Genomic DNA, 230,686 nt, shown 5'->3' with positions numbered 1-230,686 from the left:
AGATGGGGACGTTTGACCAGGAGTCGGCTGGGAAATGCTCCGGCTCCAGAATGATCCCTCGTTCCGGGTTCAATGGACCGACAGCACCGATTCCCATGCCCAGAACGCTGCCGGGCGATATCCCGTGCCCCGAGAGAAGTATCCGGGCGCTGTCTGCAACATGATCCGCGAGAAGTGAAGGTGTCATGCTATCGTCCATTTCCCAGCTGGTCATAGAGAGCCTGTTGAAATGCATGTCATACAGGCCAAGCGAAGAATGAATGCGGGAAATCTCCAGCCCGAACAGATACCGGTATGCCGGGTTACACTGGAACAGGATGGGCTTTCTTCCGCCTTTGGAGGTTCCCAGCCCGGAGGCAATAATTAGCCCCTGGGATGACATCTCATCAAGCAGACGTGTCATACTGCTGCTGGTCAGGGCAAACGCATTCAATAAATCCGCTTTGGAGGCAGTTCCTAGATAGGATATCCGGTCATAGACGCGTTTTTTTATAGAAGCATTAGGATGGGGCATCATCAGCTGCTTATCTCCATTTCCAAGTTAATTAGTGGGAATACATAAAGTATAACGAGCTATTGAGATCATTGCCAGTTAAATTCATATCCTGCTATTTTAATAGGAATACCGAAGATAATTCCAAAATGGATTTTTTTATTTTCAGACCAGGCGCATTCATGCTCTGATTATGGGATATTAACGGAGTATTTACAAATAAATAGAGGACTTTAATCCAAAATGAAATTAATTATGTTAAAATACAAAAGACATCTCTCGGGAGAGCAGAAAGAGTATATAAGGGTGAACTGGGATGAAGCAAAGGGTAAGCAGAAAGATGAAGCTACTTTGGAGTATTTTTTTTGTGTTTTTCAAAATTGGACCCTCCACCTTTGGAGGCGGGTATGCAATGATTGCGACCATTGAAGAAGAGATTGTACGAAAAAAGGGTTGGATGAACGAAGAGGAAATGGGTGACATGATATCCGTATCCGGTTCTGCTCCTGGAGGGGTGGCCGTGAATAGCGCAGCGTTTATCGGCTATCGTCTTGGTGGAGTAACGGGAGCTGTGGCCGCTGTCATTGCAATAACACTGCCTACCTTCCTGATCGTTTTTATTCTCAGCGGACTCAGGCTTATATTTAAAGACAATGTCAAGGTAGAAGCCGCATTAAAAGGCATTCATGCCGCAGTCGTTGCCTTGATCATAGTCGCAGCCGGAAAGATGTGGAAGGCTTCTGTTCTCGACGCGGTGACGCTTGTACTTGCGGCTGTCTCACTGGCGTTACTATTGTTCACACAGATACATCCTTTTTATCTGATTCTGGGCGGGCTGACAGCGGGAGTCCTTGTCGTTCTGTATAAGAAGAAACGGGGGATGAGCGTGGTTACGGAAAAGGCGAGAACGGAAGAACGCCGGGACCTGCAGTTTCCGGAATACTATATTTGAAGGGTGATTATCGGATGCTGTGGGAGCTGTTGCTGATTTTTATTAGAGTGGGATTAGTTTCATTTGGCGGCGGTTATGCGGTTATTACACTGATTCAGCGGGAGGTATCCGACAAAGGATGGATGGACAGCGGCGCTTTTCAGGAAATTGTTGCTTTGGCCGGAATGGCTCCGGGGTCCATCGCGACCAATACCGCAACCCTGATCGGATACTCCCAAGCGGGGATGGGGGGAGCGATAGCGGCAACGGCTGGCATTATTCTGCCGTCGCTTATTATCGTCATTTGCATCGCTGTCTTCTTTTTGAAGCTGCAGAGCAATGAATGGGTCAGAGCTTCATTTTACGGACTGCGGCCGATCGTGACCGGCTTAATTCTGTATGCGGCAGTTCATTTCGGATTTAGCGGACAAAGCGGGTCCTGGTTAACCTGGACCATGGCCGGCTCGCTGCTGATTTGTGCCGGATGCCTCATTCTTGTTGCCAAATATAAGGTGCATCCGTTTGCGGTGATCCTCCTGTCGGCGGTAGCTGGAATTGTTATTTTTTAGGTAAATACAGGTTGACGCCAACAAAAAAAAGCGCGTTCACTCGCCAGCGGCAGCCCAAAGCCACCGCCCGCTTCGCAGCCGCTGTGGGGAGCTGGGTGAACATCCGGTGAAGAAATAAGCGGTCTGCATTCTTGCCATCTTCATAGACTGGCAGCATCTGGAGAAGCTAACGGACCGGGTGGCGCTTATATCCCAAAAAAGCAACGTTTCGCCGGGCTAACGGACTCCGTTCACTAAGCTGAATGAGCCAGATTAGAAGGATAAGCGCTGTAGGGTCCGTAGTGGCTGAGAGAATACATATATCAGCAAATAGTACTTATCTTAGCGGCTCACCATAGCAGATATGCCAGTGCAGATGCTTCGAATCCTGGTATTTACCAAGGTTCGTGTTCACCCGGCATGCCCCATATTCTTCGGTTACCTGGGCAGCAACCTGCTTAATCACTCCCATAAGCTCAAGCAGCAGTTCGTTATCTCCCTCGTTAAGGGTTAATAGAGAGGAGATATGCCGCTTAGGGATAGCCACAATGTGGACAGGATAAAAGGGTCTGGTGTGATGGTAGGCTAGAATATTGTCCGTTTCGATTACCTTCCGTACTTCTATTTTGCCGCTCAATAATTCTTCACAGTAGAAATCTTCAGTCATGTACATCCTCCTTAGCAATGGGTATTCTCTTGTATTTTAATGGAAAACTTCTAATATAGTAAGAAAGAGTACTAAGCTGTTGGTGAGAGCCCGGTGGTTAAGGGATATTACATGGAGCCAAAAGGAGAATGTACATGAAGCTGCTGCTGGAGGATTACGAGGTCATCAGGCACTGGATCTCCCGCAATGCCCGTCCGCTGGACCTGGCGAGGTGGAGATTTCACTTTGAAAATGGCGGATTACCGCCCGTGCTGGAAGCTTTGTCGGCGTATCAGAATAAGGATGGCGGCTTCGGCCATGCCCTGGAGGCGGATGCGTGGAATCCGAATTCCACCCCGATCCAAACGGCGACCGCTGTAGAGAGATTGCTGGAACTGGGATTCGAAGATGGCCGACATCCGCTGGTGCAGGGTATTCTGAGGTACCTGGACAGCGGTGCGGACATGGAAGACCGGACCTGGAGGAATGTGGTAGCCTCTAACAATGATTACCCGCATGCTCCTTGGTGGCACACGGATTCGAATAGTACCGCACGCAGTATCTATAATCCGACAGCCATATTGGCCGGATTTATCCTGAAGTATGCTGACAGGGACAGTGCACTGTATGAACGGGGTATGGGCATCGCCCGTGAATTGACTAATCTTTTCCTGCAGAATCCTGCACTTGAGATGCATCCGCTGAGATGTGTTGCCACGCTGCTGGAATGTATCGCCTGGGCGGAGCTGCAGGAGCAGTTCCCCTACGTTTCCTTGACGGAAGCGGTCAAGGTGCAGAGCACTCAGCTCATTAGCCGCGATGAGGGGCAATGGAACGGGTACAGCTGCAGACCGTCCTTTTTCCTGAAGTCGCCGCAAAGTCCGGGTTATGCAGAGCTTGCCGGGCTGATGCACCAGGAGCTGGATCATCTGCTGGAGACCCGGAATTCAGAAGGTGTCTGGAACCTGACCTGGACCTGGGCTGGTTATGAGCGGGTGTTTGCCATCAGCGAGAACTGGTGGAAGGCACATATTGTTATTGAGAATATGCTGCTGCTGCGGGAGTTTGGACGGATAGCAGAGCTTTAGCATAAATTAATATTGCCTGATAAATGCCCGCACAATCAAGCCCAAGCTATCCTATCAGATGCTTGGGCTTTGGTATGTGCAGCATTGCCTATAATCAGGAACCGCTGCCGGCCGTGTGGAACTCCTGCTGATAAATGGTCTGGACGGTTTTCAGAATAGTGCTGCTGTGCTCTGTGAATTTAAGCGGGGTCACCTGATTCTTGATCAGGAACACACCGGGCTTGCGGCTGTGCTCGCCGAGTGCGGCCTGATATAACAAGCCTGCTCCATGAGTGGGTTCCGGGAAGAACATGCGGATAATCGGTCTCAGCCAAAAAGGAATTCCGGATTTCTTGCCCCCGCGGATCGTATTGTTGCCGCCGGGATCGGCACTGCGGATTAGGATGCCTTCCGCCGCAAGCGCCGGGGCGATCTCACTGGTCCACAAGGACAGGGCGAGCTTGGTGTCCGCATAAGGCCCGGTTAGCTTCTGGAACTTGACAGGATGCTCCAGGGCGGCCGGATCGAATTTGCGCTTCATCATAAAAGCGTTGGAAGAGGTATTAATCACTGTGCGCAGTGTGCCGTTCAGGATCAGCGGCTTCAGCTCCATCGTGAGGATATACGGAACAACCGTCTGCAGCTCATAGTGCAGCTCACGTCCCTGCTTGGAGAAGCTTAACTCCGGGAAGCTGCCGCCGGCATTATTGAACAGCAGATCAATCTTCGTTTCATGGCTTGTAATATCCTGCAAGGCACGCTTCAACTGGGCGAAATCAGAGAGGTCCGCCTTGTACGTCCGCAGCTGTCTGCTGCTGAGCGCCTCACGTATAAGGAAATCGTCCTCTGGAAAAGCTGAACGGATGAGTGCGATAATCTCCCAGCCTTCGCCCAGCATTCGGCGGGTCAAGGCGAGTCCGATTCCATTATTCGCGCCGGTGATCAGCGCAGTGCGTTGTGGTTGTTGTATAGTCATAATAAGGGCTCCTTTGGAAATGTAATGGTGAATGGTGCCCATTGTATAACTTGGAGCCGACTCCAAGTCAAGGCCGGAAATTAACGATTGACTTGGAGCTGACTCCAAGTTATACAATAGAATGAACTGAAGACCATACAATTCAAATGAGGTGGGCCTATGAGTCTGACAGATGCTATTATCATTCATGGATATTCGATCAAAGAAACAGCGGAGCGGACCGGGATCCCGGAAGATACCATCCGGTATTACGAGAAGATCGGACTGCTGCCCCGGGCGCAGCGCAAGGGAAACAGCCACCGCATCTACAGTGATCAGGATCTGGAGATGATGAAGCTGATCAGTTGCCTCAAGAAGACGGGAATGTCGCTGGACGACATGCGGCCATATCTCAACCTGTCTCTTGATTCAGACCTGTCCGAATATCCGGAGCTGCATGAGATGATCCTGAATCATAAACAGAAGATCCTGGAGCAGATCGCTTCGCTGCAGCAGATTGTGGATTTTATTGACACTAAGATTGAGCATGGCAATCTTGGACCGCAGAAATGTGAGCTGACCGGCGATACCCGCAAAATGCCTGAACGCCGCAAACGCTGACCCAATTCCCGCACAGCCTCATTCCAAATCACTTTGGAGTGGGGCTTTTTGCTAATATAATAATTGAGCCCGAATGTATCTGTTTCACATGATAACTTATCCCATTTCTCGCTGAAGCACCGGAGGAACAGCATGGGCAAAAGTTTGACTGCATCGGAGGTGGGAAATAGTTATGATGAACGAAAGGCAGCCCCTGTTCGCACACCTTAGGTTAAAATGGGAGTAAGGACAACCATTTCAGAGCTAAATGCGAAAGGAGCTGTTACTATGAAGAATACCATAAAATACGTAGGTTTGGACGTGTCAAAAGAAAAAATTGCAGTGGCGATTGCAGACGAGGGACGGGACCCCGCACGGTATCACGGAGCGATTGCCCATACGCCAGATGCTGTAGGACGACTCATTCGGAAACTGAAAAGCCCGGAGGTTACTCTTGAAGTCTGCTATGAGGCAGGACCCACCGGGTATGATTTGTATCGCTGGCTGACCAAGATGGGAATTTCCTGCACGGTCATCGCCCCCTCACGTATTCCTCAGCGTTCAGGCGATGCCATTAAAACCGACCGACGGGATGCAGAGCGGCTCGCTCAGCTCCACCGTGCGGGAGAATTGACGGGCATTCATGTACCCACTCCGGAACTCGAGGCTCTTCGGGATCTCATCCGAGCCCGGGAGAATGCTCGGGAAGAACTGCACCGGGCCCGGCAGCACCTCGTTCATTTTCTGTTACGGCACCAGATCCACACCCCGGAAGGGATGAAAAAACGCTGGACGAAACGATACCGGCTGTGGCTCTCTACCTTGACGTTTGAGCATACCGCGCAAGAACGGGTATTCACCGAGATGCAACAACAGTTGCGGGAGGTGGAGGAGCGCATTAAACGGCTAGAGGAGGCCATGCGGAAAGAAGCCGAAATCTGCCCGTACGCCTCTGTGATTCAAGCGCTCCAGGGTCTTCGGGGGATTGCCCTGCTCACGGCCATGACGCTCGTCGTTGAAATCGGGAATTTTGAGCGGTTCCGTTCGCCTGCGCAGCTGATGAGTTACCTGGGACTGGTTCCGCGGGAATCTTCTACAGGACCCAAGACAAGACGGGGCCGCCTGACTAAAACAGGAAATGCCTCCGTAAGGCGTGCTTTGGTGGAATCGGCCTGGAGTTACCGTTACCTTCCGGCGGTCAAAGGCGATTTAGAAAAGCGGTTAGAAGGGCAAAGGGCTCATGTCCAGGAAACGTCATGGAAGGCGCAGGAGAGATTGCACAAAAAATATGTGCAGATGGTCAAACGGGGAAAACACCGAAACTTGGTGATCGCAGCGGTGGGACGGGAATTGGTCGGATTCATTTGGTGTGTTGCGGTAAAGGCAGAAGCAGGAATCGCATAATATAGAACAAGAAAAAGCCTGTCCCCAAAGGATGAATCCTTGGGGCATGGAGACAACGAGAAAGGTTCGAGGAGAATCCACGAAATCCAACTGCACAAAACCCGGATGGGTTTGACGTGCGACAATAGTTTAGGGAAGCTCCTTCGACGTAGGCCTAACATGTGGAACCAACCCACGGATAGCAGTGTGCCAGCCGACGACTCGCATGTTGTCTCCATGCCCAAGGGATTGAAAAAACCTTTGTTAAAAAGGGAAGAAACAGGGGGATTGACAAATTCGTTCATAGCAGTTGGATTTTCTACACTTGCTCATGACCGGAAGAGCCCTTCCCAGACAACAGTTGGATAACCGGCACTTAATATGCGGCAAATCGTTCAGCGTAGAGGGGATGCGGCCCCTGTGACCGCATTTTATGTAACTACTATTTATGCTAACTACTATTAACATCAGGATTAGCGAAGTTTGGTCATTGCCGGATCCCAGATTCTTCCTTAGAATGAAAAGAATTAGAACAGGAGGTATTCATCATGTCACAGATCATCTATTCACCGTCAAAATATATTCAGGGCAGCGGGGAGATTACGAGGCTGGGGGTGTATTGCCTGCAGATGGGGGCGAGAGGAGCCTATGCCATTGTAGATCCCTATATTCTCTCCTTGTACGGGCAAGAGATCAGCAAGGGCTTCGCGTCAGAGCAGATTCCGCTGCTGCTGTGTGAATTCAAGGGAGAGTGCAGTCTTACACAGGTGGACGAGATTGTGGCAGAGCTGGGTAGCGGCGGTGCGGATGTCATTGTGGGCATTGGCGGGGGCAAGACACTGGATACGGCAAAAGCCGTCAGTCATTTCGCCGGGCTCCCGGTGATGCTTGTGCCGACCGTAGCGTCAACAGACGCGCCTTGCAGCGCCCTGTCGGTCCTCTACAGCGAATCGGGCGAATTCGACCGGTATCTGCCGCTGCGCCGCAATCCGGATATCGTGGTCGCAGATGTGGCGATTATCGCCAAAGCCCCTGTAAGATTGCTTGCAGCGGGCATGGGGGATGCCTTGTCGACGTATTACGAAGCAAGAGCCTGCAGCAGATCCGGAGCAGTTACCAGCACCGGAGGTACAAGCACTCTGGCGGCCCTGGCTTTGGCCCGTACATGTCTGGATACGCTGCTCGCCGACGGTGCGCAGGCGCTGCAGGATGCCGCTGACGGACGCGTCACTGCCGCAGTTGAACATATTGTCGAAGCCAATATATATCTCAGCGGCATCGGCTTTGAGAGCGGCGGACTGGCAGCGGCCCATGCCATTCATAACGGCCTGACGCTGCTTAAGGAATGCCGGACCGTGCTTCACGGGGAGAAAGTGGCGTTCACCACACTGGTACAGCTGATCCTTGAAGGAGCAGCGGAAGCCGAGATCAGCGGGGCGGTGGATTTCTGCCGGGGGGCAGGTCTGCCTATAACGCTGGCTCAGCTGGGGTTAGCGGATGTTGCACAGGACCGGCTGCTCTATGCCGCCGAGGCCAGCTGCAGTGAGGGCAGTCCAATGGCCAATATGCCTTTTGCGGTGACACCGCAGCAGGTGCTGGCTGCGATTCTTGAAGCCAACCGCCGCGGAGCACAGGTTTCTTAAAGGATGTTTAGTGGGGTTATTTTAGGTCTTGTTAATTATTGCGTAAGTTCAGCGTACATATTTATCCTCCGTGAGCCAAACAATGAGAACAATGGTTGAATCACGAAGGAGGTGTTTCAGTTTGGAGAAAAGCAATCATAGAGTAAAGCACATCATTCTCTATCCTTTGGCCGCCGTAGTTGTTCTGATAACCACGCTGATTTCTTCAGCGCCTCAGCCGGTATCTGCCGCACAGCTGGCTGTTGGGCACTCTGCCCGTAACATTGAAGCTGCAGTTTCCGCGCTCCGTCCGGTAACCGGTGCGAATGCAGGCAGCAGCGGAAACAGCGGTTCAGTTAACCAGCAAGTGGAGAATAAGAAGTTGCCTAACCGTGTGGCCATCATTGTCGATGATTTCGGCAACAACATGCGGGGCACGGAGGAGATGTTCAAGCTGCCGGTCAAGATTACCGTTGCAGTGATGCCATTCCTGCCCTCCAGCGAGCAGGATGCACGCCGTGCGCATGAGCTTGGCTTCGATGTATTGGTTCACCTGCCGATGGAGCCGCGTCAGGGCAAGCCGGAATGGCTTGGACCGGGTGCGGTGCTCACCCGGATGAGTGATGCAGAAGTCCGCCAGCGGGTGGAGGCAGCGCTTGATAATGTTCCTTATGCAATTGGCATTAACAACCATATGGGCTCCAAGGTGACCGGTGACGAGCGGGTGATGGGGATTGTGCTCGCGGTCTGCAAGGAGCGCGGCCTTTTCTTCGTAGATAGCCATACCAATTATCGCTCAGTTGCCGGTAAAATGGCCCGGGAGCTGGGACTCCCGCCAGTGGAGAACCACATTTTCCTGGACGACGTGCATTCTGCCGGCCATGTGGTTAAGCAGATGAAGCTGGTCCAGGAGCGGGCCATGAGCCAGAGATACTGCGTGACTATTGGCCATGTCGGCATTCAAGGCAAAGAAACCGCAGCGGGCATCCGCAGCGGCATTGCCGGAATGAAGGACAGTGTTGAGTTTATAGGAATCTCCGAGCTTGTCCGGGAAGAATGGAAATGGAATTCGCAGGTCACACTTCCATAAGGTACGCCGCAATTCCGTTGGCAACCGCCTCGGCAATCTCTTCCTGCCCTTTCGGGCTGCACAGCTTCTCGCGGTCCGCCGGACTGCTTACAAATCCCGCCTCGACGATAACCGTTGTGGCGGTTATTTTGTTGAGCAGGTAGAAGGGTTTGCCTTGTCTGGGATCATTCTTCATTCCATACAGCCCGTTCAGCTGATCCTGAATCATTCTGGCCAGCAGGAAGCTGCGTCCTTCCTGGCGGCACAACACAAGCGGACCATGCTTGGAGGGTGACTTTGCCCAATTGATATGAATGCTGACCACGACATTCGCAGGCAGCGTTTCGGCCAGTTCCTTGCGCTGGGCCAGATCACGCAGGTGCCGGGATTTGCTGCGCAGCCAGAGATTCTCATCGCTCGGCGCATAATCGCCGGTCCGGTTCAGTATGGCATCGAAGCCGTCACTGCGCAGCAGGAGAAACAGCCGGCGTGAGATCGCCAGGGTAATATCCTTCTCCAGGATGGTGCCGTGTGAGGTTCCGCCGTCAATCCCTCCGTGTCCGGCATCAATCAGAATGATCCGCTGGTCATGACCGAGCATATGCTGGCGGTCTGACGTGTTGTCGGTTAAGTGGTCTACCCCCGGTGTGGCGGCCTGGAGAGTCCCTGCATTTCCCGCTGTAAGCAGAAGCAGCACTCCAACTGATGCCAGTATCCTCCGCAGTCTTGGCCCGGGGCGGAAATGACTCCTTGATTGGCTTGCCTGTCCTGCAGTATGTTCTTGTGAAAGTTCCGAAATTCTCAAGTGAATAACCTCCCTGCCGGAATCATCATTGGTATCTTAGGTGTGGAATCTCTGTTAGATTGTGCCTTAACAGCCAAACCTATACGAAGCTCAGCAGTCCGGTTTAGAGAGCAGGGATTTGGAGCACACTATAGCCATGGAGAAAAGGGCAGGGCAGCAGGCGGCGACCCGCCAGCTGCCTGCATGGGAGGGATAGTAATGGCAACCAGCGGAGATGATCTGGTGAAATACATTACGGAGAAAGTAGTCATATATATGGAGGACCCGCGCGCCGTACATGCAAGGCGGAAGGCAGAGAAGCAGCCCTGGGCCGAGAAATGGTTCGGCACGCTGCCGCTCGCCTGGTCCGTCTGGCGAAGCAAATGGAGCCGCAAGGATCCGGAGTAGCCAGCCAAGCAGCATCGCAGCTCACCCGAATTCCGAAACAGCCTTCCCTTAAAGCCGCTTGACACGGCTGAATGGAAGGCTGTTTGGCATGTACAGCTGTACATAGGATCATCGCTGATTAATGCGGCGCCGCGCCGAGCGTCGTTCCCCCTGACAGCGGCAGCGGAGGCTTGTGGAAGGTTCCGTACTTCTGGAGGGCTGTGAGCGGAAGGTACCGCTTCGCCCCTGGACCGGCAGCGGCGTATATAACTGCCGGTTCAGCACCCGCATTACTTCCCGCAGAGGCCGGAAGCCAGCTCTGGCAGCCTGTAATCATGAACGGAGCACCCAAGGCATCGTTGCGTCCTGTCGACTGGAAGGCAAGGCTGCCGCGGCTTGTCAGCAGAGTCTTTAAGCTGACTTCGCTGATGCTCTTCAGCTCAGGAGCAGTAAGCCACTGTAAGTCTGCATATGGGTCATCCTGCCCGCCGCTGAGCAGAGCGGGCAGAGGAGTGCGGACTTGTTGTCCAGACCCGGTGTAGACCACCAGGGCTTTGGCATCAAGCTGACTGTCCAGAATACGGTTTGCCTGGCTAAGGCTCCAAGGCAGTACCTGCAGTACTGAGGCATTGAGATACAGCGTCTTGTCCGCAAGCGTGAGCTTCCAGACCGGCAGCAGCGGAGCGTACAGCGCCGATAGTTCTATTTTACCGGAATAAGAGGAGGTAATCAGTCCTTCCTGCACCAGATACTGGCGCAGATCACTCATACTATAAGGGAGGCCATAGGTTCCGGCCCCGTATTCACTTAGCAGATATTTGCCCCCATCCGCAGCAGAAATAATGAGGTATCCGATCCGCTGCTCCCCGTTCATCACATTGACCAGCCAGCTGCGTGTCCCCGGGCCCAGAGGGTAAACCTCAGTTCCGGCATTCTTCCATTCCGTAAACGGAGCATCCGCCGACAATTGGCTAATTGTGAGACGGGTGAAATCCTGCAAGGTTTCAGATGCGGGCGATTGTGTCATAACAAGTCCGGGCAGCATCTCCTGAAGGACGGCTTGTGTGACAGTGGCCCGGCTGCCTATTGACGCGAGCGCCGGAGGCGGGGAGGCGCTGGCAGCGAACAGTGTCAGCCCGAGAGTCAGACAGAGGAGCAGGCGGGTACGCCGCCCGAGCGGCCCCTTCTGCTTCGCTTTGATTTTCATGTTATCGTTCACCTTTCCTGTTCCAAAGGTTAATCGCAAGAATTACCGGGTCCGGCAAGCCGGAGCCCGGCAGGTTCTGCTCCATACTTTTAATTGTAGGGGACATGCCCTGAAAAGGCTGTTGCTTACTGTCGCGGCAGCCTGCGGGAATTCCGCTGTTTTTTTGTTTGCTTTTAGCGAGCCGGGTCGCATTCTATGTGCTGCGCAGGTGAAACAGCCCGTACGTTACGGCAGAAACTGCAATCTGCGGCTCATACTGCCAGGTGGTCTCTTTGCGGCGGCGGTTGTATTGCTCCTCTATACCAAGGCGTTTCTCCTCATCCTGCTCCTTCAGCAGCTCCTCGTAATAGATGTCCACGATGCTCAGCTCCAGCCGCAGGCGTTCGCGGGCTTCCTCGGCCCAGGTATAATCAAGCAGAGCCAGCTTCGAGGTCAGATATCCCTCCAGCCTGTCGGCTCCGGCGCTCACGGACAGCTCGGAAGGCTGGATGTGGATATTCTCCGGCAGCCTTGGCGTAAGCTCCCGCGAAGCCAGCCGGGCCTCGAAGTCCGGAACAATCAGCCCGGAGGTCAGTGACACCGCGATGAAATGCATCTCTTCACGCTTAAGATCACAGGTCATCTCCACCTTGTAGCAGACGGCAAGCCAAGGCTCGTAGGCGGCTGAGAACAGCGTGGTCCGCTGCCGGAGTCCCGGATCCTCGAACAGCTGCAGACATTTGCCCTCATCCCGTGCCGCTGACCAGATCTGCCGCAGGCGTTTGCTGCCGTAGGTCACATCCTCGCGGCGGATCATGCCCGGCCCGATGCGCGGCAGCTGCGGGACGATGCCGAAGTACCTGGCTAGGATGCTGTCCTCCGGATCAGCGGAGACCCCGGGCGGCACCACACCTCCGGGTGCAGCAGTCATTGCAGCGCCAGGCTCCGCGCCTGCCTCTGCATCCGCCGCACCGTTGCCGCCCGGCAGAGGTCCTGGCGCCGGGCGGACCGCCCCGCCGCGCAGCCGTGCCGCTGGCGCAGCGGCCTGCGCGGCCAGTTCATCGTACTTCTGCGGATCGAAGACGAAGCTGAAGGACAGGGTCTCGGGATCTACGCCGGTGCGCTCCACGAATCCCCAGTAATAAGGGCGATCCGTCAGCATCCGGTCCGCGCGCGGCGAGAGCTTCACCGTCACATGCAGCGGAGAGGATTCTAGAATCGTGCACTCTGTTGCTTCCAGATAATCCATGACCTGTTTGCGTACTTCCACAGGGGTGAGCATTAAGGAGCCACCTCGCTTTCGTCCAGATTGGCATGGGTCAGCTCGCTGATCGTATCGCCGATCTGATCCAGCTCGCTGCGCAGCTCCTCGTCGCTGCGGGCTTCGAGAACGATTTTATATAAGCTTTTCTCAAGCGATTCCTTCTTCTCGAAACGTTCCAGGATGACATCCAGCCCGCCGATAACCATTTCGAACATATTGATTTTTTCATGCAGCAGGTGAAGAATATGCTCCTCGATCGTACCTTCGGTAGAAAGATTGTAGATGACTACATCGTTCTCCTGGCCAAGCCGGTGTACCCGGCCGATCCGCTGCTCTACCCGCATCGGGTTCCAGGGGAGGTCGAAGTTGATCATATGGTGGCAGAACTGCAGATTGATCCCTTCGCCGCCTGCTTCCGTAGCAATCATTACCTGGGCGCGCCCGCGGAAGAGGTCCATCATCCAGTCCTTTTTGCCACGGTTCATCCCGCCGGAGTAAGTGACACACTGCAGTCCATGCTCACGGAAATATTGCAGCAGATATTCCTGGGTCGCCCGGTATTCGGTGAAGACGATGACCTTCTCGTTCATTTGGCGGATCAGCTCCATCGTCTTCTCCGCTTTGGTATTCGTCTTAACGGTACGGATGGTCTGGAGCAGACTCATCATGCGCTCACGTTTCGGTGAATCCGCCGGAAGCTTCTTGATCAGATTCACAAGCGTGACGAACACGGCATCCCGGCTGCTGCATACCTCGCGCTGGAGCGTAACCAAAGAGAGCATACTGCTGAGATTGCCGCCCGCTTCCTGATATTGGTCTTTGACAAAGGCGGTGACGCCGTCATATAATTCTTTCTCCTCTGAAGAAAGGGTGAGCGGGATGTTGCGCACTTTGCGCTTCGTGAAGTTCACCGGACCTTCGCCGCGGCGGTTGCGGATCATCACCTTGGAGAGCTCGCCCCTCAGCTGGACTTCGTTCTTGGGCTGGCGTTTATCGACTACGAAATTGGTGGCAAAATCCCCCTGGTTCCCGAGCTGTCCCGGCTTCAGTAATGTGATCAGATTGAACAGCTCGCCGAGGTCATTCTGCACGGGAGTGGCGGTGAGCAGCAGGCAGTACTTCTTGCGCAGCTGTTGCACGAACAGATAGTTCGTTGATTTCTTATTCTTCAACTTATGGGCCTCGTCGATAATCAGCATGTCGAATTCCTGGCTCAGCAGCATCTCCTTGTGCGGATCACGCTTGGCCGTATCCATGGAGGCGACAACAATGTCATTGCCCCAGGAGTAGGCTTTCTTCTGTGCCACGGCTGAAATACCGAATTTGCTGTTCAGCTCGCGCACCCACTGCAGGACAAGAGACGCAGGGACAAGGATCAGAACTTTACTTACGAGCCCGCGCACCAGATATTCCTTGAGGATCAGTCCCGCTTCTATCGTCTTGCCTAGCCCCACTTCGTCTGCCAGAATGGCCCGGCCTGACATTTCAAACAGCACCTTATGGGCGGTATCCAGCTGGTGGGGAAGCGGGGACAACCCGGACAGATGCTTCAGACACTGGAGCTCATCGAAGCTCGTGATTAGTCCCGATTGTTCACCTTGTACGGCCAGCCGGGATAATCTCCAGTCTCCCCAAGGTCCGCCTTTGTCGAGCTTAGACTCCAGGTCCTGCAGCCAGTTACGCTCAAAGGACAGAGGAACAGGCAGCAGCGGGGCAGGCGTACTGCCCCCTTGCGGCAAGGAATTGCGGAATAATTGCGTCATGTTGCAGCCTCCTCCGGCGCGGTTTCATATCGAAATGCGTAGCAGTAGTATGCGCGTAAAAGAGAGATTTCATAACCTGCTATCCTCCGGCTGCTGCCGTTAAGTATCCGCTTTGGGCCTTGCGATGGTACTGCTGCTGGTGGTGCGGTCAGCTCTGCGGAGCCTGGATATCCGTGACGGAATCTGTCTTCCGGCCCCGGAAGCTTATCAATTTGGAACCTGTAAAAAAGCGAGAAAGAGGGAGAAAATCCACTATCTTTTACCGTTTTTCCGAAATTCCCGCCATGTGCCGCTTTTTTGGAAAAAGAACTCTGATACAATATGTGGTATAGTTGAAAAGCTGATGTATACAATATATTGTTACAAAAGCTTGAAAATTTGATTAATCGCGGTTTTTTGCGGTTATTTGTTATTGACAAGAGGAACTTCCGCTGTACATGCAGGCTGCGGATACCTGCCGCCGGAAGTTCTTGTTGTGGGTTACAAAAAATCTAAGCCCACACCAAGGAACGGAAGTATTACCTATCAATCATCCGGGAGGTTTTTCTATTGAGTACAGTGGAACGCAAGCAGCGTCTTGAGGGGCTGAGTGAGAAAATATTTTTGGACCGTTATGCCTGGAAGGACGCGGACAGCAACAATGCCAAGGTAGGCGATGTAGTGCTCGTCCTGACGAAGGATGATCCGAAATTTCCAACCAAGGAGGTTGGCGAGATTGTTGAGCGCACAGGCCGGATTGTTACGGTGAAGACCCGCAGCGGTGAGCTCGTGCAATCGGATGTGGAGAAGCTGACACTGAATATTGAGAAGACCCCGGAGGAAATGTGGGACCGTCTTGCGGCAGCGATGGCTTCCGTAGAGCAGACTCCCGAGCTTCAGGAAGAGTGGACAGGCAAGTTCCGTTCTATCCTTGATGACTGGAAGCTGGTACCCGGCGGACGGATTGCTGCTGGTGCAGGGGCAAGCGAGGAGCTTACGCTGTTCAACTGTTATGTCGTTCCTTCGCCCAAAGACAGCCGCGGCGGAATCATGCAGACGCTCTCCGAAATGACCGAGATCATGGCCCGCGGCGGTGGCGTAGGAATTAACCTGTCTTCGTTGCGTCCGCGCCGCGCCATTGTCAGAGGCGTGAACGGATCATCCAGCGGCTCAGTGTCCTGGGGCGGCCTCTTCAGCTATACGACCGGACTGATTGAGCAAGGCGGAAGCCGCCGTGGCGCGTTGATGCTGATGATCAATGACTGGCATCCGGATGTGGTGGACTTTATTACCGTGAAGCAGACGATGGGTCAGGTAACGAATGCCAACCTGTCGGTATGCGTAAGCAATGCCTTCATGAAAGCCGTCAAGGAAGATTTGGACTGGGAGCTGGTCTTCCCGGATACCACCGATCCGGATTACGATACAATCTGGGACGGCGATCTAGATAAATGGAAAGCAGACGGCCGCCGCGTTATTCCTTACCGTACCGTAAGAGCGCGCGATGTGTGGCATACGATTATCGAATCGGCCTGGAAGTCGGCTGAGCCGGGCGTAGTGTTTATGGAATATTACAACCAGATGTCCAACAGCTGGTATTTCAACCCGATCATCTGCACTAATCCATGCGGTGAGCAGGGTCTGCCGGGCTGGGGCGTGTGCAATTTGTCGGCCGTCAACCTCTCCAAGTTCTACGATGCGGAGAATCACGACGTGGACTGGGCAGATCTGGCGACAACGACCCGCTATTCCGTGCGTTTCCTGGATAATGTCATCGATAAGACACCGTATCATTTCCCGGAAAATGAAGCCAACCAGAAGCTCGAACGCCGCGTAGGACTCGGCACAATGGGATTGGCTGAGCTGATGATCAAGCTGAATATCCGTTACGGCAGCCCGGAATCCCTGGAGTTCCTGGACAAGCTCTACGGCTTCATGGCCCGCGAAGCTTATCTGGCCTCTGCTGAGATCGCTGGCGAGAAGGGATCTTTCCAGGCTTTTGACACCGATAAATATCTGCAGAGCGGCTTCATGCGTAATATCACCGAGGTCTATCCGGAAGTCGGCGAATCCATCCGTAAGCACGGCATGCGCAACGTTACAGTGATTACCCAGGCACCTACAGGTAGTACTGGAACCATGGTCGGCACTTCGACAGGTATCGAGCCTTATTTCGCATTCAAATATTACCGCCAGAGCCGTCTGGGCTATGACGAGCAGTTCGTGCCGATTGCTCAGGAATGGCTGGAAGCCCATCCGGGTGAAGAGCTGCCTGAATACTTTGTCACTTCGATGGATCTGTCCGCTAAGGATCATATCCGTGCACAGGCTGCAATTCAGCGCTGGGTGGATAGCTCGATCTCCAAGACGGCGAACTGCCCGTCCGACTTCACCGTGGAAGAAACCGCCGAGCTGTACGAAATGGCCTTCGACCTGGGCTGCAAAGGCGTAACGATCTACCGCGACGGCAGCCGTGACGTACAGGTGCTGGAAACGACGAAGAAGGAAGAAAAGAAAGACGCTCCAGCGGCAGTTGAGACTGCTGAAGCTGAGCCAGCGGCAGCTGAAGCTACTCCGGCTCCAGTCACAGTAGCATCAGCTCCTGCACCGCAGCCTGCCGCTGATGTAGTGGACAAACAATACAAGAAACGTCCGCAGGTTCTGCGCGGCGCTACCTATAAGATCAACACGCCATTCGGTATGGCGTATATCACCATCAATGATCTCGACCGCACGCCGGCCGAAATCTTCCTGAACGTCGGCAAAGCCGGCTCCGACGTGTTCGCCATGGCGGAAGCACTAGGCCGTGTCTGCTCGCTGTTCTTGCGTTACGGTGATCACGGTGAGAAGGTCGAGCTGCTGATCAAGCATCTCAAAGGCATCGGCGGCTCCGGCGCCATCGGCTTCGGTGCGAACCGCGTCGAGTCCATTGCTGACGCCGTAGCCAAGGCATTGGAAACCCATGTGCTGAACAACGCCCATGACGATCATGTGCCCGCTCCAATCGCAGCTACACTGGAGCTTGATTTCAACGAAGCGCTGAACGCCGAGCTGAAATCAAGTGTTCCGGCTACGGCTACTGATGATGGACATGGCGGTCATGGAGCACATAGCCATGCTACGGCTTCGCGGGATCTCTGCCCTTCCTGCGGAAGCGCATCGCTGATTAATATTGAGGGATGTAAGACTTGCGGGAATTGCGGGTATAGCCGGTGCGGTTGAGTAGATTATTGGCATGATGATAAGAAAGACTGTGAAATTCCATAATTAAATGGAATTGTACCATAATTCGTTGGATAAGAATTTCATAATTACTGCATTATCTTGGAAAAGAATAAGAATGCGCAGGGGAGGCATGTCCGCAGGGCGGAGGTGGCCTCCCTTCTCTGTATAAAGCTGCCGCAGAAATCTGCCCTTAATGTGGGCTTACCCGCCTTATCCGGATGTGCCAATCCGTCTATAATCAGGTTGTAAGCGAATACATAAGGGATATAAAGGGGGAACTACCAATGATGAAGCGTATGCAAATAACATCTCTGAGGTTACCGATGATCTGGAACACTTCGAGGTGCTCAGCCTGTCTACACCGGACCTGCGCAATATGGTACTGTTTCCCGAGTTGATCGGCGGCAAGTATGTCCGGCTGGAGCGTCCCTTCACGGTATACAGCCGCGGCGGCCGGGACCGCTTCGATGCCTGGATCTCCGAGTCGCCGGACCTGAAGCATTGGGGCAACTCCAGCCTACTGCTCGCCGTCGAGCAGGTGCCGTTTGCCAATGACAAGATTGGCCCGTCCGCACCTCCGGTCCGGACGGATAAGGGCTGGCTGACCACCTTCCATGCGGTGGATGTGGGGTTGGGAGGACACCTGGAAGAAGCGCTATACCGCCGGAATTATGCTGCTGGATCTGGAGGATCCCCGCAAGGTGATCGGCATGAGCAGGGGAGCCGCTGCTGGCACCGGAGACAGACTATGAGATTGGCGGGGGCTTCCGCAATCATGTGATTTTCCCAGGTGGGATGATTCTGGAGGATGACGGCGAGGTCAAGATCTATTACGGCTCTGCGGATACGGTGGAATGTCTGGCAACGGCCCATGTGGACGATCTGCTCCGGCTCTGTCTGGAGCCGGAGCATAGATAAGATTGGAAGCAGGCTGAGGGCGGAAATGCGGAGTAACAGTGGGGTCATGTGCCATGATTGAGCGGCTTGCGCGGAGATTGATTGTGCATAAAATGCAACAATAAAGCTCAGTAGTAGCGACCAACGCAGAAATCCTGCACAAGGTGCAACAAAACCGGGGCCGTATTTTAAAAAGGAAACTTTGCTGATGCAGAAAAGGTTAGTATTACTCTGCCACTTCCGAAGCTGAACAGGAATATGGTCGATTTTATGAAAAAAGTAATAGAGCATCACTGGTGAAATCATGATTCACTGATGACCTGGTGTTTGCTAAAAAATATGAAAGAGGTGTTTAATGATGTTGAAAAGGTTCAAATTATTAAGTGCATTATTAATTTTTTGTATGGCCAACCTGTTACCAGTCTTTCCTTTGACAGCAAGCGCGGCGGGTACAATTGTAAGCTATCCATTACCGTCGATCTATACCACGACCAGTCAATATACGGTAACAGCAGACTCTACGAATATACCGGTAACCGACACTTCGGAAGTATTTGTAAACTATAATTATTGTAATTTCTCTTTTTCAGGTACGACTACAATCACAATAACAGCAAGCGAGACAATCAATACCTATAATATTTCTCCCAAAGCTTTGGGAATCACAGCAACAAAGAGCGGAAACACACTCACATTTACAATTTCATCACCAACCTATCTTATAGTTAAAATCAATAACCTGAAAGATCTGGTCATTGCGGCAGATGCTCTTGAAACTAATGTTCCGGCTTCATCCGGTACAGGTATATACAATGTTAAAACCGGGTACGGTGCCGACAGTACCGGTGCCACTTTGGCTACAACTGCAATACAGAACGCCATCAATGCGGCTAACGCAGCAGGTGGCGGTATCGTATACGTTCCAGCCGGAGTGTACAAGAGCGGAAACCTTGTTCTAAAAAGCAATGTTTCGGTTTATCTGGAGGGTGGTTCTGTTATAAGGGGTTCAGGAAATCCAAGCGATTACACTACCCATTTCCATAAGAATTCTCTGAATAAGGATGGGACATGGTTTATTTATACCGAAACCAATGCAAACAATATTAAGATATACGGCAGAGGGACTATTGACGGCAATGGCCATTATATGAGAAATACAAACAATTATTTGAACAATATTCTTGTACCCTTGCAGTGCAGCAACTTCACGGTTGACGGCATAACCATAAGAGATAGCGGCGGCTGGGCTACAATCGTTACCAGATCTAATAACGTAACCTTCCAGAATACCAAGCACTTCAACAACAATGAACTTGATTATGAAAATGATGCTATAGATATTCAAGAGAGCCAGAATGTACTCATTAAGCACACTGTAGCAGTATCGGAGGATGACACCTACTCATTTAAGACCTGGGATGTAGCCACTACGGATATCGCTGCTAACTGGCCGGGAACTCCTGAAAACCAGTCTAATGTAGTTGTGGATGATGCTTTGGCTTGGAGCAGATGCGGAGCATTCAAGGTCGGAGATGGAGTAAAACAGCTTCAGGATGGCATCGTTGTTAAGAACTCTTATGTATACCGGTGCTGGCGCGCTTTGGCGGTAGGTCATCTTTATGGGACTCCAGCAGCACAAAACATCATATTTGACAATATAGATGTAGAAGGCTTCTGGCCAAGATCCGGTGTTCACTCCAGATGGTTTGATCTTTCTGCAAAAACCGGTCCGATAAAAAATGTGGTCTATAATAATATCAATTTACGCGCTTTAGGTGAAGTTTCAATCATGAAGGGTTGGAGTGACACATCTACTGTCTCCGGAGTTACATTAAACAATGTTCGCGTTGGTGGAGTTGCGGTAAATAATTTGGCGGATTTGAAAATAACAGATACGAACAGCTATGCTGCAGCTCCAAAATTCAACACATTGAAATTTGAAGCGGAAGGTTATAACCTTAGTTCAGGTGTTATATCCTATGAGGAAAGCACGGATGGCGGGCTGGATGTTGGCGGAGGGAGTAATGGCGACTATATCGCATTTGAAAATGTAGACTTTGGCAGTACAGCTAAAACAAGTATTGATTTGAAGGTTGCATCCGCTAATTCCGGCGGAAGGATAGAATTCCACTTGGACAGCCCTACAGGCACTATGCTGGGTTATTGGACGGCAGAAACCACAGGCGGATGGCAGACATGGTCCCTCAAGAATATCTCGCTTAATGCCGGGACAGCTGTAGGAACTCATTCTGTATATGTTACTTTTGTTAAATCAGATTCCACCACAGTTGCCAATTTAACCTGGTTCCAGTTCAAATAAAAGTTTTTTCTACGAATGACCAAATAATACAAAAAAACAGCAAGTCTCTAAGTGAAGTACAATAGGGACTTGCTGTTTGAGGTTTCAATTCATTCTTAAAGCTATGAATTGGAGCTGGGATTCGTCCGCCACGATTAACGAAGTTCGCGCAGTTGAATCCGGGTACTACTATAACTGGTGCATATCCGAGCAGGCATCGGATTCTGCCAAATGTTTTAAATTGGAGATATATTAAAAATTCCCAATGAGGTAATTCTCTCATCCGGGAAATTAGTGCGTGAAGCAGTACTAATTAATTCTTAAATTATTTCCTGATTTTGCTGATTTTTTTGGCGGTTACATGGGCTGGGTAAGAATCATCGCTTGCGGTATAGGTTATTTCAATCGGTCTTTCTCATAGACAAATACAACCTAAAATATTACAATAAAACTATTCAGTAGTATTATGAAATAGGTTGTGATATCCGTGGAATTAGACACAAATAATCATTCAGTATTCTCTCTTCATTATCATCTTGTGCTAGTCGTGAAGTACCGCAGAAAAGTAATAGACGATGACATTTCGAATCGGTTACAAGAGATATTTGAGTCTATTCAGCCTAATTACAATATCACCCTGCAGGAATGGAAGCATGACAAGGATCATGTTCACATTCTAATGAAAGCTCACCCCAATAGCGATATTTCTAAATTTCTGAACGCTTATAAGAGTGCATCCTCCCGTCTAATTAAGAAAGAATTTCCTGTAATTCGTCAACAGCTGTGGAAGGAATATTTCTGGTCCAGAAGTTATTGTCTACTGACGACTGGCGGTGCGCCGATTGAAGTCATCCGGAAGTACATCGAATCTCAAGGTCAGAAATGAGGTGGGCAGGTGTTAAAGGCTTATAAGTATCGAATCCATCCCACCTCTGAGCAAGAGCAGTACTTCACTAAAGTATTCGGCGCTGTTCGCTTCATCTACAATCGAATGCTTGCAGATAAGATTGAACATTACAAGCAAACGGAAACGATGCTCCAAACGACACCTGCGCCCTACAAAAAGGATTTTGCCTGGCTGAAAGAAGTGGATAGTCTAGCCTTAGCCAATGCCCAGCTTCACTTAGAGAAGGCTTATCAGAATTTCTTCCGTGAACCGAACGCGGGATTTCCAAAATTCAAGAGCAAGAAGAGGAATAGCCATAGCTTCACAACCAATAACCAGAAGGGAACCATTGCCATTACAGAGGGAAGGATCAAAATTCCCAAACTAAAAACGAAAATCAAAATCAAGCTGCACCGTCCATTCGAGGGACGTATTCAATCATGCACCATTTCCAAAACACCCACGGGAAAATATTACGCTTCCGTATTGGTGGAAACGGATATCATCCCATTGCCCCCACTCGAGACGAAGATCGGTGTGGATCTGGGGTTGAAAGACTTTGCGATTCCTTCACATGGCGAAATCATACCGAATCCGAAGTACTTGCGGAAGTCTGAACAACGATTAGCCAAGCTGCAAAAGGACTTGTCACGAAAGAAGAAAGGGAGCCGTAACCGGTATAAAGCAAGGCTGAAGGTCGCCAGACTGCATGAAAAAATAGCGAATCAACGGAAAGACTTTTTGCACAAAACGTCCACCCAAATGATAAACGAAAACCAAGTGATCGTGATGGAGGACTTGCGTGTAAAGAACATGATGCAGAATCATAAGTTAGCCAAAGCCATATCCGAAGTGTCTTGGAGCCTGTTCAGAGACATGCTGACCTACAAAGCGAAATGGTACGGCAGAGAATTAATCATTGCCCCCAAACACTTTGCAAGCAGTCAATTGTGTTCCTGCTGTGGCTACAAAAATGCAGAAGTCAAGAACCTGGCCGTACGGGAGTGGTCCTGTCCTGCCTGTCATACGGAGCATGACAGAGACCGGAATGCGGCACTGAATCTTCTACAACTAGCCATGTAAATGGCCCTTAGCGGGTTAGGAACTAGCCTATAAGCTTGGGTAAACTTGGAGCAGTAGCTCTATTGACCAAGAAGCACCCACCTCTTAGGTGGTGTGTAGTTCACTATAGGAAATTAGTGTAATTTGGGCTGTGCTAGTAAAGCATTCTGTTCTACAGGTGAAGGTATAGAGATCCTATCTTTGATATACTTGGATTATACTGGAGGGAGAAAGTTATGGGAATAGGCTATATCGAAGGGGGAGACGGAGATGACGGAGCTTTTTATTAAGCAGAAGGTATTCAGTCTAAGAGAGAAGTTTACGGTGAAGAATCAGCAGGAGCAGGATGTCTATTATGTAGAGGGCAGTTTTATGCGGATTCCTAAAACATTCTCCATTATGAATACAGCCGATGAGGAAGTCGCACGGATTACCAAGAAGGTATTCAGCTTTTTACCGAAGTTTTTTGTGGAGGTGGACGGCCGGGAGGTGCTCACGATTAAGAAGGAGTTTTCTTTCCTGAAAGCACGCTATACGATAGATTCGGCTGACATTGAGGTGCATGGGAATTGGTGGGACATGGATTTTCAGGTTATCCAACGCGGAGCCGTCATAGGTGAAGTCAACAAGAAGTGGTTCACCTGGGGCGATAGCTACAGTGTTCAAGTATTCAAAGAGGAGATGGAGGCCATCATCATCGCGATTGTGGTTGCCATTGATTGTGTGAAGGCTGACGATGCTGCGGCTTCCCAGCAGTAGGTGTTTTTATAAAAGGTAACCATGTTACAGATACCCAAAAAGCTGCTCTTTCATCACTGAAAGCAGCAGCCTTTTGGATAGGTATTCCTATTAGCGTGCAGTTATCTGAAAGCTTTTCTATACTCTCCTTCAAACAGGACAGCGATAACGGAAGCCTCGTCCTGGCCCTCAACTTCATAAAATGGACTCCCCTTCGGGGCAATGGTTGAATCTCCATCTTTCTCCGGCAAGGATTTGTCCGGGTCGATGTACCTTATTACAGTTCCGATTTCTTTGCCTATCCGCTCTGCTGCGATTGTGTCATCAGTAACTACATAGGCTTTGTTATTCCATACAATAACTGGTGGGTAGGGAAGTACGGGATATTCGGTAGTGTTATCCTTAAGTGAACATCCTTGAAGGACGAGGATGAATACAATCAAGATGAAGGTTTTTTTAAAAATTTTATCCACCCACTTGTCTATTATTGAGAGTAATCACCAAATATTTTTTCATTATTGATGCGAATTTCTTCTTTTGTCATCTCGTGTATTGGATTTGCTTTTAAGTCTTCCAGGGTATTTTCAATTTCTTCTTGTATTGTAGCAGGATTAAATGTTGTTTTTTCAAGTGGTAAATCAATAGTGCTAATATTTTTTAGGATTTCTTCCTGTTTGGTACCATCGGAAACAAATGAGAATTTTCCTTGTAGCATCCCTGTTAACACATAATAGTCTTCGCCTGAATTGGCCAAATCACTATCATCTTCTGATAGAAACAGAACGACCTCCTCACCGGGGATGAAGCTTGGGTAACCCTCAGAAATAACCTTCGTATTCCCTATTTCACCACTGTTTATTCGGACGGTAATTTTTTCTTTATTATAAGGTATATTTTTATAAACATCTTGTATGCTGATTTCTATATCCGTTTGTACAATATTTCTTATTTCTGTTCCCTTTTCTTGGTTTGGATTACTCCACTTACTAGGTAGTATATTTTCGACTTTTCCCTTGACTATTACGGATGAATTGTTAATTAACTCACGTTTATCTAACAGTGGGATATCACCTGCAATGATAACTGTTTTGTGTTCTGGAATAATATTGAATACTACTATGCCTAAAATAAATGAAATAATTGCGACAGTGAAAATTTTCCTCATGATAGGCCTCCTTTATGTGTTTTTAATATAAATCCACAATAGCACTTTTATCATCGTCGGCGAGATCACGTTTATAAATAGTGCCTTTAGAAGAGCCGGATATCATAGTGGCGCCAGCAACGGTTGAATGATCAAGTCCAAGCAAATGACCAAGTTCATGTGTGAAACTATTTCCAACATCATAAAAATCCGGATGACCTGCAGGATTATTAGACCAGGGATGAGATACGTTTACGTCTATATCAGCTTCGTATAAAGCTTTCCTAGGCCAAAGTCCATCGTATACCCATCCACTTGTTGTATAATGTGTCTGTTGCAGGTACTCATTTGTTCCCCGTTCCCCGCGCGTAACTTGATTAAGATCGTTATCATTGGGATATGCAGTATTAGTAGATGTGGCACCAATACTTATTAGAGTTCCTGCACCTGCAGCATTCCACTGCGATGCACCATTTTGCATTGCGGTAATACTATTTGAATCAAACCCATTGAATGGTCTTACGACAATCGCTCCGCCGCTGGAAGGATGCGGCCTGTAGCCTGCGTCATGTACAAAATTATATGCATATGCTGACCCGATCCCAAGAAAAAAACAACATAGAATAATTCCAAGGGATACTATTTTTCTGAAACCGTTCTTTTTCATCATTCATTTACCTCCATACTCATAGGGTTTTATGAAAATTGTTAGTACCTGAATATGAAATAACCTCCTTTCAAAAGCGCTATATAATCTCAATATTATTCATTATATACCATAATAAGGATTTGTTTGGTATATAACCCTTATTAATACCGTTTATTGGTTTTGAATCATTTATCTATTTAGGTCAAGAATATCAGCATGTTCTCCTTTACTACAAAGGTGAAGCCTTGTGGCCGGCATTAGCCACGTTGACTTGACTTGCTGCCTACAAAACGGTTACTTGCTGCTCCTATACCGACTATGAAGAGTAGGACTGAAGCTCCAAGCAGAATGTAGAGCGGCAGGTTCCAGCTATTTGTGGCATCATGCAGATAACCGATAAGGGCAGGACCGATTGCGGCAAGAAGGTATCCGACCGATTGCGCCATGCCTGACAGTTCTGCTGCCTGCTGCGCGTTATGAGTACGTAACCCGAAAAACATCATGGATAAGCTAAAGGCGAAGCCCCCACCAATACCGAGTATTATGATCCACAACAAAATGATATTAGAGCTTCCATAAAGCATTCCGAGCGTTCCTGTCAAAAGTAAAATGGTTGTGATGACCACCAGGGAGCGCTGGTTTGACATGCGCCCGGCAATAACAGGGACAATAAAGGTAAATGGAAGCAGCGCCAATTGCATAATTGAGAGGTACCATCCTGATTGGTTTAAGTCAATGCCTTGCTGTTGTAGAATTTCAGGCAACCAAGCGATCAGTACATAGAAAATCATGGACTGCATACCCATAAACAGGGTCACTTGCCATGCAAGAGGTGAACGCCAAACATTCACATCATTGCCCGCATGCAGTTGACTCGTCGGGGCTGTTTGCTTTGTATGGTTTCTCATTTGAGGTAACCAGCAGAGAATTGATATAAAGCTTAGGATTCCCCATATTCCCAAGGAGCCCTGCCATTTCAAACCAGCATTCGCGGCTAGCGGTACACTGATTCCCGATGCGACGGCTCCGGATAAACTCATTGAAATTGCAAAAATACCAGTCATCGAACCGATTTTGTCAGGAAAATTACGTTTGATTAGACTCGGTAATAATACATTACAAACGGCAATAGCGAATCCGAGAATTGCTGTTCCAATATACAGATTTACAGCGCCAGATAAAGAACGTACTCCAATACCAACAGTCAAAAAGATCAGGGCAATCAAGATTAAAAGTTCCACTCCATACTTCCGTCCCAGTTTTGGCACTAGAGGCGATAATATAGCAAAGGTAATCAGAGGTACCGTTGTTAAGAGGCCCGCTAAAGTATTAGAAATATGAACGTCATCCCTGATAAGACTTACTAAAGGACCGACTGAGGTTAAGGGAGCACGTAAATTAGCTGCAATAATGATAATGCCGAGTATTAGTAGCCCAATAGATGATGGTGAAATTTTTTTATTCGGCATTCTTCATTCTCCTACCAGAAAAATATATTATATTATCCGCGCGGACATTAAAAGTATATTATAATATATTAAAATTAACAATAAGTATTTTATAATTACTGATTTTGAAGAATTTAAATTCCTTGATGTTTAAAATTATTACATTCGATAATAACAAAAATACAACCCTGCGTTCCCATATATAAATGGAATACAGAGTTGCATATTATAGTGGAGATTTATCTTTATTTTTAGAAACCGTATTTCAAGGCTATATGGAGTACTGTTTCGCTATTCGTATTATTGGTATAAGAGTGAGGACTATCTGCACGAAAACTGATTGTATCATATTGATTCAAGGTGTAACGCTCTCCATTGACTTGAATTTCAATAGAACCCGTCATTACTGTTGCAATTTCAGTTGTATTTACATGATGACCTTCAGGATGGTAAGAACTATTAGGATTTAAATAAGCCCGGCACATTTCAATATCATTGCTGGCATTTTTGAAGACGGGCTCTATGCTCCAATTCTTATTGTCATTCGAAAACCGGAGTCCTTCGCCTGCCCGGTACAAGCTAACGGGGTCCTCTGATTTGAACAAGGCCAACAGCGGTAAAGAGATGCCTTTTGAAATTTTCCATATCATCGCCAAAGTCGGATTGGTCTCGCCGCGTTCGATATTCCCCAGAGTAAGTTTGCTTACGCCCGTTGATTCCGCTAAATCCTCCAGACTCATGTTTTTTTCTTTTCTGTACCTTTTCAAGGCACTGCCGATTTGTAACACAAGTTGTTTTGATTCATCGATTTCATCCATTTGATATTCACCTCAACAATTACTGTATAGCTAGTATATTGTTTATTCTGACTCTTTTCCATACGGGTAGTCCGGATTTATTGTAACTCAGCAACTAATCCACAACACTCGCGTCTAAAAGAATAGATTCCAGTATCATCCATTCGGAGCATTTCACAGGGGGATTTATTCTATATACTCACATCGTTCGTTTATTCAGAATCACCGGCTGGCGGCAGTTTTGGCAGCGGGTTTGTTCGCGCTGGCCGCATTCTTCGGGCTTGGCAGCGCATATGCCCATGCGGACCGCTGGGAGGTGTTTGACCAGGGCGAGCATTTATTTTTTCTGGAGGGGCCAATTGAGATTGACGGAGTGGTTATGGTGCCCATGCGCCCGATAGCGGAGCGGTTTGGCTATACCTTTGTGTCCGTAAGCAATAAGGAAATTGTGCTTAAGAATGCGGAAGGGCACAGAGCCGTAATCCGGCTGGGCACCAAAACAGCATTGCTCGATGATGACGGCGGTTCGAAAACGCAGCTGATGGCGCAGATTCCCCGCAACTACAACGGTGCATGGTTTATTGATCTGGCGCTGGCAGGAGCCATGGGCGGTCAAGGACACTCTACAGTTCCCGGGACAAATCTGATTCAGCTTCGTCCCGTGTCAGGCGATGCCCAGGAGCAGCTGGAGCAGCTGGAGCAGCAGTATTGGTTCAACTTCATTGATAAGGGCAAAACGGTATTTGTTAATAATCAGGGGCAGGAGCAACTACGGACTTCCAATACTCCGGTGTATGACTTTGGTTATGAAGAACTGCTTCCGGTGAAGACATCCGCCTATACGGCTGGCTTCATGAACCGGGCAGGAGAACTGGCGTTAGATACGCCGCATTATCAAGTGGGACAGTTCTATGAGGGGTTGGCCTGGTTTAAGGATATGGTCAAGACGGGAAGCGGCGGCTTTTCCGTGAAAATGGGCTTTATGAACCGTGCAGGAAAGATCGTCATTCCGGCCATTTACAGCCGTGTGTATGATTTCTCGGATGGGCTCGCGAAGGTGGCCGGAGGCAAGACCTTTTATATCGACCACAATGGAACAATAGTTATACCAGGCGTATCGGGGTTGCAGAAAAGTGAGTCTTTCTCTAATGGCCTTGCTCTAGTTACGGTACGGACAACAATCGGCGGTAAAAGCGTCATCCGGACGGGCTTTATCGACACCAAGGGGAAATGGGCAATCAAGCCGATATATGAATCCGCCAGCTCCTTTTCTGAAGGCGTGGCTACCGCGGTATTGAACGGCAAAAGCGGTCTCCTCGATACCAAAGGAAAGTTGATTCTGAAGCCTGAGTTCAGTACTGGTAATGGGTTTGTAGGGCAGTTCCATGACGGTTATATTTTGCTGACGCTGAGCGGAGGAGAATACGATTATACACAGCGGCTTGTTGATGCTAATGGGAATATTAATGCCATTCCAGGTGCCGATCAAATTAATGGGTATGGCGATGGCATGATTTCTTATAAGGACGGCGGGTACGGCTTCAAAAATGTGGCGGGCGATGTGATCGTAAAGCCTTCTTTCTCATATGTACGGGATTTCAAAGCCGGAGCAGGCAAAGGGTTCAAAGATATCAACAATGAACAATCCGCATATCTGATCAATAAAGCAGGGGGAATCGTCTGGAGTACAAAATAGCATAAACTCTGATCCACTCGAATGTTAGGATACATCAATTATGATTTGGCTTAGATCATTGTTTTCGATAGGGCGGTAAATTAGAATTTGTAGTATAAGTTAGTTATTGAAAACGCATTCACCTTCACAAAGGAGTCGGGAACATGCTTAGAATAGCAAAAGTTGAAAACGGGACGGTCCAGGGACTGCCGGCAGCCGATCCCCGGATAACAAGCTTCAAGGGGATACCCTTCGCTGCTCCGCCTATAGGCGACAACCGCTGGCGGGCGCCACAGCCGGCTGCAGACTGGGAGGGTGTGCTGCATGCATACCAGTTCGCACCGGTCTCCATGCAGGTAAGGCAAGAGCTGGATGATAATAACATCTATACCCGCGAATGGGCCGTAGAACCGGACATTGCGATGAGCGAGGATTGTCTGTACCTGAATGTGTGGACTCCAGCTAAACATCCGGGCGAGAAGCTTCCCGTATTCGTATGGTATTTTGGCGGAGGTCTGCAGGTAGGCCATCCGGCTGAGATGGAATTTGACGGCGAACGTATCGCACGCAGAGGCATAGTGGTAGTGACAATCAACTACCGTCTGAATGCTTTCGGATTTCTTTGCCATCCCGAAATAACAGCGGAAGCGCCGGAGGCGCCAGCCAATTTTGGCAACCTCGATCAACAGGCAGCGACCCGCTGGGTGAAGCGCAATATTGCGGCATTCGGAGGCGATCCGGACAATATCACCATCGGCGGACAGTCTGCCGGCGGCGGGAGTGTCATGAGCCAGCTGACTTCACCCCAGAACGAAGGTCTTTTTCAGAGGGCGATTGTTGAAAGCGGGATTTTCACGAAGCTGTATCCGGGAACCCTGCTGCCTCCTCACCGCAGTGATCTGCAGGAGGCTGAGCATGACGGTACCCGGTTCTTCAATTACCTGGGCGTATCTTCGCTTGCAGAAGCCCGGCAACTGGATGCGGTCTATCTTCGGGACAAGGCCGTGGAGTACGGGGCATTCTGGGGCACGGTCGCAGACCAGAGATTCCAAACAGGCAACCCGTTCGATTTGTTTCTTCAGAACAAGCGCTTGAAGGTGCCGGTAATGTTGGGCCATACCTCCTCGGAGTTCTTTAGCACCCCTGGCGCCGTAACATTTGACGAGCTCAAGAAGCTGGCCGCAGATATGTTCGGTGAGGATGCCGGTACATTTCTCGAGCTTTGCGGGGATCAGACTGTTCCAATAGAGGAAGCCAGACAGAGAGCTTCGGTTAGCGGAATAGAATATGCGATTCGCATTGCTGCGCGGGCCAATGCCGACACCGGCAGCGAAACTCCGCTTTACTATTATAATTTCGATGCTGAAATACCGGGCTGGGATAATCCCGGCACCTTCCACTCTGTGGATCTCTGGTTCTTCTTCGAGACGCTTGCCAAATGCTGGAGGCCTTTTGTTGGCAAGCATTATGATTTGGCCCGGCAGATGTGCAATTATTGGGCCCATTTCATCCGTTCCGGAGACCCGAACGGCCCAGACTCCACAGGAGCGGAGTTACCCCGGTGGGAACCGTATACCCCGGACGCGCCGTACGGGATGCTGTTTGCAGACAAGGCGGAGTTTTCCAGACAACAACCGGAGGCCATGATGGATTTCCTGGTTCAGCAATATTTCAAGAACTGCGAATAAACCGGTTTGATTGGAGGTCTCCCATGCTAGCGTTTGGCCTGCTTCTGGAAATTTCTCGGCGTAAGCCCGGTCATTTGCTTGAATTGCCGGCAGAAGTGTTCCACATTCTGATATCCGCACCGTGAAGCCACATCGGCAATGCTCTGGGCATTGTAAATGAGGTATTCCTTCGCCATGCGGATCCGGCTGCTGATGACATCATCCATACAGGAGATTCCGAAGCTTTTTTTGTAAATGCTCTGGAGATAGCCTGGGCTAATGCAGAGAAAATCAGCCATTTTTGAAACAGTCCAGTAGTCTCCGGGGTTGCCTTGAATAGCCGTGCGCAGCTTCAGCAATTTGTAGTATTGAGGTGTAATATTATCCTGGAAATAGGATTCCCACAGTTTGTTGAACAAGGTCCGGAGCAGATAATCGATGGAGGATTCTTTGCAATTCCGGTCGAAATTGTGTTCGCTGACCATCAGCTCAAGCAGCTTTTGGCAGTAGTCAGGGTCATTTAACGCAAAGGGCACACCCGAAGGAAGCGGAGACTCCGTAATATAGGGTTCATTGGATTCGAAGCGGATCCAGTCATTGACGAAATGACCGGCGCTGGCCCGGTAATAGACTTTTTGCTGTGGACGATAGAGGATTACATTGTGAGCGGGATAGAGCTTAAGTCCGCCATGTACCCAGAACTCTGCTGGAGTCTTGGTAATAACAAGCAGCCAATGAGAACCTACGGGAACATCAATAACGAAATTACCAGCGTGTGAAGTATTGCACTCAACATAGTGGATAAGAGCCATCACGTTCTCCTCCTGGCAGGGTATCGGATTTAATGAATCTCGCGGAATTCCTCCGGCGTGATTCTCGTTGCTTTGTTAAACAGACTCCAGAAATAATTGGGCGTTAGCCCTGCCTTCCCGGCCCGCAATTCCAGCTCGAATGGAAGGTGGGCTTTTTTGTGCATCTCGGGCAACAGTTCGGTTATTTTGTCCAAATGATTGGTGCTCCGGGAAGGGCGCAAGAAATTATAGTGTTCAATTTCATGAAATAAATCTTCAAAGGCCGACTGCAGCAGAGAATCATACTTCTGGATCCAGATTGACGACCCGGAATACCGGTTCTCCAGAAAGTAAGCCGGGAACGCATGACCGTTAAACTGAATCTGGAATATATTCTACAGGTCCTCTTCGGAGCAGTAATAACGCATACGGTCGTTCGGGAAATGAAGAAAAGCATCACCCCGCTTCCACTGGCGATATAATGCAAACTGAAATCTCTGATTCCATTCGGCCGGTTCACGTTATGGTCGTACGGCCGGATGTAGTTTCCCACGCAATGCGGAAAGCAGAAAAAACGGAATTCCGATAAATTAGGCAAATAATAAGCTCGCATGTTGTTGCCGTTTCACCTTTCCTATAGCTTCCAAAGCTTAATATAGTTTCAGTAATAGTATAATAATATTATTTCGTCAAGGGTTTTGGATAATGCCCCCCATAATGAAGGCATCGAACAGCAGAACCTTCTCGGCTCGTTTGTTAAATCTATCACAGGGATGCGGAGGATTGTGACGAACCGGCGGTCAAAGGGACTTTTGAGCCGGACACCAAACCCAAGCCAATTGCGATGAGGGCAAATTGAGTTTAAAGTACCGCATCAGGTATTGTGTCAATGCCGGATAAGTGAAGTAAAAATGTGAGCGTTGTCAATAAATAGATGCCTCCCCCATAATGAAAGCGTAACCAAATAAAATCTGTACTATTTGAACTGGGGGTTGACTATGAACACAGGTACAAGGAATGGTTCGGTATGGCTGAAAAGCACTTCAATACTGCTCCTGTCTGCACTGCTGTTGTCCGCTTGCTCGGGCAAGTTAGAATCCGGTAACGGCGGCAAGGAAGCGGCAGCCGGCAATGATCCGAAGGCAAGCGCATCCGTCGATGAGAGCCCGCTCGGGAAATATGATCCTCCGATCGAAGTGTCGTTCGTCAGAGACCTCAGCGATGTGGTAGAGAATAACGTGCTTGGTGTGCTGAAGGATGAGACGATTGATAACAACCGCTGGACCAAGTTATACGAGGATCAGCTCGGAATCAAGATCAAGTATAACTGGATTGTGAAGGGCAGCCAGACCTCGGATCAATATTTGCAGAAGATCAATGTCACACTGGCCTCCGGCGACTTGCCGGATGTGACTCCGGTCAACGCCACACAGCTCAAGCAATTGGCCGATTCAGACCAGATTGAGGATATGACGGCGCTATATGAAAAGTACGCCTCCCCGTTCACCAAAAAGGTGCTCGCCGGGGAAGGGACGAGTGTATTCGACGCGGCGACCTTCGACGGGAAGCTGATGGCGATTCCGAGCCTGGAATCCTCCATTGAACGGTCGATGTACATCTGGATTCGTACCGATTGGCTGGAGAAGCTGGGACTGCAGCCGCCGAAGAACATGGCGGATGTGCTTGCCATCTCCGAAGCCTTCGTGGAGAAGGATCCGGACGGGAACGGCAAGAAGGATACCATGGGCCTCGGCATCACCAAGGATCTGTGGGGAGGGGCAATGGGGCTGGAAGGCTTCATGGCCGGGTACAATGCTTACCCGAATATCTGGGTGGATGACGGCAGCGGCAAGCTGGTCTATGGCAGCATTCAGCCTGAAGTGAAGCAAGCGCTCCAGGTGCTCCAGGATATGGCCAAGAAGGGACAGCTCGACCAGGAGTTCGGGGTCAAGGACGGCGGCAAGGTCTCTGAGCTGATCTCCGCAGGCAAGATCGGGATGGAGTACGGGGAGCAATGGAATTCCATCTGGCCGCTGCAGCTTAATCGTGACAATGATCCCAAGGCGCAATGGCAGGCCTTCCCGATTGTCTCGGAATCGGGCGATACGCCGAAGGTGCCGCTTAAATTCAGCACCACCCGCTTCTTCGCGGTCAAGAAGGGAGCTCCGCACCCTGAAGCTGTAATCAAAATGTTCAATCTGCATGTGGAGAAGAACTGGGGCGAGACGGCCGAATTCGACAAGTACTATGCACCGCCGGAAGCGGAGAGTGTCTGGCAGCTGTCTCCAGTTACACCGTATCCGGTAACGAAGAATGTGGACGCCTTCCGTGAAATTGATGCTGCCCGCAAGGCCGGTGATTTCTCCACCCTGAAAGGCGAAGCCAAGACGATCCAGGGGAAGCTGGAGTCCTATGCTTCAGGTTCAACGGAGGGCTTCTCTCTATGGGGCTGGGAGCGGATCTATGGCGAGCAAGGTTCCATGGGAATAGCTGACCAGTACATCAAGAATGACCAGTTCCTGCAGGAGAAGTTCGTCGGCGCTCCGACACCGACCATGGTCGAGCGCAAAACGACGCTTGAAAAGCAGCAGAATGAAATATTCGTCAAAATTATTTTAGGTGATCCTATCGACAAGTTCGACCAGTTTGTGAAGGATTGGCAGAAGCTGGGCGGGGATCAGATTACGCAAGAGGTCAATGAATGGTACGAATCGACTAAGAAATGATGTGCCCCGGAGGATAACGATGAGAGCAAAGCTGCGAAAAGAACTGCCGCTTCATTTGATGCTTGTGCCGGGTCTGGTGATGATTATCCTGTTCTCTTATGTGCCCATGGCCGGTGTCATGATTGCCTTCCAGAAGTTCATTCCGGCCAAGGGGCTGTTCGGAGATCAGAAGTGGATCGGCCTGGATAACTTCGAATATGTGATGAATCTGCCGAGCTTCACGCAGGTCTTGTGGAATACGCTGTTTATTTCGAGTCTCAAGCTGATTCTGGGTCTGATTATTCCGCTTGTATTCGCAATACTGCTGAACGAGCTGACCAGTAATTGGATCAAAAGGTCCGTGCAGACCGCGATCTATCTGCCGTATTTTCTGTCCTGGGTCGTGCTTGGGGGGATATTGATTGATATTCTGTCCCCTTCGGGCGGGATCGTTAATGAATTTCTCGGGTGGTTCGGCGTCTCCAAGATCTTCTTCCTGGGCGACAATGACTGGTTCCCCTTCACGCTGATCACTTCGGATGTCTGGAAGAACTTCGGTTACGGCACCATTGTGTATCTGGCGGCGATTACGGGGATTGATCCCGGATTGTATGAAGCAGCTACCATTGACGGAGCTAACCGCTGGCACAAAACCTGGCATATTACCATTCCGGGTATACGCATGGTTATCGTTCTGCTGTCGGTGCTCAGTCTGGGACAGCTGCTGAATGCGGGATTCGATCAGGTCTTTAATCTGTACAGTCCGCAGGTCTATGAGAGCGGGGATATCCTGGACACCTTTGTCTACCGGATCGGTCTGCTGGATGCACAGTATGGAGTGGCGACCGCTGTCGGCTTCTTTAAATCAATCATCTCGCTCACCTTAATTTCCAGCTCCTATTTCCTGGCTTACCGTTTTGCCAAATACCGGATCTTTTAGAGGAGGGAGTACCCATGGAGCAACGGCTTACGCCTAAGCAGGCGGAATGGACTCCCATTCGCCCCAAGAAACGCCTGGACTGGATTGCGGTGTTGAATGCAGCCGTTCTAATCATGGTTTCACTGCTGTGTATATTGCCTCTGATTCATATTGTAGCGGTATCCTTCAGCTCAAGTGCAGCGGCTTCCGCAGGGTATGTCAGGCTCTGGCCGGTAGACTTCACACTGGCCTCCTATATGTATACGATGAGCCGCACTGAATTCTGGCAGTCGATGCTTGTCTCCCTGACCCGAATCGGCATCGGAACTCCGCTGAATCTGCTTTTGACCATTCTGGTGGCGTATCCATTATCCAAAGAATCACATGCCCTGCGGTTCCGCAGCGTGTATGCCTGGGCTTTTTTCGTTACCATGCTGTTCAACGGGGGACTGATTCCCTGGTATACGACCATTAAAGAGTACGGCTTGCTAGACTCGATCTGGGCGCTTGTGCTGCCCGGTGCGGTTCCGGTGTTCAGTGTGGTGCTGCTGCTGAACTTCTTCCGGGAGATTCCGAAGGAGCTTGAAGAAGCGGCGCTCATTGACGGGGCAGGCCATTTCCGGACCGTGTGGTCCATCTTTGTACCCATTTCCAAGCCTGCGCTCGCTACACTTGCCTTATTCTCGATGGTTGAGCACTGGAATAGCTGGTTTGACGGCTTGCTGCTCATGGGGAATCCGGCCAATTATCCGCTCCAGAGCTATATTCAGACGATTGTCATCCAGCAGAATCTGTCGAACATGTCACGTGACGCGATGCTGGACCTGGCGCTGATCTCGGACCGGACGCTCAAATCCTCCCAGATCTTCCTCGGCTCCCTGCCGATTATCCTGGCGTATCCGTTCCTGCAGAAGTATTTCGTGAAGGGGATTGTACTCGGCAGTGTCAAAGGCTGACCTCAGTGAAGTTATGCAGCAGCCTGCGGATCTCCCGGAATTCAGGCTATAATGGTGGAAAATGATTCTTGGAGGCCTGGGCATTGTTGTTCCAAAAGGATTTCTCACTGCGCAATACGATCTTTCTGCGGATGATTGTGACCTTTCTGCTGATTATGCTGCCTATTCTTATCTTTGCCGTCTATTTGTATCAATGGATTGTGCAAACCGCAAGTGTGGACATTAGAAGCTCAGCCAGTGCCCAGACGGTATTCTATCTGAGTGATATGGAGAATGAGATCGAGCGGATGAAATTGCTGCAATACAGCCTGCTGGAGGATGAGGATCTGAACAAGCTGGCGCTGACCTGGGAGACGCTGCCGACCATTGACCGTACGGAGAACCTGAATTCGCTGATGAAGCGGTTGTTCATCGTGCAGAACAGCAGTACGTATATTAAGGACGTAAGGGTTCATATCATGACTATAGGCAGAACCGTCTCGTCCGTTGGCGGCGTACGTGAGATCGAGCTGAAGCGCTTCCGCGAGATTCGTTCGGTCTTCGGAGACCGCGGGTCCCAGGTGATTGAATGGGAGGGAGGCTTGTATCTTAGTGCGATGAAGCAGCGGGGCATCAAGGGGGCAGAGCCGCTTTTGACAGTTGAGATCGAGCTGGACACCCAGGAGCTGCGGGCGGCGCTGGGCCAATTCAACACCTATCCGGGCAGTGGTACGCTGCTGCTCTCAGACCGTGCAAGCTTTGCACTGTCCAGTGTAACGGGAGATCTGGCCCAGTCGGACCCTTCCCAGTACTCCCCCAAGATCCGCTCAGTTGCCTCCGGGGAGCGACTAAGGATTGCAGGGGCACCTTATTATATTGTCCAGGCGGGATCCCAGGAGCTGGGTTTGTCCATCTACCGGATGATCCCGGAAGGCATCATCAAGACCCCGCTAAGCAAATTCTACACCTGGGCCTGGGTATTTGCCGTAGCTGCGCTTGCCATCATCATTGCCTTTGCGCTGTCCACCTACAAGTTCATTCATAAGCCCATGCTGACGCTGGTGAAGAGCTTCAGGAGAATGGAGCAGGGAGATCTGGATATTCATATTAAGCATGAATCGAGGGATGAATTCCGGTATTTGTACAGCCGCTTCAATCAGATGGTAAGCAATCTGCAGTCCTTGATCGATCAGGTGTATAAGCAGACCATCATGGCGCAGCGGGCAGAGCTGAAGCAGCTGCAGTCACAGATTAATCCGCATTTTCTCTATAACAGCTTCTTCATTCTGAATACCATGGCCAAGACCGGCGACACCGAGCGGATCGAACAGCTTACGACCATGCTCGGCGAATACTTCCAATTTGTGACCCGGAACGCTTCCGATCTGGTCACCATGGAACAGGAGATTCATCATGCGCGGATGTATACAGAAATTCAAGCCATGCGCTTCTCCCGGCGGATCGGGGTCCGCTTCGATCCCCTGTCCGAGGAGCTGAAGCGGGTGTCCGTTCCCCGGTTGATTGTCCAGCCGATTGTGGAGAACGCGTTCAAGCATAGTCTGGAAAAGAAAGCGGCAAAGGGCTTGATCATTGTCCGCTTTGAGCAAGAGGGCTCTGAAATCCGTGTGATCGTGGAGGACAACGGAGACCGGCTCACAGATGAGACGCTGGCACAATTGAATAATTCCCTTAACGTGTGTCAGGAGCAGGCAGAGACGACCGGACTGGTGAACATTCACCGGCGCCTTCGCATTACCTTCGGGGAAGAGAGCGGCTTGCTCGCTGAGCGGAGTGCACTGGGCGGACTCAGGGTGACCATCCTTCTTAGAGCTGGAGGTGAGCATACGGGTGTACAGGCTGATGATCGTTGACGATGAAGAGATTATTACCGATGGCCTGGCGGTTATTTTTGGCAAAATGGACCTGGGTCTGGACATCTACAAGGCTTATTCGGGCCAGGAGGCGCTGGATCTGTTACACCGCACCCGGGTGGATATCGTTCTGTCCGATATATGTATGCCTGAAATGGACGGGCTGGAGCTGATGGAGCATATTCGCAAGAGCTGGCCACAGTGCAAAATCGTGTTCCTGACTGGACACAGCGACTTCAATTACGTCTATCAGGCGATACAGGCTCCGGGCGTTCAATATGTGCTCAAGAATGAAGGTTATCCGAAGCTGATTGAGGCGGTCAAACGTGCGCTTCTGGAGCTGAAGGACACGATGCAGGTCAATGATCTGATCCGTCAGTCCAAAGAGCAGCTTAACACGCTGGAGACCTTGGCTCAGGGAGATTACTTCCGCCATCTGATTCACAGTGTCAAAATGGATCAGGAGGTGGCGGAGGACTTCAGTCGGCTGCAGATTCCGCTGGATGCTTCAAAGCCTATGCTGATCGCACTGGGCAGCATAAGTGATCCTGAGTCCTCCCGGACCTATTCCGACCGCCAGGAGACAGCGCTTGCGGTTAAGTTCCTGTCGGAGAAGCTGCTGAAGGAGCGGACGGTAAGCCTCGGGGTCATCGACCGGTACGGCGACCTGATCTGGCTGATTCAGCCTGAGCAGTCAAGGGATCTGGATAGGGCGGAGACTTTTGAACAACTGGGCAAATTTCTGGAGGGTACCTTCGAGCTTATTCAACAAGCCTGCCGGGAGTCGCTGGAGGTCGGGATTGCCATTACCCTCAGTGCAGAAGAGTCGCATTGGGCCAGGCTTCCCATGCTGTACGACAAGGCAAGACAGGTGCAGCATTACCGCGCGGGTGACGGGGAACGGATGGTGCAGAGGGTGAACCTGAATGAGGCGGCTGTGCCGGACCCCGGCCGTGACCGGTTCCTGCGGGACAAGGTGGATACCTTGGCTGCGCATCTGGAGGCAGGCCGCAAGGAGGAGTTCCTTCAGCTGTTCGGGGAGATGGCCGGACCGGCGGGGCAGGACCGGGGAAGATGCAATCCTTATCTCACCGAGCTGTATTACACGATTGCCCTGATGCTGATGTCGTATATCAACCGCTGGGAAGCCGATGAGGCGATAGGCGTGAGCGGTCTGATGCAGCTGGAGGTCCACCGTACTCTGGGAGAAGCGTTCCGTTATCTGCGGGATACGGCAGAGTTTCTGTTCTCGGTCAGGAAGAGCGGGGAGCAGAAGCGGGCAGCGGGGGTCATTGATACAATCTGCTTATATATCGAAGAGAATCTTACCCAGGATCTGTCGCTGGTCCGGCTCTCGGATGTGATCCATTTCAATCCCTCCTATCTGTCCCGACTGTTCAAGCAGGAACGCGGAATAAATCTGTCCGAGTACATTGAAGACATGCGAATCCGCCAGGCCAAGGACCTGCTGAAGAGAGGGGAGCTGAAGGTCGCGGAGGTCGGTTCGTTAATCGGTTATGTGACCCCGCAATCCTTCACCCGGGTGTTCAAAAAGTGGACCGGAACTACGCCGCAGGAATACCGTACGGATATGATCAGCGGTTGAATGGATAAAAGAATCGCTCCTTCGGGATGTTCCCGGGGAGCGATTTTTGGTGTGCAGCTATTATGGCTTGAGATTTATAACATACCATGAAGGTGAAGTGGCGGAAGAGAAGTTTGAACTGTAGGAGCGATAGCGTTCGCCTTTAGGTTTGTATTTCTAATGCGAACAGCAGTTTAAATCAGGAAATACGAACCTAACAGCGACCGGAAGTCAAACATTCTCTGCAGTCACGGTAAGCCCCATGGATTTTATCCCGGCTCCAGCTATATAGGAATCTACTATAAATAAATCCGGTAGTTTCCGCTCAGCGCCAGCATAGTGAAGAAGTACAGGCAATTGTCATAATACCTGCGCTCCCCGGTGCGCTGCGGAGTATTCCAGAACCGCTTGACGAAAGGTCCGGCATCCGGTCCATCGGCAGCAAGCGAGGCCATAGCCAGGGTTGCCAGCAGGCCGACGGGATGGAGGGAAGGCTCGTCAAACGGCTGTCCGTCAATAGTATAACGCCGGTAATCCGCAGGCTCTATGTCCCGGAAGAACGCCTGAATCCGGTTAGACTGCCCGACCTGCCAAGGGTCACAGCGGAACCATTCATAGTCTAGCCCGATATTGGCGGCGACCCGGTACGCATCGCTGAAGAAATGGCGGAAGTCCCCATGCGGCTGGGGTTCAGCCGGAGTCCCGTCATAATTAGCGTATTCCGGCGACAGACCGGTTTCGGGATGGCAGGCTTTATGCAGATAGGCTCTGCTTTTGGCTGCCGCGTCCTTCCAGAATGCCCGGTCCGCCTCATCCGCCTGGAGAGCGAATAGGTCATAGAAATGCGGCAAATGGTAGGAAGGGTCGCTGAAAGGGGTCTCGGGAATGAACTTAATCAGCCGGGTTGCAGGATCCCACATGGGATCGCCTTCTCCGTCTTCGCCTTTGTGCACACAGGCGCGTAGAATGATTCTGGCCTGCTCAGAATAGTTGAACGGCTCGGCGCCGTCGCCCCAGCGCGCCGACGCAAAGAACAGCGCCATGGCGAAGAACTCTTCACCGTCCGGTGCCGGACCGGGAGACAGCCGCGTGCCGTCCAGCTTGCAGTGCCAGGCGAAATAATCCTTATAGCGGCCTTCCGTATGCTGCATATAGACCTTGGCGAACTTCCAGAGCCGGTCGAATTCCTCCCTTTTATCCATTTGAACTGCCATCATCATCCCATAGGACATGCCTTCGGTACGCACATCGGTATTGCCGGTATCTACGATATATCCCTTATCGTCACCCATAGGATGGTAGATTCGGACCCCGGGAGCGCCATAGAAAAGCTCGTTCCAGGTATCTTCAAGTCTCTGCGCAATGGCCTCGGACGACAGGCCGTTCTCAAGGAACAGGTTTCTGTATTTTTGCGTATAAAAGGAGCCTTCTGTGGTAGTACTCATAATCATCCTCCAGGTAGATCATATTTGCCCAAAGTATAACACAACCGGAGATATAGAGATTAAAGCGTTTTCCTTAAAATTTATAGAGGATTCCGGCGGCCTTCCCATAATCTAAGAATAGATCAATCTTAGGTGTCTATATGTCATGGACTTCGCTTAAGCGGCTTCTCTATACTGATAGGGACATGCTATAAGGTGAACATGAAGGTAAGGGTGATATTCTTATGAATAAGGTGCAGGGTCCTATGAAGCTTACAGTCTATACACGATTGCCGAACCAGGATTACACGGCGTCTCTAAGCAACAGCGTTCATCTTGCCTGTGCAGATGACTCTGGCGAATTTCAGCCCTTGAACCGGAACTATGGCCTATTATTCGCCATGGCTACCGTGGATGAGGACGATGTGATTCATGATAAAGGACTTAAAAATCCCTATGTATTCCCCACATCCGGCGGTACTTTCGGCATTGTAGCGGTAAGAGTAGATGCCTTAGGGGAGGAAGACGACGAGAGCAGAGGGCAGATTCTACTGTGGACTTCGCCGGATCTGATCAGCTTCGAGTATCAGGGCCTTGTGCCCTTGGACAGGGAGAGGTACGTCCAAGAAGCTGTCTGCGGATTCGACAGCACCAGCGGACAATACGAGATTCGCTGGCAGGATAACGATGGCTGCTGGTATGTGAACCGGCTGGCCGACCTGCGGAAGCCCGAGCTTATTTCGCCGCCGGAACCTGCGGAACCCATTGCGGTAGAGCGGTCGGCTCAACCGCTGCCCGGAACCCGTCCGGGGAATGAGATTACGGTGGATTATGCCATCGGCCATAGAGTACAGAGGGCCTGGACCCCGGTGCATAACACCGGTATCCGCGTGGCAGAGCAGGTCAGTGTCCGCTCTGCCGACGAATTGATAACGGTGAGAGCCACCGCAGTGTACTCTGACGGCTCCACGGCAGACAAGCAGGTAGCCTGGGATACCGAAGGTATTGACTTTACGGTGCCCGGAACCTATACCGTGCATGGTAAGGTAGTCACGCACGACCTTCCGTTCCCCTTGGCAAGCGGCTATGCCGACCCGGTAATCCTCCCTTGGAACGGCAGGTATTATTTCCTTGCCACCAATGATAATGTTGGTGATATCGGCATCTATGTCCGCGTGGCAGATACCTTGCTGGGCTTATTCGCCCCTGGCTTCCAAGAAGCCGTTATTCTGGATCTGAATGAGGAGCTGAATTTCATCCAGACCTTCTGGGCACCGGAATTTCATCTCATCGGCGGCGAGTTGTACATTCTGTTCGCCGTAGGCGGCAAAGTATGGGGGCCGCAGTGCCATCTCATGAAGCTGAACCAGGGCGGCGACATTATGAATGCCGCCGATTGGAGCACTCCAGTCCGGGTGAGACGGATGGACGGTACTCCTTTGACGGAAAACGGCATTACGCTGGATATGACTTATTTCAAGGCAGATGAGACTTCCTGTGTCGTCTGGTCATACCGCAAAGGAATCGGAACGCCGCTGGACACCGGCTCCATGCTGTATATCGCAACCGTTAATGAAGCGGACCCGGCGGTATTAACCAGCGAGCCGGTGCTGCTCTCGCGTCCGCTGCTGGGCTGGGAGAATGTTCAGGGCACGATCAATAACGAAGGACCTTATCCGCTGATTACGGATGATACCGTGTACATTGCTTATTCCGGCGGAGCTGCAACGGGGTATACCTATGCGGTGGGATGGTTAAGCATTCCACGAGGCGGCGATTATCTGGATGCCGGGGCATGGAGCAAAGCCGGTACCCCTGCATTGTCTTACTACTCACTGGAAGAGATCTACGGTCCCGGACACAACTCGTTCTTCCAGGATGTTGACGGCACGGTGCTAGTCCTGTATCACGGGGAAGAGCAGCTGGTGAAGCATGGGACGAGATGCTCGGCGATGCACAGAGTCCATTTTAACAGCGAGGGTAGGCCGCTACTCGATGTAGCCAATGAACGAGATGTACACCCGGATTACGCCGATTGCGTTATACAGGTGACGGTGCAATCTATATAAGAGGTACTAAAGAAATAAACAAAAAGCAAAAGAAGCGGAGGAGAATTTTGGAACTGTAAGAGCGGTAGCGTCCGCCTGAAAGCTTTCCGCAGGAAAGCTACCTCGTAAGCATAAGCTGTCACCGGATTTCCACCGCGAACAGCGGTTCAAATCAAGAAATCTGGGGACAACAGCGGCCGGAAGTCCAAAGTTCACCGCAGTGACGACGAAGCTTCAAGTTCACAACTTAAGTGCATCTTATTCTATATAACAACTAGGAGGACAACAGAAATGACGCAACAACAGGGATTCAATCCGTATCTTCCATCCTGGGAATATATCCCAGATGCTGAACCTTATGTATTTGAAGGCAGAGTGTATGTGTATGGCTCACATGACCGGTTCAACGGACACGCCTTCTGTCTGAATGACTATGCCTGCTGGTCTGCGCCGGAGGACAATCTAGCCGATTGGCAGTATGAAGGTGTGATCTACCGGACTACGGATGACCCGCTGAACCCGGAAGGCAGCATGTGCCTCTACGCACCGGATGTGACGAAGGGCCCGGACGGGCGGTATTATCTCTACTATGTACTGGACAAAGTTCCTGTCGTATCGGTGGCTGTCTGCGACAAGCCGGGCGGCAAATATGAATTCTATGGCTATGTAACCTACGGTGACGGCACGCGTCTGGGCGAACGGGAAGGCGATGAGCCGCAGTTTGACCCGGGGGTATTAACCGAAGGAGATACTACCTACCTGTACACCGGCTTCTGCGGATACGGGGACAAGTCCAGACACGGCGCCATGGCTACCGTGCTGGGTCCTGACATGCTTACGATTATTGAGGAGCCTGTGTTCGTGGCACCAAGCCAGCCTTACAGCGAGGGAACCGGATTTGAAGGCTTTGAGTTCTTCGAGGCCCCGTCCATCCGCAAAAGAGGGGATATCTACTACCTGATCTATTCTTCGATCTCGATGCATGAGCTGTGTTATGCGACCAGTAAGCATCCGACCCGGGACTTCGTCTATCAGGGAGTCATTGTAAGCAATTGCGATCTGCATATCGATACGTATAAACCTGCGGACCAGCCAATGTATTATGGCGGCAATAACCATGGCAGTATCGTAGAGGTTAATGGAGAATGGTATATCTTCTACCACCGCCATACCAACGGCACAGCGTTCTCCCGCCAGGGCTGTATCGAGCGCATTGAATTCCGCGCAGACGGCACGATCCCCCAGGTGGAGATTACCTCCTGCGGTCCGAACGGAGGTCCGCTCGAAGGGCGCGGCGAATATCCGGCGTATCTGGCCTGCCATTTGTTCTGCAAGGATCAGGAGATGTACACCGGAGGTTTCGGCCGGATTGGAGCCTGGATGGACAGCCGTTTCCCGAAGATTACCCAGGACGGCAGAGACGGAGATGAAGAGACAGGATATATTGCCAATATGACCGATTCGGCTACCGCGGGATTCAAATATTTCAATTGTGCAGGGGTTACCCGGGTCTCCATCAAGGTGCGCGGCTATTGCCACGGCGAGTTTGAGGTGAAAGCGGCCTGGGACGGACCTGCACTTGGACGTATCCCGGTAGGGTTCACGAATGTCTGGAAAGAATACACTACGGAAGTGGAGATTCCTGACGGCATTCAGGCGCTGTATTTCACGTACACCGGCAACGGCGGCGCCCAGTTTGCTTCATTTACGCTGGAATAACCCGGAGAACCTCCTGAATATGGCCTGATACACAAGCAGCACTTGGAAGTTCCCGGGTGCTGCTTTTTGGTTGCTACAAGCAGGAAGCAGGGAGCAAGCCGCATGAGGTAGCTATGCTAAGCGCACCACCGCTACACCCCGGAAGAATAACGGGCCTTATAGTCCGAAGGCGTCATGTTCATATAATGCCTGAACCACTTCGAGAAGTAGCTGACATGCTGATAGCCCGACTCAAGTGCAGCCTCCAGCACGTTGTATGATCCGCTGCGGAGCAGACTGGCCGCCTGGCTGATGCGGATATAGTTCAGATATTCCATCGGGCGCATACCGGTCTGGGCTTTGAAAAACTTGCAGAAATGCGAGCGGCTAAGTGATACGACAGAGGCAAGCTGATCCAGCTCCAGTCTGTCACGGGAATGCTCCTCCATATAGCTCAGCACTTCCCTGATTTGCCGGTTGTATTCGCGACCTTGACGGGGTTCCGGCTCCGGATTCTGCCCGGTCAGCCCGTATTGATGGCTGTCTGCAATGAGCAGCAGCAGGAGAGCCTTCAAGCTCAGTTCATACCCCACAGACTGATGCTCATAGCGGTTCAGCAGCTCTTTTACCAGATCGAGCAGTGAAATATGGGTATCATCCGCAGCAGATAACAAGGCAGGCAGCCGGGTTGTCCCCTGCATTAGAGGGTCCAGGAACAGCTCCTGCACCCGGTCCGGATACGGTGAAGACAGCCAGGAGCATTTGAACACGATGGAGTAGTAGCAGGTGCCTCCGGAGACAGTATCCATGCCTGAATGAAGTTCTCCCGGGTGAACAATCAGGGCATCGCCTGCCTGAATGGTGAACTCCCGGCTCTCGACATAGAAGGTAGCCCGGCCCTCCGCTAAATAGATGATCTCCATTTCGTTATGCCAATGTACGGGAAGAATCGAATGAACGCGGTCCTGATGCTCCACCCGGTAGATATGAAGCGGGAATTCAGGCTGACCATGCAGCTTGTTCTCGCGGTAACGGTGTTCGTACATGATTACCTCCTGCTAATCGTAATATTGTGTCTATAAAGCGCAAATATATGTTAGATAACGGCTATAAATAATAATATCATTATAATCAAAGGAAGTCTTAATGAAGGGTGGAACCATTGTGAAACTGATTGCTATACACTCCGGTACAGATGGCGTAAGGCTGGAGACTACAGAGGGGATTATGCATATCGCTATGTATACGCCGGGCATCGCCAGAATCCGGTATACTCTCAATGCAGAGCTAAGCGGGAAAGAGAGTCTTATGGTGGTGAGCCGCCCGGAGGCAGATAGTGTAGAGTGGAAGGTCACAGATCTGACCGGCCATCTGGAAATATCAACAGCACTGCTTACGATTCAAGTGGACAAACAGACCTGTGCATTCAGCTATAGGGATTCGAATGGCAGACTGCTGACACGGGAGCCGTCCAGAGGCGGCAAGACCCTGGAGCGGACAGAGGTCTATCATACGGTCTTCGATGCTTCGTCCGAGACGGTTGAGACCGGTCAGGGGGCCGATGGTCTGCGCGCGAGAGCCGAAGGGGTCAACCGCAGGCTGGACAGAGAAGCTTGTCATACGAAGCTGGAATTTGAATGGCAGGAAGGTGAAGCCCTGTATGGACTTGGCTCCCACGAAGAAGGGATGATGAACCTCCGGGGCCGGCAGCAATACTTGTACCAGCAGAATATGAAAGCGGTTGTTCCGGTGCTTGTGTCTACGCGCGGCTACGGGATTCTGGTAGATTCCGGGTCGTACATGACCTTCCATGATGATGCCGTTGGCTCCTACCTCTGGAGTGATGTTGATGAAGAAATGAATTATTATTTCATTTACGGGCCGGAGTTCGATCAGATTACCGGGGGAATCCGTTACCTGACCGGAGAAGCGCCAATGCTTCCCAAGTGGTCCTTCGGTTATGTACAGTCCAAGGAAAGGTACATCTCCCAGGCAGAACTCATTGCCACTGTGCAGGAGTATCGTGAGCGGTCGCTTCCCCTTGATTGTATCGTGCTCGACTGGCAGTCCTGGACGGGGAATCTGTGGGGGCAAAAGACCTTCGATCCCGAACGTTTCCCTGACCCCTCGCAGATGATGAACAGCCTGCACGCCATGAATGCCAAGCTCATGGTATCGATCTGGCCGATTATGGGCGCAGGCGGGGCCAACCATGAGGAGATGAACGAACGCGGCTTCCTTCTCGGCAATCAGGCCACCTATGACGCCTTCCGCGCGGAGGCACGCGAATTGTACTGGAAGCAGGCCAATGACGGGCTGTTCTCCCACGGAGTCGATGCCTGGTGGTGCGATTGCACCGAGCCGTTTGAAGCGGACTGGAAGGGAGCGGTGAAGCCGGAGCCAGAGCAGCGCCTGCTGATCAACACCTCGGAATCCAAACGTTATCTCGATCCGGGGCTGATCAATGCCTATTCCATGCAGCACTCCAAAGGTATCTATGAAGGCCAGCGTGCAGCGACCTCAGAGAAACGGGTGATCAATCTGACTCGCTCCGCCTTTGCGGGGCAGCACCGGTACGGCACGATTACATGGTCAGGCGATATCGCCGCCAATTGGGAGACGCTGAGGAAGCAGATTGCCGACGGCCTTAACTTCTGCCTTACAGGTTCTCCGTATTGGACACTGGATATCGGTGCTTTTTTCGTGAAGAAGCAGAAGGAGCAATGGTTCTGGAACGGGGATTATGACGAAGGCGTCGCCGATCTCGGATACCGTGAGCTGTACGTCCGCTGGTTCCAGCTAGGGGCCTTCCTGCCGATGTTCCGTTCCCATGGGACGGATACGCCAAGAGAGGTGTGGCAGTTCGGAGAAGAGGGAGAGCCGATGTACGATACACTTGTGAAATATCTGAAGCTCCGGTACAGGCTGATGCCTTACATCTACTCACTGGCCGGTGCCGTCGCACACCGCAGCTATACCCTGTTCCGGGCGCTAGCCTTCGACTACCGGGAAGATGTGCAGGTCCATTCGATCGGTGACCAGTTCATGTTCGGTCCGGCCTTCATGGTAGCTCCTGTAACGGAGGCAATGTATTACGGTCCCGGCTCGCGTGAGCTTGAGGGAATCAGTAAGCAGCGCAGTGTCTACCTCCCTGCAGGGGAATGGTACGATTACTGGAGCGATGAACGGATGGAAGGCGGCCTGACGATTGAAGCCAAGGCCGACCTGGAGACAATTCCGCTCTTCGTCCGCGCCGGTTCGATTGTTCCACTTGGCCCGGAAGTTCAATATACGGATGAACAGCCGGATGCTGTGATTGGCCTCAAGGTATACGGCGGTAAGGATACGTCCTTCACCCTGTATGAAGATGAAGGGGATAATTACAATTATGAGCACGGCTCCTATTCCATGATCTTGATGACCTGGAGCGAAGCGGACCGTAGCTTAACCATTGGGAAGCGGTCAGGAGAGTATGCCGGTATGCAGGCGGTAAGACAATTTACTGTCGAGATCGCCGGACATGCCGGAAGCTGTATCGTAACTTATGAGGGAGAAGCTGTAACCATCCGGGAAGCAGACCTGCACCTCTGAATTTGAATCCCTCAATGAGTTCTGCTGTTTCTCCGGTAGGCAGCCGGTGTCACTTTGGTAATCCTCTTGAACGTACGGTAGAAATGGGGCATACTCTCGAAGCCGCAGGCCATGGCAATCTGCTCGATCGTGCCGCTGGATTGCAGCAGGCTGTCCTTGGCGGCAAAAATCCGTTTGGTCGCAATGTAATCCGTCACATTCATCCCCAGACGCTGCTTAAAGACCCGGCTGAAGTGGGCCGGAGAGATCGCCGCCCGCCCTGCCAAAGAGGCCAGCTCCAGCGGCTGATCCAGGTGATCGTTGATATAGCTGAGCGCCTCACGGAACCAGTCCGGCAGCAAGGCGCTTGAGGTTTCCGGCTCGGCGGCCTGCGGCAGGCAGTAGCGGTTCAAGTGAAGCAGTGTGAGATGGAGCAGCAGCGTCAGGGCTTGTCCGCCGTCCGGGTGGCTCTGCTCCCGTTCACTGTGGATTGCATCGATATCGTTCTGTAAAATTCCGGCGTGTTCAGGTGATAGGGTATACTTGTACTGCTTGTTCTTCTTGGCAGCGTCAAACAGCTTCAGATAAGCATAGGACTCGCTGTAGGTGTGGTTAAGAACAAGACCCGGGCTGAAAAATACAGCGGAGGAGGTCACCGGCTCCTCGTTGTCGGGAAATCCCCGGTGCACCGTGTTTCCGGGAACAACGATAACGTCGCCCTGGCGCATTTCATAAAAGGTCTGATCAATGAAAAAGCTTCCTTTGCCGCCGTACACGTATATGATTTCGTACCAGTCATGCTGATGGTCGGGCAGCTCGCGCTGCGGGCTTTTGGTTTCCTTGTAGTCCAGAAGCAGAGTGAACGGCATTTCGTTGCCGAAATGCTTGCGGATCGGTTCCATGACGCGGCCTCCTTAGCCAAATCTATCAATTCTTATTCTAATCATATCAAAATAAGGTATAGATTTGTTTGTTTAAGCTATTTTTATTCCTTTATCGGGTGTTTAAAATAAGGTGGAATGGAGGTGCTGTGATGTATATAGATGCTCATCAGCATTATTGGAAGATAGACAGGGACGATTACGGATGGATTACGCCGGACATTCCGGTGCTGTTCCGCGATTATCTGCCCGCCGATCTTGAACCGCATTTGCACAAGCACGGGATTAGCCACACGATTGTGGTACAGGCCGCGCCTACCGTGGAAGAGACGGAATACATCCTGGGACTGAGTGAACAGTCGGATTCCATAGCGGGTGTGATAGGCTGGCTGGACCTTGCGAGTCCGTCCTTCCGTGAGCAATATCAGCAGCTTCGCGGGCACCGGAAGTTCACCGGTCTTCGCGTGATGATCCAGGAGATGGAGGACCCCGGCCTGCTTTTGACCCGTCCATATATAGAAGCGCTCTCATTTCTTGCGGACGAGGATCTACCCGTTGATCTGCTGGTTCTTGCAGATCAGCTTCCGCAGCTTATAGAGCTGCTGGATCGGGTTCCGGGTCTAAGAGGGGTCATCGACCATTTAGCCAAGCCTAAGGTTGCAGCGGGTCAATTAGAGCCGTGGCGAAGCCGGATGTCGGAGATTGCGAAGCACCCAAATATCTGCTGCAAGCTGTCGGGAATGGTAACGGAAGCCGGTCCGGAGGGCTGGACACAGGAGGATTTCACAGCTTATATCCATGCGGTGCTGGAGCTATTCGGACCGGAGCGCGTGATGTTCGGCAGCGATTGGCCTGTATGCCTGATGGCGGCAACCTATGATGAGGTCCTTCAGATCTTGCGCACGGCACTGCAGGAACGGCTGTCGCCGGAAGAGATGGAGCCGGTCTTTGGAGCGAATGCAGTGAGATTTTACAAGTTGGATTCACTATAGTAAGAAGCACTAAAGTGCTGACTCAGCTTCAAGTTCAAATGTTAAGTGCAATATCAAACTACAGGAGGTAGAACGCTATGAAATACAGAAAGCTGGGGAATACAGGGCTGGATGTCTCCGTATTAAGCTACGGGGCATCATCGCTGGGAAGCGTATTCCGGGATGTTCCCAAGGAAGAAGGAATCCGTACGGTTCACACGGCGCTTGATATGGGGATTAACCTCATCGACGTCTCTCCTTACTACGGCCTGACGAAAGCGGAGACCGTTCTGGGAGAAGCGCTGCAGACTGTTCCGCGGGACCGCTACATCCTGAGTACGAAGGCCGGACGTTATGGCTCGGATGAGTTTGATTTCTCCAGAGAGCGGATTATCCGCAGCGCCGAAGAGAGTATGGGCCGTCTGGGAACGGACTATATAGATATTTTGCTGCTGCATGATATTGAATTCGGCTCTCTGGAACAGGTGATGGAAGAGGGGATTCCAGCGCTTGAGGAGTTGAAGCAATCCGGGAAAATCCGTTATTTCGGCGTGACCGGCCTGCCTCTTCCTATCTTCGAGACCGTGTTGTCGCGGACCGCCCTGGATGTCATCCTGTCCTACTGTCACTATTCGCTGAATGACACCACGCTGCTTCAGCTCCTTCCGCTGCTGGAGAGCTGCGGCACAGGACTAATCAATGCCTCGCCTATCTCCATGGGTCTGCTCAGCAACCGTAAAGTGCCTGACTGGCATCCGGCGAGTGCGGAGATCCAGGCCGCGTGTCAGCGTGCCGCCGAATATTGCCGGGACAAGGGAGAGGACATCGCCAAGCTGGCGGTCCAGTTCTCTACTGCGAATGAACAGATTCCGACAACACTTGTAAGCACTGCGACACCGGAGAATATCCGCAACAATATTAAATGGACGGATGAGCCGATGGATGAACAATTACTGGCGGAAGTACGGGACATTCTGAAGCCTGTCGACGGTGCAACCTGGCCGAGCGGCCAGCCGGAGTGGAACGTAGCTCAAGGCCGGAACGGGGAGCGAATATAATGAAGGGAATTATTTGTGAGGAGATCGGGAAGTTCGTATACCGGGAAGATCTGCCGGAGCCGGAGCTTCAGGTCGGAGAAGCCATTGTAAGTATCCGGCGGATCGGAATCTGCGGCACAGACCTGCATGCCTACCGGGGTAATCAGCCATATTTCACTTATCCGCGTGTGCTTGGACATGAGCTGTCCGGGACGATTGAGCGCATTGGCGACAACCCGCAAGGGCTGCGGGCCGGTGATCAGGTAAGTGTGATTCCTTATCTGCATTGCGGGCAATGCCGGGCCTGTCTGAGCGGGAAAACGAACTGCTGTCAGAAAATGAGAGTGTTCGGTGTCCATTTGGACGGCGGAATGCGGGAGCGGGTGAGCTTACCTGTAGGTAATCTATTGAAGACAGACGGACTGACGCTGGATCAGGCGGCCATGCTGGAGCCCCTGGCTATCGGCGCACATGCCGTCCGGCGCTCTGGTCTGGGATCAGGCGATCAGGTGCTGGTTATCGGAGCCGGTCCTATCGGACTGGGCGTGATGGCGATGGCCAGATATGCCGGTGCGAAGGTGATCGCGATGGATGTCAACGATGAACGCCTGGAATTCTGCAAGGGCTGGGCGCAGGCGGAGCATACCGTGAGTGCCTTGCGCGAACCGAAGGAGAAGCTATCCGGGTTGACAGAAGGCAACTTCCTGCCTTATGTCATTGATTCCACCGGCAACATCTCCTCGATGGAGGGGGCCTTTGGCCTGGTTGGCCATGGAGGAACATTGACTTATGTTGGCTTGGTCAAAGGGAATATAACCTTTAATGATCCGGATTTCCATGCGCGGGAAATGACCGTGCAGGGCAGCAGAAATGCGACCCGGGAGGATTTTGAACAGGTGATTCGGGCCATTACTGACGGTTATATTGATGTAGACAGCTATATTTCCCACCGCTGCTCATTCGAAGATATGACCGGCCAGTTCGAGAGCTGGCTGAATCCGGAGTCCAAGGTAATTAAGGCACTGGTGGAGCTGGATTAAATGCGAAGGAGCGGAATAAGCGATGACAAGCATGGAACAGAGCCAGCGGTTATGGTACAGTGAACCGGCGCAGGAATGGAATGAGGCGTTGCCGATTGGCAACGGGCGTCTCGGAGCCATGATCTTCGGCAGGGTAGCCGAGGAGAAGCTGCAGCTCAATGAGGATTCCGTATGGTACGGAGGTCCACGTGACCGCAACAACGAAGACGCGCTGCCTCATCTGCCCAAGCTCCGCAAGCTGATCCTTGAGGGGAAGCTGAAGGAGGCGGAGGAACTCGCCGCGATGACGATGACGGGGCTGCCGGAAGCGCAGCGCCATTATCTGCCGCTGGGCGAGCTGCTGCTGTCGTTCGGCGGGCATGAGCAGCCGGCTGCGGATTATAGACGGGAGCTTGATTTGGAGCGCGGCGTATCCCGGGTGAGCTATTCAACCGGAGGGGTCCGGTATACCCGTGAGCTGTTTGCGAGCTTCCCGGATCAGGCCATAGTGGTTCGGTTGACCTCCGACCGGAAGAATGGAATATCTCTGAAGGCGAGATTCAACCGTCACAACTGGAGATACCTGGAGAAGACGGAGAAGTGGCAGGACCATGGACTCGTGATGGGCGGAGAATGCGGAGGCCGAGGAGGCAGCTCCTTCGCTGCCGTACTGAAGGCAGTTACGGAAGACGGCACCTGCCGCAACATCGGAGAATATCTGCTTGTGGAGGGGGCAAGCTCGGTTACGCTGCTCCTTGCCGCAGGAACCACATTCCGCCATCCCGATCCGGCGCTGCACGCCAAAAGGCAGCTTGAAGAACTGAGCCGGGTCTCTTATGAAGAGCTGCTGGCACGTCATGTTGCGGATTACCGCGGCTTGTATGGGCGGGTTGAACTGACGCTCCCGGAGAACCCGCAGCTACACGGGCTGTCGACCGGCGAACGGCTAAAGCGGTTTCAGCAGGGGGAGGAGGATCACGGGCTGCTCACAACCTATTTCCAGTATGGCCGTTATTTGCTGATTTCCTCCAGCCGTCCAGGTTCCTTGCCAGCGAATCTGCAGGGAATCTGGAATGACAGCTTCACCCCGGCCTGGGACAGCAAATTCACGATCAATATCAACGCGCAAATGAATTACTGGCCTGCTGAAATCTGCAATCTTGCAGAATGCCATGAGCCACTGTTCGATTTGATTGAACGGCTGCGGGAGCCGGGACGGGTGACGGCCAGGGTGATGTACGGCTGCGGAGGCTTCACGGCACATCACAATACGGACATCTGGGCGGATACCGCTCCGCAGGATTCCTATCTGCCGGCGTCCTTCTGGCCGCTGGGCGCGGCCTGGCTGTGCTTGCATATGTGGGAACATTACCAGTTCAGCCAGGACCGTTATTATCTGGTTCAGGCGTACGATACCATGAAGGAGTCTGCGCAATTCCTGCTGGATTATCTCATAGAGGATGAGGCTGGCCGGTTGATTACCTGCCCGTCCGTCTCGCCGGAGAATACGTATCAACTGCCTGGCGGGGAATCGGGTGTGCTGTGCGCCGGGGCCTCCATGGACTTCCAGATCATTGAAGCGTTGTTCAAGGCCTGCATCCGCAGTGCGGAAATTATCGGCCGGGATGAGGCGTTCCGCGAAGAACTGCTCTCTGCGCTGGAGCATCTGCCTGGACCGCAAATCGGGAAATACGGCCAGATTCAGGAGTGGATGGAGGATTACGAAGAGGTGGAGCCGGGACACCGTCATATCTCCCATCTGTTCGCCTTATACCCCGGGGATGCCTTCACGGTGGAGCATACGCCGGAGCTGGCGGCAGCAGCCCGGACTACACTGGAGCGCAGACTTGCAAGCGGCGGCGGACACACCGGCTGGAGCCGGGCCTGGATCATTAACTTCTGGGCCAGACTGCAGGATGAGAGCAAAGCCTACACGAATGTAAGGGCATTGCTGGAGCATTCGACCCTGCCTAATCTGTTCGATAACCATCCGCCGTTCCAGATTGACGGGAATTTCGGAGGAACCGCGGGAATTGCCGAGATGCTGCTGCAGAGTCACACGGATCGCATCAGACTGCTGCCCGCGCTGCCTGCAAGCTGGAGTGAGGGCAGTGTGAAGGGTCTGCGGGCAAGAGGCGGCTATACCCTTGACTTCACGTGGGCCGATGGACTCGTTACGGAAGTGGTAGTATCATGTACCGTATCCGGTCCATGCCGGATCGAAGGCCCGGGTCTGGATTCCGTTTCGTTCACAGGGGAAGCGGGAAGCTCTTATACGTTTACCCGGTAAGCATGAACCGGAAGCTGCCAGAGTGGATGTTTATGGAAGATTGCGGTAACAGGATACTGACAGAGTGGATGATTATATAAGACTGTGGAAACAGGATATGGACAGAGTGGATGATTATAGAAGACTGCGGGAATAAGATGCGGACAGAGTGGATGTTTATATAAGATTGTGCTGGGGATTGGCGCATTTGCGCCAATCCTTTTCTGTGTTTGTGCAGGAAATTCTGCTTATAAAATAGACCCGCCGAAAGTCGGAAATGCGCAGGAATGAAGGGGATAAATCCCACTAATTCCGCCGAAAGTGGGCGATAGGAAGAAATGAGGAGCAAAAGTGCCCCTGATTCCGCCGAAAGTGGGCGATAGGAAGAAATGAGGAGCAAAAGTGCCCCTGAATCCGCCGAAAGTGGGCGATAGGAAGAAATGAGGAGCAAAAGTGCCCCTGATTCCGCCGAAAGTGGGCGATAGGAAGAAATGAGGAGCAAAAGTGCCCCTGATTCCGCCGAAAGTGGGCGATAGGAAGAAATGAGGAGCAAAAGTGCCCCTGAATCCGCCGAAAGTGGGCGATAGGAAGAAATGAGGAGCAAAAGTGCCCCTGATTCCGCCGAAAGTGGGCGATAGGAGGTAACGTCAAGAAGTTTGTGTAAGAGAGTAAAAGTACCTCCCCGGGTTACGGGTTGGGGTGCAGGTGTTTCTGGGGGTCGGGGTTCCCCCGACCCCCAGAAACTGGATTCATTCGCTATTCTTCTTCCGGTGTAGGTAAGGAAGGGTAGCGTGCTTCAAATAGCTCGGTTAGCTTCTTTTTGACGGTTTCCATCCCAAAGCCAGGAACGACCCGCTGCGCATGACGTTCATTGTAGTCGAGCATTTCCAGATACACGATTTTCTCAGCGGCATCCATATTGGTCAAACTGTTCATCGGTTTAAGCCGTTTGCGGATTTCCTTGTTCATTCGCTCAATCGGATTCGACGTGTAGATCGCTTTGCGGATGGGCTCCGGGTACTTGTAGAACGTCAGCAGCGTGGATAACTGTTCTTCCCAGGACTTCATTTCCTTCGAATACAGCTTGCCCCACTTCGCTTTGACCGTATCAAAGTTAGCCCGAGCCACGACCTCATCCGGCGCGGTATACACCGTCTTCAGGGCTTCCAGGACATCGGTTTTGTGCTCGATCCGGATTTTGGGGAACGTGGCCCGCACCTTGTGCACCACACAATGCTGCACATCCGCCTGCGGGTACGTCTCTTTAAACGCCGCATCCAGCCCGGGAAGTCCGTCAAACACACCCAGCAACACTTCCTGGGCTCCACGGTCGTACAAGTCTTTCAGCACCTCCCGCCAGCCGTTCGAACTCTCTTGACCGCCGACGTAGAACCCGAGGATTTGACGTTGTCCCTCTTCGTCAATCCCCATCGCAAAATAAACCACCTCGCCACGGACCGTCCCCCGTTTGAGCTTCACGTACAGCCCATCCAGGTAGATCACAGAATAGCGCTTGCTCAGTGGTCGTTTCTGCCACTGGTGGATATCGTCCAGGACGGTAGCGGTAATGTTGCTGACGGTCGTTGGAGAGTAATGGCTCCCAAACATGCTTTCAATAAATCGGGCCACATCCCGCGTCCCCATGCCGGACTTGTACATCTGGATCACGGCTTCCTCCAGCCAACCGTCCCGCCGCTGGTACGGCTCAAACATCTGAGTTTGGAACAATCCTTGACGGTCGCGGGGGACCTCCAGGTCCTCCAGATTGCCGTATTTCGTGTGCAAGTTTCGGGTGTAGTATCCGTTACGGCTATTGCGTGTACCTGCTTCTTCGCTCGCCATGAACGCCTGCATTTCAGCACGCATGATGGACTCCAAGTTGTCTTTCACAAACTCTTTAACAAGTTTTTCAAATAGATTATTCAGTGAACTTTCGGGTAAAATAGTCATTGGTAGGGTTCCTCCTTGGTGGTTTCGCAATCCCGAGGATACCCTACTTTTTTGTTGCCTGACTAGGCTCCAAATACTGGTACACAACTTATTTTACGCCATCCGATAGGAAGAAATGAGGAGCAAAAGTGCCCCTGATTCCGCCGAAAGTGGGCGATAGGAGGAAATGAAGAGCAAAAGTGCCCCTCAATCCGCCCGATATGCGCAGGCAAAAGAATGGTGTAAACTATCTATCTTGTTGTTCATTTTTAGCTGCAGCCGTGTAATCGCCAGCGGGTACATTAGTTCATGTTAAATACCGGGAGCGGCTTATCAACCGCTGGCTGCTCCTGTGCGAAAGAACGGAAATTCAGTTGCCGCGCAGCAAGCAAGCGTTTTCTTTTAATCGAATTTTCGGGGGGGAAGTACTATAGTTTATGAATTGTAAGCGCATTCTGAAAACGTATAATTAGAGATGTCAACAAGAGAATTTATAAGCATAAGCGATTAGCCAAAAAGGGGAGGCATAACAACATGCACAAAACGGCAAAACGTTCAGCCAAGGCCGCGGCAGCCGGTGTATTAGCACTCACACTGGCACTTACAGGCTGTGGTTCTGGCAACAACAACAACAACAGCAACACCGGAGGCAAAGATAACGCCAGTGGAGGAAACGCCAGTCCGGCAGCGGCCGGAGACGACAATGCTCCGGTAACATTCTCGGTATTTATGAGCGGTCCCGGGCAGCAGCCTACGCCTGACAACAAAATTCTCAAACTGATGAAGGACAAAACCGGGGTCAGCTTCAACATGGAATTCCTGGTCGGCGACCTGCAGCAGAAGCTGGGCGTCATGATTGCCGGAGGAGACTATCCGGACATCATGTCAGGGGACGACAAGCTGATCAATGCCAAAGCTTACATTCCGCTTGAGGATCTGATTGAGAAGTACGCGCCCAACCTGAAGAAGCATTATGCCGATGTGTGGAACCAAATCAAGGATGAGAGTGACGGCCACATCTACGTACTGCCAAGCTATGGCGTATATCAAGGTAAAATTACAGAACCGACTTACCAGGGACCAGGCTTCTGGCTGCAAAAGAAGGTACTGGAGGAAATGGGATATCCAACGCCTAAGACACTTGATGAATATTTCGATATCATTGCCAAATATAAAGAAAAACACCCGGATGTCATCGGGTTCGAATCGCTTAACTTCGACTGGCGTGTGTTCCCGCTGCAGAATGCGCCTGAGCATCTGTCAGGACATCCGAATGACGGAGCGGTGGTCGTAGACAACAATGTAGCGCAGATTTTTGCCGACAAGGATATGGCCAAGGACTACTACAAGAAGCTTAACGAGATTAACGCTCAAGGGCTGATGGACAAGGAAGCGTTCGTGCAGAACTATGACCAGTACCTGGCCAAGATCGCAAGCGGCAAGGTTGTGGGTATGTTTGACCAGCACTGGAACTTCCAGGATGGCGAGACTTCCCTGATCTCCCAGGGCAAAATCGAAGATACGTACATCGGCTTCCCTCTGCTCTATCCGGGTGCTGAGGAGTGGTACCGTGACCGCGGAGCGGTCGGCACCAACCGCGGCTTCGGCATTTCGATCAATGCCAAAGACCCTGAGCGCATTATCAAATTCTGGGATCAGATGATCACTGAGGAATGGCAGAAGACGATCCAATGGGGAGTCAAGGGTGAGGATTATGAAGTGAATGCGGACGGTTCGTTCTACCGGACACCGGAACAACGGGCAAACGCAGACAAGACAAGCTGGCAGGTAGCTAACAAAATCACAGGTATGCACGGTTATATGCCTAAGATTCAAGGTACGTACAGCGATGGAAATGCAGCAGATCCGGGTACGCAGCCACAGGAATTCTTCGACAGCCTGAAGCCGTATGACCAGAAGATTCTGAAGGCGTACAACAAGAAATCCTGGTCTGAATTCTTCAAGGAACCCAAAGAGAACTATATCTACTTCCCGGCTTACTCCATCGTGCTTAAGGATGGTTCGCCAGCTCAGCTTGCACAGTCCAAGCTGAATGACCTTCAGGTTAAATTCCTGCCCAAAGCCATTATGGCCAGTCCGGCAGAGTTCGAAGGCGTATGGCAGGATTATGTGGACAAAATCCACAAGCTGGACATCAAGGCCTACGAAGACCGGATGAATGAAGGCATCCAGCAGCGTATCGAAAAATGGAGCGTCAAGTAAGCGGCACTAAGGCTTGAAACGGAGCGGGAAATGAACTTTCCCGCTCTTCCTAAATAGGAGTGGAGAGAACGATTACACAGGAGGGAATACTACATGTCTGATGCCGTACTGGACAAACAGGTCAAGAAACAGAAGACCCGTAGAAGCAAAGTCGATCCGGAAATCGGTGTGAGCCTCAGCTGGAAGACACTAAAGATACAGAAACAGCTTATTTTCATGTCTGTGCCGATTGCCATCTATCTAATTATTTTTAACTATGTTCCCGTTTGGGGCTGGATTATGGCCTTTCAGAATTACCGCCCGGCGCTGTCCTTCGGCCAGCAGGAGTGGGTAGGCTTTCAGCAGTTCAAATTCTTATTCTCCGATGAGACCTTCATGCTGGTGCTGCGCAACACGGTTGCCATGAGCTTCATCAATCTGGTCCTCGGCACGGTAACGGCGATCGGCCTGGCTTTGCTGTTGAATGAGATCAGAGCCAAGTTCTTCAAGCGTATCGTCCAGTCAATTTCATATTTGCCGCACTTTCTATCCTGGGTTATCGCAGCGGGTATTGTCGCTACCTCCCTGTCCATTGATGACGGGATTGTCAATGTCATTCTAATGAAGCTTCACCTGATTAAAGAACCGATTATGTGGCTCAGTGAAGGCAAGTATTTCTGGGGTATTGTCGGGGCTTCCAACGTGTGGAAAGAAGTCGGCTGGGGCACAATTATCTATCTGGCCGCGATTACCTCCATTGACCCTTCCCTGTATGAGGCAGCATCCATCGACGGCGCTACGCGTCTGCAAAAAATGCGTTTTGTCACTCTTCCGGGAATTAAAGCAACCTTTGTTATTCTGCTGATTATGAATATTGGACATATTCTGGATGCCGGCTTTGAGCTTCAGTACTTGCTCGGCAACGGTCTTACTATAGACTATTCGCAGACCATAGATATCTTCGTCATTAAGTACGGGATCTCTATGGGGAACTATTCTCTGGCTACGGCAGCAGGGATCTTCAAGACCATCGTCAGTGTTGTTCTCGTATTCATGGCCAACTATACTGCCAAACGTCTCGGCGAAGAGCGATTAATCTAAAGGAGGAAGCCCTTATGAAAGCTGTAGCAAAAGGATCAAGCCGCTTAGAGCCGGTTGTGTTTCATACACTGAACTCGCTGTTCATGCTCTTTGTGGTTGCTGTAACCCTATATCCATTCCTCCACACGATGGCTGTTTCGTTCAACGACGGCAGTGACACGCTGGCCGGTGGAATCTATCTCTGGCCCCGTTCGTGGACGCTGGAGAACTACAAGGCGGTCTTTGTTTCAGGGACGATCTACCATGCCGCATTTATCTCGGTATCCCGCACGGTAATCTCAACGCTGCTCGGTGTTTTTCTCACCACTATGCTGGCTTATTCATTGGCGCAGCCACAATATATTTTCCGCAAAAAAATCGGCCTGCTGTTCATCCTGACCATGTATTTCAATGCCGGCCTGATTCCGAACTACTTCCTGATCAAGAATATGGGCCTGCTTCATAGCTTCATGGTCTATATCCTTCCGAGTCTGGTCAGCGCATTCAACCTGATCATTATGCGGACCTATATCCGCGGTCTTCCATTCAGTCTAACTGAATCGGCGAAGATCGACGGGGCGGGGGATTTCCGGATTTTCTGGAAAATCATCTTCCCGCTGTGTACCCCTGTACTGGCAACAGTTGCATTATTCATTGCAGTAGGCTCATGGAATGCCTGGTTCGATACCTTCCTCTATGCTTCCTCGGATATTAAACTAAGCACACTGCAATATGAAATGATGAAGCTGCTGGGTTCCACGATGAGCACGAACAACGATCCTTCCATGCTTGCGGGAGGCCAGAATAATCAGGTGCAGGCTTTGGTTACACCGGCTTCCATCCGTTCCGCGATTACGATCGTTACGGCTGTCCCGATTTTGTTCGTCTACCCTTTCTTACAGAAGTATTTCGTGGTAGGGTTAAACCTGGGAAGTGTGAAAGAATAATTGTCAGTTAGAATTATATAAGAAAAATATGGATAATATAACCGTTTCGGGTGAAGCCGAAGCGGTTTCTCCTGTTCAATACTGGTGAGCCTTGCAGAACTCCAATACTTAAATAAAGAGGGTGATCCAATGCTTAAGGTACTGTTTGCCGACGATGAGCCGCTTATGCTGGAAGGGCTGCGATTCCTGGTAGACTGGGAGATATTAAACTTTGAAGTATGCGGTGAGGCTCTGGATGGGGAGGACGCGCTGGAGCTGATTCACAGTACCCGTCCTGATCTGGTGATAACCGATGTGCGTATGCCGGTCATCGACGGCCTTGAACTGATAAAGAGAGCTTCTGAGAGCGTTTTCCGGCCCAAGTTTATTATCTTCAGCGGCTATGCCGACTTTGAGTATGCCAAGCGGGCGCTTAAGTACGGGGTATCCAACTATTTGACCAAACCCCTGGATGAGAAGGAGCTGACGGAGGCGCTGCAGAGGGTAACCGACCAAATCCATCAGGAGCGGAAGGTGTCCTCACGGCGTGAAGCTCTTTCGGCTCTGATGCAGGCGGATACGGTATCCCGGCTCCTGATGAGGGAGAACACAGAAGAGGAGCTGCAGAAGGGGCTGAATAGCCTTGGAATCCCCCCCGCCTCGCGGATATGCTGTATACTGGTCCATGGAACAGCGCCGGACAGCGTTCACTTGCGTGAGCAGGTCTCTTCCATGGGCGGCAAGGAGCCGCTTCGCAGCCTGAGCGTCTATCCGTTCACCGCAGGAAGCGGAAAGCATGGATATTTGCTGGTCTCCCCGCAGGAAGGGCCGGAGCTTGACCCGGCTATGCTCACAAGCTGGATGGATGAAATAAGACCTTTGTACAGCACACCGGTCTGTTTCACAGCAAGCCTTCAGCCTCACGGACCGGAGGCTCTGAATTCGGCTTATCAAGAGGCGCTGGCTGCTGATCTCTGCAGGCCGGATGCCCCGGAGAGTGAAGCCGCCGGCTCCTTTGAGAAGCAGGATAAGACTCAGATGGCGATGCTTCCGGCAGAGCTGAGAAGATCGCTGCTGCAAGCCGTCACTGAAGGGAAGCTTGAGCACCTGAGCGGGCAACTCCGCGTTGTGTTCAATATATTCTCGGCGGAGGTGGCTTCAAGCTCATGGATCGACGCTTTTCTGGCCAATATCAAAGCAGAGCTGCTTCGTGAAATTACCGCCAAAGGGGGAGATTATGCGCAGTGGGTGAAAAAATGGTTCCCGTCCCGGTATACAGCCAGCTGTCTGCCCCTGCTGGAACGGCAGACGGAGGAGGAGCTGTGCGAAGCCGCTGAGTGGTTCGCTGCGGCTGCGGACGGCAGGCAGGAGGACCAGATCGTGTCCGCTGCGATAGAATATGTCCGCGGACATTACCAGGAGAAGCTGAAGCTGCAGGATATTGCGAAAATTCTGCATGTGAATTCCGCTTACCTGGGACAACGGTTCAGGAAGCATTGTGGCAGCTCTTTTAACGACTATCTCCATGAATACCGTATTGAAGAAGCCAAGAAGCTGCTGCGCCGGACCGATATGTGCATTTCCGATATCTCATGCCGGGTGGGCTATTCAGACGCTGATGTGTTCGCTGCCAAGTTCAAGACGCTTAACGGCGTTACGCCTACCACATACAAGAAGAGCTAAATCAAGGGGGAGGAGGGGACTTGCATGAAGCATAAACGGAAGCCGTCTGCCTTCATCAATGATATTCCGCTCAAATACAAGTTTTTGTTTATCTACTTACTGTGTGTTCTCGTCCCCATACTCAGCATCAACGCCCTTTTTTATGTACAGATCAGCCGCAACGTGGAAGTACGGGAGAGGGAGAATCTGGGGATTTCGGTAGACCGGGTGGTCTATGATCTGATGCAGATCGTGAATGAATGTGTGGCGATCAGCAATACGGTGGCTGCAGACCGGCCCTATATGGAAATGATGGATTATGCCTACCCGGATAATGAGGCTTATTATGATGCCTATAACGATTTTCTCAAGGACAAGCTACGGCAGTACAGCAATCTCCACTCCTATATTTACTGGATGGGCATATATACCTCCAATCCGACGATCCAGAATGGCAGCAGCTATTTCATTCTGTCAGACAAGGATAAGCAGAGTGAATGGTACCGAAAAATATCAAGCAGCACAGACAAGGTGCTTCTAACCTCCTATCAGGGGACCAACCCGCTTAATCCGCCCCAGCAGGAGGTGTTTGTCAGCCTGATCCGCAAGCTGGATAACTTTACGGGCCAGCCCTACAATAAGTATTTGCGGATTGATCTGCGGCTGAACAATGTGCAGGAGCTGTTCCAGAAGGAGCGTGATTACCTGAATTTCAAGCTGATGGATGAGAAGAACCGGATCGTGCTTGCATCGGGCCAATCCTTCTACTCGCTGGATGCCAATGCTCTGCTGAATGTGGACACGAGCCTGGATCAGCCTTCAGAGCAGATTGACCGTACGCTCAGCAGTGCAGCCTACACAAAGGGCTGGCGGCTGGTCGGAACTCCGGAGGGCCGGAAGGTGAATCATGAAATGGTCCATGCGCTAAGGGTCTCACTGATTCTTGCTCTATTAACTATAATCCTCCCTACCCTGCTCATGATTGTGATTATAAGGTCCTATAATCTGCGGGTCAGATTGCTCTACAAGCATATGAAGCTGGTCAAATATGAACAGTTCGAGAGCATTGATATGTATGAGGGGAAGGATGAAATCGGCGGACTGATCCGCAGCTTCAATCTGATGACCGGGAAAATCCGCAATCTGATCAATGATGTCTATAAGCTGGAGATTCAGAAGAAGGACCTGGAGCTTGAACGGGTACGGGCAGAGCTCAAATATCTGGAAAGCCAGGTGGACCCTCATTTCCTCTTCAATACGCTGAATGCCATATTGGTCATTTGCAAGAAATATAAGTATGAACAAGTCACGGATGTCATCCGCAATCTGGCTCTGATTATGCGCAGGCTGCTAAGCTGGAAGGATGACCTTATTACCGTAGAGGAAGAAGTCTCTTTTATCGAAATGTATCTGCAGATTGAGAAGTTCCGCTTTCAGAACCGGTTCTCTTATGTAATTGATATTGAGCCTGAGGTGCTGAAATGCCGGATTCCCAAGATGAGCATACAGGCATTGGTGGAGAATTCCTGCAAGCATGGCCTGCAGTCGGTCAAATGGGCCAGGAAAATCCACGTGTCCGCTGCGAGGGATGACGCAGGTCTGCTGATCGTAGTGACGGACAATGGCAAGGGAATCGAGAAGGAGAAGCTGGAATGGATCAAGTCCCATCTGGAAACGGAGCAGGATTCCGGACAAAATGTCGGGCTTCGCAATGTGTATAAACGCTTGATGTTGTACTATAACGGCAGAGCCAAGTTCAGCATTGAGAGCACCGAATATGAACAGACGGTCATTACCATCCGGATTCCCGAGGACTTGAGCCTGGATCTGATAGTGGAGGGATCTCATGTATAAAGTGGTACTCGCGGATGATGAAACCATCGCATTAGAGGGTTTACGGACGCAGACGGATTGGGAAGAGCTGGGCTTTGAAATCTGCGGGGCCTGCGAGAATGGGGAGGAAGCGTTGGCTGCGATTGTACAAAACTCGCCCGATCTAGTGATTACCGATATCCGTATGCCCGGGATCGACGGGCTGGAGCTGATAGGGCGCGTGTGCAGCCTTCAGATGGAGCAGCCGATCTTCATCGTGCTTAGCGGCTACGGCGAATTTGAATATGCTAGAACTGCCATTCGTTATGGGGTAAGACACTATCTGCTGAAGCCGGTCGTTGAGGCCGAATGGGATAAGGTGCTTACAGACATTACGGATGAGCTGGAGCTGCGTGTTAAGCAGAGGATGCAGCAGAGTATGCTGGCGAGCCGGCTGCTGCCACTGGCGATTGCGCGCATGCTTGAGGGTCACTGGGCCGAGCCTGAAGAGGAGGCGGCGGAGCAGATGGACCGTCTGGATGAGACCGTCACGGGCTGGACGTATCTGCATGTGGAGGGACATAGCAGCAATATCTCAGAGCTGTGCCGGGAGCTCGCCGGACCAGCAGGTGCCCTGTTCATTGACCTGCCAGGCGATCAAGCCGGGCTCGTTGTGGAGAGCGCGGAAGCGGCGGCAGGGCTGTCGGAGCAGCTATGTGCCGGGCTGACCCTCAGCGGTGTGAAGGGCTCCGTAAGCATCGGGCCAAGTGTGCGGTCACTGCGCGAGCTGCCTGTCTCCTACAGGGAAGCGGCAGGGGCTGCGGCCCGCCACTACTTCTATTCGGGCGGGAGCAGTCCGGTGGATTCGGCTATTGAAGGCGAGGGCCAGGTGAACTACAATCTCCCTGCCACGGAGTTGATTGAGGAAATGATAAGCGCTGTGGAAAGGCTGCAGGAGAAGAAGGTTCTGGAGAAGCTGAACGAGATGTTTGGCGTGTTCAAGGAGAACCGGACAGATCCGGGAGTCGTTCAGATGACGAGCATGGATATCATGCTGAGAAGCATGGAATTGCTGAAGGAATTCGGCGGAGTGGATGATCAGTGGAGCGGCACGCTTGATTGTTTCAGAACTGAGCCCAAATCGCTGGAAGCCCTGCAAGCCACCCTTCAGAACGTACTGGAAACGTGTATGAATTCTATCCGGCAGCACAAGGAACGCAACTCCGAGCATCCGCTTATCCGCGTAGAATGCTTCTTGAGGGATCATTATTCCAGGCATTTGACTGTCAAAGAGGTTGCCGAGCATTTCTATATCAATCCGGTGTACCTGGGTCAGGCCTTCATCAAAAAGCATGGGATCAGCATTCTGGAGTACATTCACAATCTGCGTATAGAAGCAGCCAAGAAGCGGCTGATCGAAACTCACGACACCGTCAGAAGCATTGTGGAGAGTGTGGGGTATGTGCACTATCATCATTTCCTGAGAGAGTTCGAGAAGCGGACGGCACTCAAGCCGGTAGCATTCCGGGAACAGGCCCAATCTGAACAAGGCTAGGGCATCCATTTATTTATTAGGGTCCAAGTCTTTACTATGGTGATGGTAAACGCATTCAAATCCGTTATGATAGAGATAGCTGTCCTAAAATTGTGATTCACAGGAGGTTAGAAAAGATGAAGCAAGCCAGCAGCGAAATTCCTGCATTACATGAAATGTTCCGGGATGCCTTCAAGATAGGGGCTGCCGTCAGTACTGGCATTATATCTGCTCAGGGTTCTTTCATTGCCAAGCATTACAACAGTATTACTGCCGAGAATGAAATGAAGCCGGTAGAGCTTCAGCCGGAGGAAGGGAGCTATACCTTCGATGCTGCGGACCGTATCTTTGAATTCGCAGAGGCACATGGAATCGGCGTCCGGGGACATACGCTTCTATGGCATAATCAGACAGGGGACTGGATGTTCCGGAATGCAGAGGGCGGCCCTTGCAGCAGAGAGGAATTACTGACCCGCCTGCAGACTCACATCAACACGGTTGTGGGGCGTTACCGGGGACGGGCCTACGCCTGGGATGTGGTTAATGAAGCTATTGAGGATAAATCCGATCAATATCTGCGGGAGACCCGCTGGCTGGAGATGATCGGCGAGGATTATCTCCGCCATGCTTTTGAGATGGCACATCAGGCGGACCCTGACGCTCTTCTGTTCTACAACGACTATAATGAGACCGATCCTGTCAAAAGCGTCAAAATCCACAAGCTGGTCCGCAGCCTGCTCGATCAGAATACGCCGATCCATGGCATAGGTATGCAGGGGCATTGGAATATCTATGGCCCGTCCATTGAAGAAATCCGCAGCGCCCTGGAGCTGTACGTCTCTCTGGGACTCAAAATTCAGATCACGGAGCTAGATATCTCGATGTTCCGTCATGACGATAAACGCACGGACTTGAAAGCGCCAACAGAAGAGATGCTGAGGCTCCAGGAGGAGCGATATGCGGAGATCTTCGCCCTCCTGCTGGAATACAAAGATTCCATTGATTCGGTGACCTTCTGGGGCGTGGCCGATGATTATACCTGGCTGGACGGCTTCCCGGTCCGCGGACGCAAGAACTGGCCGTTCCTGTTCGACGAGCAGAAGCAGCCCAAGGCTTCATTCACACGGCTGGCCGGTCTGACGGCTTCGCAATCTTAATCAATAATGGAGGGAATTAAATGACAACTCAGCTGAATCAGGCTACCGGAAAGGTACCGCCTAACGGTAATCCGCTTGTAGCACACAGATACGGAGCTGACCCTTACGCCCTGGTATTCGGGGACAGAGTCTATCTGTACATGACCAACGACGCGCTGGAATATGATGAGAGCGGCGTGGTGAAAGAGAACTCTTACAGCAGTATCAATACCATTACCGTTATCTCTTCCGCCGACCTGGTCAACTGGACCGATCATGGCGCGATTGCCGTGGCCGGACCGGAAGGCGCAGCGAAGTGGGCTACCCAGTCCTGGGCACCGGCAGCGGTTCATAAGGTGATTGGCGGTAAGGACAAGTTCTTCCTGTACTTCGCCAATAATGCCAGCGGAATTGGGGTTCTGTCGAGTGACAGTCCGGTGGGGCCATGGGTTGACCCTATCGGGGAAGCGCTGATTCTGCGTTCCACGCCCGGGGTTGAAGATGTGACCTGGCTGTTCGACCCGGCCGTTCTGGTCGATGACGACGGCAAGGGCTACATTTACTTCGGAGGCGGTGTCCCGGAAGGGCAGTTCGCAGAGCCGGGCACAGCCCGGGTGATGAGACTGGGTGAGGATATGACCAGCGTAGTGGGTACTGCCGAAGTGATTCCGGCCCCGTTCATGTTCGAGGATGCCGGGATTCATAAGCGGAACGGTGTCTACTACTATACTTACTGCTCGAACTTCTATGACGGTGAACGGCCGGAGGGCAGCCCTCCTGCGGGAGAGATCGCCTATATGACGAGTGACAGTCCCATGGGTCCCTGGACTTATCAGCGGACGATCCTGAAGAATCCGGGACATTTCTTCGGAGTTTCCGGGAACAACCACCATGCGGTATTTGAATTTCATGACAGCTGGTATATTGCTTATCACGCTCAGACCTTGTCCAAGGCCCAAGGGATTGCGAACGGCTACCGCTCCACGCATCTTAACCGCCTGACTCATACTGAGGACGGTTCCATTCAGGAGATTCAAGCTGACTATGAGGGCGTGCAGCAGCTTGGCACACTGAATCCGTATGAACGCATTCCGGCGGCAACGTTGGGCTGGAGCGCAGGGGTGAAGACAGCATTCCTCACTGCGGGAGGAGAGCAGGTTGTAACGGATATTGAGAATGGCGGCTGGATCGGATTATCCGGAGTGGACTTCGGGAGCCGGGGAGCAGAGACGTTCCTGGCTTCGGTTCTGGGTCTTGAAGCCGGTGGTGTACTGGAGCTGCATCTCGATGAACCGGCAGGCCCGCTTGCCGGCAAACTGTCCGTGCCTGCAGCGAACGGGGCAGAATGGACGGAGCTGAAGACGGAGGTTCATGGAGCTGTAGGAGTGCATTCACTCTATCTGGTATTCACGGGCGCGAGCGGCAAGGGCTTGTTCAAGCTGGCAGCTTGGCAATTCACGGCAGAAGCATAACTAACCTCAAGGGGGCTAATACATTGAATATCGCCACCATCACCAATCCTGTACTGTGGGCAGATGTCCCGGATGTGGATGTCATCCGGGTCGGCCCTGTGTTCTATATGGTCAGCACCAGTATGCACTCCATGCCGGGCTGTCCGATTATGAAGTCGGAGAATCTGTACGACTGGGAAATCGTGAATTATGTCTATGACACCTTCGAGGATCACGAGGCCCACCGGCTGGAAGACGGCCAAGGAATATATGGCAGCGGTTCTTGGGCGGCCTCCCTCCGTTATAAGGACGGGGTATACTATGTATGCTTCTCCTCCAATGATATGGACCAGTTCTATATCTACCGGACGGAAGACATCGAGCAGGGACCTTGGGAGCGTTCGGTCATTCCAGGACTCCATCATGACCCGGCTCTGCTGCTGGACGAAGATAACCGCAATTATGTGATCTATGGCAACGGGGACATCCGGATCAAGGAGCTGACAGCGGATCTGACGGCTGTGAAGCCCAGCGGAACGGATCTGCTGCTGCTGGAAGGCGAACGGGAAGACATCGGCCTGCGGATTGAAGGCTGTCATGCGCATAAGCGGAACGGCTATTATTATCTGTTCTTCATTGAATGGCCGAGAACCGGCAATCAGCGCAGACGCCAGCTATGCTACCGTTCCCGGGAGCTGCTGGGTCCTTACGAGTGGAGGGTTGTTCTGGATGATGATCTGGGCTACCAGAATAACGGTGTCGCGCAAGGCGGCATTATTGATACACCGGACGGAGACTGGTACGCAGTGCTGTTCCAGGATCATGGGGCTGTCGGGCGGATTCCCTGTGTCCTCCCTGTAAGCTGGGAGCAGGATTGGCCGGTGATCGGGGAGAATGGTGAAGCGCCTAAAGTGTTCCAGACGAAGCTACCTGCGGGTGAGCCGAAACCGCTGGTGATCAGCGATGAGTTCGAATACAGCAGCGACCGGCTGGCGCTGAACTGGCAGTGGAACCATAATCCTGACAACGGGCTATGGTCGCTCACCGAGCGGCCGGGTTATCTGCGGCTGCGCACCGGACGCACAGCAGACAGCATCCTGCGGGCGCGCAATACGCTGACCCAGCGGACGGAGGGTCCGGCATGCAGTGCGGAGACCCTGATTGACCTCTCAGGCATGCAGACCGGCGACAGGGCAGGGTTGGTTGCCCTGCAGAACGGGTACGGGACGGTCGAGGCTGCCGCCTTGGAGCAGGGCGGCTTCAGCGTGAGCATGTGCGTTAACAGCGGTGAGGGCTTCCCGCAGACGGTGGAGAGTATTCCATTCACCGGCAACAGGATATATCTCAGAATCGATTTTAATTTCAAAGATAGCGTGGACCAGGCCCATTTCTTCTATTCGGCGGACGGGGCGGTCTGGAAGGCTATTGGCGGGACGCTTCATATGAAATATACGCTGGATCATTTCATGGGCTACCGGATGGGCTTGTTCAATTATGCAACCGGGTCATCCGGCGGTTATGCCGATTTCGATTATTTCCGTTATCGCAGGCAGGGCTAAGTCCGGGTCTTGAACCGGGTAGCATAAACGCTTGGAGTCATGGAAGTGTTCTGTTTGAATATTCGTCCGAAATACGTCAGGTTGGAGAATCCGACCCGGAAGGCCACCTCCTGAACCGGATACTGGTGAAGCTGAAGCAGCCGGCAGGCTTCGTATACCCGCAGCATGTTCACATATTCAATCAAGGTTTTTCCAGTGTTTTTCTTGAACAGGTGACAGAAATAGTTGGGGGTCACGCAGCAGATCCGGGCGGCTTCCTCCACAGTCAGTGGTTCATGGAAATGGTTGCTAAGATGAATCAGCAAAGGCTGAATGCCTGTCTCCTGACGGTCTTTTTTGGAAGGCGGTGCTTTGAATTCTGCCAAGGGATAAGCAAGACCCAGGGAAGAGAACAAGCCGCCTTTGATACATAATTCATAACCCGGGCTTTTGTTCTGATAGCTGTACACGATCTGTTCAATACATGCTCTTATCCGCCGGGTAACCGGCTGATCCGAACTATAAAAGGCGGGCAGCCGGATCTCGCCGGAGAGCAGTGGCCGGATGTGCTGAAGCTCGGTAAGATCTCTCATCCCGTTCAGCAGAGCTTCGTTATAGACGACTGCATACAGCTCGCTGCCCTCTTCTGTAGGATAGGCCGCGTGGATCTGGGGCCGGCCGACAAAGGCCAGCTCCCCTTCCACAAGTTCTCTGGAACTAGGACCGACCTGCACCCGGAAGCTGCCCTTGGTAATTAGAATCCATTCGAGATGGTCGTGCCAATGAGGCGGAATGATGCTGCGGTCCGGAAAGCAGATATGAAACACATTGATGGGAAACAGGCCCTCGGGAATCTCCGTGTGCTCTTTTTTCCATGGATAAGGCTTGTCCTCGAAAGCTACACTCATCTTAATCCCTCCACAAAAACGTAATATCGTATGATAGATGCGTACTTTTATGTATAGTATCGCGGCTTCGCACTCTTTATAATGTGGTTGCAACCTTATTATAGAACTGTTGGAGGGATCACGCTATGTTTCGTGAAGAGAATGGCAGACTGATCAGAGAATATGACCATGAGAGAGTCTGGATAGAGCCTTGGGGAGAGCATTCGCTGCGTATCCGGGCTTCGTATTCAGAGATCACCGATGAACAGTGGGCGCTTCTGCCGGCAGAGCAGACCTCAAGCAAGATAACCATTACCCAAGAACGTTCGACCATCGTGAATGGGAATATCCGGGCGGAGATGACAGGCAAGGGCCAGATCTTCTTCTATAACCAGCATGGCAAGCTGTTGCTTAACGAAACGGAAGATACGTATCAGTTAAAATATGGCGGCAGAGAGCTTGCTGCCGTTCCCGGCAGCAGCGATTTCTCTGTGAAGCTACGGTTGGAAGCCGATCCGTTAGAGAAGCTGTACGGCATGGGGCAATACCAGCATTCCTTCCTGAATCTGAAGGGCTGTTCGCTGGAGCTGACTCACCGCAACAGCCAGATCAGTATTCCGTTTGTGCTGTCAAGCGCCGGTTACGGGTTCCTGTGGCATAATCCGGCCATCGGGCAGGCGCATTTCAGTCTGAATGTTACAGAATGGACCGCCCCGTCGTCCAAACAACTGGATTATTGGATCACTGCTGGGGATACGCCTGCCGAGATCGAAGAGGCGTATGCCAAGGCAACGGGAACCGTTCCGATGATGCCGGATTACGGTATGGGGTTCTGGCAATGCAAGCTCCGCTACCGCACGCAGGAGGAATTGCTGGAGGTGGCCAGAGAGCATAAACGGCGGAACCTGCCGATTGACGTTATCGTCATTGATTTCTTCCACTGGACGAATCAGGGAGACTGGAGATTTGATCCCGAATATTGGCCTGATCCTGAGGCTATGGTGCAGGAGCTTCAGGAGATAGGCATTGAGCTGATGGTCTCGGTATGGCCGACAGTGCAGACCGAGAGCGAGAATTATCAGGAGATGCTGGAGAAAGGGTATTTGCTCCGTTCGGACCGTGGGGTGCGGACACAATTTCAGTTTTTGGGCCAAAATGCTATCTTTGATGCGACCAACCCTGAAGCCCGCCAGTTCCTGTGGGGGCTGATCAAGCAGAATTATTATGATAAAGGGATCAAGGTATTCTGGCTGGATGAGGCGGAGCCGGAGCTGACCGTCTATGACCATGATATTTACCGTTATCATATCGGCTCCAGCAAGCAGATCGGAAATCTCTATCCGGTGAAATACAGCCAGACCTTCTATGACGGAATGGCCGCTGAGGGACAGGAGAATATCATCAATCTGGTGCGTACCGCCTGGGCAGGCAGCCAGCGCTACGGAGCGCTAGTATGGTCTGGAGATATCCACTCCAGCTTCAAGGTTCTGGCGATTCAGGTGAGGGCCGGTCTGAATATGGCCGTGGCCGGAATTCCCTGGTGGACCACGGACATCGGCGGCTTCCACGGCGGCAATCCGGCAGACGCTTCGTTCCGCGAGCTGATGGTGCGCTGGTTCCAGTATGGCGCGTTCTCTCCGGTCTTCCGGTTGCATGGAGACCGCCAGCCTTTTGTTCCGCCAACCGGTACGCGTGGCGGTGGCGTGTGCGGAAGCGGCTCGGATAATGAAGTGTGGAGCTACGGGGAAGAGGCCTATGCCATCTTCAAGGAATTCATGCAGATGAGAGAGCGGCTGAAGCCTTATATCCGTGGGCTCATGGAAGCTGCCCATGAGAAGGGTACACCTCCGATGCGTCCATTGTTCTATGATTTCCCTCAGGACCCGGCAGCCTGGGATGTCGAAGACCAATATATGTTCGGTCCTGATCTGCTGGTCGCCCCGGTGCTGAGTGAGGGTGAAAGAGCACGTAAGGTGTATCTGCCATCGGGATCACAGTGGACCCATGTCTATTCCGGCAATACGTTTGCCGGGGGACAGGCCATCATGACAGACGCCCCGCTGGAGCAGATTCCGCTGTTTATCCGTGATGATGCAGCGCTGCCGATTCTGGGTGCGGCTGAAGAATAAGGGAATTGGGTCAGGTCAAACAGAGCAGCGATTCTCCTGATTGGAGGAATCGTTGCTCTGTTTTTTGGTCATATGCGGCTTGTTCCAGTTGACTTGTACTTAAATGGATTATAGCGGCTAAAGTGAGGCAGGGAACGGCCTTGGTAGGAGTGGCTGCGCCTGTGGCCGTGGCCCGAGCCCGAGCCCAAGCTAGTTGGATATTCTCCACTTGCTAAGGAGCGGAGGAGCCTGTGCCGGATAGCAGATGGATAAACAGCACTTAATTTGCTATAAATCTGTCGGAGTTGAGAAATGCTTGAAATTAAATGACGTTTATCCAATTAATTCCTCCAAATGCTGCGTAACATCCAAATTAAGATACGTTTATCCAATTAATGATGCTGAATGGATGCTCCCCGTGGATAGCTTGACAGCTAATGTATTCCGATGCCCCCTGTGATCGACAGCTAATGTATGCGGGAACGGTAATCTAACCTAATCTAAGTAAGGATGGATTCGCCTACAGTTGGAGTAAGGATGGATTCGCGTACAGTTGGAGTCTGTCCTCACACCCCCACCATCTAAGGCTCAATGTAGTTCACCTCCCAGTAAGGCTCAACCAGTTCACCTCCCAGGGAGCAACCTATTTACTTCCCAAGGAGCAACCTATTCCTCATCCCTGGGAAGCGGTTGTTTGGCAGCCAGCTTCTCGCGGTAGGCCCGGGGGGAGAATCCGGTAAGCTGCCGGAACTGGCGGCAGAAGTGCTCAACATTCGCATAGCCGCAGAGTGAGGCGATCTCCGCAATTTTGTGCTGGCCATAGCCGAGCCTCTCCTTGGCCAGCCGAATCCGGCAGTGAATGACATCCTCCATGCAGGAGATCCCGAAGGTGGATTTGTAGATGGTCTGCAGGTAGCCGGTGCTGATGTGCAGATGCGCGGCCATAGAGGACACGGTCCAGGGGTGGCCGGGGTTGCTGTACAGCGTCTTACGCAGATCCAGAAGGTTATAGTATTGCGGAGTCAGCTTGTCCTGGGACGCCTCGGACAGCTTATTGAACAAGAGCCGGAACAGGTAGTCAATGGATAGCTCCCGGTAATCGTTCTGGAAGGAGTTCTCCAGCGTCAGCAGCTGAAACAGCTGATGGCAATAGCCGGGGTCCGGCAACGAGAATGGAGTACCGACCGGTAAGACGGTCTCTGTAATATAAGATTCATCCGCATCAAAGCGGACCCAGTCATTCACATACTTCCGCGAGCAGGCGCGGTAATAGATGTTGTGCTTAGGCGGGTACAGGACAGCAGAGTGAGCGGGATACTCCTGCAGTACTCCATTCACTTCAAACAGCGCCGGAGTTTGTGTCAGGACAAGAAGCCAGGCATCCAGCCCTTCCGGTATGCTGTACACGAAATCGTGCTGATGCGCAGCGTCATATTCAACGTAATGTATTGAGGGCATTGGCTTCTCCTTTCTTCGGATAGATCAATTAATGGTCAGTAAATATCATTGTTAGAATTCCGGTGAATCTCTATAATTCATAGTGTATATTATGGGTGAAACTGAATTATGACAGTGGTGATTATATTAATGTTTATTAGAAATTATCAATTTGAAGGAAGGTTATTGATTAATGATACCACAACCAAACGAAGATCGGAAACAGATCCTTTGCTATACAAGGCTGCCGCAGGAGGATATAGTGTACGCTGCGAGACTTGCCCACAGCATGCATCTGGCTTATAGCGCGAACGGGGTTCAGTTTCAGGAACTGAATCATAACTCGGGTGTTCTGTTCGCCAAGGCGACAGAGAATGAAGACGGGACACTTCGGGCCAAGAGCCTGAAGAATCCGTACCTCTTCCATTTAGCCGACGGGAAATACGGCGTAATTGCCGTGCGTACGGAGGCAGACGGCGAAGCCGACGAACAGAGCAAGGGGAAGGTGCTGTTGTTCTCCTCCGCCGATCTGCTGCAATACAGCGAGGTCGGACTGCTGGAGCTTAAGGCCGATACTTTTGTAAGCGATGTCTCCTGCACATATGATCCGGACCGGAACGGTTACCTGATCAGTTGGATAGATGAGCAGGGTAAGGGCTATGAGAATTTCATCGCTGACCTCATGAGCCTTCAGAATGTCTCGGCACCGCAGGAAGCAGAGCCGTTCACTCTGGATACCGTGGTTGCTGATATCGAAGGGATGCTGCCGCGCAATGTGATCTCCGTCTCCGCAGAGATCGAGCGCAGACTCTACTGCAAGCTTACGGTTCCAGAGAATATTGCTGTCGTGGTACCGGACCGTGTGAGTGCGGCTTCGGTTGAGGAAGTGAAGGGTGTCCGGGCAACGGCTCTATACAGCGATGGTACACAGGCGTCCAAAAAAGTGAATTGGAATACGGACGCCATCGACTGGAGCCAGGCAGGAACCTACAGAATTTCCGGGGAGATTCATCAGGAGCATTATTCATTTCCAATCGCACTTGACCGTGCGGACCCGTGCATTGCACAATGGAAGGGGAAATATTATTTCATTGCCACCAATGATGCGGATCAGAATCATACACTGTATATGAGGGAAGCGGATACGATCCCCGGACTGGTAACGGCTGAAGAAGCGCTGATTCTCGATTCATCCACCTATGAACAGATCCGCGGTCTGCTATGGGCACCGGAATTCCATGTCATTGAAGATGAGCTGTATATTTTTCATGCGGCAACCTCTGGTGAATTCTTCTATGAAGAGTCGCATGTGATGAAGCTGCGGTCAGGCGGTCATCCGATGAATGCGGCGGACTGGTCGATGCCGGAGCGTGTGGTGAAGAAGGACGGCACGTATTTGTGCGAAGCGGGCAAGACGATTTCTCTGGATATGACGGTCATCCGCTGGAACGGGAAACTCTATGCGGCATGGTCAGAGCGCCAGTTCGTGCCTGTAGATCTGGGAGCCTGGGTCTATATTGCAACCATTGATCCGCAGGAGCCATGGAAGCTGACCAGTGATCCGGTGCTGCTGACCCGGCCCGATTATGGCTGGGCCAACAATCATACCTTCGTGGATGAAGGTCCGTTTGCCCTCTATGCGGATGACAAGCTCTACTTGACCTTTGCCAGCGCAGCGGTGGATGCCACCTATGTAGTCGGTCTGCTGACTGCAGATAAGGGGGCGGATCTGCTGGATATAGAGAGCTGGACCAAAGGCAATTATCCGCTGCTGACCTCCAGAAGTGTGCCGGGAGAATACGGGCCGGGCCATAATTCCTACGTGACGGACGAGGACGGGGTCATCTGGAATGCCTATCATGCCAGACCGGGAATAGACGGACCGCGAAGCTCCGGCCTGCGCCGGGTGCATTTTGACATTGACGGTGCTCCGGTTCTGGATCTCACAGAGGATAAGGACCTGAAGCCTGAACTGAAGCAGGTATCAATGGAAGTAATCGTAGGCTAGACTGTAGGTCTGGCTAACCGCATAAGCGTCTCCCTACAATCCAGGAACCCTTGACCCTTCACACAGGCCGGGGGTTCTTTTGTTTCGGAGTTGCCGGCAATCGACTTTAATGGAGGAGTGAATACGGAATGTACGGGATTATCATTGTTGACGATGAGCTGTTTGTCCGCAAGGGGTTGATCGAGATGATTGACTGGGAGGATAGCGGTTTCCAGATTATTGATGAGGCGGATAACGGGGAGGATGCGCTGGAGCTAATCCGCGCCAGACGGCCGCATCTGGTGATCACAGATATCCGCATGCCGATCCTGGACGGCATTGGGCTGATTGAGGCTGTGACGCAGGAGCAGCTCGGGACCGAATTTATTATTATCAGCGGGTATAATGATTTCCGCTATGCCCAGCAGGCTGTAAGGTACGGTGTACTCGATTATGTGCTGAAGCCGATTAACGAGCATGAGATTGTGAAAGCGCTTCATAAGTTCCGCGATGAATTCTCGGCTCAGCAGCAGGTCCAGGACCGGCTTCATCTTCATGAAGGGGAGCAGCGGATAGAAGCCCTGATCCGGGGGGAGCCCATGGACCAAGCGCTGGAGGCTTGGGAGCGGCAGTGGACAGAGGCGGGAGCGAGCCAGTTCACCTACGTCCTGCTGGAGGTCAACAATGTGTTTCCCTGGAGTGACAAGCCTGTGCCAGTGAAGGCGGAGCTGAAGGAAGCGATCCGGCAAGCGGTGCAGCATTTCACTTCAGAGGTTCCTATAGTGTATGAGCACCGACGGTCCTTCGGCTTCATTGTGCCTGATCACTATGTAGGGAAGCATGACGGTGAGCTGCGCAGCTTTCTCACGGATTGTCTGGGCCGGATCTACCGGCGGTTTCCATTGCAGTTCCAAGCGTATGCGGGCAGTCCGGTGAGCTCGCTTAAGGAGCTGAAGCAGTCTTATACTTCGGCCAAGGAGACTGTTGCGTACAAATATGTCCGGCCTGCTCAGCCCATTCTGCTGTTCTCGGATATTGCCGGCATCAAGCTGAACTATACCCATGCCAGCCATGAGGTATTCCGGACTTTAATAGAAGCGATTGAGGAGAATAAGACAGGGGAGCTGCTTGACGCTATCGGCAAGCTGTTTGCAGAATTTCAGGAGAAAATGGTCTCCCAGGAAGCGATGAAGGCGGTGGCCATTCAATGCGTCCATAGTGTACTGCACACCATCCGGAGCATGGAGGGCGATGAGAAGCAGCTGGTGAGCCTTGTGCCGATGATGAACTGGCATGATCATAACATTACTTTGCCGGAGCTGCGTTCCTTATTTGAAGCCTTTGCACTGGAAGCGGCAGAGTGGATACAAGGGCTGTACCAGAGCTACGGCAGCAGCGGGATGTACAGAATCAAGTCTTACGTGGATAAAAACTTCCATGAAAATCTGAATCTGAAACATATCGCGAACCAGTTTTATATGAATTCAGCCTATCTCGGCCAAGTGTTCAAAAAACAATATGGCATGTACTTCAATGACTATCTGCTCCAGCTGCGCATCACAGAAGCCAAAAAGCTGCTGCGGCAGACCGACCTGCGAATCTATGAAATTGCCGAGCAGGTAGGCTTCAAGAATGCCGATTATTTCGTAACCCAATTTGAGAAGCTGGAGCAGAGGACGCCTACAGAATATAGAAACCGGATGGGCAACCGTTAATGCCAGGGAGGGGCTTGTATGAAGCTGTTGAATAACATTCGGCTCAGGAACAAAATGTTCCTGGTGTATTTTCTCGGGATTATTGCTCCGATCATTCTGACGAATATCATCTTCTACAACATTATTACCGGAAATGTGAGGGAGCAGAGAATCAAGGACATCGACCTGGCCGTTGAGCAGATCAAAAATGAGTTCCGGCTGATGGTGGATCAGGCAGTGGGTTTATCCTCTTTTTTCTATGCGGATTACAAAACCAATGAGGTACTGAACCGTAATTTCACCCAGACTGAAGACTATGTGGAAGCCTATGATCTCTATTTGCGATCCACGCTGAACAACTATTCCCCGTTCTCCTCCTCGCTGCAGAACAAGACGATCTATGTGGATAATTCCACACTGCTGAATTCAGGGAATATCGGTATTCTGTCTAATGAGGTCCGGGGGACTGACTGGTATAAGCAATGGATGCAGGAAGCCTCCTCACAGCCGATGTTCGTCCGTATTGAGGACTCCGGCGGCCGCTTCCAATCGTTCTCTCTGCTCCGGCGGATGGATTATTTCGCAGACCGGATGGTCAAGGAGAAGCTGGTGAAGCTTGATTTCAAGACGATTGACCTCATCGAGGTGTTTGCCAATCTGAATGTGCAGGGCGATGTGTATCTGCTGAATCCGGAGGGCCAGATTGAATATACGACCAACCGGGCCGTGGATTGGCGGGGGACTGACAGGCAGCAGTATGCCTCGCTGAAGAAGGAGCATAACATTGATTTCGAGAAGGAATACGGCAGTATCAGCTATCTGTCCGGCTGGCGGATTATCGGGACCGTCAACGAGAATGAGATGTTCAAGGCGGCGCTGAAATCCCGCCATTTCATTCTGTGGTCTGCCTGTCTGATGATGATCATCCCCACCGTCATTATTCTGATTATTACCCGCTCGATCAACTTAAGGATTGTCGAGATCTTAAGGCACATGAAGAAGGTCAAGACACAGCAGTTCCAGATGATCATGCACGGGGAGTCCCGCGACGAAATCGGCCAGCTGACCCTGGAATTCAACAGTATGATTATGCAGATTAAGGCCTTGATTAACGATGTATATCTCACGGAAATTCAGAAGAAATCCCTGGAGCTGGAACGGCGGAAGGCGCAGCTTAATGCTCTGCAGAGCCAGATTAACCCCCACTTTCTGTTCAACGCGCTGGAAACGATACGGATGCGCAGCCTGCTCAAGCATGAGAACGAGACGGCCAAAATCATCCAAAGCATGGCGATGATCCTGCGCAGCTCGCTGACCTGGAATAAGGAATGGGTGAGCGTGGAGGAGGAGCTTGGGTTTATTATGTGTTTTCTGGATATCCAGAAATACCGCTTCGAAGATAAGCTGAGCTACCATATCGATGTGCAGCCTGAAGCCTACGCCTGCTTGGTTCCGAAGATGGTGTTCCTCCCCTTTGTGGAGAACGCCAGCATTCATGGTATCGAGCCGCTGAAGAAGGGCGGAGACATTGAGCTCCGCATCCGGGTGGAGCGGGATGAGGTTGTTTTTCAAGTGGAGGACAACGGGATTGGCATGAGCAGCGAACAGGTGGAGACGCTGTACGGATACCTCAATATGGAGGGGATTATCGGCGAACGCATCGGGATACAGAATGTAATCTACCGGGTCACCATGCTGTATGGCGGGCGAGCAGCCTTCCATGTGGACAGCAGGCCGGGTGAAGGGACGCGGATTGAGCTGAGAATTCCAGCAAATCCATAGTTTTCAAAGAAGAAGCCATAATTTTACGGGTAACGTAGAAATGAAAACGCTTTTATACTAAAGAAGCACTAAATTATGAATACAAAAGGGGGAATAAAAGTAATGGGCAAAACCAAGAGAATATGGCTTCTCGCTCTTACTGCAGTCGTCTCATTATCTATGGTGACCGCTTGCTCGGGGACCAATAATGCCAAGAAGAATACGGGAACAACGGAACCGACAAGCGCTGCAACTACAGAGGCCGAACCCAAGCAGGATAAAGTAACGTTCAAAATCTTCAACGGGGTGGCCGGCTCGAAGGATGGAAATACCAACGAAACGACCATCGGTAAGCTGCTGGAGGAACAGACCGGTGTGAATTTCAAGCTGGAGTTCGTAGTGGGGGATCTCAATACCAAGATTGGAACCATGATTGCTGCCAACGATTACCCGGATGTGCTGATCCCGGATGCCGCTATAGAGGAAGTACTGAATGCAGGCGCGTTTATCCCGCTTGATGAGCTGATTGAACAATATGGTCCGAATATTAAGCGTGTGTATGGCAAATCGCTGAATCAAATGCGGTCCAAGGACGGCAAAATCTATTTCCTGCCGATTGCCGCCCAGGTGAACGACTTTATTCCTGAACCGGAAGCGGGAGCGGGATTCTGGGTCCAGCGCCGTGTGCTGGAGGAAGCCGGCTATCCGAAGATCACAACGCTGGATCAATATATTGAGCTGATCAAAAATTACCGTGAAAAGCATAAGGATGAAAATCTGACAGGCCTGGTGTCCCTTACACATGACTGGAGATTCTTCGCCACCTCCAACCCGCCGATGCACCTGATGGGCTATCCGAATGACGGGAACGTTACGGTGGATACGGGCACCTGGGAGGCCAAAACCTATGCTGGCTCAGAGGCCACCAAGAAATGGCTGAAGGTGCTGAATGATCTCAATGCGAACGGCTTGTTCGATAAGGCATCCTTTGTAGATAACTATGATCAATACATTGCGAAATTGACCTCCCACAAGGTGCTTGGCTTCTTCGATTACCGCTGGCAGGTGGACAATGCGCTGAATGTGCTGAAGGATGCGGCCAGAAAAGATCCTGAGTTGGACGGCTACAAGTACTTCCCGCTGCCGGTTACCTTCGAGGAGGGCACACCGGATGCGTACCTTGATCCTCCGGGCGGACTCGTAACCAACCGCGGAATCGGCATTACAGTCAGTGCCAAAGATCCGGTTAGAATCATCCAGTTCTTCGACAATATGCTGACCGAAGAGAATCAGACTCTCATGTCCTGGGGAATCAAGGGCGAGACGTATGAAGTGAATGAAGAAGGCCGCTACCACCGGACACAGGAGCAGATTGACAAGATTGACGAAGCCTTCAGAGAGAGCTTTGGCTTCAAATACTTCAGCTGGAACTGGCCGATGTATAATACGACCTCTACCCTGGCTAACGGAAATGCCAAGAATGTCGCCAGCCAGCCGGAAGTGTTCCAAATGACGCTGACGGACAAAGACAAAGCTATTCTGGACAAATACGGCGTTCAGACCTACAGCCAATTGTTCGCTGAACCGGTTCCCCGTCCTTACTTCCCGGCTTGGGGCTTCGCCAAGGAGCAGAATTCACCAGAACAGCTCTGGGAAGCGAGCAAGGATGAACTGACGAAGAAGTTCTTCCCTAAGCTGGTGCTAACTACTCCGGATAAATTCGAGACTGTCTGGGAGGACTATATGAAGGAATTCGGCAAGCTCGACACTGCCGGTTACGAGAAATGGACCACCGAACAAGTCAAAGCGAAGGTTGAACTGGCGAACGAGTAGTCACGAAGACGGGGAAGGCCAGACTGCGTCAGCTAGGCTGGTCTTTCCGGTTGCTTGGACTGAATGGTGTGCTGAAGGAGAGAATACGGATGGATAAAAATACGGTACCCGCCCTACCCCGGCCGGCGGCGAGCAAGGAGCCGGGCCGGATCAGGCTGTTTTGCAGGAAGCTGGGTCAGCAGCGGGCTTTGGCTGTGATGTCTGTCCCCTTTTTGATCTGGCTGATTATATTTAAGTATTTGCCGTTATGGGGCTGGAGCATCGCCTTCCAGGATTATAAGCCAGCCAAGAAATTCATGGAGCAGACCTGGATCGGGCTGGAGCATTTCAAATTTCTGTTCGGGGATGACCGGTTTCTCCGGGTACTCCGCAATACACTGGCGATGAGCTCGATCAATTTGTTTTTTGGCTTCGTTACCGCGATTACGCTTGCCTTGCTGCTGAATGAAATACGCAATATTGCCTTCAAACGTGTAGTGCAGACCGTCAGTTATCTGCCGCACTTTATCTCATGGGTCGTTGCCGCAAGCATCATTCAGACGACGTTGTCGCCGGATGGGACCATTAACCAGCTGCTGGTGGGTCTGGGCTTCATTGACCGCGGCAATGAGATTCTGTTCCTGGGTATCCCGGAATACTTCTGGACGATCTTCGGAGCCAGCTCCGTCTGGAAGGATATCGGCTGGAACACGATTGTCTACTTAGCCGCGATGACCACGATTGATCCCACACAGTATGAGGCTGCAGAGATCGACGGCGCGAACCGGTTTAAGAAAATGATCTACGTCACGCTTCCCGGCATCAAGTCCGTTGTGATTGTCCTGCTCATTATGAATATCGGCTATCTGCTGGAATCGGGATTTGAGCCGCAGTACCTGCTGGGCAACGGCATGAATGTGGACTATTCCGAGAACATTGATATATTCGTACTGAAATACGGAATCGCCCAGAGTAATTTCTCCCTGTCCATCGCAGCGGGAATGTTCAAGACCGTCGTCAGCTTCATCTTGTTGTTCCTGGCGAACAATGCCGCGAAGCGCATGGGCGAAGCGAGGCTGTATTAGAAAAGGAGGCGCAGGTATGGAAACCGTAGCTGCCAAACAAAAAAAACTAAACCGCAAACCCAAAATAAGCTCTTCCACCGGCGACCGCTTGTTTGTTATCTGCAATTACTGCTTCATGATCGTATTAATGATCGTTACACTTTATCCGTTTGTGAATGTCCTTGCCGTATCGCTTAACAACGCACAAGACTCCATAAAAGGCGGGATCTACCTGCTCCCGAGAGAGTGGACGCTGGCGAATTACAGTTATATTCTGAAAGAGTCGACGATCTTTCATGCGACATTCATCTCGGTTCTGCGGACCGTTATTGGAACGGTAGTGACCGTCTTCTGCTCAGCCATGCTGGCCTACACGCTCAGCAGACAGGATTATGTGCTGCGCAAATTCATCACCGTTGCTTTTATCATGACGATGTACTTCAACGGCGGTCTGATTCCTAATTATTTGCTGATGCGGGATATGGGACTAGTCGGCACCTTCTGGGTCTACATTCTCCCTGGGATGATCGGCGTGTTCAATCTGATTATCATCCGTTCCTTCATCGAGAATCTTCCCGAGAGTATCATCGAATCGGCAAGGATTGACGGTGCGGGGGATTACAGAACCTTTTTCAGCATCATCCTGCCGTTAACGGTGCCCGTGCTTGCAACGGTGGCGCTGTTCTCGGGAGTGTACCAGTGGAACTCGTGGTTCGATGTCTTCCTCTACAATTCGTCGGATGCCAGACTCAGTACGCTGCAATATGAGCTGCAAAAGATTCTGCAGAATTCCAATACTACCAACGGCACCTCCAGCATCGACGGTATGATTCAGGGCGCCACCGGAGGGCAGCATAATGCGGTAACGCCAATGTCTGTCCGTGCGACGATGACGATTGTGGCCTCAGTGCCGATCATCATGGTGTATCCTTTCCTGCAGAAATATTTTGTCAAAGGCATGATGGTTGGTGGAGTCAAAGGGTAACATCGCGGATAAATGTATAGGAGGAGCGCTTGAGTTATGCTATCAAGCGCTCCTTCTCTTTGTTGTTGCCGTTAACACTAATGGGCTACTCCAGCCAAGCAGATCAGAGGCTGCAGAAAACGCTATCACCCTACTAAAACCAGCCCAATAAATGGTATAATAAAAGGGTTGGGTACTAACCTGTAAGCTTGGGTGAACACCCTTAATTTGCAGATGACTTGCAGGGAAGAGGAGGATTTAAGTAATGGAATATCATGTTGCCATTCAAGGGAGCGATCAGGCGCCGGGTACGGCGGAACAACCTTTCCGCTCCATTTCCCGCGCTGCGGCGCTTGCGTTGCCGGGAGATATCGTTACAGTACATGCGGGGATCTACAGGGAATGGGTCAGTCCCGCCAATGGAGGTACGGAGGACCAGCGGATTGTGTATCAATCGGCCGGAGATGGAGAAGTGGTGATTACCGGTGCTGAGCCGGTAGCCGACTGGCAAGACGAAGGAGACGGTGTCTGGAGTACGAAGGTGCCAAATACCCTGTTTGCTGTCCGCAACCCTTATAAGGTTAAATTGTATGGAGACTGGCTGTTTGAAGGTGCATTCGAGCCGCATTTGGGGGAGGTATACCTTGACGGCAAATCCCTGTATGAATGTGATGGCGTGGAGAAGCTGCGTAATCCCGAGGTATGGCCGCAGGCCAAATATGCAGAGGACTCTTTGCTGCAGTGGTATGCGGAAGCAGACGCTGCCTTCACCCGAATCTGGGCGAACTTCGGCGGCAGAGATCCCCGAAGCGGGAATGTGGAAATCAATGTCCGCCCCTATTGCTTCTGGCCTGAGAAGACCGGCCGCAGCTACATAACGGTCAGGGGCTTTACACTCCGTCAGGCCTCGCCCCAGTGGGCGCCGCCAACGGCTCTGCAGGAAGGGCTTATTGGCCCCCATTGGAGCAAGGGCTGGATTATCGAGGATAACCATATCAGCGAGTCCAAATGTACAGGGATCAGCCTTGGCAAAGAAATATCGACCGGGCATAACGAATGGTCGGATCGCCGCAGCAAAGGCGGAACGCAACGCGAGCAGGAGGTTATTTTCCGCGCACTCCGTCAGGATTGGCATAAGGACAACATTGGAAGTCATATCGTCCGCAATAACTTGATTCATGATTGTGAACAGGCCGGAATTGTCGGCCATTTAGGTGGGGCCTTCAGTCAGATTCTTCATAACCGCATTTTCAATATTCATCATAAACGTATTTTCCACGGGGCAGAGGTGGGCGGAATCAAGCTCCATGCTTCACTGGATACCCAGATTTGCGGGAATGTCATTTACAGCTCCTACCGGGCGTTATGGCTGGATTGGCAGGCGCAGGGCACCCGCATCAGCCGGAATGTATTTTATGACAATCTGTCCGAGGATTTCTTCATGGAGGTCTGCCACGGCCCTTATATGGTGGATCACAACCTGTTCCTGTCGCCGATGAATTTCCGCAATATGGCCCAGGGTGGTGCATTCGTCCATAATCTGTTTGCCGGCAGGTTCGTGGTGCGCCCTGAGCTTACCCGCTATACGCCGTACCATATGCCTCACGAGACAGCAGTGGCCGGGTACAGCAATATTGTGGGCGGTGACGACAGGTATTACAACAATATCTTCCTGCGTGATGAGGATACCGGCAATGAGCATCTTCCGATGACGTTCTTCGAGCATCTCCCGCTTGCCCCAAGGGAGAGCCTTAACGATAACGGTGAACGGGTGATGGACGGTATCCCGGATAATTCCCGCTGTTATCTCCATCCTGTCGGGCTGGGCGGGTACAACGATTACCCGGGTTCCCTGGACAAGCAGTGGTGGGAATACACCAAGGAAGAGATTAAGGCGATGGTGGAGGCCGGGAAGCCGTTCCATCCCGAACAGATGCCCCTTCCAGTAGCGATCCAGGGCAATCTGTATTTGAAAGACGCGGTGCCGAGTACGCATGAGCCGAATGCTAAGGTCTATGCCGATAGGGGTCTTGAGATCGAGGTTGATCCGGTTTCGGGCAAGGTGCAGGTGCATATTGTGAACCCTGAGCTGCTGCGTGCAGCAGCGCCTACAGTAGTCACCACGAATCTGCTGGGCAGAAGCTATCACGCTGAGATGTATTATGAGGAACCGGATGGCTCCCCTTACCGTTTCGACCGTGACTTCTTCAATAAGCAGCGCCCGGACACCCGAGTGACTCCCGGACCGTTTGAGTTATCAGATAATGGCCCAGTGAAAATTGTGCTGTAACACAGAGGAACAGGGGAAGGAATCCACACTTTGTTTATCGAATAAACTAAGTGTGGAATATACATACATTCAAAGAGAGGAATGAGGGGCATTGAACGGAAGTAATCCGAAGTATTTGACGCAAAAACCGGGGTATGATCAGGAGCAGGAAGGTATCGCGCGGGGAGAGATCCGTACGATAGAATACCCCTCTGCTACAGTAGGCAACACCCGGAAGGCCCGGGTATATACACCGCCCGGATATTCCAGCGCAGAGAAATACAGCGTCTTATATCTGCTGCATGGGATTGGCGGGGATGAGGACGAATGGTATACTCACGGCAAACCGCAGATCATTCTGGACAATCTGTATGCCGATCAGTTGCTGAAGCCCATGATCGTTGTGTTGCCGAACGGCCGCGCGATGCTGAATGACCGGCCGGAAGGCGATATTTTCGCTCCTGACAAGGTGAAGGCCTTTGAGACGTTTGAATCTGATTTGCTGAACGATCTCATCCCTTATATTGAAGCGAATTATTCCGTTCAGACGGACCGGATGCACCGTGCCCTGGCCGGGTTATCCATGGGCGGCGGGCAATCGCTCAACATGGGTCTGAATAACCCGGACCGGTTCGCCTGGATCGGGGCGTTCTCCCCGGCGCCCAACACGAAGGAGCCTGAACTGCTGGTACCGGGCCCGCAGCAGACGTCCGCAGCGCTTAGCCTGCTCTGGTTATCCTGCGGAGATCGGGACAGCCTCAAGTATGTCAGCGACCGGACACATGTCTATTTGGCGGAGCATAACGTACCACACATCTGGGTGGAGGAGCAGGGCGACCACGACTGGCCGGTCTGGAAGAACGGTCTGTATCAGTTCTCGCAGCTTATTTTCTAAGGGATTCGAGGGGCGTTCGGAATGGGCGCCTCTGATTCCGTTGGAGGTGCTATTGTAGCCGCGAAACGCCCTGCCAAACGTACACTGATTGTCCGTTGATCAAACGCTGACCGAGCATTGATCGAGTGCGGATTGGTACTGATCGGGCAATGGTCAGACACTGATCGGGCACTGGACAGACACTGATCGAGCATTGATTAAGCACTGAGTACCTGCCGTTTGCCCATCATTCGTCCACCAATCACACACCAACGTTCGCCGATCGCCAACTAATCAGCCACTAATCATGTCGTCCACCGATTGCATAAGACTGCACTGCACGCGGCGTTGAGGTTGTTGTGAGGAAATAGTTGGATTGTATACACTTGCTGATGAACATACTTCCCTTGCTGCAACAGCAGTTGGATAAACAGCACTTAATTCATTGCAATCTCACCCTAAATGGAGAAAATAGCAAAATTAGATGCTATTTTTCCACTTATATGTCTACAAACGCCGGAAGCTGGTAAATTAAGATATGTTTTTCCACTTGTTGGCCGACGAGGGGCTGGATTGGCCGGAGAATGGTAGGCAGGTTGGCCGACGAGGGGCTCAATTGGCCGGAACTGTGCAGCATTAGGCCGCAGAGGTTGGCTTAATATATACTTAAGCGCGAAAAAGGCAGCCCCAAGCCAGGGCTGCCTTTTTTTTCTGTGCATCCGGTCACTGCTTATTTATTCGCGATTGCATCGGCACGCATTTTAACGATTTTGTCTGCTCTTTCCTTATCTACGGCGAATACATCATCCCAGCCGAGACCGGTTACATCGCTCTTCAGTTTGGTCCAGAGCTGATCGAATTGAGCCTGATCCTTGGCAAAGATCATTTTCCAGGAAGTGTTCTTCACATAATCCGAAATCTGGCTGCGTTTATTCTTAACATCCGAAGAATCCGAGCCAAGACTTGTGTTGATATTAGGTACGATATCAATCATGTTGTTCTTCTGATAGTATTCGGTCGGAGTGGTCGCATCATAGGTTTTCTGCCAGTCTGTTGTCAGCGCTGTTTTGTTGGCTTCAATGGTGGAAGCCCAATAGGTGCTGTTGTAGAACTCCTTGGTTTCCGGATCGACTACGAAATCACTCATGATCATCGAGTTCACTTTGCTCTGGCCATCCTGATAACCGCCGCCGCCGTACTCATCAGGTACAGGGGTGTTTTCCTGGAATGCTGTTTGGCCTACTTCCGTCAGCTTGAATTTGCCTTCAGGTGTTTTTTCATAGTTGAAGCCTTCAAAGCCGTTGGTGTAGTAGCGCAAGCCTTCAGGGGAAGACATCCAGTCCATCAGTTCCATGATTCTTTCCGGTTCTTTCGCTTTGGAGCCGATGGCAAAGACTCTTCCGTTCCCGAAGTAAGCATCACTGTTCTGGATCAAGTGGCTGTCCGCAATTGGAACCGCTACGTTGCCGTCGCCCTGGTTGCCTCTTTCAATCGTGTTGTAGAAGCCTCTCTGCCAGGAATACCACAGCAGAAGAACCTGTTTGTTGGTCAGCTTCTCGGATACCTTGGTCCAGTCCTGGGAAGGGGAGTCCGGGTCGACAAGGCCCATTTTGTTAGCGTCATAATAGAACTGTAGAATCTTCTTGTACATGCTATTGTCGTCTACGATCGGAACGATATCACCTTTGGCATTCAGTTGAATGGTTGTAGTCCCGTTCGGCTGCTCATAGCCATACCAGTTGCTGAGCCAGCGGACATTCTCCATGCTTCCGCCGTCCCAGTCCTTCCACAGCGTGATCGGAACAATTGGCTTGCCGTCCGGAGTCTTCGGATATTTGGCCTGCATGTCCTTGAGGGCGGTCATCAGATCGTTCAGATTGTTCAGCTTTGGCGCGCCGATTCCCTTGTAATAGTCCCAAGGCAGTATCGGGCTGGAGTATGGCAGCTCCTCCGAGAAGGTGGTTGGTGAAGTATCGGCGGTGAAGGCCGGCAGGGCATAGATTTTACCGTCCGGATTCTGCTTCTCGAAGGCAACATTGAACGGCTTGAAGTGGTTGTCTACATATTTGGACAGATGCTCTGTATTCTTAATCAAGTCCGTAAGATCCATAATCATACCCGCCGGAATTAATTCCTCAAGCTGGCTGTTCTCAATAATGAGGAGGTCACCCAGATCTCCTGATGCAGATCTGGTCTTGTACAGCTGATCGCCGGCTACCTGCGGAGCCAGAATGTTCAGTGTGATATTGAACTTGTCTTTGAGCAGCTTGCCGTACCACCCGGTCTGCTCGCCCTGATAGTTAGCCGCATTGTTAAATACCGTAATGGTCAAAGGTTTGCTGTGATCAATGCCGCCAGTGCCCGGATCGGATGACTCAGTAGGTGTTCCGGGTTCGGCCGTCCCCGCTGCAGTGCCACCATTGTTGGAATTCCCGCTGCAGCCGCTTAGTGCCGTTGTTACCAGCAGTATGGTCGTCCCTAGTAACAGCGCGGACTTTCTTCCCAGCTTAATATGTGTTCTCATGTGTAGCCCCCCGAATGTTTAATGTATCATAAATGGCGCAGGCGCATTAGCCTTTGACAGCACCAATTATAATTCCTTTAACGAAAAATCTCTGGAAGATCGGATATACCAGCAGAATAGGTGCGACAACGATAATGGTTACCGTCATGCGGATGGAGGTAGAGGTCTGCTTGGTAGCCAGAGTGGCCATTGCCGTTGATCCGGCGTTCTGCAGATTAACCATGGTGGACAAGGAACTTGCCTGGTTGATGTAGTTGTACAGAATGAACTGCAGGCTGTACAATTTGCTGTCCGTCACCAGCAGCAGCGTATCCTGGAAGGAGTTCCATTGATTGACCGCCGAGAAGATGGCAACGGTTGCAAGGATAGGCTTGCTGATCGGCAGAATGATTTTGTAGAAAATCGTGAAGATCCCGGCACCGTCAATACTGGCCGCCTGCTGCAGCTCCTTCGGCGTAGCTTCCACGAAGGTTTTGACTAGGATGATGAAGAACGGGGCTACCACGGACGGAAGAATATACGCCAGGAAATTGTCGGTAAGATGCAGGGTTCTCATGGTCAGATACCACGGGATGATCCCGGCATTGAAGAACATCGTGATGATGGTGAAGCGGTACCAGAATTTCTTGCCCCACATATCCTCCTGCGCAAACATGAATCCCAGGAAGGCAGAAGCACCTACAGTGAGAAGGGTGCCTATTACCGTTCTGCCCAGCGAAATGACAAAGGCATTCCCAAGGCCCGGTATTTTGAATACATCTACATAGTTCTGGAAATGAATCCCCTTAGGCCAGAAGATAATCTCACCCCTGGCACTGAGATCGTTCGCGCTGATGGTATTGATAATGATCGAATAGAACGGATAGACACAAATGAAGGCGAAGAGGGAGAACAGGATATAGACGATTGTTGAAATAATTTTGTCGGTGGCGCTGACCTGCATTTTGATCGTTTTTTTGGAAATGTTTATATCCCGGCTAATTGGCGTAAGTCCAGTCTGGTTGTCACTCATACGATGCCCTCTCCTCTCAATAATTTGGACAGTCCGTTTACCGAAAAGAGAAGCACAACGCTGATCAGGCTCTTCAGCATACTGATGGCAACGGAGACGGAATAACTGCCGCCGCCCATGGCGAGGTTATACACATATAAATCGAGAACCTGCATAGTGTCCTTGTTAAATGCATTCTGGAAGACAAAATATTGCTCCAGTCCATTGTTCAGGAAGCTTGCAATCTGGAGCATCAGCAAAACAAAATAAGTCGGCATCATGCTTGGCAATACGACATGCCGGATCACCTGCATCCGGGTTGCACCGTCCACATAAGCTGCTTCATACAGCGACTCGTCAATGCCCATGATGGCGGCGATATACAGGATAGCTGACCAGCCGAGTGTCTTCCAGGTAGCCCAGAACCACATGGTAAGCCAGACATGATCCGAGCTCTGAAGGAAAAGAACCGGAGAATCGGACAGTCCCGTCATGTGGAGGAAGCCGTTGACCATACCTTCACTAGAGAACATGGAGAAGGCCAGGGAGTAGACGAGGACCCAGCTGATAAAGTTAGGCAGTGTGGTTACGGTCTGAATGAATTTACGGAACCGGACAGCCTTGATCTCTGTCAGGAAGATGGCGAAGATCATAGGGAGCCAGGAGAAGAGAATGCCCAGTCCGCTGATGCCGAAGGTGTTCTTGATGACCTGAAGCAACTGATCAATCTTGACCTGATTCTCGACCAGGGAGTGAAACCATTTGAAGCCGACAAACGGTGATTGGGACAACGGAATGGGCGGGGTATAGTCAAAGAAGGCATATACCCATCCATAGAGCGGATAGTATGCAAAGACAGCAAGTAAAACCATAAAGGGAGAAATGTAAAGAAATTTCCGGAAAGAATTGCTTCTTATGCTCTGGCTGCGCATCGTTTCACTCCTCATCATATTCTCTTTGTATATTGCTTCATTAAAAGCCTTCACCAGGGCTGCTATCCCTTATATATAATCCAGTATGTCATCCCCCTTCTTACAAAAAACGAAGTTCAACCTGCGCGGTGGGTTTGCGGAACGCTATTTCCCCTAACCTGTCTTTATTGATAGCGCTTACATATCTATGGAATTATAATAAATTATCGTTTGCCTTCAAACAATGACAGATCCTCACCAGTTATTGATCTATTGTTAGGTGAAATTACGAATGAATAACAGTTATATTACTAATTTACAATAAAATATAATAGTTTCAAATTATTAGTATGATGCTAAACGCCTGCATTGTCCGGTTACAGGTGAGCCGGCTCATGCTGTGATGAAGCATTGCTTACGGTATTCGTTGGCACTTGCTCCGGTGTATTCTCTGAATTTTTTGTAGAACCAGTCGATTTCCGTATATCCTACAGCATCTGCAATCTCATAGATCTTCATATCAGTCGTTTCCAGAAGCAGCTTCGCCTTCTCCATCCGCTGCCGCAGCAGATATTCGTTGAAGGACATATTCTCCTGCTGTTTGAATTTCTGTCCGAGATACGCGCAATTGAAGTTCAGGGAATCGGAGATCCGCTTGAGTGTAATATTATGATGGAGCTGCTCATCCACGTACTGCTTGATCGTACTGACGATCGGACAGGAGGGTGCCGGCTCTTGAACACTGGCCTTCTGATCATCCTGTGCCATCGCAGCAGGTCTGTCCTCAGAGGCAAAGCCCCGTCTAACCGCCTCCAGACTTTTGCCCAGCTCCGACGGATCAACCGGGTCCGTCAAGTAATCGCTTACATTATAGAGCAGCGCTTGACGCGCCAATTCGAAATCCCCGCTGCCCCCCAGAAGGATAATCGGAACGGAGCTCCCCCGTCTAATCTGCTCACAGAGTCTCATGCCCGGCGTGTGGACGCCCCGGATATTCAGAAGAACCAGTGAAATCCCCTCGCTATGGATCAGCCGGAGAATATCGGAAGAATAATCAGCATGTGCATGTAAGATGAAATTATTAAGCCTGCTCCCTGCCATATAAGAAGCGATCTCCCGCACATGACGGTTCCGCTCGACACACAAGATTCTGTACAACATGAAGACCCCGCTTTCTTAAGAGAAGTTAAGGCTACCTCCATTCATTATGTGCAACAGAGCGAAGGGCTACAATGTGCAATTCTTGCACCAGGCTCCATTTGTTTACTTGATCGGAACTGCGTTGCCCGGTGTGTAAGGGCTTGTCGGCCGGACCTATAATTTGACAGGTGAACACCTGAAGTTAGACAGGTTGTTGCCTGAAAATGTAAGCGCTAAACTTTCGAGGTAAGTCATTCATATTTGGGGGGGCACATAATGCGGACTAAAAAGGTAATGTCAGTACTCATTAGTATGTTGTTAGTGGCTGCAACGACGGCATGCGGCGGAGGATCAGGGAACGGCGGGAATGCCGGGGGAGGGGCGTCAGCGAAGCCAGCTGCTTCGGCGAATACGCCGGCGGCAGAGGCAACACCTGAAGCTTCAGCAACCGCAGAGCCAACCACCGCCACACCGGAAATGGATTTCGATATGGGCGGCAGAACGATCAAGATTGTCTCCTGGTGGGATATGACGATCCCTGAGGACAACCCGGACAATATCCAGCGCTCGAAGAATCTGAAGGAACTCCAGAAGAAGCATAATTTCAAGGTTGAATATGTGGCGCTGGACTTCGGCGAATACCAGAAGAAGGTTGTAGCTTCACTGGTGGCCGGTGAACCGCTTGGAGATATTGTCCGAATGGGCAAGGCCTATATGATTCCGGCGCTGACCAAGCAGGATCTGTTCTGGCCGGTTGATGATTATACGAAGAATGAGAATGCCTTCAACCAGCAAATGACGACGGAATTCTCACAATACAACGGCAAGGGCTATGGATTCTCGGAGAATGCGGGCAATCTGATCAGCGGTGTATTCTATAACCGGACCTTGATGAAGAAGCTAGGCATGAAGCCGCTTCAGGAATATGTTAACGAGGATAACTGGAACTGGGATACCTTCACCCAGGTAGCCAAAGAGGCCAATAAAGATACGGATAACAACGGTAAACTTGATGTCTGGGGACTGGCTTCAGGCGGGTTCCTGGAAATGGCCCTGGCCTCCAACGAGACTGATCTGACGATAGACGACAAGCAGAATCTCGATGATCCCAAGGCGCTGGAGGTCTTCAAGTTCATCTCGAAGCTGGGTGCCGAGAAGGTAGCCAGACCGACAGAAGGCGGCGACTGGCAGGAACCGGCGCAGTTCTTCCGCCAGGGGAACACGCTGATGTATGCGGGGGCGGATTATGAGGCGAATGGCTTCAAGACGGATATGAAGGATTATGATATCGGGTTCGTTCCTTTTCCCAAAGGCCCGAATGCGACCGAATATCACAGCGTAGAGTCCAATGTCCAGTTCCTGACGATCCCGAAGAAGGTCGAGAATCCGGAATGGCTGCTGTATATCTGGGAGAAGATCAACGACATCGAGTCGATCTACGATTATCCTAAGCAGGCATCCCTGGAGAGTACGTATGACAACGAAGATGATATTAATAATGCCAAGCTGGTAGAGGGCGGGATGCTGTTAACGAACCATAATACATTCTCGACCATGCCGTACTATGAGTTGCTTGACGAACTGAAGAAGGGAACTTCAGCCTCCACGGTCATCCAGAAGTACAAGGCTAAGGTCCAGGCTTCTGTGGACGCCGTATACAAAAAATAACCGGATACCCGGATGGAACAACAGTCCCCGGCGGACTGTTGTTCCCATTTTCGCTGACATTAGACTTATGATCCAGCGCTTAAGGGGAGGAGAACGTTGAATATTCGAAATAGAAGCACAGCGATAATATTGGTTGTTGTCCTGCTGGCCGGGACGATCTGGATATTGAATTCCTCGGGGCAGCCTGTTCATTCCGATTCTCCGGCGGCGGGCAAGTTCACTGCCGTCCTGCAGGAAGCGGAGGAAGGCAGCTATGAAGCTTATCTGAAGCAATACGGGAACGCTGCACGGCCAGAGCGGGAGCTTCGGATTGAGGGGGAGGACTATTCCCGCAATCAGGGTGACCTCTTTGAAGTCAAAGCGCAATACGAGGGGCTTGACGGCACGGCGGTCATTACCCCGGAAGAGGGAACGATCTCCTGGGAGGTGCCGGTTCCGGAAGCCGGACTGTACAACATCCGGGTTCATTATTACCCGGTGGAAGGCAAAAGCTCCTCCATTGAGCGTTCCTTCTCCATTAATCAGCAGATCCCGTTCAAGGGTGCGGATACATTATTGTTCGACCGGGTCTGGGGGAACCGTGAGGAGGTCATCAAGCAGGACGACCGCGGGAACGATCTCCGCCCCAGACAGGTGGAGCAGCCGGTGTGGCAGTCCACGGTGATTGCCGACAGTGAGGGCTTCTATGAGGAGCCGTATTCCTTCTACCTGGAGCAGGGGAATCAGACCTTGTCGCTGAGCGCACTCCGTGAGCCGATGGCTATAGATTACATTGAGCTGTTCCAGGACCGGGAAGTGAGATCTTATGCGGAGGCCAAACAGGAGTATGAGGCTCAGAGCCTGAAGCCGGTAACAGAGCCTGATATTGAGGTTCAGGCCGAAGCGGCGTCCGCCAAATCCTCGCCTACTTTATACCCGCTATCTGACCGCTCCAGTCCGGCGGTTGTTCCTTATGATGTCTCCAATTTAAGGATCAATACGATCGGAGGGGTGAACTGGAAGCTGCCGGGGCAATGGATTGAGTGGCAGATTGACGTCCCCGAAGACGGGCTGTACCGGATAGCACTCAAGGAGAAGCAGAATCAGCTACGGGGCGTCTATGCCAACCGCAGCTTGACGATTGACGGTGAATACCCGTTCACAGAGATGAAGAAAATCCGGTTCAATTACAGTCCCGGCTGGCAGATGAACGTACTGGGCGGGGAGGAGCCTTACCTGTTCCATCTTACCCAAGGGACACACCGGCTAAGGCTGACTGTAACGCTGGGCGATATCGCGCCTCTGGTCCGTACCATTCAGTCCAGCGTCCTGACCTTGAATGAAATGTACCGTAATGTTCTGGCGATTACCTCCAATAATCCGGACAAATTCCGCGATTATCAGCTGGAGAAGCGGATACCGAATATGACCAAGGTATTCAAGGAGCAGGCAGAGATCATCCGCAGTGTCGGTGAATATTTGGAGCAGGCGACCGGAGAGCGCAGCGACAAAGTATCGGTCCTGTACTCGATGGTAACCCAGCTGGAGGATATGGCAGAGCATCCGGATACGGTAGCCAAACGGCTGGTCTCCTTCAAAACTAATGTCGGCGGACTGGGCACCTGGATACTTAGCGTACGGGAGCAGCCGCTGACGCTGGATTCCCTGGTGATCTCGGCACCCGGCAAGCCGTTGCCCCGTGCGCAGGCTACCTTCTTCCAGAAGCTGAAGCATGAGCTGAGAGCGTATGGCGCGTCGTATACCGCTGATTATGACAGCATTGGTAATGTGGCGAAGAACCAGAAGTCGATCACGGTCTGGATTTCGACCGGCCGGGATCAGGCTCAGGTAATGAAGAGCATGATTGACGATACGTTCACCCCGGATACGGGCATCTCCGTTGCGCTGAGACTGGTGCCACCGAACATTCTGCTGCCCGCCACCCTGGCCGGGGAAGGGCCGGATGTAGCCATGCAGATTGGAGAGGACCTTCCGGTTAACTATGCCATGCGTAAGGCATCTGCGGATTTATCCCGCTTCGCGGACTTCGAGGAGGTGGCCTCCCGGTTCCGGGACAGCGCCCTCACGCCTTACCAGTATAACGGAAGCGTCTACGGGCTTCCCGAGCAGCAGATCTTCCCGATGCTGTTCTACCGGAAGGATATTCTGAAGGAGCTTGGCCTGGAGCCGCCAACCACCTGGGAGGAGGTCTACAACGTAGTTTCTGTGCTGCAGCGGCATAACCTGGAGTTCTATCTGCCGCTGGAGGATACGCTGAACAATGCTACACTGGTGCCGAATGCGGCCTTCACCATGCTGCTCTATCAGAACGGGGGTCAATTGTATACGGACGACCAGAAGCGAAGCGCATTGAACTCGGAGACCTCCATGAGTGAATTCAACACATGGACCCAGTTCTATACCAATTACAAGTTCCCGGTGAAGGTGGACTTTCCGAACCGCTTCCGTACCGGGGAGATCCCGATCGGGATTGCCGATTATACCATCTACAACAGCCTGACCGTGATGGCACCGGAGATCCGTAACCTGTGGGAATTCGCGGTGGTGCCAGGAACGAAGCAGGCGGACGGTACGGTGGATCATAGCGTAGCCAGTCATACGACCGGCGTAATGCTTCTGGAGAATGCCAAGGATAAGGATTCGTCCTGGGAATTCATGAAGTGGTGGACGGGTAAGGACACCCAGGTCCAGTACGGCCGGGAAATGGAAGGGCTGATGGGGGCGGCGGCACGTTATCCGACCGCCAATATCGAGGCGCTGGAGGAATTGCCGTGGCCGGTGAAGGATTATACCCAGCTGGAGAACCAGTGGCAATGGGTGAAGGGCAATCCGCAGGTTCCGGGCGGATACTTCACAGGCAGACATCTGGACAATGCGTTCCGCAAGGTGGTTAACGGGAACGTGAATCCGCGCGAAGCGCTGTCGGATTATCTGATCTATATTAACGATGAAATTCAGATCAAACGGAAGGAATTCAAACTTCCGTATTAGTTTGGAGGCTGTGAGCCGATGGTACAAATACACAATACCGCTGAACCAGCCTTACATGGGCTGGCCGGCGGTCCCGTCAAGGTGTCCCGCCGGGCGCAATTATGGAAAGATATCAAGAAGAGCAAGCATTATTATTTCATGATGAGTCCCTATATGATTATCTTCTTCCTATTCACAGTGATCCCGGTGGTCGTCTCCTTCGGGCTAAGCTTCTTCTACTTCAATATGCTGGAGACGCCGCGGTTCGTCGGGTGGGAGAACTATTCAAGGCTGCTTTTGGGCGACGATGTATTCATGATTGCGCTGAAGAATACCTTCCTGTTCGCAGTCATCACGGGTCCGTTAAGCTATATCGCCTGCTTCCTGTTCGCTTGGCTGATCAATGAACTGTCGCCCTTCGTCAGGGCTCTGATGACGCTGGTATTCTATGCGCCATCCATCTCGGGCAATGTGTTCTTTATCTGGCTGATTGTCTTCTCTGGGGACAGCTACGGGTATCTCAACGGCTTCCTGATGAAGATCGGGGTGCTGCTGGAGCCGATCCAATGGCTGCAGAATGAGAAGTATATCCTCGCCATTGTCATTATCGTTCAGCTCTGGCTAAGTCTGGGCACCAGCTTTCTGGCATTCATCGCCGGTCTGCAGACCGTAGACCAAACGCTGTTCGAGGCGGGGGCCATGGACGGGATCAGGAACCGCTGGCAGGAGCTGTGGTTCATCACGCTGCCGTCCATGCGGCCGCAGCTAATGTTCGGTGCAGTTATGCAGATCACCGCCTCCTTCGCGGTGGCCGAGGTCTCCATCGCGCTTGCGGGGTTCCCAAGCGTCAACTATGCGGGGCATACGGTGGTAACCCATCTGATGGATTACGGGACGCTCCGCTTTGAGATGGGCTATGCTTCTGCCATTGCTACCATTCTCTTCGGTATTATGATCGGTACCAATATGATGACCCAGAAACTGCTCAGAAAGGTGGGTGAATGACCCTGTATTCGAGAGTTATAGGGGCGTTTCGCCCTCAAAAAAGACTGAACCGGTCCTTTACTGTCAGCTTGATGCTGTTCGGCCTGCTGCTCGCCTTCGGCTCGTTCATGGTTCTCCCGCTGATCTATACCGTGAACAATGCCTTCAAGCCGCTGGATGAACTATTTATCTTCCCGCCGAGATTTCTTGTGCGGAACCCGACGCTGGAGAACTTCACCGATCTGGTGGTGATCATGGGGAATTCCTGGGTACCGTTCACCAGATATGTAGCGAATACCCTGCTGATTACACTGGTAGGAACCGCAGGCCATATCCTGCTCGCTTCGGCTGCGGCCTATCCTTTGGCCAAATTCAGGTTCCCCGGCTCCAATATGCTGTTCAGGATTGTGGTGCTGTCCCTGATGTTCTCGCCTCATGTGACGGCAATTCCCAATTACCTGGTCATGTCACAGCTCGGGTGGATTAATACACAGGCGGCGATTATCGTTCCTTCACTGGCCTTCTCGCTGGGGTTGTTCCTGATGAAGCAGTTCATGGAGCAGATCCCGGATGCGCTGATCGAAGCGGCCAAAATTGATGGTGCGAATGAATACCGCGTGTTCTGGCAGATCGTGATGCCCAATGTGAAGCCGGCCTGGCTGACGCTGATGATCCTGCAATTTCCAGCCCTGTGGGGCACGGATGGAGGCAGCTTCATCTACAGCGAGAACCTTAAAACGCTTCACTATGCGCTCAGCCAGGTTATCCAGGGCGGGATTGCACGTGCCGGAGTAGGGGCTGCGGTGGCCTTGCTGCTGATGACCGTGCCGATCCTGTTGTTCATTATTTCACAGAGCAGTGTCATTCAGACGATGGCCACATCCGGTATGAAAGAGTAGAGAGGAGGAACGGTGACGATGGTCGCAAGGATAAAGAAACTGAGAACCGGCCTGCTGGCCTTGTGCTGCCTGGTCTGCCTGGGACTTCGCGGAGAGCTTGCCTCGGCGGAGAGCGCAGCCCCTTCCTACAATTATTCATACTGGGGGTATAGTGTGGCGGCTCCGTCCGCTTATCAGGCAAGCACGTTGATCACGGGTGCAGGCTCCGGTGCTGGCGAGTTCAAGAATCCGCAGGATATTCAGGTAACGGCCGACAAGCAGATCTATGTGCTGGACAGCGGCAATAACCGGTTTGTGATTCTGGATCAGGACTACAAATCCATAAAGACAGTAGACGCGTTCCAGTTCAAAGGGAAGGCGGAGAAGTTCAATAATCCGCAGGGGATTTATGTGACGCAGCAGAAGGAGGTCTATGTTGCGGATACCGGCAATAAGCGGATTGTTCATTTCGATAGCGGCTTAAGGGCGATCGGTATCATGGAATCGCCGAAGTCCGAATTGCTGCCGGCAAGCTTCGAATTTCAGCCTGTCCGTGTAGCTGTAGACAAAGCGGACCGGATCTATGTGATGTCTGCCGGTGTATTCGACGGCTTCATGGAATTCGGCGCAGACGGAGCCTTCAAGTCCTTCACCGGTGCGAACCGGGTACGTGTCGATGCTGTGGATTACTTCTGGAAATCCATATCGACCAAGGCGCAGCGTGAGCAGATGGTGATGTATACGCCAACCGAATTCACCAATCTGGATATCAATGATGAAGGCTTCCTCTACGCTACCAACGGGGATGAGTTCGGCGACCCGATCAAGAAGCTGAACGCGCAGGGGGCCGATATTCTGCGCAGAGAGGGCTATTACAAGCCGAGTGGCGATCTGCTCTACTCCACGCGCTCGGGTGGCGCTCCGCGCCTCGTGGATATTGATGTCAGCGACAGTGAGATCTATTCCGTTCTGGATGCCAGCCGGGGCCGGGTGTTCACCTACAACGGGGACGGATATCTGATGTACATTATCGGCGGAATCGGGAACCGTCTGGGCGAATTCAACTCCCCGGTGGCCATTGAGCACAGCGGTGACGATATCCTTGTACTGGATCAGGCGCTGGGGGAGATTACGGTATTTCAGACCACAGAGTACGGAAGAATGCTGAACAGCGCAGTCAGAAGTTACTACAGCGGTGATGAAGAGATGGCCTATCAGCAGTTCAGCGAGGTTGTGAATCTGAATGCGAATATGGAATATGCTTATGCGGGCATAGGTAAGGCTTATCTGCGCAAAGGCGAGTACAAGGAGGCGACGGAGTATTTCAAGCGCAGCATGGACCGTCCCAACTATTCGAAAGCGTTCCTGCTCTACCGCAAGGAAGTGCTCCGCGGACAATTCTCCACGATCATGACCTTTCTGATCATGCTGGCATCCCTATGGCTGGGCGTGAGAGTGTACCGGAAAATGAAGGCCAGAAAGAAGGTTGAGCTACATTGAACAGAGAAGCGCTGCAACATCCGCTGTACGTTATCGTTCATCCGTTCAACGGATACTGGGATCTCAAATATGAACGCAGTCAAAAAACGAGCCTGATGTTGTCCTTCGGCATTCTGTTTATGCTGATCCTAACCAATGTGCTGGGCAGTCAATATAGCGGATTTCTGGTGAATCATAGTGATCCTAAGTATCTGAACAGTCTGATGGAAGTAGTCTATGTCCTGGTTCCTGTCCTCTTCTGGTGTGTGGCGAACTGGTCGCTGACCACGCTGATGGACGGGGAAGGGAAGTTCGTGGAGATTTTTATTACCACCTGCTTCTCCCTGCTGCCGATTGTGCTGATTAACTTCCCGTGGATCTGGATCAGTAATTTTATCTCGGTGCAGGAAAGCTCCTTTTATTATTTTTTCAAAAACTTTGCCGTCATCTGGTCGGGCCTGCTGTTGTTCGTGGGCATTATGACCGTGCACCAGTTCTCCCCGTCCAAAACGGTCGGGACGATTCTGCTCACGGTGCTTGCCATGGCGTTCATGGCATTCCTGACCCTGCTGTTCTTCAGTCTGGTTCAGCAGATGATTGTGTTTATCTCAACCATATACCAAGAGATTGTCTTGAGAGGATAGGAGGAGGACCGGGAATGAGGAAGCCGTTAATCATGCTGCTCTCGATTCTCTTCAGTATGAGTGTGCTGGCAGGCTGTACATCGTCAAGCTCAGGCAGCCAGGCCGGCGGGCATGAACCGAAGCTTGAAGTGTCCTTTGAAGGGGGCGGTCTGAAGCCCGCCTTTGACGATACAGCTGTGGATGGCATGAAGGGTGTTCTGGAGAATAAGCAGCTCCGGCTGTATATGGATGAAGCTACCGGAGGTATCGCCGTCAAGAACCAGTCGGACGGAACGCTCTGGTATAGTAATCCGCCTGATCGTGAAGCCGATGCCAAGGCCAGCGGAGAGAATAAAGACCTGTTATCCGCGCAGCTCAAGCTGGATTTCTACAACAATCTGGGCCAGGTCAGCTCTGTCAATTCGTATACAGACAGCGTGGCCCACAAGCAAATGAAGCTGGAACAGACGCCGGAAGGCATCAAGGTCTTCTACCAGTTCGGAACGACCGCCAAGACGGCGGAGGATCTGCCCATGATGGTGGGCAAGGAGCGGTTCGAGGAGAAGATTGTGAGCAAGATGGATAAGACCGGGCAGCGAACCATGAAGATCGCCTACACCTTCGATGAGGAGAAGGGCGTGTATAAGCGTAACGATGAAGCGCTGAAGGGGCTGCAGCTGGAGCGGACCCTGAAGGGCTTCGAGGAAGCGGGGTACACCGAGGAGGATCTGCAGCAGGATATCACCGAGAATAACCTGAGCCAGACCAAGCCGGTGCCGCGTATCTTCCAGCTCTCGATTGAATACTCCCTTGACGGGGATCAATTGGTAGTCAAGGTTCCTGCAGCGGACATAAGGTATCCCGCCGATTATCCGGTGAATGATATCTCCGTCCTCAGCTTCCTGGGGGCCGGCGGGAGCAAGGACTCCGGTTCCATTCTGGTGCCGGACGGCTCCGGAGCGCTGATACATTTCAACAACGGCAAGACCCGTTACCCCGCATACAAGCAAGCTGTATACGGCAAGGACGGGTCCATGGAGGTCACGGATGCCTATGCGCAGCAGCAGGAGGTGAAGCTGCCGGTGTTCGGCTTGATCCGCGAGCAAGGCGCGATGCTGGGCATTATTGAGCAGGGCGCATCACTCGCCACGATTAATGCCGATACCAGCGGAAGATTGAACGGTTACAACTACGTGTATCCGAGCTTCACCCTGATTGCCAAGGGGGAGGTTACCCTGACGTCAGCCGAACAGAACCGTACCCTGCCAAGATTTCAGCAGGAGCCGCCCAAGACGGATTACGTCATCCGGTATGCGTTCCTGAGCGGAGACGAGGCGTCTTATCCCGGCATGGCGCGATATTACCAGAACTATCTGACGCAGCACGGCGGTTTGCCTGAGGCGCAGGCGGCGGGAACGCCGGAATCCCCCGTGAATACCCCCTTTTATCTGGAGCTGGTGGGCGGAATTACCAAGACGAAGCATGTGCTGGGCTTTCCTTATCAATCGCTGGAGCCGTTGACCACTTTCGATGAGGCAGAGAGTATTCTGGAACAGATGCAGCAGCGCGGCATTAACAATATCCGGCTGAAATATGCAGGCTGGTTCAACCGGGGCCTCGATCACAAAGTGCCGGACCGGCTGTCCGTAGACAAGGCGCTCGGCGGCAGCAAGGGGCTGAACCGGCTGGTGGCGTTCACCAAGGAGCAAGGCATTCAGCTATTCCCTGACGTTGCGCTGCTCAGAGCGAACCAGGCCTCCGGCTTCAGAGTTAACCAGAAGGCTTCCCGGATGCTCAGTGAAATTCCGGCAGCCGTCTATCCGTACAATATGGCCTTGAACCGGCGGGACCGTACCGTCAGCCCTGCTTATATTATTTCACCGGCCAAGGTCGGCGGATATGTCGATGCCACGCTGAAGGAGATCGGGCCGTTTCAGACCGGCGGCATCTCGCTGAGAGACATGGCCGATCAATTGAACAGCGATTTCCGCAAGAATCATGAGATCGACCGGACAGCGTCCGAGCAGATATCGGTCCAGTCGCTGGACCGGATCACCGGACAGTCGCTCCGTATTCTCGCTGACGGCGGAAATGCCTATGCGCTGCCGTATCTGACCGATATTACCAATGCACCGGTGTCCAGCAGCCAGTTCAAGCTGGAGGATGAGGAGATCCCGTTCTATCCGATGGTGGTGCGGGGATATGTGAATTACACAGGCAAGCCGTTCAATCTGTCCACCTTCACCAGCCCCAGACAATATGTGCTGAGAAGTCTGGAGTATGGGTCCGGCCTCTATTACGAGTGGATGCATGCGCCTAACTACAAGGTGAAGGATACAGACTTCGGCAACCTGTACGCGGTCAATTATGAACAATGGATCAATCAGGCCGCCGATATGTATCTGGAAGTCAACGCGGTTATGAAAAATATGCAGAATCAGCGGCTGACCGGTCATGAGAAGCTGGCAGACGGTGTCTATAAAAGTACCTATGAGAACGGTCTGTCCGTCATCGTCAACTACAACCGGACGGCAGTCCTTGCCGAAGGCCGCACGATAGAAGCCGAAAGCTATATTACGGGTGGTGAGCAATTGTGAAATCCATACTGAGACTGAACCGCAGAACCTATAACGATCAAAAGGCATTAATGGGCTTCTTCTATGTGCTGCCCTGGCTGCTCGGCTTCATCTTCTTCTTCCTGATTCCGTTGTTGTCTTCGCTGCGCTACAGTCTAAGCTCGGTGCAGGCCAACTCCGACGGACTGATTATTCATTTCAGCGGCTTGCAGAATTATGTGGAGGCGCTGACGGTGAATACCGAATTCAACCGTTCGCTAGCCGATGCCATCCTGAATATGGTCATTAATGTGCCGCTCATCGTCATCTTCAGCCTGTTTCTGGCGGTGCTGCTGAATCAGAAGTTTATCGGCAGATCGCTGGCCCGGTCTATTTTCTTCCTGCCGGTTATTCTGGCCTCCGGGGTGATTCTTAGCCTGGAGAGCACCAGCTTGATTCAGGCCGTCAACGATCAGAATGCCGGGGCCGGTGCAATTCAGGGCCTGGGTACGTTCGAGCTGGAAGGAATGATGCTGGACGCGGGCTTAAGCGAATGGGTGGTTGATTATTTGAGCAGCGCCGTGGGCCGCATTTATGATATTGTGAGCCAGTCCGGTGTACAGATTCTGATCTTCCTGGCCGGCATCCAGACGATCTCGCCGCAGTTATACGAGGCTTCTAAGATGGAAGGGGCAACCGGCTATGAAGCTTTTTGGAAAATCACCTTCCCCATGGTCAGCCCGCTCATTCTGGTGAATGCCATCTATACGATTATCGACTCCTTCTCCAATAACGCCATGACGGATTTGATCCGGGAGACGGGCTTCACCCAGTTCAATTTCGGACTAAGCTCGGCGATGGCCTGGCTGTATTTCGCAGCCGTTGCCTTGATTCTGGCTGTCAGCAGCTACCTGATTTCGAGGAAGGTCTTCTATTATGATTAAAAGGAGGATGGGAGCATTGCATGCAAACCGTTTGCTGTCGCTGGAACGCTGGAAGAAATGGATATGGTCCTTCGTGCGGCTGACACTCATTGCAGGCCTGGCGTTCGTGATCCTCTATCCGGTGCTTCAGAAGATTTCCACGGCATTCAAGGATAAAAGCGATCTGTATTCGCCAATCGTCGTCTGGCTTCCCGAGCATTATACGCTCGACAATTTCATTAAGGCGATCAGCATCATGGATTACTGGCAGGCCTTGCTGAATACCTTCACGCTGTCGGCGCTGACTACGCTCCTGACCGCCATATCCTGCGCTCTCGCGGGATACGGCTTCGCCCGGCTGAAGTTCAAGGGAAGCCAGCTTCTGTTCGCCGGGGTCATACTGACGATCCTGGTTCCGCCGATCACGATTCTGATTCCGGTCTACCTGAATTTGAAGGATTTCAGCCTGATGGGGCTGATTCCGCTGCTGACCGGCAAATCGGTCAATCTGCTTAACACCTACTGGCCGTTTATCTTAACGTCAGCAACGGCGAACTCCTTGAAGGCGGGGCTGTACATTTTTATCTTCCGGCAGTTCTTCAGGGGGATTCCCAAGGAGGTGGAGGAAGCGGCTTATATCGACGGGGCAGGCGTGGGCAAAACCTTCTACAGAATTATGCTGCCCAACGCCATACCTTCCATCGTTACGGTGCTGCTCTTCTCGTTTGTGTGGCAGTGGAACGACAGCTTCTTCACCACGACCTATCTGACCTCAAGCAAGGTGATGGCGACCCAGCTCGGCTCGCTGCCTTATAATCTGGGGATTCTGCTGGAGGACGGAGTAAGTTCCAAGGCAGACCCTTTCTATCTGAGCATGGTTCAGGATACCGGGATTCTGCTGGCGATTCTGCCGCTGATTATCATCTACCTGTTCGTGCAGCGGTATTTCGTGGAGAGTATTGAACGTACAGGAATTGTCGGTTAAACCGTGAATGACGAGAAGGAGAGGATGATTGTGACCAAAAAAGGCAGACTGAGGCTCCCGGCCAGACTGGCCCGGAGCCTGGTCTTCGCCGCAGCGCTCCTGTGGCTGTCCGGCTGCTCCGGCCCGGGCGACAATGCTGCTCCGGCAACCTTGCCGCCGGAGCAGCAGGAGATCGGGGGGGGACCCGCGACAGCGGTCCCGTCTGGGGCCCCGGCCGCTACAGCTTCGCCCGAAGCTGCAGCGGAGCCTGCGGTGCAGGCGGAGGTTCCGCCGCTGGCGGCGGCGTATGCCGATTACTTCCGCATAGGGGCAGCGGTTGAACCGGAACAGCTGGAGGGACCCGCAGCCGAGCTGCTGAAGCGGCATGTGAACTGGCTCGTGGCCGAGAATGCCATGAAGCCGGATGCGATGGAGCCTGCAGAGGGCAGCTTCACCTGGGAGCGGGCGGACCGCATTGTGGACTTCGCCAAGGAGAACGGCATGGAGCTGCGCTTCCATACGCTGGTCTGGCACAACCAGACGCCGGATTGGTTCTTCCGGGATGAGGCGGGCGGGGCGATGGTCGATGAGACCGATGCATCGAGACGCGAAGCGAACAAGAAGCTGCTGCTGAAGCGGCTGGACAGCTTTGTCACCGCGGTTGTCAGCAGGTATAAGCAGGACATTACCTCCTGGGACGTTGTGAATGAAGTCATCGAGCCGGGAGACCCGGACGGAATGCGGGCCAGCAACTGGTACAGGATTACCGGCACCGAATTCATCGAGACGGCCTTCCGGGCGGCCCGCAAGGCCGGGGGACCGGACATCAAGCTGTATATCAATGATTACAATACGGATGATCCGGTGAAGCGGGACAGATTGTACGGGCTGGTGAAGGAAATGCTGGAGAAGGGGGTACCGATTGACGGGGTGGGGCACCAGACGCATATTAGTCTGGAATACCCCGCCACTGAGCGCATTATAGAATCGCTGGAGCAGTTCCACACGCTGGGACTCGACAATCAGATCACCGAGCTGGATATGAGCCTGTACGTCTATAACGATCTCAGCGATGTCGGCCCGGAGGTTCCGGGGGACATCCTGCAGCAGCAGGCTGAGCGGTACGGGGAATTATTCGATGCGCTGAGAGCACACAAGGAGCTGCTAAGCGGAGTTATGTTCTGGGGAATCGCGGATGACCATACCTGGCTTAGCACCTTCCCGGTAGCCCGGACCGAGGCGCCGCTGCTGTTCGACAGGCAGCATCAGCCCAAACCGGCGTTCCAGGCGGTCACCGGCTTCTAAGTAGTAAAGATCTGGTAAGCCGGGCAAGAATTGCACCTTACAATTCCTTTTGCTTTGCTTGGATAATATAATATTCCGGTATATATATTCTTGCAAAGTGAGGTTGCAACTGGTGCCCAAAACAATCAGGAACAGAATGATCTGGACTGTCGCAGCATGTATGGCCGTAGGGCTGATGACCGCTTGTGAGAGGAACAATAGTCTTCCGGAGCGTTCTCCGGTCCCGCAGGGACAGACGGGGGGCGCTCCGCTATATCAGGAGCCGGGTCTAAGCAGGTATGATCCGCCCGTTGAGCTTTCTTTTGTACGCGAGAACAACGATGCGCTTGAAGAGATACTGAAGGAATTGCCGGGGGAGACGCTGGAGCATAACCGCTGGACCGATCTGTATGAAGAGGTGCTGGGCATTAAGGTCACCTATGACTGGACGGAGTGGAGCTCCATCTACTCCCGCAAGCTGGGCGTATCCCTGGCCTCCGGTGATATTCCCGATATTGTGCGGGTGAATGCCTCGCAGTTAAGGGTGCTCAGCAACGCGGGGCTGATCCAGGATCTGACGGAGGTCTACAGCAAGTATGCCACGCCGCTGACCCGGCAGGTGTTGAGCGAGGAAGGAACAGGACCCTTCGATACCGCCACCATTGACGGCAGGCTTATGGCGATCCCGGAGACCAATTCGTCTATTGAAGGCGCTATGTTCCTGTGGATTCGCACGGACTGGCTGGAAGACCTGGGCCTGGAGCCGCCGCAGACGATGGAGGATGTGCTGGCAATCTCGAAAGCGTTTACCGAGCGGGACCCCGACCGGAACGGCAGGCAGGATACCTACGGGCTGGCAACGACCAAATATCTGTGGGACCCGGTAATGGGACTTACCGGGTTTATGGCCGGTTATGGCGCGTATCCGGGGATCTGGGTACAGGACAAGACTGGCAAGCTGGTCTTCGGAGGCATTCAGCCGGAGGTTAAGGACGCCTTGCTGGTGCTTCAGGACATGTACCGGACGGGGCAGATCGACAGGGAATTCGCCTTCAAGGACGGGGTCAAGGCCGGTGAATGGATCGAGAATGAACAGATCGGAATGTTGTACGGCGAGCAGTGGGGATCATTCCTGGTTCAGCTCAGCCGTATACACAATCCGCAGGCCCAGTGGCAAGCCTTCCCGCTTGTATCGGAATCCGGGGCCCCGCCGAAGGTTCCGCTTCCGTTCAGCACCAGCCATTTCCTGGCGGTCAGACAAGGGATAAAGCATCCTGAAGCGCTCATCAAGCTGATCAACCTGCATCTGGAGAAAAACTGGGGAGCGACCAGCGAGGTAGAGCGGTTCTATAACGCTCCGCAGGCGGTATGGAAGCTGTCACCCGTGACACCGTTTCCGGTCCGGAAGAATCTGGAGGCCTTCCAGCAATTGGAGACCTTCCGGCGGGACGGTGATGCCTCGGTGCTTAAGGATGAAGCGAAGACGATCCAGAAGCGGATTGCCGCCTATGAGGCCGGTGGTCCGGATAGCGAGACAGGCTGGGGCTGGGAGAAGACGTACGGGGTTTCGGGTGCTTTTTCCATCCTGGACAGGTATGAACGTAAATCTCAGCTACTCTATGAGAACTTCGTCGGTGCACCTACAGAGACGATGATTGAGAAGCAGAATATTCTATATAATCTTCAGATTGACTCCTTTCTGGATATCATTCAGGGAAGACCGATCAGCCAGTTCGATGATTTCGTTGCCCAGTGGAACAAGCTTGGCGGCGAGCAGATCACGGCTGAGGTCAATGAGTGGTATGCGGAGAAGGGCGGGAACCGGAAATGATCTGGCATGAAGAAAGCATCGGAGGCGGTACACTTGCTTAAATTTCCTGCGGTGTCCATGCGCCACACTATTTTTATCCGGATGGTCGTTACTTATCTCGCAATTATTCTGCCGATTCTGCTGCTTGGCCTCTATCTGTACAACTGGAGTTACCGCAACGCAAGCCAGGATCTGTCCAGAGCCACGCTGTCGCAATTGACCTATTACCTGGAGGACCTGAACCGCGAGGTGGAATGGATGGAGATCCAGCAGTATGATCTTGCCCAGGATACCGAATTGAACAAGATTGCCGTAACCTGGAGCTACATGGACGATGTGGAAAAAAGAGAAAGCCTGAACTACGTTACGCAGCGGCTCACCTCCCTGAAGAACAGCAGCGCCTACATCGGCGATGTGTTCGTTCATATCCGTACGATCAACAAAACGTTGTCCGCGATGAACGGCATTGATGAGCTGGACAGCGGCAAGTTCAATTTCTTCCGGTCCGTCGATCTGAGAAAAGAAGGCCGGCTGATCAACTGGAACAACTCCCTGGAGCTGAGCGTGACCCAGTCCAGCGGCAGAATGGGCGAGCCCCCGCTGTTCATCGTGCAGATTGAGCTGGACAATGAGAAGCTGAAGGATTCGCTCCGGGCCATTAACGCCTATGAAGAGAGCGGCTCTCTGCTGGTCTCGAGGCAGACGGATTATGCGCTCGGAACCGAGAACAGCTCTCCGGAGCTGATTGAGAGCTATCACCAGGCCATTGATGAAGGGGACCTGTACAACTGGGAACTGGACGGAACACGGTATCATATCGACAGCTTCACCTCAGACAAGCTGGGGATGGCTGTAGCCACCTATTTGCCGGAGAAGGCGGTCAAGCGCCCGCTGACCAAGTTTGTGGTCTGGGCCTGGCTGTTCGCGGCTGCTTCCTTCCTGGCGGTGCTTATCTATTCCTATGCCACCTATAAGTTCGTACAGAAGCCGCTGCTTGTACTGATCCGCAGCTTCAAGCGGATGGAGAGCGGTTCGCTTGATATTCAGATTGACCATGCCCGCAAGGATGAATTCGGCTATCTGTATCTCCGCTTCAACCAGATGCTCAGCAGGCTGCGGATGCTGATTGATCAGGATTATACCCAGAAGCTGATGATGCAGCGGGCGGAGCTGAAGCAGCTTCAGTCGCAGATCAACCCGCATTTTCTGTACAACAGCTTCTTTATTCTCAGCTCGCTGGCCAAGCAAGGGGACAGTGACCGGATTGAGGACTTTTCGGGGATGCTGGGCGAATATTTCAGATTCATCACCCGTAACGGGGAGGATAATGTCCGGCTCGCGGAGGAGACCAGACATTCCCGGATGTATACGGAGATCCAGAAGATGCGGTTCTCCAGACGCATTCTGGTCCGGTTCGACGAGCTGCCGGAAGCGATGGAGGAGCTTCGGGTTCCGCGCCTGATTCTCCAGCCCATTATCGAGAATGCCTATGAGCATTGTCTGGAGAAGCAGGCGGAGGAGGGGGAACTACGGGTTGCTTTTGAGCAGGGGGAGGAAGAAATCCGGATCATTGTCGAGGACAATGGAAGCGGGCTGACGGATGAAGCGATCGAGGCCTTGGGGCATCGGCTGAATCAGAACGGCGGAACGCATGAAATCACCGGCATGGGCAATATTCACCGGCGCATCCAGCTCATCTACGGGGAAGGCAGCGGCTTGTTCCTGCATAGAAGCACGCTGAACGGCCTCAGGGTCGAGATCCGAATTAGACTGACAGGAGGTGAAGGGCTTGTACAGACTTTTGATCGTTGACGATGAAGAGATTATAACAGACGGCTTATACGAGGCCTTCAATCAGCTTATTCCCGACAAGCTCGATGTCTACAAGGTCTATTCGGCCAAAGCGGCACTGGAGTGGCTCTCCCGCACCCGGATCGATATTGTGCTGACGGATATTCGGATGCCCGGGATGAGCGGACTCGAAATGTCTGAGCAAATCCGTGAATTCTGGCCGCGGTCGAGGATTGTATTCCTGACCGGCTACAGCGAGTTCGATTATGCCTACAGAGCGCTGCAAATTCCCGGTGCCCGTTACCTGCTTAAGACGGAAGGCTTCGACAAGATTATTGAGACGGTGCAGGAGGTGCTGCTGGAGATTGAGCAGGGCAACCAGCTGAGCGAGCTTCTGGAGCAGTCCAGGGAGCAGCGTGATTCGATGGAATTAGCGGCGCAGGGCGATTATCTCCGTCATCTGCTTCAGGATAGCCAAGTCTTGTGTGCGGATGTGCAGACGTTAAGCACGGATTTCCTTAAGCTGGGCATCAGCCTGGAGCCCGGGTCCCCGGTGATGCTGATTCTTGGACGGCTCACGTACCCGGAGGGCACCTCCTACATGGACCGGAGCGAGATTCTGACTTCTTCCCGGCTAATCTGGAATTCACATCTGGCGGAGATGACCCGGCATACCTGGGTACTGGACAGACACGGGGATCTCTTATGGCTGCTCCAGCCCCTGCATCATGCCGAAGCTGTATTTGGCGGGCATTTGTCGCGGTATCTGGAAGGGACGCTGGAGCTGATCCAGGATTCCTTCCGGCAGACGCTTGGCCTGCCTGTTGCTTTTACGGTCAGCGGCTCGGCCTGCGCCTGGACGGAGATCGGGCGTCACTACGAACGGCTCCACCGTCTGCAGCAGGTGAAGATCGGTGACGGCATCTCCATGGTGCAGATTGACCGGAGCGGCCCGCCGGAGCCGGACGGAATCAGGGAGGCGGGGGTCCGGCTCCAGCAGCGGGTGGAGAATCTTGCGGCGCATCTGGATGCCGGCCGGCGGGAGCGGTTCGCAGAGACGCTTGAAGAGATCACGGAAGGCATCCATTCCAGCGTCTCCGTAGAAGAAGCTGCGGAGCTGTATTATACAGCTGCCCTTGTCCTGCTGTCCCATTTGAACCGTTCGGAGTACTATAGCCTTGTCAATGAATATAGCAAGCTGATGCGGCTTGACGAGCATTCGTCCCTGAAGGAGGGCTTCTATTATCTGGAGAAGCTGGCCTCCGATCTCTTTGAGCTTAGAAGCACTGCCGAGAAGGAGCGCTCCTTAGAGGTGATTGAGCGGATCTGCGAGTATATCCACAGCCATCTGGGTGAGGACCTGTCTTTGGTACGGCTGGCCGAGCTTCACTATTTCAACCCGTCGTATCTGTCCCGGTTCTTCAAGCAGGAGCAGGGCATTAATCTGTCGGAGTTCATCGACCATTGCCGGGCGGTGAAGGCGAAGGAGCTGCTGGGGAACGAGGCGCTCAAAATACGTGATGTGGCGCTGTATGTCGGCTATGAGGCTCCTCACTCCTTCACCCGGTTCTTCAAAAAAATGACGGGGATGACTCCCCAGGAATTCAGGGAGTCTATGCATATAAAACTATAATCTGCCAGTCTATTAACTATAATCAGACAGGTTTCCCCCCCATCTCCCTGGAGAGTACAATTCAATTGTATTCGCTTTCATTACTACGGCATAAGCCGATTCCCCAAACAAGAAGGAGATGGGTATCTGTGAGAAAAAGGAAGTTGAACTGGTCCATCAAGCTGCTGGTTATGATGGCGCTGCTGCTGGTTCCTATGCAGTCCGGCGGCGGTACCGCAAGTGCCTGGGAGGGAACTCCCGTGTCCAAGCTCCATGTCAGCGGCAATCAGCTGGTGAACGGCAGCGGGCAGCCTGTACTCCTCAGCGGCTGGCATCAGCCTACCGGAGTCTACTGGACGTATCAGAACAGTAACTATTATCTGAACCGCAACGCAGGGAACCGTCATGCGGCTACCCTGGAGTACCTTAAGGAAATTACGGACACCTTCACCAGCACCTCGGGCAAATACGGCAACAGCCATGGCTGGTATTCGAACCAGGTCCGCTTGTTCATCGACCGGGAGGATATGGGGGATGTGGCTGCAGGAACCTATAACTTCGCGGGTCTTCAGGCGGCCACCCAGAATGTGATTATCCCTTATGTCCAATATGCCAAGACGAAAGGGTTGTATGTCACACTGGGGCTGGATTTCACCCTGCTGGATAACAAGGTGACCACCCAGGCCAATCTGGACAAGTTCAATCAGATCTGGGGTTACCTGGCCTCCCAGCCGGCCCTCAAAAGCGCAGATAATGTGATGTTCGAGCTGGTTAACGAGCCGGTGCTGAGCGATGTGAACGGACAATGGGGCGGAAATCCCTCCCAGCCTAACTTCGAGGCCTTCTGGAATTCACTGAAGAACTTCCAGAACTCCATGATCTCCACGATCCGCAGTAAGGGCGCGGATAATGTGATCTGGGCTGCAGGACTCGGATGGGACCAGCATTACCAGCTGACCGCATCCAATCCGCTTACGGACCCGCTGAACAACTACGGCTATGCCGTACACTGGTATCCGGGCTACGGCGCGTATGACGATTTCAATTCGCTTCAGCAGATCTGGGATAGCAGCATCAAGCCTGCTGCCGATAAGTACCCGATCAATATTACCGAGACCACCTGGTTCAAGAGACAGCCGGGAGACTCCGAATATTGGGATCTGTTCAACGGTACGAACGCAGGCTTCGGCAAGAACACCAAAGCGATCTTCACCGCAGCCGGTAATGTCAGCATTGCCGTCCATATGAACGGCTTCCTGCTGGACCCCGGCCCCAAAAGCTCCTTCGCAGACCCGGACGGCGGACTGATGTATGACGGCAATGCCACCCGGGACGGAATGGCGCGGTTTATCTTCGAATGGTATTATGAGCGGGCGCAGTTCAATCCCTGGAACGGCATATGGAACGGGGTAACCAACAATGCGAAGTATAAGCTGATCAACCGGGCGTCAGGCAAAGCGATTGATGTTCCGAACGGGCAGAATACGAACTCCCTTCAGCTTCAGCAATGGCCGGAGAATACTGCGGCTGCCCAGCAATGGACAGCTACCGATATGGGCACGTACAATAACGTGTACCGGCTGCGCAGTGTGAACTCTTCGGACAACAAAGTGATGGATGTGCGAAACGGAACGAAGAATAACGGCGAAGCCATCCAGCTGATGCAGGATTTGAACAACACTGCCCAGCAGTTCAGACTGATTAAGCTGAGTAACGGGTACTGGAGCATTCTGAACGTGAACAGCAACAGAGCCGTTGAAGTCACAGGAGCCTCCAGTGCGGACGGCGCGAAGCTGCAGCAGAACCTGTACCGCGGCGATCTGCACCAGCAATGGAAGCTGGTTCAGGTGAATTAAAGGGTAAGCGCAAAACACAGAGCTTCCTTCTCCTGCGGGGTCCGGGATCATACCGGACTCCGCAGGGGGACGGGAGTTTTTTTGCGGTGGTGCGGGGGGAAGAGGGCGGGCGTGGGAGCAAATATGTGCGAAAAACCGAATACATTAGACGGGCGCCGAGTGCGAAGGTCAAATGTGTGCGAAAACAAACATGTCTTTCAAGGCACAACTCCAGCATGAAAATGAGCAGCGTGGCTAAAAAACAGAACATCGTCTTTTCATTTATTTAACATATTTTAACGGAAAACCGAACACAATTAGACCGGGTGGGTAGCGTAAGCCGAATGTAATCGAAAAACCGAACACAATTGGACTGGGTGCACCGCGTAGGCCAAATGTAATCGAAAAACCGAACACAATTGGACTGGGTGCACCGCGTAGGCCGAATGTAATCGAAAAACCGAACACAATTGGACTGGGTACGCCGCTTAAGCCGAATGTAATCGAAAAACCGAACACAATTGGACTGGGTAAGCCACGTAAGCCAAATGTAATCGAAAAACCGAACACAATTGGACTGGGTGCACCGCGTAGGCCAAATGTAATCGAAAAACCGAACACAATTGGAAAGGGTGCACCGCGTAGGCCAAATGTAATCGAAAAACCGAACACAATTGGACTGGGTGCACCGCGTAGGCCAAATGTAATCGAAAAACCGAACACAATTGGACTGGGAGCACCGCGTAGGCCGAATGTAATCGAAAAACCGAACACAATTGGACTGGGAGCACCGCGTAGACCGAATGTAATCGAAAAACCGAACACAATTGGACTGTGAGCGCCACGTAGGCCGAATGCAATCGAAAAACCGAACACAATTGGACTGTGAGCGCCACGTAAGCCGAATGTAATCGGAAAACCGAACACAATTGGACGGGAGCGGGGATGCGAGGGCCAAATTTGTACGAAAAACCGAATACATTGAACAGGCGCGGGGTGAGGGCCTGATTCCGCCTTCAAATCAAATTTAGAAAAGCAACATACGTCGATATGAAAGCAACGTGAAGCTATAGATTACAAGGATTATGTGTGTTTAAATACATAAATAATACAGCATTTGCTCTGGTACCTACATTTGGAGTGATGCGAAAGGATGAATACTGATCATGGACAAACAACTGGTGGACAAACAGCAACAGCTCGGCTTGACGCCTCCGATGGGCTGGAACTCATGGAACACCTTCACCTGGGATATTAACGAGCAGTTGATCCGGGAGGCCGCCGATACCCTGGTGGCAGACGGTTATAAGGCTGCGGGATATGATTACATTGTCATTGACGACTGCTGGAGTCTGAAAGAACGGGACAAGGATGGCAAGCTGGTCGCTGATCCGGTCAAATTCCCGAGCGGAATGAAGGCGCTTGCAGATTATATTCACTCCAAGGGACTGAAGTTCGGCATGTACTCTTGTGTAGGCACACATACCTGCGCCGGGTATCCGGGGAGCTTCGAGCATGAATTCCAGGATGCGGAATCCCTGGCTGAATGGGGCGTGGATTTTCTTAAGTATGACTATTGCTTCAAGCCCAGACACATGTCGGGAGAGCTGCTGTACAAGCGGATGAGTCTCGCACTGAAGAACTGCGGCAGAGACATTCTGTTCTCCGCGTGCAACTGGGGCGAGGACAACGTCTATCAGTGGATTCGTGAATCCGGCGCGCATATGTACCGCTCTACCGGAGATATCCAGGACAGCTGGGAATCCATCAAGACCCTGGCTCTGTCGCAGCTGGATAAAGCCGCCTACACCGGGGCCTACTGCCATAATGACCTGGATATGTTGGTAGTCGGCATGTACGGAGGCAGCAACAGCGACTTCATCGGCAGTCAGATCGGCGGCTGCACGGATGTGGAGTACAAGACCCACTTCTCACTATGGAGCCTGCTGGGTTCCCCGCTGATGATCGGCAGCGATATCCGCAAGGCCAACGAGGCCACCAAGAATATTCTGTTGAACCCGGATCTGATTGCCATCAATCAGGATGTGGAGAGCCGCGGGGCTTACCGCATCAAGCCGGAACCCCAGTGGTTCCATGCAGATGATGTGTTCATGCTGGTCAAAGTATTGTCGGACGGAGACCTTGCGATCGGCTTCTTCAACCTGAGCGATGGACAAAGAGAAATGTCGCTGCAATTCTGGGATTTCGGACTCCCGTATGCCTCCGGCAAATCGCTGTCCCTGTATGACTGCTGGGAGCACCAAGAGCTTGGTGTATTCAGAGAACGATATGCTCCGGTCGTCGCAGCCCATGATTGTCTGATTGTGCGGGCCAAATTGGTGTAGGAAGAGAAGTGCGTGAGCGTGAACATGAATAGAACATGCAGACAATGCGGCGTTCCCCTGGTGACGGATGATGTGGCGATCTACCTGAAGCTTGTTACGCGCAACGCGCAAGACTTCCTGTGTATAGACTGTCTTGGCGAACAGCTGAAATGCGGACGCGAGCCGATTGAGCGGCTGATCAAGTATTTCAGGGAATCGGGAAAATGCGTGTTGTTCCGTTAGTTGTACTACTTGCATTACCCCCTATTGGCAGGCGCGGAAGAAAGCAGCGGGCAGAATGCTGCGCCACGTGCTTGCTGGCAGGGGGTTTTTGGGCTACCTGTATAGCGTTGCTTCATCGGTCGTATATGCTTATTGTCTGGTGTGGTCATCTTTTCCAGCCTCATGTTTATATTCCGGGCGATCAATCTCTTCCAGGCGTCTAATCAGCTGCGGAGCCCACTCTCTGAATTCCTATACAAGAACGCGGTGAATCTTGGAGCAGCATTAGTATGGGTGTGGCTGGGACTGGGACTGGTAGCTGGTAGCTATCTGCGGGTGTGACTGGGACTGGTAGCTGGTAGCTATCTGCGGATGTGATGGGGACTGGTAGCTGTAGCTATCTGCGGATGTGATGGGGACTGTGGCAGGAAATAGCAGTTGGATTTTCTCCACTTGCTTAGGGGTGGAGGAGGCCTTGCCGGGAAACGGTTGGAAAAACAGCACTTAATTTGCTGCCAAACGATCAGAGCAGGGGAAATGCATGAAATTAAATGACGTTTATCCAATTAAATTCCTCAGAAGCTCCCAATCATCCCAATTAAGATACGTTTATCCAACTAAAACCCGGGGCTCTTTAGCAAAATAGCAGTAGATGTACGAGAAGCTACAGTAGAACCGAAACAAGAACCTAAACAAGAACCTAAACAAGAACCTAAACAAGACCCGAAACAGCAGAGTAGCGATTCTCCAGGTACCAGGTAACGGGAGAATCGCTGCTCTTTTTGATCTATATGGTGTTGGGCACGGACCTCGTCTGTCTCAACTTGCCGGAATTATAACTGTGGATCAGCCCCGGCAGGCGGGAGCATGATGCCACATGTCTTTAGTTCATTACTTTCGCTTGCACCAGCAAGCGGAGGATGACGGTTGCCGCTTCCGCACGGGTAGCGGATTGCCCCGGTTGGAACAGACCGGCCGGTGTTCCGGTGATCAGGCCAGCCTGAACCGCCTTGTCTATATCCTGCTGCGCCCAGCCCGCAATCTTGTCTGCATCCTTGAAGGCTGCAGGCTGAAGCTCTGAAGCTGGGAGCGGCGAGCCTGCAAGGGCCATCGCCTTAACCAGAATAACGGTCATCTCCTGGCGGGTAATGATATCGTTCGGCCGGAAATTATTGTCCGTTCCGCCCCGCACCAGACCCAGCTCAGCGGCTGTTCCTACGCTTCCGGTGTACCACGCACCGGAGGGGATATCCTTGAACGAAACGTCTGCAGAACCGGAGGAGGAGTAGCCCAGCGCACGTACCATCATCGCTGCGAATTCCGCGCGGGTTGTGGTAGTGTTCGGTGCGAATTGGCTGTCCGTTAAGCCGGTCAGGATGTACTTCGAGGCTAGCTTTTCGACGGATGCCTGTGCCCAGTGTCCCTTGATATCCTCGAATGTCTTGTTGCTTGAAATCACCGCAAATGTGCCGTTACTTGGACTGTAGAAGGTTACACCGGTGCCGTTGAAGACAGCCGGAACGAAGGTGAAGCTTCCGTCCTTCTCGATCCGCACCACAGTAGTATTACGGCTGTCCGCCGGAGCATCGAGCTGCAAGGTGCCACGGGAATAGCTGCCCTTAAACCCCGGGATCACCACCGTACGTCCATTGGCTTCAACCGTTACCGTGTACTCAATGGCAGGGCTGATTAATTTGCCCTTGGCTGCCAGAACAGCCTGAACGATCTCTTGCTGCCGTTGTTCCGGCAAGACCATAATACTGACCTTGAGCTTCCAGTCCTCGGTTCCCAATTGCTGTCCCCAAGCAGCGGTATCAACCGCTTTTACAGGGAAGTGGAAGGTGCCGAGCGGAGAGGAGACGGTGATCTGTTCCGCCGCTTTTACCTTCTGGGCATCCAATGTGGCTATTGCAGTAGTTCCTGTAACCTCTGCTTCGACGGTCACATGGCCGCTGCCGCTTGGTGCTTCCGGCTGAACAGGGGTGACCGAACCAACGGTAGTCCCACCGCCGTTGCCGCTACCGGCGTTCGTACCGCTATTGTTACCGCCGCCGTTGTTGCCGCCGCCAGTTTCACCGCCGCCGTTGTTGCCGCCGCCAGTTTCACCGCCGCCGTGGTTACCGCCGCCAGTATCGCCGCCACCAGTATCGCCGCCGCCAGTATCACCGCCGCCAGTATCGCCGCCGCCAGTATCACCGCCGCCAGTATCACCACCGCCAGTATCGCCGCCACCAGTATCGCCGCCGCCAGTATCACCGCCGCCAGTATCGCCGCCGCCAGTATCACCGCCGCCAGTATCGCCGCCGCCGTCAGTCACAAGCGTATGCCGCGGGTAAATATCGAACCGGTCGAACGCAGGCGCGTATTGGCGCGGGACCGCTGTGTAAGGAGTGAAGCCTTGCGCGCCGGTTCCTCCATAAGGGTTGGAGCCCCCGTCATACGTATTATTATTGGAGAAGCGGATGCTGTTAGTGCCTGCTTTCAGTTCAACATCCAAGGTCTGTGTGGCGAACTGCTGCCATGAGATGGTGTTCTTGAAAAAGACGGTCTGCGGCTCGCCGCCATTGACGCTGACCTGTGTATACCGTTCAACAACGTCGTTGTTGTAGGCATGCGTCCCGGCGCTTTCGCCGTTCGCGTAGGTTACGACGAGCTTATAGGTACCTGCTTTGGACACTGTGATGTCCTTCAGCTCCAGATACCGCTCTGCTCCGTCGTAGGAGGTAATGCCATTCACATATTTGCCGCCTGAGGCGTATTTGGCAAAGGCATCCTCCCGAACCAGCGGCAGCTCGGAGCCGGCCGGAGTACCTACGACCGTTGCCGCCTCTGCCTCAACGGAATATACAGAAGTCTGGCTGACGAAGGCTGCGTTAATATAATCCAGGCTAAGCGCAGCGCTGGAACGCACATCAACCAGGTTAATGCCTGTGCGTAAGAAGGTAGGTACTGTAGCGGTCTGCCATTGTCCGCTGGTATTGGTAACAGGCAGATCTACTAGCGGCTTGCGGTCATGTTGGATTTGCAGGCTGCCCGCACCCGATGCTGAATAGCGGATCTGCAGATCATACATGCCGTCCTCCAGTACACTTACAACAAAACGGGTGTTGGCGTCCTGGCTGCTGCCGTAACCGGTCACATATCCGGCACCCTCGAAGCCTTCCAGGCTGCTCTCTCTCGACAACCCCAGCGCAGGATCATAGTCGGCAAATTCTGCCTGTACACGGTAATTCGCTTGTGCGCCCGGCATACCGCTATAAGTTACTTCCATCGCGTCAAGGGTGGATTCGCCCTGGCCTGCTTCTCCCGTATCCGGGTTGTACTTGCTGATGCCGATGGAATGCGTCCCTTGCGTCAGATCGGCAAAGATCGTATTGCTTCCCAGCAGCTGCATGTTGTAATCTGCACGCAGAACCACCTTCGTTGCCGGGTGATCATCAATTTGGATGAACCATTCGGAATTGATCCGCTGATTCGCATCTCCGGTATTGGATTGATTGCGCAGGGGGGAGGTTGCGCCGCTGCCTCCAATCAGATCCAGCCGGTAGCTCCCATCCGCCGGAACCGTAACATCTGTCCATTTCACCAGGCTTTCCGCAGCCTTGATGCCTTGGACGTACTGGCCGTTCGAGGCAGAGCGTCCGGTGCTCTTGCGCGGATAGTGATCCGTCAGGGTCACATTGGTCCGCACCTCTGCATTCTCAGCCTCGAAGCGCTTATAGAAAGTCTCCTTCGGGGCATGATCGACAGCCGGAGTAATGACTGCATAATACGCCGAGGTGTAATCGTTCAGGTTGACATCCAGTGTGACCGAGCCGTTCTTGACGGAATAATCACGGTCAAGAATCTGGGTAGGCTCAACGAGGAATCCGGTTAAGCCCGTATATCCAGCGTGCCATACGGTGATATGAACGGCTTCTGCGTCTGTGAGGAAGGAGGGGCTGTTCCCATTGCCGGTCACATTGTTGAACACGATCTGGCTATCTCCCTGTGTGCCTCCGAACGCGATACTGGCCTGCTTCTTGTTGTCCTGAATGGAGCTTAGCCCGTACAAGCCGGGGCCGAAGGCGTCATTCTCATGTCTGGCATTGATGACCTCGATCTTGGCCATGTCGCCGCCCATCATGTCGGCATACCATTTGTAGAGCCACCATGCCCCGTTAGGCTCATTCTGCCCGGCGAGCAGGGACCCGTAGGAGTTGGCCGTGTTCCAATACGGCAGCATACTGTTCATTTTCAGCTCATCATAACGTGCAATGTAATGAATAAGCGAGCCGCCTACGGCAATCTCCGAGGTAGCGGCATACTCATTGATGTCCACCTTGATCGGGAAGGGCACCGTCCGGTCCGGATACAGCTCTTTATAGCGCTGCACGGACCTCTCTTCCACCGTCCGGAAGGTGGCCACATTCGAGGGAGCCTGGTTGAAGGCTTTGTCCCACAGCATGTGCCAGCTGATAATGTCCGGCAGACAGTCATTCTCTACGCAGTAGGGAATGAAATCCTCGAATACCTTGGCTCCGTACTGGGTCAAATTCACTCCGGAAATGACGGCGCCGGGGTCAATCTCTTTGATCTTCTTCGTTACTGCCAGCCAGTCGCTGTTGAATACGGCTCTTGAATTCTTGCCCGTCTGGTTGTCTGACAGGAGCTGGGGATAACGGGTATTGTTCTGCTCAGGCTCATTGAACGGGATATAGATGAATCTTGCATCGGGGTCCTTGCCCGGATTCGCCGCCGCCCATTGCTCTTTATAGGCTTTGACTGCCGTTGTAATCGGAATGACGGCTTCCTGAATATATTCGTTAGCCGTTCTGGACGGATAGTACCAATGCTGATAATAATCCTGCATAACGATATTTACAGCTTCCCCGCCGGCCTCGAAGAAATAGTCCGACACCCGGAGCGCGTCTCCGGTCGGATGCTGGATACCGTTCGGCGGCTTCTGGGAGATATGCGAGGGCTTGATCGGAATCAGCGTGTTGATATCCGGCACATTAGGCTCGCTGATCGCATACAGTGCGCCGGAAGAGCCATGGAATACAGGTCCGAGCGAACGGTCTGCCAGATCGACCGAGATTTTGGCCGGCTTGGCTGAAGTGTTCTCTTCATGCTTCGTCTCTGCATAGAGTGCGCTTACCTGATTGGCATTTAACTGGACATTGTAAATCCGCAGATCGTCAAATTTACCCTTGATATCTCCATCCGAGGTGTAAAGCGATCTGCCGAAATCATTGAATGTCAGGGCGTCCAGATAGCCGCGCGAGAAGAAATGCTCCAGAACTGAGGTCATTGTTGCATCCGGAGAGCTTTTGCCCAGATCCAGACCTTTGGTGCCCACGGGAACACCGTCCAGGTATACCTCGTAGGCCCCGCTGCTTGTCATCGTAATGACGACTTGCTGCCATTTGCCTCTAGCGGGATTGCGGTTCCAGACGATATCGCCTTTGTAGCTGGCAATTTCATTCGGATTCGTCCCGGTATATATACGGTTGCTGAACGTACCATCCCCGGCAATGACAATGAATTCTGAATCCTGCCAACCGTTTACTCCGGCGTTTGTCAGCCCCTTCTCGGCAATGGTCGAGGACAGCAGGCGTGAATAGGCGCCTGAGGATGAGTCAATATTTGCCCAGAAGGCGATGGACAGCTCATCCTCGATTCCGCTGTAGAGCTGATCCGGCAGCTTCAGCCAGCCGGTGCCGTTCCCGCCGCCGGGTAAGGAGAGGACCTCTCCGCGCTGGTCGTCGTATACAATCGACGCTACCCCTTTAAGCTCGGCGCGTTCAGCACCTGCAGCAGGATAGACGCTATTCACCACCGAGACACGGTCGACCACCTGTCCGGGGTGGAAGCTCCATTGGTACAGCGGAGCCGCCTCAGCGTTGACTTCCTTCTGTTGCACTTGATCCTGCTGGAACTGTTGCTGCTCCAGCAGTATTTGCTCAGGAGCAGACTCCGGGACCGGCAGCGGATCAGACAACTGATCCGTGGAAGCGCTTGCTAATGTAGATGGCAGAATAGTCAGGAATACCAGCATGGATATCAGTGAACGTTTAAGATGCAGCCTCAATAGAATCTCACCTCTTGTGTTTTTTTGAAATAAAAGAATTTATAGGTTTCACCTGATCACGTATCCTTTTATTTCTCGCTGAAATGGTACCATCCTTCAAAAGGACGGTGTTTCCGTCTCTACTTGGATACCTCTTGTCATTCTGGTGCAGTATTCATCTGTAGTAGTAATCGCACTGTCATTCCGGGCTATTTCCGCATAGGCACCGCAACCTCCCTGTTCATTGCCGTATCTCTTCACCGAGAATGTTAAGTGAATGGACAGCACTATAAAATCAAGCTTTTTTACTGTTTTTGTTCCTTTCTTTACGATCTGGGCAAGGGCGGGAAATCTGCAGCATACGATGCTGCGCGGGCGGATAGCGGAATCCGGCCAGCCGGATGTCCCTTCAGGCCTGCAGAGGTAAAAAAGAGAGAAAAAAGAGTAAAAAAAAGACATGCCAGTCAGGGTAGAAAGAAAGCCCCCGGGAGTCTATCATTAGAGGTATTCTAACCGTTATTCCAACATTTCTGCCACCGGAGGTTATCATTTGAAATATAACTTGGCCCGGACCCGCCGCTTTGTGAGTGTGAAGAACAAAATGATGTTCTTTTTTCTGCTGGCCATTCTTATCCCGGTTGTGATCATGTTTATCAACTCCTACATCTCCTCCCAGCAGATGCTGGAGCGCAAATATACGGATCTGCTGGCCGATATTACGAGGCAGTCGAACATCCGAATTGAAGAGTTCCTGGAGGATACGAAGCAGATTTCCCTCATCTCCAGCTATGGGATCAACAGCTATATCTCCGCCGTCTCGCAGGAGAATTATCCTGTTCAGAATTATTTGCACGACAGCTCCGTTCCCAACGAACTGCAAGCTACGCAGCTGCTGATGAATTACATTACGATGAAGGACCGCGCGATCTCCATCTACGTCTATAATTTGAATCAAGGCAGTGACCTATATATCGCTCCTAACAAGCCCATCGACTATACCTATCATCCCAGGAACGAGGAGTGGTTCAACGATTTCCTGCGATCGGACGATATTACGCGTGATTTGCCGACACGGCTGGATATGCAGACCAAGGGAGACGACAACTGGGCCATTTATAATTTGCGCAAAATATTCGATATGGAGAACGGCAAGCTGCTTGGTCTCATGGTCGTGAGCGTGGATATTGATTTCATCAGCCGTCTGAACAAACGGATGCAGGCCGGGAACCGCTCGGCATTTACCGTCGTGGATAACAGCGACAGCATTATATTCAATAATAATTATGATCTGATCGGTAAGCCGTTCAAATCGCTGTTTCCGCTCCGTGAAGATGCGCTGGCTGCCGATTTGAACCGGCAGATTGTCCGCGTATCGGGCAAGGATTATATTCTGATCCAGTCGCCGTTCGAGGTGCATGATTGGAAGACGTATATGTATATGCCGGTGGAGGAGCTGGCTGTCGAGAGCGATATTCTTAAGCGGAACCTGTGGACGATCGTCGTTGTGCTACTGTTGTTCGCCCTGATAAGTTCTATGTATATGTCGAATCTGATTACCCGGCCGATCAAGCAGCTAATCCGCAATATGACGCTTGTGGAGCAGGGCAAATTCGACAATCTGCCTGTGGTCCGGTCCAATGACGAGATTGGGGTGATGGCCAGCCGCTTCGAGCAAATGTCAGCCGAATTGAAGCAGCTGGTGGAACGGATCTATGTGGAACAGGAGCAGAAGGTTGAAGCGGAGATCCGGGCTTTGCAGGCGCAGATCAGCCCCCATTTCCTCTACAATACCTTGAATTCGGTCAAATGGATTGCCACCATGCAGCAGTCGGACACCATTGTTGAGATGACAGAGGCGCTGATCTCCATGCTCCGCTATACCGCCAAGACGGATAACCGGCTGGTTCCTATCCGTGAAGAGCTTGAACACATTGATCATTATATCGTGATCCAGAAGGTGCGCTATTTCAACCGGATCGAATTCCACAGTGAGATCGAGCCGGCGCTTGCGGAGCAGGAGATTCCCAAGCTCAGTATTCAGCCGCTGGTAGAGAATGCGATCTTTCACGGGATTGCCGACCAGGAGGACGGTCTGGTATCCATCGAAGTCAGGTATGCAGGGAATTCCGAGCTTGCCATTACGGTAAAAGACAACGGCGCGGGGATGAGCCGGGCGGCGGCAGACCAGCTCCAATCCAGGCTTGACGGCGAAGAAGTCAGCGGCGGCATCGGTATTATCAATGTACATCAGCGTATCCGCCGCGGATATGGCGAGCCTTACGGGGTATCGTTTCAGAGCAGTCCGGGGCAAGGCGCAGTATTCGTGATCAGAATTCCTATAAGGAGCAGGAAGGAGGCAGGATGAATATGCTGGGTGTTCTTATCGTGGATGATGAATTGCTGATGCGCATCGGCCTGAAGTCCATCATTCAATGGGAAGAGGAAGGCTTTACGATTCTCGGTGAAGCGGCGAATGGACGGGAGGCGCTGGAGCTGGCCGGGACGCACAAGCCCGACCTGATTATTACAGACATCAAGATGCCTGTGATGGACGGTCTTGAGCTGATTCGGGAGGCCCGGCGGATGGATCTGGGCGGACAGTTCGTGATCCTAAGCTGCCTGGAGGAATTCCATTATGCGCAGGAGGCACTGCGGCTTGGAGCGGCAGATTATCTGATCAAAAGCGACATGAAGCCCTCGCAGCTTCAGCAGGTGCTGGATAGGGTCAGGAAGCGGGCGTCCCGCCACTCCCGTGCAGGCTCGGATGAAATGCCCCCAGGCTCCTACAAGGAGAGTATCGGGTATTTGAAGGAGACGCTTTTCAAGGAGATGATCAGCGGCTTCAAGACCGCCGGAGATGTGCTCGCTAACCGCGAATCCCTGCGTATCCGCCTGACGGATGAGCCTATGGTGCTCATGAAGCTGCGGATTAACCATTTCGAACAGCAGAGACGCAAGTATGTGGAGCAGGATGAGAAGCTGCTGCGCTATTCTGTCGCCAATATTCTCGAAGAGATTCTTCCGCGCAAGCGGGCGAAGGAGATCATTGTGATGAACTCCGCGGAATATGTGCTGCTGCTGGACCTCGGGCCTGAGGGGAGGATTGTCTGCGCGGAGATCGAACGCGCAGCCGCCAAGATTCAGGCGGCCATGAAGGATTTCCTGAAGCTGACGCTGTCCATCGGCGTCAGCGGCCCGGCGCCTGGCTTTGGCGGCCTGAAGCGGGCATATCAGGAGGCAGATATGGCGCTTGACGAGCTGTTCTTCGCGAGCGGGAGCGGCCTGTCCTTCTATGATAAAGCCCGGAGCCGCCAGAGAAGCGGGGATCGTGTGTTCATCGACAGGTCGGCCATGCGAAAGTTCAGGCAGGATACCGAGAGTGGAAGCGAAGGGGCGATTGACTTCCTGAACAGCCTGAAGGATACCATGCTGCTGGAGGGCTGTACGAAGCAGGCGGCGCGTTCGACCTATATCCGGTTGCTTGGGGCGATTCTGTCCTGCTTCCCGGCGCTTCCCGAGCCGAACGAAGCAGGGCTTACGGTGTACGAGAGCATTCTCCATGAAGAGAGCCTGGAGGGGCTGCACCGGACCGTTGCCGGTTATCTGGAGCAGTGCAGGACGCAGATGTCGGAAGGCGAATCCTCCCGGAGTTATGCGGAGCAGGCGAGTGAACTCATCATGCAGCTGTATGCGGAGGATATCTCCCTGCAATCCGTGGCGGACCGGATTAACGTGAACGCCTCCTATCTCAGCCGGGTATTCAAGCAGGAGACGGGAGAGAATTTCGTCAGCTTCCTGACCCGGCTGCGCATGGAGAAGGCGAGGCACATGCTCAAGGACAAGAACGTGAAAGTATATGAGGTAGCAGAGCGTGTAGGGTATCCGAATACTGCATATTTCAGCAAGCTGTTTAAGAAGCTGAGCGGGATGAGTCCCGAGGAATACCGGGGCTAGAACGGCAATTGTCAAAAAAAGAACAGACACTGTAAAAGAAGTGCATCCGCTGCGGATGCGCTTTTTATATGCACCTGACGAATGGTCAAAAAAAGGAAATGTTCCGTAAAAAACAGCCATTTCGATACCGGCCGCCTTCGCCTACTATTGGAGATGCAGCAGATGCAGTACATCCTAAATGGAAGTTGGGGGTCATTCTAGTGAAGAAAAAAAGCTTAGCGACCGCGTTGTCTATCTTACTTACGGCGGTCACCTTGACGGCTTGCGGCAATGGTAATGGCAACGGTAATGGCAACAGCAATACAGCGGCTTCACCATCGGCAGCGGCAACGGATGCCGCAGCACCCACCCAGGCAGCGGGCGGCGAGAAGACCGAGTTGACCTATGCGATCTGGGATTCCAACCAGGAGAAGGGAATCCGGACCATTGCCGATGAATTCGAGAGCCAGAACCCGGACATCAAGGTCAATATTGAGGTGACCGGCTGGTCCGATTATTGGACGATGCTGGAAGCGGGAGCCACCGGCGGCTCGCTGCCGGATGTATTCTGGATGCATTCCAATGAGATCTACCGCTATGCGAACAACGGCATGCTGCTTGATCTGACAGAACGCATCAGTAAGAGCGAAGACGTCAAGCTGGAGAATTACCCGGAAGGCCTGAACCAGATCTATAATCTGGGGGGCAAGCAATATGCGGTTCCGAAGGATTTTGATACTATCGGGCTGTGGTACAACAAGACGCTGTTTGACCAGGCGGGCGTGAAATACCCGGATGAGAGCTGGACATGGGATGATCTTCACAGCGCCGCAAAAGCGCTCACGAAGGACGGGGTGTATGGCTTCCTCGCACCGATGCACAACCAGGAGGGGTATTATAACTTCGTCTATCAGAACGGCGGCACCATTATTACAGCGGACAAGAAGTCTGGCTATGACGATCCCAAGACGATCGAAGCGCTTGATTACTATGTAAGCTTCGTACGTGACGGACTATCCCCAGAGGTGTACGGGGATGCCGAGCGTGCCGATCTGCTGAAGAACGGCAAGGCGGCGATGGGCCTCTTCGGCTCATGGAACCTGAGCGGCTTCACCGAGAACGAGTTCATGGCGAAGAATTTCGATGTCGCCGTGCTGCCCCGCAAGGCTGCGCAGGCCTCCATCTATAACGGCCTCGGCAATGCGGTTGATGCCAAGACGAAGCATCCCGAGGAAGCATGGAAGTTCGTGGAATACTTAAGCTCCAAGACAGGCCAGGAGCGCCAGGCGGAGCTGGGCGTTGCCATCTCGGCGTACACGGGTGCGGCTGACAAGTGGGTTGATTCCAACAAGACCTTCAACATCAAGGCATTCGTTGACATGGTCAGCTATGGGGTAATCCGTCCGTATTCCAATACAACGGCTGTCTGGGAAGACAAGGCGTATGAAGCGCTGAAGCCGGCATTCTCCGGCAAAGTGTCCATAGAGGAAGCCGCCCGTAATGCAGCTAAGGTCATGAATGAGAGTCTGGCGGAAGAGAAGTAAGCATGAGCCATATACCTGCGGCAGCCTGGGGGCTACCGCAGGTTTGATAGGAGAGGGAAGCAGATGAATCATACCGTCAAGAAAATTGGAGCCAAAACCTGGAATGAATGGTCCTGGGGCTGGTTCCTGATCGCACCAACGATGATCGGCCTAATCGTCCTCAACTTCATTCCGATTATACAGACCGCTTACCTTAGCTTCTTCAAGAGCGGGGATTTCGGCAGAGGCAATATCTACATCGGATGGGAGAATTACCGCAAGCTGATTCATGATCCACAGGTATGGCACGCTGTCGGCAATACATTGTTCTACACATTGCTGGTCGTACCTGCCAGTATTGCCATTGCCATGCTGGTAGCCGTCCTGCTGAACGGCAAGCTCGCGGGCCGCTCGCTGTACCGCACGATCTATTTCATTCCGATGGTCGCCGCCCCTGCGGCAGTGACTATGGTATGGCGCTGGATGTACAACCAGCACTACGGCCTCATTAATTACGGGCTATCCAAGCTGGGTCTTCCGGCCGTCAACTGGACGACGGACCCCCGGGTAGCCATGCTGTCCATCGCGGTGATCGGCATCTGGAGTGTCATCGGCTATAATATGGTGCTGCTGCTCGCCGGTCTTCAGGAGATTCCGAAGGACTTCTACGAAGCCTCGGATATCGACGGAGCCAGCCGGGTGCGCCAATTCTTCGTGATTACCCTGCCGCTTGTATCGCCCACCCTGTTCTTTGTGGTGGTGACCACGATTATTCAGGCCATGCAGGTGTTCGATGTCATCTATATGATGATTGATGTGAGCAACCCGGCCTATGACCATACAGTATCGCTTGTGTATCTCTTCTATAATAACTCATTCAAGTACTCAAATAAGGGCTATGGCTCAGCGGTTGTAATGGTGTTGCTCGCGCTGATTATGATCATCACCTTCTTCCAGATGCGGGCGCAAAAAAAATGGGTCAACTACATGTAGGAGGCGGCACTATTGGCCAAACATAAATACTTTAACCGGATCTTAGCTCACCTTGTGCTGCTCCTGGGAGCGGCTGTCATGATTCTTCCGTTCGTCTGGATGGTGCTGACCTCGTTCAAGTCAGTTACGGAGTCCACCTCGATGAATCCTTTTATCTTTTTCCCCAAGACCTGGCGGGCGGAGAACTATCTGGAGGTATGGCGCCAGAATAACTTTCTGGTCCTCTACTGGAACACCTTTGCGATGATGGCGCTTCGGGTGCTGTGTGCCGTAATGTTCAGCGCGATGGCTGCGTATGCTTTTGCCAGGCTGAGGTTCCCGGGGCGCAATTTCTTCTTCAGTCTCGTATTGTTTCAGATGATGGTGCCGACGCAGATCTTCATCATCCCGCAATATTTGATGGTCGATGCACTGGGGATGCGCAATACAATATTTGCCTTGCTGTTCCCGGGTCTGGTCAGTGCCTTCGGCACCTTCCTGTTGAGACAATTCTTCATGGGCCTGCCGAAGGAGCTGGAGGAGGCGGCCAAAATTGACGGCTGCAATATCGGGCAGACGTTTGCCAGAATCATGCTCCCGCTGGTCCGCTCCGGTCTGGTGGCCCTCGGGATATTCACGGCCCTGTTCTCCTTCAAGGACCTGATGTGGCCGATGATCGTCAACACCAGTTCGGATGCGGCGACTCTCTCCTCGGCTCTGGCGAAGATTCAAAGCGCCTTCGCCGTGGACTACCCGGAGCTGATGGCGGCTTCCGTACTGGCGATTTGGCCGATGCTGCTTATCTACATCCTGTTCCAGCGGCAATTCATCGAAGGGATTGCAACTTCGGGGGGCAAGCTCTGATTGTCCGTTGACGGAGGACATCTGGACGCTCAGAATAAGAATGGAGAATAGGGAAGGAGGAGGGCGTCATGATTACGAGGAGAATTGGGATTTGGGGCAGCGCGATGCTGCTGCTGGTCACGATTGCCGGATGTGATGCCCGGAGCCGTACGGACGCCTCCCTTCTGTCCGGCGAAGCACCAGGAGGGCGTGAACCCGTCACGCTGCGTTACTCCAGCTATCTGCTGGATACAGCGCAGGCGGGCAAGGTGTATTTCGATGCGATTGCCGAATTTGAGAAGCTTCATCCCCAGATCCAGATCGAAGCAGACTTTATACAGAATAATAATTATACGGCAGGGATCAAGATCCGGCTGTTGGGCGGTGAGCCGATGGATGTGTTCGATACCTGGTCGCCCAGCCTGTTCGAGGAATTCCGTGCCCTGCGGACTGATATGTATCTGGACCTGACCGGGGCCGAGTTCCTCAAGGAATTCTATCCCAACTCGCTGCTGCCGGTTACGGTCGGCGGCCGCGTGTACGGTGCGCCGGAGGTAATGCACAGTGACGGGCTGCTCTACAACAAAACCTTGTTCGACTCTCTGGGGCTGGAGGTTCCGCGCACCTGGGACGAGTTCCTGGCGCTGTGCGTGAAGCTGAAGGGGGAAGGGCTTATTCCGGTGGCAATGGATGCCGAATGGTCGACGGCCCAGTTCTTCTGGGGGTCGATCATGTCGGATAACGGGGCCGATGCCGCCTGGACGAAGAAGCTGGAGAGCGGGGAGATCCGGACCCATGACCCGGTATTCGTGGATGCGATCCAGAAGCACCGTTACATTATTGACCGGGGGTTCGTGCCGCCGAACTGGAAGAGTCTGAAGCATGAGCAGGCCAAGGATCTGGTCGGCACAGGCCGCGCGGCCATGATTATTACCGGAACCTGGGACATCCCCAGCATCAAGGAGCGCAACCCTGGACAGGATATCCGGTTCATGATGGTGCCGGGCAGCGTGAAGACGGTGCCTAATATCAACGTCGGCACCTACCGGGTGATCAGCTCCCGGACAGAGCATCCGGAGGAGGCCAAGCAGTTCGTGGCATTCATGAACGGCAGAACCACACAGGAGAAGCTCGCCGCAGGCGCGCTGGCTGTGCCTTCCGTCATCTCGGCGCCGACGGACCGGACCGATTCGGTATCCTCCATTGCAGCGGCGGTCACGCGGGAGGACGCCACGCTCTATTGGCCGCACACCGTATCCACAGAATCACTCCAGGTGAAGATTCAGGAGGGCGTGAATCAATATCTGGCCGGGCAGCCCCTGGAGACAGCCCTGGCCGATATCCAGCAAGCGATAGATGAGGCCGCGGCAAGGCGGCGGGAATCAAAGTGATCTGCAGCAGGAGATGGCGGATGCCTCTAGAATATAGTCAAAGAGGCAGTTAAATATGCAGTCTGAAGGGGTCTAACCAATGGTTAACTACAGAACGGCAGCTCCGCACGAGCGAGAGGAATACATAGATTTAGCCAATCTTGCCTTCCGCTTTGATTTTGAAATTCTGATGCCCAAGGCTTATGACAAAAGTGTGGATTCATCTGCGATGCATAAGGTCGCAGTGGACGAGCAGGGCAGGCTGCGCGCACTAGTGGCTGTTTTTCCAGAGTCTCTTAAAGTATGTGAGGATACGCTGCGGACCGGCTATCTGGGTACCGTATCGGTCCATCCGCGTGCGCGCGGCGAAGGGCATATGAAAGCGCTTATGAACCTGTGGCTTGAAGAACTGCGGAGTACATGTGATATGGTTGTATTATATGGACAGCGGCAGAGATATGAGTACTTCGGCTTCACGCTTGGCGGTGTCAAGCTCAAATATACCGTGGCAGAGGCCAATGTGCGCCATGGCTTAAGAGGGGTGAATGACACCGGAATCTCCTTCAGCCCGCTGTTTGAGATGGAAGGAGGAGCAGAATTTGCGCATAACCTGAATACCTCGCGGCTTGCTTATGTTGAGCGTAGCTTAGAGCAATTACCGCTGATTTTCAGCACCCTCTGTCAAGAGGCACTTGGCGTTCTGGATCAGGGTAAGCTGATCGGCTATCTGGTTGTCAACGAAGCGGGCGATGATATAGCTGAATTCGCGCTGGAGAAGGCGGATGATATTCTGCGGACGCTTAAGGCATACATGGCCTATAGCAGAGCAGGGAGAATAACGATGTACGCGCCAGAATATGACATCCCGCTGAATAAGGCTCTTGGCGGCATTGCGGAAGACATTGTGATCGAGAACTCGGATATGTATCATATTCTGGATTTCGCCAATGTCCTGAAGGCTTATCTGACGCTGAAGTTCAGGACCACTGGTATTGTACCGGGAGAATTCTCCGCAGTGATGGACGGTCAGCCGGTTACGGCGCGGGTAGATGAAGATGGCGTGAGCGTTGAACGGACTGCCCAGCCGGGAGCGAGGGTCCTGGACAGGCTGCAGGCTCAGACACTTCTGCTTACCCACCATGCCCGTTATATGGCAGTGGATGCGCCTCTAGGCTGGTTCCCGCTGCCTTTATTCTGGTACAAGATTGATAAATTCTGAGTAATCCCGTGCCTTACAATAGAGCAACGCAAGCCTTCTACTCCGGGAGGCTTGCGTTTTTTTTGGCGAATCTTCCAGGCGAGATTCCGGTAATCTTGGTGAAGCTGCGGATGAAATTGGCATAATCGCTGAAGCCGCATTGATAAGAGGCCTCGGTAATGCTAAGCCCTTCGCAGAGGTAAGCTTTGGCTAACGAAACCCGGCGGTCCAATATATACGCACGGAGAGTTAAGCCCGTATGTTGTTTGAACTGGCGGCTAATATAGGTGCTATTCAAATGAAAGATACCGGCAAGCTGCTCAAGCGTGATCCTTTGCTCCAGATGGGCGTCAATATACTTCATAGTCTTGCGGACCAGCTCCGGCATGATATCGTCAGGTACAAAGCTTGCCTTATGAAACACCGTGTTGGTCAGCACCAATAATTGAGCGAGTGCACTGTTGGCGATAATATCTGATCCATACGCATCGGACGAGAGAGCTTTCTCCAGCTTGCCTGCCAAGCGTAGAAATTGCCGAAGCTGGGCTTCCTCAAGATGTACGATGTTGCCTTTTCCCTTCGGTCGATAGTCGAAGCACCAGGATAGAGGGGTTGCAGGTGTAGACAGGCGGTGCAGATATGATTTCTGGAGGTTAAGGGTAATCCGTTCATATTCGGATTCATCCTGGCTGAAGGAACGGTGCATCTCTTCCGGATTGATCACAAGCAGATCTCCGCGTTCCAGATGGTAACAGCTGTTCTCAATATAGAAATTGACGTTGCCGCGCAGGAACAAGTACAGCTCGTAGGCTTCATGCTGGTGATAGAAGGTCCCCATATTATAGGTAGTCGTCCTGTGCAGGTAGAGAAAATCTTTATGGATGGGATCATACCGCAGCTCAAAAGGATCGTTCATCGGTAACCTCCAGGTCATTTGGCGCAATACATTGCGCGGTATTCGCAAGGATTCTTCTCTGGAACTACTTTAAAATGTCCTTATCCTAGCATGTCAGGATATGATTTGCAAACGTTTTTATTGTACACACCAGATTGGAGGACCGGATGATGGAACTAATCGTAACTGCAAGAAGCAAGCATCAGGAAGATACCGGATATACCGGATTGAACGGGCAGGGACTACATGCGTCCGTAGAGATAACAGGGGGTACAGGCAGCGCGAGGCAGCCTTTTCAGGCCTGTGTGCGAATCACGAATCTTAACAGTGCAGCGTGGTCGGGAGTCATTCATGTGGAGCTGCCGTTTGCCAAGACGGACCCGCGTTTTTTTCTTCCCGCTTTTATGTATGGCCGCAACCGAGGGGAGGCTCCGCAGAATGTTCCAAACGAGTTCCCGAGATTGAGAGAAGGCGAGCCTTCACGTCCATCATCTCCCTGGTGGATGGTACGAAGCGACCGGTTGTCGCATCCTGCGGCACTGGTATATGACAACGGCAGGGTGTTCGGCCTGTGTGCCAGTCCGTACTTTATAAGCCGGGCTGGGGAAAGAATCCAGTGGAAGCCTGAGCTTGAGGGTGAGTTCTACCAGTATGGCGGCTTCACCTGCTCGCTTGCCAAGGGAACGGTCGGATATACGCTGGGGTATGAGAATGCTCCGCTTCTATTCATCAAATCGCATCTTGTGAAGGAACGGGCACGGCTTGCGGAGAACTGCTTTGAACTGAAGGCCTCAGAGTCTGTAGAGTTCACGTTGGATTTGTTCGAGTACAAGGCTGAGTCTGAGCTGGGCATCAATGCGGCGCTGGAAGACATCTATTCCCGCTATCATCAGCCTCCAAGACCGGGCAGTGATATCCGGAGCGCTGCGGCCGACCTGTCGAAGGCGATCTATCAATATGCGTGGCTGCCTGAGGACCGGAGCTACACAACCTTTGTCTATGAGGACAAGGAGACAGGCGGGTACAGGTATAATAAAATCATCTCGATCAGCTGGACAGACGGTCTGAGTGTAGCCACTCCAATGCTGATGGCTGCCCTGCGGCTGGAGGATGAACCCATGCGCGAGCAAGCGCTATCCTGCATTGAGAATATCATCGAGAACTCCATGAACCCGGCATCCGGCCTTCCTTATGAGGCCTATCAGGACGGGAAATGGAGCATTAACGGCTGGTGGTTTGACGGAATGCGCACTCCGGGACATTCTGCCTATCTGTGCGGACAGGCATTATTCTATATTATGAAGGCCTATGAATACGAGAAACGGCTCAAACATGTCATCCACGAGGAGTGGGTGGACTTCGTGCGGAAGGTTCTCCCTGTACTGGAGAGAAGCCGGAATTCGGACGATGAATACCCTACGATTCTCTCTGAGAGAACCGGTGCCGGGCTTGAATATGATTCCTTCAGCGGAACCTGGATCATGGCTGCAATTGCCTACTATAGCTGGCTAACCGGAAACCGGTCGCATCTGGACAGCCTGAAGCGCAGTGAGCGGCATTATTATGAGACCTATGTGATACGGATGGAATGTTATGGTGCGCCGCTTGATGCGGATAAGGCGGTAGACTCTGAAGGGATTCTCGCGTACATCAGGGCGGTCAGATATCTGCACGCCCTCACAGGGGATGAGCTGTATCTTGATCATATGAGAGATGCGATTGCTTACGAGTTCACCTTCAAATTCGCGTACAATTCTCCGGTTAAGGTGCCGCCGCTGAGCACGGTGGGGTGGTCCAGCTGCGGGGGAAGCGTGACCTCCGTCGCCAACCCGCATATCCATCCCATGTCGAGCAGCGTGGTGGATGAGCTGTATTACTACGTACAGCAGCGCGATGATCCTTACGTCCGGCAGCGGATGCTGGATACCGTCGGCTGGGGCTGCCAGACCTATAACCGGTATGACCGGGAATATGACCATGGCTTGACGGGCTGGATGTCCGAGAGATTTTGCCATTCCGAGGGGCTGTTAACGGAGACTTACAGTGACGGTTCTCCGGCAAGCACCTGGTTCTGTCTGATGCCATGGGCCGGCAGCAGTATTATTGAAGGTCTGGTTGGCGATTACTGGGAAGCAGGCGCCAAGAAAAGCCGCTATATAAGATGCACCTAAGTTTTGTTTATTTCTTTAGTGATTTTTATATAATTGTCCTCTTCGTCTGTAACGCAAGGCGCCCCGTTCACTCAGGCCTGTTCACTGGCTTTGTATTTGCCGGGCGGCATGCCCACTATTTTTTTGAAGCTTCTGATGAAGTTGGCATAGTCGCTGAAGCCCGACAGCTCGCAGGCTTCAGCGACACTTTTCCCGGCGGTAAGATGGCTCATGGACAGGGAGATGCGCTTGCCCACAATGTAAGAGCGGATGGTAAGTCCGGTATGCTCCCTGAATAGCTGGCTTATATATTTGCCGCTGTAATGAAACGCCTGCTCTAGCTGTGCGGACGAGATAGACTCTAGCAGATGCTCCTCAATGTACGTCATGGTCCGCCTGACCAGCTCCGGCATGAGATTGTCCGAGGGGGACGTAGATGATTGATAGAGGGTGTTAATGAACACAAGCAGCCGGGTAGCGTAGGCCTCTGCTAGTAGATCCTGTCCATAAGCCTCTGAGTGGAGGCAGACGATCAATTGGTCAGCCAGCCTGGAGTAGAAGGCACATTGGTCCCGGGAGAGCCGGGTCAGATTGTTCTGCCCGAAGGGATGGGCATCGAAGCAGGATAGCAGATTAGAGCGCGGGCTGGAGAGTCGCTGCAAGGTAGACCTCTTGATGTTCAGCCCGATCCGTTCGTACATTTGATTGTCGGTACAGACACACCGGTGCATTTCACTGGGGCTGATGATGAACATGTCGCCGGGGGCCAGCTTGTAGCAGGACTGCTCCAGATACATGTAGGCATTGCCTCTCAGGAACAGATAGATTTCGTAGGCATCGTGGTGGTGATACGGCATGGCCGGGTTAAGAAGCTCGGTTGTGGTTGTTCTATGGAAGCATATCATCTCATCCGGGATGGGGGTGAAAATATAGTTAGTGTTCTGATCCATAACATTCATTCCTTTTATTACACAATTTGGTATTATCGGCATCCGCGCAATATATGTTCGTTGATCTGCAAGGATTAACCTGTAAATATTTATTATAATACAGGAAAAGGAAGCGCTTGCAAGTGCTGCTAGAAGCATGGACAAGCAGGGTGGAAGGTACCGCTGCCGCTTCAACCACACAGGAGGTGACCAGAGCAGGGTTTCCGAGAAATGATCCGAGCAGAAATTATACGATGAGGAGATGAGTCCATGATATCAAAGTTTAAAAAATCACTGTGTACTATATTGGCATCTGTAACACTGCTATCGGCAATGATGGTACCCGCACCGCCTAAAGCTTCAGCAGCAAGCGATGTGACCGTTAATTTGTCAGCCCAGAAGCAGGTCATTCGCGGCTTCGGAGGAATCAACCACCCTGCCTGGATCGGGGATCTGACGGCCGCGCAGCGGGAGACCGCCTTCGGCAACGGCGCGAACCAGCTTGGGTTCTCTATTCTGAGAATCTATGTAGACGATAATAAGAATAACTGGTATAAGGAATTAGACACGGCTAAGGCAGCCATCGCCAAGGGAGCCATTGTGTTTGCTTCGCCATGGAATCCGCCGAGCAGCATGACCGAGACCTTCAACCACAACGGGAATACCTCAGCCAAGCGTCTCAGATATGACAAGTACGGCGCATACGCCCAGCATCTGAATGATTTCGTGACGTACATGAAGAATAACGGGGTTGACCTGTACGCGATTTCTGTGCAGAATGAACCGGACTATGCCGAGACCTGGACCTGGTGGACACCTGCCGAAATGCTTAACTTTATGAAAAATTATGCCGGTTCCATTAACTGCCGGGTCATTGCTCCCGAGTCCTTTCAATATCTGAAAAATATGTCCGACCCGATTCTGAATGATTCCCAGGCGCTGGCCAATATGGATATTCTGGGGGCACACACGTATGGCACTTCGTTTAACAACTTTGCGTATCCACTCTTCAAGCAGAAGGGTGCAGGCAAAGAACTGTGGATGACGGAGGTCTACTACCCGAACAGCAATAATAACTCCGCCAACCTGTGGCCTGAAGCGCTGGAAGTAGCATACCATATGCATAATGCGATGGTAGAAGGGGATTTCCAGGCTTATGTATGGTGGTATATCCGCCGCCAATACAGCCCAATGAATGAGGACGGCTCCATCAGCAAGCGCGGAGACAGCATGGCTCAGTTCTCCAAGTTCATCCGTCCGGGATATGTAAGAGTTGATGCTACGAAGAACCCTAATACCAATGTCTATGTCTCGGCCTACAAAGGAAACAACAAAGCGGTCATCGTGGCTATTAATAAAAGTACTTCGGCTGTAAGCCAGAAGTTTGTCCTGCAGAATGGCACAGCCTCAAGCGTGTCCACCTGGATCACGGACGCCAGCCGCAAGGTAGCCGCCGGGTCCTCCATTAATGTGTCGAACGGTTCATTTACCGCCCAGCTTCCGGCCCTGAGTGTGACAACCTTTGTCGCTTCCATCGGGGGCAGCAAGGCTACAGTAACGGATACTACTTATGAGGCCGACGCCGAAGCCGGCACCGACACTACCTTGATCGTTGCAGAATAGAAGCCACTCACTCCAGTTTCCATAGGCAACCCTATCCTGGTCTGTAAACAGCAGCTTGTACAGTGCGTTTACGGGCCGGGATTTTTTGAAATATAAGAATTTATATGTTGCACACGATAACTTATCCTTCTATTTCTCGCTGAAACGAATACCGTCCTTTTATAAGGACGGTATTCGTTTCCACTTGCATCCAAGTTCGTTTCGTTAAAAATCAAAGTATTTTAGTGTTATTTTAAAATGAATCGTGCATCAGTCTCATACAAAATCTAATTTCGAATTGTTAAGCTATAACCATGCAATTTGATGTAAGCGTATACAAAAAAGGAGGAACACGCGGAATGAGTAAAAAGATCTGGAGAAAGACACTTGTAGCTGCAATAAGCGGTACTCTGGTGTTGGCCATGATTACCCCGGTGCCGTTTTCCGCCCCGGTTCAGGCTGCTCCTACAATAGCCGTCCCGGCGCAGGTAACTGCTGACTGGTACAAAACCTACCAGACGATGGATGGCGTAGGAGCCGCTTATGCTTATACAGATTCCGTCCATATGCTGCAACTGGCTTCGGCCGGTCATCAAGATACCGTCAGGCATCTGCTGGATCTGACCTTCAGTGAACAAAAGGGCACAGGCCACGACATTGTCCGGGTCATCATCGGCGATAACGGCGGCCTTACCACTGCCAATGCCACCGCCGCAAGCCCGGGGTTCAACCCTCTGACCGGTCTGCTTGCAGATGTCAGCAAGCCCGGCTTCGATATCGAAGGAAATGCCATTCCCCTGCGTGGAACAGGCGGGCAATATGGATACAAAATAGAAGCGGAGAACCGCTATTACGATGGCAATACCGACAGTATCTGGCCTGTTGAACCCGAGCATGCTCCAGGCACGCTGGTGCCTGTACAGGATTTCGTGTGGGATTATCCGTCCTGGAACCAGCCGGCTGCCAATGACGATGGAGGCCCGACCAATCTCCTGAGCGCACCGGGGGATCATCCTGTGGTGATTAAGAACTCGCCGCGTACCCGCAAGGAGCTGTTCGATGTGGATCAGGTCTGGACGATGCGCCAGGCGATGCAATACGGCGTCAAGCAGTTCTACGCTTGTACATGGACGGTGCCTTACTGGATGAGCCAGTCTTCGACAGGCTCCCCTAACAAGATTGTCCGCAGCGATACAGCCACCGTTAATGGTAAAGTGGTGAAAATTTATTATCAGGCCTATGCGGATTATCTCGTGAATTATATCCGCGGAATGTGGGAGCAATATGGAATTCCGATCACCCACATCAATCCCTTCAATGAGGTTGACCTCGCGGGCGGGTCAGCCGCGTACGTTACCGAGCTGATTAACGGTTACATCGGTCCTGCCTTGAAGAAGTCGATGCAGCCGGGCGGTGCCCTCTATGATATCCAGAATCCGGACGGCAAGCTCATTGACTTCATTCCTCAGCTTGCCGCCGTGGACGGCACCAATCTGAACGCTTCCTTAAGCAGAGGCGGCGAAGTGTTCAGTCAGACCGACCCTGACAATGCACTGGACAAAAACCCTTACCTCGATGTATTTACCACCCATCTGTATGGTACGGTCGGGATCGGCACGGATGAGAACAAGCTGTACCATACCGGCGACTTCTCCCAGAATCCGCTGGATTACTCCAAGGATGGAAGCAAGTATCCCGAATACCTGACCAAATATAAGCTCTGGCAGGCCGAATTCATGAATCAGGATACCGGTGACGGATCGGCCGGTGCCTATACTCAGCGGTACGGCAATCAGAACATCAGTGACGCGGTGCGCTGGTCCAATCTGCTGACCAATATGTTCAGCAGCAACCCCGGATTTAACGGCTTTGTCTGGTGGAGTATGTGGGACAGCAACGGCGCGGACGGCTCCGACCTGATCCGCTTCGTTACGACCAACTCCCAGCAGGAGCCGGGACGGATCAGCACGCTGACGGGTGAATACCGGTTATTCAAGCGTTTTTACGGCTATGGGCATTTCTCCCGGTTTATGAATCCCGGAGATGTCCGGTTTGATGTCACGCGGGTACCTGCGGCCGATATCAACGTGGTCGCCTTCAAGAATCCGAATACAAATGATTACTCGATCACGGCATCGAATGCCAAGAATGATGACAGCGTTCAGCCGCTTGAATTCAATCTGAAGGACTTCCCGGCAGGCACAACAAGTGTTACCGTGTTCCGTACTTCAGGCAGCGAGAATCAGAAGAAGCTTGGCACGATTCCTGTAACGAACGGGAAGTTCGTTGTTGACATTCCGTCGGCCAGCATCGTAACGATGGTTCCGTCCCAAGGCAAATTCGCCACATATCAGGGGCTTGACGGAGAACGTGACATTTTCTCAACGCTGGAAGCAGAGGGAAATGACAATAGTATACCTGGCGACAGTGCAGGTAGTGCGGGACGCGCTGAAGAGGCAGTGACACTCGGTGCCGGCAAGTACCTCGCCTACAGAAATTTGAACTTTGCAGATGGCTCCGCGAACGGAGGCGTTGTACGCAGACACTTGCTGTACCTGACCGCTCAGAGTAAATCAGCTCAAGGAGGCAAGCTTGCCGCTTATGTGCTTCCGGTGGGAAGCGCTGTGGGCAGCAACGACGACATTCTGTCCCAAGGCACGCGTGTAGCAGAAATTCCTGTACCAGCCAATGAGGTTTACGGTAAATTCCAGGATATGGTTGATACTGGCGATCTTAGCGCTTACGGCCATAAGGATCTGTATATTGTGGCCGAACCGAACGGAACTGCGGGTACTATCACCGTTGACCGCTTCCTGTTCGGAGCAGGCGATTCCGACTGGGGTGCTGCAGCGAATAACTCTACAGTATCCATTCCGGGGAACCTGCTGCTCAATGGAGACTTTGATACAACTGTTGCCTCCAATACAGACAACTGGTCTACTGGCCGTTACAACAAGGGAACCTTTGAGCCTGTTGCTTCAGGACCCGTGTTAACAGCGGATACCATACAGAGCTATTCGGGTCTGTCACGTTACCTGAAGAACAGCTCCACCTCGAAGGTTGCCGGTTCCGGCAAGCTTGCTGGCCGCATCGACGCTGCGGAACAGTATGACGGAATGTGGCAGGACATTACCGGTAAGCTGAACAAGGGAGAGAGCTATAACTTCAAGGGTTATTTCCTCTCCATGATGAGCCGGCCGGAGAGCTATGATCTCGCTGCGGAGCATCCGGGTGATGTGGAAGTGGCGCTGGTGTACTACGACCAGAACGGGACCCAGCTAGGTATGACTCCGATCAATGGCCGCGATATGCCTGAACCCTATGCAGCCCGGGAGGCGGGTGATCCCGCATACTGGATCGGCGGCAAATTTGTCGGACGTATCCTGGAGGGCGGGCCGCTCAGCTTAAGCTCTTTCCAGCCTGTGGATGTGAAGGTAGCGGACTGGCATGAGACGCCTAATGCCCCGTTTACCTATGATGAGCCGTCAGGTACTGCCAAGGTGGTAATGGCGGTGTATGCGAAGGATGCCAACATCCTCTACGCCGATCAGCTGTCACTGACGCCGGAGGCCGTGGCTTCGCGCAATATTTTCGTGGATGGCGTTCAGCCGACTAACTTCGATGCCTCCAATTACGAATATAAGTATACGGTTTCCGGGAACGCCATACCGAAGGTAACGGCGGTAACGAGTGACCCGGCTGAAATCGTAAGCATCTCACAAGCGGACAGTGCGCAAGGAACGGCAGTGGTCCGGTTTGTCAAAGGAGAACAGATAAAGACTTATAAAATCTTCTTCAGTACGAATGAAGTTATCGACTTTGCGGCTGGCCTTCCGGCGGGCTGGGAGGTTATAAATCCGGCTGATCCGCAGACCGCACTTAGCTATAGTGCTGAGGGTGCGGCCATCCAGACCTTGAAGGGCGGCACGGAATATCCGGGCAGCCATAATATGCTGCAGATGCCGGGTTCGGCCGAAGGCAACTGGACGCTTACAGCGAAGCTGACGGTAGACAAACCGCTTAATGATTCGACTATGGGTGAGAATTCCCAGGTAGGACTTGGCATCAGCCGCACTTCAAGCGGGGAGTTCTACAGAATCAATGCAAGGAAAGTGAACGCTAACATCAAAGTGAATAATTCAGGGTTGATAGGTACTCAGCCCTTCACGAACAATACGAATCAGACTAATTTGAGTGGTACCAACTATTATCTGCGGATTGTAAAAGAGGGCAATGTGGTTCAAGGGTATTTCTCCACGAACAGCGGTTCTTCCTGGCTGGCGATGGGGAATCCGTCAACGTATACCCCGGAATTCTTCAAGGATGCCAAGGTACAATTGTACGGAACCAATACCAGCACAGTAACGGATTTCAAAGTAACCTTTTCCAATGTGACTCTAGTCAAGACCCTGGGGGAGACGGGTGAACTGAGCCCTGATCAGCAGGCTGTAGAACAAGCAGCGGCGCTGATCGGCAACCGGATTACCGTTCCGAATGCAGTGGCAGGTGAAGATCACGCTAAGCTGATAGCCAAAGCACAGGCTGTCCTGAATGAGAGGGAAGAGCTGAGCCTGCTGGGAGTGACTACAGCCATTACCTTCCAGAATGGCGGATTTACGCTAAGGGTAACTAAGGGAAGCGTCAGCGTATCGGTTAATCCTTTTACCATTGTGGCTGGTATTCAACGTGCAAGAGATTTCGAGGATCAGACGGTTCAGGGCTTCAAGCCGAAGGGCGGTGCAGGTGTAACTGTTGCATCTACCCAGGAGGCCAACCATACCCCGGGCGGAGCTTATGCCCTGAAGGTTACAGGCAGAGCGGCTAATCCGGACGGACCGTCCGTCAATGTGAAGGACCTTGTTACCATTGGCAATGAGTACAAAACAACGGTATGGGTGAAGCTGATCAGCCCGGCCAGCGCGCAGCTGAAGCTGACTGCCCAGGTCAATGATACTACGCCGTATTATGTCAGTCTGTCCACCCAGACGGTCAATGCAGGCGGAGACTGGGTGAAGCTGGAGGGGACGTACCGTTATCTGCACGAGGATGTCACTTTGTATGTAGAGAGCCCGAACAGTGCTGTTGCAGCCTACTATATTGACGACTTCAGCTTCGAGGATACAGGGCTGCAGACGATTGCTTCGCTCAAGGATGTCTATAAGAACGACTTCGTGCTTGGAAATGTGCCGGGCAACAATGACATTAACCCGGGCAATGGACAAAATGCGTTCTTCAATTATCATTTCAACAGCGTGACCTTCGGCAATGAGATGAAACCGGATGCACTGCAGAAAACCAAGGGGACCTACACGTTCACGAAGTCTGACGACATGATTACCAAATCTCAGGCTATGGGGATGGAAGTACACGGTCATGTACTGGTATGGCATAGCCAGACTCCGGCGTGGTTTACACAGCAAGTGGACGCTTCGGGCAATGCACTGAAGGATCAGGCGGGTAATCCGCTCTATCTCAGCCGCAGTGAGGCGCTTGCGAATATGCGAACACACATCAAGACCGTTATGGAACACTACCGGAATAAGGTGATCTCATGGGATGTTGTCAATGAGGCCATGCAGGATGGACCTCCGGCAGTATCCGACTGGAAAGATGCACTGCGGAAATCGCCCTGGTATTATTCCGTCGGTCCAGACTTCGTGGAGCAGGCATTTCTGGCCGCACGGGAAGTGGTGGACAGCAACCAGGATTTGAAAGGGATCAAGCTGTATTACAATGATTTCAATGATGAATTCCCGGAGAAACGGGACGCTATCCACGACATGGTTAAAGAGATGAATGACCGGTATGCAGAGGCCCATCCAGGCAAGCTGCTGGTTGACGGCATTGGGCTGCAGTCTCATTACGACATGAGAACCAAGCCCGCCAATGTAGAAGCGGCAATTGTGAAGTATGCTTCCCTGGGCGTTGAAATCTCTATCAGCGAACTGGATGTTCTGGCGGGAATGAATTCCTCCCTCTCCCCGGAATGGGCGGATAAGCAAGCTAGCCTGTATGCCCAATTGTTCCAGATTTATAAGAAGCATGCCGATAAAATCGCGCGTGTCACCCTCTGGGGTTACACGGACAGCTCAAGCTGGAGATCCAGCCAGAATCCGCTGCCATTCCTTAGTTCTCTGGCACCGAAGCCTGCCTATTACGCAATTATCGACCCGGAGAAGTATCTGGCAGAGCATCCGCTCTATATTACGCCTGAAACCAAGAGCTCTACGGCGCTCTACGGTACACCGGATATTGACGGAAGCATGGACGACATCTGGAAGAATGCACCTGAAATTCATATCGACAACCATCTGATGGCAACAGCAGAAACGACCGGCACAGCCCGGACGCTGTGGGACGAGGAGAATCTATACGTGCTGTTCCAGGTGAAGGATAAGCAGCTAAGCAAAAACAATACAGATAAGACGAAGCAGGATTCGGTAGAAGCCTACGTGGATGAAGACCGCGTCAACGCCTGGCCGTACCTTGAGGATGACGGACAATACCGGGTCAACTATGCCGGAGAGCAGTCCTTCAAGTTCCTCAGTAATTCGACTCCGGCGACCTCCCCGGGCTTCGAATCAGCAGCGGTAACGGCCGGAACGGATTATATAGTGGAAATGAAGATTCCGTTCCGCACCATCACACCGGAGAACGGTACACAGATCCGGTTCGATGCACAGGTGAATAACGCAAACGGAGCCAATCTGATCGGCGTAGCGACCTGGAATGATCTGCTCGGCAGAGCGTCGAAATCGACAGAGGTATTCGGCAGCCTGACCCTCAGCGGCAAGGGAGATCAGATTCCGCCAACTTGGGTAGAGGGAAGCAAGCTTGAAGCCACTGATATCACCAGTACCGGAGTTACCTTGTCATGGATTGCGGCATCGGATAATCTTGGAGTCACCAGCTACCGGGTCTACAATGGAGTGGATGCTGAACCGGTGATCATAACCGGCAGTGAACCGGTAGAGACCGTAAGCGGAACGGTATATCGCCACCAGGTGACCGGACTTATGCCGAATACGCAGTATACCTTCAAGGTGGAAGCCGGAGATGCTGCTGGGAACTGGAGCAAGGACGGACCTTCCGTCCCGGTAACTACACTACCGACTTCAGATACTACACCACCGGTATGGGCAGAGGGAAGTTCGCTTGAAGCCTCTGGCATTACAAGCAAGGGATTGACTCTGACATGGTCGGCTACGGCATCGGACGAGAGCGGCATCGCCGGTTACCGGATTACGAATGGAACCGGTGACAAGCCGGTTACGGTTACGGATGCCGTGTATACGGAGACGGTTACCGGGGCTGTATACAGTCATCAGGTAACAGGACTTATGCCGGGTACGCAGTATATGTTCACAGTGGAGGCAGTAGATACCGGCGGCAATTGGAGTGCCGGTGGACCTTCGGTTTCCGCTGCAACACTGGCCGCTTCGGATACAACACCTCCGGCTTGGACAGCGGGAAGCAAGCTTGAAGCCTTACGGATCACGGCAACCGGCCTTACGTTAACCTGGACGGACGCTTCCGACGATACGGGAGTGACGGGCTACACGCTCTATAGAGGATCAGAAAAAATCGCGGAGTTGCCTGGAATAACGCACCGTTATGAGGTAACTGGACTGGCGCCGGGCACAGGATATAACTTCTCGGTGCAGGCCGTGGATGCAGCAGGGAACTGGAGTACAGACGGTCCCGCTATCTCTGTAACTACGCTAAGCAATAACGGCGGTCCATCAGAACCAACACCAGCACCCACACCAGTACCAACATCTGTGCCGGCGCCGACACCAACACCAACACAGGCGCCGGGAACAACAGCAACACCGGCTCCGTCACTGGTACCATCGACACCGATACCAGTGCCAACCAGCCCGTTCAAAGATGTAGGTGCCAAATATAGCTGGGCTTCGGAGGGTATTGATACGCTGCACAGGCTGGGCATCATCCAAGGAACCTCCGCGACCACCTTCAGCCCGGAGAAGAACATTACGAGAGCGGACTTTGTGCTGCTGGTAATGAGAGCATTGGGCCTCGAAGCGGAATCCGGTTCCAGCTTTGCAGATGTAAGCCCGGGAGCCTACTATGCTGAAGCCCTCAGCATGGCGAAGAAGCTGGGAATTATCAATGGAACGGATGGCAACCGATTCAATCCGAAGGGCGAAATCTCGCGGCAGGATATGATGGTGATTGCAGCCAGGGCATTGAAGGCAGTGAACAAATTATCTGCCGGCGGCAGTGCCGGAGAACTGAGCGGCTACACAGATAGAATGAAGGTGGCAAAGTATGCCATCGATAGTGTAGCGGCACTGGTCAAAGAGGGAATTGTCCAGGGAGACGGGAAATCCCTCCATCCCACCGGAACCGCAACGCGGGCGGAAGCCGCTGTAATGATCTTCCGGATGCTGGAGAAATAAGCACCCACAAGCGAAGCTATGAAGTAACACCGTAACATTCCTCTTGGCAGTCAACGTCTATAGACATCGGAAGATGGGATAGACGTTGGCCGGCCGGAGGTTTTTTTATGATGTGGATAAGGCTGAATGTGAAGCGCAAAGGGATAAATCCAAGGTTAGTATCCTATCAGCTACATAACGGACAGGTCTATTCCCCGATGATCGTAATTTCCGTGTTGATCCATTTGGCTACAGCTATTCCTTTGGCCCTTAGCAGCAGAGTGTTGATGATGTCCTCTCCCCAATTCTGCTCGTTCTGTGAAATCACCCGCGTAATCTGCCCGTTGTCCATCGCCTGCTTCAACGAAGGTGTGAGGCCCAGAGCGATATTATAGCGCGTCAGGCCTTTGGCTTTCCAGACCAGGACAGAGCTTGAGCTGGACACGAAATCCAGACTGACCAAAGCGCTGAAATGGGGATGGGCCGATATCATTTGCTCCAGCTGCAACGCTGCGATGTCCTCACTGCCGTCATTATGACGGATTTCCAGTACATCGATCTCGCTATGCTCCGCCAAATAGTCCTCCAACCCGCGCAGCCGTTCTTGAGTGCCCAGCATGCGGGACATTCCAGACTCCACCAGAATCATCCCTTTTCCGCCAAGCAAGCGTTCCACAGTCTGTCCAATAGTAGCGCCGGTTGCTCTATTATCAGCCCCGATAAAGGCTTCTCTGCTGCTGGCAGGCGAATCCGACTCAAAACAAACGACGGGAATCCCCCGGGATACCGCTTTGTTAATAACGCTGGTAAGCGCCAGGGAATCCGCCGGGGCAATGGCGATTCCGTCTACGCCCCGCTTGATCATCATCTCCATAATCCGGACCTGCTGCTCCAGATTGGCTTCATCAGGCGCTTGAACCAGCAGCTCTACATTATTCTTTTTTGCCACAGCTTCTGCATTCTCGGTTATCATTTCGTAGGTGTCATTCACCATGGGGTAGATAATACCGAAAGTCAGCGGCGGCTCCCCGTTCTGACTTGATGGAGAGTCCAGGGCTTCCTCCGAAGGTGTATTCGTGACTCCGGAGGAACGGGAGCAGCCGCCAAGGATCAAGCCTGCTGCCAGCAGTAGGATAAAGACATGCCGGTTCCGCATTCTGGAAGAAGTCACTAATTCCCCGCCCCTTTACGGATAGGCTGAAGCTGATCCCCGGAATTTCCGTGCTTGCGATATTCCATAGGCGTCATCCCCGTTACTTTCTTGAACAGATTGGAGAAGTAATGCTGATCGTTGTAGCCCACGCTAAACGCAATCTCAAACGTTTTATGTCCCGTTGACTTCAGCAGCTCTTTGGCTTTATCCATGCGTGTGGCCGTCAGGAATTCAGTGATCGTCTGTCCGGTCGCCTGGCTGAAGGTCTTGCTCAGATGGCTGGGACTGACCCTGACCTGACTGGAGATGTCGTTAAGGGAGAGCTGTTCTTTGTCATAATGCTCACTGATATAATGCTTAACTTTGTCAATCAGCTCACGATATTTATCTGCTCCCTCGGATCTCCACTCCCATAGCCGCTCGAATAGCCTGTTCAAATAGTGTAGACCTTCATCTGTATTGGAAATATGCTTCAGCTGCGCCTGGAATTCCTTGATGAGCTCGGCAGGATTTGGGGCCGCACGAAAACATTTTTTAGCCGTCTGTACCAGCTCCAGGGTAATGTCATTCATCAGGTAATAGGCGTACACGGACAGCCAATTCATCTGCTGGAGCTCTGCAGAGAGCTCCAGCAGAAATGCGGGAACCTGCTTGTGGTCTCCCAGCTTCAGAAACTGGATCAGCCGGTTCCGGTCAAGCAGGATGCCGCTAGCGGATGGATCGAAGTAAGCATCAAGCAACGCTGCTGAATTCAGTCTGGACATCTTCTTGAACATCCGGTCATCCTCGGCATCCAGATAGGAGAGATGAATGCCCTGCAGCCGTTCCCGGACATCACCCAGACTGACGGACAGCTCCAGGCCGCAAGCCGCTCTCAGCTTCTGCTTCCAAGTCCCGCAGATCTCTTCCAGGGTACGGCTCATTTGGGCCGGATTACTGCCTTTATAGATCAGTACAGTTTCAGTGCGGCTGCGTTTATAGATGAAGCCTTCTGCCAGCTCCTTCAGCAGGCCTGCGAACAGCGCTTCGGCATCCTGCGGCGCGCATGGGCAGCCCGTTCCTGCATCGATATCCGATGGGTTTAACGTAAATATGGCAGTTGCATAGTAAGGGGCCATAAGCAGCAGATCCAGCTGTTCCGCCGATTCGATGGCGGCAGCGGGACTGATCAGTCCTCCGCACAGATCAGCGAACAGATTCTCGGGGGTATAGGCTTGTTTTTGTTTCATCCGCAATTCTCCATCAATCCTGGAGCTGACACTATGGAGCAGCTGCAGAAGATCCGCAGAGCTGAACGGCTTCAGACAATAATCCTCAACCCCAAGCCGGAGCGCCGCCCTGGCATATTGGAAGTCATCATGACCGCTTAGAATAATGATTTTGATCTTCGGGAACTTTTGCCGGACGACAGAGCTCAGCTCCAGCCCGTTCATAAAAGGCATTTTGATGTCGGTAATGAGGATGTCGGGGAGCTGTTCTTCAATGACCGGAAGTGCAAGCTCGCCGTCGGGGGCGTCACCGCAAAAGATAAAGCCTTCTTTCTCCCAATCTACGGATTCCCGTATACTTTCACGGATCAGGATCTCATCATCCACCAGCATAACCTTTTTCATCTTAGGGTCCCCCTGTTCTTGGGTATGCGAACTGTAATTTGTGTACCATAACCTTCTGAACTGTCCAAGCGGATTCCATACTCCTCCCCGAAATACAGCTGTAGCCGCTGATGTACATTCTGCAGACCAAATCCGTTCTGAGTAGTATCCGTATCCTCCGATTGAATGGGATGCTCGATAGATTCTCTGAGCTGCGCCAGCCGTTCTCCGGGAATGCCAATTCCGTTGTCGGCGACTGTGAGAAGGATGGAGTTCGCGTCCGTATGTCCGCCAATGCTGATGAGCCCTTTGCCTCTTTTGTTTTTGATTCCGTGATAGAGGGCATTCTCTATCAAAGGCTGCAGCGTCATATTCAGAATCGGGTATTCCTGCAGCTCCTCCGCAACCTCAATCTTGAACTCCAGAATGTCACGGTAACGCATCTGCTGGATGATCAGGTAGCTTTGCGCATGGGCGAGCTCAGAGCGGATCAGTACCCAGTCGCGCCCTTTATTCAGGCTAAGCCGGAAGAACCCGGATAGCGCTTTCACAATCCGGATGACACCATCGTTCTTACCCGCTTCAGCCATCCATACAATGGAATCCAGTGTGTTGTATAAAAAATGTGGATTGATCTGTGCCTGCAGCGTCCGCAGCTCCGCCTTTTGCAGCTGCTGCTGCTTGCGGATGCTCTGCTCCAGCAGCGCTTTGATCTGCTCAACCATAATGTTAAAGCTTTGTCCCAGATCGGCAATTTCATCATTGCCGTCCGGTTTGACCTTGGCTTCCAGGTAGCCGCTTGCCGTCAGGCGCATCTTGTGCTGCAGAAGCTGAATGGGCCGGGTCAGCCGCCGCGTAAGCAGATAATTAAGCGTTATGGCGAAAATGATGCTTAAGCCGACGCTGACTATAATCAGCTGCCTGATCCGGTTGGCTTCGGCAACGATCTCCTGCAGCGGGGCCATGCCGATAATCTTCCAGCCTGTCGAAAGGGAGGAGGTATGGACAATGAACCAGGGCGGGCCGGCGATCTGAAGCACAAAGCTTCCGCTCCCGCTTAATTCCCCTGCAGGTAATCCTGTTTCTTGAACCAGGGTCACAGCGGCCTCTTGAACAGGCGGCACATAGATGGGGTTGTTCTGCTGATCCAGCAGGTAGAAGAACCCTGTTGTACCAATCGTCATCTTGTCGCAGAATTCCTTAATGAATGAGTCGTTCAGATCCACAATGATGAATCCGATCACCTCATGCGTAATCCGCTGCTTGACAGCTGTCATGATCGATATGACACCCTGATTCCTATAGGTGAAGCCATCAACCCGGTCATAACCGGAAATCAAGGGTGGAGGAATCCGGAGAATAAGCTCGGGGTTCTGGGACAGTGTCTGGAAATGCGGATTGCGCAGCGGATTAATATTGGATTGAAAGATACCCCTCCGCTCGCTGATCCCCTTGCCGTACAGATTAATCAGGCTGATATTGAGTACATCCTCATATTTGTAGGTGTCCCGGTAGAGTGTAAAGGTCTGCAGAATTTCCTTCGCCTCTTGATAGGTTTCAGATTGTGAGAAAAGAAAATGGATGACCTGGGGGTTATTGCTGAGCTCCAGCAGCCGCTCGGTATCTTTGAACAGATTATCGATATTCGTTCCCAGCATGTCAGCCTGAAGCATACTTGAAGCCTTGCTGTGACTGGAAATGGAAGTATAGGATTTCTGGTAAGAAATGAGACCGACAGCGATCAGCGGTATCGTGGACAGCACAATAAACAAAGCCAGCAGTTTGGCCCTCAGACTGGAGGAGATCCAGTGTGTGATCCGCATCATCGGAATTTCCCTTTCGCAAATAGAGTAGATTTGGCTTCAATATATAGTTTATAACAAATTATGGAATGCCGATACCCAAAGAAGAAAGCGCAATCAAAATTCACACCTTTTAAATATTAAAATACACAAAATCCTCCTGTGGACAAAACAAAGCCAAAAATAGAAAGCAAACGCCAAAGGCTGCCCGTATAACGGACTTTTGTAAGCGATTTATAATGAGCAGAACACCAGAATCTGGTGAATGCCGAGGGGGAGGAATAAATACGTATGAAGAGATTCGGGAAAATGGGAGCAGTGCTTGCACTCACCTTATCTATGGTCATGCTTGGAGCATGCGGCAACAATAATGGGGGGGACAAGGCGGCGAATGCCGGGAATGCAGCAACGGAAGCACCGGCGGCGAATGGCGGAACCAAGACGGAGGCCAAGGACATTACGCTCGGTTTCTCGCAGGTGGGTGCAGAGAGCGGCTGGCGAAGTGCCAATACGAAGTCCATTCAGGATTCAGCCAAGGAAGCGGGCTATACGCTGAAATTCTCGGATGCGCAGCAGAAGCAGGAGAATCAGATTAAGGCCATCCGTTCCTTTATCCAGCAAAAAGTGGATGTGATTGCCTTCTCCCCGGTCGTGGAATCCGGTTGGGATACTGTACTTAAAGAGGCAAAGGCTGCAGGAATTCCGGTGGTTCTGACCGACCGTGCGGTGGATTCCAAAGACACCTCGCTGTATGTTACTTTCCTCGGCTCCGATTTCGTGGAAGAAGGCCGCAAGGCGGGTGAGTGGCTGTCTGATCAGTATAAAGACGCTTCAAAGGACGTTAATATTGTAGAGCTACAGGGAACCACAGGCTCTGCTCCAGCCAATGACCGTATGGCAGGGTTTGCCGAAGTCATCAAGAGCAATCCGCATCTCAAGGTCATTGCCTCTCAGACCGGCGATTTCACCCGGGCCAAAGGTAAGGAAGTTATGCAGGCGTTCCTGAAGGCCAATAAGGATATTGATGTGCTGTACGCCCATAACGATGATATGGCACTCGGGGCAATTCAGGCGATTGAGGCGGCAGGGCTGAAGCCGGGCGAGGACATTAAGATTATCTCTGTCGATGCGGTGAAGGACGGAATGCAGGCAGCCAGCGAAGGTAAAATCAGCTTTATCGTCGAGTGCAATCCGCTGCTTGGACCGCAGCTGATGCAGGTGGTGCAGAATGTAGTTGACGGCCAAGCGGTTGAGGCCCGGATTGTGACCGAGGAATCGACCTTCACTTCCGAGCAGGCCAAGGAAGCGCTGCCTAGCCGTGAATATTAATCAGCAAGCCTAATAGATCGCGTCTAAGGCGGCCGACAACCGCCTTGGCGTTTCTATGGAGAATGAGGAGTGGATACAACCATGAGCACGCAGCTGCCCATACTGCAAATGACCGGGATTCATAAAAGGTTTCCGGGTGTAATAGCGTTAACTAATGTGAACCTCCGCCTGTTCCCTGGTGAGGTTCATGCCTTGATGGGGGAGAATGGTGCAGGCAAGTCAACGCTGATCAAAGTGTTGACCGGTGTCTATTCCATCGATGAGGGCAGGGTAGAAATGGAGGGTGCGCGCATTTCCCTGCACAGCCCGCTGGAGTCGCAGGCTGCGGGAATCAGCACGGTTTATCAGGAGGTCAATCTGTGCCCCAATCTGACAGTAGCCGAGAACATCTTCATTGGCAGAGAGCCGCGAAGATTCGGATGCATTCTATGGAAGGAAATGAATCTGCGCGCTGCGGAGCTGCTTCGGGAACGGATGAATCTGCAGATTGACGTTACCCTTCCCTTGCATATGTATTCTGTAGCGGTTCAGCAGCTCATCGCAATCGCCAGAGCGCTGAATATTTCAGCCAAGGTACTGATTCTGGACGAACCGACCTCAAGTCTGGATCAGAATGAAGTGGAGCAGCTGTTCCGTATTATGAGGAAGCTGCAAAAGGATGGTTTGTCGATATTGTTTGTCACGCATTTTTTGGATCAGATGTACGAAATCTGCGACCGGGTAACCATCCTGCGGGGTGGTGAGCTTGTCGGTGAATATAGGGTTAAGGAGCTATCCCGGCTGGATCTGGTCTTAAAAATGATCGGTAAGGATCTTAATTTGCTGGAAGAGCTGCCGGGTCTGGCAGCAGAATACAAGGATGCCTTGGGGGATGAGCTGATCAAAGCTGAAGGGCTGGGCCGCAAAGGCGGAATTGAGCCGTTCGATCTGTCGATCCGCAAGGGTGAGGTAGTAGGGCTGGCAGGACTTCTCGGATCTGGGCGGACAGAGGCAGCCCGGCTGTTCTTCGGTGCCGACAAAGCGGATTCCGGGCAATTGACGCTAGCGGAATCAGGAGGTGGGGTACATTCGCCACGGGAAGCCATTGGACGGCGGATCGCCTTCTGTTCGGAGAACCGCAAGACAGAGGGGATTATCGGCGATCTGTCGGTAAGAGAGAATATTATCCTTGCACTGCAGGCCAAGTACGGCATGTTCAAGACCATTTCACGCAGGCGGCAGGAGGAGATGGCTGAAGAATATATCCGCATGCTGAATATCAATCCTCCAAATCCCGACCTGCTGATCAAGAATTTAAGCGGCGGAAATCAGCAGAAGGTTCTGCTGGCACGGTGGCTGCTGACGGAGCCTGAGTTGTTTATTCTCGATGAGCCGACACGGGGCATTGACATTGGAGCCAAGGCAGAAATTCAAAAGCTGGTGCTGACGCTCTCACGGCAGGGTATGTCATTCCTGTTCATCTCCTCCGAGCTGGAGGAAGTGCTGCGGGTCAGCGACCGGATCGCCATCTTGCGCGACCGCCGCAAAGTGAAGGAAATTTCGGATAAGGACATGAGCCAGCAGCAAATTATGCAGGCGATTGCGGGAGGCTGACACGATCATGAGCCAACTGGTAAAACATCATTTATTCTGGCCGCTGTGTGTTCTGGCTGTACTGCTGCTGTTCAACCTGTGCTATTCGCCGGACTTCTTCTCAATTACCGTCCATGACGGACATTTATACGGAAGCCTGATTGATATTCTTAACTTCGGAGCACCGCTTATCCTGGTGGCCATCGGGATGACACTGGTAGTGGCAACCAAAGGCATCGACCTGTCTGTCGGCTCCATTGTCGCTATATCCGGCGCCATTGCCTGCCTGAGCATCAGCAAAGCTTCAGACCAGAATGCCCTGGGTCTGATCCTGACCTCGGTGCTGCTGGCAGCAGGTTTGTCGCTCATGCTTGGCGTATGGAACGGTCTGCTCGTCTCCGGGGCCGGAATTCAGCCGATTATAGCCACGCTGATTCTGATGGTAGCGGGGCGGGGGATCGCCCAGCTGGTTACAGGCGGACAGATAATTACGGTAACCAGCTCGAAGTATGCCTATATCGGGTCCGGCTCATTTGCTGCGCTGCCATTTTCAATATTTGTAGTAGCCCTAATCCTGGTCATTGCCGTGCTGCTTACCCGTAAGACCGCTCTGGGCCTGTTTATAGAATCGGTGGGCTGCAATCCGGCCGCCAGCTCCATGTCCGGTATCCGCGCCCGTTGGGTTATTCTGTCGGTGTACGTATTCTGCGGTTTATGCGCCGGCATTGCCGGACTATTGCTCAGCTCGAATGTTTCCAGCGCCGACGGCAATAACGCCGGACTCTGGTATGAGCTCGACGCTATTCTGGCGGTAGTCATCGGGGGGACGTCATTGAACGGCGGACGTTTTTATCTTACGGGTACCGTAATCGGTGCGCTGATTATCCAGACGCTGACCACAACCATCTATATGATCGGCGTCCCGCCGGAAATCACACTGGTCGTCAAAGCTTGTGTCGTGCTGGCGGTCTGCCTGATTCAATCGGATACCTTCCGGGCCGCTATGGCCGCCCGCTGGAAGTCGCGGCATTATCCCGCAGAGAAGGAAGTGACCCGTCATGTCTCTTAACCGCAAGTTTATTCCGATTGTGGTCACCATTGTGCTGTTCCTCGTCATGTTCGCCGCCGGTTCCTTCCGGTATACCGGATTCTTCTCCCTGCAGGTGCTGATGAATCTGCTCATCGACAATGCCTTTCTGCTGATCACGGCCGTTGGCATGTCCTTTGTCATCCTGTCAGGCGGCATAGATCTCTCGGTCGGCTCTATCATTGCCTTATCGACCATGGTATCCGCAAGCCTGGTGCAGCAGCAGGGGTGGCCGCCGGCAGTTGTTATTCCGCTGGTGCTTCTGATGGGTGCGTTGTTTGGCACCATTATGGGAGCGATCATTCATTATTTCACAATCCAGCCGTTCATTGTAACGCTGGCAGGAATGTTCCTGGCCCGGGGCTTATGTTATGTAATCAGCATTGATACCATTACCATTGATAATTCCTTCTACACAGCCATTGCCCAGACGAGAATCCCGCTGCCGGGCGGCAGCTTTCTCTCGATCAGTGCCGTTATTGCTCTTGTTGCCGTTGCTGTGGCGATCTTCACCGCCCATTACACCCGGTTTGGCCGCAACGTGTATGCGCTTGGGGGCAATGAGCAATCGGCTCTGCTGATGGGGCTTCCGGTTGCGAGAACCAAGGTGCTTGTCTATACGCTTAGCGGATTATGCTCGGCGCTTGCAGGGGTGGTCTTCACCTTTTATATGCTGTCGGGTTATGGGCTTCATGCTGTTGGCTTTGAGCTGGATACCATCGCGGCTGTTGTCATTGGCGGAACACTGCTGACTGGCGGTGTAGGCTATGTGCTGGGGACCTTCTTCGGTGTACTCATCCAAGGTGTGATTCAGACCATTATCAGCTTCGAGGGCACACTCAGCTCTTGGTGGACCAAAATTGTCATTGGCCTGCTGCTGTTCATTTTTATCCTCCTGCAACGGGTGTTAAGCTCAAGGCGGTTGACTCTAAAAGAATAAGAAGACTGGTTGGGGAGACAAATAATTCTTGTCTCCCCATGTTTTTGCTATATAATTGTAATCGCTATCATATGAAGGAGGGGTCCTGTTGAGAACGGCTAAGGGGTGCCTGGTTCTCCTACTGTTACTGCTGCTGGGCGGCTGCTCAGGCGGCGGAGGCAACAATACGCAGGTATTGATGATGCCTCATCATTCTCCTGCAGTGAATACCGGCTTGCTGCCGCCGGCAGATAGAGCCATGGTCAAGCCGATTGTGCTGGGCTTCTCCCAGCTTGGATCGGAGAGTACCTGGCGGGAGGCGAATACCGCTTCGATCCGTGAAGCCGCCGGGGAGGCGGGGATCACCCTTGTCCTGAAGAACGCAGAACAAGATCAGCAGCAACAGTTCGATGCCATTCGTGCCTTTATCCGGAGCGATGTTGATGTCATAGCGATTGCTCCTGTGGTTCAGACCGGCTGGGAACCGATTCTTCTGGAAATCAGGCAGGCAGGGATTCCGGTTATTATTGTGGACCGTTCAGTCAACGTGAAGAACAGCTCGCTCTATGTCACTTTTATCGGTTCTGACTTTTATGAAGAAGGGGTAAAGGCAGCCAAATATGTGATAGATAAGATGCGCCATCATAGTGAAGCCATCCATATCGCAGAATTGCAGGGTACCGTAGGTTCAACGCCGTCGATTGACCGTGGGCGCGGGTTCCGGAAGATGCTCGGGGACAAGCAGAACCTCCGGATTACAATGACTGCACCGGCAGATTTCACACAAAGCGGCGGACGTGAGGTAATGAGGACTTTTTTGCAGCAACCGAAGGAGAAGTGGCCCCAGGTGCTCTTTGCCCATAATGATGATATGGCTATTGGTGCTGTGGAGGCTATGAAAGAGGCCGGTATTGTACCGGGCACCGATATAATAATAGTTTCAGTGGACGGCACACGGCGGGCATTTGAACAGATGGCGGCGGGAAGCATTAATGCTGTTGTCGAATGCAATCCGATGCTGGGCCCCCTGCTGATGCAGGCAGTTAATGAGATTATGGCTGGCCGGACGCTGCCCAAGCGAATGATAACGCCGGAGGACATTTACACGCAAGAACTGGCGGGTAGGGAGATAGACAACCGCAAATATTGAAGAATCAGCCAGGCGCTTTTGCTCCGGCTTTTTTTTATGCAGATAAAACGCCAAAAAAATTCAACTTTTCAAACAAAAAACTACATTGTTCCAAACTGGAAATTAGTTTAAGATGATCTCGAATAACAAATATTAGTAGAATCATCTAAAGAATCCTAGAGGGGAGGAGCTGCCGGCGACCGTTATTTGTGCGGCAGCCGATTGAAAGGGATTACAAATTAATCTTAATGGAGGTATGCCGATGTTTAAAAAACTCTTGGTCATTGCAATAACCCTTGTCTTATTCCTAAACGGTCTGCCCATGATGTCTGTGTCTGCTGCAAATAATGCCACGGCCAAGCAGCCGGGGAATTCCAATCCTCTGATGGATCACAAGCTGGGTGCCGATCCTTTCGCCCTGACGTATAACGGAAGAGTCTATGTCTATATGTCCAGCGATGCCTACGTTTATAACAGCAACGGAACCGTGAAGGACAATGATTTCAGCGCCTTGAATAAAATCAATGTCATCTCCTCGGCGGATATGGTGAACTGGACAGATCACGGCGCCATTCCGGTGGCCGGAGCCAATAATGTCAACGGCAGCGCCGGCATTGCCAAATGGGCCTCTCTCTCCTGGGCGCCTTCGGCGGCGGTGAAAAAAATTAACGGCCAGGATAAATTTTTCCTGTATTTTGCAAACGGTGCATCAGGCATCGGCGTGTTAACAGCCAATTCTCCGATTGGCCCCTGGTCGGATCCGCTGGGCAAAGCGCTGGTGACAGGGTCTACTCCCGGCATGTCCGGCGTGACCTGGCTGTTTGATCCGGCTGTCCTGGTGGACGATGACGGCAGCGGATATCTGTATGCCGGCGGGGGAATCCCCAACACTTCGGACCCGGCATCTGTAGCCAATCCCCGCACAGCTCGTGTGCTGAGACTGGGTGCGGATATGACGAGCATTGTTGGCAGCGCATCCACAATTGACGCTCCCTATATGTTCGAGGATTCGGGAATTCACAAATACGGCGGCAAATATTATTACTCGTATTGCTTCAATTTCTCCGGCACACACCCGGCTGCCTATCCGGCAGGTGAAATCGGGTACATGGTGAGCAACAGTCCGATGGGACCATTTACGTATACCGGACATTTTCTGAAGAATCCTTATACCTTCTTCGGTGTAGGCGGCAACAACCACCATGCGGTATTTAACTTCAATAACCAGTGGTATGTAGTGTATCATGCCCAGACCGTGGCGAAGGCTGTACTCGGGGACGGCAAAGGCTACCGCTCTCCGCATATCAACAAGCTTGTCCATAATGCAAACGGGACCATTCAGGAGGTTCAGGGAGATCTGGCGGGTATTGCCCAGATTGCCAATCTGAATCCGTTCACCAGAGTCGAAGCCGAGACCATCGGTTGGAATGCAGGCATTGCTACTGAAGCTACTCAGGCTGCGGGCGGCCCTGTAAGCAATATGAATGTGACCAGCATTAACAATGGAGACTGGGTTGCCGTCGGCAATGCCGATTTCGGTTCCGGTGCTACCAGCTTCAAGGCTAACGTGGCTTCTACCACAGGCGGCAAAATCGAACTCCGGCTGGACAGCGCAACCGGACCGCTAGTGGGCACGCTTAATGTCCCTTCTACAGGAGGAGCGCAAGCCTGGCAGGAGGTAGAAACCTCAGTCACCAATGCGACAGGAGTTCACAGACTCTACCTGGTATTCACCGGATCAGGCTCCGGCAACCTGTTCAATCTGGATTACTGGCAGTTCTCTGAGGGGGGCACCACGACTCCTTCCAGAAGTAAGGTTGAAGCAGAAGACATGAGCTTAAGCGGCACGTATGCAGGTAAGATCACTACCCCGTTCAGCGGAGTGGCGTTATACGGGAATGATGACGCGGCTGCGTTCAATCAGTATTTTGCTTTTGGTACTCATAATGTCTCAGTCCGGGGTGCTTCCAGCAACTCTGCTACGGCCAAAGTTGATCTGCAGATCGGCGGGGTGACTGTCGGCTCCTTCAGCTTCAGCGGGACTACACCTTCCGTACAGACCCTGTCCAATGTGGCACACGGCACCGGCAATCAGGAGGTCAAGCTGGTCGTAACCACGGACGATGGAACCTGGGATGTGCTTGTGGACTATATTGAATGGAGCCAATGATCGTACAAGCAGGCAGGAGGTCAGGCACTATGGTCAAAAAAACGGGGCTGTTTTTGCTGGCAATTTCGCTCTTGCTAGGCATACTGTTCAATCCTTCGACGGTTGCCGCTGCAACATTTACCAATCCGTTCATCTATGCCGATGCCCCGGACAAAGATGTAATTAGGGTAGGAGGCGTATATTATATGACCAGCACCACCATGCACATGAACCCCGGCGTTCCCATCATGAAGTCCTATGATCTGGTGAACTGGGAGATCGTGAACTACGTCTACGATACCTATGCAAATGGCGATGCACAGAATCTGAACAACGGACAGAATGAGTACGGCAAGGGTTCCTGGGCAAGCAGCCTCAGATACAATAACGGTATCTACTATGTGAGCTTTGGGTCCAATTCTACCGGCAAAACCTATATCTATCAGACGGCGGATATTGAAAATGGTCCATGGACCTCATCTGTGCTGGGCAGCTATTATCATGACGCGTCGCTGCTGTTCGATAACGGCCGGGTGTTCCTGGTATACGGTGTCGATAATATCAGCCTGATTGAGCTGACGGCGGACGCCAAAGCTATCAAGTCAGGAGGAATCAACCAGGTTATTATCCCCGGCTCCAGCAATATTGCCGGTTCAAGCTTCATTGTGAAGGCGGAAGGTGCGCATATCCAGAAGATCAACGGCTATTATTATGTCTTTCTGATCTGCTGGCCTTCGGGAAGCGGACGCACACAATTGACTTACCGCTCCACCAGCTTAACCGGTGGCTATACGGGTCAGGTATCACTTAACGACTCCGGCATTGCCCAGGGCGGAATCGTGGACACGCCATCCGGCTCCTGGTATGCCATGCTCTTCAGGGACAGCGGAGCGGTTGGACGGATGCCGTATCTGGTTCCGGTATCCTGGTCCGGCAACTGGCCGGTCTTCGGAAGCGGGGGCAAAGCGCCGCGCACGCTGAATATGCCTGCTGAAGGCTATCCTGTGAAGAAGGTGTACGCGTCCGATGAGTTCTCAGCGGCTTCCGCCTCTGCGGAGCTAATTGTGAATGGCGGCTTTGAAGCGGCAGACATCAGCCCGTGGATGAATAACAATACGGCAGCGGTGGCCGTTACTGCTGCAGAACGTTATAGCGGTTCGAGCAGCGTACTGGTCAGCGGGAGACAACAGACGGGTACAGGACTGAAGCAGGATCTCACCGGGAAGGTGACCGCTGGCACAGTCTATATGTTCTCGGCAAAGGTTAAATACACGACAGGCCCGGCTACCAAGTCCTTTAACCTGGATATCCAGAATGGGCCAAGCTATACCGGTATTACGGTTCTGGGCTCTGCCACATTGACCCGGGGAGAGTGGGGCACCATCCAGGGAACCTATACACTTCCCGCCGGTGCCGATCTGTCCCAGACCTTTATTTTTGTTGAAACCCCTTACAATTCTGCGCCGGATGCCGCCAATGACCTGATGAACTTTTATGTAGACGATGTGTCGTTCGCAGCTACAGCTTCGTCAGAAGCGGGGCTTGCCAAGGTATGGCAGTGGAACCATAATCCCGACAACACCAAGTGGTCCCTGACACAGCGTCCCGGCTTCATGCGGTTAACCACCGGCAAGGTAAGCACAAATATTCTGGATGCCCGAAACACGCTGACCCAGCGGACGTTCGGACCGAAAAGCACGGGCGTCACCGCCCTGGAGACCAGCGGTATGAAGGACGGGGATTACGCAGGTCTGGCTGCATTCCAGGCTAAATACGGCTTCGTGGGTGTGAAAAGGTCCGGCAATTCCAAGTCCATTGTAATGGTTAATGCCGGCTCCGGATCGATGACTGAAGTGGCAAACGTGCCGCTCAGCCAGAACAGAGTCTATCTGAAGGTGGTCTGTGATTACACCAACCAGACAGACAAGGCCTATTTCTACTACAGCCTTGACGGCAGCAACTGGACGTCGGCAGGCAATACGCTGCAGATGTCCTATACAATGCCCCACTTCATGGGCTACCGGTTTGCACTGTTCAATTATGCAACGAAGGCTGCGGGCGGTTATGCGGATTTTGATTATTTACGTCTGGAATAGCTGCATTTGAATCTAAATAAGAAGCACTAAAGAAATAAACAAAAAGCAAAAGAAGCGGAGGGGAAATTTGGAACTGTAGGAGCGGTAGCGACCGCCTTTGTCACCGGATTTCACCTACGAACAGCGGTTTAAATCAAGAAATCTGGAGACAACAGCGGCCGGAAGTCCAAATGTTCACCGTAGTGACGATGAAGCTTCAAGTTCAAAACTTAAGTGCGTCTTATATAATCATCCAAAGGAGATGTATTCAATTGAAGAACAGCATCAAAAAGCTAGTAGGCGGGCTGGCTTTAGCCAGTGTCCTGCTCACCTCTGTCATGGCAGGCAACGCCAGCGCAGCACTTACCAATGGACCTAAGTTCCTGGGAAATATCATTGCAGGCAGTGCTCCCGGGAACTTCACCACCTACTGGAATCAGGTCACCCCTGAGAATGGCACCAAATGGGGAGCGGTCGAAGGCAACCGCAATAATATGAACTGGGGCAATGCGGATATGATCTATAACTATGCGATTAGCAAGAACATCCCGTTCAAGTTCCATACCCTAGTGTGGGGAAGCCAGGAGCCTAACTGGGTTGCAGGCTTATCGGCAGCGGAGCAAAAGGCGGAGATCAGCTCATTCATTACTCAGGCAGGCCAGCGTTATTCCGCAAAGTCAGCCTTTGTGGATGTCGTCAATGAACCGCTGCATGCCAAGCCTTCGTACCGCAATGCCATCGGCGGTGACGGAAGCACCGGCTGGGATTGGGTCATCTGGTCCTTCCAGCAAGCACGAGCGGCGTTCCCGAATTCCAAGCTGCTCATCAATGAATATGGCATTATCGGTGACCCCAGCTTGACGGATAAGTATGTGACCATTATCAATCACCTGAAGTCCAGAGGACTGATCGACGGAATCGGCATTCAGTGCCATCATTTCAATATGGATACAGTTAGCGTCTCTACGATGAATACCGTGCTGGGCAAATTGGCCGCGACAGGCCTGCCTATCTACGTCTCTGAGCTGGATATCACCGGCGACGACAACACACAGCTTAACAGATACAAAGAGAAGTTCCCGGTGCTCTGGAATCATCCTTCGGTAAAAGGCGTAACCCTCTGGGGCTACATCCAGAATCAGACCTGGGCAGCCAACACCCATCTGGTGAATTCCAACGGCACAGAGCGCCCTGCATTGAAATGGCTGAAGCAATACCTGGGCGGTTCATCGGCTCTTATGGAATCGACAGACGCTCAGGAAATTACGGAGAGTACGGACAGTGTGGACAGTACGGACAGTGTGGTCGAGCCAGAGCTTCAACTGGATCTCCAACCAGTGCTGGAACCCGTTCCGGCTGAGTAAGCTGAAGCAGGCCTTCAGCATAAGGGCTGTTGTCAAAGTGTGAACAAGGCTGTTTCTGATGCGTGAATATGGCTGCTCCCCATGCGCGGTAAGACGCGCCGGGAGCAGCCTTTTTTTTGTGAGATGGGGAGTGCGGAGGCGTTCGAGCGGAATGTAAGCGAAAAACCGAACACATTGGGGAGTGCGGAGGCGTGCGAGCGGAATGTAAGCGAAAAACCGAACACATTGGGCAGTGCGGAGGCGTACGAGCGGAATGTAATCGAAAAACCGAACACATTGGGGAGTGCGGAGTCGTTCGAGCGGAATGTAAGCGGAAAACCGAACACATTGTACTTGTGTAGCTGGACCATAAGGTCTTTTGTGATCTTCATCTTGCGTTCGCTGACCAAAAGTGGCAAACTAGTAATAGATGCAGTAAACGTGGCAAAGAATGCCCCGCTCCCTTCTCTTTAAGAAGGCGGCGGGGTTTTGTGCGTTTAGAGATTAATTTTATTGCAAAGCGGGGGAATTGGAGTGGGATTTACAGAAGAACATGACCATTGGTTAAGCAATCATTTGAAACGAAGAAAGGGGGAGCGGCTTGATGCGCTAAAGCGGGGGCACAGCTACGGTAACCGCTTATTCGTGGAATATGTGGGTGGCCGCTTGTTGGATATTTTCAGGGACTCCATCCGGAATATGAAGTTAAGGACTGGCGTGGGAGATCGTATTTTATTGATTTACTGTGGAAGGTCGGTTCCTCGCGTATTGCATTTGAGATTATGGATTATGGATCGCATGGCACGGACCGGAGCAAATACCGGATGGACTTGAATCGCGGTCTCTTCCTGCAATCACAGGACTACATGGTTCTCTATATCTCGCTGGATGAGATGAAAGACAATCCGCCTTTTGTTCTCTCCACAATGCGGAACGTTCTGGCTCCTTATTTGTCGGCCGGAACTGCTAATAAAAGAAAAGACAAATCCTATTCTCGAATTGAACGAGATCTGATGCGGTTAGCCATCCGTAACCACCGTGTCCTCCGTCCGGGTGATGCCGCGAGAGAACTTGAGCTACATAATACGACAGTAATTAAATACAGCCGTATGCTGGTGGATAAGGGGAAATTTCGCCCTGTAGCGAGAGGGATATCTCCACGAGTTACATACTACGAGTATATAGGTACCATTCAAAGCCCGGATTTGGTCTGAAGAATAGTACAACCCGGAATGTAAGCGAAAAACCGAACACATTGGACGCTGCGTGGGCGCGTAGGCCAAATGTAAGCGAAAAACCGAACACATTGGACGCTAGCGTGGGCGCGTGGGCCAAATATAAGCGAAAAACCGAACACATTGGACGCTGCGTGGGCGCGTGGGCCAAATGTAAGCGAAAAACCGAACACATTGGACGCTGCGTGGGCGCGTGGGCCAAATGCAAGCGAAAAACCGAACACATTGGGCGGTGCTGAGGTGGATGGGCCAAATGTAAGCGAAAAACCGAACACATTGGACGCTAGCGTGGGCGTGTGGGCCAAATGTAAGCGAAAAACTTAGCACCAGCACCAACATCGCTCACCCGCACAGGTAAGTTTCCCCGCGCCCACCAAGGCATCCGCCAATCTCACCCCCCACCCCCATCCGCCGGAGGAAGGGGTACAATCCCCTCCCTATACACCTTCCTGTACTGTGACGGCGTGTAAGAAGTAACCTTCTTGAAGATCTTAGAGAAATACAGCGGGTCGTGGTAGCCGACCGAATAAGCCAGTGATTTAACAGATAACCGGGACTCGCCCAGCAGCTCGCAGGCCCGCTGAATCCGGAAGGCGGTCAGATAACCTGAGATGGAGGTGCCCGTCTCCTTCTTGAACAGACGGAACAAGTAGCTGCGCTCGATTGTGACATAATCCACGACATCCAGAACCGACAAGGAAGACTTCCAAAAGTTCCTCTCCATATATGCCTTGGCTGAACCTACATAGTCTTTCTTGAGGGAGGCCTGTTCGCTTGGATAATACTCCATGTAATAGGTTAGCAACAGACGAAGTCCGGCATCCGACCGCTCCCGTTCATACGGCTCCAGTGCATTCGCCTCGACTCTGTCGAACAGGGGCTTGAGGTCCTGCGGAGCAGCCGCTGCAACGGGGTGATCCGGTGACATATGAATCATCTCCAATAACCGCAAGGCCTCCGCACCACCACATTCAATCCAGCAATACGCCCACGGGTCCTGCGGATCAGGATAATAATACACCTCCATCTGCGGGAAAATAATGAAGCTGTCTCCGGCCTCCAGAGGATAAACCGCCTGGCTTGTCTTCAAATACCCCCTGCCGCTTACGATATAATGCAGGGCATAGACATCACGGACACCTGGTCCCCATCTGTGCAGATTTGGAGGCTTATACCCGTTCCCCTTCACCATCGGTCCCTCGCTGAGTCCATATTCCTTAGCATTCATAGTCAGCACCCGTATCCTTTAACAGTATGATACTACTAGGGTATAGCAATCTGACGAATAAAGATAGATCGCTTGAATCGGGACCGCACTTCAAATCGACAACTGCACCTTTCCGTAACCGCATGTAAAAATGACAACGCTTTCTTAAGAATGTTGGCTTACGCCGTCCCTGGGCTTGAAGGTAAACTGAAGGTACAAGGGAGGAGCGAATATGGAATTGCAAACACAGGTTAGGAGTCCCGGGACTGGCGGAAGCCGGCGGTTGTTTTTATGGAAGCGTTTCAAAAAACAGAAGATCCTGCATTTGTTCGTCGGGCTGGGCATGATCTATCTGCTGATCTTCGCGTATACGCCAATGTTTGGTATTCTAATGGCCTTCAAGGATTACAGCATCTCCGGCGGGATCAAAGGGATCTTCACGAGCGACTGGGTCGGCCTGAAGTATTTCGATGAATTCGTGCATGACTATCAATTCGGCAAGCTGGTCCGCAACACGCTGGTCCTCAGTCTGCTGAAGGTCATCTTCGCCTTCCCGGCACCGATTCTGCTGGCGATTATGCTGAATGAAGTGAAGCACATGGCCTTCAAGCGGTTGGTGCAGACGATCAGCTATCTGCCGCATTTTATCTCCTGGGTCGTCGTGGTTGGCGTATCCTATGCCTTCCTGTCCGCCGATGTCGGTGTGGTCAATAAGGCGCTGATGGCGATGGGCTTCACGGATGAGCCGCTGGCCTTCCTGACCAGTCCGAATTACTTTTGGGGGCTGGCGGTAGGGAGTGCGGTGTGGAAGGAGATGGGCTGGTGGACGATTATTTTTCTGGCGGCGATATCGGGGATCAGTCCTTCCCTCTATGAAGCTGCGGAGATTGACGGTGCCGGAAGGCTGGCTCGTATCCGTTATATCACCCTGCCGGGGATGAAGGGGACCATCGTTGTTGTACTGGTGCTGACCATCGGAAGTATTCTCGGTGGCGGACTGGTGGGTTCCAACTTCGAGCAGGCCTACCTGTTCGGCAACAGTATCAATAATCCAACCTCTGAGATTGTCCAGACCTACGCATTCAGGGTGGGGTTAAGCGACGGGCGGTTCTCCTACGCAGCGGCGATAGATTTAATCCAATCCGTGATTTCGGTAGCGCTGATATTCTCCAGTAACTATATTGCCAAACGGGTGTCAGGCTCAAGTCTTTTTTAGAGAGAGGAGGAAAGGCTGTGCTGAAGAGTCAGCGGCAGAAGGATTTTGTTTTTGACAGCGTGATCTATGGGGTATTGTTCGTTATTATGCTCACGATGCTGTATCCGTTCTATTATGTGTTAATTGCTTCCTTTAATAAAGGCTCGGACTCGCTGCTGGGCGGTGTGTATTTGTGGCCCCGGAACTTTACCCTGGAGAATTACCGGGTGTTCATGGATGATCCCAAGTGGGTGAAGGCGTTCCTGGTCTCCGTACTGCGGACGGTTTCCGGTACTTTGCTTGGACTGCTGCTCACCAGCATTGTCGCTTACGGCCTGTCCCATCGTGATCTGTTATTCAGCAAGGTCTATTTCACAGTGATCGTATTCGCCATGTACTTCTCCGGCGGACTGATCCCTTATTATGTAGTCCTGCGTTCACTAGGCTTGCTGAATTCCTTTGCGGTATACATTGTCCCGTCCATGCTCAGCACGTTCTTCCTGCTCATTGCGATCTCATTCTTCCGCGAGATTCCTGCTGAGCTAAAAGAGTCTGCGCATATAGACGGTGCCGGTGAGCTTACGATATTCTTCCGCATCATCCTGCCGGTCTCAACGCCGGTGCTGGCGACCATGGCCTTGTTCATGGGGGTTGGGCAATGGAATTCCTGGCTGGATTCAGCTTATTTCGTCCAGTCCGAGGAGCTGCGTACGCTGGCCTTCCGCATGATGGAGGTCATCAACAAGAGCAATTCTCCTATGGATTCGCTGGCGGTAGCCAACAGTGTCTCGGCGGGTGTCACCAGCTTCTCCTTACAGGTCACTTCAATGGTGGTGTCCATTGTTCCCATTATCTGTGTGTACCCGTTCCTGCAGAAGTATTTCGTACATGGCATCATGCTGGGTTCGGTAAAAGGTTAGACAATTCATAATTTCAATCATGGAGGGATTAGCTTGAACAAAAGCAGAAGCTTCAAAATGGTTGCAGCCGCGCTGGCAATTGCCGTATTATCCGCCTGCGGCAGCGGAGGAAATGCCGCTCAGATCGCCCCGTCCGGCAGTCCGGACGCAGCAGCAGGCGGGAATTCTCCGGCCAAACCTGCGGAAGTGAAGGAATTGAGCCTGTTCATTGATGCGTCGTGGTACCCGGTTACGGAATGGAAGGGCCCGGTCGCCGATATGATTACCGAGAAGACGGGAGTGAAGCTCAAGGTTACAGTCGCTACCGATGATAAGCAGCTTCCGCTGATGATTGCCTCCGGTGACCTGCCGGACCTGGTGTTCACCTCTTCCAATATAGACCGGTTATCAGACTCGAAGCTGTCCTATTCCTGGAATGAGCTGATTGAGAAATATGCGCCGGATTTCAAGATTGACAAGACCCGGATTGCCATCCATACCATGGATGACGGCAAGTTCTATACCGTGCGGAATTCCTTTGCGACCCAGGAGGAGATGAAGAATAGTAAATATTCGTTAGGCAGCGACGGCAACCCGGGCATCGCGGTACGGGAGGATATTCTGAAGGAGCTGGGGAATCCGCCGATCAAGACCCTGGATGATTTCGTCAAGGTGCTGGGCATGGTCAAGGAGAAATATCCCGAGATGGTCCCGCTGATCATGGATAAGGACTGGATTGAACAGTATTTCCTGGCCCAGTTCGGTACGGAGACCCTGCTCGACGGCTGGTATGAACAGGACGGCAAGGTGGAATATGCGATCAGGCAGCCCAAGATGCTGGAATTTTTCAAGTTCATGAATAGCCTGTACCGCAATGGCTATATCCTGGCTGAGAATTTCGCACTGGCTAATGACCAGATTGATGATCAATATGCTACGGGCGGCAAAGCCTTCGCCCATAGCCATACCGTATCCACCGCAGATACCGATAACATCAAGATCAAGAGCAATCAGGGGGACTTCTCCTTCAAGATGCTGCCAAGCGTATTGTCGAAGGATGCCAAGGTAGTCAGCTCAGGACTCGGCTTCTCCGGAACCTTCATCACCAAGAAGAATAGGGACCCGGAGGCCTCCATCAAATTCATCCAGTATCTGGCCAGCGACGAGGGTAAGAAGCTGACGATGTTCGGAGTCGAAGGGGTACACTGGACCTGGAATGAAGAGGGCCACCCCGACTTCAAATATAATCCATCCGATGCCGATTTTGTGAACAGAAACGGGATAAAGTGGTGGTATCTCTATAACGATGGGGTTACCGAGGGCATGCTGTCTTATGTTCCTGAGCTGCAGAAGACGCAGGCGCTGATGGATCTGAAGTCCGTCAGAGTCTATAAGCCGGAGATCGGGCTGATTCAGACCCAGCCGGATTCACAGGAGAAGACCATCAAGACGAAGATTGACGAGATGGTCAAGAATGAGAAGGTCAAGATCTATCTGGCAGAATCGGAGGAGGCGGCAGTGGCAGCCTATGAGAATATGCTGAAGAATGCAGAGAACATAGGGCTGCAGAAGCTCACCGACTGGGCGAATACAACCTATCAGAAGAAGAAGGATTTATTTAAGTAAGCGGCTTCCTACCGGTAGAGACTTGTCTCTACCGGGTTTTACATGTTCATGGTAGGATAAGAAAAAAGAAGTCGGGCACCGGGGGGACAGGCTGCCGTGAGCATTGTGCGCAAAATGATATTAGGATATATCCTGCTGATTTTTATACCGGTCGTTACCTTCGGCTATTATTATTACAGCAAGCTCTATGACAGTGTAAGCAGACAGTTTGTGGAGAGCCGTCAGAAGATACTGGAGCAGGCCTATTCCAATATGAAGGCGGATCTGGCCCGGATCGATTCCACCCAGCGGATGCTCCAGTACAACCCGTATGTCACTGACTATCTGGACGGCAGCTATGAGACGGACTCAGAGAGCATATATGCCTATAACCGTTATATCAATCCGGTGATTCTGCAATCGCTTAATATCAGTCCGGAGATCGACACGTTCAGAATCTATATAACCAAGCAGGGCGTGCTGCCCATTACTGACCGGCTGCTCGAACTATCGGCGCTGGATGAACAGGGTGCCGGGGCTACCCGTATGCTGCGGCCGGGACAGGGCAAATGGATACTCCCCGACTCCAAGGTCGAAGCACCCCCGCTGGTGTTCTATCAGAACATATATAATCATGACTTTACCGAGATTGTCGGACTGCTGGAGCTGCGGGTCGGCAGTGAGCTGATCCGCAAATTCTACCGGGCGACAGGCGGAGGAGATTGGACCGCTATGCTTCTGCCGCCGGAGGGGGAGCTGCCGGAGAGGGAAGGCATCCCCTCGGCGGTTGATCCTGCAACCTGGGCAAGAATGGCATCGGGAGAGTCGCAGACGTATTTCATCAACCGTGAGGTCATCGTCAACCAGCTGTTTATTCAGGAGCTGGGTGTCCGGGTTGCCGTGATCGGCAAGGTATCCGAGGTGTTCCGTTCGATCAGGAGCCAGGAGATCGTGATGATTACAACGCTCGCCGTTCTTCTGACGTTATTGTCTTTTGCTTATTACACCCTGGCTTCGACGATTACCAAGCGCGTCCTCCGGCTCGCCCGGCATATGCGCAACTTAAATGATGATAACCTGAAGCAGTCGATCAGCAAGGAAGATAAGCCGGGCCGCAAGGATGAGATCAGTTTCCTGACGGAGACTTATAATTCCATGCTCCTGCGTATGGATGAGCTGATCAACAATGTCCACCGGGCGGAGCTGCGCAATAAGGAAGCCGCTTACAAAGTCCTTCAGGCCCAGATCAAACCGCATTTCCTCTATAACACGCTGGAGACCATCCGGATGCTGGCGGAATCCAACAATGACCAGGAAGTGGCTGAAATCTCGTACTGGTTCGGCAAACTTATGCGGTACAGCCTGTCCGCCCAAGAGGATCATACGGTCCTCTCCAAAGAGATCGAGACCGTGGTCTTCTACCTCAATATTCATAAAATGCGGCTGCAGAAGAGACTGACCTATGAGGTCGATATCGCTGTGGCTGACGAGCAAATGAGCTGTCCAAGGTTCATCCTCCAGCCGCTGGTCGAGAATAGCATCATCCATGGAGCCTCCGTGACGCTCCGGCCTGTCCATATCCGGATTCAGGCCGCCGAGACGGAGGACGTGATCAGGATAAGTGTGTCGGACAGCGGCATAGGTATTCCTGAAGACCGGTTGCTGCAGCTCCATAGCCGGTTATCCAATGGAGAGGATGTGGAGCCCCGGGAGGAGGCGGAAGGAGGCGTGGGGCTGTATAACGTCAGCGAGCGGATTAAATCGTTCTATGGCGGAGCTTCACGGCTGGTTCTGGAGAGTGAGGAGGGCAAGGGTACCTGCTTGACTATTATCATAGCGAAAGGGGCGGCGAGCGAGCATGCGAATCTTAATAGTAGACGATGAGCCGATCATCCTTGGAGGACTGGTCAAGGTGATTGGCGCAGCCGCGCCGGTCGGAACCGAAATCCGGGAGGCCGGCGACGCCTTCGAGGCTCTTGGGATCATGAAGGAATACATGCCGGATGTTACGGTAACCGATCTGCATATGCCGGAGAAAAACGGGTTTGAAATGATGGAGGAGGCCAAGGAAAACGGTTTATGTGAGCGCTTTATTATTCTTACGGGATATGATGATTTTGAATACGCTCGCAGGGCACTCCGATACGGAGTGATTGACTACCTGCTGAAGCCGGTGGACAAGGGGGAGATGGCAAATCTGCTGAAGCAATTAAACAGGGATCTCCCATCCCTAGACAACACGGACTGTCCCCCTCATGCCAAACAGATTCTTGCGTATACCCAATTGAATTATATGAACGACCTCTCTCTTGATCATCTGGCTGACCTGATGAAGCTTCATCCCAATTACATCAGCAACCTCTTCAAAAAGGTGACCGGCGATACATTTGTGAATTATCTGAATGCCACCCGGATCAAAGAAGCGCAAAAGCTGCTTAGTGCCCACCGCAATCTGCCAGTGGGCGAGATCGGCCGCCGGGTCGGGTATGAGAATAAGCATTACTTCAATAAAGTATTCAAGAAATATACCGGCAGCACACCGGGTGCCTACCGGGAGGCACATTGAAGCCTTAGCCCGGAGGGGCGGCGAGCGGAATGCGGGATTGATACTATCATCTCATCCCCCGCTTAGCCTTCATGCACTTCAGATTATAGGTGCGGCCGTAGGCTTTGGCGTATCTGATCATTTGGTCAAGCATACGGGCGTCCTTCAGTTTGGTGAACGGGCAGGGATCGGGGGCGGTATTCACTTCCAGAATCCATGGGCTAAGCCGCCGGTCTAAGGCGAAATCTACGCCGATTTCATTCAGCGCCGGATAGGCAGAACTTAACTGAATGGCAGACTTCACGCCAAGTTCGTTCATTTGCGTGATCAGAGCGCTGTGCTTCTTCAGGCTAGTGTGAACGCCAAGCAGTTCCTCGACCGGATATATGGTCCCGCCCTGACTTCCATTCGTAACCACCTTCTGCGGATGCGCGACGCGTCCTGCCGCTCCTGTAGCTTCCCACTTTCCCTTAGGATTGCGCTGCACCATTACGCGGATATCAAACGGCCGCCCGCCGTATGTCAGAAGATGGATGCCCTTCTGTACTAAATAGGGTTTCCCTCCGGTCTCCTCCATGATTGCTTGATATGCCTTGTCATAATCAGCGAATGTGCTCAGCCGTGTACCTGCCTGATAGCGGTAGGTGCATTTTTGCGTCACGACAGAAGCTCTCCCGCCAGAGCGGCCCCGGCTTGTAGGTGTCCTCTGTTCAACCCGGATAACCCCCTCGCCAAGGGAGCCGCAGCAGGGCTTAATATATACCATCTGGTATTTCTGCAGCATTGCATGCAGAACACTCCGGCTCATTCTTCTTGTGTCCGGGATATACCTCTTTAATTCCGGCTTCTCCGCCAGTACTCTTGTCTTCGTCAGTTTATTGGAAATACGGTTGATCTGCTGCTTCTTCATCGTAGCCCTCCGTCCGGTAGCTTCTTATAGGCCATAGTACGGCAGAGAGCAGGCTTTTGATTGGGCAGACGTGATGGGCAGAACACAACTGGAGATTGCTACATATGTTATTGAAGGTGTGAATCCAAGAGGCTGCGGCATGCAGCCGGAGCAGGAGGCATCCATGATGCTGATGGACAATTGGCGGGATAAAGTACTTGAAGTCATCGGGCAGTTCCCCTGGTACAAGGGAATCATTAGCAGTGAGACTACGAACTACAGTCTGCAGAATCTTCCCCTGATGACCGCGGACATTCTTGAAACCCATTATTATAGCAGCACACCAGATGTTTCGCTCGCCGTATACCGGACATCGGGTACAAGTACAGGCCGGCGCAAGGCTATAGTCTACTCAGAAGAAGATGACGCCCATTATATCAATATCAAAACAAAGCTGTTCGGTGAGTTGATTGCAGGAAGCGGATGTACAAGGGCGCTGGCCGATATGGGAACCGGACATGCTGCGAATACGGCGCTGTCCATTTTCGAACGGCTGGGACTTGTCAACAGCTCAATCCCCTTCGAGCTGCCGATAGAGCAGCATATAGAGCGGATTCAGGCATTTAAGCCCGACCTGCTGTATACGATGCCCTCTATTCTGGACCATATCGTATATGCTGCTGATGATCCGCGTTCGCTCGGAATCCGCAAGATCATTCTAGTTGGTGAGATCGCAACAGTGGAGTGGCAGCGGAATATGGCCCGGCTGTTCGGCCTTGAGCCGCAGGACATTACCGATACGTACGGGTCTATTGAAATCGGCACAATCGCGTACTATTCGCATGATCTGGGCCGGTATATCTTTGCTGACGGAATTGTTGCGGAAGTCATCGGAACTGAGGCATTAGGGGAAGGGCTGGACCCTCTGGGAGTTGGAGAAGGCATCCTGGTGCTTACCTCAACTGTCCGCAGGCTGCTGCCCGCTATCCGTATTGTTACCTATGATGTCGTCAGGGATTTCAGGACAGTGAAGATAGACGGGACGGAGAAGCAGAGCTTCGGGTCCATCGTCAAACGGGTGGGCCGCGAGCTGAAGCACGGGGAGAAGATCAGCATCTACGATATTGAACAGGTGGTCTACCGTCATCTCCAGGATGCAATGATCCGGGTCCAGGTCAGCAATAATGCATTAACTGTGTATATCCAGAGCAGATCTGCGGTTCCATCCGCAGTTCCGGCGATCAGGGAAGAAATCAGGGAATGCATTCCGGAAATCGGACTGATGATCCGCAATCATCTGCTTGACGATATTGAGGTCATTCTGGCAGCAAACGGCGGGAAGCTCCAGACCGGACAGGTGAAGAACAAGAAGCTGTATTATCAGAAGGATGGAGTCAATGACAGGGCAGAGCTGAACCTGGATACCGGTATCTTGTCGGCCATCGGCAAGACGCCTTTGATCAGGCTGGACCATCTGTTTCCGCGAGGCGGGTTCAGCGTATACGCGAAGATGGAGCTGATGAACCCGGGAGGAAGCGCGAAAGACCGTCCGGCACTGTGGATGATCCGGGAGGCTTGGAAGGAAGGGCTCATCGGGCCGGGTACAGTCATCATTGAATCAAGTTCGGGAAATATGGCGATCAGCCTGGCTATGATCTGCAAATATCTGGGGATGAGCTTCATCAGTGTTGTGGATTCCAGGACGACAGAGATGAATCTTCAGATTCTGAGGGCTCTGGACGCAACCATCGATTATGTTGCCTGTCCCGATCCCGAAACAGGGGAATTTCTGCCGGCCAGACTGAAGCGAGTGCAGCAGCTGCTCGCGGAGGTACCGGGCAGCTACTGGCCGAACCAGTATGCGAACCCCAATAATTATCTGTCCCATTATCATACAACCATGAAAGAGATCGTGGCTGAGCTTGGACAGGTGGATTATCTGTTCTGCGCTGTCAGTACATGCGGGACGATCCGCGGGCTTGCAGAATACGTGAAGGACAACGGGCTGCAGACCCGGATTGTGGCTGTTGATGCGGCGGGCAGCGCAATTTTTGGCGGCAATCAGGAGAAACGGCGGTTCCCCGGACTTGGTGCCGGCATTGTGCCGCCTTTTTGCAGAACAGATCTGATTGACCATATTGTGCATGTTACCGATTCCGATATGGTTCAGAGCTGCCGGGCGCTTGCGCGGAAGGAATCGGTTCTGGCCGGAGCGTCCTCCGGGGCAGTTCTTGCGGCCATTCGGCAGATGAAGCAGGAGCTCCCTCCCGGAGCTGTCTGCGCCGCTATTCTGCATGATAAGGGTGAACGTTATCTCGATACGGTATTCTCGGATTCCTGGGTTCAGAGCCAGTTTGGACAACAGCTCCCGCCAGCAGATGAAGAGTTCCTAACATGACCGCATAAGGAGGAGACAGGTTGCTGTACTTAAATGACCAGGATCTGCAGGCAGTAGGCCTGAATTGGGCTGCTCTTGCAGAATCAGCAGAAGCTGCGGTGCACCTCATCCATTCCGGTGATTATGTGCAGCCGGTAAAGCCCTACCTGAGGTATAAGGATCACCGTAACCGGATCATTGCCATGCCGGCTTATGCCGGGGGGAATGTCAATACAGCCGGGATCAAATGGATTTCCAGCTTCCCTGACAATATCAGGTCGGGTCTCCCGCGTGCGCATAGTATCATCGTATTAAATGACCAGGGTACGGGCCAGCCCTCAGCTATTCTGAACTCGCCGCTTCCCAGCATCGTCAGAACGGCTTCTGTCAGCGGGCTGATGATCCGTCATGTGCTGCAGAGCCGTTCAATGGAGCGGATTCAGCTTGGCATTATCGGCTGGGGGCCTATCGGGCAATATCATTGTCAGATGGCTATGGCTCTGTTCGGAGACCGGATTGAACGGGTTCGTATCTACGATATACGGGGAGCAGACTTGTCAGGAATTCCATCTCCCTACATGGAGCGGATGGAAGTGGCAGAGACGTGGGCGGATGTCTACTTGCATTCTAATATTCTTATCACCTGTACAGTGTCCGATCACCGGTATATTGATCTTCTCCCCGCCAAAGGCATGCTGCTGCTGAATGTTTCACTGCGTGATTACAAGCCGGAGGCGCTGGCTTCACTGAAAGCGATCATCGTCGACGACTGGGAGGAAGTATGCCGGGAGAATACGGATATCGAGCAGCTTCACCTGGAACAGGGGCTGACCCGTTCCGGAACACAGACGCTTGCCGATGTCGTCTGCCGCCGCAGTCTCAGTACATTCGCCGCCGATGATCCAATCCTCTTCTGTCCGATGGGCATGGCTGTTTTTGATATCGCTGTGGCAGTGCATTATGTTAAAAAGGCGAGAGAAATGGGGATTGGGACTGAGCTGGCTTAAACGGTGAATGTCCTGGATCTATGCATAATTTCGTCCCCTCCAGCAAATACCAACAGGAGGGGGATGGATGCCGCATGGAACAACAACAAACAGCCAAAGAGCATAATGAGCCAGAGAGATTGTATCCGGATCTTGCGTTCAACGTAGAACGGATGGAGCTGGAGTTTCTGGGCTGCTCAGATATTATGTACCGGAATTGCAGCATTGACGGGACCAACCGGGCAACACTGATCTATGTGGACGGGATGTGCGATACGCATGCCGTGGATGAATTTGTGCTGCAGCCGCTGCTGGAGCATTTCCGCAGAAGCACTAAGGTCAATGAAGGCAGAGAGGCAGAGCTGAAAGAGGTCTTTATTCCGACGCTGCAAATCCGCATAGTCTATGATACGAAGGAAGTCATCCAGGCTGTTCTGCGCGGGGAGACGGTTATTTTCACAGAGGGCAATGCTTTTGCGATGGTGGCCAGCCTGATCAAGATGGAGAAACGTTCGATTGAGGAGGCTACCTCGGAGAAGGTCGTCCGCGGGCCGCGGGATGCATTCATGGAAACGCTGCGGACCAATACCTCCCTCCTCCGGCGGCGTATCCGCTCCTCCAAGCTGAAGCTGGAAAGTATGACACTCGGCAGTATCACGGAAACGGATGTTGTAATCGGCTATATGGAAGGGATCGTCAAGGAGAGCCTGATCAAGGAAGTGAGAGCCCGTCTGCAAAAAATCCAAATTGACGGGATCATTCATTCCAGCAATATCGAAGAATACATTGAGGATAACGTGTTCTCGCCTTTTCCCCAGATTCAGAATACCGAGCGGCCCGATGTGGCGGTCTCCAGCCTGCTGGAAGGCAAGGTTATTATTATTACGGACAACACGCCGTTTGTGCTCATCGTTCCAATGACCTATTGGTCCGGGCTTCAGGCTGTAGATGATTATACCGACAGATTTATGTATGCCACCTTTGTGCGCTGGATCAGATATACCTTCGTCCATACTTCACTTTTATTGCCTTCCCTTTACGTGGCATTGACCACTTACCATCTGCAGGTCGTGCCTACACCGCTCGTGGTCAGTATTGCCTTTGCCAGAGAAGGCGTTCCACTTCCGGCAGTGTTTGAGGCTCTGATTATGGAGTTTATCTTCGAGGGTCTGCGTGAAGCGGGAATCAGGCTGCCCCAGCAGGTAGGGCCTGCGGTGAGTATTGCCGGAGCCCTTGTCATTGGACAAGCGGTAGTAGCTGCGGGAATCATATCTACACCCATGGTAATCATTGTGTCTCTGACGGGGATCGCTTCTTTTGCTTTTCCGCTGTATAACCTGGGAGCTGCCTACCGGATGCTCCGGTTTCCTCTGCTCATCGCAGCCGGAATTCTCGGCTTCTATGGAATTGTATTGTTTCTGATTATGCTTTCGGTGCATATGGTGACGCTGAAGCCGTTTGGGATACCTTATATGGCGCCTTATGCGCCGCTGTCTATGGAGAATCTGAATGATGTGCTTGTACGTGCACCCAAATATAAGATGCGCAGGCTGATGCCATGGCTGACCAATGGCAAGACTGAGCGGTTCCCCAAACGCACCAAATAACCGGCAGGGAAGGGACGGGGGCATATGTTCAGGAAAATAAGCTCTGTATTCCTCGCCTTATCCCTGATTCTGACCGGCTGCTGGGACCGTCAGGAATTGAACGACCAGGCGATTGTCCTGGGCTGGGGCATGGACTTGATGGAGAACGGAGAATATCTGGCTACGGCCAATCTTGTGCTGCCGCTGGTATCCAAATCAGGCGGTCAGGAAAGCGGAGGACAGAGCAGCACATCCGGGTTCATGACCGAAAGTGCCTTCGGCAAGAACAACAGGGATGCCGAACAGAATATGCAGAGAAAGCTTTCGCGGGTACTGTTTCCGGGACACCGGCGGAATATCTTCATCGGGGAGAAGCTGGCGGAGAAGGGGGTCTTCTCCATCATGGACGAATATGGCCGAAGCCCTATGGTCCGCCCGCGGTCGAATATTTTTGTTGTCAAGGGCGGGACTGCTCAGGAGGCGATGAGCATTGCTTATCAGCTTGAAGCCAATCCGGCAATTGCCGTGCAGAAGATTCAGGAGAAAAGCGGGGCACCCATCAGCCGCTCACTGCTGGACTTCTTCATCATGGCCAATGGCACCGGTTGCGGCGTCATGCCTGCACTCTCGATTGAAACTCCGGAAGTAAATACGGACAAGAAGACACCGGAGGACAGCCCGCCGCAGACGACCTTGAGCTTATACGGGGCGGCTGTTTTTAATGAGAAGCTGAAGCTGGCGGGATATCTGAATTATGATGAATTCTGGGTCAGACTCTGGATTACGAACCAGCTGGCCTTCCGGAATTTCACTACAATTATCAACTCTATTGATGCAGACAAGCCGGGGGGAGCGGCAGCGGATGCCCTCTCTGGAGCAACCAGGGGCAAGACCGTGAGCATTAATGTGGACACCTTCAAGAGTCAAATTACACCGGTTATGACCGGAGCTCTGCCCAAATTCCGGATTCTGCTTGAGGGAAAGGGGTTCATAGAAGAGAATAATTCACCGCTGAACCTCTCCAAGCCGGACAATGTGCAAAAGGTCGAAGTCCGGATGAATCAATACCTTGAAGCGAGGATTAAGAAAGTCTTAACCAAAGTGCAGAAGGATTTCAAATGCGATATCTTCGGATTCGGAGATACGATTCATCACCGCCATCCCTATCAGTGGAAGAAGCTTGCTGCGGATTGGGATACGATCTTTCCGGATATTGATATGGACATTACGGTTAAGCTGGACCTCACCGGGACAGGCCTGACAGGACAATCGCTGCTGCCAACGAGAGACGGCGGTGAAGGGAAATGAAGATCAACAACCGGCAGCTGTTCTGGATGATCATGATGATGGAAATCGGGATCAACCTGCTGATTTCGATGACAGCAACGATTCTTTATGCCAAGCAGGACGCCTGGATCTCCTATATTCTGGCTGGAGGCGCGGGTCTGGTCATTACCTATGTTGCGTCCAAGCTCAGCTCCCGGTATCCCCGGCAGACCTTGATAGAGTACAGTGTGACTATTCTGGGAAAATGGGGCGGCAAGCTGATTGTCATTCCGTTCATTCTCCAATGGTTCTGGGTGATCGGTCTCATTCTGCGCGATGAATTCTTGTTCATACGCTTGAGTGTTCTCTATAAAACACCGGCCTGGGTAGTCATCGGAACGATGCTGGCCGTAGTTATATACACGGTCTACCATGGAGGCATTGAAGCCATCGGCAGGGTCAGTGAGCTGTGGGGGCCGATTCTGATGATTATTCTTGCGCTCACCTTTGCGCTCACTGTCAATAATCTCAATGCGCCGATGCTGCTGCCTGTATATGCAGATACCGGACCGGGACCAATCCTGCAAGGAGCCCTGGCACCGGTCTCGCTGCTGGGCGAATCCGTTCTGCTCATGATGCTGTTTCCCTTTGTGGAGCATCCCGGCAAAGGAACCCGCAAGGCGGTGCTGCTGGGAGTAGCCTTATCCTCGGTAGTGCTGCTGTTTGGCGTATTGTGGGTCATTATGACCTTTGGTCCGGCTGTAAGCGGTCGGCTGCAATTTCCTTTTTTTGAGATGGTCAAGCTGGTCTATCTGATGGAGTTTATTCAGAATATGGATATATTTGTGATGGCGGTGTGGCTGGTCTGCATATTCGTCAAGCTGTCCATCTATATGTTAATTACCAGCTATGGCGTGGCCCAGTGGACCGGCAAGACCGGCAGCTGGAAAAAAATATCCCTGATCGTAGCCGCAGTCTCGTTCATCCTCACCATGCTGGTGATCATTCTGAATCCTCCGGCCGGGCTGCTGCTGAAGGGAGTATGGATCCGTTATGTGCTGCCTGTGAATATGATCGGAATTCCGCTATTCCTGTGGCTGGTTTCGGCTGTGAAAGCAAACTTTCATACCGATATCCGGCGCTAATCTTACTGCGAATGAGAAAAACGCAGAAAAATCCAACAAGCTTGAACAAAGTCGCGAAATTTGCGACTTTTTTGTTTTATTTACGTATATGTATCTCTATATAGACTTAAATACGTAAAAAGGAGCGATGCATCTTGAATTTCATGAATGGGGATGGGAAAAATCCGGTCCCGGGACGCAAGCTTCCCGAGCTGAAACCGGGAATGTATAAGAAGATTGGATTAGGGGTAGCCGCTGCCGCTGTGTTGATTTATATTGGCGCATCTTCATTCTATACCGTGCAGGAGCAGGAACGTGCAGCTATCCTGACCTTCGGCAAATACACGAACGAGTCCTCGGCAGGACTTCATTTCAAATGGCCTTATCCAATACAGGAAGTGATAACGGTGCCTGCGGAACTGACCCAGCGGATACACATCGGGTACCGTCAGGAGGCTGACGGAGCTGTAGCCGTTGAAGATGAGGCGATGATGATTACAGGCGATGAGAACATCGTTTCTGCCGATGCTGTAGTACAGTGGAAGATCAGCAATGTCCGCAATTATCTGTATAACATTGATGACCCGGACAAATTTCTGCGTAACTCGGCCAGCTCCTCCATCCGTGCGGTAATTGGTTCCGAGAAGCTGGATTATGCCATTACAGACGGAAAGACGGTTATTCAGGATAAGGTCCGGGTGCTGCTCGTTGATCTGCAGAAGAAGTACAACACCGGTATTCAGATCATTGATATCAAATTCCAGGATATTGAACCGCCGAGCGGCCAGGTAGAAGAAGCCTTCCGCGAGGTTACCAATGCCCGTGAAGAGAAGAACACGAAGATTAACAACGCCAAGAAATATGAGAACGATATCATCCCTAAGGCACGCGGTGAAGCGCAGGCGCTGATCGAGAGAGCCGAAGGCGAGAAGAAATCACGTATCCTGAATGCGCAAGGGGATGTAGCCCAGTTTAACGCCATATTTGCCGAATACAGCAACAATAAGAGCGTAACCGAAAGCCGGTTGATTCTGGAGACACTGGAGACTATTCTACCTAGCGCCAAGATCTTCATAACCAACTCGGATAGCGATACTGTGAATTATCTGCCGCTGAATGAGCTGATGCGAAGCACTCCGGTCAGCCCGGCTGCTTCGGCCACGCCGCAAGGAGGAGATGCAGAGTGAAAAGAAACCAGATCATCGGACTGATATCAACTATTGTTCTAGCTATTCTGATTGCCGGCTCTTTGTATGTAGTAAAGGAGGGCGAATACAAGGTGGTCCTGCGCTTCGGTGAAGCGATGCGTACCGTTGAGGAGCCTGGACTGAGGCTGAAAATCCCTTTTATCGAGAATGTCTCAGCTCTCCCCAAGTATCAGATGACATACGAAAGCTCACCTACCAGCATTCTGACGAAGGACCAGAAGCCGATTGTGGTTGATAACTATACCGTGTGGAGAATCACCAATGCCTCACAATTCCTGAGAACAGTACAATCGGTAGGCGGCGGGATTCAGCGTATTGATGAAGCGGTATATAACTCCGTGCGGCGCAAGCTGTCGGAAGTCAATTATGAGAATATTATCAGTGAGGACACCGGACGGGGTAACATTAACGATGAGATCACCAATGATGTCATTGCCGCCTTAACCCGTGATAATTACGGGATTGAAGTGATTGACGTACGGATCAAACGTACGGATCTGCCGGAGGAGAACAAACAAAGTGTATACAACCGGATGATATCGGACCGCCAGTCCATCGCCGCGCGTTATCTGTCCGAGGGTGACGAGGAATCCAAGAAAATCACCTCCAAGGCCGACCGTTCCTCAAGAGAGCTGATGGCCCAGGCTGAAGCCGATTCTAAAAAAATCATCGCTGAAGGAGAAGGGGAAGCCGCCAGGATCTATAACCAGGCCTATGGAAAGTCCCCCGAGTTCTATAGCTTCTATCGTACCCTGGAGAGTTATGTGACCACGCTGAAGAATGAGCCGGTTATCATGATACCGATTGATTCGCCATATGCCAAAATATTGATGGGGCAATAACCTCATCTGATTGGTGGGACGTAAATATGAAAGGCCCATGCGATTTTTGCATGGGCCTCTTTGAAATGTCCATGCTATACTGATGGGGAATCTTCAACTATCCCTCATTATAGAATCAAAGGGGATATCACTTATTTTGTAAGGGGTATGTTATGCTTGTTAATTTGCTCATCAATTTTTCATTGCTTACTACGTTTATCTTTTTCGGGGACATGATATTGACCCTCTTAAAAGGAAAGCGGGCGTTCTCCATGCTTCAATTCCATGCTTTATACGGAATCGGGTTTGGACTGTTTGGCATTGTTCAGCTGTATTTTGCTTTTCCTTTAGGCGATGGCACCATTATAGATTTCCGGCAAGTCTCGATTCTGGCAGCCACATATCTTGGCGGGCCTGTTACCGGGATGATTTCGACAAGTTTAATTGCTTTGTTCCGGCTTTTTTTCCTTGGTGAAATTAATGAAGCGACCCTATTAGGCGTTGTAAATATCGCGATTACTTTTCTGGTGGGCGTTTTTGCTTTTTCGCTTAAAATCCCGGATTTTTACCGGTGGCTGGTTGCAGCTTGCGGTATGGTCATACTCTCCACCTGTATACTGCTTCCGCTGGTAGGCTGGACTAACATAGGCACGATTCTTTTATTTGACATGATTTGTTTTATGGCATGCCTGTTTAATTATCTGCTCATTAACCACCTGAAGAGATCCCATGACGCTTTAGAAATGTTTAAAGAGGCTGCAGAGCGGGATTTCCTTACGGGACTCCATAATCCCCGGTCCTTTAATCTGATTTTCAAAAAAACGGCGGAAATAAGCGCGCTCCAGAATGAAGCGTTCTCTCTGCTGTTAATAGATATCGATCATTTCAAGGTTGTTAATGATACATACGGTCATGCGGCCGGAGATGTGGTTCTGTCTAAACTCGCGGATATTCTCCAGTCCGGTATCCGTATACGCGATTATTGTGCGCGCAAAGGTGGAGAAGAGTTCGCGGTTCTGCTTCTGCGGTGTACGGCAGATAAAGGCATGACGGTCGCCGAGAAGCTGCGTACCTCGGTTCAAGACAGCATCTTTGTACTTCCTGACCAGTCCCAGCTAAGGATTACGATTTCTGTAGGGGTTTCTTCTTTTCCGGAATCTGCCCCGGTAGAAATGCTGGAGAAAGCCGACGAAGCTTTATATGAGGCTAAAGGAAAAGGCAGAAACCAAGTTTGCTATGCTGAACCGCAGCTTACATAAACTCGGTGGTCAGTCAGGTGGTTAACGGACGGGCGTATAGCGGAGTACCACGACGCCGGAACCGAAGGTTGTGGTTTCGCTCAGCTTCAGATCCAGCCGCTCACGGACTCCCCCTAACAATTGGGGACCACGTCCGGCAACGATTGGCTGTACCAGGATGTGATATTCATCCACCAAGCCTAGCCCTGCCAGAGTAGAGCCGAGGCCGGGACCGCCGTTAACGACCAGGCTCTTTCCTTCTGCAGTAAGCTGCTGCACTTCCTCTGATACTGTCCCCGTTAGCAAAAAAGAGTTCTGCCACGACAACTGATCCAGCGTCCGCGAGAAGACATACTTGGGTTTCCGGTCGAGCTTATGTGCAAAGTCGACCAAAAATTGTGGTCCTGCACCGCTAATAGCAATGGCTGGCCAAGCGCTTTCCATCAACTGGTAGATTTTACGTCCCATAAGCAGGCCATTGGCCTGGTCCATCAAATCCACCGTATACTGGTGGAGCTCCTCATCCGCTATCACCTGCGTGTGGTCACAGCAACCGTCCAGCGTCACATTCATCTGCAGGATTACACGCCCCATATGCAGCCTCCTTATGTTCCTTTTTAGCCTGCCGGATACAACTTTAGTTTAACGGAGGTGGGTGGACCAAACAAACCCGCCCTTTAGCTTAATTATCAGAATAACAGCTATTGACATTCCACTACTACGTGATACTATGTAGTAGTTAGTGATACTGAATACCAGTCATACAGAGTAGTGAGGAGGAATTGTGCTGGATAATCTGACGGAAATGCTGAAGGGCGTGCTTGAAGGATGTGTCCTTGAAATTATAAGCCGCAAAGAAACCTACGGTTACGAAATTACTAGGCAACTGAATACCCTCGGCTTCAGTGATGTGGTAGAGGGAACGGTGTACACCATTCTGATCCGGCTTGAGAAGAGCAAGCTGGTAGATACTTCTAAGAAACCTTCCGATATGGGCCCGCCGCGCAAGTTCTTCGCGCTTAATAATGCGGGGCGTGAAGAGCTGCAGAAATTCTGGGGCAAGTGGGAGTTCGTATCCTCCAAAATGAACGAGTTAAAGGAGAGAAAACAATGAATTTTTGGGAAAAAATCACCGGCAGCGACATGACCAAAGAATTCAAAAATTTCGAGCTGCGGGTCACAAAGCTCCCGGCTGATTATCAGGCGGCCTGGAAACAAATTAAAGACGGGCTTTGGCCGCACTCCGATCTCACCGGCCGCAATCTTATGCCCATTCTTGACGGTGTGCTTGGCCTTCTGGAAGAAACGGCGGCAGACGGACAGAATGCAAGGGAAGTGTTAGGTGATGATATCAAAGGCTTTTGTTCCGCACTGGCCGGCGAAGAAGGGGCAAAGTCTTACCGCGACAAGTGGCGCCAGGAGCTGAACAATACTATTGCCAGAAAATTAGGGAAATAGGAGGAGGAGGAGACAATGAGAATACGGGATATAATTGAGGGCAAAAAAGAGTGGCGGGCGCATGTTGCGCGTGTTAAAGCACTCCCGCAGGATTACCAGATTGTTTACAAAGAGCTGCAAAAGTATCTTTTCAAGGTCGGTCCGGTGGAGCTCACAGAGGGGACGGATCTGCTCTCGGGAATTGTGGATCTGTTTGAAGAGGGCGCCGCCCTGGGAAAAGGAGTGCTTGAGGTCACGGGCAGGGACGTAGCAGCTTTCTGCGACGATCTCATTAAAGATTCCAAAACCTACGCTGATATCTATCAGGAACCTGTAGACAAAGAAGTGGCCAAGGCGATGAAAAAGGCTATGGATAAAACCAAGTGAAAGGGGGAAACAGAGATGGGTAATGCAATAGAAGTAAAAGGTCTGCGAAAGTCCTTCAATAATATAGAAGTTCTGAAAGGTGTCAATTTCGAGGTGCGGCGCGGCGAAATTTACGCGCTGCTCGGTTCCAATGGTGCGGGTAAGACAACGATTGTCAGAACCCTCACTACACTGCTGAAACAGGACGGGGGAAGTGCCACCGTCAACGGCTTTGATGTCGCCTCGAAGCCTGATCATGTACGCGAGTCGATCAGCCTGACCGGACAGTTTGCCGCCGTTGACGAGATATTGACCGGCCGTGAGAACCTGATCATGATCGCCAGGCTCCGTCACCTGAATCATCCGCATCAGATAGCGGACGATCTATTGAAGCGGTTCGGCCTGACCGAAGCCGGGAGCCGCAGGGTGTCTACTTATTCGGGCGGTATGCGCCGGAGACTGGACATCGCCATGAGCCTTGTAGGAGAGCCGCAGCTTATTTTTCTCGACGAGCCGACCACCGGACTTGACCCCGAAGGACGGGGCGAAGTCTGGAAGACAGTCAAAGAGCTTGCCGCTAAGGGCACGACCGTATTTCTGACCACGCAGTATTTGGAGGAAGCCGAACAGCTGGCCGATCAAATTGCCATCCTGCATGAGGGCAGGATCATTGCGAACGGCACACTCGCCGAGCTGAAGAAGCTGTTTCCGCCTGACAAGGTGGAGTATGTGGAGAAACAACCCACATTAGAAGAGATATTCCTCGCCATCACCGCTAAAAAGGAGGGAAAGTAAATGGAAATGACAGTGAGACACTTCTTCAGTGATATGAGCGTAATGCTTGGACGTTCCATGCGCCATATTATCCGCAGCATGGATACCATCATCACAGTCACCATCACTCCGATCGCTATGCTGCTCCTGTTCGTTTATGTGCTCGGCGGGGCCATTCAGACCGGCACGGACAACTATGTGAATTACCTGCTGCCCGGCATCCTGCTGATTGCAATTGCCAGCGGCATCTCCTATACAGCTTACCGGCTGTTCATGGATATGCAGAGCGGCATTTTCGAACGGTTCCACTCGATGCCGATTGCACGTTCCGCAGCGCTCTGGGGGCATGTGCTGACCTCACTTGTGTCCAATGCGATTTCGGTTGCCGTCATCATCCTTGTAGGGCTCCTTATGGGCTTCCGCTCTCCGGCTGGAGTATTGTCATGGCTTGCCGTGGCCGGTATACTGGCGCTGTTCACGCTGGCCCTGACTTGGATCGCGGTGATTGCCGGACTGTCCGCCAAATCGGTAGACGGCGCAGGTGCCTTTTCTTACCCGCTAATCTTCCTTCCCTTTATCAGTTCCGCATTTGTGCCTACTGAAACGATGCCGCGTGCTGTCCGTATTTTTGCTGAGAACCAGCCGGTAACCTCAATAGTGGAAGCGGTCCGCGCCCTGCTGGCAGGGCAGCCTGCCGGACATGACATCTGGACTGCACTTGCCTGGTGCCTGGGGATAATGATTGCCGCATATCTGTTTGCGATGCGCGTATATAAACGAAAGGCGGCGTGAACGGCTGCCCGGTTTCTGATATCAAAAGCATGGCGCCTTCCCGAACCTTCCGGGACAGGCGCCATTTCTGCTTGCAGACGGTTAAGTATTGTCTCAGTGTTCCTCTCATATCACCCCAAATCCGGAATTGTTGTATGAAATGCAGGATTTTACCTTTTTCAAGCAGGTTAGCCGAATTATTCTTGTAATTTATACAACATTCCTCCCGGACACCTATCTATCAATGATCCAAAGTTGTAAAACGTACAACATTTAGTCTACAGTGTTTACTGAAAAGTCTCCATTCTGCTGCTGCGCCCACTGCCCGTATATATTCCGTGAATCTAGTGGGCTTAATCTATATTTTCTACCCTATCCTTTGGTAATTCAGGTTATAATGACCATGTATATTGCAGGATATTGGGAGGCTATTGCCAGTAATCCACGAGATTCTGTGATTTTACATCCCATTAACATGCTTCATATGTTCGCGTGATATAACTGAAACAATCGGTTATTAGAGGAGAAGATTAGATGAAGCTGAGTAAAGAGGAGAAATCATGGATTCTGTATGACTGCGGGAATTCTGCCTATTCGATGGCGGTGACTACGGCGCTTTTGCCCATTATCTTCGGCATGTTCACCACTGTGGGCAGCAGTATGGATTTGGGCTATTTCAATTCCATTGCCAGTATTCTGGTGGCGGTGCTTAGTCCGATCCTGGGGACGATTGCCGATTACAAGGACAGGAAGAAGCGGTTCTTTATCTTCTTCGCTGCGGTAGGCGTGCTTGCTACGGCTTCCCTGGCCTTCGTGTCACCGGATAGCGGACAATGGCAGCTACTGATTGCTTTTTACATTCTGTCAGCGGTTGGGTTTGCCGGGGCCAATATCTTCTACGACTCCTTCCTGGTCGATATTACAGATGATGAGCGGATGGATAAGGTGTCTACCAGAGGGTTCGCCTTCGGCTATATCTTCAGCTGTATACCGTTTGGGATCAGCCTGCTGCTGATATTCATGATGGGGATGGACAAGGCCATCGGTTACCAGATCGGGTTCATCATTACGGCGCTCTGGTGGGGCCTGCTGACTGTACCTATGATCAGAGACGTGAAGCAGCGTTACTATATCGAGCCTGAACCCAATCCGGTTGCAAACAGCTTCAAAAGAATGGCGAGCACCTTCATGAATATCCGCCAGCACAAAATCGTATTTGTTTTCCTGATCGCGTATTTCTTCTATATTGACGGGGTAGATACCATTATTAAAATGGTTGTGCCGTATGCCACTTCGGTGCTCGGCGGGGATTCGCTGGACACTTTCACCCTGCTGGGCATTCTGCTCATCATCCAGATCATTGCCTTTCCGTGCGCGATCCTCTATGGTAATCTGGCCAAAACCCACTCTGCCCGGAAGCTGATTATATTCGGGATCTTCACCTATATCGTCTCCTGTATCGCGGCTTTCTTCATCACCTCCGTGTGGCATATCTTTATTCTGGGCGCGCTGATCGGTTCGGCCCAGGGCGGCATTCAGGCACTCAGCCGGTCGTATTTCGCGAAAATTATTCCGAAGGAGAATTCCAACGAATTCTTCGGATTCTACAATATCTTTGGCAAGTTCGCGGCGATTCTAGGCCCTGCGCTGATGTCACTGACTACGACGTTAACGGGTGAAGCCCGTTTTAGCATTTTAGCGATTATCCCGCTGTTTCTGATCGGGTTCTTCATCTTTATCACTCTGCCTAAGGGGAACTGACATGGAACCGACAACGCCTCGCGCGCCATTAGCTAAACATCTGATCGTCATTTCCTACGATGCCTTCTCGGAGGACAACTGGGAACTGGCCAGCCGGCTGCCCAATTTATCCAGACTGATTAAGCAAGGTGCCCACACCAACCGCTTGCGGAGCGTATATCCCACACTCACCTATGTAGTTCATACCACCATCGCTACCGGCGTTCACCCCGACAAGCACGGTATTCACCATAACAATCCGTTGCAGCCGTTCGTGAAGGAGGAGGATCAGCGCTGGTTCTGGTTCCGTGAGGCGGTCAAGGTACCGACAATTTATGATGCTGCACGTAAGGCAGGGCTCAGTACGGCCGGACTCCTCTGGCCGGTTTCGGGCAAGTCCTCGATCCGGTATAATATCCCGGAGATCAGGGCACTGAAAGGTGAGAATCAGGCACTTAAGGTGCTGAGAAGCGGCAGTCCCGCCTACTGCATCCGGATGGAGCTGAAATACGGCCGGATCAGGCAAGGGATTACCCAGCCTTACCTGGATGACTTTACAACGAAGTGTGCGATAGACACAATTAAGCGCAACAAGCCTAATCTGCTCATGATGCATCTGATTGATCTGGATGATGCCAAGCATCTGTATGGGACAGACAGCGATGAGGTGAAGGAGGTCATCCTGCGTATGGATAACCGGCTGGGTGAGATCCTGCAGGCCGTGGAAGATGCCGGGATCAGGCAGGATACGGTAATTATGGTGCTCGGAGACCACGGCCAGTTCAATGTGAGCTACAAAGTGCATTTGAACAAGCTTTTACAGGCAAAGGGTCTGATCTATGAAGAGGGCGGCGTAATGAGATGGCGGGCGTACTTCCAGTGCGGCGGAGGTTCAGCGTACCTGCATGTCCAGCCGGGAGACGAGGAAGCGCAGCAGCAGGCACTCACGGCTGTTGAAGAATACATGAAGGACGGGGCGTCAGGAATTGAATGTGTGTATAACCGGGAGAATCTGGATGATCTTCATGCGAGTCCCTATACAATGTTTATGCTTGAAGCGCGGCGCGGTTATTGTTTCGATGAGAGTCTAGAGGAGCAGCTGGTTACCGATTTGCAGGCACATGGAGTTCGTTATGCTACGCATGGTTATTCTCCTGACAAAAGCGGCTACCGGTGCAATTTTGTCGTTTCCGGCGGCATGATTAAACAGGACTACTCTATCGGCGACATCGAAATGGTCGATATTGCGCCGACGCTGGGAAGAATTCTGGGGATCAATTTCGGTCACGGGGACGGGAGAGCATTGGAAGAGATTGTTGCAGATTAAGATAGGGAGCAGAGGATAACACGCACTTCTCGGAAGCAGGGGCCATTGAGATTGCCAGACTGGTTCATATATAATGTGCAGTATAGTTCATTCAATGTTGTCCAAACCCCAATACGTCTGGAGTGCTGAACAGTGATTAGAAAAGCGAGTGTTATGCATGTTTATCCCGATGCTTATGAGGAGTACAAACGCCGTCATGATGAGCTGTGGCCGGAGATGGCTGAAGAGCTGAAGAACCATGGCGCACATCATTATTCTATTTTTCTGGATGAAGAAACGGGCAGCCTGTTTGCTTACGTAGAGATTGAAGACGAAGAGCGGTGGGATCAGATGTCGCAGACGGAGATTTGCCGGAAGTGGTGGGTGTATATGGAGCCGTTAATGGAGACTAACGCTGATCACAGCCCGGTATCCAAGAGCCTGAAAGAAGTATTCTATTTAAAATAGCCAGTTAGTAGTCTGGAGTGCCCTATGACGAAAGTGTGGGGCTCTTTTTTATTTTCCTGAGGTTGCTCAATGGGCGGCAGAAATATGGCACGAATATTATGTTTCGATTATTACAATCGAGCAGATTAATTACATGATTGATAAGTTCTAATCGCTTCCGGCGATTACGAATCAGATCTATCATCAGGGCTACGAATATTACTTGATCCATAATGACGGCTCCACAGTCGGATATATCTCGGCCAGACAAGAAGAGGGGAAGCACTTCTTGAGCAAGTTTTATATTGGCAAGGCGTACAGGGGACGAAGCAATGCCAGCCAAGCGTTAGCATTCCTGGAGAAGCTGTGCAAAGACCGAAACCTAACTCATATTTGGCTAACAGTCAATCGTTACAACGACAAGGATAGAGCTCCATATCCTGCTCTGCGGGTGATTGTCATAGCAGCATGGAGTAGAGTTAGGAAGAAACCCGAATGTTAAGCGAGTAACCAAGATGAATGCTTCCTTTTTCAATCAAATATTTCCATTTGGGCAAACAAACAAGCATACAAAACGCTTAATTAATATGATACATGGAACTTCCATGAACTTCTTTCATTTCTACTTCTAAGTTCATAGAAAATAATCAGTAAAGGAGGGAGTATCTTATGGCAGTATTATCAACCGGACCTATTGAGAATAGTCCTGTTAGTGGAGTTAGACAGATTCAACAGGTCACCGTCAAAATTGTTAACCGCGATTCTGTCAATTCTTCAACGATTCTAATTCAGGGATATTTTTTAAACGGTTTAAGAACGCTCTATGTACTAGAAGAAATCTCTTTAACCCCCAATGTAGTTATTACGAGAAATTATGGAGCAAACTTTAATGCCTATGAATTCGTTTTCACAACAGGAGGTTTGGCAGAAGAAAGTACTGATGTTTCTGTCTGGGGGAGAGACGGGAGCGGTGTTATTATTGATGTTCAGCGTATTGTCGCGGATGAGCAACTGGAATCTTAAAACTCAACAGATGTACAGGGATATAACTACAATCAAGGACAATGGTTACGACATAAAATAAAGGGAACAGTGAAAAATTGAGGAGAATTTCACTGTTCACTATAAAGCTATAATTACAGAAAGGAGGGAAATCTTAATGGCAATATTATCAACCGGACCGATTGCAAACGATCCTGTTAGTGGAGTCAGACCTACTCAAACGGTCACAGTAAAAATTGATAATCGGGATTCTGTGGATTCTTCTACTGTGTTAATTGAAGGCTACACTTTAAATGGTACCAGAACATTGTATGTGCAAGAATTATTTGTAGTGGGACCAAATGCAGTTGTAACCAAAAATTATGGTGCCAATTTCAACGGATTTGAATTCATCTTTACCACAAGCGGAGCAGCCGAAAATGAAACACAAATTTCTGTTTGGGGTAGAAATTCAGTTGGGCAATTAGTACCTGCCCACCGATTAGTAGCGGATGAACTTTTAGGAACAGAAACAGCTGGCCCTCAAGGCGATACTGGTCCTCAAGGCGTTCAAGGCCCTCAAGGGGAAGGCGTCCAAGGCCCTCAAGGTGCTACTGGAGCTCAAGGTACTCAAGGACCACAAGGTACCCAAGGACCACAAGGTGCTACTGGAGCTCAAGGTACCCAAGGACCACAAGGTGCTACTGGAGCTCAAGGTACCCAAGGACCACAAGGTGAACAAGGACCACAAGGTGAGCAAGGACCACAAGGTGAGCAAGGACCTCAAGGTGAGCAAGGACCACAAGGTGAGCAAGGACCTCAAGGTGATCAAGGACCTCAAGGTGAACAAGGACCACAAGGTGAGCAAGGACCTCAAGGTGAACAAGGACCTCAAGGTGAGCAAGGACCTGCTGGACCTTAAGCTGCCCAAGGACCACAAGGTGAGCAAGGACCTGCTTAAGGTATCCTCTAGGGTCTCAAGGTTAAGGTGTATTCCGATGACTCAAAAGTTATTTATAACTTTTGAGTCATCTTTTTGCTGTATGAACGTAAAAAACCTTTGTCGAGACCCGTAGAAAAAATTCCGGTTCTTCGACAAAGGTTTTGGATTTAAGGTAAAACAACCACCTTTTCCTTACAGGAAGCGATATATTTAGCATATTGAATACAAGTTTCGATTGAATCCTTCTGCTCCATTGGCCACCATCTGATGGCTCCCGTGGGGGCTTTGGAGGCATAGGCTTCAACTTCATTTGGTATCCTGCCAACCACCACAATCTCAATGTCCCTAAAATTGTTTTCGAGGCCTTTTTGGAGAGTCTTCATTAATTGGGTGTTCTCTTCTTCAGGACTGTCATAGGAGATAGGGAACACTACCGAATAACGGGAAGCATCTTCATTTATCACATTAGCAGATTTCCGTGAGGGGTGGTTTGGAGAAGTCTCCCATATGCGGTTATACGACATTTGCTCCGGAAGACCAAGCTCCTTCAATCTCAGATAAATTCTTTGCTGGTACGATCTATACAATTCCCTTACCAGAACCTGAATCTGCTTATTTCTAAGAAATGTAGTATTGTTTCCATTTTCATTTCGATATTGGATATACAGCAAATCAGGAATATAAGCAAATTTAGTACAAAGAAACGTCCTTACCAGCATATCGTAATCATCTGCTACCAATAATTCATCGCGATGGCCTCCGATCAGGTGATAGCAGTCTCTAGTCCACGCACGAGGATGATTAGGCAAGCCAACAAGGTGACAGATGGTTTTCCCGTTAATGGTTGTATGTTTGTGTGCATTTTGCCATCGGTTCATGTCATGCAGCCAGACCCGGTAATGTATACTGTAGCCGAAGCCGCAGTCCCAACCGTACCAATGCGCATGATTACTCCCTGCGTACACCTCGGCACAATCCCCATAAACAAACCCGCACTCAGGATTTTGCTGAAACGCACGTACAATTTTCTCCAAACATTCAGGCCTCAGCTCATCATCATGATCGACTTCTACTAAAATTTCCCCTCTGCAGAGTCCTGCCGCATACCTTTTGATTGCCCCGATATAACCATTACGGGAGTCTTGACGATACCTGCGAACACGGTGGTCACTTAATGGAAGCAAATATTGCCTATATGTCTCATCATCATCGCCGGAATCATCTACAATAACCCATTCCCAATTCGTGTATGTCTGTTTCAATAAGGATTGATATGGCCGCTCTATCTTTTCTTTGGACCTGTAACTTGCAGTAAAGACGGATATTAAAGGAGTGTCTGAAGAAAAACGAGTGGATGGAATCACCCGGTTCTCCGGGAGAGGATTCGTGGCACTGAGCCAGCAGTAAAATAAATGAGTAGGCTCAATTTCACTTGGGGATGGGAAGTGCAACCAGCGTTTTTTTTCGTGATTAGGCAATCCTTTGAGTGTTGCGAATTCTCCCCACTTCTCACCCACTGAAACATATACGCGAGGTTGCTGGAGGCTATTCTCTTGGACGGGATGATCCGGTTCATACAGGTTAACGGTGATATGGCCTTCTTCCAATCGTTCTATTAATTCTTTCACTTCATTCTTTAATACCGTCTTTGATACATATAGATGAGTTGTTAGTAGTGGAGTGAAATTGAGTGACATGATCAATCCCCTTTACTAGTATTGAGCACATTTTTATCAACATTCCTACGCCTTGGTAATATATATATATGTACGTGTTCATGTGTATGTGAGTAAAAGAAAAATTCTGCACTTCCAAGATAAGAAAGGTGGAGTCGCATGGAATGCCCATTAGTGAGTGTAGTGATACCTGCATATAACCGGCCTGATACTCTCCAAATCGCCATTGATAGCGTACTTGAGCAAACCTGGCCAAATATTGAAATCATCATCTGTGATGACAGCTCTAACAATAACGTACAGGAGATGATGGCCCCCTATTTACGCTCTTTTCCCCAAATCCAATATTATAAAAATGATAAAAATCTCTTTCTTGAAAATTGGCATAAATGTTTCGACTTGGCATCAGGGGAATATATCAATTACTTAATGGATGATGACGTATTTCATAAAGACAAAATTAAGAAAATGCTCTACTTTTATCAAAATTTCGAGAACATTTCACTTGTCACCTCTTTTCGACAAACCATTAATGAATCAGGAGATTATATCCCGCCGCTCTATGCAACGGATAGGCTATATGAAGAAACGAGGATCATGGACGGAATGATGCTAGGAAATATTGTATTAAGTCGTTGTTTAAATACGATTGGTGAACCAACGACAGTGTTATTTAAAAAGGAAGATCTTACCGATAAATTTGGTGTATTTAAAGGCAAACAGTATTGTCTGCTCAACGATTTAGCATCTTGGTTGAACTTGCTATCCAAAGGAAGAGCCGTATATATTCCTGAAGCGCTAAGTTATTTCCGGATACATCCTAATCAAAATAATCAAACACTTGGCCCTAAAGCGTTCACTGAGTGGTTAGACATCATGATTGCCTCAAGAGAAGATGGATTTCTGGATACTAACGATTTGTTTAAAACTGCACTCCTTTCTTATTACGAACGTGTAAAGGGGCGGCAATCATTTGCCGCAGATATCAAACGAATTGAAATGATATTAGAAACGTTAGACTAATGATCCTGACTATACTCAATACAAGTGCGAAGGAGGCGTGAGCATGTTTGAAATCCCCTTTTTACGACCTAATTTAGTGAAGAAGGACCGGTTTCTTTCTTACTATGACAAAATAGAGGCAACCCGGATCTACTCCAATTATGGCCCCTTAAACCACCTGTTTGAAGAACGCGTTATTACGCAAATGTTCGGTGGTGCTGGTTCGGCTGTAACCGTTCATAACGCTACCATCGGGCTTATACTGGCGATTTCACAATCCAAGCGATCCAAAGGTAAATATGCGATTATGCCGAGCTTCACTTTTGCTGCCACCCCGTTAGCCGCGGAGTGGTGTGGACTTGAACCTTACTTTCTGGATATTGAGCCGGGGAACTGGCAGTTGAACAGGGAACAGCTGGAACTGACAGTCAAACAACTGGGGGATGAGGTTGCGATAATCATCCCTTATGCTACTTTCGGTTCATCTATGGATTTATCGGTATATAACATGTATCTCCAGCAAGGAATTCCGGTGGTCATTGATGCCGCCTCCAGCTTTGGCACTGTAACTTCGGAGGAAGACGAAGCTTCTCACTTTGGCAGAGGATTTGAAGGTGCTGTAGTCTTTAGCTTTCATGCCACCAAGTCTTTCGGAATTGGTGAAGGCGGGTTGGTCTATAGCATGAATCATGATCTCATCAAGCGGATTCGCCAGAGCGGGAATTTTGGCTTCTCGAGCAGCAGAGAGTCGGTCCTCCAAGGGCTAAACAGCAAGATGTCCGAATATACCGCTGCTGTTGCTCTAGCGACTCTGGATCAATTCGAAGCTGTACAAAAGAATAGAAAGACGATCTATGAATATTATCTTCATGAACTTTGCCACGCAGGTTTATTGGAACGGGGATGGTTGATGCAAGAATCACAAGGGTCTGTAGTTCATCAGTTTATATCCATTCACAGCCCGGACTCCTTAAGTAACGGTGAAGTGGTTGAGACGTTAGCATCTAGCTCTATTGAGGCGAGAACCTACTTCTCCCCGGCTTGCCATCAACAGAAGCAATTCCAAGGATATTCCCGTGATTCTCTACAGGTTACCGAACAACTCGCGAAACATATAGTCAGCTTACCCTTGTGGGAGGAGCTGGACGAGATTATCATTCGAAGAATTGTGAAAGTTCTTGGGAGCCTGGGAGGAGAGTCGACCCGATGAGAAAAGTCGTCATTTGGGGATCGGGAGGGCATGCCAGAGAGATTAATTGGTTATGTGAAGAACTAGAAGTTCAGGTAGTGGGGTTTTTAGACGAACGGCCGGAGATGAAAGGCCAGGTTGTCGATGGCGTTCCCGTTCTGGGGACATTGGTTAATATTGAGTTGTTAAAGAATGAGGTGGAGCTAGTATGCAGTGGCGTGGGGGATCCGGTATTAAAAAAGCGATTCGCAAAGGCTGCCATCCAATCAGGATTCCGTATTGCAGCCCCACTAATACATCCTCATGTTCGATTAAATCGAAAAAATATCATTGGAGCAGGCAGCATGATCTTTGAGGGGGCACTCCTATCCGGCAATATCACGATTGGGCAGCATGTCATTATCAATCGGGGAGTAAGCCTGAGCCATGATATCATAATTGGTGATTATGTAACCTTAAGTCCCGGTGTCCATTTGGCCGGGAATGTAACCATTGATGAAGGAGCCTATATTGGCATTGCAGCCTCTGTACGGGAGAAACGCCACATCGGTTGTTGGTCTTTGATCGGTGGGGGAGCCTTTGTCAAAGACGATATACCGGGATTCACCATGGCAGCCGGTGTTCCGGCAGTCGTTAAGAAAAGATTTGATGTTCCATACCGGGATGAGTGAGACCGAACATCTGAGGGTGGTGCTTCAATACTCGGATAAAATTTATGCCTCAGCCGCCGTATTTCCGGAACTACCATAAAATCATCAAATCGAAATACCAATCACCCGCAAGCAAGGATAGAGCTCTATATCCTGCTCTGCGGTGATTGTCATGCCGTGACAATGCCAAGCACAAATCCGTCGTACCCTTTGCTGCCTGCCGCCCTGCAGTGCAGTAGCCTCGATTCGCGGCTCGGCAGAGATATTAACAATAATAATATATTATATATCAATATAAATATATTGATAAACAATAAATATTGTGATAAATTAAACTCACGAATACGAAGTGAGGTGTTTTTTTGATGAAACGTAAACCAGGATCGACCACTTTTTTGAAGGCAGTAATTATTCTGTTTGGAATGGCTGCACTTGCTCTATGTGTATTTGTAGTGCCGGAGATTGCTGAATTTGCAGCAGAGCTGTATCCGGAGCATGCGTACATACAGGCACTCGTAATGATCGATTTGTATGGGGCGGCGCTACCTTTTTACATTGCCCTCTATCAAGCCTTTAAGCTGTTAGGCTATATCGATCAGAACAAGGCATTCTCGGATGCCTCAGTACAGGTGCTGAAGAATATCAAACGGTGTGCAGTCGCCATCAGCAGTATGTTTGTCTTAGGGATGCCGCTGTTCTATCTCATGGCAGAGAGGGATGACGCTCCGGGGATTATCGTTATTGGAATGATCATTATTTTGGCTTCCATGGTGATCGCTGTATTCGCAGCGGTGCTCCAGAAGCTACTGAATGAAGCTATCGAACTAAAATCTGAAAATGATTTGACAGTCTGAGGTGACGACCATGGCGATTATTATCAATATTGACGTGATGCTGGCGAAACGGAAAATGAGCGTAACAGAGCTTACAGAGAAGGTAGGTATAACGATGGCTAACTTGTCTATCTTGAAGAACGGCAAGGCGAAGGCCATCCGGTTTTCAACACTTGCGGCGATATGCAAGGCATTGGATTGTCAGCCCGGAGATATATTAGTATACACCCCGGAATCTATTGAATGAAGGGGAAGCCCGGCCGGCGAGGAGAGGAACTTTTTGAAATCAATCACACGACTGCTGCATTTTGGTTATCACCAGGCGATGAGCTGCATCTTTCCCGTTGCGATCTTTGGAACCCTCCTGCTTACAAGCAGAATAGAAGTGCCATTTATCCACCGTTATGATGTTATTCTGCTGATACTGCTTACCGTGCAGTACCTTATGTACCGCACTGGACTGGAGACCCTTGATGAGATCAAGGTCATCTGCGTATTTCATGTGATTGGTCTGCTGCTGGAGATCTATAAGATACGAATGGGATCTTGGGCGTACCCTGATCCGGGATTCACGAAGCTGCTCGGTGTACCGCTGTATAGCGGGTTTATGTATGCAAGTGTGGCAAGCTACATGTGTCAGATCTGGCGCAGACTGAAGATGGCTATGACCGGCTGGCCGGGGCTGGCTGCTGCGGGAATGCTTGGCGGAGCGATCTATCTGAACTTTTTCACCCACCACTTTATTCCGGATTTCCGCTGGTGGCTGACGGCGCTGGTGCTGGTAGTCTTTTGGAGAACATGGATCATTTACCGGGTGCAGGACAGAACGTACAGGATGCCGCTGACATTGGCTTTCATCATTGTAGGTTTCTTTATCTGGCTGGCGGAGAATATCGCTACCTTCTTTAATGCCTGGAAATATCCGGACCAGCATGAAAGCTGGCATCTGGTGGGCTTTGGCAAGATCAGCTCTTGGTTTCTGCTTGTGATCATCAGCGTCATTATTGTGGCTCAGCTTAAGCATGTTAAGGCGGGACGTTTATAATTCAGGACGTTCATAATTCATAATCAGCACTCTTCACTAATCGGTTAAATGTGTCGATAATAATTCTAAACATTCACATTTAGGAGATGCTTATGGATAACTTAACAGCACTGATCGCAGCAGCACCCTTGTTCAAGCAGATTCACGCACAGGATATTATGATCGGTATTACGGATAGAGAAATTTTCCATTATTATGAGCCAAGCAAAGTGCTGGATTTCGGCTTAACCAAAGGAAGTCCCGTTTCACCGGATGATCCGTCTCTCGGAAATGCCCTGGCTGGACGCGCCACGACAAACCGGTTGTCACCTGAGCTGTACGGAGCAACTGTAGTTTCTTCGGCAGTCCCGATTTATGGGGATGAAGGTGAAGTCATCGGGGCCTTCGCAATTGCCTATACGCTGGAAAATGAAGATAAAATGGAACAGCTGACCGAGAGCATCAATCAGATCAGCGGCCAGCTGGCAGACATGGTGCAGAATGTAGCAGCCCAGTCTGAGGAGCTGTCGGCAACGACGGCGCAGATTCTGGAGAATTCCCGCAAGACGGTGGAAGAGTCCAAGCAGGTGAACAAGGTGGCCGGATTCATCCGGGAGATCTCCGAGCAGACGAATCTGCTGGGCCTGAATGCGGCGATTGAGGCTGCACGGGTCGGAGAGCAGGGCGCAGGCTTCGGAGTAGTTGCGACAGAGGTGCGCAAGCTGTCTGTGCACACGAAGGAAGCCACGAAGTCGATCGAAGATTCACTAAGTACAGTGCAGCGTTCGATCCGGGAGATGGAGCAGGAGATTGAGGCAATTGCCTTGTCTTCATCGGCGCAGGCTGAGCTCGTAACCCAGTTCAGCGATGTCATTGAGAAGCTGAATGAGACCAGTGGGGAGATGGCCAGATTCATTTCATCCGTAATCCAATAAAATATCATAAACAAGGCGGCCGTTATGTTAACGGCCGCCTTGTTGTATTCAGGAAGGCGTCAGGAATTAGAACTGCCCGGAGGATAGGCGTGCAGGTAAGTTCAAAAGAGAATCTGTTGTACCGATCACCGGTTCCAGAAAGTAGCGCCTTCCAGAGAATAAGTCATACCATGACTGGTTCCGGCTTCCCCGGTGTATGCCAGAGACAGATGGTTCCCTGCCGTCTGCAGTGTGAATAACTGCTCAATATGATAGACACCTGGCGGAGGTGCGGATTCATAGAGGTTAAGGGTTACACCAGCCGCAGTTATTGCAGTAATGTCTGCTTCATGTACACCTGTTATTCCATATTCAATCTGCATGGGCTTGCCGTTCTTCAGCCCATAGGCATCCACTTTAACCGCGAAGCGTGCCGAGCCGAACCGGAATTTGCCGAAAGCCCGGACAGCGAAGTTACGGCAGGTTCTGTTCCGCAGCAGTGCGGGCAGACCTAGTCTGCGCAGTACAGCAACAGCGGAGGTGGAGATGCGGGAATCGAAGCAGAGCCGGGTGGACACCGATGGAACGCCTAAAGTTACAGGCAGCGTCTGCTGATCCGAAAAAGGAAAACGGTAGGCTGTCCGGGTCCGCAGACCCAAGCCGAAATCAGTGGACTTCCTTTCCGTGAAGCTTGAAGCCGTACGCGTTTTGCCATGCTCAGTAATCTCAAAGACTGCCCCCAGGTTGTCCACGGTCCACTCCAGAGCGGCTTGTCCATGACTGTCTCCAAGCCCAAGCAGAATGGAGATGTCAATGGACTCCGTTTGCTCCAGCTCCTGCATGGCCCTTGCCGCGAGCAGATTGGTCAGGCCAGGAGCCAGGCCGACACTCAGCAGTGCTGCAGCCTGGAGGCCATTCTTCACCAGGTCCAGCTTCTGCAGCTTGCTGAGGAATTCGCCGTTCGCCGAGACATCTATATAATGCGTACCGCTCTGCAGGCAGGCTTCTGCCAGCCGCGTATCCTGCTGATCCAGACACATTACAACCAGCTTCACCCGTTCGAGCAGCTTCTGGTCCAGCGGCTCCTCTGCCGCCAGACGCAGCGGCTTCACATACCCGCCGGTACTGCGGGAGAACTCTTCAGCACGTTTCAGATTTCTTCCCGCCGCATAGACCTTCCCGGGATGCTTCTCGCCAAGAAGCCGGCAAATCTGTGACCCGACATGACCATAACCGCCGATGACTATAATATCTGTTTTCATTGTATCTTCTCCGTCCTTGAATATTGAATGTAAGCTTGCCTGCGATATAATAGGAATTATGTTTCATTATCCGGATTTCAAGGACGGGAGACCATCCCACATATGTGGGATTTAGAGAGGACACCAAGATGAACGAGGCGATGAAAAGCATTCTGAAGCTGGACCCGGCCCGGGGCGGGGGAGCTATGAATTCACAGCAATACAGGGAAGCGGTTATCGCTAAACTCCGTTCCGTTATTCCGTTTGCCGCGGCCTGCTGCACGACAGTAGATCCGCATACGCTTCTTACCACCGGAGCGGTAACAGAGCAGGGGCTTTCAGCAGTGCACTCTGTATTGTTCGAATATGAATATCTGCATGAGGATTATATGAAGTATGAGCACTTGGCCAAGGCGGAGCTTCCGGTAGCCTGCTTAAGCGGAGTTACGGGCGGAAGCCTTGAGAAGAGTGAGCGTTACCGCAAAGTACTGCAGCCCGCCGGATTCGGAGATGAGCTGCGCGCAGCGCTCATGGCAGGCGGGGTCTGCTGGGGCTTCCTGACTCTGTTCCGTCCGCTGGATAGCCATCCGTTTCAAGCGCAGGAATGTGCCCGGATCGCTTCCGTTGCTCCGCTGGTTGCTGCCGGACTGCGCAGTTACGCCACATCGCAGCCCGGCAAGGATTCGGACAGCGGAGCACCGGAAGATAACGGAATTATGATGCTGAATGAGCGGCTGGTTACGCTGAGTGCGAATACAGCGGCGAATTATTGGCTGGAGCAGATGCGGCAGTTCGAACGTCTGGATGCGGGAGTATTGCCGGGGCCGGTCCGGGCCGTGTGCTTACGGGTTGTAGCGGAGGAGAAAGCTTCCAGTGCTGTCCCTTCAAGCGCTAAAATATGCCTCCAAACCGGGGATGGGGCTTATCTGACCGTTACGGCCAGCAGGCTGGACGGTCCGGAAGGTATGCTGGCCGTTTCTTTTGTAAATGCCAGATCCTCCGATGTATTCCGCCTGCTGGCCGATGCCTTTACCTTAACCGCACGCGAGAAACAGCTTGCAGAGATGCTGCTGCTGGGGTTATCCACCAAGGAACTGGCGGAGTCGCTCCATATCTCTGCTTATACCGTTCAGGATCACCTGAAATCAATCTTTGCCAAAGCAGGTGTGTCCAGCCGCCGGGAGCTGATCAGCAGGCTGTTGTCACGATAAGAAGGAGCGGGTGTCCCTGATGAATGATCTTAAAGATAGGATTAGACTTGTGGGTATGAAGGGGGTTTCGGATGAACCATAATTTCGGTCCGAATCCGATAATGTTGTACAAAAAACAGCAATTCTCCTCCAGTATGCGGTTTAGCGTGACAATTATTGTATTTCATACAACCATCTGCCTGAACACCTTGGTATATGCCAATACAAGTTGCAAAACGTGCAACATTTATGTCTAAATACTCCATTCTGCTGGCAACGATTAGAGTATGTGGAGTAGTCGTATTCCGTTATTCTCACAGCGCTTGGAGCAACAGTCTGTTCGCGCAGCATTCTCACATAGTTCCGCTATCCTATCTATCCTTCCATCAACCCATCTCAATATAAAAGGGGTCTCAATAGCCATTTCTGGCGGTTGAGACCCCTTTTTTCCTATATTAATGACGTTGATGCGTTGCCATTACCTTTTATTTACTGACGCAAAGTCTTCAAGGCGCCGCTCCAGGCCAGAACCTGATCGAGCATGGCGTTAACATTGGCGATATGAAGATCGGCAGGTTTGAAGACGGAGCCGTTCTCGAAATCAGTGAACAATGAGAGCAGAGGGTGTACGCGAACATCCGCTACGGACAGCTCGCCGAGAATTCCGCGTAAATGCTCAGCGGCGCGGACGCCTCCGGCTGAACCATAGCTTACGATACCGGCTGCCTTGTTGTTCCATTCTTCACGGGCGGAGTCCAGGGCATTCTTGAGTGCTCCGGTAAGACTGTGGTTATATTCCTGTACGATAAATACGAAGCCGTCCAGTGTTGCCAGCTTGGCTGCCCACGCTTGGGCTTCCGCATAGCTGTCGGTTTCACCGAGAAGCGGTAGTTTGAAGTCGGCAATATCCACGATTTCGTAATTGGCATCTCCGCGTGCATCTGCAATACCTTTCACCCATTCGCCTACCTGCGGGCTAACGCGGCCTTGGCGGGTACTTCCCAGAATAATTCCGATGTTTAATGTTGTCATTGTAATTCCTCCTCGAATGTGGTTGTAAGTTTTTTGAAGTAGCTCTTATGTTTTTATTATAGCTTATAACTTAAATAAAGCAAGTTATTTTTAGAAACTATTATTAGGCGAATCTTACTAGACATATATACTTGAAAGCACCCGGTGACCAGTGTGCAAAGCGGTACCATTCACAATGTTGTATGTATTGCAGCTTACGGTAGCGCAACAGTTAACTTTTGCGGAGGATGGCCTGAATATACATCTATTAAGGTTTTGCCCTCGTTATGTCATGATGCATAACATTGACGGGTGTAATTTAGGCGAAATTACAAAAATAATGGATTTGTAATTGATTTTAGCAGCGAAATCAGTTTAAAATATACACAACAAGTTAGTTATTCTAACATATAATTAAATCATCTTATGCATTCATAGCGAATTGAGAGGTGGAGCGGTCATGATAGAGGAAAAGAAACGGCAGGAACAACTGGAGCTCCCGCGTGATTGCACCTTCTCGCCAGAAGACTGGCGTATACTGGCCCAGTATTGGTACCCGGTGGCGGCCGCAGATGAGGTTCAGGATAAACCTGTTCCGGTGAAGCTGCTGGATATGAAGCTGGTATTGTACCGCAGCGAAGGCAAGGTGGTCATTGCCCGGGACCTCTGCTTCCACCGTGGAGCGCCTTTAAGCAAAGGCTGGGTTGAGAACGGTGAGATTGTGTGCCCGTATCACGGCTTCCGGTATAACTGTGAAGGAAAGTGTACGGCGGTGCCGGCACATCCAAGCAGCAAGATCTCACCCAAATTGAAATTGATTGTCTATCCCGCCGTGGAACGTTATGGCCTGATCTGGACCTGCCTTGCTGGCGCGCCGGAGCAAATCCCTTCTTTTCCGGCCTGGGAGGATCCCGACTACATTAATATTCTAATTCCGAGCTTTGATATTGCCGGTTCCTCCGGGCGGCAGATGGAAGGCTTCCTGGATGTATCGCATTTCGCTTACGTGCATACGGCAACCTTCGGTGACCGCAACAACACAGAGGTCCCCCAGTATAAAGTATGGCGTGAAGGAGATACGGAGCTGGTAGCGGAGTATTGGAGCACGGTCAGCAACTACGGCAAAGGTCAGGAGAACCCTGCACCCGAAGGGTTCATGTGGCTGCGCGAGTTCCGCGTCTTTGCACCGTTTGCCGCTTCGCTGACTGTCTATTTCCCGGATGAGGGCAGGCTGAAGATTCTGAACTGTGCATCCCCGGTATCCGCCCGCTATACCCGGCTGTTCTGCCCGATCTCCCGTAACTTTGACAAGAGCGCCCCTGTAGAGGATACGATCAAGTTCAATCTGCAGGTGTTCCAGGAGGACGCGGAGATGGTGGAGTCGCAGACTCCGGAGGATCTGCCGCTCGATCTGCAGGCGGAAGCCCATATCCCGGCAGACCGGACATCGATTGCCTACAGACAACTGCTGACCAGCCTGGGACTGGGTAAGAGTTATACGTCTTAACCGCAGGCGTAATTCCTTCGAACGGTTGTTTATAAGAATAGAAAGCAGCTCGATGGTCAGCGAATGACCGGGGCTGTTTTTTGTGTTTGGTTATTTATTATTCAGTCGGATACGTCTGAATATACAAGATCTTTTCTTCTTTGTGCGGATCAGTAAAATGGCATTCTAATCATTGCTAAGGGCGAAGTGAACTCAATCAGTGGCGGATGGTTGTATGGAAACAAAAAGAAATAAATGGCAGTAAAGTTTGAATATATAAAAACTATCCCTGGAGCTTAAGTGGCTTCTTTGGTAAAATATGGTGGTTGGGATTCCGGCACAGGAAATCGCCGCGCAAATTAGATTTGGAGGAGATATTATAAACTATATTGAGGTTGCCCAGAAAAGTACTGCACACTTACTTCCCCTGGTATCCGAATTGTACGGGTTAAACGGCTACGAGTTCGAGCAGATTGAAGCGCATGAGGGAGGGCGTAATATTGTATACACCTGTGAAAAAGCAGGCGCCAGCCCCAAAATACTCAGGTTCGCTTTCCTGCCTGACCGGAGCCGCGACGATTTCCTGGGTGAACTGGAGTATGTCCGCTACCTGTATGAGCATGGAGGCAGCGTCGCGAATGTGATCAGCTCCCGGAACGGGAATCTGCTGGAAGAGATTACTCACGATAATCACAGGTATTTTGTCAGCCTGTTCACTAAGGCTGCAGGAACAATGCTGGTGGAGCATCATTACCGGTACAGGGAAGGAGTGCCCATTACCGAATATTATTATAACTGCGGTAAAGTGCTGGGGAAACTGCATCAGTTATCCAAAGAGTACACGCCGGTCCATCGCCGGTATAGCTTTTTTGACAAATACAATCCCGCATATCTGGATGAGCTGATTCCTGAATCCCTGACCTTGCTTAAGGGGAAGCTGATTGAGCTGCTTAACACCCTGCGAGAAGTGGAAGTGAACGGGGAGACTTACGGAATGCTACATTTCGATTTCAATGACGGGAATTATTCAATAGATTATGATACCGGACAAATTACTGTATACGATTTCGACAATTGCTGTTTCGGCTGGTATATGTTTGAGCTGGCAGCTCTCTGGACACATGGAGTAGGCTGGATACAATTTGAACCCGATCCGGGTAAACGCAAGGAATTCATGGATGCTTACTTTGCAACCGTTCTCGCTGGGTACCGGTCAGAGACCCGGATTAAACCGGCTGTGCTGGATCAGCTGCCTTTATTCATCCAAGCAACCCTGATGGAAAGTGTTGTGGATGCCTTCGAGGTCATGCGGAATAACGGCGGGGAACCGGAATGTGACGGGCGGCTGTCTTTTCTCATTAAATGCCTGGAAGACGATATTCTGTATAACGGATTTTTCGATGAGATTTACTCGTGCGACGATCCCTTCGAGTATGAAGGATGAAACAGATGCCGTCCCCGGAGGACGGCATTGCCGTTTTTATCTGAGTAATTAAAATAGGTTGATAACCTACGTAATTTGTGCTTTAATTCAGTAGTACAATTTACGCCTACAACAAATGTGAGGAAGTGACCCATCGCTAGTCCTTCTATGGCAACAGCTGGAGCAAAGACCGCATGCTGTGCATATTATTGAAACGTGATGTAATTCTTTCTGAAATAGAAGGAGATAGAGACTACTTATGAAAAAATCATTTGATATCCGCAACAAGCCTATATTGCTGTTCACTTTTCTCTTGCTGCTCAAGAGTGGGGTGGCGTGGTATGTTGTTTTTAATGACGGGCCTAACTGGGGCACAATGTTTACGGAAATTCCATTTTTCCTCATTGTGTTCAGTCTCATCGAGTGGCTGGCACGCAAGCGGAAGATTCTCTATTACATGGTGGCCAATCTTTTTATAACGGTCATTTATTTCGCTGTGTTGATGTACTACAAGTATTATGGCGTCATTGCGACGTATCATGCGCTGCAGCAGGCCGACAAAGTTACGAAGGTAGGGGAGAGCACCTATTCCCTCATCACCCCTTATTATCTGTTTATCTTCGTAGACGTCGTGTTCTTCCTGTTCCTGATGTTCCGTCCAAAATATATTTCACGCTGGAAAGAAAGAGGTACCGTGCGGATGAACCGGCCGGTGCTGACAGTGATCACTGCTGTCTCCATCGGACTGTGTATCTTCAATATTTGGCCGAACCATGCGAGTATGAATGAGATCAAGAAAGCCGAGAGTATGGGCATTCTCAACTACGAGGTATATACCCTGTTCGCCGACACTACAGAGAAGGAAGAAATCATCGACAACAAAGAGATTACGCAGACGGCTGTGAATGAATTGAAAGGTATTACCGTGCCTGAGTCCCCGCAGTATTTCGCTGCCGACAAAGGCAAGAATCTGATCGTGGTACAGATGGAATCCCTCCAGAACTTCCTGATCGGCCTGACCATTGACGGGCAGGAAGTTACGCCGAACATTAATAAGCTGGTGAAAGACAATACCTACTTTAATAACTTTTACACGGACGCGGGCCAGGGCACAACCTCGGACGCGGAGTTCGTGGTGAATACTTCTTTTTATGTACCCAAGAATGAGCCGGCGACTTCTTCCAATTATATGAACAAAACGCTGCCGAGCCTGCCGGGTCTGCTGAAATCAGACGGCTATCAGACGTATACCTTCCATACCAACAGTGTGGAATTCTGGAACCGTAAAGAACTCTACAAAGCCATCGGATTCGACAAGTATTATGATCAGAGCTTCTATGGCGACGATGACCCTATTGCTTTTGGATCTTCAGATGAAGTGCTGTTCGCCAAAACCGTTCCCGAGCTGGCCGCTCTGGATGCGAAGGAAGAACCGTTCTATGCCATGGTCATCTCCATGAGTGCTCATCATCCTTTCCGTCTGCCGGAGGATAAGCTTAAGATGACTCTGCCTGAGCAGTATCAGGGGACCTTGCTTGGCGACTATATCCAATCCCAGAATTATGCGGATTATGCGATGGGGCAGTTCCTGGATGAACTTAAGGCCAGCGGAGTGTGGGACGACAGCCTGATTGTATTCTACGGGGATCACCAGGGCGTACCGCTCTATGCGCTTGGCGATAAGGAGAAGGACTGGCTGAAAGAGCTGATCGGGTATGAGTACGGTTATACCGACATGTTCAATATCCCGTTCATTGTACACTCACCGTCCGGAATACTGCCTGCCGAGGTCGGTCATACCGGAGGACAGATTGATATTCTGCCGACTGTAGCCAATCTGCTGGGCGTCTCCGTTCAGAATCAGCTTCACTTCGGGGAGGATCTGCTGAATCAGGAGACTAATTTGTTACCGGTCCGGCATTTCCTGCCGACGGGCTCTTTTATCAATAATTCAAGTATTTATGTAACCGGAGAAGCCTACGCGGACGGAACCAACTTCAGCCAGAAGGATAATTCGGTGATTGCTGGCGGATCGACTGAGGCACAGTTCAATAACGTGCAGCGGCTGCTGAATATGTCTAACAGTTACCTTGAACAGCTGCCGGACCGTCCGGATGTTCAGTTAGAAGAATAGATTTAGGTTTGAAAAAAAGGCAGACTCAAAAGCCGTAATGGCTGGCGGGTCTGCCTTTTTTGTAAGCTACACAGTATAATTCTCAAGGGAAACGATCCATTTGCCGTCCTGATTCTCAATGGTGTGCAATCCGGTATAGGAAGCCGGGAATTTACTGCCGCGGTTGTTCCAGTCTAATTCTTTTATAATATGATAGATGATGTTAATGACTCCGCCGTGAGTAACAATCATGAGGTTACCTTCCGGATGTCGGTTGGCCTGTTCTTCGCATAAGCGGCCGAACGCTTCCTTGATGCGTGTGAAGAACTCCAACGGGCTTTCGCCGCCGGGATAGCGCTCGTCCATCCGTAAACCGGAGAAATACAAACCCGGAAACCGTTCATTTACGATTTCGTTCGGCATGCCGGCGATCACGCCATTATTCATTTCCCTCCAGTCCATACTGCGCTCTATCGGCAATCTGAGTTCTCTTGCCAGCTCACCAGCCGTATCCAGAGCCCGCTGCAGATCACTGCTGACAATGCGCTTTATATTAAATGAAGATTGGTTATCTTGAAGATAGCGGCCGAGCTTCTCAGATTGTCGGTAACCTTGCGTGATTAGTCCCCGCTGGCTCCATCCGCCACGGAATCCTTCATCATCTTTGCCGTGTCTTACTAAATAAATCGCCAATTATTCTTCGGCCTCCTGTTTTGTAGAGAGTAAGCATGCTTCCTTATGCGGGATGCCCTGCTAAGTTTATCACTCACTTTCCAGATTTATCAAGAGGAGAAGTTACAACCGGGATAACAAAGCTTGACAAAAGCCGGACAAGGGCCTGCTTAGATAATCCAGGTCAGGGGATTACTTAATTCTCCGGCGTGAATACTACCCGCTGCTGACTGCCAGCCGGAGTATTCCACACTTCTTCAATCTTGGACAGCGGACAAGCAATTGGGTTCGCAATAAGCTTGCCTCCAGCAATCGCATCGATGAGCGCCGGGAATTCGGCTAAGTATCCGGCCGGAGTCACAGACCCTTGGCCGCTGCCGATGATCTGGAAGTTGGCCGAGCGGAGTGCGGCAGAAGGGATAGCGGCATCCGCTCCGGCAACAGAACCAATCTGGATCCAGGTCAAGAGCCGGCTGCGGTCAGCCCGGCGGGTCAGCAGCGGAATCATAGCCAGCCCGGCAGGTTCGCCCCAAAGATAGTCAAGAACGATATCCACTTCGGAAGCAGCCTCGCCGAGGCGCAGGGCGGATGCTTGTGGATCACCCGCAAGCGACACTGTTACATCAGCGCCGAGCGGCGTAAGCGAACGGAGACGCTCCGGGTCCCGCCCGGCAGCGATAATCTGACTGGCGCCCATAAGCTTGGCGATCTGGACAGCCATCTGTCCGGAATTGCCGGTAGCGCCCAGAATCAGAACCTTGAACCCGGACTTCGCCTGAACCCGGCGGCGCAGGGTCACCCAGGCTGACATGGCCGGATTCATAGCGGCAGCGATGAGCACAGGATCGGCATGAGCCGGAATTGGCACACTGCGCCGCAGGTCAATTACGGTTTTGTCGGCAAAAGATCCTAGAGCAGTATCTGTTGTAACGAAATAGACTAACTGACCGTCCGGCAGCCTTCCTACCCCGTCAACACCAGGGATCAGCGGCAATTCATCCGTACTGGTATAGTGAGAGCCATTAGCCTGTGCCCGTACCCGGAGATGCAATCCGGCTGCAAGCACATCAACCAGAGCTTCATGTTCTCCCAAGGGTACCGGAGTATCGTGGATTTCATATTTCGGACCTGAATCGAAGGATCGTACAATAGCAGCATACATAATATTGGCCTCCATTTGCCCCATGGGCGTTTTTTTGTTTGTAAAACAAACTAATAAGTTTGTAATACAAACAAATATAGTTTGTTTCACGTACAAAGTCAACGGCGATTATGATACAATGTGGACAGCAGGTTAGATAAATGATGAATCCCGGAGGGGCGTATATGAGCAGTTACGATGATTCTTTTGATAAGCTGGATGATCTGTCGATTGTGGACAGTCTGGTGCAGCTATCCTTCCTGATCCAGAACATTCTCGCCAGAATAGGGGCGGAGCATGATCTCTCGATCATTCAGATTCGGCTGCTGGGTATCCTGCGCGACAGGGAACCGGGCATGCTGCAGCTGGCCAAGCATCTGGGACTCGATAAATCCAGCATTACCGGACTGGTGGACCGGGCCCAGCGACGCGGACTGGTTGAGCGAATCGTGTCACCCGCCGACAAACGGGGATTCAATGTGAGGGCAACTGCTGCGGGGTGGCAGATTATTCATGAAGTAGGCGAGCAGATTGAGCGTCAGATTACGGAGGTAACCGCAGGGCTTACTGAAGCGGAACGTACACAGACCATTGCTCTTGCCAGTAAGATTCTGATTACTGCGCCTGGGGCAAGTCGCTGAACTGAAAGAAGGCCATCCGCAAAGGATGGCCTAGAAATTTCAAAGGATGGCTCAGATTATTTATAGACTCCCCGATAGCCTTCGGGTAATAATTCTGCTATTTTTTTCATTATGTAGGTGAGGGTGAACTCTTCATATTCTTTTTTATCCTGATCCTTCGCCCGCTGGAGTAATTCAAATTGTTGTCCGATCTGGATATGCACATCTGCCTTATTGAACGTTTCCGCCTTCATATCGCCATCTTGATGAATGGGTAAAAGCTTCTCTGTCCCATATAACCCGACAGGTACAATGGGAGCTCCGGTTAATCTTGCTATAAGAAGGATACCTTTCTTCGCTTCAATCAAACTGCTGGCTCTGCTTCGGGTTCCTTCCGGAAAGATCAGTAAGCTTTCCCCTTGTTTAACAAGCTTTATTATCTTTTCGAGACCCTCTTTGTCAGCGGTATTGGGCTTAATAGTAGTAGTCTTCAGTACATGGACACCGATGCTGGTCACTGCATTATTTGACAGCTTTTCCCCAGCTACAAAAGTAGGATCAATCGCTTTTAGAGCCTTGTCCAGCACTAATCCATCCGAATTGCTTAGATGATTACTTACAAAAATAGTGGGTGTTTGTATTTCTTTTAAGTTTTCACTGCCGGTTATATGTATATTTGCATATTTGTTCAGGTAATTATTTATTATATTTTTCGATATGGATATGACCCATTTATCCGGCAAAAAATTTATGATTCTTGCCGCTGTAGCGGTAATCATATACGTATCCCCCCCAATATTCACTTGTCATCAAGGATACCATATCCAGGCCTGAAGATTAATGTCTATTGGAAGAACGAATAAAACCTTCATTCCTGAAGGCCTTATGTATCCTACTCCATCTCCATAGTGCCTTTAACCCTTGCTAAATATTCCGCATAATAGAACAGCAGTATACCCAGGAGAAAAAAGCCGCATCCAAGCAAACCCTCTACGGCCATCTGGGTAAGGAGGGTTGTAAATCCATTATCCCCGGTACGAATGAGCAGTTTCGTCGCTTCTACACCTCTTGTTAGCGGGAAAAATTCAGATAATCTGTACATCCAGTCCGGCATATGAGAACGCGGGAAGCTGGCTCCGCTGAACAGAAGTAACACGCTTGCAAGCAGATTGGACCAGATATGCATCGACGGTGACCAGAGCGCAAAGCTTGAGATCACAAACCCGAGTCCGCAGGCAGCGGAAATGGATACGGTCCACACGAGGCCAAGCCATGCAAGCTGCTCACCCGAGAAGGTAAGCCCAAAGATCAGCATTCCGAAAGCGAGTCCAAGAGCTGCCGTGAATAGGCCGCTGACAATATGAAATATAGCCCGGGCAAAAAAGACGGCAATTTTGCTGGCAGGGCTTGCCACTACCAATTGCAGTGTACCCATCTGTCGGTCAGTATTGATAACGGTCATCATTCCGAAGACCGCGTTCATCACGCACAACAGAAGCGCATTCGAAACCACATAACCGGCAAGATTGCTTCCCTGAAAAGCGTATTTGGCCAGCATTGCGAAGAAGAGCAATTGGCTTAACGGGTTAATGACCATAACCATCAGATAGACACCGGGATTAAGCCAGCCGAACAGTGCTTTGAACGATAGGTGCGCATGACGGTAAAACCGGGCAACAGATTTCATTTTAGAACACCCCTAAATTTCCATTTATTCTGGCTCGTCTCTCTACAAGCCGGTAGTAGGCAAGAGAAATAACGAGATAAAAGACGGTTAACATCAGCAGTGCTCCCCAAGCAACAATAAGCTCATCCTGTTTCATATCCTTCCTGCTAATGATTCTTAGTAATTCTATGGCCCAAGTAGGGGGCAGCACCCAGGATAAAGGCTTGACCCAGTCCGGAAGTACGGAGACGGGAAACATGAACCCGCATATGAGATACACCGGATATTCCAACATGTTCATCAGGGCATAAGCCTGACGGGACAGCGTAAAAGACATAGCAAGAAAGAAGGAGAAGACCGACAGCGCGCATAGGACAAATAGGTAAGCAAGTATGAATTGCAACGGATGCCCAATAATCACTGGAACGCGGTAAATGACGATTAAATAACAATAAGAAATAAGCATGGATAATGTTCCCCATAGGGTGTTGGCTATAATTTTGCCGGCCAGCGTAAGCCCGAATGGGATAGGGGCTGTGAACAACAGTTCTAAAGTTCCATAGTACTTCTCACGGTTAACATCACTGGCTGAAGAGAATACGATGGAGGACCAAAGGGTAATGAACCCGGAGCCCAGCACAACATACTGAAAAATTTGCTCCGCAGAGGAATTTCCGTATACCAATATCGCTATGGTCGAGAACAGGAATGGCATCAGGAAGATAATAAACTGGAACATTGGACGGGCGAGCGAGAGCTTCATATGTACTTTAATCGTATGGAGTAAGGATCTCAGATCCGGGGTAAGGGTGTAACTCATGAGGCATCCCCGCCTAATATTTGAATATAGACATCCTCTAAAGTAGGCGTTGTAATCGACAAATTCGCCATTCTTACCGGGCCTGCAATATGATACAGCTCCATGATGAGCTCTTGGGGAAAGCGGGTTTGAATTCGCAATCGCTGCAGCTGCTCCGGCTGATCAATTTGCAGATGGAGGGTTGCCGGATGCGCCGTGATTATCGCCTGTTCCTCCTCCGTAAATTCAGAGATGCTGCAGGTTACAACGGAAATTTGATCGATTCGCTTCTTAAGCTCCTCTGGAGTGTCCAGTACAGAAATCAGCCCTTTATCAATAAAAGCGATCCGGTCGCAGAGCTCATCCGCTTCAGGCATGTAATGTGTAGTAAGCAGAATCGTCGTGCCCTGGCGCTTTAAATTATGCAGAATATCACGCAGCTGCCTTGCGCTCACCGGGTCAAGCCCGATCGTCGGTTCATCCAGGAACAGAATTCTCGGCTCGTTCACCAAACCGCGGGCAATCTGCAGCTTTTGCTTCATGCCTTTGGAGAAGGTTTCGACTCTGCGGTGGGCAACTTCGCTCAAACCTACCAGCTCCAGCAATTGTGGAATCCGGCTCTTCTGCACCTGGCGGGGGACTTTATATAAATCTGCAAAATAAGCGAGATTATCATAGGCTGATAACCGCCAATACAGATTGCGCTCTCCGCCGAGAATAAAGTTGATCTGTGAGCGCAGCCTCTTGAATTCCTTCACGGGGTCAAGCCCGAGAATACGAACCTCGCCGGATGTCGGCGTTAGCAGTGTGGTCAATATTTTAATCGTTGTTGTTTTACCAGCGCCGTTTGGACCTAATAACCCGAGAATCTCCCCTTCACGCACAGAAAAGCTGATACCCTGAAGAGCCTCGACGACCTTTCGCTTTCTTCTGAAAATCCCTTCCTCGGTTTGATAGGTCCGCTTCAAATTATGCACCTGAATGATTTCTGTGCTCATGTAAGATGATAACCTTTCTTATATAAGATAAACGTCTTATATTAAAATAGCATCTGATTTCTGTTTTAGGCAAGTACATTTTTGTGATGAAATGAAAAACGACCACCCGGTTAACGGATGATCGTCTAATTCACAGCTATTCCATTTGCACAAAAGAACTCAGCTCTTGCAGCAGCTTCCCGAACCTGGAATGATCAAGCTCGAAATATTTAATGTTGCCAACCTTCTCCTCAACGATCAAGCCGGCTTGCTTCAATATTTCCAAATGATGCGAGATCGTCGCAGTCGTTAAATCGAGTGTGTTCGCAAGCCTTGCCCCGTACTCCTTGTGCTGATGGAGAATCCGCAGAATCATAATGCGGTTCCGATCAGATAATGCCTTCAGCTGCTTCTCCAGTTCCAGGCTTCGCTCCAGGGTATTCATTGGAGCGTTATAACAGCCATAAATAACGATGCAGTTATGTTTATCGAATATCCGGATATGATGGGGAGTCAGGAAATAAGAAGGGATGAAGTAAAACGTCTGGTAGTTACTGACTCTGCGAAACGTTTTTTCCATCAGCTTTTGCGCTAAGTGAAGCGGCTCCAGTCCGAAGGCTTGAGCTTCTTGAATGGCAGCCTCATATAAGCCTTGTTTGGCCTGCAGATGCCCGCGAAAGACAGCGGAGTCTGTTATCTCCTGCAGCAGGAGCTGGATCGATGCGCGGATCGGCTTGATTTCAGTGAACATGACCTTCATGAAATCCGGCTTATCGCCAAACATGGAGGCTGCATTGACCCCCAGATCAGCAGTTGTATCCGGATGGAGCAAAGCTTCAGCGATCTGCTGCTGTGGCACTTCCCCGCCAAAAATATAGAATAGATAAGACTCGTCAGACAGCCCGGAAATTTCATCCAGGAATAACGCCATATCATTGAAATGGGGAAACGGAATAAAAAACTCATACAGGTACATAAAATCCCAACGGCTTCTTATTCTCCAGCTAGTAATAAAGGCATTGGCCTCAGCAGATAACGCTTGATGCAACAGCTCATGCTCATGCTGTGCATAGGAATGCTGGTCAGCCTCGGTATAACTTGATAATAATGCAATAGCTTCCGCTACAGAAGAGATTGTATGTATAACTGTCTTAGTAACGTTGTTCTCACTCTGTTCGAGCGCCAATGGACATCCCCCTTTACTCTCATTTCAACATAAGAGATGAAACTTCTTTTGTCAAATTGCCGGTGCGCGCTTATATCTTGACAGCAACAATTCAAACATGATAACTTTACGGTAGATTAATAAAGGCAATGTAACCTTAGGGTTCAACCTCGCTGAGAAGTGGGGTTGGACCCTTTTTGCATTCCCGAACCAGAGGAGGATTCAGATGTTGAGAACAGAGTTGCTGCTGCAGCGGCTGGACGAAATCGGTAAGTCACTGGAGCGTACGGGCGATGCTCTATTATTATTAGGTGTTGGTTCCGTTGGGGTCGAGACGGCACGGATGGATGAGTATTCAGATTTGGATTTCTTCGTTATTGTGAAGCCGGGAGTGACCCGGAGATATATCGACCAGTTGGATTGGCTCGAAGCCATACAGCCTCTTGCCTATGCCTTCAAGAATTCGGACCTTGGATATAAGGTGTTGTTCGAGGATGGTATTTTCGCGGAATATGCTATATTCGAGGAATCGGAGCTGGCGGATGCCGCTTACACGGAGGGCCGGGTGATATGGAAGAATCCGGACTTTGCCAATTCGGCAATCGCCAGACCTTTAAGACCGCTCCCTTCCCCGAAGGAGGATTCCCTGGACTTTCCTTTGAACGAAGCCTTAACCAATCTATACGTAGGCCTCGGACGTTATGCAAGAGGTGAGCGTCTATCCGCTACGCGGTTTATTCAGGGACATGCGATAGACAGGATTCTGTCTGTACTCCATCTGCTGGAGGACGAGATTGATTATTATCCCGACCCGTTTGGAAATGAAAGACGGCTCGAGAAGAGATACCCCCGTTTTGCAGAGATTATCGGCGGGATGATTCAGGGATACGATCATGTGCCCGAATCGGCACTATGCATTCTGGATTTCTTGGAAGAGGTGTATCCGGTCAATCCAAGGTTAAGCGATGAGATCCGGCGGTTAGCCAAGCTAATGTAAAGTAACGGCCTTGCTTCCTGTTATGGGAAAGAAAGGTTCTTGAATTTCTTTCCCGAAATGCAGGCGGGGTGGAATTTGTGGTATCTTATTTCCGTTCAAAGAAATAAACGATTTAACGAAAAGGGGTGATTTCCGTAGACCAGGAACTTGTAGCTGCTCTTGCCATCGAATTTAGGAACTCGCTCAAGGTGCTGAACGCGGTCGGAGATGAGACCAGCAGGCCATCCTGTTGGCCTTGCTTCAAGGGCCGCAGAATCCCGGCATGCGTGTAGGTGAGATAAGGGTGGAAACCCACTTATCCCGTCCGGCCGTTTCGCATCATCTGAAAATATTGAAAGGTGCACAGATTATAAGCGTCCGGAAAGAAGGAACACGTAACTATTATCGTCTGGACACCGGAAGCAAGCTGATGTTGTTGAAAAGCTTAGTAAGCGAATTGGAAAAGGCCCTTGTACAATGTGACAGTTAAGCATCGGGGCCGTAATCCGGAAGAAAAAGGGAGGAGACCGTCAATGAATCAGACAGTTCAAGCCGTGAACGGGGTAAACATTCCTCAACTCGGGTTCGGCCTCTATAAGATCAAGAATGGGGAAGCCTTTGAGCGGACGGTAGAGAATGCTATCCGGAGCGGGTACCGCCATTTCGATACAGCAAAAATTTACGGCAATGAAGCGGCACTGGGCCGGGTCATCCTGCACAGTGGCATTGACCGTGAGGAGTTCTTCATTACCTCCAAAGCCTGGACGACGGATCTTGGGTATCATGCGACGAGAAAGGCGTTCGAGCAGACTTGCCGGAAGCTGAACGTAACGTATCTCGATATGTATCTGATCCATTTCGCCGGTCCTCATTATGCAGAAGCCTGGAAGGCGATGGAGGAGCTGTACGATGAAGGAAGAATCAAAGTCATAGGTGTTGCCAATTTCGGGATACGGCATCTGGAGCAGCTCAAGAAGAACGCCCGGATCATGCCGATGGTGAATCAGATCGAAACTCATCCTGAATTCCAACAGAACGAATTGTATGACTATATGGTTCAGAACCGGATTCTTCATGAGGCGTGGGGGCCGCTAGGGCAGGGAAGCAAGGTGCTGCTGGAGCATCCGGAGCTGACAGCCATCGCCCGCTCTCACCGCAAGTCGGTTGCGCAGGTCATTTTGCGCTGGCATCTGGAGCGCGGGAGTATTGTGATCCCTAAGTCGTCAAATCCGCAGAGGATCCAAGAGAATAGCGAAATTTACGACTTTGCACTGAACCGGGAGGAAAGGGATCGAATCCGGCGGTTGGACAAGGGGAAGAGATATTCCGTAAACCCGGCAGGTCTTATGGTTAATCCTGTGTATGTGACATTCATGAAGCTATTCATTCCGAGGTGACTCCGCATATAGACAATGAACATAGAGAAGAGGCCAGCCCGCGAGGGGATGGCCCTGGAGGTACCGGGAATTGCCCGTAATGATGTATTGCGGCAGACGTATCTTAAGTAGTCAGGGTGTTTTCGTTCTCTCCGCCAGTGTAGTAATTGACTTAATATCCTCATCGGTTAACTGGTCCAGAAAATGCTTGCGTATTGCCTTCGAGACTATGGGAAGGGCTGCCTCCAGGGCGGATCGGCCGGCAGAAGTAATGATGATTTGTACACCCCGGTCTGTGTCCAGCGGTTTTCTTAGCACGAGACCCCGTTTCTCCATCCGCGTCAGATGATGGGATAACCGGCTTTTATCCCAGTCCATAGAGTCAGCCAGCTCCTGTTGGCGAAGCTTGCCTTCCCCGAATTGTACCAGCCGGTCCAATACTCCGAAATCGCCCTCGGATAGCCCTGTATGCTCAGACATCTCTTTCACAACGCGGCCAAAGATCCGTTTGAACGAGCCCTTCCACATATTCCATATTCGCATTTCATCTTCGTGTAATTCGCTCATATTATCCATAGGAGGATCATAGCATGGTTGACGTATCAACCACAAGATGCTATTGTATGTTTGTTGGTTGACACGTCAACCTGAGGATTCATAAACATATAGGAGTGTGACTATTCAATGGAATATGTGAAGCTTGGACGAAGCGGCTTGGACGTATCGAAGTTAAGTCTTGGAACCATGAGCTTCGGGGTACCTGAACGCGGCAATACCCCGTGGTCGTTGAATGAAGAGAACAGCAGACCGATTATTAAAAGAGCAATCGAATTAGGCATTAACTTTTTCAGTACTGCTAATATGTATTCCGATGGTACCAGTGAAGAGATTCTCGGAAGGGCCATAAAGGATTTTGCCCGCCGGGACGAAGCTGTGATTGCCACGAAGGTCTTCGTTCCAATGCGTAAGGGTCCGAATGCTATGGGGCTTTCCCGTAAAACCATAATGACCGAAATTGATAACAGTCTACGACGGCTTGGAACAGACTACATTGACCTGTATCAGATTCACCGCTATGATCCGAATACGCCGATTGAGGAGACGATGGAGGCTCTCCATGACTTAGTGAAGGCTGGCAAGGTTAGGTACCTTGGAGCATCCTCCATGCTGGCATGGCAGTTTGCGAAGGCGCAGTCCACCGCAGAGCGAAACGGCTGGACACGATTTATGGCTATGGAGAATAGACTTAACTTGCTCTACCGGGAAGAGGAAAGGGAAATGCTCCCGCTTTGTAAAGATCAGGGCGTAGGCATCACTCCTTACCTGCCTCTGGCCGCGGGCCGGTTAACCCGGGATTGGGATCAACGCACCGAACGATCAGAGAATGACCAGGTAGCCAAGGCGATGTTTATCAGAACAGAAGAAGCAGACCGCAAGGTTGCACAGAGAGTTGCCGAGGTTGCGGCGAACCGTGGACTACCGCGCGCACAGATTGCCCTTGCCTGGCTGCTGCACAAGGAGGAGGTCACAGCTCCGGTCATCGGGTCGACCCGCATCAGCCAGCTTGAAGATTCGGTTTCGGCATTGTCTGTTCAATTGACACCTGAAGAAATCACAAACCTGGAAGAACTTTATATCCCTCATCCAATGATCTAAATAGACTGAAGTTGTAATAAGAATGTGATTCTCTATGTAAAAAAGAAGAAAGGCGCCGGAGCTGCGCCCTTTTTTTCCTGAAATATAAGAATTTATATGTTTCACATGATAACTTATCCTTCTATTTCTCGCTGAAACGGTACCGTCCTTACAAAAGGACGGCAAAGCCGTTTCTACTTGTTTGTAACATTTTTAACGCGACAGCTCTGCAAAGGCATGTTATTGTATAATCAATTACCGACAGACAGTCGGTCGGTACAACTTGAGGAGAACTAAACCATGAGAATTGTAAAAGAAGCCGAAATACGCAGAAATGAAATCCTTGACGCAGCAGAGGCTCTTTTCGGACAGAAGGGCTTTGACGGCACCAGCACGGGCGATATTCTGAGCAAGGTCGGCATTGCACGGGGGACGCTATATTATCACTTCAAGTCGAAGGAGGATATTATGGATGCGCTGATTGAACGGACGAATGTCAATATACTGGGGGCTGCGCAGCACATTGCCGCTGACAAGAGCATACCTGTCATTGACCGGATTCTCCGCGTGGTTATGGCACTGAACATTAGCGGCGGAAGCGGAAGCAGCACGGAAATCATGGAGCATATCCACAAGCCGCAGAACGCGCTTATGCATCAGAAAATACAAAAGGCCATCATCAGCGGTGTTCCGCCGATCCTGACGCCGATTATCTGCGAAGGCATTGAGCAGGGAATATTCAACACACAGTATCCCTATGAATGTATGGAAATGGTTGTGATCTATGCGAATACGATTTTTGATGATGACATGGTTGAAATGACGGATGAGGTACGCATGTCACGGGTGCTGGCGTTTATTTCGAATGTAGAAAGGCTGCTCGGGGCCGAAAGCGGAAGTCTGATGAGCGTAATGCATTTGTTCGGTAACGGAGAGGAAGCCAGAGATGAAAACGGCGAATAGATCAGGCAAAGGGTTCAGTAAATTTCTGCTGCTCTGGTCAGGGCAGCTGATTTCAGCAATAGGAAGCGGGCTTACCTCGTTCGGGCTGGGCATTTATATTTTTCAGCAGACCGGTCAGGCATCCGCGATGGCACTGGTAACTTTGCTGGCGTTTCTGCCTTCCCTGTTATTAAGTCCACTAGCGGGGGTGCTTGCGGACCGCTATGACCGTAGGCTGCTGATGGTACTGGGCGACAGTCTTTCCGCAACCGGACTTATTTTCATACTGATCTGTTTACTGAACGGAGAAGCGCAGCTGTGGCAGATTTGTGCGGGAGTGACTATTAGCTCGGTGTTCTCCTCACTGCTTGATCCGGCTTATAAGGCTACGGTTACGGATCTGCTCAGCGAGGAGCAATACACGAAGGCTAGCGGTTTTGTTCAAGTGGCGGGTTCGGCCAAATATCTCATTTCGCCTGTCATCGCCGGATTTCTGCTCGCGGTTACAGATGTGAAGCTGCTGCTGGTGATCGACATCTGCACATTTTTCGTAACCGTTGCTGTAACGCTAGCTGTACGCAGCGGTCTTTCCCCGAAGAGCTCCGGGCAGGCACAACCCTTTATCCGTGAATTCAAAGACGGCTGGAGAGCTGTTTCCGGTAACCGGGGCGTGCTGGTGCTTGTGGTTATGACCTCTGTAATGACATTTTTTATTGGTTTCATTGAGACCCTGTCCATGCCGATGATCCTGACTTTTAAGGACAGTGCGGTATTAGGTACGCTTGAGACTATTATTGCTTCGGGGATGCTTGTGTCGAGTGTGATTATAGGAATGCTGCCGCTCAAGAAGGGTTTTGTCAAAATCCTGTCAGTGTCACTCTTTTGCTCGGGAATAAGTATGGCGGCTTTCGGACTCCGTGAGAATATTGTGCTGATTGGCATTTCAGGGTTTCTCTTTTTTGCCATGCTGCCATTCACGAACACAGCCCTGGATTATCTGGTCCGCACCAACATCGATAATTCCGTTCAGGGAAGAGCCTGGTCACTGATCGGACTGGTTTCACAACTGGGGTTTGTCGCCGCATATACGCTGGCGGGTGTGCTGGCAGATTATGTGTTCACTCCATTGCTGGTGACAGGCGGAGTGCTTGCAGGCAGCGTGGGGAGGGTCATCGGCACAGGCAGCGGGCGGGGCATGGGACTGCTCATTATTATCGCAGGGCTGCTGTTAAGCGTAGCCTCGCTCATCATTTATCATTTGAAATCGATTCGAAGCCTTGAGAACAGGGGTGACATATGTACTACCGAATAATCCGCAATGATATTCTCAAAAGCAAAGGGACCACTCTGACCACGATGATATTTGTGGCGGCCGCTGCGATGCTTGTTTCTCTGTCAGCAATCCTGATCGTCAATCTGTCCGGAGCCATTGATACGCTCATGAAGCAGGCCGGAACACCACATTTCATGCAGATGCATTCCGGTGAACTGGATAAGTCGCGGTTTACCGCTTTTGCCGAGCAGAACAGCAAGGTTGATAAATTTCAAGTGCTTGATTTCCTCAATGTTGAAGGTGCGAGGATTGTAATCGACGGCCAATCGCTTGCGGACAGCGTTCAGGATAACGGCTTCAGCACGCAAAGCGGGAAATTTGATTATCTGCTGGACCTGGACGGGAACGTGATTACGGCAGCTGACGGTGAGGTCTATGTTCCGGTAAGCTATATGAAGGATGGCTCAGCAAAAGTGGGGAGTACGGCCAACGTCGCCGGCAAGAATTTCACTGTAGCAGGATTTCTGCGTGATTCACAGATGAACTCGCCGCTCGCCTCGTCGAAGAGATTCCTTATAAGCCAGCATGATTATGCGGAAATTCAGGGTTTCGGAAGCACAGAATATCTGATTGAGTTCAGACTCAGAGATCTGTCCATGCTTGGCGCATTCGAAACAGACTACACCACTGCAGGTCTAGAAGCCAACGGACCAACCCTAACCTATCCCCTGTTCAAAATGGTGAATGCTATTTCCGACGGACTTATGATCGCGGTCATCCTCCTGGCAAGTGTGCTAGTTGTTGTTATCGCATTTATGTGTATACGTTTTACACTCCTTGCAACTATAGAGAGCGATTACCGTGAGATCGGTGTGATGAAAGCCATCGGATTACGTGTTTCTGACCTGAAGAAGATCTATCTTGCGAAATACGCAGGTGTGGCGGCGCTGGGCAGTGTTCTCGGATTTGCGCTTTCGTTCCTATTCAGAGGTCTGCTGCTTGAGAATATCAGGTTATACATGGGGGAGAGTGAGAACTCTGCGCTTGCCTTAGGCTGCGGAGTCATTGGCGTACTGCTTGTATTCCTTGCGGTTACCGCTTATGTGAACAGGGTGCTGACACGCTTCCGGAAGATTTCCCCTGCAGAAGCCATCCGCTTCGGTACTTCACAGGAACAACTGGCGGGCTCGAAGCGTTTCAATCTGAGCGGGAACCGGCTGCTGAATACGAATGTTTTTCTAGGTATCAAGGATGTCCTGTCGAGGAAAAGGCTATATGGCACAATGCTCGCTGTACTCATAATTTCTGCATTTATAATGATTGTTCCCCAGAACCTCTACAATACGATTGCCTCCAAAAGCTTCATCACCTACATGGGAATCGGAGACAGTGATCTGCGCCTGGATATTCAGCAGACCGGCAATATTACTGAGAAGGCTGCTGATATTGCTCAGGTCATGGAGAACGACACAGCCATCTCCCGATACGCTGTACTTACAACACAGGCTCTCAAGGTGAAGCTGGAGAATGGATCAGTGGAACGGTTAAAGGTTGAGATCGGTGACCATTCAATTTTCCCTGTAGCCTATTCTGAAGGACGTGGGGCGGCTGCAGAGGACGAAGTTGCCCTCTCGGCTGTGAATGCTGATGAGCTGGGCAAAAAGGCTGGGGATCCCATTACACTGTTGGTTGACGGGGAACCCAGGGAGCTTACAGTATGCGGAATTTATTCGGATGTTACCAATGGCGGAAAAACGGCCAAAGCCGTATTCACCACGAATTCAGCGGAAGCCATGTGGTCCGTTATTTATGCGGAGCTTGCAGATCCATCGCTAACCGGCAGTAAGGTAACCGAATATGCGGACCGCTTCAATTATGCGAAGGTGTCGGGGATTGATGAATATGTTACACAGACCTTCGGCTCTACCATCAGCTCAGTCGGTAAGGCCTCCCGGTTAGCCATTATCGTGATGCTGTTCATCAATGTACTGATTACGCTGTTGTTTATGCGGATGCTTGTGGCCAAGGACCGGCATGCCATTGCCGTCATGAAGTCACTCGGGTTTACGAATTCGGATCTGACTGTACAATATTTCTCACGTTCGGTATTCGTGCTGCTTATCGGGATGGTTCTCGGCACATTGCTGGCAAACACGCTCGGGCAGGTACTTGCGGGTGTACTGATTTCCTCGTTTGGAGCTTCATCGTTCAAGTTCGTGATCAATCCGCTATCGGCGTATGTATTATGTCCGCTGATGATGGCAGGCTCAGTGCTGATCGCCACGATTATCGGTACAGCAGGAACAGGACGAATTCAAATATCCGGGAATATTAAGGAGTAGGTCATGGAGATGAAGAAGATGATTACCGGTATAAATATAACCAAACATTACGGCACCGGTGATGACAAGCGTAATGTTCTGGACGGAGTGTCTATCGAAATTAAAGAAGGGGAGTTCGTGTCAGTTATGGGACCTTCGGGCTCTGGTAAGTCGACGCTGATGTTTGCGCTGAGCGGAATGGAGCGGATGGACGGCGGACGGGTTACTTTTGACGGCAGGGATCTGGGGACACTTGCGGAGAATGAGCTTGCTGACCTGCGCAGAACGGGAATGGGCTTTGTGTTTCAGCAGCCGACACTAATGAAGAACTTGAACATCCTGGATAATATTATCCTTCCATCCATGCGTGACAACAGACGAAACGCCGCAGGGATTACAGAGCAAGCAAGACAGCTTATGCAGAAGGTGGGAATCGCGGAGCTGGCGAAGCGGGATATTACGCAGGCCTCGGGAGGGCAGCTTCAGCGTGCAGGGATATGCCGCGCATTGATGAGCAGCCCGAGAATTATTTTTGGTGACGAGCCGACCGGTGCGCTTAACCTGAAAGCTGCCCAGGAGATCATGGACCTGCTGTCCGAGATCAATGCGGAGGGTACGGCGGTCATGCTGGTCACTCATGATGCAACGATTGCAGCGAAGACGGAGCGGATTATGTTCATGTGTGACGGCAGAATTGTGAGCGAAATGCGGCTGCCAAAATACAGCGGCAAGGATATTGAGGAGCGGGTGAACAAGCTCACGGCGAAAATGCGGGAGATTGGTATTTAGTGAAAATGAACGATTAGCGCAGGCTATACGTATTATAGTTATTTGCTAACACCAATGAAGAGGTGAGAGGAAATGCTGACGATCAAACATTTTACGAAGAGTTATAAGGGCGGAAAAAAGGCAGTGGATGACCTCAGTTTAGTGGTCGAGCGGGGCGATATCTATGGCTTCATCGGTCACAACGGGGCGGGCAAAACAACGACTATCCGCGCTGTAGTGGGCGTGCTTGATTTTGAAGAAGGGGAAATTGAAATTGATGGAATCTCCATTAAAAAAGATCCGTTAGCCTGCAAGGCGAAACTTGCCTATATTCCGGATAATCCCGATCTGTACGATCATCTTACCGGCATTCAGTACTTGAATTTCATCGGCGATCTCTTTGGCGTATCCAAGGCAAACCGTGAGCGGCTCATCCAGAAATACAGTGATGCTTTTCAGCTTACGGCCAATTTGGGCGATATGATCTCCTCGTATTCTCACGGGATGAAGCAGAAGCTCGCCATCATCTCCGCGCTCATTCATGAGCCTAAGCTCTTAGTGCTCGATGAACCTTTTGTAGGCCTTGATCCCAAAGCTGCGCATACGCTGAAGACCATCATGGCTGAGCTGTGCAGCAGCGGCGGGGCGATCTTCTTCTCGACACATGTGCTGGATACGGCCGAGAAGATTTGCAATAAGATCGCGATCATTAAGGGAGGCCAGCTGATTGCCCATGGTAGCACTGAAGAGGTGAAGGGCAAGAATAGCCTTGAGGAAGTATTCATGGAGCTGATCGACAATGATTAATATCTGGAGGTTAACGAAGCTGCAGCTGATGTCCTCCTTCGGCCTTAATAAAGCACTGCATACCAAAGATCCTGCAGAGAGACGCAAGGCGCTGCTGCTCAGCCTAACAATTATCGCTGGTGTACTTATGATAGGAGCGATGTCTTTCAGCTACAGCTTCATGATGGCTAAGGCTTTTGAAGAGCTCGGACGGATGGATTTGCTGCTGGCCATTATGATGGCTGTCACTTCGATGGTCGGGTTCTTCACAACGGTCTATAAGGCCAGTGGTGTATTATTCAGCTATAAGGACTATGATATGGTGATGTCGCTGCCGGTGAAGACGAGTCATGTTGTTGCGAGCCGTGTGCTTCAGCTATATGTGATGAATCTGTTTTTCACCCTGCTGGTTATGCTGCCGGCCGGTACGGTATATGCGATGCAAGTGAATCCGGGTGTGATTTTTTATCTGTTTTTTCTAATGACGCTTCTATTCATCACCTTACTGCCGATTATAGCGGCAACGATTATTGGCTCATTGATCAGCTGGATATCTTCAAGGTTTAGAGCAAGCAAGCTGATTAGTATACTCTTCACTTTTGCCTTCATTATTGTACTCATGCTGGGTTCATTTAATCTTAACGGAGACGAGCAGGAGCTTGCGGATTTAGGGGCTGGGCTGGGTGATGCGATCTTTAAGCTGTATCCTCTGGCTTCCGTGTATGTGGATGCTGTCTGCTCGTACCAGGTACCTTCATTGATCTTCTTTATTGCTCTGTCTGTACTTGCATTTGTACTCTTCTCCACAGTGCTGGCAACACGGTACAAAGCTATCCATACGGGACTAATGACAAGCCACGCAGGCAGCAAATATACTATGAAGCCGTTGCAGGCAAATTCTGCATTCAAGGCGTTGTATCTCAAGGAGCTGCGCCGCTACTTCAGTTCTACTAATTATGTGCTGAACACAGGCATTGGTATGGTTCTGTTACTGGTAATGTCGGTTTCCTTATTGTTCCTCAGTTCAGAGAAGCTCGGAGCCTTGCTTGAAATTCCGCAATTATCACAGTATTTGAGCACGCTGAGTCCGCTTGTGGTTTCCTTATTTGTGATTATTAGCTGCACCACGGCAAGTTCGATTTCGCTTGAAGGGAATCATCTGTGGATTTTACAAAGCTCGCCCGTCTCTAAACCTACCATTATCCTCAGTAAAGTTGCCGTGAATCTCACCCTTACGTTGCCAGTCATTGCCGTAAGCTGGGTACTGCTTATCTATACACTGGGGACTGGATGGGCCGAAAGTATATTAATGCTTGTGATCCCAGTGATCTACGCTTGTTACTCTGCCATGCTGGGCGTTATTGTGAACCTGAAGCTGCCTAAGCTGGAATGGACAAATGAGGTTGCGGTAATCAAGCAGAGTGCAGCAGTGCTGGTGTCGATGATTCTCGGATTCATCAGTCTGGCTGCTCCAGCGGCTCTATTCATGCTTCTTAGTAATGTGAATGGAAATCTCCTTATGCTGATATACGCAGTTATAATGGCAGGGGGCTGCGCCGGAATGTACAGGTATATACGGGTTAGCGGGGAGCGGTTGTTTCAGAGGCTGTAGCACACAAAAGAAACCACTCTTAAAATAGGATTAAACCTTTCTAAGAAGTGGTTTCTTTGTGTTGTCTATGAACAAAGCTCATCATAGCCCCTCATGTTAATCTATTAAGGTTTAGTAACGCAGGCCATAAAAACCAGTATCATCGCATGCGCATCCGGGGAACGGGCTGGAGGATGGCATCCATATCCGTTACTGACATTCTGGAAATTATACGTTGAGTTACGTACGTTCACCGATATTCCTCCCACCAGTCTATTTTATATCATGTATGGACTTGATAATTTTACCATATCACCCGCTTAGGCTAAACTCCGCTCCATGGATCTATTTATATCGTCCGATCCTGGATTTGACCTGGGCAAGCAGAGGTGCAGCTAGGGCTCTTGCCTTCCGGGCACCTTCACTCAGGATCGCGTCGATCTGCTCTGGCGCTGCCATTAACTCATTGTATTTGTTCCGGGGTTCCTCCAGTGCAGCATTAACCACCTGAAACAGCTCCTGCTTAGCCTCACCCCAACTGATGCCGCTTAGATATTGGTTCCTGAAATCCTGTACTTGAGCGGGAGCCGCAAACTCTTTGTACAGCAAGAAAATATTAGACGTATCCGGGTCTTTCGGTTCCTCGGGAGGTGTAGAGTCTGTTTTGATTTTGCTGATCAGCTTCTTCAGGTTCTCTGGTGTTTCGAACAGCGGAATCGTATTATTATAGCTTTTGCTCATCTTCCGCCCGTCCAGCCCTGGAATCACGGATGTGTTCTCATCGACCCTATAATCAGGCAGCTTGAAGGTATCCCCATAAATCCGGTTGAAGCCTTCGGCAATATCCCTGGCGATCTCCACATGCTGAATCTGGTCTTTACCGACAGGGACCTTGTCTGATTGAAACAGCAGAATGTCCGCTGCCATCAGAACCGGATAAGTGAACAGGCCCATATTGACTCCGGTATCCGCATCCACGCCTGATTGAATATTTTGTTCATGAATGGCTTTGTACGCATGGGCACGGTTCATTAGACCTTTGGACGTCAGGCAAGATAGAATCCAGTGAAGCTCGAAGATCTCCGGCACATCAGATTGTCGATAAAAGATTACCCGCTCCGGGTCCAGTCCCAGTGCCAGCCATGTAGCTGCGATACCATAAGACAGATTACGAAACTCGTCTCTGTCCTGTATGAAAGTTAATCCATGATAGTCAGCGATAAAATAAAGCGCAGTACAATCACTGGCCCCGGCGAGTTGCAGTGCAGGCTTGATCGCTCCGATGTAATTCCCCAGATGGACTTTGCCCGTAGGCTTAATTCCGGTTAATACAATTTCCTTACTCATGTTATCCCTCCGTTTATGTATCAAAAAGGGGTCCTCTCATCCTGAAAAGGACGAGAGAACCCCGTGGTACCACCTTAATTAGCCCGGATTGTGATCCGGACCCGCTTAAACGTATCGTGACATCGCTATATGCCCTGAATACGCGTCTCTTGTAACGATGAGACCTTCGCCAAAGCCTACTTCCTGAAGGTTCGGTTTGGATGCTCAGAAGCCCACTTCGGCATAATCCCTACACTGATTCGCACCGGCCATCAGCTCTCTGGAGTATTCGTTATGCGTACTCTCTTCGTCATTGCAAAGTTGTATAATATTGTATTACTGTATTTTTACAACATCTAAGGGTGAATGTCAATTGATAGTTAAAACAGATTAGGGAGTGAGTCCGTGCGGACATTACGTGAAAAGCTTGAGGATTATACGAATGAGTACCTGAAGCTGTGGGATTTTTACGGGGTTATTCAAGTTACCCGGAAGGGCGAAGTACTCTTTGAGAAGGCCTGCGGCTATGCGAGTATTGAGTTTGGAATTAAAAATGATATGCATTCATGCTTCTCACTTGCTTCCATGTCTAAACAGTTTACGGCTTTTGCAGTTATGCTTCTATGTGACAGGCAGGTGCTGGATATCGATCAATCCGCACAGCTATATCTACCTGCAGATCTGAAAATTGATGAGTCTATTACCGTACATCATTTATTGTCACACACATCCGGTTTATATAATTTTTATAATTTTGAGAATGATTTTTTCGGCGGATATAACAGAATGAATTACTCACAGACGGAGTACTTCCAGCAGTATATCAACAAGAAGCCCACAAAGCCGGCGGGTACAGAATATGATTATAATAACTCCAATTATAATTTGCTGGCCTGGATTATTGAGCATGTTTCGGGAGAGAAGTATGGGGATTTCCTTCAAAAGCATCTCTTCCGGCCTTTAGCTATGTCTAACAGCGTTGTTGACGACGGGTGCCGGGTGATGGTTAACAGAGCAAGCAATTATGCCAAGGATTTCGCCGAAACGGTCAAATGCCCGTATCACAACGAGAAGTTCAGCATTGGTGCAGGTGCGGTGGTTTCGGACTGCGAGGATTTGCACAAATGGTATGCCTGTCTGCGGGACCGGAAGCTGCTGTCACCGGAGGCATATGCCAGATTTTTCACCGAGAACGATAACAACTACTGCTATGGCTTGGAGCATCACCACCTTTACGGCCAAGACAGATATGCCCATGGCGGGGATCACCTTGGGGTCAGCACCTATATGCAGAATTTTTTTGCTGAAGACATCTGTATTCTTATTCTGTCAAACAATGAAGCTATTAATCAGTACCGGCTGGGCAATACAATCTCAGATATTCTGCATAATGTTGAGGTGAAGGCTCCGGTTCGGCATCCTGAAGTTCACTTCAGTGAGCGCAGCCTACGGATGTACTGCGGAACGTACCTGGAAGACAAAATCCAGATAGAAATCATAAACGGGAAATTATATTTCACGAGATTCTCCGGCAATTTTCATATTGAGCTCTATCCAGTAGGTGAGGGAGTATTTGTCCAAAGATATTATGACCAGACCCATCCCTACAGGATCGCAGAGAATGAGATGGGTGAGATGACTTTTTTCGGGCACACCAGGATTACTTCTTGATATTGACGCAGCGTCAAGTGATACGATAGCTATGAGATCTCAGAGAGGAGAGCGAAATGAACAGATCTGTTGCTATACAAGAAATGTCGGAGCAGCTGGGGCTGACGAGCCGTACGCTGCGCCACTGGGAAGCGGAAGGGTTATTCCAAAGCGATAGAGATGTTTCCTCCGGTTGGCGTGTGTACGACGAACATGCACTGGCATGTATTCGGATAACAGCGATGCTGCGGAAGATGGACATTCCGATCAAAGAAATAAAGACTGTCCTTATAGCGAATTCAATAGCCGGACTTAGTAAAGTCATAGAGAAGAAAGTGAACTCTCTTAAGAAGCAAAGAGAACAGGTAGGGCTTGTTGAGAAGCAGTTGACCCGGGTCCTGGAATACCTTGAGAGGCAGAACGAAGGAAATCTGGTCCTGGATGATATCCTTATGGAGACGGAGGCTGTATTTATGAGCAGTTTAACGGAACAGCATGTATTCAAAATCATTGACTTAGCACCCATGAGAGTCGCTTTTCATATTGTCGTGGACGTATCCCCCGAGGACAAAGTGATGGGGCCGCTGATGGATTGGCTGAGGTCAGCGAATCTGCTCGGCACGGCGCGTTTCTTCGGCGGGAACATGAAGCCTATGCCCGGCAGTGCCGGCAAACCTTATGGCTATGGAATGTGTGCGACCATTCCTGAGGGCGTTGTTGTGCCGGAGCCCTTTAAGGAAATGACGCTGCCCGGAGGATTATTTGCGATGCTGGAAAGCAGCGACGACATTGGCGGATCATGGAAGACACTGATGAATCAGTTATCACAAAGTAAGAAATACCGCTCTGACCGCGGACGGCTCTGCCTGGAAGAGCATATCCGTAATGATCATCCGGAAGGCAGCGGTAATCTGTATTATTTGAACCTGCTGGAGCCGGTGTTATTGAAATAAGTGTAAACGGCGGACTTCCTTAGTGAAGTTCCGCCTGTTTGCATTCAAGAATCTACATGCAATATATCATGGTGGAATGATGTATTTCATTGTAATATTTGTAAGTGTATTTGAAGAGGAAATGGGGAGGGACATGGGAATAGAATTTAGGAAAATAAGTGAGTTCGGGCGGGGAACACTCTTTGAATTATTGAAAGATGCCTATGCCTTTAATTGCCGGTATGAGCAAAGCTGCCTTGCTGAATGGCGGGAATTTGACAACTTTTTCTTTGATAATCTGCAAATTGCCGATAAATACGGATTCATCACAACGCTAAACGGTGAAGCCATCGGATTTGTTACCTGGGACCCGAGGAACCTGCCAGAGGTTGCGGAAATAGGCCACAACTGCATTGCTTCAGCACACAAAGGTAAAGGTTACAGTAAGATGCAGCTTCAAGAAGCAGTGAATAGAATCCTCCAAAAAGAAGTCCGTAAAATTATTGTAACAACGAATGATGATCTGGTCCCTGCCCGGCGGATGTATGAGAGTATCGGGTTCACTCTGGCGCGTAGAAGACCGAATAATCATATTGCCGGATTGGATGGCGAACACTTGGATTATGTATATTTTGTATAAAATCTGGAGGTACATAGGATGGAAGTGACATTAAGTAAAGCGGTAGTGGAAGATGCGGCGGCGATTCATGAAATGCAAACCCGGGCGTTCCTGCCCCTACTCGAGAAATATCAGGATCATGATACGAACCCGGCCAATGAAACCCTAGAAAGAGTAATGGAGCGGTTCAATCAAGCATGTGTAGATTATTACATCATCCGGAATGCCGGTG

Annotated in this window: 177 protein-coding genes, 3 pseudogenes and 1 other annotated feature (2 of these 181 only partly in view); of the genes and pseudogenes, 132 read left to right on the top strand and 48 right to left on the bottom strand. The window is 51.4% G+C overall.

Annotated elements, in window-relative coordinates:
- A protein-coding gene (locus MKZ24_RS25770) for an ROK family protein (protein ID WP_042235111.1) crosses the window boundary here: on the bottom strand, positions 1-517 show its beginning. 674 nt of this gene lie to the left of the window's left edge; only the first 517 of its 1,191 coding nucleotides appear in the window; its start codon is at positions 515-517; the stop codon falls past the left edge of the window.
- A 292-nt stretch (positions 518-809) separates the two neighbouring features.
- Between MKZ24_RS25770 and MKZ24_RS25765 the strand changes: the two genes are divergently transcribed.
- Both MKZ24_RS25765 and MKZ24_RS25760 read left to right on the top strand, forming a co-directional pair.
- A complete protein-coding gene (locus MKZ24_RS25765; RefSeq protein ID WP_042235113.1) occupies positions 810-1,445 on the top strand; it encodes a chromate transporter in 636 nt (211 codons plus the stop codon).
- 14 nt (positions 1,446-1,459) lie between these two features.
- Positions 1,460-1,993 (top strand): chromate transporter, encoded by a 534-nt coding sequence (locus MKZ24_RS25760; RefSeq protein ID WP_042235115.1) that lies wholly within the window; start codon positions 1,460-1,462, stop codon positions 1,991-1,993.
- Between the two features lie 316 nt (positions 1,994-2,309).
- Here MKZ24_RS25760 and MKZ24_RS25755 read toward each other — a convergent pair whose 3' ends face one another.
- On the bottom strand, positions 2,310-2,639 hold the full coding sequence (locus MKZ24_RS25755; protein ID WP_340788143.1) for an HIT family protein: 330 nt from the start codon (positions 2,637-2,639) through the stop codon (positions 2,310-2,312).
- A gap of 134 nt (positions 2,640-2,773) precedes the next feature.
- Between MKZ24_RS25755 and MKZ24_RS25750 the strand changes: the two genes are divergently transcribed.
- On the top strand, positions 2,774-3,706 hold the full coding sequence (locus MKZ24_RS25750; protein ID WP_340788141.1) for a hypothetical protein: 933 nt from the start codon (positions 2,774-2,776) through the stop codon (positions 3,704-3,706).
- A 94-nt stretch (positions 3,707-3,800) separates the two neighbouring features.
- Here the strand turns inward: MKZ24_RS25750 and MKZ24_RS25745 are convergent, their stop codons facing one another.
- Positions 3,801-4,661: an SDR family NAD(P)-dependent oxidoreductase gene (locus MKZ24_RS25745; RefSeq protein WP_340788139.1), complete on the bottom strand. Its 861-nt coding sequence runs from the start codon at positions 4,659-4,661 to the stop codon at positions 3,801-3,803.
- 159 nt (positions 4,662-4,820) lie between these two features.
- On the opposite strand from MKZ24_RS25745, the gene MKZ24_RS25740 reads away from it, so the two are divergent.
- The 4 genes from MKZ24_RS25740 to MKZ24_RS25725 all read left to right on the top strand — a co-directional run bounded on the left by MKZ24_RS25740 (position 4,821) and on the right by MKZ24_RS25725 (position 9,335).
- Positions 4,821-5,261, top strand: coding sequence for a MerR family transcriptional regulator (locus MKZ24_RS25740; protein WP_042235121.1), 441 nt, complete (start codon positions 4,821-4,823; stop codon positions 5,259-5,261).
- A gap of 267 nt (positions 5,262-5,528) precedes the next feature.
- The gene (locus MKZ24_RS25735) at positions 5,529-6,644 is read left to right on the top strand and encodes an IS110 family transposase (protein ID WP_340781212.1); all 1,116 of its coding nucleotides are present in this window, start codon (positions 5,529-5,531) and stop codon (positions 6,642-6,644) included.
- Positions 6,645-7,171: 527 nt separating this feature from the next.
- The gene (locus MKZ24_RS25730; protein ID WP_340788135.1) at positions 7,172-8,266 is read left to right on the top strand and encodes a glycerol dehydrogenase; all 1,095 of its coding nucleotides are present in this window, start codon (positions 7,172-7,174) and stop codon (positions 8,264-8,266) included.
- A 121-nt stretch (positions 8,267-8,387) separates the two neighbouring features.
- On the top strand, positions 8,388-9,335 hold the full coding sequence (locus tag MKZ24_RS25725) for a divergent polysaccharide deacetylase family protein (protein ID WP_231637834.1): 948 nt from the start codon (positions 8,388-8,390) through the stop codon (positions 9,333-9,335).
- Here the strand turns inward: MKZ24_RS25725 and MKZ24_RS25720 are convergent.
- Complete coding sequence (locus tag MKZ24_RS25720) at positions 9,322-10,119, bottom strand: N-acetylmuramoyl-L-alanine amidase family protein (RefSeq protein ID WP_340788131.1); 798 nt, start codon at positions 10,117-10,119, stop codon at positions 9,322-9,324. The two genes, MKZ24_RS25725 and MKZ24_RS25720, sit on opposite strands and share 14 nt — an antisense overlap.
- A gap of 198 nt (positions 10,120-10,317) precedes the next feature.
- On the opposite strand from MKZ24_RS25720, the gene MKZ24_RS25715 reads away from it, so the two are divergent.
- Positions 10,318-10,506, top strand: coding sequence for a YqzE family protein (locus tag MKZ24_RS25715; RefSeq protein WP_039308983.1), 189 nt, complete (start codon positions 10,318-10,320; stop codon positions 10,504-10,506).
- 118 nt (positions 10,507-10,624) lie between these two features.
- Here MKZ24_RS25715 and MKZ24_RS25710 read toward each other — a convergent pair whose 3' ends face one another.
- The 3 genes from MKZ24_RS25710 to MKZ24_RS25700 form a co-directional block, all read right to left on the bottom strand.
- Positions 10,625-11,692: a hypothetical protein gene (locus MKZ24_RS25710; protein ID WP_340788127.1), complete on the bottom strand. Its 1,068-nt coding sequence runs from the start codon at positions 11,690-11,692 to the stop codon at positions 10,625-10,627.
- Positions 11,693-11,885: 193 nt separating this feature from the next.
- Complete coding sequence (locus MKZ24_RS25705; RefSeq protein ID WP_042235126.1) at positions 11,886-12,953, bottom strand: YqhG family protein; 1,068 nt, start codon at positions 12,951-12,953, stop codon at positions 11,886-11,888.
- The gene (locus tag MKZ24_RS25700) at positions 12,953-14,698 is read right to left on the bottom strand and encodes a DEAD/DEAH box helicase (RefSeq protein WP_042235128.1); all 1,746 of its coding nucleotides are present in this window, start codon (positions 14,696-14,698) and stop codon (positions 12,953-12,955) included. Before MKZ24_RS25700 ends, MKZ24_RS25705 begins: the two co-directional genes overlap by 1 nt.
- A 549-nt stretch (positions 14,699-15,247) precedes the next feature.
- On the opposite strand from MKZ24_RS25700, the gene MKZ24_RS25695 reads away from it, so the two are divergent.
- The 3 genes and pseudogenes from MKZ24_RS25695 to MKZ24_RS25685 all read left to right on the top strand — a co-directional run bounded on the left by MKZ24_RS25695 (position 15,248) and on the right by MKZ24_RS25685 (position 21,119).
- Complete coding sequence (locus MKZ24_RS25695) at positions 15,248-17,899, top strand: adenosylcobalamin-dependent ribonucleoside-diphosphate reductase (protein ID WP_340788121.1); 2,652 nt, start codon at positions 15,248-15,250, stop codon at positions 17,897-17,899.
- 319 nt (positions 17,900-18,218) lie between these two features.
- Positions 18,219-18,820 (top strand): annotated as a pseudogene (locus MKZ24_RS25690) (glycoside hydrolase family 130 protein); the annotation flags it as partial.
- 334 nt (positions 18,821-19,154) lie between these two features.
- Positions 19,155-21,119, top strand: coding sequence for a carbohydrate-binding protein (locus MKZ24_RS25685; protein ID WP_063840070.1), 1,965 nt, complete (start codon positions 19,155-19,157; stop codon positions 21,117-21,119).
- Between the two features lie 91 nt (positions 21,120-21,210).
- On the opposite strand, the pseudogene MKZ24_RS25680 reads toward MKZ24_RS25685, so the two are convergent.
- Positions 21,211-21,312: pseudogene (locus MKZ24_RS25680) on the bottom strand (hypothetical protein); the annotation flags it as partial.
- Between the two features lie 273 nt (positions 21,313-21,585).
- On the opposite strand from MKZ24_RS25680, the gene tnpA reads away from it, so the two are divergent.
- From tnpA to MKZ24_RS25665, 3 genes are all read left to right on the top strand, one after another.
- Complete coding sequence (tnpA, locus tag MKZ24_RS25675) at positions 21,586-21,984, top strand: IS200/IS605 family transposase (RefSeq protein WP_156123092.1); 399 nt, start codon at positions 21,586-21,588, stop codon at positions 21,982-21,984.
- 9 nt (positions 21,985-21,993) lie between these two features.
- Positions 21,994-23,067: an IS200/IS605 family element RNA-guided endonuclease TnpB gene (tnpB, locus tag MKZ24_RS25670; protein ID WP_340788116.1), complete on the top strand. Its 1,074-nt coding sequence runs from the start codon at positions 21,994-21,996 to the stop codon at positions 23,065-23,067.
- 249 nt (positions 23,068-23,316) lie between these two features.
- The gene (locus MKZ24_RS25665) at positions 23,317-23,805 is read left to right on the top strand and encodes an LURP-one-related/scramblase family protein (RefSeq protein ID WP_340788113.1); all 489 of its coding nucleotides are present in this window, start codon (positions 23,317-23,319) and stop codon (positions 23,803-23,805) included.
- A gap of 101 nt (positions 23,806-23,906) precedes the next feature.
- On the opposite strand, the gene MKZ24_RS25660 is transcribed toward MKZ24_RS25665, so the two are convergent.
- From MKZ24_RS25660 to MKZ24_RS25640, 5 genes are all read right to left on the bottom strand, one after another.
- Complete coding sequence (locus MKZ24_RS25660; RefSeq protein ID WP_340788112.1) at positions 23,907-24,257, bottom strand: hypothetical protein; 351 nt, start codon at positions 24,255-24,257, stop codon at positions 23,907-23,909.
- Positions 24,258-24,268: 11 nt separating this feature from the next.
- On the bottom strand, positions 24,269-24,949 hold the full coding sequence (locus MKZ24_RS25655) for a hypothetical protein (RefSeq protein WP_042235133.1): 681 nt from the start codon (positions 24,947-24,949) through the stop codon (positions 24,269-24,271).
- 22 nt (positions 24,950-24,971) lie between these two features.
- On the bottom strand, positions 24,972-25,598 hold the full coding sequence (locus MKZ24_RS25650) for a matrixin family metalloprotease (protein ID WP_042235135.1): 627 nt from the start codon (positions 25,596-25,598) through the stop codon (positions 24,972-24,974).
- Positions 25,599-25,834: 236 nt separating this feature from the next.
- Positions 25,835-27,046 (bottom strand): CynX/NimT family MFS transporter, encoded by a 1,212-nt coding sequence (locus MKZ24_RS25645; RefSeq protein ID WP_042235137.1) that lies wholly within the window; start codon positions 27,044-27,046, stop codon positions 25,835-25,837.
- A gap of 230 nt (positions 27,047-27,276) precedes the next feature.
- On the bottom strand, positions 27,277-27,843 hold the full coding sequence (locus MKZ24_RS25640) for a helix-turn-helix domain-containing protein (protein WP_042135880.1): 567 nt from the start codon (positions 27,841-27,843) through the stop codon (positions 27,277-27,279).
- 220 nt (positions 27,844-28,063) lie between these two features.
- Here MKZ24_RS25640 and MKZ24_RS25635 point away from each other — a divergent pair, with 220 nt between their 5' ends.
- Together MKZ24_RS25635 and MKZ24_RS25630 are read left to right on the top strand one after the other, a co-directional pair.
- On the top strand, positions 28,064-29,518 hold the full coding sequence (locus MKZ24_RS25635; protein ID WP_340788101.1) for a WG repeat-containing protein: 1,455 nt from the start codon (positions 28,064-28,066) through the stop codon (positions 29,516-29,518).
- A 143-nt stretch (positions 29,519-29,661) separates the two neighbouring features.
- Positions 29,662-31,185, top strand: coding sequence for a carboxylesterase/lipase family protein (locus MKZ24_RS25630; RefSeq protein WP_042235139.1), 1,524 nt, complete (start codon positions 29,662-29,664; stop codon positions 31,183-31,185).
- A 26-nt stretch (positions 31,186-31,211) separates the two neighbouring features.
- Here MKZ24_RS25630 and MKZ24_RS25625 read toward each other — a convergent pair whose 3' ends face one another.
- Both MKZ24_RS25625 and MKZ24_RS25620 read right to left on the bottom strand, forming a co-directional pair.
- Positions 31,212-31,976 carry an AraC family transcriptional regulator gene (locus tag MKZ24_RS25625; protein ID WP_042235141.1) on the bottom strand — a complete coding sequence of 255 codons (765 nt, stop codon included), beginning with the start codon at positions 31,974-31,976 and terminating at the stop codon, positions 31,212-31,214.
- A 29-nt stretch (positions 31,977-32,005) separates the two neighbouring features.
- The gene (locus tag MKZ24_RS25620; RefSeq protein WP_156123096.1) at positions 32,006-32,170 is read right to left on the bottom strand and encodes a hypothetical protein; all 165 of its coding nucleotides are present in this window, start codon (positions 32,168-32,170) and stop codon (positions 32,006-32,008) included.
- Between the two features lie 783 nt (positions 32,171-32,953).
- Between MKZ24_RS25620 and MKZ24_RS25615 the strand changes: the two genes are divergently transcribed.
- From MKZ24_RS25615 to MKZ24_RS25595, 5 genes are all read left to right on the top strand, one after another.
- A complete protein-coding gene (locus MKZ24_RS25615; protein ID WP_340788092.1) occupies positions 32,954-34,681 on the top strand; it encodes an extracellular solute-binding protein in 1,728 nt (575 codons plus the stop codon).
- A gap of 19 nt (positions 34,682-34,700) precedes the next feature.
- Complete coding sequence (locus tag MKZ24_RS25610; protein ID WP_042235145.1) at positions 34,701-35,600, top strand: ABC transporter permease; 900 nt, start codon at positions 34,701-34,703, stop codon at positions 35,598-35,600.
- Positions 35,601-35,713: 113 nt separating this feature from the next.
- Positions 35,714-36,535 carry a carbohydrate ABC transporter permease gene (locus MKZ24_RS25605; protein WP_231637889.1) on the top strand — a complete coding sequence of 274 codons (822 nt, stop codon included), beginning with the start codon at positions 35,714-35,716 and terminating at the stop codon, positions 36,533-36,535.
- Between the two features lie 83 nt (positions 36,536-36,618).
- Entirely contained in the window at positions 36,619-38,385 is a 1,767-nt protein-coding gene (locus MKZ24_RS25600) for a sensor histidine kinase (RefSeq protein WP_042235148.1), read from the top strand.
- Positions 38,363-39,991, top strand: a complete 1,629-nt coding sequence (locus tag MKZ24_RS25595) for a response regulator (protein WP_042235150.1) — start codon at positions 38,363-38,365, stop codon at positions 39,989-39,991. Before MKZ24_RS25600 ends, MKZ24_RS25595 begins: the two co-directional genes overlap by 23 nt.
- 278 nt (positions 39,992-40,269) lie before the next feature.
- Here MKZ24_RS25595 and MKZ24_RS25590 read toward each other — a convergent pair whose 3' ends face one another.
- Positions 40,270-41,415 (bottom strand): glycosyl hydrolase family 8, encoded by a 1,146-nt coding sequence (locus MKZ24_RS25590; protein WP_340788087.1) that lies wholly within the window; start codon positions 41,413-41,415, stop codon positions 40,270-40,272.
- Positions 41,416-41,639: 224 nt separating this feature from the next.
- On the opposite strand from MKZ24_RS25590, the gene MKZ24_RS25585 reads away from it, so the two are divergent.
- Both MKZ24_RS25585 and MKZ24_RS25580 read left to right on the top strand, forming a co-directional pair.
- Complete coding sequence (locus MKZ24_RS25585; protein ID WP_340788084.1) at positions 41,640-43,463, top strand: family 43 glycosylhydrolase; 1,824 nt, start codon at positions 41,640-41,642, stop codon at positions 43,461-43,463.
- Between the two features lie 270 nt (positions 43,464-43,733).
- Positions 43,734-45,161, top strand: coding sequence for a family 43 glycosylhydrolase (locus MKZ24_RS25580; RefSeq protein ID WP_340788082.1), 1,428 nt, complete (start codon positions 43,734-43,736; stop codon positions 45,159-45,161).
- Between the two features lie 131 nt (positions 45,162-45,292).
- Here MKZ24_RS25580 and MKZ24_RS25575 read toward each other — a convergent pair whose 3' ends face one another.
- Positions 45,293-46,186: a helix-turn-helix transcriptional regulator gene (locus MKZ24_RS25575; RefSeq protein ID WP_340788079.1), complete on the bottom strand. Its 894-nt coding sequence runs from the start codon at positions 46,184-46,186 to the stop codon at positions 45,293-45,295.
- Between the two features lie 100 nt (positions 46,187-46,286).
- Here MKZ24_RS25575 and MKZ24_RS25570 point away from each other — a divergent pair, with 100 nt between their 5' ends.
- On the top strand, positions 46,287-48,731 hold the full coding sequence (locus tag MKZ24_RS25570) for a glycoside hydrolase family 31 protein (protein ID WP_340788076.1): 2,445 nt from the start codon (positions 46,287-46,289) through the stop codon (positions 48,729-48,731).
- 11 nt (positions 48,732-48,742) lie between these two features.
- Here the strand turns inward: MKZ24_RS25570 and MKZ24_RS25565 are convergent, their stop codons facing one another.
- Positions 48,743-49,612, bottom strand: a complete 870-nt coding sequence (locus MKZ24_RS25565) for an AraC family transcriptional regulator (protein WP_042235159.1) — start codon at positions 49,610-49,612, stop codon at positions 48,743-48,745.
- Between the two features lie 131 nt (positions 49,613-49,743).
- Between MKZ24_RS25565 and MKZ24_RS25560 the strand changes: the two genes are divergently transcribed.
- The 4 genes from MKZ24_RS25560 (at position 49,744) to MKZ24_RS25545 (ending at position 54,908) form a co-directional block, all read left to right on the top strand.
- On the top strand, positions 49,744-50,583 hold the full coding sequence (locus MKZ24_RS25560; RefSeq protein ID WP_042235161.1) for an amidohydrolase family protein: 840 nt from the start codon (positions 49,744-49,746) through the stop codon (positions 50,581-50,583).
- Between the two features lie 77 nt (positions 50,584-50,660).
- On the top strand, positions 50,661-51,620 hold the full coding sequence (locus MKZ24_RS25555) for an aldo/keto reductase (protein ID WP_340788071.1): 960 nt from the start codon (positions 50,661-50,663) through the stop codon (positions 51,618-51,620).
- Positions 51,620-52,639 (top strand): zinc-binding alcohol dehydrogenase family protein, encoded by a 1,020-nt coding sequence (locus MKZ24_RS25550; protein ID WP_042235165.1) that lies wholly within the window; start codon positions 51,620-51,622, stop codon positions 52,637-52,639. Before MKZ24_RS25555 ends, MKZ24_RS25550 begins: the two co-directional genes overlap by 1 nt.
- A 31-nt stretch (positions 52,640-52,670) precedes the next feature.
- Positions 52,671-54,908 carry a glycoside hydrolase family 95 protein gene (locus MKZ24_RS25545; RefSeq protein ID WP_445324199.1) on the top strand — a complete coding sequence of 746 codons (2,238 nt, stop codon included), beginning with the start codon at positions 52,671-52,673 and terminating at the stop codon, positions 54,906-54,908.
- Between the two features lie 735 nt (positions 54,909-55,643).
- On the opposite strand, the gene MKZ24_RS25540 is transcribed toward MKZ24_RS25545, so the two are convergent.
- On the bottom strand, positions 55,644-56,837 hold the full coding sequence (locus tag MKZ24_RS25540) for an IS256 family transposase (protein WP_340788064.1): 1,194 nt from the start codon (positions 56,835-56,837) through the stop codon (positions 55,644-55,646).
- A gap of 513 nt (positions 56,838-57,350) precedes the next feature.
- Between MKZ24_RS25540 and MKZ24_RS25535 the strand changes: the two genes are divergently transcribed.
- The 9 genes from MKZ24_RS25535 to MKZ24_RS25495 all read left to right on the top strand — a co-directional run bounded on the left by MKZ24_RS25535 (position 57,351) and on the right by MKZ24_RS25495 (position 70,178).
- Positions 57,351-59,039: an extracellular solute-binding protein gene (locus MKZ24_RS25535; RefSeq protein ID WP_340788061.1), complete on the top strand. Its 1,689-nt coding sequence runs from the start codon at positions 57,351-57,353 to the stop codon at positions 59,037-59,039.
- Between the two features lie 93 nt (positions 59,040-59,132).
- On the top strand, positions 59,133-60,119 hold the full coding sequence (locus tag MKZ24_RS25530) for an ABC transporter permease (protein WP_052416259.1): 987 nt from the start codon (positions 59,133-59,135) through the stop codon (positions 60,117-60,119).
- Between the two features lie 14 nt (positions 60,120-60,133).
- Positions 60,134-61,045: a carbohydrate ABC transporter permease gene (locus MKZ24_RS25525; protein WP_340788058.1), complete on the top strand. Its 912-nt coding sequence runs from the start codon at positions 60,134-60,136 to the stop codon at positions 61,043-61,045.
- Positions 61,046-61,174: 129 nt separating this feature from the next.
- Positions 61,175-62,707: a response regulator transcription factor gene (locus tag MKZ24_RS25520; protein ID WP_340788055.1), complete on the top strand. Its 1,533-nt coding sequence runs from the start codon at positions 61,175-61,177 to the stop codon at positions 62,705-62,707.
- Between the two features lie 24 nt (positions 62,708-62,731).
- Complete coding sequence (locus tag MKZ24_RS25515) at positions 62,732-64,540, top strand: sensor histidine kinase (RefSeq protein WP_340788053.1); 1,809 nt, start codon at positions 62,732-62,734, stop codon at positions 64,538-64,540.
- Positions 64,533-66,053, top strand: a complete 1,521-nt coding sequence (locus MKZ24_RS25510) for a response regulator transcription factor (RefSeq protein ID WP_042235177.1) — start codon at positions 64,533-64,535, stop codon at positions 66,051-66,053. The genes MKZ24_RS25515 and MKZ24_RS25510 overlap by 8 nt, the downstream gene beginning before the upstream one ends.
- 116 nt (positions 66,054-66,169) lie before the next feature.
- Entirely contained in the window at positions 66,170-67,189 is a 1,020-nt protein-coding gene (locus MKZ24_RS25505; RefSeq protein WP_042235180.1) for an endo-1,4-beta-xylanase, read from the top strand.
- A 20-nt stretch (positions 67,190-67,209) separates the two neighbouring features.
- The gene (locus tag MKZ24_RS25500) at positions 67,210-68,640 is read left to right on the top strand and encodes a glycoside hydrolase family 43 protein (RefSeq protein ID WP_042235182.1); all 1,431 of its coding nucleotides are present in this window, start codon (positions 67,210-67,212) and stop codon (positions 68,638-68,640) included.
- Between the two features lie 23 nt (positions 68,641-68,663).
- Entirely contained in the window at positions 68,664-70,178 is a 1,515-nt protein-coding gene (locus MKZ24_RS25495; RefSeq protein ID WP_340788047.1) for a glycoside hydrolase family 43 protein, read from the top strand.
- On the opposite strand, the gene MKZ24_RS25490 is transcribed toward MKZ24_RS25495, so the two are convergent.
- On the bottom strand, positions 70,175-71,065 hold the full coding sequence (locus MKZ24_RS25490; RefSeq protein WP_042235185.1) for an AraC family transcriptional regulator: 891 nt from the start codon (positions 71,063-71,065) through the stop codon (positions 70,175-70,177). The genes MKZ24_RS25495 and MKZ24_RS25490 overlap by 4 nt on opposite strands.
- 125 nt (positions 71,066-71,190) lie before the next feature.
- Between MKZ24_RS25490 and MKZ24_RS25485 the strand changes: the two genes are divergently transcribed.
- Entirely contained in the window at positions 71,191-73,173 is a 1,983-nt protein-coding gene (locus MKZ24_RS25485) for a glycoside hydrolase family 31 protein (protein WP_340788044.1), read from the top strand.
- Positions 73,174-73,818: 645 nt separating this feature from the next.
- Here the strand turns inward: MKZ24_RS25485 and MKZ24_RS25480 are convergent.
- The gene (locus MKZ24_RS25480; protein WP_340788041.1) at positions 73,819-74,610 is read right to left on the bottom strand and encodes a helix-turn-helix transcriptional regulator; all 792 of its coding nucleotides are present in this window, start codon (positions 74,608-74,610) and stop codon (positions 73,819-73,821) included.
- A gap of 241 nt (positions 74,611-74,851) precedes the next feature.
- Here MKZ24_RS25480 and MKZ24_RS25475 point away from each other — a divergent pair, with 241 nt between their 5' ends.
- From MKZ24_RS25475 to MKZ24_RS25440, 8 genes are all read left to right on the top strand, one after another.
- Entirely contained in the window at positions 74,852-76,597 is a 1,746-nt protein-coding gene (locus tag MKZ24_RS25475; protein ID WP_231637836.1) for a family 43 glycosylhydrolase, read from the top strand.
- Between the two features lie 128 nt (positions 76,598-76,725).
- Complete coding sequence (locus tag MKZ24_RS25470; RefSeq protein ID WP_340788035.1) at positions 76,726-78,291, top strand: response regulator transcription factor; 1,566 nt, start codon at positions 76,726-76,728, stop codon at positions 78,289-78,291.
- 18 nt (positions 78,292-78,309) lie between these two features.
- A complete protein-coding gene (locus MKZ24_RS25465; protein WP_042235195.1) occupies positions 78,310-80,052 on the top strand; it encodes a sensor histidine kinase in 1,743 nt (580 codons plus the stop codon).
- Between the two features lie 102 nt (positions 80,053-80,154).
- On the top strand, positions 80,155-81,864 hold the full coding sequence (locus MKZ24_RS25460) for an ABC transporter substrate-binding protein (protein WP_340788027.1): 1,710 nt from the start codon (positions 80,155-80,157) through the stop codon (positions 81,862-81,864).
- Positions 81,865-81,953: 89 nt separating this feature from the next.
- Entirely contained in the window at positions 81,954-82,928 is a 975-nt protein-coding gene (locus MKZ24_RS25455) for an ABC transporter permease (protein ID WP_340788024.1), read from the top strand.
- 16 nt (positions 82,929-82,944) lie between these two features.
- Positions 82,945-83,892 (top strand): carbohydrate ABC transporter permease, encoded by a 948-nt coding sequence (locus MKZ24_RS25450; protein ID WP_042235201.1) that lies wholly within the window; start codon positions 82,945-82,947, stop codon positions 83,890-83,892.
- Between the two features lie 244 nt (positions 83,893-84,136).
- On the top strand, positions 84,137-86,161 hold the full coding sequence (locus MKZ24_RS25445) for a right-handed parallel beta-helix repeat-containing protein (RefSeq protein ID WP_340788022.1): 2,025 nt from the start codon (positions 84,137-84,139) through the stop codon (positions 86,159-86,161).
- Positions 86,162-86,252: 91 nt separating this feature from the next.
- The gene (locus MKZ24_RS25440; RefSeq protein WP_042235204.1) at positions 86,253-87,035 is read left to right on the top strand and encodes an alpha/beta hydrolase; all 783 of its coding nucleotides are present in this window, start codon (positions 86,253-86,255) and stop codon (positions 87,033-87,035) included.
- A 709-nt stretch (positions 87,036-87,744) separates the two neighbouring features.
- On the opposite strand, the gene MKZ24_RS25435 is transcribed toward MKZ24_RS25440, so the two are convergent.
- From MKZ24_RS25435 to MKZ24_RS25420, 4 genes are all read right to left on the bottom strand, one after another.
- Positions 87,745-89,538: a hypothetical protein gene (locus tag MKZ24_RS25435; RefSeq protein ID WP_340788018.1), complete on the bottom strand. Its 1,794-nt coding sequence runs from the start codon at positions 89,536-89,538 to the stop codon at positions 87,745-87,747.
- A gap of 46 nt (positions 89,539-89,584) precedes the next feature.
- A complete protein-coding gene (locus MKZ24_RS25430) occupies positions 89,585-90,550 on the bottom strand; it encodes a carbohydrate ABC transporter permease (RefSeq protein ID WP_197073078.1) in 966 nt (321 codons plus the stop codon).
- Positions 90,547-91,479 carry an ABC transporter permease subunit gene (locus tag MKZ24_RS25425; RefSeq protein WP_340788013.1) on the bottom strand — a complete coding sequence of 311 codons (933 nt, stop codon included), beginning with the start codon at positions 91,477-91,479 and terminating at the stop codon, positions 90,547-90,549. Before MKZ24_RS25425 ends, MKZ24_RS25430 begins: the two co-directional genes overlap by 4 nt.
- A 354-nt stretch (positions 91,480-91,833) precedes the next feature.
- Complete coding sequence (locus tag MKZ24_RS25420) at positions 91,834-92,601, bottom strand: helix-turn-helix transcriptional regulator (RefSeq protein ID WP_340788010.1); 768 nt, start codon at positions 92,599-92,601, stop codon at positions 91,834-91,836.
- 255 nt (positions 92,602-92,856) lie between these two features.
- Here MKZ24_RS25420 and MKZ24_RS25415 point away from each other — a divergent pair, with 255 nt between their 5' ends.
- The 14 genes from MKZ24_RS25415 to MKZ24_RS25350 all read left to right on the top strand — a co-directional run bounded on the left by MKZ24_RS25415 (position 92,857) and on the right by MKZ24_RS25350 (position 113,977).
- Entirely contained in the window at positions 92,857-94,248 is a 1,392-nt protein-coding gene (locus MKZ24_RS25415; protein WP_340788005.1) for an ABC transporter substrate-binding protein, read from the top strand.
- 96 nt (positions 94,249-94,344) lie between these two features.
- Positions 94,345-97,239 carry an extracellular solute-binding protein gene (locus tag MKZ24_RS25410; RefSeq protein WP_340788003.1) on the top strand — a complete coding sequence of 965 codons (2,895 nt, stop codon included), beginning with the start codon at positions 94,345-94,347 and terminating at the stop codon, positions 97,237-97,239.
- Positions 97,240-97,257: 18 nt separating this feature from the next.
- A complete protein-coding gene (locus tag MKZ24_RS25405) occupies positions 97,258-98,223 on the top strand; it encodes a carbohydrate ABC transporter permease (RefSeq protein ID WP_340788000.1) in 966 nt (321 codons plus the stop codon).
- A complete protein-coding gene (locus MKZ24_RS25400; RefSeq protein WP_340787997.1) occupies positions 98,220-99,101 on the top strand; it encodes a carbohydrate ABC transporter permease in 882 nt (293 codons plus the stop codon). The genes MKZ24_RS25405 and MKZ24_RS25400 overlap by 4 nt, the downstream gene beginning before the upstream one ends.
- Before the next feature lie 18 nt (positions 99,102-99,119).
- Positions 99,120-100,580, top strand: coding sequence for a hypothetical protein (locus tag MKZ24_RS25395; protein WP_042235214.1), 1,461 nt, complete (start codon positions 99,120-99,122; stop codon positions 100,578-100,580).
- Complete coding sequence (locus MKZ24_RS25390; RefSeq protein WP_340787991.1) at positions 100,577-101,203, top strand: YIP1 family protein; 627 nt, start codon at positions 100,577-100,579, stop codon at positions 101,201-101,203. Before MKZ24_RS25395 ends, MKZ24_RS25390 begins: the two co-directional genes overlap by 4 nt.
- A gap of 14 nt (positions 101,204-101,217) precedes the next feature.
- The gene (locus MKZ24_RS25385) at positions 101,218-103,779 is read left to right on the top strand and encodes a DUF5696 domain-containing protein (RefSeq protein WP_340787989.1); all 2,562 of its coding nucleotides are present in this window, start codon (positions 101,218-101,220) and stop codon (positions 103,777-103,779) included.
- Positions 103,776-104,681, top strand: coding sequence for a carbohydrate ABC transporter permease (locus MKZ24_RS25380; protein WP_042235219.1), 906 nt, complete (start codon positions 103,776-103,778; stop codon positions 104,679-104,681). Before MKZ24_RS25385 ends, MKZ24_RS25380 begins: the two co-directional genes overlap by 4 nt.
- 16 nt (positions 104,682-104,697) lie before the next feature.
- Complete coding sequence (locus tag MKZ24_RS25375; protein WP_340787987.1) at positions 104,698-105,645, top strand: carbohydrate ABC transporter permease; 948 nt, start codon at positions 104,698-104,700, stop codon at positions 105,643-105,645.
- Positions 105,646-105,675: 30 nt separating this feature from the next.
- Positions 105,676-106,929, top strand: coding sequence for an endo-1,4-beta-xylanase (locus tag MKZ24_RS25370; protein WP_340787985.1), 1,254 nt, complete (start codon positions 105,676-105,678; stop codon positions 106,927-106,929).
- A gap of 136 nt (positions 106,930-107,065) precedes the next feature.
- Positions 107,066-108,739: an extracellular solute-binding protein gene (locus MKZ24_RS25365; protein WP_445324198.1), complete on the top strand. Its 1,674-nt coding sequence runs from the start codon at positions 107,066-107,068 to the stop codon at positions 108,737-108,739.
- 33 nt (positions 108,740-108,772) lie between these two features.
- Positions 108,773-110,530, top strand: coding sequence for a sensor histidine kinase (locus MKZ24_RS25360; RefSeq protein WP_340787981.1), 1,758 nt, complete (start codon positions 108,773-108,775; stop codon positions 110,528-110,530).
- Entirely contained in the window at positions 110,508-112,142 is a 1,635-nt protein-coding gene (locus MKZ24_RS25355; protein WP_340787978.1) for a response regulator, read from the top strand. Before MKZ24_RS25360 ends, MKZ24_RS25355 begins: the two co-directional genes overlap by 23 nt.
- A 128-nt stretch (positions 112,143-112,270) precedes the next feature.
- Positions 112,271-113,977 carry an RICIN domain-containing protein gene (locus tag MKZ24_RS25350; RefSeq protein ID WP_340787975.1) on the top strand — a complete coding sequence of 569 codons (1,707 nt, stop codon included), beginning with the start codon at positions 112,271-112,273 and terminating at the stop codon, positions 113,975-113,977.
- Positions 113,978-114,238: 261 nt separating this feature from the next.
- On the opposite strand, the gene MKZ24_RS25345 is transcribed toward MKZ24_RS25350, so the two are convergent.
- Positions 114,239-114,832 (bottom strand): hypothetical protein, encoded by a 594-nt coding sequence (locus MKZ24_RS25345; protein WP_340787973.1) that lies wholly within the window; start codon positions 114,830-114,832, stop codon positions 114,239-114,241.
- A gap of 290 nt (positions 114,833-115,122) precedes the next feature.
- On the opposite strand from MKZ24_RS25345, the gene MKZ24_RS25340 reads away from it, so the two are divergent.
- Both MKZ24_RS25340 and MKZ24_RS25335 read left to right on the top strand, forming a co-directional pair.
- Positions 115,123-116,301 (top strand): glycoside hydrolase family 27 protein, encoded by a 1,179-nt coding sequence (locus tag MKZ24_RS25340; protein ID WP_340787970.1) that lies wholly within the window; start codon positions 115,123-115,125, stop codon positions 116,299-116,301.
- Positions 116,302-116,313: 12 nt separating this feature from the next.
- Positions 116,314-116,523, top strand: coding sequence for a hypothetical protein (locus MKZ24_RS25335; RefSeq protein ID WP_197073143.1), 210 nt, complete (start codon positions 116,314-116,316; stop codon positions 116,521-116,523).
- An 862-nt stretch (positions 116,524-117,385) separates the two neighbouring features.
- On the opposite strand, the gene MKZ24_RS25330 is transcribed toward MKZ24_RS25335, so the two are convergent.
- Positions 117,386-122,575 (bottom strand): S-layer homology domain-containing protein, encoded by a 5,190-nt coding sequence (locus MKZ24_RS25330; RefSeq protein ID WP_340787954.1) that lies wholly within the window; start codon positions 122,573-122,575, stop codon positions 117,386-117,388.
- 256 nt (positions 122,576-122,831) lie between these two features.
- Here MKZ24_RS25330 and MKZ24_RS25325 point away from each other — a divergent pair, with 256 nt between their 5' ends.
- From MKZ24_RS25325 to MKZ24_RS25290, 8 genes are all read left to right on the top strand, one after another.
- Positions 122,832-122,981 (top strand): hypothetical protein, encoded by a 150-nt coding sequence (locus MKZ24_RS25325; RefSeq protein ID WP_340787951.1) that lies wholly within the window; start codon positions 122,832-122,834, stop codon positions 122,979-122,981.
- Between the two features lie 123 nt (positions 122,982-123,104).
- A complete protein-coding gene (locus MKZ24_RS25320; RefSeq protein WP_340787948.1) occupies positions 123,105-124,919 on the top strand; it encodes a sensor histidine kinase in 1,815 nt (604 codons plus the stop codon).
- Positions 124,916-126,508 (top strand): response regulator, encoded by a 1,593-nt coding sequence (locus tag MKZ24_RS25315; protein ID WP_340787945.1) that lies wholly within the window; start codon positions 124,916-124,918, stop codon positions 126,506-126,508. The genes MKZ24_RS25320 and MKZ24_RS25315 overlap by 4 nt, the downstream gene beginning before the upstream one ends.
- Before the next feature lie 200 nt (positions 126,509-126,708).
- Positions 126,709-128,031 (top strand): ABC transporter substrate-binding protein, encoded by a 1,323-nt coding sequence (locus MKZ24_RS25310; protein ID WP_340787944.1) that lies wholly within the window; start codon positions 126,709-126,711, stop codon positions 128,029-128,031.
- Between the two features lie 63 nt (positions 128,032-128,094).
- Entirely contained in the window at positions 128,095-129,003 is a 909-nt protein-coding gene (locus MKZ24_RS25305; RefSeq protein WP_340787941.1) for a carbohydrate ABC transporter permease, read from the top strand.
- A 12-nt stretch (positions 129,004-129,015) separates the two neighbouring features.
- On the top strand, positions 129,016-129,846 hold the full coding sequence (locus tag MKZ24_RS25300) for a carbohydrate ABC transporter permease (RefSeq protein WP_042235232.1): 831 nt from the start codon (positions 129,016-129,018) through the stop codon (positions 129,844-129,846).
- 68 nt (positions 129,847-129,914) lie between these two features.
- Entirely contained in the window at positions 129,915-131,216 is a 1,302-nt protein-coding gene (locus MKZ24_RS25295) for an ABC transporter substrate-binding protein (RefSeq protein ID WP_340787939.1), read from the top strand.
- A 79-nt stretch (positions 131,217-131,295) separates the two neighbouring features.
- Positions 131,296-132,414, top strand: a complete 1,119-nt coding sequence (locus tag MKZ24_RS25290; protein ID WP_042235234.1) for a GNAT family N-acetyltransferase — start codon at positions 131,296-131,298, stop codon at positions 132,412-132,414.
- Between the two features lie 37 nt (positions 132,415-132,451).
- Here MKZ24_RS25290 and MKZ24_RS25285 read toward each other — a convergent pair whose 3' ends face one another.
- The gene (locus tag MKZ24_RS25285) at positions 132,452-133,309 is read right to left on the bottom strand and encodes an AraC family transcriptional regulator (RefSeq protein ID WP_340787937.1); all 858 of its coding nucleotides are present in this window, start codon (positions 133,307-133,309) and stop codon (positions 132,452-132,454) included.
- Positions 133,310-133,455: 146 nt separating this feature from the next.
- Between MKZ24_RS25285 and MKZ24_RS25280 the strand changes: the two genes are divergently transcribed.
- Positions 133,456-135,459: a hypothetical protein gene (locus MKZ24_RS25280; RefSeq protein WP_340787934.1), complete on the top strand. Its 2,004-nt coding sequence runs from the start codon at positions 133,456-133,458 to the stop codon at positions 135,457-135,459.
- 71 nt (positions 135,460-135,530) lie between these two features.
- Here MKZ24_RS25280 and MKZ24_RS25275 read toward each other — a convergent pair whose 3' ends face one another.
- The gene (locus MKZ24_RS25275) at positions 135,531-136,388 is read right to left on the bottom strand and encodes an AraC family transcriptional regulator (protein WP_042235238.1); all 858 of its coding nucleotides are present in this window, start codon (positions 136,386-136,388) and stop codon (positions 135,531-135,533) included.
- Between the two features lie 249 nt (positions 136,389-136,637).
- Here MKZ24_RS25275 and MKZ24_RS25270 point away from each other — a divergent pair, with 249 nt between their 5' ends.
- Positions 136,638-137,990 carry a glucuronoxylanase gene (locus MKZ24_RS25270; RefSeq protein WP_042235240.1) on the top strand — a complete coding sequence of 451 codons (1,353 nt, stop codon included), beginning with the start codon at positions 136,638-136,640 and terminating at the stop codon, positions 137,988-137,990.
- Between the two features lie 338 nt (positions 137,991-138,328).
- A complete protein-coding gene (locus MKZ24_RS25265) occupies positions 138,329-146,392 on the top strand; it encodes an endo-1,4-beta-xylanase (protein WP_340787931.1) in 8,064 nt (2,687 codons plus the stop codon).
- A 187-nt stretch (positions 146,393-146,579) separates the two neighbouring features.
- Here the strand turns inward: MKZ24_RS25265 and MKZ24_RS25260 are convergent, their stop codons facing one another.
- From MKZ24_RS25260 to MKZ24_RS25250, 3 genes are read right to left on the bottom strand one after another with little or no spacing between them, the layout of a single operon-like run.
- A complete protein-coding gene (locus tag MKZ24_RS25260; RefSeq protein ID WP_052416270.1) occupies positions 146,580-147,542 on the bottom strand; it encodes a sugar ABC transporter substrate-binding protein in 963 nt (320 codons plus the stop codon).
- Positions 147,542-149,137 carry a response regulator transcription factor gene (locus MKZ24_RS25255; RefSeq protein ID WP_340787926.1) on the bottom strand — a complete coding sequence of 532 codons (1,596 nt, stop codon included), beginning with the start codon at positions 149,135-149,137 and terminating at the stop codon, positions 147,542-147,544. Before MKZ24_RS25255 ends, MKZ24_RS25260 begins: the two co-directional genes overlap by 1 nt.
- Positions 149,134-150,942 (bottom strand): cache domain-containing sensor histidine kinase, encoded by a 1,809-nt coding sequence (locus MKZ24_RS25250; protein ID WP_340787923.1) that lies wholly within the window; start codon positions 150,940-150,942, stop codon positions 149,134-149,136. The genes MKZ24_RS25255 and MKZ24_RS25250 overlap by 4 nt, the downstream gene beginning before the upstream one ends.
- A gap of 267 nt (positions 150,943-151,209) precedes the next feature.
- Here MKZ24_RS25250 and MKZ24_RS25245 point away from each other — a divergent pair, with 267 nt between their 5' ends.
- The 8 genes from MKZ24_RS25245 to MKZ24_RS25210 all read left to right on the top strand — a co-directional run bounded on the left by MKZ24_RS25245 (position 151,210) and on the right by MKZ24_RS25210 (position 162,542).
- Entirely contained in the window at positions 151,210-152,247 is a 1,038-nt protein-coding gene (locus MKZ24_RS25245) for an ABC transporter substrate-binding protein (protein ID WP_042235243.1), read from the top strand.
- Between the two features lie 69 nt (positions 152,248-152,316).
- Positions 152,317-153,840: a sugar ABC transporter ATP-binding protein gene (locus tag MKZ24_RS25240; RefSeq protein ID WP_231637843.1), complete on the top strand. Its 1,524-nt coding sequence runs from the start codon at positions 152,317-152,319 to the stop codon at positions 153,838-153,840.
- Positions 153,841-153,847: 7 nt separating this feature from the next.
- A complete protein-coding gene (locus MKZ24_RS25235) occupies positions 153,848-154,888 on the top strand; it encodes an ABC transporter permease (RefSeq protein ID WP_042235247.1) in 1,041 nt (346 codons plus the stop codon).
- The gene (gene yjfF / locus MKZ24_RS25230; protein ID WP_042235249.1) at positions 154,878-155,846 is read left to right on the top strand and encodes a galactofuranose ABC transporter, permease protein YjfF; all 969 of its coding nucleotides are present in this window, start codon (positions 154,878-154,880) and stop codon (positions 155,844-155,846) included. Before MKZ24_RS25235 ends, yjfF begins: the two co-directional genes overlap by 11 nt.
- Before the next feature lie 88 nt (positions 155,847-155,934).
- Entirely contained in the window at positions 155,935-156,975 is a 1,041-nt protein-coding gene (locus MKZ24_RS25225; protein WP_231637844.1) for an ABC transporter substrate-binding protein, read from the top strand.
- Positions 156,976-157,216: 241 nt separating this feature from the next.
- Complete coding sequence (locus MKZ24_RS25220) at positions 157,217-159,124, top strand: carbohydrate-binding protein (protein ID WP_445323682.1); 1,908 nt, start codon at positions 157,217-157,219, stop codon at positions 159,122-159,124.
- A 29-nt stretch (positions 159,125-159,153) separates the two neighbouring features.
- Complete coding sequence (locus MKZ24_RS25215) at positions 159,154-161,199, top strand: beta-xylosidase family glycoside hydrolase (protein WP_340787911.1); 2,046 nt, start codon at positions 159,154-159,156, stop codon at positions 161,197-161,199.
- Between the two features lie 251 nt (positions 161,200-161,450).
- The gene (locus MKZ24_RS25210) at positions 161,451-162,542 is read left to right on the top strand and encodes an endo-1,4-beta-xylanase (protein WP_231637845.1); all 1,092 of its coding nucleotides are present in this window, start codon (positions 161,451-161,453) and stop codon (positions 162,540-162,542) included.
- A 32-nt stretch (positions 162,543-162,574) separates the two neighbouring features.
- On the opposite strand, the gene MKZ24_RS25205 is transcribed toward MKZ24_RS25210, so the two are convergent.
- Entirely contained in the window at positions 162,575-162,913 is a 339-nt protein-coding gene (locus tag MKZ24_RS25205; protein WP_340787906.1) for a hypothetical protein, read from the bottom strand.
- Positions 162,914-163,345: 432 nt separating this feature from the next.
- Here MKZ24_RS25205 and MKZ24_RS25200 point away from each other — a divergent pair, with 432 nt between their 5' ends.
- Positions 163,346-163,735, top strand: coding sequence for a hypothetical protein (locus tag MKZ24_RS25200; protein ID WP_340787902.1), 390 nt, complete (start codon positions 163,346-163,348; stop codon positions 163,733-163,735).
- A 412-nt stretch (positions 163,736-164,147) separates the two neighbouring features.
- Here MKZ24_RS25200 and MKZ24_RS25195 read toward each other — a convergent pair whose 3' ends face one another.
- Entirely contained in the window at positions 164,148-164,984 is an 837-nt protein-coding gene (locus MKZ24_RS25195) for a helix-turn-helix domain-containing protein (RefSeq protein WP_042235259.1), read from the bottom strand.
- Positions 164,985-165,195: 211 nt separating this feature from the next.
- Here MKZ24_RS25195 and MKZ24_RS25190 point away from each other — a divergent pair, with 211 nt between their 5' ends.
- From MKZ24_RS25190 to MKZ24_RS25170, 5 genes are all read left to right on the top strand, one after another.
- Positions 165,196-166,179: an ABC transporter permease gene (locus MKZ24_RS25190; protein WP_042235261.1), complete on the top strand. Its 984-nt coding sequence runs from the start codon at positions 165,196-165,198 to the stop codon at positions 166,177-166,179.
- A 17-nt stretch (positions 166,180-166,196) separates the two neighbouring features.
- Entirely contained in the window at positions 166,197-167,078 is an 882-nt protein-coding gene (locus tag MKZ24_RS25185; protein ID WP_340787897.1) for a carbohydrate ABC transporter permease, read from the top strand.
- 33 nt (positions 167,079-167,111) lie between these two features.
- The gene (locus MKZ24_RS25180; protein WP_340787893.1) at positions 167,112-168,683 is read left to right on the top strand and encodes an extracellular solute-binding protein; all 1,572 of its coding nucleotides are present in this window, start codon (positions 167,112-167,114) and stop codon (positions 168,681-168,683) included.
- Between the two features lie 96 nt (positions 168,684-168,779).
- Positions 168,780-170,546 (top strand): sensor histidine kinase, encoded by a 1,767-nt coding sequence (locus MKZ24_RS25175; RefSeq protein ID WP_340787891.1) that lies wholly within the window; start codon positions 168,780-168,782, stop codon positions 170,544-170,546.
- Positions 170,521-171,228, top strand: coding sequence for a response regulator transcription factor (locus MKZ24_RS25170; RefSeq protein WP_042235267.1), 708 nt, complete (start codon positions 170,521-170,523; stop codon positions 171,226-171,228). The genes MKZ24_RS25175 and MKZ24_RS25170 overlap by 26 nt, the downstream gene beginning before the upstream one ends.
- A gap of 46 nt (positions 171,229-171,274) precedes the next feature.
- On the opposite strand, the gene MKZ24_RS25165 is transcribed toward MKZ24_RS25170, so the two are convergent.
- Positions 171,275-172,117 (bottom strand): YheC/YheD family protein, encoded by an 843-nt coding sequence (locus MKZ24_RS25165; RefSeq protein WP_042235269.1) that lies wholly within the window; start codon positions 172,115-172,117, stop codon positions 171,275-171,277.
- 73 nt (positions 172,118-172,190) lie between these two features.
- On the opposite strand from MKZ24_RS25165, the gene sbnA reads away from it, so the two are divergent.
- The 8 genes from sbnA (at position 172,191) to MKZ24_RS25125 (ending at position 182,723) form a co-directional block, all read left to right on the top strand.
- Complete coding sequence (gene sbnA, locus MKZ24_RS25160) at positions 172,191-174,494, top strand: 2,3-diaminopropionate biosynthesis protein SbnA (RefSeq protein ID WP_340787888.1); 2,304 nt, start codon at positions 172,191-172,193, stop codon at positions 174,492-174,494.
- 20 nt (positions 174,495-174,514) lie between these two features.
- On the top strand, positions 174,515-175,480 hold the full coding sequence (locus MKZ24_RS25155) for an ornithine cyclodeaminase (RefSeq protein ID WP_042235270.1): 966 nt from the start codon (positions 174,515-174,517) through the stop codon (positions 175,478-175,480).
- Between the two features lie 74 nt (positions 175,481-175,554).
- Positions 175,555-177,066, top strand: coding sequence for a spore germination protein (locus tag MKZ24_RS25150; RefSeq protein ID WP_042235272.1), 1,512 nt, complete (start codon positions 175,555-175,557; stop codon positions 177,064-177,066).
- Positions 177,067-177,090: 24 nt separating this feature from the next.
- Positions 177,091-178,353, top strand: coding sequence for a Ger(x)C family spore germination protein (locus MKZ24_RS25145; protein ID WP_042235274.1), 1,263 nt, complete (start codon positions 177,091-177,093; stop codon positions 178,351-178,353).
- Positions 178,350-179,456, top strand: a complete 1,107-nt coding sequence (locus tag MKZ24_RS25140; protein WP_340787885.1) for a GerAB/ArcD/ProY family transporter — start codon at positions 178,350-178,352, stop codon at positions 179,454-179,456. The genes MKZ24_RS25145 and MKZ24_RS25140 overlap by 4 nt, the downstream gene beginning before the upstream one ends.
- Positions 179,457-179,599: 143 nt before the next feature.
- Complete coding sequence (gene hflK, locus MKZ24_RS25135) at positions 179,600-180,622, top strand: FtsH protease activity modulator HflK (protein ID WP_081956793.1); 1,023 nt, start codon at positions 179,600-179,602, stop codon at positions 180,620-180,622.
- The gene (gene hflC / locus MKZ24_RS25130) at positions 180,619-181,485 is read left to right on the top strand and encodes a protease modulator HflC (RefSeq protein WP_042235277.1); all 867 of its coding nucleotides are present in this window, start codon (positions 180,619-180,621) and stop codon (positions 181,483-181,485) included. Before hflK ends, hflC begins: the two co-directional genes overlap by 4 nt.
- Before the next feature lie 251 nt (positions 181,486-181,736).
- Positions 181,737-182,723, top strand: coding sequence for a GGDEF domain-containing protein (locus MKZ24_RS25125; protein ID WP_340787880.1), 987 nt, complete (start codon positions 181,737-181,739; stop codon positions 182,721-182,723).
- Positions 182,724-182,744: 21 nt separating this feature from the next.
- Here the strand turns inward: MKZ24_RS25125 and MKZ24_RS25120 are convergent, their stop codons facing one another.
- Positions 182,745-183,296 (bottom strand): dihydrofolate reductase family protein, encoded by a 552-nt coding sequence (locus MKZ24_RS25120; RefSeq protein WP_340787876.1) that lies wholly within the window; start codon positions 183,294-183,296, stop codon positions 182,745-182,747.
- A gap of 211 nt (positions 183,297-183,507) precedes the next feature.
- Here MKZ24_RS25120 and MKZ24_RS25115 point away from each other — a divergent pair, with 211 nt between their 5' ends.
- The 11 genes from MKZ24_RS25115 to MKZ24_RS25065 all read left to right on the top strand — a co-directional run bounded on the left by MKZ24_RS25115 (position 183,508) and on the right by MKZ24_RS25065 (position 191,446).
- Positions 183,508-183,816, top strand: a complete 309-nt coding sequence (locus MKZ24_RS25115) for a PadR family transcriptional regulator (RefSeq protein WP_269322111.1) — start codon at positions 183,508-183,510, stop codon at positions 183,814-183,816.
- Positions 183,813-184,160 (top strand): DUF1048 domain-containing protein, encoded by a 348-nt coding sequence (locus MKZ24_RS25110; RefSeq protein ID WP_042235283.1) that lies wholly within the window; start codon positions 183,813-183,815, stop codon positions 184,158-184,160. Before MKZ24_RS25115 ends, MKZ24_RS25110 begins: the two co-directional genes overlap by 4 nt.
- A gap of 15 nt (positions 184,161-184,175) precedes the next feature.
- Positions 184,176-184,526, top strand: a complete 351-nt coding sequence (locus MKZ24_RS25105; RefSeq protein WP_042235285.1) for a DUF1048 domain-containing protein — start codon at positions 184,176-184,178, stop codon at positions 184,524-184,526.
- Between the two features lie 15 nt (positions 184,527-184,541).
- Entirely contained in the window at positions 184,542-185,300 is a 759-nt protein-coding gene (locus MKZ24_RS25100; RefSeq protein WP_042235287.1) for an ABC transporter ATP-binding protein, read from the top strand.
- Complete coding sequence (locus MKZ24_RS25095) at positions 185,301-186,071, top strand: ABC transporter permease (protein WP_042235288.1); 771 nt, start codon at positions 185,301-185,303, stop codon at positions 186,069-186,071.
- Between the two features lie 513 nt (positions 186,072-186,584).
- A complete protein-coding gene (locus tag MKZ24_RS25090; RefSeq protein ID WP_340787869.1) occupies positions 186,585-187,811 on the top strand; it encodes an MFS transporter in 1,227 nt (408 codons plus the stop codon).
- A gap of 1 nt (position 187,812) precedes the next feature.
- Positions 187,813-189,117, top strand: a complete 1,305-nt coding sequence (locus tag MKZ24_RS25085; RefSeq protein WP_340787867.1) for an alkaline phosphatase family protein — start codon at positions 187,813-187,815, stop codon at positions 189,115-189,117.
- 132 nt (positions 189,118-189,249) lie between these two features.
- Positions 189,250-189,564, top strand: coding sequence for an L-rhamnose mutarotase (rhaM, locus tag MKZ24_RS25080; RefSeq protein WP_042235292.1), 315 nt, complete (start codon positions 189,250-189,252; stop codon positions 189,562-189,564).
- A 163-nt stretch (positions 189,565-189,727) separates the two neighbouring features.
- Positions 189,728-190,045 carry a GNAT family N-acetyltransferase gene (locus MKZ24_RS25075; protein WP_340790216.1) on the top strand — a complete coding sequence of 106 codons (318 nt, stop codon included), beginning with the start codon at positions 189,728-189,730 and terminating at the stop codon, positions 190,043-190,045.
- Between the two features lie 167 nt (positions 190,046-190,212).
- Positions 190,213-190,566 (top strand): hypothetical protein, encoded by a 354-nt coding sequence (locus MKZ24_RS25070; protein WP_340787866.1) that lies wholly within the window; start codon positions 190,213-190,215, stop codon positions 190,564-190,566.
- A gap of 136 nt (positions 190,567-190,702) precedes the next feature.
- Positions 190,703-191,446 (top strand): hypothetical protein, encoded by a 744-nt coding sequence (locus MKZ24_RS25065; RefSeq protein ID WP_340787864.1) that lies wholly within the window; start codon positions 190,703-190,705, stop codon positions 191,444-191,446.
- Positions 191,447-191,634: 188 nt separating this feature from the next.
- Here the strand turns inward: MKZ24_RS25065 and MKZ24_RS25060 are convergent, their stop codons facing one another.
- Positions 191,635-193,164 carry a glycosyltransferase gene (locus tag MKZ24_RS25060; RefSeq protein ID WP_340787861.1) on the bottom strand — a complete coding sequence of 510 codons (1,530 nt, stop codon included), beginning with the start codon at positions 193,162-193,164 and terminating at the stop codon, positions 191,635-191,637.
- 138 nt (positions 193,165-193,302) lie between these two features.
- On the opposite strand from MKZ24_RS25060, the gene MKZ24_RS25055 reads away from it, so the two are divergent.
- The 7 genes from MKZ24_RS25055 (at position 193,303) to MKZ24_RS25025 (ending at position 198,776) form a co-directional block, all read left to right on the top strand.
- Positions 193,303-194,166, top strand: coding sequence for a glycosyltransferase family 2 protein (locus tag MKZ24_RS25055; RefSeq protein WP_340787859.1), 864 nt, complete (start codon positions 193,303-193,305; stop codon positions 194,164-194,166).
- A 43-nt stretch (positions 194,167-194,209) separates the two neighbouring features.
- A complete protein-coding gene (locus MKZ24_RS25050; protein WP_340787856.1) occupies positions 194,210-195,355 on the top strand; it encodes a DegT/DnrJ/EryC1/StrS family aminotransferase in 1,146 nt (381 codons plus the stop codon).
- Entirely contained in the window at positions 195,352-196,005 is a 654-nt protein-coding gene (locus MKZ24_RS25045) for an acetyltransferase (protein WP_340787853.1), read from the top strand. The genes MKZ24_RS25050 and MKZ24_RS25045 overlap by 4 nt, the downstream gene beginning before the upstream one ends.
- A 344-nt stretch (positions 196,006-196,349) precedes the next feature.
- Complete coding sequence (locus MKZ24_RS25040; protein WP_042235294.1) at positions 196,350-196,838, top strand: DUF2975 domain-containing protein; 489 nt, start codon at positions 196,350-196,352, stop codon at positions 196,836-196,838.
- 10 nt (positions 196,839-196,848) lie between these two features.
- On the top strand, positions 196,849-197,064 hold the full coding sequence (locus tag MKZ24_RS25035) for a helix-turn-helix domain-containing protein (RefSeq protein WP_042235296.1): 216 nt from the start codon (positions 196,849-196,851) through the stop codon (positions 197,062-197,064).
- 33 nt (positions 197,065-197,097) lie between these two features.
- Positions 197,098-197,862, top strand: a complete 765-nt coding sequence (locus MKZ24_RS25030; RefSeq protein WP_340787849.1) for a DUF817 domain-containing protein — start codon at positions 197,098-197,100, stop codon at positions 197,860-197,862.
- A 92-nt stretch (positions 197,863-197,954) separates the two neighbouring features.
- The gene (locus MKZ24_RS25025) at positions 197,955-198,776 is read left to right on the top strand and encodes a methyl-accepting chemotaxis protein (RefSeq protein WP_042235300.1); all 822 of its coding nucleotides are present in this window, start codon (positions 197,955-197,957) and stop codon (positions 198,774-198,776) included.
- Between the two features lie 125 nt (positions 198,777-198,901).
- Here the strand turns inward: MKZ24_RS25025 and MKZ24_RS25020 are convergent, their stop codons facing one another.
- Positions 198,902-200,017 carry a saccharopine dehydrogenase family protein gene (locus MKZ24_RS25020; protein ID WP_340787845.1) on the bottom strand — a complete coding sequence of 372 codons (1,116 nt, stop codon included), beginning with the start codon at positions 200,015-200,017 and terminating at the stop codon, positions 198,902-198,904.
- A gap of 128 nt (positions 200,018-200,145) precedes the next feature.
- Here MKZ24_RS25020 and MKZ24_RS25015 point away from each other — a divergent pair, with 128 nt between their 5' ends.
- Positions 200,146-201,207: a helix-turn-helix transcriptional regulator gene (locus MKZ24_RS25015; protein ID WP_340787842.1), complete on the top strand. Its 1,062-nt coding sequence runs from the start codon at positions 200,146-200,148 to the stop codon at positions 201,205-201,207.
- A gap of 468 nt (positions 201,208-201,675) precedes the next feature.
- On the opposite strand, the gene MKZ24_RS25010 is transcribed toward MKZ24_RS25015, so the two are convergent.
- Positions 201,676-202,218: an NADPH-dependent FMN reductase gene (locus tag MKZ24_RS25010; protein WP_039308902.1), complete on the bottom strand. Its 543-nt coding sequence runs from the start codon at positions 202,216-202,218 to the stop codon at positions 201,676-201,678.
- Between the two features lie 439 nt (positions 202,219-202,657).
- On the opposite strand from MKZ24_RS25010, the gene MKZ24_RS25005 reads away from it, so the two are divergent.
- The 3 genes from MKZ24_RS25005 to MKZ24_RS24995 all read left to right on the top strand — a co-directional run bounded on the left by MKZ24_RS25005 (position 202,658) and on the right by MKZ24_RS24995 (position 207,240).
- Positions 202,658-203,704, top strand: a complete 1,047-nt coding sequence (locus tag MKZ24_RS25005) for an aromatic ring-hydroxylating dioxygenase subunit alpha (RefSeq protein WP_340787837.1) — start codon at positions 202,658-202,660, stop codon at positions 203,702-203,704.
- Positions 203,705-204,122: 418 nt separating this feature from the next.
- A complete protein-coding gene (locus MKZ24_RS25000) occupies positions 204,123-205,127 on the top strand; it encodes a phosphotransferase enzyme family protein (RefSeq protein ID WP_042242274.1) in 1,005 nt (334 codons plus the stop codon).
- A gap of 238 nt (positions 205,128-205,365) precedes the next feature.
- A complete protein-coding gene (locus tag MKZ24_RS24995) occupies positions 205,366-207,240 on the top strand; it encodes an LTA synthase family protein (RefSeq protein WP_042235307.1) in 1,875 nt (624 codons plus the stop codon).
- Positions 207,241-207,306: 66 nt separating this feature from the next.
- Here the strand turns inward: MKZ24_RS24995 and MKZ24_RS24990 are convergent, their stop codons facing one another.
- A complete protein-coding gene (locus MKZ24_RS24990; protein ID WP_042235308.1) occupies positions 207,307-207,912 on the bottom strand; it encodes a histidine phosphatase family protein in 606 nt (201 codons plus the stop codon).
- 175 nt (positions 207,913-208,087) lie between these two features.
- Positions 208,088-209,053, bottom strand: coding sequence for a quinone oxidoreductase family protein (locus MKZ24_RS24985; protein WP_340787832.1), 966 nt, complete (start codon positions 209,051-209,053; stop codon positions 208,088-208,090).
- 164 nt (positions 209,054-209,217) lie between these two features.
- Between MKZ24_RS24985 and MKZ24_RS24980 the strand changes: the two genes are divergently transcribed.
- Positions 209,218-209,673, top strand: a complete 456-nt coding sequence (locus MKZ24_RS24980; RefSeq protein WP_340787829.1) for a MarR family winged helix-turn-helix transcriptional regulator — start codon at positions 209,218-209,220, stop codon at positions 209,671-209,673.
- 56 nt (positions 209,674-209,729) lie between these two features.
- Here the strand turns inward: MKZ24_RS24980 and MKZ24_RS24975 are convergent, their stop codons facing one another.
- The 5 genes from MKZ24_RS24975 to MKZ24_RS24955 all read right to left on the bottom strand — a co-directional run bounded on the left by MKZ24_RS24975 (position 209,730) and on the right by MKZ24_RS24955 (position 214,280).
- The gene (locus MKZ24_RS24975) at positions 209,730-210,431 is read right to left on the bottom strand and encodes a lysophospholipid acyltransferase family protein (protein WP_042235312.1); all 702 of its coding nucleotides are present in this window, start codon (positions 210,429-210,431) and stop codon (positions 209,730-209,732) included.
- Between the two features lie 113 nt (positions 210,432-210,544).
- Entirely contained in the window at positions 210,545-211,339 is a 795-nt protein-coding gene (locus MKZ24_RS24970; RefSeq protein ID WP_340787825.1) for an ABC transporter permease, read from the bottom strand.
- Between the two features lies 1 nt (position 211,340).
- Positions 211,341-212,138 carry an ABC transporter permease gene (locus tag MKZ24_RS24965; RefSeq protein WP_042235315.1) on the bottom strand — a complete coding sequence of 266 codons (798 nt, stop codon included), beginning with the start codon at positions 212,136-212,138 and terminating at the stop codon, positions 211,341-211,343.
- Positions 212,135-213,115, bottom strand: coding sequence for an ABC transporter ATP-binding protein (locus tag MKZ24_RS24960; protein ID WP_042235317.1), 981 nt, complete (start codon positions 213,113-213,115; stop codon positions 212,135-212,137). Before MKZ24_RS24960 ends, MKZ24_RS24965 begins: the two co-directional genes overlap by 4 nt.
- A gap of 136 nt (positions 213,116-213,251) precedes the next feature.
- Positions 213,252-214,280: an ArsR/SmtB family transcription factor gene (locus MKZ24_RS24955; protein ID WP_052416276.1), complete on the bottom strand. Its 1,029-nt coding sequence runs from the start codon at positions 214,278-214,280 to the stop codon at positions 213,252-213,254.
- Positions 214,281-214,485: 205 nt separating this feature from the next.
- On the opposite strand from MKZ24_RS24955, the gene MKZ24_RS24950 reads away from it, so the two are divergent.
- From MKZ24_RS24950 to MKZ24_RS24940, 3 genes and pseudogenes are all read left to right on the top strand, one after another.
- A complete protein-coding gene (locus tag MKZ24_RS24950) occupies positions 214,486-215,256 on the top strand; it encodes a hypothetical protein (RefSeq protein ID WP_340787816.1) in 771 nt (256 codons plus the stop codon).
- Positions 215,257-215,381: 125 nt separating this feature from the next.
- A pseudogene (locus MKZ24_RS24945) lies at positions 215,382-215,725 on the top strand (ArsR/SmtB family transcription factor).
- 43 nt (positions 215,726-215,768) lie between these two features.
- Positions 215,769-216,632: an aldo/keto reductase gene (locus tag MKZ24_RS24940; RefSeq protein ID WP_340787813.1), complete on the top strand. Its 864-nt coding sequence runs from the start codon at positions 215,769-215,771 to the stop codon at positions 216,630-216,632.
- Between the two features lie 111 nt (positions 216,633-216,743).
- Here the strand turns inward: MKZ24_RS24940 and MKZ24_RS24935 are convergent, their stop codons facing one another.
- Positions 216,744-217,178 carry a MarR family winged helix-turn-helix transcriptional regulator gene (locus tag MKZ24_RS24935; protein ID WP_340787810.1) on the bottom strand — a complete coding sequence of 145 codons (435 nt, stop codon included), beginning with the start codon at positions 217,176-217,178 and terminating at the stop codon, positions 216,744-216,746.
- A gap of 117 nt (positions 217,179-217,295) precedes the next feature.
- On the opposite strand from MKZ24_RS24935, the gene MKZ24_RS24930 reads away from it, so the two are divergent.
- The 7 genes from MKZ24_RS24930 to MKZ24_RS24900 all read left to right on the top strand — a co-directional run bounded on the left by MKZ24_RS24930 (position 217,296) and on the right by MKZ24_RS24900 (position 225,948).
- Positions 217,296-218,267 carry an aldo/keto reductase gene (locus MKZ24_RS24930; RefSeq protein ID WP_340787808.1) on the top strand — a complete coding sequence of 324 codons (972 nt, stop codon included), beginning with the start codon at positions 217,296-217,298 and terminating at the stop codon, positions 218,265-218,267.
- Between the two features lie 279 nt (positions 218,268-218,546).
- A complete protein-coding gene (locus MKZ24_RS24925) occupies positions 218,547-219,209 on the top strand; it encodes a TetR/AcrR family transcriptional regulator (RefSeq protein WP_340787806.1) in 663 nt (220 codons plus the stop codon).
- Positions 219,193-220,500: an MFS transporter gene (locus MKZ24_RS24920; protein WP_042235329.1), complete on the top strand. Its 1,308-nt coding sequence runs from the start codon at positions 219,193-219,195 to the stop codon at positions 220,498-220,500. The genes MKZ24_RS24925 and MKZ24_RS24920 overlap by 17 nt, the downstream gene beginning before the upstream one ends.
- On the top strand, positions 220,485-222,803 hold the full coding sequence (locus MKZ24_RS24915) for an ABC transporter permease (RefSeq protein ID WP_042235331.1): 2,319 nt from the start codon (positions 220,485-220,487) through the stop codon (positions 222,801-222,803). Before MKZ24_RS24920 ends, MKZ24_RS24915 begins: the two co-directional genes overlap by 16 nt.
- A 9-nt stretch (positions 222,804-222,812) precedes the next feature.
- Entirely contained in the window at positions 222,813-223,571 is a 759-nt protein-coding gene (locus tag MKZ24_RS24910; RefSeq protein WP_197073116.1) for an ABC transporter ATP-binding protein, read from the top strand.
- A 72-nt stretch (positions 223,572-223,643) separates the two neighbouring features.
- The gene (locus tag MKZ24_RS24905; protein WP_042235334.1) at positions 223,644-224,357 is read left to right on the top strand and encodes an ABC transporter ATP-binding protein; all 714 of its coding nucleotides are present in this window, start codon (positions 223,644-223,646) and stop codon (positions 224,355-224,357) included.
- Positions 224,350-225,948, top strand: a complete 1,599-nt coding sequence (locus MKZ24_RS24900) for a hypothetical protein (protein ID WP_042235336.1) — start codon at positions 224,350-224,352, stop codon at positions 225,946-225,948. Before MKZ24_RS24905 ends, MKZ24_RS24900 begins: the two co-directional genes overlap by 8 nt.
- A gap of 324 nt (positions 225,949-226,272) precedes the next feature.
- Here MKZ24_RS24900 and MKZ24_RS24895 read toward each other — a convergent pair whose 3' ends face one another.
- On the bottom strand, positions 226,273-227,274 hold the full coding sequence (locus MKZ24_RS24895; protein ID WP_042235338.1) for a tryptophan--tRNA ligase: 1,002 nt from the start codon (positions 227,272-227,274) through the stop codon (positions 226,273-226,275).
- A 43-nt stretch (positions 227,275-227,317) separates the two neighbouring features.
- Positions 227,318-227,576 (bottom strand) — a binding site (T-box leader).
- Between the two features lie 82 nt (positions 227,577-227,658).
- Here MKZ24_RS24895 and MKZ24_RS24890 point away from each other — a divergent pair.
- The 4 genes in view from MKZ24_RS24890 to MKZ24_RS24875 are tightly spaced (at most 56 nt apart) and all read left to right on the top strand, a layout consistent with a single transcriptional unit that may run on beyond the window.
- Positions 227,659-228,924: a serine hydrolase domain-containing protein gene (locus MKZ24_RS24890; RefSeq protein WP_340787798.1), complete on the top strand. Its 1,266-nt coding sequence runs from the start codon at positions 227,659-227,661 to the stop codon at positions 228,922-228,924.
- Positions 228,925-228,980: 56 nt separating this feature from the next.
- Positions 228,981-229,856 (top strand): MerR family transcriptional regulator, encoded by an 876-nt coding sequence (locus MKZ24_RS24885; RefSeq protein ID WP_340787797.1) that lies wholly within the window; start codon positions 228,981-228,983, stop codon positions 229,854-229,856.
- A 22-nt stretch (positions 229,857-229,878) separates the two neighbouring features.
- Positions 229,879-230,475 carry a GNAT family N-acetyltransferase gene (locus MKZ24_RS24880; protein ID WP_340787795.1) on the top strand — a complete coding sequence of 199 codons (597 nt, stop codon included), beginning with the start codon at positions 229,879-229,881 and terminating at the stop codon, positions 230,473-230,475.
- Between the two features lie 18 nt (positions 230,476-230,493).
- On the top strand, positions 230,494-230,686 hold the 5' end (the start) of the coding sequence (locus MKZ24_RS24875) for a GNAT family N-acetyltransferase (RefSeq protein WP_042235343.1). The gene runs 281 nt beyond the window's last position; the window shows 193 of its 474 coding nt (coding positions 1-193); the start codon lies at positions 230,494-230,496; its stop codon lies off the right edge, out of view.

This window comes from Paenibacillus sp. FSL R7-0297, assembly GCF_038009025.1.
Taxonomy (GTDB): domain Bacteria; phylum Bacillota; class Bacilli; order Paenibacillales; family Paenibacillaceae; genus Paenibacillus_AQ.
The sequence above is the reverse complement of the archived record's forward strand: the minus strand, read 5'-3'. Positions and strand labels throughout refer to the sequence as shown.

Coding starts and splice junctions, on each gene's coding strand:
- MKZ24_RS25765 (WP_042235113.1), top strand. CDS start 810: ATGAAGCAAAGGGTAAGCAGAAAGATGAAGCTACTTTGGAGTATTTTT.
- MKZ24_RS25760 (WP_042235115.1), top strand. CDS start 1,460: ATGCTGTGGGAGCTGTTGCTGATTTTTATTAGAGTGGGATTAGTTTCA.
- MKZ24_RS25755 (WP_340788143.1), bottom strand. CDS start 2,639: ATGACTGAAGATTTCTACTGTGAAGAATTATTGAGCGGCAAAATAGAA.
- MKZ24_RS25750 (WP_340788141.1), top strand. CDS start 2,774: ATGAAGCTGCTGCTGGAGGATTACGAGGTCATCAGGCACTGGATCTCC.
- MKZ24_RS25745 (WP_340788139.1), bottom strand. CDS start 4,661: ATGACTATACAACAACCACAACGCACTGCGCTGATCACCGGCGCGAAT.
- MKZ24_RS25740 (WP_042235121.1), top strand. CDS start 4,821: ATGAGTCTGACAGATGCTATTATCATTCATGGATATTCGATCAAAGAA.
- MKZ24_RS25735 (WP_340781212.1), top strand. CDS start 5,529: ATGAAGAATACCATAAAATACGTAGGTTTGGACGTGTCAAAAGAAAAA.
- MKZ24_RS25730 (WP_340788135.1), top strand. CDS start 7,172: ATGTCACAGATCATCTATTCACCGTCAAAATATATTCAGGGCAGCGGG.
- MKZ24_RS25715 (WP_039308983.1), top strand. CDS start 10,318: ATGGCAACCAGCGGAGATGATCTGGTGAAATACATTACGGAGAAAGTA.
- MKZ24_RS25710 (WP_340788127.1), bottom strand. CDS start 11,692: ATGAAAATCAAAGCGAAGCAGAAGGGGCCGCTCGGGCGGCGTACCCGC.
- MKZ24_RS25705 (WP_042235126.1), bottom strand. CDS start 12,953: ATGCTCACCCCTGTGGAAGTACGCAAACAGGTCATGGATTATCTGGAA.
- MKZ24_RS25700 (WP_042235128.1), bottom strand. CDS start 14,698: ATGACGCAATTATTCCGCAATTCCTTGCCGCAAGGGGGCAGTACGCCT.
- MKZ24_RS25685 (WP_063840070.1), top strand. CDS start 19,155: ATGATGTTGAAAAGGTTCAAATTATTAAGTGCATTATTAATTTTTTGT.
- MKZ24_RS25665 (WP_340788113.1), top strand. CDS start 23,317: ATGACGGAGCTTTTTATTAAGCAGAAGGTATTCAGTCTAAGAGAGAAG.
- MKZ24_RS25655 (WP_042235133.1), bottom strand. CDS start 24,949: ATGAGGAAAATTTTCACTGTCGCAATTATTTCATTTATTTTAGGCATA.
- MKZ24_RS25650 (WP_042235135.1), bottom strand. CDS start 25,598: ATGATGAAAAAGAACGGTTTCAGAAAAATAGTATCCCTTGGAATTATT.
- MKZ24_RS25645 (WP_042235137.1), bottom strand. CDS start 27,046: ATGCCGAATAAAAAAATTTCACCATCATCTATTGGGCTACTAATACTC.
- MKZ24_RS25640 (WP_042135880.1), bottom strand. CDS start 27,843: ATGGATGAAATCGATGAATCAAAACAACTTGTGTTACAAATCGGCAGT.
- MKZ24_RS25630 (WP_042235139.1), top strand. CDS start 29,662: ATGCTTAGAATAGCAAAAGTTGAAAACGGGACGGTCCAGGGACTGCCG.
- MKZ24_RS25625 (WP_042235141.1), bottom strand. CDS start 31,976: ATGGCTCTTATCCACTATGTTGAGTGCAATACTTCACACGCTGGTAAT.
- MKZ24_RS25615 (WP_340788092.1), top strand. CDS start 32,954: ATGAACACAGGTACAAGGAATGGTTCGGTATGGCTGAAAAGCACTTCA.
- MKZ24_RS25610 (WP_042235145.1), top strand. CDS start 34,701: ATGAGAGCAAAGCTGCGAAAAGAACTGCCGCTTCATTTGATGCTTGTG.
- MKZ24_RS25605 (WP_231637889.1), top strand. CDS start 35,714: ATGGTTTCACTGCTGTGTATATTGCCTCTGATTCATATTGTAGCGGTA.
- MKZ24_RS25590 (WP_340788087.1), bottom strand. CDS start 41,415: ATGAGTACTACCACAGAAGGCTCCTTTTATACGCAAAAATACAGAAAC.
- MKZ24_RS25585 (WP_340788084.1), top strand. CDS start 41,640: ATGAATAAGGTGCAGGGTCCTATGAAGCTTACAGTCTATACACGATTG.
- MKZ24_RS25580 (WP_340788082.1), top strand. CDS start 43,734: ATGACGCAACAACAGGGATTCAATCCGTATCTTCCATCCTGGGAATAT.
- MKZ24_RS25575 (WP_340788079.1), bottom strand. CDS start 46,186: ATGTACGAACACCGTTACCGCGAGAACAAGCTGCATGGTCAGCCTGAA.
- MKZ24_RS25570 (WP_340788076.1), top strand. CDS start 46,287: ATGAAGGGTGGAACCATTGTGAAACTGATTGCTATACACTCCGGTACA.
- MKZ24_RS25565 (WP_042235159.1), bottom strand. CDS start 49,612: ATGGAACCGATCCGCAAGCATTTCGGCAACGAAATGCCGTTCACTCTG.
- MKZ24_RS25560 (WP_042235161.1), top strand. CDS start 49,744: ATGTATATAGATGCTCATCAGCATTATTGGAAGATAGACAGGGACGAT.
- MKZ24_RS25555 (WP_340788071.1), top strand. CDS start 50,661: ATGAAATACAGAAAGCTGGGGAATACAGGGCTGGATGTCTCCGTATTA.
- MKZ24_RS25550 (WP_042235165.1), top strand. CDS start 51,620: ATGAAGGGAATTATTTGTGAGGAGATCGGGAAGTTCGTATACCGGGAA.
- MKZ24_RS25545 (WP_445324199.1), top strand. CDS start 52,671: ATGGAACAGAGCCAGCGGTTATGGTACAGTGAACCGGCGCAGGAATGG.
- MKZ24_RS25540 (WP_340788064.1), bottom strand. CDS start 56,837: ATGACTATTTTACCCGAAAGTTCACTGAATAATCTATTTGAAAAACTT.
- MKZ24_RS25535 (WP_340788061.1), top strand. CDS start 57,351: ATGCACAAAACGGCAAAACGTTCAGCCAAGGCCGCGGCAGCCGGTGTA.
- MKZ24_RS25530 (WP_052416259.1), top strand. CDS start 59,133: ATGTCTGATGCCGTACTGGACAAACAGGTCAAGAAACAGAAGACCCGT.
- MKZ24_RS25525 (WP_340788058.1), top strand. CDS start 60,134: ATGAAAGCTGTAGCAAAAGGATCAAGCCGCTTAGAGCCGGTTGTGTTT.
- MKZ24_RS25520 (WP_340788055.1), top strand. CDS start 61,175: ATGCTTAAGGTACTGTTTGCCGACGATGAGCCGCTTATGCTGGAAGGG.
- MKZ24_RS25515 (WP_340788053.1), top strand. CDS start 62,732: ATGAAGCATAAACGGAAGCCGTCTGCCTTCATCAATGATATTCCGCTC.
- MKZ24_RS25510 (WP_042235177.1), top strand. CDS start 64,533: ATGTATAAAGTGGTACTCGCGGATGATGAAACCATCGCATTAGAGGGT.
- MKZ24_RS25505 (WP_042235180.1), top strand. CDS start 66,170: ATGAAGCAAGCCAGCAGCGAAATTCCTGCATTACATGAAATGTTCCGG.
- MKZ24_RS25500 (WP_042235182.1), top strand. CDS start 67,210: ATGACAACTCAGCTGAATCAGGCTACCGGAAAGGTACCGCCTAACGGT.
- MKZ24_RS25490 (WP_042235185.1), bottom strand. CDS start 71,065: ATGAGTGTAGCTTTCGAGGACAAGCCTTATCCATGGAAAAAAGAGCAC.
- MKZ24_RS25485 (WP_340788044.1), top strand. CDS start 71,191: ATGTTTCGTGAAGAGAATGGCAGACTGATCAGAGAATATGACCATGAG.
- MKZ24_RS25480 (WP_340788041.1), bottom strand. CDS start 74,610: ATGCCCTCAATACATTACGTTGAATATGACGCTGCGCATCAGCACGAT.
- MKZ24_RS25470 (WP_340788035.1), top strand. CDS start 76,726: ATGTACGGGATTATCATTGTTGACGATGAGCTGTTTGTCCGCAAGGGG.
- MKZ24_RS25465 (WP_042235195.1), top strand. CDS start 78,310: ATGAAGCTGTTGAATAACATTCGGCTCAGGAACAAAATGTTCCTGGTG.
- MKZ24_RS25460 (WP_340788027.1), top strand. CDS start 80,155: ATGGGCAAAACCAAGAGAATATGGCTTCTCGCTCTTACTGCAGTCGTC.
- MKZ24_RS25455 (WP_340788024.1), top strand. CDS start 81,954: ATGGATAAAAATACGGTACCCGCCCTACCCCGGCCGGCGGCGAGCAAG.
- MKZ24_RS25450 (WP_042235201.1), top strand. CDS start 82,945: ATGGAAACCGTAGCTGCCAAACAAAAAAAACTAAACCGCAAACCCAAA.
- MKZ24_RS25445 (WP_340788022.1), top strand. CDS start 84,137: ATGGAATATCATGTTGCCATTCAAGGGAGCGATCAGGCGCCGGGTACG.
- MKZ24_RS25435 (WP_340788018.1), bottom strand. CDS start 89,538: ATGAGAACACATATTAAGCTGGGAAGAAAGTCCGCGCTGTTACTAGGG.
- MKZ24_RS25430 (WP_197073078.1), bottom strand. CDS start 90,550: ATGAGTGACAACCAGACTGGACTTACGCCAATTAGCCGGGATATAAAC.
- MKZ24_RS25425 (WP_340788013.1), bottom strand. CDS start 91,479: ATGATGAGGAGTGAAACGATGCGCAGCCAGAGCATAAGAAGCAATTCT.
- MKZ24_RS25420 (WP_340788010.1), bottom strand. CDS start 92,601: ATGTTGTACAGAATCTTGTGTGTCGAGCGGAACCGTCATGTGCGGGAG.
- MKZ24_RS25415 (WP_340788005.1), top strand. CDS start 92,857: ATGCGGACTAAAAAGGTAATGTCAGTACTCATTAGTATGTTGTTAGTG.
- MKZ24_RS25405 (WP_340788000.1), top strand. CDS start 97,258: ATGGTACAAATACACAATACCGCTGAACCAGCCTTACATGGGCTGGCC.
- MKZ24_RS25400 (WP_340787997.1), top strand. CDS start 98,220: ATGACCCTGTATTCGAGAGTTATAGGGGCGTTTCGCCCTCAAAAAAGA.
- MKZ24_RS25395 (WP_042235214.1), top strand. CDS start 99,120: ATGGTCGCAAGGATAAAGAAACTGAGAACCGGCCTGCTGGCCTTGTGC.
- MKZ24_RS25385 (WP_340787989.1), top strand. CDS start 101,218: ATGAGGAAGCCGTTAATCATGCTGCTCTCGATTCTCTTCAGTATGAGT.
- MKZ24_RS25365 (WP_445324198.1), top strand. CDS start 107,066: ATGATCTGGACTGTCGCAGCATGTATGGCCGTAGGGCTGATGACCGCT.
- MKZ24_RS25340 (WP_340787970.1), top strand. CDS start 115,123: ATGGACAAACAACTGGTGGACAAACAGCAACAGCTCGGCTTGACGCCT.
- MKZ24_RS25325 (WP_340787951.1), top strand. CDS start 122,832: ATGGACAGCACTATAAAATCAAGCTTTTTTACTGTTTTTGTTCCTTTC.
- MKZ24_RS25315 (WP_340787945.1), top strand. CDS start 124,916: ATGAATATGCTGGGTGTTCTTATCGTGGATGATGAATTGCTGATGCGC.
- MKZ24_RS25305 (WP_340787941.1), top strand. CDS start 128,095: ATGAATCATACCGTCAAGAAAATTGGAGCCAAAACCTGGAATGAATGG.
- MKZ24_RS25295 (WP_340787939.1), top strand. CDS start 129,915: ATGATTACGAGGAGAATTGGGATTTGGGGCAGCGCGATGCTGCTGCTG.
- MKZ24_RS25290 (WP_042235234.1), top strand. CDS start 131,296: ATGGTTAACTACAGAACGGCAGCTCCGCACGAGCGAGAGGAATACATA.
- MKZ24_RS25285 (WP_340787937.1), bottom strand. CDS start 133,309: ATGAACGATCCTTTTGAGCTGCGGTATGATCCCATCCATAAAGATTTT.
- MKZ24_RS25280 (WP_340787934.1), top strand. CDS start 133,456: ATGATGGAACTAATCGTAACTGCAAGAAGCAAGCATCAGGAAGATACC.
- MKZ24_RS25275 (WP_042235238.1), bottom strand. CDS start 136,388: ATGGATCAGAACACTAACTATATTTTCACCCCCATCCCGGATGAGATG.
- MKZ24_RS25270 (WP_042235240.1), top strand. CDS start 136,638: ATGATATCAAAGTTTAAAAAATCACTGTGTACTATATTGGCATCTGTA.
- MKZ24_RS25265 (WP_340787931.1), top strand. CDS start 138,329: ATGAGTAAAAAGATCTGGAGAAAGACACTTGTAGCTGCAATAAGCGGT.
- MKZ24_RS25255 (WP_340787926.1), bottom strand. CDS start 149,137: ATGAAAAAGGTTATGCTGGTGGATGATGAGATCCTGATCCGTGAAAGT.
- MKZ24_RS25250 (WP_340787923.1), bottom strand. CDS start 150,942: ATGATGCGGATCACACACTGGATCTCCTCCAGTCTGAGGGCCAAACTG.
- MKZ24_RS25245 (WP_042235243.1), top strand. CDS start 151,210: ATGAAGAGATTCGGGAAAATGGGAGCAGTGCTTGCACTCACCTTATCT.
- MKZ24_RS25235 (WP_042235247.1), top strand. CDS start 153,848: ATGAGCCAACTGGTAAAACATCATTTATTCTGGCCGCTGTGTGTTCTG.
- yjfF (WP_042235249.1), top strand. CDS start 154,878: ATGTCTCTTAACCGCAAGTTTATTCCGATTGTGGTCACCATTGTGCTG.
- MKZ24_RS25220 (WP_445323682.1), top strand. CDS start 157,217: ATGTTTAAAAAACTCTTGGTCATTGCAATAACCCTTGTCTTATTCCTA.
- MKZ24_RS25215 (WP_340787911.1), top strand. CDS start 159,154: ATGGTCAAAAAAACGGGGCTGTTTTTGCTGGCAATTTCGCTCTTGCTA.
- MKZ24_RS25205 (WP_340787906.1), bottom strand. CDS start 162,913: ATGAAGATCACAAAAGACCTTATGGTCCAGCTACACAAGTACAATGTG.
- MKZ24_RS25200 (WP_340787902.1), top strand. CDS start 163,346: ATGGACTTGAATCGCGGTCTCTTCCTGCAATCACAGGACTACATGGTT.
- MKZ24_RS25195 (WP_042235259.1), bottom strand. CDS start 164,984: ATGAATGCTAAGGAATATGGACTCAGCGAGGGACCGATGGTGAAGGGG.
- MKZ24_RS25190 (WP_042235261.1), top strand. CDS start 165,196: ATGGAATTGCAAACACAGGTTAGGAGTCCCGGGACTGGCGGAAGCCGG.
- MKZ24_RS25170 (WP_042235267.1), top strand. CDS start 170,521: ATGCGAATCTTAATAGTAGACGATGAGCCGATCATCCTTGGAGGACTG.
- MKZ24_RS25165 (WP_042235269.1), bottom strand. CDS start 172,117: ATGAAGAAGCAGCAGATCAACCGTATTTCCAATAAACTGACGAAGACA.
- sbnA (WP_340787888.1), top strand. CDS start 172,191: ATGGGCAGAACACAACTGGAGATTGCTACATATGTTATTGAAGGTGTG.
- MKZ24_RS25150 (WP_042235272.1), top strand. CDS start 175,555: ATGGAACAACAACAAACAGCCAAAGAGCATAATGAGCCAGAGAGATTG.
- MKZ24_RS25145 (WP_042235274.1), top strand. CDS start 177,091: ATGTTCAGGAAAATAAGCTCTGTATTCCTCGCCTTATCCCTGATTCTG.
- MKZ24_RS25140 (WP_340787885.1), top strand. CDS start 178,350: ATGAAGATCAACAACCGGCAGCTGTTCTGGATGATCATGATGATGGAA.
- hflK (WP_081956793.1), top strand. CDS start 179,600: ATGAATGGGGATGGGAAAAATCCGGTCCCGGGACGCAAGCTTCCCGAG.
- MKZ24_RS25125 (WP_340787880.1), top strand. CDS start 181,737: ATGCTTCAATTCCATGCTTTATACGGAATCGGGTTTGGACTGTTTGGC.
- MKZ24_RS25120 (WP_340787876.1), bottom strand. CDS start 183,296: ATGGGGCGTGTAATCCTGCAGATGAATGTGACGCTGGACGGTTGCTGT.
- MKZ24_RS25115 (WP_269322111.1), top strand. CDS start 183,508: ATGCTGAAGGGCGTGCTTGAAGGATGTGTCCTTGAAATTATAAGCCGC.
- MKZ24_RS25110 (WP_042235283.1), top strand. CDS start 183,813: ATGAATTTTTGGGAAAAAATCACCGGCAGCGACATGACCAAAGAATTC.
- MKZ24_RS25105 (WP_042235285.1), top strand. CDS start 184,176: ATGAGAATACGGGATATAATTGAGGGCAAAAAAGAGTGGCGGGCGCAT.
- MKZ24_RS25100 (WP_042235287.1), top strand. CDS start 184,542: ATGGGTAATGCAATAGAAGTAAAAGGTCTGCGAAAGTCCTTCAATAAT.
- MKZ24_RS25095 (WP_042235288.1), top strand. CDS start 185,301: ATGGAAATGACAGTGAGACACTTCTTCAGTGATATGAGCGTAATGCTT.
- MKZ24_RS25090 (WP_340787869.1), top strand. CDS start 186,585: ATGAAGCTGAGTAAAGAGGAGAAATCATGGATTCTGTATGACTGCGGG.
- MKZ24_RS25085 (WP_340787867.1), top strand. CDS start 187,813: ATGGAACCGACAACGCCTCGCGCGCCATTAGCTAAACATCTGATCGTC.
- MKZ24_RS25070 (WP_340787866.1), top strand. CDS start 190,213: ATGGCAGTATTATCAACCGGACCTATTGAGAATAGTCCTGTTAGTGGA.
- MKZ24_RS25065 (WP_340787864.1), top strand. CDS start 190,703: ATGGCAATATTATCAACCGGACCGATTGCAAACGATCCTGTTAGTGGA.
- MKZ24_RS25060 (WP_340787861.1), bottom strand. CDS start 193,164: ATGTCACTCAATTTCACTCCACTACTAACAACTCATCTATATGTATCA.
- MKZ24_RS25055 (WP_340787859.1), top strand. CDS start 193,303: ATGGAATGCCCATTAGTGAGTGTAGTGATACCTGCATATAACCGGCCT.
- MKZ24_RS25050 (WP_340787856.1), top strand. CDS start 194,210: ATGTTTGAAATCCCCTTTTTACGACCTAATTTAGTGAAGAAGGACCGG.
- MKZ24_RS25045 (WP_340787853.1), top strand. CDS start 195,352: ATGAGAAAAGTCGTCATTTGGGGATCGGGAGGGCATGCCAGAGAGATT.
- MKZ24_RS25040 (WP_042235294.1), top strand. CDS start 196,350: ATGAAACGTAAACCAGGATCGACCACTTTTTTGAAGGCAGTAATTATT.
- MKZ24_RS25035 (WP_042235296.1), top strand. CDS start 196,849: ATGGCGATTATTATCAATATTGACGTGATGCTGGCGAAACGGAAAATG.
- MKZ24_RS25025 (WP_042235300.1), top strand. CDS start 197,955: ATGGATAACTTAACAGCACTGATCGCAGCAGCACCCTTGTTCAAGCAG.
- MKZ24_RS25020 (WP_340787845.1), bottom strand. CDS start 200,017: ATGAAAACAGATATTATAGTCATCGGCGGTTATGGTCATGTCGGGTCA.
- MKZ24_RS25015 (WP_340787842.1), top strand. CDS start 200,146: ATGAACGAGGCGATGAAAAGCATTCTGAAGCTGGACCCGGCCCGGGGC.
- MKZ24_RS25010 (WP_039308902.1), bottom strand. CDS start 202,218: ATGACAACATTAAACATCGGAATTATTCTGGGAAGTACCCGCCAAGGC.
- MKZ24_RS25005 (WP_340787837.1), top strand. CDS start 202,658: ATGATAGAGGAAAAGAAACGGCAGGAACAACTGGAGCTCCCGCGTGAT.
- MKZ24_RS24995 (WP_042235307.1), top strand. CDS start 205,366: ATGAAAAAATCATTTGATATCCGCAACAAGCCTATATTGCTGTTCACT.
- MKZ24_RS24985 (WP_340787832.1), bottom strand. CDS start 209,053: ATGTATGCTGCTATTGTACGATCCTTCGATTCAGGTCCGAAATATGAA.
- MKZ24_RS24980 (WP_340787829.1), top strand. CDS start 209,218: ATGAGCAGTTACGATGATTCTTTTGATAAGCTGGATGATCTGTCGATT.
- MKZ24_RS24975 (WP_042235312.1), bottom strand. CDS start 210,431: ATGATTACCGCTACAGCGGCAAGAATCATAAATTTTTTGCCGGATAAA.
- MKZ24_RS24970 (WP_340787825.1), bottom strand. CDS start 211,339: ATGAAATCTGTTGCCCGGTTTTACCGTCATGCGCACCTATCGTTCAAA.
- MKZ24_RS24965 (WP_042235315.1), bottom strand. CDS start 212,138: ATGAGTTACACCCTTACCCCGGATCTGAGATCCTTACTCCATACGATT.
- MKZ24_RS24960 (WP_042235317.1), bottom strand. CDS start 213,115: ATGAGCACAGAAATCATTCAGGTGCATAATTTGAAGCGGACCTATCAA.
- MKZ24_RS24950 (WP_340787816.1), top strand. CDS start 214,486: ATGTTGAGAACAGAGTTGCTGCTGCAGCGGCTGGACGAAATCGGTAAG.
- MKZ24_RS24940 (WP_340787813.1), top strand. CDS start 215,769: ATGAATCAGACAGTTCAAGCCGTGAACGGGGTAAACATTCCTCAACTC.
- MKZ24_RS24935 (WP_340787810.1), bottom strand. CDS start 217,178: ATGAGCGAATTACACGAAGATGAAATGCGAATATGGAATATGTGGAAG.
- MKZ24_RS24930 (WP_340787808.1), top strand. CDS start 217,296: ATGGAATATGTGAAGCTTGGACGAAGCGGCTTGGACGTATCGAAGTTA.
- MKZ24_RS24925 (WP_340787806.1), top strand. CDS start 218,547: ATGAGAATTGTAAAAGAAGCCGAAATACGCAGAAATGAAATCCTTGAC.
- MKZ24_RS24920 (WP_042235329.1), top strand. CDS start 219,193: ATGAAAACGGCGAATAGATCAGGCAAAGGGTTCAGTAAATTTCTGCTG.
- MKZ24_RS24915 (WP_042235331.1), top strand. CDS start 220,485: ATGTACTACCGAATAATCCGCAATGATATTCTCAAAAGCAAAGGGACC.
- MKZ24_RS24910 (WP_197073116.1), top strand. CDS start 222,813: ATGAAGAAGATGATTACCGGTATAAATATAACCAAACATTACGGCACC.
- MKZ24_RS24905 (WP_042235334.1), top strand. CDS start 223,644: ATGCTGACGATCAAACATTTTACGAAGAGTTATAAGGGCGGAAAAAAG.
- MKZ24_RS24900 (WP_042235336.1), top strand. CDS start 224,350: ATGATTAATATCTGGAGGTTAACGAAGCTGCAGCTGATGTCCTCCTTC.
- MKZ24_RS24895 (WP_042235338.1), bottom strand. CDS start 227,274: ATGAGTAAGGAAATTGTATTAACCGGAATTAAGCCTACGGGCAAAGTC.
- MKZ24_RS24885 (WP_340787797.1), top strand. CDS start 228,981: ATGAACAGATCTGTTGCTATACAAGAAATGTCGGAGCAGCTGGGGCTG.